Origin of the sequence: Pseudoalteromonas shioyasakiensis (assembly GCF_019134595.1) — a bacterium.
Classification (GTDB): Bacteria; Pseudomonadota; Gammaproteobacteria; order Enterobacterales; family Alteromonadaceae; genus Pseudoalteromonas; species Pseudoalteromonas shioyasakiensis_A.
This window is the reverse complement of record NZ_CP077770.1, coordinates 676029-906714: the sequence shown is the minus strand read 5'-3', so window position 1 is coordinate 906714 and position 230686 is coordinate 676029. Positions and strand designations below refer to the sequence as shown.

Here is a 230686-nt window from a genome sequence, read left to right as displayed (position 1 = left end):
GTCGCTTTTGCCCTCCAGCATGAGAGCCCCAGTCCATCAGAACTGCCGCGACTGGTTAAATGAGCAGGAGACGAAACAACAGCCGGATAAAGGCTTCCAAGATTGGCCAACTCGCCACTACCAACCGTTAACCCGTCGATTCGTTTTGTGCCCGTATCCAAACACTGCCACTGCACGGCAGTAAACTGATCCGTTTGCATCAAGCATTGGTCTATCCCTGGATCACTTGATTGATGACCAACGTCTTGCTCTAAGTATTTGCCAGAGAAGGTCAAGGAAGCACTCAGTTTCGCAGGAGCCAAACACTTCTGAACTTCTCGGCTGCAAGTATCGAAATCGACTTTGTTCCAGCCGGACTCACATCTGGAACGCGTGACTTCCTGCGGTTCATGCCACGAAATAATCGACCCATTAACGACCTTGCACAATGAGCCAACCAAGGTTCCTTTTGGACAGGTCATTTCAGGGTATTTAATGGACGGTTTCGTCTCTGTGACCGTCTCCTTGTTGCCCTTCAGAGAGAGTGTCGTTTTCCAACCATTTGCCTTAGATGGCGACTCAGTGATTTTTATCTCAGTATTTTGATTATCAAAAATCCTCAGTGTCGCGTTTCCAGTTTGCATAGTGCTGCTGTGCTGTGGAACAAAGCTGAGCGTTTCAGAGCTAAAGCAACCGCGCTCAATGGACCAGCTTTGTTGATGGGTTTCAGCGGATACACGTCGTTCTAACTGACACTCAGTAAGCGTGCTGATCTTCTCGCACACCTGGTAATCCGGTACATGCTTGGTTTCAGTAAATGGCGTAATCGTCTGAGTAGGATCACAGGCCTCAAAACTACTTGGCATAAGGTTGGATACCACACACTTTGGATCGCTGGTTTGCAATCCACAGTCATAGGTATCGGTAAAACGAATGCATTCACCTTTATCATTGGTTTCGGCACATTCTGACGACATGAAGCCACATGAAGGATTCTCTTCAAGCACTTGGCAGGCCTGATTTTCAATCCCCTTATAGCTTTCATCATCCACACTGACTTGTACACGCCTACACAAAGGCGATATGCCAGCCACAGGGCTAGGGGCAAAATAGGATTCACAAACTGAAACACCATTGACCACCGTACATCCGTTGGTTGAAGAAGGCTGATCCGTGCATTGAATGCTGTAGTCTGAAAACTTCGTCGGGATATCCGCTGCTTGTTCGATACAGGACTCTGGTGACCAACTATCATTCATCACCACCTTGGTTGGATCAAAGCGCACCTTGATGCGTGCATACCCCTCACCACTACCCGTTACCGATACGCGAATTTTGACTGGCACTTCTAAACCTGGTTCTACCGCTTTTAGCCTGGCTGTGAGATCGGTATTAGGATTGCGCTCCCAACTGGTACTGAGCTCGCAGCGACCTGCCGTCTCTGGTGGAAAATTATTGTTCGGCCCAGACCAGACTTTCTGATCGCCAAGCCACACTTGCATGTAGTCATCCCATTTTGCGTACTCAAGAACGGCTGAGGTAATCGCATCGGGGTTCACGACTTTGAGTGTGATGGCCTGTTCGAACACTTTACAACTACCACTCCAGTAGTTGTCGCCAATACGTCCTATCCAAACTTCAAGACACCCCTCACCACAAGAGCGAAGGTTCATCGGCCCTGAAACATGCTCAATAATGCCTGCCGTGTAATCGTGAGTAATAGTGCAGCTGTTAACCGCTGTATTGAGCCTGTCACATTGCAGGTAATTTGGGCTGCCTTCACCTTGAGACTCACAGCCGGGGAAGCTTTGAGTTAATAGATTGGGGTCAGTTTGAACCGCATCGGTTAATGCCCAAAGGGGATCATTGACCATATCTGGCCGAGACCTGTCTTTGATTTGTTGTAGCGAACGAAATGCCTCACCCGTAGCGCCACTTTCGGATGCCATGCTCTCTTGGCGCTGCGTCCCCAATTGATTCATGCTGGCATCAGAGCCATAAACGCCCGTTAAGACATCCAATGAGCCCTGATCCATACCAGGGAAAAGCTCTTGCAAGTTAATGGACTCATTACCACTGCCATTCGGCACCGACAATGTATTGCCATTGAGTGCGGGCATCGTCCAGTTTTGCAGCAATTGCTTACCTTCTTGTTGTCCGCTTAGGCCGGATTGGCGCTGTACATCAGCGGCCACACCATGTAAGGGCAAGCACGCCATAGTGATTGATAAAACACCCGCTAAAACTCGGGTAAAAAGTGTTGGTTTCATATTTAACCTCCCGAGTTACAGCAGTCTTGCCAGCGCCACAAAATGTAGAGCGCATCTTCACCGGCACCAGGGATTGTTCGCCACTCTCCCCATTTCATGGTGCTTTCACCGATGACATGCGCACTTTCAGTTTCCGGCACAGGGAAGAACATACTCATCTTGTATTGTGATTTCGGCAGCATGGGTTCGATAACAGGTCGGCATAGCGCACTGTTCCCCATTGTTCGTCTTGCAAGACCACGCCTGTGTTGAGCCGCGATTGCACGCGCCGCTAAATGACTGGTGTTTTCTGCTAATGAACCAAAGGCTAAGGTGTGGCCAGATAACGGATAGAGATGTCCCCAACTGCCAGCACACCAAAACAACTGGTCGATGGGTTTACCAAGCGTTGATGAGGCAGCGTCAGCGGTACAAGCAGAGATAGCTAATGGATTGGCAACGGCAGCCGCTTCAGGCTGAGTAAAAAAGGCCAGTTCATCGTTCAGCCATGTCGGGTCCAATTCCGACAAATACATCAAGTCAAAGTCCATGTAACCATCGGCATTGCAATTGCCATCCATGAACAAATCGAGCATGACCAAAAGCGGAAAGGCGTAATAATGGTAATGGTAGAAAGCGAGATCACCGGTATCGTATTCACCCTCACCATGACCACCTTGCAATCGCCTATCACCTAACGGTAAGCGAATCCCTCCCAGTGAAGGCGAACAACCTGGCGTTCTGACCAGTTCAATCAAACGCGCTGGCTCCCACATGCTGGTAACAATACCTGGCCTTGGCACACCTAAGTTATCTTCACATAAGCAAAACGACTTGTTTGATGCGCCGCTTGGGACATTACCAGAGCCAAGAGGAAGACCGGCAACCCGGATAGGAAAAATGCATGACCAGCAAACATCCGTCAGCAACTTGCCGGACAATAACCCCGCGTCTGGGCAAGTCAATTCGGCTTTTGCAGGAATAGAGGCGCTTAGGACAAACATGACAACGAGAGTCCGCATCAGACGATACGTATTATTGAGCTTTTTCATGAACAAGCTCCTTTGCTGGAATTTCTTCTATTTCAAACGCGAGTCCCTTTGCTTGAACAAACGATGGAGTGACTTGCAGATCAAAGCGCTGCTTTAGCGAGGCATTGAGAAGGTAAACCGGACTGTCCAATGTCTTTTCGAGCGCATTGAGGCGATTCCAACCTTGCGCACGGTCGAGCTGCGTGGTGATAAGCGTAATGCGGCGCAGTGTCCTATCTTGTCCCTCAAGCCAATGCGCAACTGCGTCCACCTCTTCAGCGTTCGACGCATTAAACACCACAAGCTGCTGAGTAAATGGCAAGGCTTTGAGCGGGTTAACACGCGTTCCTGCTGGGATCAATGTTCGACCATTAGCATCCAATAGTGGCCGCTGCATGACGATGGTTGGATCAACCGTTCTTATCCGATACTGCGTGGCTTTGGGTAAGTCAGTGAATGTTTGGCGAGACCAGAAACGCTCAATGGCTTTTTTCTTTAATGCGCCCAGGTCAATCGACTGTAATCGCTGCATCGCCACTTGCATCAAATCCGGTTCTAAAATCGAATGAATCGGACCGCGTTGACCCAATGAACCGGTATTGCCGGTTTCAATTTGACGCTGCAACCAGTCCTTGCTGTAAACCCCTAGTGCACTTGCAGTCACCTTGTCATCGTCTATGCGAAAAATGGCAGGCACGCTAGTCACCCGCCAGTGCACAAAGGCTTTCGGATCGATTCGAACCTGAGGAACAGGATCAAGCCCCGTCATCAGGGTATGCCAATCACGGATAGCTGCCCCCAAGGTCTTTCCTTCAGGAATTCCCCGAAACAACACAATAGCGCCGGTAGCACTGGCCTCTTTGAAAAGCTGCTTCAGTGACGAATCTCCCAGTGAGGACGACGCAAATATCAACCATTCATCGCTGTGTTTGAGCGACGCAGGTTGTTCAACCGGTGCAAAAGGCTCTATAAATTCAGATGCACCATCCACAGCACTTTGTAAAATGCTGCGGCTCATTTCGACGATCTTTTTGTCCTCGTCAGACAACGGATAAGGCTCTTGTGCCCAGGACACTTGCACCCAAGCCAATGGAGCAACCAACAAAAATAAGAGGCATAGTCTTCTCATCATCCACCTCCTACCAAAGCGGCCAAGCGCGACCGACAATCTGCTCGCGCTTAACGGCATTCCAATAACGGGAGTCGAAACTCGTTGCGGCCTCACCGGAAAACCAATACTCGTTTTCTTGCAGCGTCAATGAGCGGCTAAATTCTGTTTCAGCCACACCAAGACGCTGGGCTAATGCCATGCCGGTAGAGACTTCAGCACCATTCACCAGCACATGCTCAGGCGTCACCTTGACTTCATCCCCTGGCATCCCTGTTAGGCGTTTCAGCATCCGAGTACCGTCGTTATATAACGGAGCGAGTCCTTTTGAGTGGAAGGCATACAGACCATCCTTAACGGGCTCTTTATTCCATAAGTCAATCAGATATACCGTGGTATCAGGAAGGCAGCGCTCTTGCTGGGTATCAATACCTATTCGGTAGCGCATCATGGCATAGGTGCCTACCAAGGCCATGATTAACGCAAGAATGGTCAGCCGGATGAGATATGGCCGCCAAGGCATTCTTTTACGGAGTATCTGCATGAGACACCTCCTTTGAGCCTACTGGCACGAAAACAGAATCATCAGCGCCAACCACCGCTTGGGCATCCAGCACGATAAAACCGGCTGCTTTTAACTTTTCAATTTGCTGATTGGTCTGAAGCAACCTGGATTCGATGTCTTGTTCGCTGGCATTAGGACCCAGTGACAACACCGCATCCCCAAAATCCACGACTGCAATGGGCGTACTTAACGCCAACTGGCTGTGGATGGGTTCGAGTGTTTTCATTAAAAGCCAGCTGGTCATTAAACCGCTACCAGCAATAGACAAAGTAATAGAGGCCATAAATGGCCAAAGCGTGGTCTTATTCATCTAAATCCCGCGAGAAACCCCGTCCTTCTAGGGCGAGGAGGGATAGCGGTTGCTCCGAAGGAGCAAAAACTACCCGATTGGTTAATGTTAATATTTACTTTCACAAAAACAACTGTATTCTTGTGAACTATGAAAGAGATCGCTATTAAACAACGCTTTTACCCAACGACTGAACAGGCTCAATTGCTTGCGCAGACTTTCGGCTGTGTGCGTTTCGTTTATAACGCGATCCTTAAATGGCGTACCGACGCTTTCTACAACGAAAGCAAAAAGGTTAACTACAACACGGCAAGCTCTAAGCTGACCGAACTCAAGAAGCAAACTGAGTTTGAATGGCTTAACAGCGTGTCGTGTGTACCGCTCCAACAATCTTTGCGCCATCAACAAACTGCGTTTAAGAACTTCTTTGAAGGAAGGGCGAAGTATCCAGCCTTTAAGAAGAAGCGCAGCAAGCAAAGCGCAGAATTCACGAAGTCGGAGTTTAAGTTCAAAGATGGCAATATCTACATTGCCAAGTCCAAACAGCCGCTTGATATTCGCTGGTCGCGTGAACTTCCTAGCGAACCAACTACCGTCACTATCTCGAAAGACAGTGCAGGCCGCTACTTCGTGTCTATGCTTTGCCGCTTCGAGCCTAAACCACTGCCTGTTACCAAAAAGACAACGGGTATTGATTTGGGTTTGACCGACCTTGTGATTACCGCTGACGGGTTTAAATCTGGCAATCCCCGCCATACTGCAAAGTACGAGAAGAAATTGGCTCAGGCGCAACGCCGCCTTTCCAAGAAGAAGAAAGGAACTGCCAACTTCCACAAAGCCAGAATCAAAGTTGCTCGCATTCAGGCGAAGATTGCCGACTGCCGCCGCGACTTTACCCACAAACTCACCACTACGTTGATAAACGAAAACCAAGTGATTAGCTGTGAGAGTTTGAGCGTTAAAAACATGGTCAAGAATCCGCGACTTGCTAAGGCCATTGGTGACGCCAATTGGGGCGAAATGGTTAGGCAGCTTGAGTACAAAGCAGAATGGCGCGGCAGAACACTTGTCCAGATTGACAAGTGGTATCCGTCTAGTAAGCGTTGTAATTGCTGTGGTCACGTAGTTGATTCTCTACCGTTACATATAAGGCATTGGACTTGTCCAGCGTGTGAAGCGCGCTTAGACCGTGATACCAATGCCGCTATTAATATCAAAGCCGCTGGGCAAGCGGTGTTAGCTTGTGGAGCGTAAGTAAGTCCCGATTGTTCTAATGAACTTCGGGCATAACGCCTTGAAACAAGAATCCCCTTCCTTTAGGGAGGGGAGCAGTCAAAGCCTCGCTCCTTCAACAACTGAGAGATGGCATCAGCAACAGAAAGGCCTTTGCGCGTTAACTGTTTAATCGCGTTTACATCTTCTGCACGGGACGAGTACAACAGCTTGTGAAACGGATCGACGATAAGGCGGCCAATCCCGGTGCCCATCTCGGTAATAAAGAAAATCTCGGAATAGACACCCGTGACGGTATGAACCGTTTTCAGGTATTCGTAGCCGCCTTCACCTAATGGCAAACGGCCTTCTTTTTTGAGCGCGTTGATGGTTTCGGCTTTTTGGCCAAGCAGGTACATATTGGCCGAGTTTTCAGCGATGGCTTTACCTGTAGGGCTGTCGTATAAATCGTTGACCGACTGCGTTACTGTTACAGCACTGCCGCCATATTTTCGAAATCGACGGTAACCCGTCTCGATAAACTTACCGACATCACCTTGAGTCAGCAGATCCCAGGCTTCGTCAATGAACACAATCTTGCGACGATCCCGCTCACCTAAGTACATCTCCTGTTGGATTTGGTAGATAAGCTGAAGCAACACCACTTGTTGCAGATGCTTACGCCCCTTGAGCTCTTCTAACTCCAGAACGGTGAATCGGTTTTTGAAGCGAATATTGTTGTGACCATTAAAGAAGCGGCCATATTCGCCCTGTGTCGTAAACGGATAGAGCTGCTCACCCACGTCCTGCACACGTCGGTCTTCATGATTTTTTAAAGCCTCTGCCACATCATCAACCAACATGGCACGACCTTTTTTCTCCCACAGTTCACGGGTCTGACGTTTTAGGTTGGCCATCTGAAAATCGGTTAATGACTGCGTAGGTGCGGCCATTGCGGCCAATAACCCAACCAGTACATCCGCTTCTTCGTCATAGTCCTCAACGATTTCAAACGGGTTTAAGCAAATGCCACTGTCCCGCCCGAACTGTAAGAACTCACCATCATAGACTTCACACAGCTTTTCATAAGAGCGGCCAACATCAATTACCCAGCATTGCCCGCCTTCAGATAAGTAGGAGGAGATGATTTCGTTCACCAGGAATGACTTGCCCGATCCCGATTGCGCCGCGATGCAACAGTTGTAATTACTGCCCGAGTCATAAAGGGACACACTCATGATCTGGCCATTGCGGGAAACAAAGTTAATCACTGGCGTGCCCGTGCCTTTCCAATCTGCAAACAAAGGCAACAGTGGGATCACATGTCGTGTCGCCATGGTCTTAAATCGAAACAAGTCGTTCATCGCCTGGCGGTCGGCACCAAATGGCAAGGCATTCAGGAAAATGGGCAAACAGAAGTACTTGTCTTCCATCAGCTCAAACCCGAGTTCTTTGAAATAAGTTCGAGCATTTGAAACAGAGCTGATGGACGCCTCTTCCGTCGGGGAAAACAGCGTTAAGGTCATATTTGCCCGAATAGGACGATCACCTTCTTGCAAGGCTTCAAAAAGAACATCAAACCCCTTTTTCTTGGCTGCCAGCACCGGCACAAACTTGAGCATCGGGCCATAAGCCTGATTGACCGCCCATTGACGCTTCGTCTCTAAACGAGATCGCATCGCCTCGGCTGAAGGAAAGTGAATGGTGACATTTAGCAAAAAGCTGCCGCGTAAGCCGCGACTGCCCGTCATCATATCGCCCGCAAAACTTGCGGCATGACCAAACCAGATCCGCTCAGGCAAGCGCTTAAACGATAAGGTTTTAACTCGGTAATCACCCAGCATCAGACCTTGGCTATCCACCTTGATAGCTCGGTCATAATCCAACACTTGCTCTCGAAGTGGTTTATCTGCCTCACTGCGGATTGGAGATGGATTACGCCAAGAAGCATCTTTTCCCCAGTTAAGTTGCGCACTTAATGCCGCGAGCCAATTTCGGTCAGTCATCTCAGTGACGCGAAAACCAACCGTTGCCAACGCCTGAGAGAAAGAAGCTCGAAGCGCGGATGCTCGACTCAACTCACGCTCCGTCGGTATAGGACTTTCCAAAGGCAATTTGCAGGTGACGATCAGTTGAAAGTTGCGTACCTGAGTCTGGGTCGATTCTTCTATCGATTGAACCGTGCCCCCATCGAGGAAATCCGCACGTTTGCGTATCGACGCCCTAAGCAATGGATCGGATTGACGATGCCGTAAGCCCATCATGCGCTGAAGGTCGGTTTGAATATCAGGCGAGGCGTACAGGCCAAATTGCAGCAAAGTGTCTTTTGGCCAGTCGTTGTTGAGTAGAACATTAACCCTGTCTGCAACAGACTCATCACCACCAGGCAATGGGTCACATAGAAAACCAAAGCCAACACTCTGGTCTTCCATGAAAAACAGTTGCTCATCGTCGGAATAGGCCAATACTGGCAAGAGCTCTGAAGCGCGTTGCCCTGAATACAGAGAGGCTTTCATTAACGCCCCTCCAACCAAGCAGAAAGATCATAAGGACGGCCTCGGCTGATGCGACCATCATTGGCGACGATGAAAGGCACACCTTGAATGCCCAGGATTTGAGCCGTCACCAAGGTACGCTGCATTGGTTCTAAGTTGCAGGCATCATCCTGTTCTAGGTTACCAATCCGGCCATTCAGCAATGCATCGGTGGCCGCTTTTTTGTCACGCGCACAGCCAAGCTGGCGAACCTGACGCTCTGAATCAGGACCAAGCACTGGCACAGGGAGTATTTGGAAGGTGTATTCTTTGGTTAACGGTAAAGCTTGTTTCAAAAGCTCATGGCAGTGCGGGCATCGTGGGTCAACAAAGACCACCACTTTCTTTTTGCCTTCACCCAGCGTCAGTGGATTCAAATCATCCATTTTTAGGCCAAGACGACCTAAGTCCAGCGTGTTCCCCGCTTCACGAATTTCTTCAAGGCTGGTAAGCGGCTTTTTGGACCAGGCATCATAGAGCGTGCCATCAATGACGAACCGGCCACTGTCTGACATGAAAACAATACGGCCATTGCTTTCGACCGCTTTCATACCCGTGACAGGTAAAGAAACCATGCCGTCAATTTTGCCAACGGGCGACACTTCAGACACAGGTTCAGCTTGAACCAAAGGAGACAGCGCAAGCGCCAGAATGATTGGAGATAGTTTTCGCATGAGGAGTCCTCGTTAATGTAAATCGAGGCTCCAGTCTATGCAGTTGTCCTATGTGGACTCGGTTAGATAGATTGAAGAAATCGCAATCTAACTAGGGGGCTTATAGCTCGTTGAGGTTTGTTATAAACGAATTACTCGGCGTTTGCGTTAACAAGCCAATCATCAAGCACTTGCTTCAATTTATCTAATTGCTCTTGGTGTTTTGCTTGATTCTTTGCCAATTTGTTAATGTTCTGCAATTTCCAACGAATCGCTGGCAAGTCTGCTGCATTAGGATAGTCAAACAATGCCCAGTCAGGTTGCCCTCTTTTGAATGACATAAGGAAAGCATGATCTCTTTCTGTGAAATGTTTTTGCAGTTCAATTAACATCATGGGCCTAACAGAGGCTAAGTCTTCGCATTCAACTTTTTCAAAAGTCATTCCGTCAAATTCTGCCTGAAATTTCTCATTCAGAGGCTGCCAGTTTGGCGACATGACTTCATTAATAGGCCGAGGATGACTTAATGTATAGGTTAAAAAACCCACTAAAATCTCTCTCGAAACCCCTTCACTGCCAAGTAACATACGCACATCAAATAAGTCGCGAGGATGTTGGCGATCCATTGCAGCACACAATTTCCCACCATACAGATCGGGAAGACTGACTACCTGAATCTCAGCATAACCAAACTCGTATTCAACAGACTCTTGAACTGCCATTATTTCTGCACTATGCAATGTACCTCTGGCGACGGGCGACACTTCAATTTTGATCGTCGCAACCGGACTTGATACAACTATTCTCAGTTCATCAGCTTTATTATCCTGAAATGCCGCTCTGATATCTGGTTGAGTATTGATTCTGTCTGTAATGCGCTGCAATGCAGCCCTGACATTAATCAAAGCCTCATCTCTTGGTTCAAGTGGAAGATAAGCAAGATCAATATCTACAGATAACCGAGGAAAATCTCTCACAAATAAATTAATGGCGGTGCCACCTTTAAGTGCAAAAACCGTCTCTGTTGCTACCACAGGCAGCATTCTTATGAGCAAAGAAACCTGTTTGTAATATGGGCTATCTTTATCCATTATGTTGTTCACCTTTTTTGACGCTTAATATCTCTGGCACTGTGATTTGATATCGCTCATCAAAACGTCCTTTTTCGACAACCTGCCGCTTTCCTGCCCCCAATTTAATTCTTGTTTCATCTATGCGATTGACCCACTGGTGATCGTAGTATCGACCCAGAAATAGAAATATTCGGTTTGCCTGAACAGAGCTGCTTCGTTCAAGAATATCTTGTACTTTTCTAGGGCTAAGATTGACTAAACCCTGAAATAATTCTGCGACATGCTCAAATGAAATCAGCTTTCCAATCGCATCTACCACTTCATAGGCAGCAAGTTCTGCACAGCTGACAGTGAGTTCTTTCTCTTTAACCGTGATCCTTTTCAAATCTTTCTCGGGATTCACTTCAAGCTTATGGTTTCCACAGTAAAACCAATTCTGATAAGGGAATTCACGAAACCATTTCGGTAAGGACGACTTGTTTTTAACGCAAATCCAAACTTGCTCTTTGTTCAGCTGTAAATAGTGACTCAGTCCTTGGTGAGTTAAGCTGCTCAATCCAGCCAAATGAACTGAAACGCCCAATTGCACATCTAATGCTTGAATGGCATCAACCCAAGTTGGCTTTATATCGCCCCGCGCATCTGGACGATAATACACGCCAGAACATAGCTTCTTTAGCCAACCGTTCTGCGCGTACTTTTGAGCCAAGGAATAGCTCACACCGTTTTCAGTCAGCCATTGCTGAAGTACTAGCGCACCAGGAGAAGTATGAGCAACAAGCCAGTTTATCTTAGATGACATTTTAACACCCAAAGTATGAATATCACAAACAGTATAAACCATATAGTTTATTGTGACAGTGATTTTAACACTTTAGGTATTAATATACCAAATACTGTAAACCAAGCCCGCTAATGCGGCGTTGTTGAAATGAAAAGGTCTACACAACATCACCAATAACCCGATGTTGTGTAGACCTAGTTTGATTACCTTAAGTGAACTGCCTACTATGGCTCACATTCAGGTGCCCAGTAAAACGGCGCTGATTGCTGGAACAGTTGTGCCAATAACTTCTTGAGTGCTGGCAACAACAGGTAAGGTTGCAGACATAACACTTTCAACGACGGTTGGCGTATTGTAGAGACCCATACCGCCACCAATGCCCAAGGCAAAAGCCATCAAGCTTTGGCGGGCGATACCGCCCACAATACCCACCAGTACCATGGCTCCCGCTACGATCCGTCCCAAAGTACCTTGGGTCCAATCTTTTAGGGTATCCCACACATCAGTGAAAGCATCACCACCGGTGCCCGCAAATGAGGGCTCCGAAATCATTAACGCCATCAAACCAAGCGCACTAATGGTCATTAGGCGCTGAGTTTGAATGGTGCGAACTGCATTTGTCATTCGTTAGTTTCTCCGTAGATACTCAAGTTATCGCGCTTACCATCAGCTCCCGCTGAGGTTGAATCGCTCTGAGTCTGAAGTGGACGTAGCACAGGCGAAACCATTCGAGGTGCTGACACCCCAATATCCCACCGGCGCGGTTCAATTTCGGTAAACACGTAGCTGGATAAATTCAGATCTCCACGGTCATCCTCCCAAGGCGCAATCCAAATCCGCATTACCCTTGAAGGAATGCGAATAGGTGCAGATTGCTGCGTCTCAGGTAATGCTGGATGGCTCAGCAGTCCTGTCTCTAAATCAGATTGTGAATACCCAGAGGGAGAACCAATTCGAGTCGCCACAGCATCAATCGTCTTGGGTGCAGCGCCATTACTGGTCAGCTCATAGACTTCACGAGCGGATAAACAGCGCACACCGTCAGGCATACCTGGGCATCCATATTCACTACTCCCAAGACCCAATGAACTACAGCCAGACAATAAGGTTGAGCCGACTGCCAATAAAAGTAATCCAGCTTTAGACCACTGTTTTGACTGGTGCTTTGGGTTGTTCTGCATTGATGTCGTCATGGTTAACTCTCCTCTGGATACACATCTTATTGTCTGAAACGGACTTCGATCGGTTAGCAACATGCAGGATTTTTTCATCTTCTTGCACCTCCCCCTTGCGAAGTGGCCAACGACAACGAGGCACCACGAGTGACTATGACTTCAATTTTCCTGGCAGCGTCTACCTCTATGACTGGGAACATATTTTCAGCCATGTCCAAATAGAACTTGGCCACTCGATCCAATGCTTTACCTGTGCCTTTAATCGCAGCGCCTTGTAATGCTTCTTGGCTCATGACTTGCTGGTACAGCTGAGTATCACCGGCATTACCCGTCTGAATCGTTGGTACAGGATTCACATCAAATGCGCCTGCCAAGCCCTGTAGGAATCCGGCCATCATCGATTTAGCCACCAGTTGGCCTTGTTTCGACACTAATCGGCCACGAATACCGGCTTTGCCGTCTTCACCTACGGCATAAGAATCCAGTCGTGTTTCAATGACGCCGCCATCTTCTCTCACACATGAAATGGTCTCGCCTCGCAAATAGGCACGCTCAGAGCTCAAATCACCGTAACCTGCGGCGATCAAGAAACACTCTTTGATATCCGCTCTAAATCGGTTGGGTAAAATGGCTTCCTTTTGAATCCTCAGCAATGCAGGAAAAGGTTCACGTCTTGCAGACTCGTGAGTAGGTGCATCCAAACCCGTGATCAAAGTACCTGAGATGATGCTGCCCGCCGGTAAATACAAAGGCGGCGCTTCTTGCACTACAACTTCTGGCTCGACAACCACTTCAGGCTCAATCATACGAATCGTGATTGGCGGCAATGGAACATCTCGTGCTCGTGTACCTTGGCCATTGGCTGGCTGCTGATAGAGCGGATCAGGCAGCGGCGCATTGGCAAAATAGTCGTCTGGGTTAGACGGCAGTGGCTTTTCTTCTTTAGGCAATTCCATGGCAGATAAAGGCACTTCAAAACGGCTATTTGTGCCTTCAGCTACTGAATCACCTCCAGCGCGAACATCATCAAGCTCCGCTCTAAGCCGAGCCAACTCCGCATTGACCTCACTTGGTATTGAAGGCGAACCTGGGCTTAGCCGTCCTGAATCGACGTCACGACGCAAGCGCTCAACTTCACGACGTAACTGTTCATTGCGCTCACTGAGTAGTTTTACGTTCGCAGCCAAACTATCGACCCCAACATCACGAGTATTGGTATCCGTAAGAATGTGCCGGATCGTTTCCTGTCGGTTCCGACTGCTTGAGCCATCGTCAGGATTAGGTGAAAACACCATCACCATAAGGATGAGACCACCAGCAATACCGGCAACCGATAGGCCCCGCTTCATGTTCGGGCTCATTTGTTCCCATTGTGCTTTCATCGTTATTCACCTCCCACAAGAAGCGAAGGTCGCTGACTTTCCACCGCTTCTTCACGATGATTGCGAACAACCACATACAACTCAGTCTTTTCACCCGGCAACAAGATATTGCGAGGCCAGTAGGCGCTTGCCACTATATCTGGTGCATGACAGGCTATTTCACTGGCTTCTATCGGCTCATCGGCAAAGCTTTCAACCAGTCCTACATAGACGGTGAAGTAATGTCCCGTCACAATTTGCCCCTGCTTAAAACCAAACTTTAAGCCAGGCTGAAAACATTTCGGGCTTGTGTCAGTTTGGCCAGCTAAACGGATGTCATAGCCTTGTGGTAACTCATTTAGTGCAAGGCTTCTGAGTAAATCACGTAAGCTATCGACGTATGGCTGAGCCGTTTCCCAAGTGGCGGCTTTGCGGTTCACGACGCCCTTGATAGGCCACTGCTGACCATCAATAGCTAAGGTAATTTCACGCGGTGGAATACGACGAGGGACTAAGGTGACAGATAACGCGGGCGCTTCCTGACCAGGCGGAGTGATGTAGAGTGAAACCGGTGATTCTTTGTCCGTGGCCACATATACAACATTCCCCTTAATTTGCGTCTGAGCATCACTGGTTGTTCTCACCTGAGGCGATTCAAACGGCGTCACAATTCGATTCAGATGACCAAGTGCTACAGGGATCAGTTCATTAACCCCCGGTGTCATCAGTAGCGTTGTTGGCGTATCCGTTGAAACCGTATTGCTTTGAACCGGTGGATTTGCAGTAGCAGACTGCTTCATCACACTGGCTGGCACAATTGGCAATTCCACGTCTGCATACGACGCTTGAGATAACAGGACGCCACTCAAGCTCATTGCGATTAAGCTTGGTGTCATCCATCGACTAATTTTGGTTCGCATCATTCACCCTCCGGCTTTGCTCTTGGGTCAACTTTTCACGAACTCGCTTCGTTCTAGCTTGCCCCTCATACGTATCCATCCAACTGAGCTTTGGACGGTATTGCTCAATATCGATGTCAAACTCATAGGTGCGAGTTTGGCGCTGTTCATCTCCAGATGGTCCAGAGACCAAGGAATAACCGGTCACAAAGACATGGCCGGTTTCATACTCATACTCCACTTGTCTGGGTTGGAATTTGAGCGTGACTCGGTCTTCACGGATCTGTCTTGCCTGAATCTCCAGTGCATCGACCACTTGCTGGTACACCGCAGGTGAAAGCAGCGGCTCGATAGCAACCCGGATAAAAGACACATTGCCCGGCGTCACGTTGCCCATAAGCTCAGCTAGGTAGAGCCCCCAGGATTCCAAGTAAGGCTGAGTAGCCTGGTTTCGTGACACTTCAGCCGTTTCAGACAAGGTTGGCGGTTGAATGGCTACCACGGTATTGCGAGAAAATGCCGCAAGCAGCAAGTTAGATAGCACCAGCACTGCAATCAGAAACCGTTGCCATCGGTTCTCTAATTGCGTGCCTTGCCATGATTTTAAAAACACGTCGAACTTCACGGCAGATAGCTCCTGATAAATGGGTTAGGGATCGTCTTGGCTTTGGTTGGCAACAGTCCAGCCCAGTAGATGGCGTGAAGAATAAAACCATCTGGGCGACCATCACGAAAACGCCGATAGAGCTTGGTTGTTACCAACCCCAACAGGCATAAAACCAAGGCATTACCGGTAAAAATGCCGATCACTAGCCCCAACAGAATGGGAGCCATCTCGTCGGCACTCCAAAGCAGGAAGTGCGGCGGGTCATCGATATAGGACGGAATACTCACAGGTTCCATAGTCACTCCTCGTTGTTTGAATTGAGAAGTGAAGGATGCCTTGGGATTGGCAGGTTCAGTGGTCAGCTAGATGCCGAATTCTTGAAGGTTTTGAGGGTTCTACTCAGACAATACTAACAATTGATCTTTTTGATGCGGTTGATATGATGGGGATATTGGTCGTGTCGAGACCAGCTGCCCACTTTAGCAAACCCGGACGGGACGACATGCATATCAAATTTATTTTTTGCTTAGGTTTTTTCTGCGACCTCGGCAGTGGGCACCGTATTCGCTAATAGGAGAAACTCAATGCAAATTACTAAAATCATTTCCTCTGCCACGGTTGAACGTTTAAAGCAAAAAGCACGAAAGCTTAAACGTGAACAATCCATTACACACACTGAAGCACTCGATGAAATTGCAGTATCTGCTGGTTTTAATCATTGGCATCAGGTTGTACAAGCTAATGACGTACTGAAACCATCAGAGGTGGCATTATCTTCTGGATGTGTCATGGCTTTTGATGTCAAAGATGGTATGGATGTCGATACCAGTGATGGGATCTTAATTGAAGACCACTTCTTGGAGACGCTTACTGAAAAGCAGCTATTCGAAATTTATGCCAATTCCCCTGATGAGGACGATGAGCAAAACAGGCCACTAAAAGAAACGCTATCGGATTCAGAGCTTCATGAGTATTTTCGAGATTATTGCTCATTCATGTACTTTCGTCTTGCCGAGCCTCATGCAAACAAACCGCTGAAAGAAGTATTGGCTCTTATACGACAGTACTCGTTTTGGATGCCGCAATATATTTGGCTTCAAGGTCACCTTATTGATACTTATCATTTGCCAGCGGAAGACGAGAATGGCAATGCAGTAGGCGTAAGGTTTTAGCTCTACAAGATGAGGCCCAACTGGCCTCATATCTTCTTCTGCAAGTGACTTAACGCCAACCCCGCCATCAATGCCAAACCGATGATCAGCGACGGTAACACCACCGGTGGAATAGCCAGCGGGGCGAACAATCCCATAAACAGCAAAATGACACCTGAGCCCAGGATAATCATGCTGTAGCGGTGAATGATTGGGCTCGAAAAATCAAAGGTTGTCTTCTTAATCTTCCAGGTCATCAAGCCGTCCCACAACGCCGGTAACATGAGAATAAGCGCAAAGGGCAACCAGACCATCAGCAAAGCAAATCGAGTGAACACTTGGTACAACACATCAAAAAATGCCTGAATACGGTCTTCTACCCACACAAACCAAAAGCCTCCCATGTTCTCCATCCCTTTAGAGCGCAGTCGTTGCTCTTCAGTGGGGATTAGAAAATCACGCACAGATTGCTCCATCTGTGTATCCACAATCCATGACTGATACCAGCCATGGCTAGTTTGACCAATCCAATAGCTTGTTTGTGCGCCCAATTGGTTTTGAATCATCTGCTTCTCTTTATTAATAACCCGGCCAGTCCAATCACCGGGCACTAACACGCCAATGGCAATAATCTCCAGCATCAGTGCCAGACACAGCAGCCAAACCGACTTATGCTTGCTCATGCCAAACATCCTCTTCTACTCGCGCCAGCATGGCTGCAACGGTTGGCGTCATAATCCGGGCTTTAATCACTTGTTGAAGCCGCTTTGTCGTCGTATGACCACTGACATAACGCACATCGATGCGTCCTTCAGCCAGATACCCCATTCGATTTGGACGATTACGAATCCAGGTGTGGAAATACACACCATCTACGGCGGCCCACTCGAAATGGTCAGGATCACGCAGGCGAATCCCCGTTAAAGCACTGGCGGCAGTCCAGGTCAGTGCCTCAATGAAATGCCACAGGCGTACACTGTCATCATCACAACTGACTTCTTCATAACTGCCCAAGCCATTACACAGACACAAATCAAAGATGGAATGGCCATCTAACGTGAACGCATCCGTTAAGTAGTCCGCCAAGCAATACACCGAGGCCAAAGCATGAGGCCAGTCGGTTTCAAGCAGTCTTAAGGTTTCCTTGAACTGGGGGTTATGTTGCTGCCACTGAGCGAGCATTTCTTTACTGGTAAGTGTTGTCATTTTCAGACAGACAGAATGATGCATACAGACTCCTTATGCTGCCTGTGTAGAGCTGGTTAAAATAGGAATTCGACCTTTGATCACGCGGCCACCTGAAAGCTTGGCGATGTACTCCAGGTTGGGAAGCTGGCCTAATAACTGCGGTGGAAACATATCGCCTTCTTCCTCCATCAAGCGTTCGCCATGATTGCCGGTAAATAACGCGGGGCTGTCCGAGTTGGACGACATACCTTGAGTTTGCATGATGTACTGCAACCGAGTCTTTGGCAGATTGTCAGTAATGTACTGCTGAGTTTCGGCATCCATCACCCGAAGAGCTATCAGGTTGTTGATGTTACCTAACACCTGGCGAGCCTTAGCTTCACTGCCTGTACGAGCTGCAAAGTCAGCAAAGGTCTGAGTAGCAATCACACAACGCATTTTTGCGCCACGGCCTTTGTTGAGCAGTTGAATGAAGGGATCGTTGACGACTTCAGCCGCCTCATCGATGAAGATATTTACGGGACGATTTTCAACACCATAGTTATAGCGGTCACCGGCCACGGCGGTGAGATCGGATAAAAGCAACGAACCAATGGCGCTGCCAACCATGGCGTCGGTCAATGAATCCAAGCCGATATACGCCACTTGGGCATTGTTGATAATACGGCCAGAATCCGTAATTATCCGGCTGTCATCCACATCGTTTGCAATCGGTGATAGCAGTGGGCCAAGGTCACTTGATGTGAGCATATTGAGCACCGGCATCAATGAGGCCACCATCTTGGAATAGTGGGTTCTGTCATGCTCAAACATACTCAAAAGGCCTTCCAAATCGGTATTGGCGGCAACGGGCTGAATGCGTTCGTAGTAAAAAAGCAGCATCGCCATAGCTTGTTTAGCTAATGTGTTGGCTTTTTCGGTAAAGCGCTTGATCTCCACACTAAAGTTCGGATACACCTGCTCACCCCAAGCCGTGACGGCTTTTACTACCAAACCTTCTGGACCGCCTTCCAAGAATCGTCTCAGTGTTTTCAGATCAGGACGTTGTGACGTAAGCAACAAACCTTGCACTATGTTATTCAGTGCCATTTGGCCAAAGGCTTTAAATGGATCAGCACCGGTTTCAGATGGGATTAATGCCGCAATTCGGCTGGCGATTTCAGTACCCCGATTAAAGTTTCTAAGGGGATTAAGACGTACTGAATGCTCAGGAAAACCCGGATGAAAATACACAAAGCGCTCAGGACTACCGGCGGCAATACAGGCTCGCTGCGCATTATCCTTAAGTTCCTTGTCTCCCTTGGGGTCAATAATAATCACGGCTTCATTGCGTAAAATGGCCTGAGTGATCATCGCATCAAAGCATCGGGTTTTTCCGGCACCGGTCGTTCCGACAATTAAGGTATGCCCCTCAGTGTGACCAACTGGCTGGTAAACATCTTCTTCTTTGGGCTCAACACCATGAATCCAGGTCGAACCCATTTGGCTATTCTTTCGATAAGAGGCGTGACCTTGGTTAAGCAAGGTTTGCTTATCCCGCTTTAAGATTTCATAAGCGCGTTGAGCATGACGTTGATCCCACTCAAAGCCATATCCTAACCACAATTCATCAGGATGTTTTGCCATCACCTTTTGCAAATGCGACAGCTCCATAAAAGCCAAAGGTTTGCCTTTTAGCCCCTTCTGCAACTTATAAAGACGGTAAGCCTCAGGCAGGCGATACAACGCCATGCCCGAGGAAATCCCTGTCATCCACCAAAATGGCTCAGGTGGTAACTCTGTCAGCATTTCTGCGGCAATTGCCCCAGTTGCCCCAACCAGCCAACCTGCTGCTGCCATGGCTTCATAGTTCGTGCGCCAGGGCATCTCATATGCATTTTCTTTCATTCATGCTCCGCAAAATAACCGTTTGCAATCCGATTCATTTCAAATGGATTAACGTTCAGCGTGAGCGGTAAACAGAACCGTTTCCCCCTCATCAAACTGGCATTGGTCACTGGCCGAGATCCCCCGAAGCAATTGCCCGGCTGGAATGCCATGCTCCTTGGCGACTTGGCGTAAGGTTTGAATCGTGACGCGAATACCATCGGCACTATGATCCACGTCTGGGTAATCGCCATCGGTCAGTAAGATGGGCAAATCTTTCACAAAATTAACCATCTGTTGCCGCTGCGCGTGTTTGAGGTCTGTACTTGAGTTCGCATTGGGCCCAATCGGCTTTTGCTTACGCTCCGCTCTTGTGGCGGGCTCTTTTACTTGGGCATTAGTTGTCTTAGTTCGACTCGGACGCTGTAAAGCCTCTTCGTTCTGAATTGCTGTCGCCGGTTCTGTGTCTTGTTTGGAGATGTCTATCAGTGCAATTAGCCTTTTAGAAATCGATACCTTCAGAAGTAACCCTTGCTCCTGAACGCCATCATTCGTAGTCACAGTTCTGGCCTTACGAGTCGGGTTTGCGGGATCTAATTCAAGCCAATCTAATCGACTGAGTTCAGCAAGCAGTTTTCGGGGAGCACACCAATGTCTTACGGCATCGGGATAGCGGATCAGTATCTGTTCATCAACCATAACCAACGCACTACTGGCCTCTGGGAGCCATGCCAAAGATTCAGGCAGATTCAATGCTTCTGCATCGTGCTGGTTTACGTTATTTGAGATAGCGCCATCATATGAGTTGTTAGGCTTTTCACATCCATCACCTGGAACGTTTTCAGTTGCCTGAAGGTGATTAACATCACTGGCAAGACGAAGTTCATCATCTTGTTCGGACGAGTTTGTCGATGGCGACTCAGACGAATTGCCGTGTTCGATTGATGATGACGCGTCAGGCAAGCCTGGCTGCTCACTGGAGCGACTCTGTGGCTCTGCTTGTGTTTGCTGTGTTGCTTCCCACTCAGATTTGCTAAACAGTCTCACGCTACTTGGTACATTCGAGCTGAACAATAAATCGGCCTCAACTATATGTAGCATAGCTAACCAGATTGGCTTGTCGTCTTTGATCAGCACTTCAGGGGCAAGGCTTTCATATCGCTCATTCGAGGCGGATTTAGTGGCCAATCCTCGCTCAATAAGGATGTCCGCAAGGGTATCGGGATCTCTTGGAATGCCAGGTATCTTGTCTTTGGCCAACAGCTCAATGATGTCCTTAGCCGCGCTTTTCCAAACCAGGTAAAGATGGGTTGATTGATTCGATTTTCGTATCCAAACTCTGGCATCTCGCTGATTGACTAACCACTGGGAACTGGCAAGTAATCGCCTCATGGCATCAAGTAGATAGCGTTCGACTGGGACACCAAGGGCATTGTCGTCAACGGAAATTCGTTGAGCTTTCAGGTCTCGCTGGACACTGGTTTGGTCGGCTTCAATGACCAATTTAGACAGGACATGCTCGGGATCGGTATTGCCAATTGCCTCCAGCATGGCTTGCAAAATCTCAGGGCCTGGCTGGGTTAACCAGGCGAGCAACTCTGGTGTCATCACCCGGTTTAACACCAGAATTGAAAATTGCTCGTGCCGCTTGCACCGTCCGTCGCGCCAGCGAATGAAATAGCGTTCAATGCTGCTATTTGTGGTCCACTGGGATAATGTTTCTAAAAAAGGGTTCCACTGATAGCGTCCATCTTCGTCAGTGATGGACAAGTCTGAAACGGGCTTACCAATATCATGGAACAAACCGCCTAATGCCGCCGCAACACGCCACCTTGGCTCTAGCTCTTTTTTCTCAACCGGTGTGCCACTGGCAACAAAGATGATCCCTTCAGCTGCTTGTGCCGCCCAGAAAGCAACTTCCAACGAGTGACGTAATAAACCACCAGCGCCACTGTGATGATGATGCTCAGACGCTGGCAGCAAGTGAACATAGGCCGCCAGATGATCAATGCAGGGCTGAATCAACCGTTGAAAATCACGCTGGTTAAAGCCAAGTACCTGGCGCAGTTTGGCAATTAGCTCGTCTTGTGTGGACTGCAAATCCTCGGGTGATGCAGCTGGTAACCCCTTGAGAAATGGGGGGTAGCGTGGAATGTCTGTTTCCAGTTGAGATGACAGCTCTGGTTGAGATGACAGCTCTGGTAGTGCTTTGGTTTGAAAAAATAGGTTTTTGAACATAGTGAACCTCCAACACGATAGTGTGAAGGTTCATAAAATCACCGGCGGTGAATTAGATAAAAGAAATCCAGATCTATTGACACACAGATATTTTGGTTAACAATGCCGCTGACTTTGTAAACTAACTAGTTACTCGGCTTCTGCTCGGCGCTCTATAAACTTCCGACTCTCCATCGTCTTTTAGATCTATTTCGTATCGACGCCTGTCTAGGACTTCCAAAAATCCCATAATCTGCGAGCTGTCTAAGTTAATCTTCCCATCAACTATATTTGTAACAACATTAGTCTTTTCGCAGTAACGTTCTAGTTTATCTTGACTGATGTTTATTGCTTCTGATTGGGATTTAATGGAAGCAATATATCTTGCAGCTCTCGGGTGGTTTTGCGCATACTGAGATATACTATCAAAGTTAACGAAATCAATTTCACTCGCAATACTCGCAATGTTGGCTGGAACTGCATCCATAATTGCCTTCTGAAGTTGAGCTGTAAACTCTAGGCCACTAGGGCGGAGAATGTGTATTAAATCATTCTGAATAATAAAATCGAAGTCATTATCCAATTTAAAAACAGTTTCCTCTAACGACTTTAAAGTATTATCAACATACTGAACCAGCCTATGCCTTTTCTTTATTAAAGTTTTAAACTGAGTTGAACGACGTACAGCTGTTATTCTCTGTTGGTTGTTATCAGTGAGCTTTACAAAGTACGCGAAACATTGATTGATATTGTCAAAAGCACTGCAATCTTCTGGTACATTTTCGGACTCATGAAGAGTTTTAAGCTCTTGTACCAATGGGTCATTGATTGAAAAGGTAAGATATTCAATAGACGCATATTTTTCTGATGGCTGATACGTAGCCATACTGCTCGCCTTATCCTGCATCTGTGTCTTTGTAAAACTAACCATTTCAACTAATGACTTCTGTACGACTTCATCAACAGGAACAAACACAAAACCTCGATTGGGACTATCCAGACCAAGACCAAACTCAGTTATATTTACATTTTCAAAATCAAAGTTAATAGGCATTATTCATCCTCTAAAAATACCGTTTGGCTAAGCCTGTAAGCTGAAATTTTCTCTCCTTTGACAATATGAGAGCGCTTTGTGATTAATACGACAGGAATTCTGCCACTAATAGAGTTATTTTCTGTATCAGGTTTCAACGTATATACCCTGAACCCCTTCATGGCCCAAAAAATGTTCATATAATGCATATTCAGATGCCAAAACAGAAATACAATGAACGTTATTGCCGCCACATGACCCGCTAAGTCTCTAATACTATCGATATTGACACTATAGAAAGGAAGTAACATAGCAAAAAGGTAAACAAGTAGATGATCTCTGTGATCCTCACAATCGCCAGCGGTCAATTCTCGCCGATCTTTTCTTTTTTTTACTAATCTTACGCGGAACCACAAGAATAAATTTGGCACCGTAATAAAAAAAAGGCAGAAAGAAAGAAAATATACTTCCGAAATACCTTTTATTCCCCACCCCTTAATTGCCCAAAGAATGAATAGTGGGGACATACTGCTCAAGACCATTAGTAGTCTAGCTAGCGACAAACCTTCATTATTTCCTGTCATAAAACCACCCTTAAACCTAAATAAACGCTACTCACCAAAAGAATAGATTCTGTAAAATCTATATCATCGAGCAAGCGAGCGGCGCTTAAATAGATCGTCATTTTTTATATCTGCCCACCCACACCTTTGAATTTTTCAACAAAAGCGGCAATTTTCTGAAAAACCGTTTGCTTCTGGGTTCGGTACTGTGGGTTCAATGGGCTAAGTTTGGGCAGCGCCTCATTCAGTGCTGTGCCATTTTCAGAGGCGTACTCACGTTTGAGTGATGACGCAATATAGCGTTTGGCAGCATCGATATTGAGCTTTTCAGAGGCAATAATGGCATCGGCTTCGCGCTTCTGCTCCGCCTGGGCGAATTTGAAGAAAGCGTCGATAATGCTGGCCTTGTCATTGATCTCATCTAGGTTTGTCTGATTAATAAAATCAACCACCAAGCTCTCTTTCGCTCTATTGCCAAGGCTACCGCGGATCATACGACGAACTTCTTCAATCAAGCCTTCTTTGCTCTTGTTCTTCTTATTGTGATCAAAAATCAGTTCAAGAATGTAATCGAGGTTTATTTCTTGGGATTTAAGCAAATCAATTTCAAAGACCACATCGTCCCAGTCTACCGTTGACTTATCTTTGTCCTGACCTTCTTTATCGCGTCGCAACCAGTCGCGGGTATCGTTGTAGGTAGAGCGATAATCTTGAATAGCACGCTCGCTTGGCATATCGATGGTTTGCATTGCCTCGATGTCAGCATCGTCCAGATAGTACTTTGACTTGAACTCTTCAACAGCTTGTTCATCACTGGTATCTAAGCTTTGCAGCGCTTTTAATCCAGCAAACTCATCGTAGTTTTGTAAAATATTTTCTGCTTTTAGGTATTCACCAAACAGCTTGGCAAATTCTTTTTTATCTTGTTCTTTTTCAATATTTTCTGGGTTTGGAAAACGTTCTTGCAGCTCTTTTACGATATCAACAAAACCTCGACGCGCTTGGCCAGTAGCAATATCGTTAAAGCCTTCCATGTATTCTTTGTAGCTCTTCTCCAACACCACGTTTTTGGTGTTTTTGTCACCAAACAAGGTGATGGCATCAATGGTTGCCTGCTCTAAGTCCCGGAAGGTAACAATATTGCCAAAGGTCTTAGTCGCATCATAAATGCGGTTAGTTCGAGAAAACGCCTGCATCAAGCCGTGATAGCGCAAATTCTTATCAACAAACAAGGTGTTAAGCGTAGGCGCATCAAAGCCCGTTAAAAACATACCGACCACTATGAGTAGATCAATTTCTTGATTCTTAACTCGCTGGGCAAGGTCACGGTAATAATTCTGAAAACCATTACTGTCCACGCCATAGTTAGATTTAAACATGGCGTTGTAATCGTTAATCGCGGCGCTCAAAAACTCTTTTGCGCTGCTGTTCATGGCACTGACTTCAAAACTCTCATCTAAAATATCACCAATGGCGTCCTGCTCTTCATTGGCAGCAAATGAGAAGATAGTCGCAATACGCAGAGGTTTACTTGTAGGTCCATTTTCGGCCTCGGCCTGCAATGTTTTAAAGGTTTCATAGTACGCTTTCGCTGCATCAACACTACTGACCGCAAACATGGCGTTAAACCCTTTGGCACCAGAATAGGCTCGATGCGTTTTCTGGTTAAAATGGTTCAGAATATACTGCGAGATTTCACGAATGCGCATTGGATGTAAGAAAGCTTTCTTGTTCTCCGCCGCACTGAGCTTCTTATCATCCTGCTCAGTCTCAATGCTCTTAAATTGAGGACGAACATCGTTATAGTCCACTTTGAACTTGAGTACTTTTTCATCACGAATGGCGTCAGTGATCACATAAGTGTGCAACTGCTGGCCAAACACGCTGCCCGTGGTTTCAGCACCCAAGGCGTTTTCAGGGAAAATTGGCGTACCAGTAAAGCCAAACTGGTAGTACTTTTTGAATTTCTTTTTCAGGTTTTTCTGCGCTTCACCGAACTGGCTTCGATGACACTCATCAAAAATAAAGACAACCTGCTTGTTGTAGATAGCTAAATCGCTTTCACTTTTGATTAAGTTGTTGAGCTTTTGGATTGTGGTAACAACAATCTTGTTATCGTCTTTATCCAGGTTGCTTTTTAGCCCTGCGGTACTGTCTGAACCGTTCACACTATCAGGTGAGAACCGCTGGTACTCTTTCATGGTCTGATAGTCGAGGTCTTTTCGGTCCACCACAAAAAAGACTTTATCGATACAGTCTAAATCGGTGGCCAAACGTGCCGCTTTAAAGCTAGTGAGTGTTTTTCCTGAACCCGTGGTGTGCCAAATGTACCCGCCGCTCTCGGTGTTGCTCCAATTCTTAGCGTTAAACGCGCTCTTTATCTTCCATAAAATGCGCTCAGTGGCCGCAATCTGGTAGGGGCGCATTACAAGTAAGGTATTGCTGACATCAAATACCGAGTAACGCAAGATCACTTCAAGTAAGGTCTCTTTCTGGAAAAAAGTGGCGGTAAAGTCTTTTAAATCCTTGATCAGCGTATTGTCTGACTTCGCCCAGTTCATCGTGAAGTCGAAGCTGTTTTTGTCGCGCTTAGTGGTATTGGCAAAATAGCGCGTGTCGGTGCCATTCGAGATCACAAACAACTGCAAGAACTTGTACAACGAGTTCTCTGCATTAAAACTTTCTTTGCTGTAGCGATGTATTTGGTTAAACGCCTCACGGATCGCCACACCACGCTTTTTCAGTTCAATTTGCACCAAAGGCAAACCATTGACCAAAATCGTCACATCGTACCGATTGGCATGGCTTCCCGTTTGCTCAAACTGCTTGATCACCTGCACTTTGTTACGCGCAATGGTTTTCTTGTCGAACAGGTAGATGTTTTCTATATGGCCATCATCAAAGACAAAATCGAAGATATAGTCACTGTGCACCTTGCGGGTTTTGTCGAGAATATTGTCGCTGGGTGTGTTCAGATACTGCTCGCAAAAGCGAGTCCACTCGGCATCAGTTAACTCGACCTTATTAAGGGCTTGTAGCTGCTTGCGTACATTCGCCAGCATGGCGTCTGGCGTCGTTAGCGCAGGTAAATACTCATAGCCTTGGTTGCTTAGGTCCTGAATCAGTTCACGCTCTAAATCACTTTCGCTCTGGTAGCCCTCAGCAATTTGGTCTTGTCGTGTATATTTATCTAAAACAATAAAGTTATTCGATTCTGCAATACTTTTATAGTTGGTCATTGTAATTCCTGCTTCTTGAATCCATAAGTGTTTATTAAGTAACCAACCAAGGTTTCTAATTTATCCTTGTCTTTATCTTCTAGATCCGAGATCTCGTCGCCAGCATGAGCAGAGTGGCTGGATAAATTAAGGATTCTATTGGCGAATGGATCTGGCTTTCCGTCTTGAGATTTTTGAAGAAGTGCAGGCCAATAGTTATAACCTAGGAAAGTGGCCATTTTCTCAAGAACATTTCTCAGAAGACTAAAATGATACTTTCTGATTTGTCTGTCATTAATGGCTTTCTGAAGCTCATTTAGAAGGAATAAGTGATAAGAAAACGGCGAGTCTGTCGGTTGTTCAGGTAGTTCAAAATCACCATCAGCCAGCTTTTCTAATCGGTATTTTTGAAATTCCTTATTTGGCTTATAGATTGGTTTGAAAGTACCATCGGCCTGCTTTTGATAAGCCTTATTATTGAGCTCATTGCAGAGCACATTATAAAAAAGGGGACTATGCGTTGTTATGATAAATTTTAAGTCTGACGTACTAGACTTGATCAAACCTGCTAAATCAACCGCTAATTCAATTAAATGACTATCATCCAATGAACTCACTGGATCATCAATAAATACGTATTCTAAAGCATCAAACTTATCAGTAATTCTATTAGTAACATCTGGCTCATTAAGGGTGGAAACAACTTGTTGTAAAAGAGTGTACATAACACTCCATACAAAGTTACTTTCCTCACCTTTTGAAATTTTTATTACTTCGTATTTACCCTGAACGACATTTTCGACACCATCAGTCGCGGCAGTACCTGGCTCATAGTTGACAGGTTCATTTGCGGCGACTTGAAAAGTGACCTCAGAAAACGCAGGTATCGTTACTTCCTTTTCATCAATTTTAGCTTTGTATTTTTCATTGAATATTGGAGTAGCTTTGCTACCCGTATAACGTTGAAAGTTTGTAGCGATGTTGCCGTCTTCGCCCAACTCTTTTAACAAGTCTATCAACCAACCCGTAAAAGTATTTGGTTGTATTTTTAACTTTGGCCTTGAATCTACTTTTAAATCGTTATCCCAATAAAACAGGTCTTCCGTAAAGGCGTTGTAGTACAGAAACTTATCACGAGTTTTCTCACCATCTTCTTCACTATCATTGTTTTGTGTAGAAGGAACAATTTCCTCCTTAAAAGCTCGTGATAAACGCGTTTTACCTGTGCCATTAAAGGCATAGATCAACTGTACCTTTTTATTCTTGCTGATTAAGTCGTTAGCTATGTCCTTTAGTTCCTTACCCATATTAAGCAACTGCCTCTTCAGATTTCGGGAAGCTCAACAACAGATCACGATAATACTCGTATTGCTTTTGGCGTAACTCAATTTCGCGGGGGAGACCTTCTTGCAGCGAAGTTGTTAAGGTATCGAATTTATCCAATATCGCTACAATTCGCGCCTGCTCGGCCAATGATTTCGCAGGATCATTTGCATAAGGAACAGGTAACTTAAAGTTCTTAATGATTGTCGAATTTAGATCTCCTCTTGCACCTTGTCCTAGAGCTTTTATGTTTTCATAATTGAAACTAACCCAATGAAAGACGTATCTGTATAGAGCTTTTTTATCGTCGATTTCCAAACATCCACAGTGCTGATTAGTTGTTAGAGGAATCTTATTTACTCCAGATCTACCAGCAGTTGCTCCAGAAATAGCAATTATCACGCAATTTTCAGGTATCCATTTGGCTGATGAGTTTTGCAAAGCAGCTGGAGTTACTTTTACATCTGTGTCGAAAATATCAGCAAACTTTACTTCCTGAGTTCTAAGCCATGGTATATCACCGTATTCGTAAAATTCTGGATTGCCGGCCTTAGGTGTTCCACCTGAATACCATTTTTTAGTAACATCACCCAACGTCTTCCACTCAACTTCACCCTCTCCTGCCTGATCGGCAGACAGGTCAAAACTTAGCAACTGGTCGCGGTAGTAGTTGTATTGTTTTTTCCGTAGGTTAAGCTCGGCGGTCAGCTCGGCGGTCATGGCGGTAAATGCGTCCAGAATGCGTACTATTTCTGCTTGTATTGCCAGCGATTTTTCTGGGTTATCAGGGCATGGAATGGGGATTTGAAATCCCTCTAGCATTGGCTTTCTTATTGAGATTGATGTTGCGCCAACACTTTTCATCAAAATATATTGCTTAAATTTTGAAGACATAAAGTGGTACAGGAATTTTGTATCTAGAACATCACTCGTAGCCTTTATTCTATAGGCCCTTTGATGCAAAGCATATTTACCTTCTACAAAATGAAATATGTCTCCGATCCCTCCTTCTCCTGGGACTACAATCGCTTTTTCATCAAATTGAAAAGTACTTGATCTCAATATATTTTTTGAACGAACATAGAATGGATATTCACCATCTTCAGTCTCATCTTGCCTATTTGACTTACCAGTGCCAATTTCTGCTAAATTCCCTAATGGCAGCCACTCAACATCTACACCGCCCAAGAGTTTCTCTAAATAGTTCAACTGAATCATGCTTCAAGCTCCTCACCTTCAATTTCCGCTACAATGGCGTCAATATCACTGCGAAGCGCATCAATTTTAGCGACAGTGGTTTTAAGCTCTGCATTAAGCTCTGTAATGTCCACTAGCTCGCGGTTGTCTTTCGCTTCCACATAACTACTTACCGACAGGTTGTAGCTATTGCCTGCGATAACATCCAAATCAACCGATTTAGCAAAATGATCCACGTTTTCTTTGCTAGCAAACACTTTCATGATTTGCTGTATATGACCCGGATTTTTTTCGTCGTCGTTGTCCGTTAAAACGTTGTTATTGGTTTCTTTTTTAAACAAACCGCTGGCATCAATAAACTGGGTGGTGGTGTCAGTTTTGTGTTTCGACAGCACCAATATATTCACGGCAATGGTGGTGCCAAAAAACAAGTTAGGTGCCAGTGAAATCACGGTTTCGACATAGTTGTTATCAACCAAGTACTGGCGAATTTTTTGCTCAGCACCACCACGGTAAAAAATACCTGGGAAGCAAACAATGGCTGCGCGACCTTTGCTTGATAGGTAACTTAGAGCATGTAGCACAAAGGCAAAGTCGGCTTTTGATTTGGGTGCAAGCACACCTGCGGGCGCAAAGCGGTCATCGTTGATTAGGGTTGGGTCGTCGCTACCAATCCATTTCACTGAATAAGGCGGGTTAGAGACAATGGCATCAAACGGTTTGTCATCTAAAAAGTGCGGTTCGGTTAAGGTATCACCCAACTGAATATTAAACTTGTCGTAGTTAATGTTGTGCAAAAACATATTCATACGCGCCAAGTTATAGGTGGTGTGGTTGAGCTCTTGACCAAAAAAGCCATCTTCAATGATATGCGCATCAAAGTGCTTTTTAGCTTGTAACAGCAACGAGCCCGAACCCGCCGCAGGGTCATAAATTTTATTCACACTGGTTTGGCCGTGCATGGCCAGCTGCGCGATCAATTTTGAAACGTGCTGGGGGGTGAAAAATTCGCCACCGGATTTACCCGCATTGGCGGCATAGTTTGAAATCAGGAACTCATAGGCATCACCAAATAAATCAATTTGGTTGTCTTCAAAATTACCGAAGGTTAAACCTGCCACGCCTTTTAACACGGCTGCCAGGCGTTTGTTTTTTGCCTCTACCGTATTACCCAGACGATTACTGGTGGTATCAAAATCCGCAAACAAGCCTTTGATGTCTTTTTCTGAATCATAGCCATTGGCTGAGTTTTCGATTGCAGCAAAAATTGCTGCCAAATCCGTATTTAAATTTTCGTTCTTATGCGCATTAGCCGCCACATTGCTAAACAACTGGCTAGGGTAAAGAAAATAGCCTTTGGTTTTAATGGCATCTTCTTTAGCAAACTTGATGTTTTCGTCATCGTCAGACATGGCAGCATATTTAACGCTCTCATCTCCGCCTGTGATGTAGTTGACAAAGTTTTCACTGATAAAACGGTAGAACAGCGTACCCAGTACATATTGTTTAAAATCCCAACCATCCACTGAGCCTCGAACATCGTTAGCAATCGCCCATATTTGGCGTTGAAGTTCGGCACGTTGTTGTAAACTTGTCATCTATTAATTCCTGCTTTTAATTCGTTTATTGGTTACGCAATGTTCACTGTCGTCGAACATCATTCGTTAAACCCTGGAGCTAAATTCAAATTTCCGACCCCGTAGAGTGTCGGAGTATTCTTTAACCAAAGTTGGTATTCAGTGCCTTGAAGGCTGTGTGCTTTGGTACAATCCACATGCCATTGGCGAAGCAAATACCCAGCGGTTGCAGCCCTAATCTCAACCTTTAGAACGCCACCCGTCATGCCATAGTCCAGCTCTATCGCTTCGCTGTGCTCGATGCGTGGGTGCGGCACTAACTCTAGCTCTACAAAGCGGTTCCATTGCCGATCTTGGGTTTCGAGCTCAGCTTCAGATAACCTTGAGTCTTCAAGCACAACCGCTGCTTTAATTCGGGTCAGTACAAAGTCACGGAACTCACCATGCTTGCGGTCAAAACCACGAACATGCCAACGCAGGCCATTGTCCACCAGCGTATGCGGCACAATTTCACGCGTGGTTTCACCGCTCGATAACGATACATAGGTGATACACAAGGCTTTGCCTTTGTGTATGGCCTCGGTGACTTTCGCCACTATCGATAAACTCGGTTTGTTAAGGTGATAAGGCGCTTCACAAGCAAGGGGTGGTTTTACCTTTCCAGTGAAGCCATCACCGTACCCTTGGCTAATGGTTGCCAGTGTTCTCACAACGTCGTAGTCGAACAAGGATTCAAATGCTTCACCACGCTTATGCAACTTGAGCTTTTGGTCATACTCAATGTTGCCTGGTGCAAGCTCTCGGTACATTGTGAAGTCTTTCGTTGCTTGTGCGGCCGCTATGCTGAAGCGATCGACTAAATCTGCCCGTACCGCCTCTCCCTTAAACAATAAGGTGAAATCGATATGGGCAATGCGATCCCTGGTTGCTTGTGGCAACTGCGCTATCTGCGAAAGCCTATCTGGCTTTCCTTTCGCGCCTTCTTGAGCGAGTGAACTCGCTGCTACCGTTTGTTTCAGACCATCATTTGTCATGCGTCTTGTTTATCCAATTCAACCAGTTTCTTAAAAATTCTGTTTATAAAGTAAGGACCGACATCGCGTAATCACATTGAAAAGCATCACTCAATGCTGCTCTTCATCCGCAATGACTTAACAATCTCTACTGGTTGAAGCTGGACAGATGGCCATAAAACACTGAATAGGCTTCAACCTAATTAATTTTATTAGGTATCATCCTATCACAAATTATTTTGTAGGGAAGACTAAGCGGCAACTTTTTGATCTTGATTGCAATTGCCGCTGAGTCATGAGCGTGAAGACCTTGTTTTGTGCCAATGCTGATAGCCGCTATCAATGCGCTACCCGAACCAGTGGCACCACGATGTTGCCGCGATGCGATACCCCGTTGTCCGACTCTGTAGAGATCAGGGCTCGTTGCTCACTCTCTCGAACACGCCTAGCAACTTCTGCCTGGGCTGGTAGCAATGGCAGCATCCCTTCAGCAATCGCGTCTGGGGCAGACTCTTGGCCACAGGACATAAAATGCTTCCATGGATCTTTAAGAAAGCGCTCGAACGTGATGCCAAATTCAATGATGCGGGCAGAGACGAAGATTTCGCCCCAGTATTCAATGTAGGTGTCTTGGTACATGGAAAGATTCCTCTTGTTGGTTAAACTATGAGTTCACTTTCCATTTTCCAGGGGTTTTCAAATATGCAAGGGGCTATGACAAAGCTTTAAATCGATTGCGGGCATCTTTGTAGTCATAGTGGGCATATTCTGAGCCACGATGATACAAATCATCCAGGTAAGTTTGTTCCTGCGGCAACTCGTCTTCGCTGATTTCGCGCCACCAATGTTTGTTGGCACCTTTAACACCGTCATGCCAGCGGTAACCACGCTCTTTTAAATAGTCCTTTACGTCAAATGGCGCACCAAACGCACGAACTAACACAGTTCGCCTGTCTGCTTCAGACAACAAGTTTGCAACGGACTCGGGCAACAAATGAAACAACCAGGCCATCGCCAAACAATCGGTTGCGGCTCGGTGTCCTTCATAAAACCAACCTAAGCGAAGCAGCAGGTACTCAAGTTTTCGACTTTCAAAACCCAGCGCCTTCCAATCTATGCCACTGGCTGAACAGGCCCAAGATAGATGGCCTAATGCGGCAAACCGCTTTTCAAAGAAAGGACGATCAAACTGTGCATTGTGTGCAACCACCAGCGGATCATCGGATAACCAACTCGCTACCAGTGAATCATCAATGTGCTGGCCTTGCACCATATCATCGGTGATACCGGTTAAGTCGGTAATCAGCTCGGGGATTGGCTTGCCGGGCTCTTCATACAAGCTGATCACATCAACAATCGACACAATCCGCTGAGCAGAGGGGCTGTAAAGCACCTTAACCATACCAAGCTCAATAATGGACTCATCATCGGCAGACAGTCCGGTTGTCTCTGTATCGAGCAGCACCATTGGCTGTTCGTCACCTACTACAGGAGATAGTTCAAGTGGCCAGGACTGCGGCTCACGCGTTAATGGAATACGCTCCAGCAATCTAAAATCTTCTGGTCTTTCTGGGATATCCGCGAGGCGCTCTAGCGGAAATGGCGCAGGGGCTCTTGTCATTGATAGTTCCTCTTCAATTCTATTGTTCGCTTTGAGTTATTTCACTGTGCCACAGGTTTTTCTAAATGCACCTTGGATACCTCAGCGTTTTTTTAATCTTTCTAATGGTTGAACCCATGTATGAAGGCTTTGGCTAAGCCTTTCAGAAAGCCTTAGCTAAACCCTTTAGGTAACCCTTACCGATACCCTTTACGTATGGCTTAGCCAACCCCTTTTCAAACGGTCGCAAAAGGCTTGAACTGAGTTCGACTGAGCATTTTAATGATGCTCCTTACTTCGCTTTAAGCCAGTAAATTCAATACGAAGCAGAATTTTACTAACTGTTTTGAAACCCTTTTCGAAGGGTTCAACAAGCCTTATCTGACGGTTACTCGACCCATGCGTTAACCAGTAGCAGTAACAGGAGCAGTAACAGAAACAAGAGCAGTAGGCAGAAGCAGTATTGTCCAAGCCTTGCAGGCTTTGACGAGGACGAGCGATCCCCCATATCAAGCTTTTCAACACAAAAAAGAAATCACCCACGACACAACGTGTTACTCGAACAACTACAGTTTACCTACAATTTTACTTGTAGAAATCAGCATAGCATTAGATACTGTATAAACAAACAGTATCAATTGTAATTTTTCGAGGTTCGTCATGAGTGTCTCGCTGATAGGCCGTAGCGGCGCACTTGCCTTCATCAAAGCCAAGCGCCTTCGTATCCCATTGTTCATGGAACGTGTTTCTGCTGGTTTTCCCTCACCAGCGCAGGATTATGTTGAGCAAACGCTCGACCTTAACGAGCTTTGCATCAAGCGACCGGCTGCAACGTTCTTTGTACGTGTTGAAGGTGATTCAATGATTGATGCCGGGATTCACCCTGATGATATTTTGGTGGTTGATCGCTCTGTCCAAGCCGAACACGGTGACATTGTCATCGCTGGCATCCATGGTGAACTCACGGTAAAGGAGCTTCAACTAAGGCCGTGCGTCATGCTGCTCCCAAGAAACCAGGCGTATGAGCCCATTCATATTCCTGAAGGGGCAGAGTTAGAGATATTTGGTGTGGTCACCAATGTGGTGCGAAACATGCGCCGTAAGTCGTGACTGTCCCATGCCTGTATTTGCCTTGGTGGACTGCAACAACTTTTACGCCAGTTGTGAGAAGCTGTTTCGTCCTGATTTAAAAGATACGCCGGTTGTGGTGCTGTCCAACAATGACGGCTGCGTGGTTGCACGCTCGCGTGAAGCTAAGTTACTCGGTATTAAAATGGGCGTACCCGTCTTTCAGATCAAAGCCGAAATGCAGCGCCATGGCATTTTGGCATTCTCCTCTAACTATGCGCTTACAGTTGGGAAATACTTTAGACATCACATGTTGTAATGTTTCAGGTTGTATAAATTAGACGTCGAGATGAGGGGTGGTTACAATTTTTACTATTGGTTAAGAAATATCTTGAAAAAGTAGATGTATGAACGCGTAACCCCCTGGGGGAAGGCTTAGCAGTGTGAATAACGGATGATTTAGGTGTTAATGTGATTGAACAAAATAGGTCGTTTCCAGATGACTTCGGCTTTGACTATTGTCTTATGTGGATTAGTACGGAGAAATATCCCTCATTTATAAGTAGGCCACACCCTGACAGTGGCGAGATCATCCATGACGTTAGGGACAACTCAAAACCATTTGCTCATAAACTTCCAATTTTAATAGACCCCGATGGTATCAATGTGGTGCCAGTGAATCTATATCTTCACTCTTTGTTGGCAGATCCAGATATATCCTCCGATAAGACGATTCAATCCCATGCAGTTGCGTTATTGAGCTTCTATCGGTGGTTGAGCACGGAAATCCCCGAACATACACACCCAAGGACTGGCCTTCTGGTTGATGAAAAACCTCCGTTAACAATATATGACTGCACCGAGAAGGTAGAGGAAAGTCCAATCGTGAGATATCGAGACTATTTATTGGAAAACCTTTATACCAAGGATGAAACTGGAAAAGTCGGTGGTTCTCCAAGTACAGCCTCTTCAGTGGTCCACCGAATGCGATTTCCGTCTGCATCTGTTGAAGTTGGGCGACGACGGCTTCTGAGCCTTTACCGGCCTCACATTCAAGGCACAAGAACACCTGCCTTAACAGTTGCTCCAGGAGATTGCATTGTTCATCGTAATGTTGCCACTGGTACTCTTCCACGGTCCGTTTCTGTTTTTTCAGGTAAAGGCAGAGGGTCTGGATATCCCTGTCATTCATGACCTTCAATGCCTGTTGTCTGACTACTGAGAAGGGTTGATTATCATCAATGTTCTCATCCACAAACAGATGCAGTAACTCTGCCGCTTTCGTGACATTGTCCGCGGCTGACTGCCAGGACAGGAACACTGCTTGTTGTGCAAAGGTGTTGGCAGCTTCTTGTTGCTTGCGGATATGGTAAATGAACCCATCAGTTAACCGTTCCAGTGCCAGTTGTATCCGCTCTGTCAGGTGACATAGCAACCATAGATGCTGCTGTGCGCGTTTGAATCGTTTGAGTTTACTACCGTAATAGTTGATGAGCTCACCGAAGTGTTGTCGATTTTTAAGAGACAGATTAAGCCCATCGATAACGCCATTGATTTGCGTGCGCCATGGCGCTAACTGATGATAAAGGGCAAGCTCTTTTTTAAGTTCAGGTACGGTCAGACTTTTTGCACCGCCTCTGAGCTGGTTCAGGCTTAGTCCGTCATCAATGGCTGTTATGCTGTCCAGAAAGACGTGAAGTTCAGGACTGGTGAGTTGATTAAGTTGGTGCGCCAGGTCTTTTCTGACCTGCTGCATCGCTCTGCTTATCAGTCTCTGGAGTACGGTGTACCTAGGGATAGCAATGCTGTGACTGGTTAGGAATTCAATAGCAGTATCAAAGAGGTAACGCGGCTCCAGCCAGGCATTGCCCACCTGAACAAGGTGGTCGAAAAGAGAATTGAAGTGCTGACTTTCGTCCCATTTGTGATAACCAGCAAGGTCTAATACTTTTGCGTAGAGTCGATCTTTTTGTTTTTGTGAGGGAGTGAATGGTCTGAGCCCCTTGCCGCCAAGCAGCTCTTTACTGATGAACATTAAATCCTTAGAAACCTGCGAGTAAGCGATATCTAGGATGACGGGCTTTGATTTGAAGTATCCCAAAATCGCGACAAAGTAACATCTATGAGCTCTGAGACGAATTGACCGAAAAACTGCCAATTCCGCATCGTTCAGAGAAAAGTACAGACGTTGTTCTTCGATTGAAAAAATGGGTGGGGAATAAAGATCTGCCTGTTCTGCTCTCGTGAGAATAGTAATTTCGTTTTTGATGGCCATATCAGGGCTGTTCCGTATTAAATGTACGATATTTACCTAATTTGCCACACTTATAAGTAGTAACCCACCTCCGCAGCCATTTATTGGTGTGGTCTACAGAGGATTAAGTCTTTTTAGAGGGGAAAATCCCTAGAACCCCATCTCCAAACATATCAAGCGTGTCTGTATCCCACTCTATTGTAAACAAGACATTTTTATCTTTTATATTCAATGGCTTATTTTCCTGCTAATTGGTAATACCATGAAAAATACCATGCTCAGAAAAGGCTTAACAATATTTTGAAAAATTGCCTACTGAGCGCTGCCGCACAGCTCCATAGGCCGCTTTCCTGGCTTTGCTTCCAGATGTATGCTATTCTGCTCCTGCAGCTAATGGATCACCGCAAACAGGTTACTCGCCTGGGGATTCCCTTTCGACCCGAGCATCCGTATGAGACTCATGCTCGATTATTATTATTATAGAAGCCCCCATGAATAAATCGCTCATCATTTTCGGCATCGTCAACATAACCTCGGACAGTTTCTCCGATGGAGGCCGGTATCTGGCGCCAGACGCAGCCATTGCGCAGGCGCGTAAGCTGATGGCCGAGGGGGCAGATGTGATCGACCTCGGTCCGGCATCCAGCAATCCCGACGCCGCGCCTGTTTCGTCCGACACAGAAATCGCGCGTATCGCGCCGGTGCTGGACGCGCTCAAGGCAGATGGCATTCCCGTCTCGCTCGACAGTTATCAACCCGCGACGCAAGCCTATGCCTTGTCGCGTGGTGTGGCCTATCTCAATGATATTCGCGGTTTTCCAGACGCTGCGTTCTATCCGCAATTGGCGAAATCATCTGCCAAACTCGTCGTTATGCATTCGGTGCAAGACGGGCAGGCAGATCGGCGCGAGGCACCCGCTGGCGACATCATGGATCACATTGCGGCGTTCTTTGACGCGCGCATCGCGGCGCTGACGGGTGCCGGTATCAAACGCAACCGCCTTGTCCTTGATCCCGGCATGGGGTTTTTTCTGGGGGCTGCTCCCGAAACCTCGCTCTCGGTGCTGGCGCGGTTCGATGAATTGCGGCTGCGCTTCGATTTGCCGGTGCTTCTGTCTGTTTCGCGCAAATCCTTTCTGCGCGCGCTCACAGGCCGTGGTCCGGGGGATGTCGGGGCCGCGACACTCGCTGCAGAGCTTGCCGCCGCCGCAGGTGGAGCTGACTTCATCCGCACACACGAGCCGCGCCCCTTGCGCGACGGGCTGGCGGTATTGGCGGCGCTGAAAGAAACCGCAAGAATTCGTTAACTGCACATTCGGGATATTTCTCTATATTCGCGGTTCAGCAGGCATGTCCCCTTTGAGGGCGACCCGACGACAGGATAATCGACCTTATGGTGCGCAAATATTTCGGCACAGACGGTATTCGTGGCAAAGCCAACGAAGGCGCGATGACGGCGGAAACCGCCTTGCGCGTCGGCATGGCGGCTGGCCGTGTCTTTCGTCGCGGTGACCACCGCCATCGTGTCGTGATCGGCAAGGATACGCGCCTGTCGGGCTATATGCTTGAACCCGCGCTCACAGCCGGTTTCACCTCGATGGGCATGGACGTATTCCTTTTTGGCCCGCTGCCGACAACGTATAGGAAGAATAAACGCCCTTTTCACCCAAGTCCAACAGCTTTGGACCGCAGTTGACTCTTTCGACACCCCTGCGATGCAACCCAATCCGGCTGACGGGGAGCCAGCAACGCTGAAAATTTACCCTCCTCTTTCCCACTAGCGGCTCCTTTTCCGACAACCAGCACGGCGGATCCCTGCCGCGGCGCTGTGAACGCAGCATTTTGATTGGTATCGTTGGCCTTCAGGCTCGTCAGTCAAACAGACCCAGGAGCAGCTCAGCCGGTGGCGCCCGGCTTTCGGGTAACGCCCTGGTCCCGCTGGTTTCGGCTTTGTGCTTCAGGTGATCAAGGATCTGCTTGATCACTATAGGGTCTTCAATGCAGGCGATGACTTTCATGGCGCCGCCGCAGCCGCTGCAGGTCTCGATGTCGATATTGAAAACACGCTTGAGCCGTTGCGCCCATGTCATCGACGCTCGCCGTTGTGCTGGTGTTGCCGGTTCATCAGCCACCCTGACCTTGTTGCCCCTGCCCCGTTTTGCCGGCGTGACCAACGCCCGGTGCCGACTGTTGGGTGCGAACACCCCGTGGAAGCGGGTTAGGTTGACTCTGGGCTTCGGTACCAGGGCGGCCAGCCTTGCAATGAAATCCAATGGTTCGAAAATGACGTGCGTGGTGCCGTCCCGGTACGGCGTCTTGAGCTGGTAGCGCACGTTGCCGCCTCGTGTTAACGACAGCCGCTTCTCGGATACCGCCGGGCGGCTGATGTACCGGCACAGCCGTTCGAGCTTCTTGCGTTCATCGGCCCTGGCCGCCACGCCGGCGTGCAGGCTGGACCCGGCTACCTTGCCAATCCCGTCACCGAACGGATCACCACTGGTCGGCAGAGTTTGCAAAGTGAACACCTTTCGCCCCGCCTGTGAACCGACAGCGATACGGTAAGTGATCGAGTGCCCCAGCAGGGGTGTCATCGGGTCGTCATCCACCGCATCCGAGGCCAGATAGCTGTTTTCGACATCCCGTTCCAGCAGGCCTTGCCGTTCCAGATAGCGACCCACCCGGTGGGCGATGGTGTGCGTCAGCTGGGTGAGCTCTGGGCTGGTCGGCGCCTTGACCCAGCGGAAACGCGCTGAGCCGTGGGATTGCTCGACATACACACCGTCGAGAAACAGCATGTGGAAGTGAACATTCAGATTGAGCGCCGATCCAAAACGCTGGATCAGGGTGACCGCGCCCGTCTTGGCCACTTGGTGGGTATGGCCCGCTTTCTTGACCAGGTGCCAATACCCATCTTTGTATCAACTCCCCTTCCTGCCCGGCATCCCCGCAATTGATGACTTCAGAACAAGATGCTACCAATTTTTCAATAACAGCAAATTGCCTTTTTACTCCATCGTTATCAATTAGTTTAATGCCAAATTTTTTAGGTACAATTGGCAGATCTTCCAATTTCCAGTATTTCCAATTTTCTTTGTAATCATGGGGTTCATTCAATGTACACAGATGGCCAAAAGTCCAGGTTACCCAATAGCCATTTCCTTCATAAAAGCCGTTGTTGCGTTGTTTTGCACCAATTACTTCGGCAATATCTTTTGCCACAGAAGGTTTTTCAGCTATACATAAAATCATAAGGAGGCAAAGTTAGTAAGGTCGTTGAAGTTTTGAAACCGTTACATACAAAACATTTCAACAAAAACAGTAAGTTTTAGAGTTATTTACGTGTATATTTTTTTATTTCAAAAGCAAAAGCGTGTTTTTCATCAATACCCTGTTTCAGTACAGTTTCACTATTCCACTCAGATTCAGAAAATTTAGGAAAAAAAGTATCTGCGTCAAACACTCCATCTACTTGTGTGATATACATTTCTTGAAGGATGTTTCGCTGCATAACTTCTGCATAAATTTGTCCCCCACCAATGATGAAAACAGTTCTTTCGGTTTCATTTTTATAGAACTCTAAACATTCAGTAAGTGAAAAAAAGACATGAGCTCCTGGTGCTTGATAGCCGATTTGGTGAGTTAAAACGGCATTTTCACGATTTGGCAAGGGTCTAAATTTCTCAGGAATAGATTCATAATTTTTACGTCCGGTTATTACTACATGACCTGTTGAAGTTTCTTTAAAGAATTTCATATCAGCCGGCAATTTCCATAACAAATCGTTGTCTTTACCAATGCCAAAATTTTTATCCATGGCAACAATTAATGATAGTTTCATAATGATCGGTATTGAATAATTAATTTTTTATTTGAGGCATTAAGCACATGCAATAATTTCTCAATTGGTTTTTTCACCTTTTCTTTCAAATGTAACTCATCTGCAGTTTGAATCATACGTATAGGAAGAATAAACGCCCTTTTCACCCAAGTCCAACAGCTTTGGACCGCAGTTGACTCTTTCGACACCCCTGCGATGCAACCCAATCCGGCTGACGGGGAGCCAGCAACGCTGAAAATTTACCCTCCTCTTTCCCACTAGCGGCTCCTTTTCCGACAACCAGCACGGCGGATCCCTGCCGCGGCGCTGTGAACGCAGCATTTTGATTGGTATCGTTGGCCTTCAGGCTCGTCAGTCAAACAGACCCAGGAGCAGCTCAGCCGGTGGCGCCCGGCTTTCGGGTAACGCCCTGGTCCCGCTGGTTTCGGCTTTGTGCTTCAGGTGATCAAGGATCTGCTTGATCACTATAGGGTCTTCAATGCAGGCGATGACTTTCATGGCGCCGCCGCAGCCGCTGCAGGTCTCGATGTCGATATTGAAAACACGCTTGAGCCGTTGCGCCCATGTCATCGACGCTCGCCGTTGTGCTGGTGTTGCCGGTTCATCAGCCACCCTGACCTTGTTGCCCCTGCCCCGTTTTGCCGGCGTGACCAACGCCCGGTGCCGACTGTTGGGTGCGAACACCCCGTGGAAGCGGGTTAGGTTGACTCTGGGCTTCGGTACCAGGGCGGCCAGCCTTGCAATGAAATCCAATGGTTCGAAAATGACGTGCGTGGTGCCGTCCCGGTACGGCGTCTTGAGCTGGTAGCGCACGTTGCCGCCTCGTGTTAACGACAGCCGCTTCTCGGATACCGCCGGGCGGCTGATGTACCGGCACAGCCGTTCGAGCTTCTTGCGTTCATCGGCCCTGGCCGCCACGCCGGCGTGCAGGCTGGACCCGGCTACCTTGCCAATCCCGTCACCGAACGGATCACCACTGGTCGGCAGAGTTTGCAAAGTGAACACCTTTCGCCCCGCCTGTGAACCGACAGCGATACGGTAAGTGATCGAGTGCCCCAGCAGGGGTGTCATCGGGTCGTCATCCACCGCATCCGAGGCCAGATAGCTGTTTTCGACATCCCGTTCCAGCAGGCCTTGCCGTTCCAGATAGCGACCCACCCGGTGGGCGATGGTGTGCGTCAGCTGGGTGAGCTCTGGGCTGGTCGGCGCCTTGACCCAGCGGAAACGCGCTGAGCCGTGGGATTGCTCGACATACACACCGTCGAGAAACAGCATGTGGAAGTGAACATTCAGATTGAGCGCCGATCCAAAACGCTGGATCAGGGTGACCGCGCCCGTCTTGGCCACTTGGTGGGTATGGCCCGCTTTCTTGACCAGGTGCGTGGCAATGACGCGGTAAACGATGCCCAGCACCCACCCCATGATCTCGGGCCGGCTGGCAAACAGGAAACGCAGCTGAAACGGGAAGCTCAACACCCACTGACGCATGGGTTGTTCAGGCAGTACTTCATCAACCAGCAAGGCGGCACTTTCGGCCATCCGCCGCGCCCCACAGCTCGGGCAGAAACCGCGACGCTTACAGCTGAAAGCGACCAGGTGCTCGGCGTGGCAAGACTCGCAGCGAACCCGTAGAAAGCCATGCTCCAGCCGCCCGCATTGGAGAAATTCTTCAAATTCCCGTTGCACATAGCCCGGCAATTCCTTTCCCTGCTCTGCCATAAGCGCAGCGAATGCCGGGTAATACTCGTCAACGATCTGATAGAGAAGGGTTTGCTCGGGTCGGTGGCTCTGGTAACGACCAGTATCCCGATCCCGGCTGGCCGTCCTGGCCGCCACATGAGGCATGTTCCGCGTCCTTGCAATACTGTGTTTAGCAAAAATGCAAGCCGATGAACAACTCGCGATGGCAACAGCTAAAAAATTGGTAGAACAAAAACGCCAAATTGAAAAACAATGTTCTAAATAAATCCACCACTCGCACAAATCCCCCCTATTGTGCGAGCCTAAAAACACAGACACCTTATCACTGCTTTTCGAAACCATTAATCAATGCTTCTAAACCAAATAAAAAAGCCTCTGTGCCATCATCTTGATCCATAATTTGCAAAGCATCTTTTAATAGTCGAGGCATCGTATCATCTGCTATTTGTTGCCTATCATTAAGTGCTGCGATATGTTCTTGCTGCTCTAACACAGAACCTAACGTAAAATGACCAACCGCGCTTATTGCATATAACCCACATTTTAATGAAAAACCATTGTCCACCATAAACTGCAACTGCATTTCTACGGTGTCATATTGGTCTGAACTCGGGCGAGTCCCTAAATGCACTTTTGCGCCATCACGGTAACTTAATAATGCATCACGAAAGCTCAATGCATTATTACGTAAAAATTGTTGCCACGTTTCCCCAACTGCGGGTAATGAATGACGATGATTACGCTTTAGCATTTCAACAGATAATGCATCCAACAATGTGCGCTTGTTCTTCACATGCCAATATAGTGTAGGCTGCTCTACGCCCAGTTTTTGAGCTAGTTTTCGCGTTGTCAGCCCTTCCATTCCCACTTCATTTAGCAACTCTAATGCCACTGTGATGATGGTTTCTTTATCTAATCGCGCCATACTGCCCTCTCTTTTTTTCTATTGACACTCTATCACTGATAGGGATATATTCCAACTCTATCAATGATAGAGAAAAAACGATGAATAAATTTGCGATCACCGCTTTAACGATCACCGCCCTAGATGCTATGGGGATCGGCTTGATCATGCCTGTATTGCCTACATTGTTACGTGAATACGTGTCGGCTGAAAATTTAGCAAATCATTACGGTATCCTGCTGGCACTGTATGCCATCATGCAGTTTTTTTTTGCTCCTCTACTTGGCAAATGGTCTGATAAATTCGGGCGCCGACCAATATTACTACTATCTCTTGCAGGCGCTGCTGTGGATTACACTTTGCTTGCATTATCTAGCTCACTTTGGATGCTATACGTTGGGCGATTAATTTCTGGAGTTACTGGCGCAACAGGTGCGGTCGCCGCTTCTGTTATTGCTGACAATACTGCTTCACAAGAGCGTACTAAGTGGTTTGGACGCTTAGGGGCGGCTTTTGGTGTCGGGTTAATCTCTGGCCCTGCAATTGGCGGCTTTACAGGGCAATTCTCAGCTCATCTTCCTTTTATTATTGCTGCCATTTTAAATGCGCTCTCTTTTTTAGTTATTATGTTGATATTTAAAGATAATAAAATCAAAAATACTGAAAAAAACACCACAGAAACAGCAGAAAATTCGCGACCTTTCCTGCAAGTGATCAAGCCAGTCATACTATTGTTATTTATCTTTTTTATGACTCAAATGATAGGGCAAATTCCAGCAACGACATGGGTGTTATTTACGGAACATCGTTTTCAATGGGGCAGTATGGAGATCGGCCTATCTTTAGCGGGGTTAGGCATCATGCATGCCTTGTTCCAAGCATTTGTAGCGGGCGCAATCGCCAAGAAATTCAATGAAAAAGTGACGATTATTGTGGGCTTTGTTGTTGATGGAGCAGCATTCATTATTTTGTCATTATTGACAAAGGGTTGGATGATTTACCCTACATTAATCTTACTCGCCGGCGGCAGTATTGCGCTACCAGCCTTACAGGGGTTAATGTCAGCTCAAGTCAATCAAACTAACCAAGGTAAGCTACAAGGCGTTCTAGTCAGCTTAACCAATACGACGGGGGTGATCGGCCCATTATTATTTAGCTTTATTTTTGGTCAAACACTGGCAAGTTGGGATGGCTGGATATGGATGATTGGTGCGATAATGTATGTTTTATTGATTGTATTTATTTTATCTTTTTATAGAAGCACCAAAAAGATAGTTAAAATAGCGAAGCTACCAGCGAGCTAAGTTTTAGCATATCAATATTAAGTGCTATGATACCCCTATCAGATTTGCTTTTAGCACAAGATATTAAGAGACAAACCCTATGACATTACCCCCTAAAAAACCAAGAACAAAACCTGCGGAAGAAAGGCTAGATGACCTAATGAACGTATAGGAAGAATAAACGCCCTTTTCACCCAAGTCCAACAGCTTTGGACCGCAGTTGACTCTTTCGACACCCCTGCGATGCAACCCAATCCGGCTGACGGGGAGCCAGCAACGCTGAAAATTTACCCTCCTCTTTCCCACTAGCGGCTCCTTTTCCGACAACCAGCACGGCGGATCCCTGCCGCGGCGCTGTGAACGCAGCATTTTGATTGGTATCGTTGGCCTTCAGGCTCGTCAGTCAAACAGACCCAGGAGCAGCTCAGCCGGTGGCGCCCGGCTTTCGGGTAACGCCCTGGTCCCGCTGGTTTCGGCTTTGTGCTTCAGGTGATCAAGGATCTGCTTGATCACTATAGGGTCTTCAATGCAGGCGATGACTTTCATGGCGCCGCCGCAGCCGCTGCAGGTCTCGATGTCGATATTGAAAACACGCTTGAGCCGTTGCGCCCATGTCATCGACGCTCGCCGTTGTGCTGGTGTTGCCGGTTCATCAGCCACCCTGACCTTGTTGCCCCTGCCCCGTTTTGCCGGCGTGACCAACGCCCGGTGCCGACTGTTGGGTGCGAACACCCCGTGGAAGCGGGTTAGGTTGACTCTGGGCTTCGGTACCAGGGCGGCCAGCCTTGCAATGAAATCCAATGGTTCGAAAATGACGTGCGTGGTGCCGTCCCGGTACGGCGTCTTGAGCTGGTAGCGCACGTTGCCGCCTCGTGTTAACGACAGCCGCTTCTCGGATACCGCCGGGCGGCTGATGTACCGGCACAGCCGTTCGAGCTTCTTGCGTTCATCGGCCCTGGCCGCCACGCCGGCGTGCAGGCTGGACCCGGCTACCTTGCCAATCCCGTCACCGAACGGATCACCACTGGTCGGCAGAGTTTGCAAAGTGAACACCTTTCGCCCCGCCTGTGAACCGACAGCGATACGGTAAGTGATCGAGTGCCCCAGCAGGGGTGTCATCGGGTCGTCATCCACCGCATCCGAGGCCAGATAGCTGTTTTCGACATCCCGTTCCAGCAGGCCTTGCCGTTCCAGATAGCGACCCACCCGGTGGGCGATGGTGTGCGTCAGCTGGGTGAGCTCTGGGCTGGTCGGCGCCTTGACCCAGCGGAAACGCGCTGAGCCGTGGGATTGCTCGACATACACACCGTCGAGAAACAGCATGTGGAAGTGAACATTCAGATTGAGCGCCGATCCAAAACGCTGGATCAGGGTGACCGCGCCCGTCTTGGCCACTTGGTGGGTATGGCCCGCTTTCTTGACCAGGTGCGTGGCAATGACGCGGTAAACGATGCCCAGCACCCACCCCATGATCTCGGGCCGGCTGGCAAACAGGAAACGCAGCTGAAACGGGAAGCTCAACACCCACTGACGCATGGGTTGTTCAGGCAGTACTTCATCAACCAGCAAGGCGGCACTTTCGGCCATCCGCCGCGCCCCACAGCTCGGGCAGAAACCGCGACGCTTACAGCTGAAAGCGACCAGGTGCTCGGCGTGGCAAGACTCGCAGCGAACCCGTAGAAAGCCATGCTCCAGCCGCCCGCATTGGAGAAATTCTTCAAATTCCCGTTGCACATAGCCCGGCAATTCCTTTCCCTGCTCTGCCATAAGCGCAGCGAATGCCGGGTAATACTCGTCAACGATCTGATAGAGAAGGGTTTGCTCGGGTCGGTGGCTCTGGTAACGACCAGTATCCCGATCCCGGCTGGCCGTCCTGGCCGCCACATGAGGCATGTTCCGCGTCCTTGCAATACTGTGTTTACATACAGTCTATCGCTTAGCGGAAAGTTCTTTTACCCTCAGCCGAAATGCCTGCCGTTGCTAGACATTGCCAGCCAGTGCCCGTCACTCCCTGTCGTCTGGGCGTTCCTCTGGGCTAAACATCGACATGATCCGGCGCTTAATATCGCCGTCCTTGTTGACCAGCGTCTTGGTCACGAAGGCCGCGTATTCTTTGGCGTTGTCGTACCCTTTCCAGACCTCGTGGGGGTCAAGAGCGTAGGCGCAAACCCGCCCAGCGACTGGGATTCTGACCAAGGCGCGTTCTGTCTCAAGGTGGGGTTCTAGGGATTTTCCCCTCTAAAAAGACATAATCCTCTGTAGACCACACCAATAAATGGCTGCGGAGGTGGTTTACTTTCAGCTTGGAGCCTAATCATCCACTATCGGCCTTGTTATTTCGCCAATATTGGGCAATTTCCCAGTATTAGTGAAGTTATACGTTCCGCTTAAGTTGATATTTTGCCACGCAACGGGCGAAACAGCACGAGTGATACCCGCTTTCTCTTCATCTCCTCTCGCTTCAAAGTGTCCCAGAAGATGACTCAGTATCGCGGAGTTGAAGTAGATGATCGCGTTGGCAAGCAATCTTGCGCATTCATTCCAGATAGCGATTTCAGACTCGTTTTTGCCACGGAACTGATCACCATTCACCGACGCAATGGCTCGTCTAAGGAAGTGCCATGCTTCTCCCCGGTTCAGGGCACGTTGCACATACTGCCGCAAACTGGCATCGTCGATGTAGTCAAGTAAATATTGCGCTTTAACCAGTCGATTATACTCCGTCAGAGCCTGTAATATGGCACTGTTGCAAAGTTAGCGATGAGGCAGCCTTTTGTCTTATTCAAAGGCCTTACATTTCAAAAACTCTGCTTACCAGGCGCATTTCGCCCAGGGGATCACCATAATAAAATGCTGAGGCCTGGCCTTTGCGTAGTGCACGCATCACCTCAATACCTTTGATGGTGGCGTAAGCCGTCTTCATGGATTTAAATCCCAGCGTGGCGCCGATTATCCGTTTCAGTTTGCCATGATCGCATTCAATCACGTTGTTCCGGTACTTAATCTGTCGGTGTTCAACGTCAGACGGGCACCGGCCTTCGCGTTTGAGCAGAGCAAGCGCGCGACCATAGGCGGGCGCTTTATCCGTGTTGATGAATCGCGGGATCTGCCACTTCTTCACGTTGTTGAGGATTTTACCCAGAAACCGGTATGCAGCTTTGCTGTTACGACGGGAGGAGAGATAAAAATCGACAGTGCGGCCCCGGCTGTCGACGGCCCGGTACAGATACGCCCAGCGGCCATTGACCTTCACGTAGGTTTCATCCATGTGCCACGGGCAAAGATCGGAAGGGTTACGCCAGTACCAGCGCAGCCGTTTTTCCATTTCAGGCGCATAACGCTGAACCCAGCGGTAAATCGTGGAGTGATCGACATTCACTCCGCGTTCAGCCAGCATCTCCTGCAGCTCACGGTAACTGATGCCGTATTTGCAGTACCAGCGTACGGCCCACAGAATGATGTCACGCTGAAAATGCCGGCCTTTGAATGGGTTCATGTGCAGCTCCATCAGCAAAAGGGGATGATAAGTTTATCACCACCGACTATTTGCAACAGTGCCCAAAAAACACCTTTTTCATTTTCGCGTATCGAGGGGCGAATGTGTAACCAAAGAAATCTAATATAGCGAAGTTAACATTATTGGTACCATGCGTATCGGTCGATAAGGTATTAGGCTGTATATCTGAAGAGTTGTTATAGAGTAAGTCAAAAGCAAAGTGACCTTCATATTCGTTAGCGCCAATGACTTGCGTACTCACCGGAACATGACGTGGTCAACCAAAATTGACCAACCCAGTTAAGCTACTTTTTTCAATTTCTTCATGTCCGCCTCATATTGATTTGAAATTTCCATACTTTATCTAATTCATGTTTTTCTAAATTAGCTAAAATGCAACTCAGAAATGTCCAGAAGTGAGTTGTGTGGTGTCGAGTGGAGATTGTACGATTAAGCCCCTAAGTAATTAGTCCGTCAGTCTCCCTCGGTAATCAAATTAGTACATCTTAGCGATCAAATTGGTAAAAAATTAGACATGTAGATGAATGCCCACCTTAAAAAATAGACAGCGGGTTGGGCTGGGTGATTTTTCTGGTGTTAGACGCCAGCAACCCATGCGGCAGAATGGTTGCTCACTTACTCGTCTATTTTTAGCGGGAATTCTTAGCCAACTGTATGAGCTGTATGCGGATTTAAGCAGTCGAGTGATGCGCACTTTGGAGGAGATGGCACCACGAGTAGAGGTTTACTCCATTGACGAAGCGTTTTTGGACTTAACCGGTATTGAGTCTGCCATATCTCTTGTCGAGTTCGGACAACAAGTGCGAGAGCGCATAGGCCACTGGATTGGGATCACCGTCTGTGTAGGCATTGCACCGACTAAAACACTCGCCAAACTGGCAAACCATGCCGCTAAAAAGTATCCAGCCACTCAGGGCGTTGTAGACCTGACCAATCCAGAACGGCAACGTCGATTGCTCGCATTAGTTCCGGTTGATGATGTTTGGGGCGTTGGTAGACGGCTTTCTAAGCGTTTAAATGCGTTGGGTATCACCACAGCCTTAGATCTCGCCAATGCCTCTCCTAGAGCCATCAGAGACCAGTTTTCGGTGGTTTTAGAAAGAACCGTCAGAGAGCTCAATGGTGAGTCGTGCATTGAACTTGAAGAGATCCCGCCAACTAAGAAGCAAATCGTCTGTAGCCGTTCATTTGGCGCAAAAGTAACGCAATTTGAATTGTTACGTGAGGCCGTATGCGAATACGCAACCCGCGCCACTGAGAAGCTACGCAAAGAACAGCAGCAAGCCAAAGTGATGACCGTGTTTATACGAACCAGCCCCTTTAAGGACAACGAGCCGCAGTACAGCAATTCCGCATCCGGTGAGTTACTGATCCCCAGTTGCGATACGCGGGATTTTATCGAGCTGGCCAATCACTTACTCAAGCGAATTTGGAAGGATGGTTTTCGTTATGCCAAAGCGGGCGTCATGCTGTCTGACTTTTACGATCCTGGCATGTTTCAACCAGGACTATTCGATGACGTATCGACCCGCGCTAATAGCCAGCAGTTAATGTCTGTATTGGACACCATTAACCAAAGCGGTGCCGGAAAGGTTTTCTTTGCTGGACAAGGTACGAAGAAAGATTGGTCGATGAAGCGAGAGCATTTGTCTCCCGCTTATACAACACGCTGGGACCAGTTACCACGAGTGAAGTAGCGCAGTTGACTCAATATGCATTCACTCTGCGACGCAGCATGTTGAGCTTATCAACCTGGCGTCGAATATCACTGAAGAATTCTTCTTTCTCCATGGCCAGCGCTAACTCCCATTCTTTGGCTAGACCTTGGCAGTCCAAAAATGCGTATCTCAGCTTCGTCTTTGATATACGCAGCCCCTTGCTAAAGACTACGCGCTTGCCTCGTTGACCGTGAAAACTGTTGATGTACCACTCTATGCCAAAGCCATACTTAAAGTCTCTGATACGGACACCAAGCAGACCCCAGTCTTTAAAGGGCTCATTCTCTCGAACCTTGTAATGGGTAACCCAAAAGTCATCAACTTCAGCTCGTGCCAGCGCTTTTAGCCTGTCTGTTTCTTGCTGAAGTAAATCTGATACCTCTGCTTTCCATTGTTCATTGACGATTTCTACCAAACCAATTTCCCCATCCAATTAACCCCAAAAGCCAAAACCACTATCCGTTTGGCTTTTGGATCGAAACGCCAAACGTAAAACTGCCGTAACAATCACTGTTTGGCGTCTCGATATAAATCAACTCGCGCAATCCCATACCTGACAAGGGATACAGCCCGATTTCACTTAAAAACGCCTAAAACGACGTATCGTCATGAAGATACAAACCGTTTGGCGAGTTCAGGCCAGAATGCAAACGACGTTTGGCGTCTCGATTTTTTTGACTAGGTCATCCGCCGCCAAACAGAGCCTATTCTCATACTTTTGCGAAAATGCAACAGGCAGATAGATGAAAGGATTTGTCACCTTTCTGCCCACCGCCAGTGCACCGAATCCTGATAATGACATTTGAGTGAACCGCCAGAGCACTTGGAAATGCCCAAGCGTGGCCAGTGCGGTTGATTGAAAACCGTTAGAGCACTTTGAGTGCACAGGAGATAAGTATGTTTGTACTAGGCGTAGATATCGGTTACTCAAACCTGAAGCTGGCAATTGGCCAATCAGGCAGTGAACCGAAAACCATTATTCTGCCTGCGGGTGCCGGTCCTGCGGATCGTATGCCAGAGCGTATCGGTGGAGGCGATGATGAAACTTGTTTGTATGTGTCAGTCGATAATGAGCGCTGGGCCGCTGGTGTTCCTGCTGGACGCCTTCAAGGCTGGGAACGAGAGCTTCACCCGGAATATCCCACCACAAAAACCTATAAGGCACTTTTTCATGCCGCCTTGTTAATGGCTGAAACAGAATCCATCGATTTGGTTGTCACTGGATTACCGGTTTCCCAGTTTCATGAACCACAACGTAAATCTGACCTTGTGAAGCGCCTAAAAGGTGTCCATCAAGTGACGCCTAAACGCAGCATCACCGTTCATGACGTCAAAGTGCTGCCGCAGCCTGCCGGTGCCTATATGGATCTAGTTCAAACAGGTGGTGATTTGGGCTTGATTGAAGAAGGTCGCGTCGTCGTCATCGATCCCGGCTTTTTTTCTGTTGACTGGGTTGCCCTTGAGGCCGGAGAAATTCGCTACAGCTCATCAGGAACCAGTCTTCAGGCAATGTCCGTGCTACTGGAAACCATTGATAAGCTGATTTCAGAAGATCACGGTGCCAAAGTCGGAATGGATCGACTTGAAAAAGCCATGAGAACTGGCGACTTACAGGTCCTGCTATTTGGAGAAAAAGTCGATATTTCACCTTATCTGAATGCTGCCATGAAAAAGGTAGCGCCTGTTGCTCTTACAGCCATGCGCCAATCCATGCGTGACGAAAGCATCAATGCGGACTTGGTATTGATCGCCGGAGGTGGAGCCATGGCTTATAAGGAAGCGGCCAAGGAGATTTTTTCACGAAGCAAGATAATCGTGCCGGAACAGTCTGTTTTGGCGAACGTCCGAGGCTTCTGGTTTTATGGGGCCTGATTATGAGAGTTGTCGTCAACATTCCCCCAGGGAGCCACCCTGAACTGCTCAAAGAATTGGAAAAGACGCCACCACGGGAACGCGCTGAGCGTCTGCGGATGCTGGCCACCTTTGGGTTAATTCACATGAGCCAACCCAATCTATCCACGACATCTGCACCGGTGGATGGCCATGCACCAGATGGTGACGTTACTTCCATGAGTACAGCGCCAGAACCCAAAGCAGAATCACGTAAACAATCATTAAAATCCAAACTAGGGCTGGGCTTATAACATGGCGTTATCAGTTAGCTGGCTCGATGCCAGGTTAAATAAAGAAGCAAAAGAAACCGTAGTAAAAGCCGACCGAGATGGGCTAAGTGCTCGGGTATCGCCCAAGGGCAAAATTGTTTTTCAGTTTCGTTATCGTTTCGATGGCAAGCAACAGCGGGTAGACATTGGTACTTACCCACTTATGAAGCTTGCTGAAGCTAGGAATGAGCTGGATAGGTTAAGGGCGGTACTCGACCAGGGCAGAAACCCCAAGCTCTACCTACAGCAGGAACGGGCCAAGTATTCTGCCAATCAAAGCTTCGAATCGATTTTTCGAGACTGGATAGACTCTGCCGGTAAGCAAGGGCTAAAGGAGAAAACGTGGCACTACCAAAAACGCAGCAGTGAAATATATTTGCTGCCCCGACTTGGCAAGTACCCATTAACTGACATCAATGAATTGTCCTTGCGAAACTGTCTTCGTGAGGTTTCGGAGTCGTCCCCTTCAAACACAGAACGTCTGGTGTCTGTGCTGCACAAGTTTTATGACTGGCTGATTGATGAACAAATTTTGGAAATTAACGCTGCCGCTGGGATCACAGCAAAAAAGGTTGGCGGTAAGAAAGGCAAACGAACTCGGGTGCTAAATGACAACGAGATCAGGATACTTTGGCGCTATTTGCATGAGTCAAAAATCACTGAGAAGAATCGCATCTACATAAAACTGCTTCTCTTATTGGGAGGGCGCAAGGGCGAACTCATTCAAGCTGAAAAGCATCACTTTGACTTGCAATCTGCAATGTGGACAGTGCCCATAGAGATCCGCAAACAAGGTGAGAAAATTGGAGCGCCGATCATGCGGCCATTGATTAAGCCAGCTATTGAGCTGATTGAACTGGCGATGCAGATGAGCAAATCAACCTACTTGTTTCCCGCGAACGGACAAGAAGAGCTTGCCACAAATGGCTTTGATACCACTATTCCTAACAATGTGAAAATTTGGGCTCGCAGGTCGCTTAGTGTCGAGATGGAACATTGGTCTATGCATGATCTTCGCAGAACTATGCGAACGCGAATGTCGGCCATCACGACGCAAGAAGTTGCCGAGTTGATGATTGGCCACAGCAAAAAAGGGTTGGATGCTATCTACAACCAATATCAGTACCTGGATGAAATGCGTCATGCTTACGACGTTTGGTATCAACAGCTAGAGACCATCATCGAGCCGACAGGCTTTCCGTTCAACTGGCGTTTCGGACAATAAAATAAAAGAAAGAGGCTCAGTCCTCTTTCTTCTCATACTCCTCCAAATCTTCAATGTGCCACAGCTTGTTTCGTGTATTTCGGTTGATACGAGGTTGCGGCAAGCTGCCATCTTTTATTCTTCGCCAGAGCGTCGTATAGCTAATGTGGTAACGAGCCATCACTTCGTAAGATGTTAGAAAAGGGGTTACCTGGTGCGCTACTGCTGTCATCTGCATTCTCCTGAAAATCAATGTAAAGCTATCATCGCCTGATTCATCACTTGTTGATGGTCAGAAAGATGCATGATTTGTTCAGAAGATCAGCCTTATCGAAACACGAATGTTGCTATTAGGTACTTTTCAGCTCAAACCTATGAATAACAAGGGCTACAAGGCGGTTTGTGTCATGAATAGCAATCAACACGCCTAACGAGAAAAATTTGTACACACTGTTTGTACACTCGCAACAATGACACATCAAAAACCACAATGACGAACCCTTTAAATTCATAAACTTATAAACAAAAAACTAGAGATGATCGCATTTATTCCGCTTTTGTAATGTCGAAACCAAAGTACCAAAAGCAGGAAGTACTTTCTTCATCAAACCCAGTAAACACAAGGCCTACAGCCAGATTTGTGTCATGGAATTTTCACCAAAGGCCTCTAAAACGGAATTTGTACTCAAGTTTGTACACACTTTCCGAGGTTACGCTTGAACATCATTGAAAAGCAAAGAAACGAGAAAAAGACAAAAAGCCTTTAAATTCAGTACGTAGAGATGTGATTGTGGTGTGCAATGAAAGGTGGTTTTAAGCGTTGAAAGGCTGGGCGGCATCAGGGTGGGAGATGATCGCAAAGGTGCGTCGTTTATTAATTTCGGTAGTTAAATTAGACATGTAAGCTGCTTTTAGTCATAACAAAGCGCACTTAACTGCCTTATAAATTATAAAGCTCGGTGCGCACTGTAAAAATAAAATAGAATTGCCAAGTATTATACCTTGTTTGTCTTAGCCAAAAAAGCAGCGATTGTAAGTAATTATTCGCCTTTCGTTGAGGATTTTTGTTGTTCACTTTTTTGCTAAGCTTGTGTAATCAAGTTGTAACGCATACTATTGATAAATTGCACGGAGGGATATCAATTTAGGTCATGAAAACCAGTAAGCTCAGTATTCGATTATTATGGTATATCACACCATTAGTGATCTTACCTTTGTTGTTTTTAGGTGGCTTTACGTTAACCAATGTGACCAATTCAACAAAAAAACAAGCTGAGCTGATTGTCAGTCGCTTTGTTGAGCAACAGCAGCAAAAAATCTTCAATTACATTGACTCATTTCATTCGATTACCCGGTTGCTTTCGACCTCCCCTGTATTGGCAGACTTTTTAGCCCGCGAACCTGAATCAAAAAATCAATACATTGAACGCCTTGGCGAATTAATGAATGTATTTGCAAGCTATTCAGAAGCTTACCCTGATATAGTAAGCATTAACTATGTTGCCCCTGATGGTAAAAGCGATGCATTTTATTCAAGTCAATTAACCCCTGCGCCGAAAAGTTACCCGTTTTTTGATCAAGTACTACAATCAAATTTGCGCCAACAGCAATTTATGATCTCCAAAGAAGATGGCTCGACTAGCCTGTACTTTGTGCACCCAATTTATAATATCGATTACTACTTAAAACAGCCGCAGCAACTAGGGTTTATTGTTGTCCATGTTGAACCATCGATACTAAACGCCAGTATTTTAGAAGCGCCATTTAATAACACTCTAAATTTGTTTTTGACTACTAAAGGGCAAATTTTATTTAGCTCAGACTATGACCTACGCGGCAGTTACCTAAGTGAATACGAGCTTGAACAAATTAAGAGTTTGGCCGACTACGGCAAACTAGCCAGTATTGAGCTGTCGAGTATCGATAAAGAAGAGCGCATTATCTACGCGGTACAAATGACTGACGGTGATTATTTTATCTCAACCACTCCCAAAGATTTGTTGTATCAATCAGGTAAAGCCATCAGCTTAATTACTGCGTTAATTGTAATTATTTCAGTTATTTCACTACCTATTTTGATCTACATTGTGGTGCGAAACTTACTCCTCACCCCAGTCGAATTATTAGGTGCTGCAAGCCATCGGGTGGGTGATGGTGATTTATCTGTGTACTTGCCTGCCCATACAAACGATGAAGTAGGCGTGCTTTTCAACGACTTTAACCACATGGTGAACCAAATTCGTCATTACCAAGATGAGCTTGAAGAATATAAGCATCACCTAGAAGAAAAAGTAGAAAGTCGTACCAAAGCACTCGAAGCAATGAATAGCAAGCTAGAAGTGGCAATTGCCCAAGCTGAGCAAGCAAACCAACTGAAAAGCCGTTTTTTAGCGAATATGAGTCATGAAATTCGTACTCCACTAACCGCAATAATGGGCTTTACAGAGCAGCTCCTACACAACAAAGATGCGGTGAATGATGAGCAGCATTTAAGTACTATTTTACGTAACTCTAAGCACTTGCTTGAGCTCATCAATAACATTCTTGATTTATCAAAAATTGAGGCTGAAAAACTGGCTGTTGAACGCGGCCCATGCAATGTGGTGCAGCTTATTCATGATATTGATTCGATTATTCGCCCGCTGGCTAATGAGAAGCAACTGGCGTTTAATATCAACTACAAGCTACCAATACCCAAAACCATTAATAGCGATACCACACGCTTAAAACAAATCTTAATCAATATTGCCAGCAATGCGGTTAAGTTCACTGAGAAAGGCAGTATCTCGATTGATATTAGCTACAACAGCGAAAAACAGCATTTACAATTTGCGATTCAAGATACTGGTATTGGTATGTCAGAGCGCGAAGTTGAGCGGGTATTTAAACCGTTTGAACAAGCAGATGCGACGACAACTCGCCGCTTTGGTGGTACGGGTCTTGGCTTGTGTATATCGAAGAACTTAGCCCAACTGCTAGGTGGTGATGTACAGCTTATTAGTGAACCTGGAAACGGCAGTTGTTTTACCGTACAAGTTGCTGCTCACTTAAATGCCGAACAGCTTAAGTACGAATCCTTTATTCATAGCTATGAGCAATTATCGCCAAGTAAAGACGTTCAGCTTTCATTCGCGGCAAACAGTTTTGATGCCAACATACTAGTGGCCGAAGATAATCCAGATAACCAGTTGCTGATCAAACTACTATTACAAACTTGGGGTCTTGAGCCTGACATCGCGAAAAATGGTGCTGAAGCAGTAGAAATGGCATTAGTTAATGATTATCAGTTGATCATCATGGATATGCAGATGCCTGTCATGGGTGGCTTAGAAGCAACGCAAATGCTACGTCACGCAGCCTATGATGGCCCTATCATTGCGCTTACGGCCAATGTAATGAAAACCGATGTTGATACCTATATTGAAGCGGGCTGTGATGAAGCACTCGCCAAACCAATCGACAAAGATGCTCTAGAGCAAGTGCTTGTAAGCTACTTACACATTGAAAAAGACAGTCAAAACAAGTGGGAAAACTTACTGAAAAGTGAAAAGTTCCAACAAATTAACGACAACTATCGCTCAAAATTACCTGATTATTTAAGCCAAGTCGTGCAGTTGTATCGCGCTAAAGAATGGGAAGCGCTCCGCTCATTAGCACACAGCTTAAAAGGCAGTGCGGGGTGTTTTAGTTTTGAGGCCATTCATAAGACCGCCGGCCAGCTTGAAAATGCGCTACGCAGTAATCAAACTGAGCAGGTGGAGCAATGCTACGATGCACTTATCGATGCCCTTGAAGAAGCATCTTAAAGGCTAAAGCTCATTCCCATTAAAATAGCGTCTTCGTTGCCTGTCGCGGTTGGATAGTAGTTCTTGCGCACCGACATATGTGAAAAGCCAGCGCTTTCATACAGGCCAATAGCAGGAGCATTCGACTCACGTACTTCTAAGAATAGGTTTTCGGCTTGGTGCTGCTCGCCGTGCTCAATAAATGCATTTAACAACTGCTTAGCAATGCCCTGCCCTTGGTACTTTGGCGCAACACAAATATCCATTAAAGTGTAATCTGGGCCCGCTTGTTCACCGATATAAAAACCTAGCATCTCATCACCTTGAAAAGCAGCTAAGTTAAAATAACGCCCAGCTAAACACGACAGCATGGTTTTCTCTGTCCACGGGTGACTATGACAGGCGTTTTCGATAGCCATTAACTGGCTAATATAGGTTGTATCTACAGGTTTAAAGCTTATCAAGTTGTTCACCGATTAAAGACCAAAGTTGTTTTTTCTGTTCGCCATTAAGCTTATCGCTTGGTAAGCCTAAGCAGCCCTCTTGCCAGCTAATACTCGTTGCTTTAACGATTTGGGTAATAACTAACGGCGCAAATGCTTTTTCGAGGTCTTGGTGAAACTGTAACGGTAGCGTAAGTGTTTCTTGTTGAGTGTTTGGTATCTGTTCGCCAGAAGTATCAGGCGCAGTTCGATAGTGTTGATTCAGCTCTAAAGATTGTACAGAGAATATCGCAGCGTAACTTGGATTCATAACAACTCAATCATGATTAAGAGCAAGTAATATAGGGAGATTTGCGATTAAAGTAAAGAAGGAAGAAATGGCAGGGGCGGAGAGATTCGAACTCCCAACCGTCGGTTTTGGAGACCGCTGTTCTACCAATTGGAACTACGCCCCTGCAATGACGACGAATTATATAGAGCTTTTTTCAAAGGTAAAGTAAAAAAACACAGTTTTTAGTTTAACTGCTTCTTAAATAAACAAAACGGCGAATTAGCAAGCTAATTCGCCGTTTTTGTACCAATTCAGGTCAAAATAATAAAATTATTCCCACTCGATTGTTGCCGGTGGCTTACCTGAAATATCGTAAACAACACGTGAGATACCATCGATTTCGTTGATGATACGGTTAGAAACCACACCTAAGAACTCATAAGGTAAGTGTGACCAACGTGCCGTCATAAAGTCGATTGTTTCTACACAACGTAGCGATACAACCCAGTCGTATTTACGCGCATCACCCATTACACCTACCGATTTAACTGGTAAGAATACAGTGAAGGCTTGACTTACTTTGTGGTAAAGCTCAGCTTTGTGTAGCTCTTCGATGAAGATAGCATCTGCGCGACGTAGTAAGTCACAGTACTCTTTCTTGATTTCACCAAGTACACGAACACCTAAACCAGGACCCGGGAATGGGTGACGGTAAAGCATGTCGTATGGTAGACCAAGCTCAAGACCAATTTTACGTACTTCATCTTTGAATAGCTCACGTAACGGCTCAACAAGACCCATTTCCATGTCGTCTGGTAAACCACCTACGTTATGGTGAGACTTGATTACGTGTGCTTTACCTGTTGCTGATGCAGCAGATTCGATTACGTCTGGGTAGATAGTACCTTGACCTAACCATTTAGCGCTTTTCAGCTTTTTAGCTTGCTCGTCAAATACTTTAATGAAGGTATGACCAATCGCTTTACGCTTATCTTCTGGGTCTGACTTACCTGCTAAGTCTGCTAAGAATTGATCTTCAGCATCTACTTTAACAATGTTTAGGCCAAACTTGTTGCCGAACATGTCCATAACTTGCTGACCTTCGTTTAAACGAAGAAGACCGTTATCAACGAATACACACGTTAGCTTGTCGCCGATTGCACGGTGAATAAGCATGGCAACTACAGATGAATCAACACCACCTGATAAACCTAGGATAACTTCGTCATCACCTACAGTTTCCTTAATACGCTCAATAGCATCGTCGATGATTTTAGCTGGTGTCCATAGCTTTTCACAGCCACAGATATCAATCGCAAAGCGCTCAAGTAAGCGTAAACCTTGGTGAGTATGAGTTACTTCTGGGTGGAATTGTACACCGTAAAAACGTTTTTCTTCCCAAGACATTGCCGCATGTGGACATGTTGAAGTTTTAGCTGTTGTTTTGAAAGTCTCTGGTACTTCCATCACTTTATCGCCATGGCTCATCCAAACGTCAAGTACGCCTGCACCGCCGTCAGTAATGTGGTCTTCGATAGCATCGAATAACGCACAGTTACCTACTTTTTCAACTTGCGCATAACCAAACTCTTTCTTATCAGAGCTGTGTACACTACCACCTAGTTGCGTTGCCATTGTTTGCATGCCGTAACAAATACCAAGTACTGGAACGCCTGCGTTAAATACATACTCAGGAGCACGTGGGCTGTTTTCAAGTGTTGTAGACTCAGGGCCTCCCGACAAAATAATACCTTGCGGATTAAATTCGCGGATTTGCTCTTCAGTTACATCCCATGCCCATAGCTCACAGTAAACACCAATCTCACGTATACGACGTGCGATTAACTGTGTGTATTGCGAACCAAAATCTAAAATGAGAATTCGTGAATCGTGAATGTCTTTGCTCATGGAGTATCTCGTTAGTCAGGAACTGCTCTCCCAAAGGGAGATGATCAATAAATTAGGGCTAGCAGATGCTAGCCCATGTAATTTCAATACCTTAAGGTAATTAACCTAAGCGGTAGTTTGGCGCTTCTTTAGTGATTTGCACATCGTGAACGTGTGACTCACCCATACCAGCAGAAGTTACGCGAACAAATTGAGGTTTAGTATTTAACTCTTCAATTGTTGCACAGCCTGTTAAGCCCATTGCACTGCGTAGACCACCCACTTGCTGGTGAATGATTGTCGCGATAGGACCTTTATAAGCAACACGGCCTTCGATACCTTCAGGAACAAGCTTGTCTGCTTCGTTCGATTTTTGGAAGTAACGGTCTGATGAACCTTCTTTTTGGTCCATCGCACCAAGGCTACCCATACCGCGGTATGATTTGTAGTAACGACCTTGATATAGCTCAACTTCACCCGGTGCTTCTTCAGTACCGGCTAACATTGAACCCACCATTACACATGATGCACCGGCAACAAGTGCTTTTACGATGTCACCAGAGAAACGGATACCACCGTCAGCAATAACAGGAATATCACGGCCTTTTAAGCCTTCAACTGCGTCAGAAATAGCAGTGATTTGTGGAACACCACAACCTGTTACGATACGAGTAGTACAGATAGAACCAGGGCCGATACCAACTTTAACAGCATCAACACCCGCGTCAGCAAGGGCAATCGCGCCTTCAGCTGTTGCAACGTTACCTGCTACGATTTGTAGATCTGGGTATGCTTGACGTGTTTGTGCAACACGGTCGATAACACCTTGTGAGTGGCCATGTGATGTATCGATAAGTAATACGTCAACACCTGCTTCAACAAGTGCTGCGATACGCTCATCAGTACCCGCGCCAACACCAACAGCTGCACCTACACGTAGACGACCTTGCTCGTCTTTACATGCATGCGGCTTGTCTTGTGCTTTTTGATAATCTTTTACAGTGATCATGCCTTTCAATTTAAATGCATCATCAACTACGAGAATTTTTTCGATACGGTGCTCGTGCATTAGACCTAAGATTTCATCACGGTCTGCACCTTCTTTAACAGTCACTAACGATTCTTTTTTCGTCATTACTGTAGAAACAGGTTGCTCAAGTTTCGTTTCAAAACGCATATCACGGCTTGTCACAATACCAACAAGGTTATTGTCAGCGTCGGTTACAGGGAAACCTGAAAAACCTTTGTCTTCTGAAAGCGCGATAGCATCAGCAATTGTAAGATCCGCAGTCACAGTAACAGGGAAAGAAACAATGCCCGCTTCGTAAGTTTTAACTTTACGAACGTTTTTAGCTTGCTCTTCAATTGTCATGTTTTTGTGGATGAAACCTAAACCGCCCTCTTGCGCTAAAGCAATCGCTAAGCGTGCTTCTGTTACAGTATCCATAGATGCTGAAACTAGCGGCAAGTTAAGATTGATACCACGCGTTAAGCGAGTTGAAATATTTGCCGTGTGTGGCAAAACAGTAGAATGACCTGGTACTAAAAGTACGTCGTCAAAGGTAAGAGCTTCTTTAGCGATTCTTAGCATAGTGCAACTTCTCACATGTGGATCTGAGTATAAGGAATTGCGGCCAAATTTTATCAGCGTTGCGGGCACGAGTAAATAAAATTATTCATTTATTTGTGTTAAAGTACACAGAGAATTTTTTACTGGGGTTTTTAATGGCTTTTACGCACTCAACACAGCCTGTTTACACGGTCTCGCGCCTAAATAAGGAAATTCGCCATGTTTTAGAACAAGGCTTCTCATCGCTTATCTTAAATGGTGAAATTTCTAACTTTATAGCCCCTGCATCTGGACACTGGTATTTCACTTTAAAAGACGACCGAGCACAGGTTAAAGCGGCTATGTGGCGCGGCAATAATCGCGGCCAAACTTTTCGCCCGAGCAATGGTGCACAAGTAACCGTGCGTGCCCGCGTATCTTTGTATGAACCCCGTGGTGATTATCAGCTGATTGTTGAGCATATGGCCCCTGCGGGTGAAGGCTTATTAAAACAAGAATTTGATGCGCTAAAAATGCGTTTAGCTGCCGAAGGCCTATTTAGCTCAGCCCACAAAAAACCATTACCAACCAATATTAATCGCGTTGGGGTGATCACTTCAGCCACTGGTGCGGCTATACGCGATATTCTTACTGTACTTAAACGCCGTGCTCCGCAGCTTGAAGTCGTGATTTACCCAGCTATGGTGCAAGGTGCAGATGCACACAGCCAATTAATAGAAAAAATAAACATCGCCAATCAGCGTAACGAAGTAGATGTGCTTATATTAGGTCGCGGTGGTGGTTCACTAGAAGATTTGTGGTGTTTTAACCATGAGCAACTAGCTCGCGCTATTTTTGAAAGTCGCTTACCTATTGTTAGCGCTGTTGGTCACGAGGTCGATACCACAATTAGTGATTATGTTGCCGATATTCGCGCCGCAACACCTTCTGCAGCCGCAGAGCTAGTTAGTCCAAATACCGAAGAGCTACATAACAAAGTTACGCAGTTAGTTAGGCACTTAAATCATGCCTTTAAACACGCTTTAGCTGTAAAACGCAGTACTGCCACTCAATTTGAGCATCGCTTGCAGCTGTGCCATCCGCGGAATCAACTCAACCAACAAGCACAAAAGTTAGATGAGCTTAGTTTGGCATTACATGGCGCGATGAGTAGTAAAATCCAGCGGTATGAGCGAGTACTTGCTAACTTAACACCACGCTTAATGCAACGCTCACCCGAAAAGCAGCTAGCCAAAAGCGAGCATCAGCTGGCGCAATTACATGCAAGGCTTACACAGGCTATGCAACAACAGCTTTCAGGCTCTCGAAATCAGCTTTCTTTACAAGCGAGCCGCTTAGACTCTGTGAGTCCGCTCAGTGTGTTAGCACGTGGTTACAGCATTACTAAAAACCAACAAGGTGGCGTAGTAAAATCGGTTAACGATGTAAGTTCTGGTGAGCTTATAACTACCGAGCTTGCTGATGGTCAACTGCAATCAAAAGTTGTATAAAATTACTGCGTGCTTGCGATGATTGTAAGACTATCGTCACTTGAGGTGGTGGAGGTAAATTTAAATTGCTTCCACCAGCTTTGTTCCACCATTTTATCGGTCATGTTACGCCAATAATGGCTTGGCAAATCATCAACATCCTCTGGTTGCAATAGTTTAAACTGACACACAGAGCTTTTGCATCTAGAGATACTCAATTCTGGCAGCGCTGGTAAGTCTGCCATAATTAAAAAATCGCTCATGGCTGTTTCAACTTGGTAAGCCCACGCCTCATCACGAGATTGCTCTTCTAGCAAGGTATAAAGTTCCTCTAGATGTGAGTTGATTTGCTGCGGAGGCATCGCACTTAAACGATAACTGGCAATCACCGCTTGTTGGTTTTCGACTTGTAACTTTAACTCTGCTATTTGTTGCTCAAGCTCGCTTTTGCTATCAGCTACTAAACTATCTGAATTAACTTCAGCGACTTGTTTATTAATAACAGGCGCTTTAGCAGTGGCTTGCTGCTTTGGTGCTTGAACTATTTGTTCTTCAACAAATTCTTGCTGATAAGTGTGTGGCTGTTGTAGCGGGTTTGATTGAAAAAGTGACATAGCGACAGCGCCACAAATAAATGACGCTGTAACAGCTAATCCGAAGGATAATTTAGACAATTCCATTGCTCTTTTATAGTGTAAAACTACAACATAGCACTGGTGTGGGAGGCATTACTAGCGGTAGTCGTACCATCGTCTAAAAAGTTTTGGTTCATGCTTTCTGCTGGACAGGGGCAGCTCGGTTTGCCGACCACTTTAGCAGGCACACCAACCACAGTAGTGTGTGCAGGAACCGCACTTAACACGACAGAGTTTGCACCAATACGCGCCCCCTCACCTACTTCGATATTACCCAGTACTTTAGCGCCTGCGCCAATCAATACACCTGCGCGAATTTTCGGATGGCGGTCACCTTGTTCATTACCTGTACCACCTAAGGTTACAGATTGTAGAATCGATACGTTATCTTCAATAACTGCTGTTTCACCAATTACAATCCCAGTTGCATGGTCAAACATAATACCATGACCAACTTTACAAGCAGGATGGATGTCAACGCCAAATACTTCTGAGGTTCTGCTCTGAATGAAGCGAGCAAGCTCTTTTCGGTTTTGTTGCCATAAACAATTTGCGAGTCGGTGTGCTTGTATTGCATGGAAGCCTTTAAGGTTCAAAATAACAGTTAAGTAACTATCGGCCGCAGGGTCGCGATCTTTAACTGCTTTTATGTCATGAGCTACATGCGTCAGCATTAGGTCACATTTAACAAAGGCTTGGTCGAATAATTCACGGATAGTAAATGCTGATACCACCGCATCTGCAAGTTTATTTGCAACAATAAAGCTCAGCGCCGAACCTAAGCATTCATGATTTAACACACACGAATAAACGTGACTTGCTAAAAGCGGTTCACGGGAAACGACTTCGTTTGCTTCATCTCGAAGCTTTTGCCAAATTTCATGACGCATAATTTTGCCTTTCTGGTTGTACCTAACTGCTAAGCCTTAAGTTTAACGGATTTGTAGCAAGATGTACTAACCCGTTGTTTATTTGTTCTGGTTATATCTAATAACCAGAGTAACAATACCTATTTTTACTCTTTTAACTGTGCTTTTTAGCCAATCGCATATGACAGTAGCAAATTCTAATACCAGCCGAGAAACTTAATTAAAGTGCTTATTTTTCAATAACAAAACAGATATGACATCTTGCCTGTCATATGCCAAAATAGGCACTGGCATATCGCTGACGGCGTAAAAAACAAAAATAATCATTAAATTTACATCATCAACTTAACAAGGAAACGATGATGAAAAACGACGTACTAAACTCACATAAACTAGGTTATAAATTTTACTTTCAAGATGGTGACAACCAAATCGCATGCTTTGGTCATATCATGAGCGGTAAAGAGAAAGTATATGTAAACGACGAATTGGTAAGTGAAAAGCGCAGCTTCGGCTTTAAAAGTCATCATGACTTTAGCTACCAAGGTAATGCTTATGCAGTCAAATTCGAGATGAAAAATATACTCACAGGCAAGCTTGAATGTTCGTTTTATAAAGCTGACAAATTAGTTAAACAGAGCACACAAACCTCACTTACTGATAATCCAAAACAAGTGGCTTTGGTTACCCTGGGCTGTTTTATTGGTGGCGCAATATTTGGTTACGCAGTCGTTACTTTTATTGAACCATTTCTTGGGAAGTAAGTAATGCAGCTGAACCCTAACACAATAAAAGCACTTAGACTTAAATTCGATTGGACGCAGCAGCAACTGGCCGATGCCTGTGATGTAAGCCTACGTACCATTCAACGAGTTGAAAAAGAAGGTGCGGCATCAAAAGAAACCACCATGAGCCTATGTGCAGTGTTTGAAGTACGCCAAGGTGAGCTTATTAAGCTCGATGACGGAGTACCAGAACAAAGCACAACACACGCAGTGAGTAAGCAAAATCTCGCTGCAATCGTAGCGGCTTCTTCGTTTGTGAGTTTTGCCCTTGGTATGGCAACGGTATTTGTTATTTTTTAGGAGTGAAAGATGACCAAAGAACAACGCGGCCACGCCACACTGTTAGGCTTTGTAATAGCAATTATGTTATTTGCGCTAGGTGTTAAAATTGGCGCAATGTTTTAGCATTTCTCAGCGTATAAATAAAATATAACTGTCAAAACCGAACGTTAAGCAAGGTGTTGGCAGTTTTTACATATCCCCCCCGAAAAAATCTTTAGATATCTACTTTCAAATAAGAAAACTGTAGATAAAAGGTAATTGCTTATTAATTGTTTTTTCTGTTGATTACAATGAAAACCCAGCATTTGTTGCTAATCTTAAAAAAGTGGCAATGGCTAGGAACAAATGTGGTTGAATCAAAAGAGTTTCTAAAATCAATACTCGATACGATCTCAGAGCATATTGTGGTAATTAATGACCTCGGTGATATCGAGTTTGTGAATCGCAGTTGGCAGACATTTGGCGATGAGAATAATTGCCAGTGTAATACCCGGTGGGAAGATCAAAACTACCTTGCTATTTGCAAATCAGCTGCTGCTAATGGCGATGAGTTTGGTATAAAAGCCTACGCTGGAATAAACCAAGTTATTAATCAACAACTCGCAGAGTTTTACCTCGAATACCCTTGCCATAGTGATACCGAAAGCCGCTGGTTTATGATGCGCGCAGTGCCTTTAAAACTTGGCACAACAGGTTATGTTGTGATCAGCCACTTAAATATTACTGAACGAAAATTCGCTGAGCAGCAAGTGCAAGAACTTGCCCGTATTGACGGCCTAACACAAATTGCTAACCGACGTCATTTTGATGATTTTTATGAGCAAGAGTGGAGTCGCTGTGCCCGCTTAAAGCACCCCTTGTCGTTAGCCATGATTGACCTTGATAAGTTTAAGTCTCTTAACGACAACTTTGGTCACCTCGTGGGTGATAAATGCTTAATAGAGGTAGCAAAATTTTTGCCTGAATTTACTCGTAGGCCCGGTGACTTGTGTGCTAGGTACGGCGGTGAAGAATTTGTGCTGGTACTCGGTAATACACAAAGCCAACAAGCACAAAGACTAGTCACGCGCTTAATAGACGCGCTCAGTGAGTTACAATTACCAGAGCTTGCCGGTCATCCCTTGACGGTTAGTATTGGTTTAGCAACTATCTACCCTAGTAGCTGTGATGATGCCATGTTACTCATTGAAATGGCTGATAGCGCGCTTTATCAAGCAAAAGAAGCTGGCCGAAATCAGCTTGTGGTTGCTGATAACATCGAGCCATTAAACATAGAAAAATGCCCCTAATAAGGGGCATTAATTAGAGTCTGTTTATCTAGTTATTATTGAAATACTTTTTCGACATCAAGTACTGCAATATTTTTCGCTGGTATTGCAAGCTTATAGTCAGCAATCACTTTATCTTCAGCAACAAGTTCTGCTGGTTTTTCAGCGTTATACACCATAGGTGATGTTTGCTCTGAGACTAGACGTTTTTGCATGTCTTTGCCATCACCCGTAATAAACACATAGTGAATATTCTCTGTTTGCAGGTTATCGCGAATAACACGGTTAACATCATCAAGGGTTAGCTTTTCAAGCTTGCCGCGCACATAGTCAACAAAGCTCTCAGTGTTATAGAACTCACTATCAAGCGCATAGCCTAACTGGCGATCTTGGCTTGCAACCATTTGCGGCACAAAGTTAATTAAGAAGTTACGAGTCGCTTCAAAATCTTCTTTGCTGATGCCATTTTTAATGAGCTTATCAAGCTCAAATAATGCCGTACGCGTTGCGAAGTGCGCATCGTTATTAGAACGAAGCGGACGTAACCACACTTGGAAAATTTGCTCTGAACGACCTAAGTTAGCATCAGGTTTAGTTTGGAACATACCACGTGGGAAGTATTCAATGTATGCGTAGTCACCATAGTTCATACCACGGGTTTGACGAATGCGCTGATACAAGAAGCTGTTTGAGCTGCGGTGTTCGCCAAAGTAAGAGCGCACTAACCAAAGTGCGGTCCAGTCATCGCTACTACGAATTGTATCGATTGGGAAACCAAATGATACAGCGGTAGATTGCGCTGATTTTTCAACAATCGTTGCATGATGACCTATAAGTTCTGGCGCATCAGGGATCGTTAAGCGGCTTTCTTTACCTTGTGGAAGCGATGTTAAATCTTTCATCATTGTCGATTTAACATCACCCGGAATAGCACCAATTAGACCCACTGTTAACTTAGATTGAGTAAACTGGTTAGCATAAAACACTTTAACATCATCAAGTGTCAACGCTTCAAGGTCTGATAAATCGCCATAATTATAGCTTTCATACGGATGGCCTTTATAAAGCTGATGATATAGCACTTCTTTACCTAGCTCTTCGTCATTTGACGCTTTCAGACCTGCTTTAATGCTATCAATAAGCTCTTTTTTCAGACGCTTGAAATCATCTTCTCTAAAGCCAGGGTTTAACAACTGGTCGCTAACAAGTGCATACCACTGCGCGGCATTGTCTTTATGTACACGGCCGCGTAGTGAAATCATCTCTTTATCGATTTGATAGCCAAAACTTCCCGCCAGTGGGTATAGCGCTTTTTGAATATCTTTATAGCTCATAGTTTCTGAGCCACCTTGCGCTAGCATCGCAGCAGTGAGTGCCGCTAAGCCTTTTTTGCCATGTGGATCAGCTGCTGCGCCGGTATTAAATAACCAGTTCACATCAACCAGTGGTGAGCTATTGGTTTTATCAAGTACTTTAAAGTGACGTTCTGTTGGGGCTTGCTCGATACTGGCAACCAAGGCATTTAAGTCAACTTCTTGCTCAAAACCAGCCACTTTATCAAGCGCCGACATTGTCACCGTGGTACGGCTTGGATCAACAAAGTACTTGTTTGCTACCGCTTTGATATCTTCAGGGGTGATGCTATCAGCTGTGGCGTAAAGCTGGTTAATCACCTCTGGGTCGCGCTCAAAGTGCATGTAGCTTGCAAGTGTTGAGGCAATTGACTGTGATGAATCAAGACCATTGATAAAGCTGTATTTTAAGTTAGATTTTAAATCAGCTAACTTTTGTGCATCAACCAACTCAGTACGCGCTTGTGCATAGGTACGGTTAATCGCATCACGGGCTTTCGCAAGATCCGCTTCGTTTTCGACTTTTACAAACACATGTAATAAACCCGGATCTTTAGTATCTGGGTTATAGGTAAACATTTGGCTGGCAATTTGTTTATCAACAACAAGCTCTTGATAAAGTGCCGAGTTGTTAGAGAAATACAGCTGTGAGATCAAATCAAGCGCGGCACGGTCTTTTTGAGTAGGATCCCATGCAGTGCCTTTATATGACACAAGCAACCAATGGCCTGGTAAACCATCATTTTTCTCATGTACATATTTTGCTGCTTGTTGCTTTGGTTCAACAGGAATATCTGCTTGGTAATCGCCTTTTTTCCAGTTACCCCAATGCTTTTTCACCATTGCCATGGTCTCTTGTGGATCAACATCACCAACAATGACTAAAGATACGTACTCAGGTTTATAAAATTTTGCGAAAAACTCTTTACCATACGCCATTTGATCAGGCATGGCTTCAATGTCTTCGAAAAAGCCCATGGTGGTGTGCTTGTAGGTATGCTTTTCGAATGCTTCGTTACGAACCGCAGAAAGTAACTTGCGAATTGGGCTGGCATTATTCTTTAAATATTCACCTTTTACAGTCAGCGCTTCGGTGCGGAATTGCTCTTCACTGTAAGTCAGGTTTTGGAAAATATCAGCTTCAATTTCGAGTACTTTATCTAAGTGCTCTTTTGAGAAGTTTAAGTGATAGTTAGTGTAATCGTTGGTCGTATACGCGCGATTATCAACACCCGAGTTCTTTAAAATATCTGAATACACATCTTGCGGGAATTTTTCAGAGCCTTTAAACATCATGTGCTCAAAGAAGTGCGCAAAACCGGTTTTACCTGCTTCAACCTCATTACGTGAACCAACAGATACCGGAATTTGCAGTGACACAACATCTGGGTAATCAGTTTTTACTACCATTACGCGAAGGCCATTTTCAAGCTCTTCTAATAGGTAATCTTGGCTAAATACACGGTTATCATCTTGGCTTACTTGCTGCTCAATTTCGACTTCTTTAACCATAGTTGACTGTGAGTTACTTGCGCAGCCACTTAAAGCAAGTGTTACAGCAACACTGGTTGCTAATAATCTAAATTTCATAATGTTCCCTTGTTAGTTATTTTTCTCATAATCATTGCTGCTTGATTATGCATCAAAGCGCCAGAAAATATGAGGGTCAGAGCAACAAATTATGTAAACAGGTGTGTCAATTTTGCGAAACGCTCAGCTTTAAACTTGAGTAAAATTCATAGTCATTGAAAAACTTTCAAGAGAAAAATCTATCTAGACGTCTAAATGGCTGCTATATTGTTTGTCATAGACATTAGCACGAGCTGGAATGAGGATTATGGCTTTATCATTACAAGAGAAAATTGAAGACACCAATCAAGGCGTCTACCTAATTGGTACCACACCACCAAAGTCAGGTACTGATAAAGCACAGCTTGAGACCATTGCTCAGAAGCTACTTGGTCGTTTACACGAAATTGAATACGATGGCGTGATTATTTACGACATTCAAGATGAAAGTAGCCGCATTGCAAAGCCACGCCCTTTTCCATTTAAAAAAACGGTAGATCCACGTGAATACAGTCAGCTACTACGCAGCTTGTCGCAACTTGATGTGATCACATATAAAAGCGTAGCCCAGCGTGGTGAATCAGAGTTTACCGAGTGGTTAAACGAAACGCGCAACGACTTTGAGTTAAAAAACTTAGTGTTGGTAGGTAGTCCATCATCTCATGGCGATATCAAATTAAGCCTACCTGATGCATATAATACGCTAGCTAAGCAAAACAGTGATGTATTTTTAGGTGGCGTTACTATTGCCGAGCGTCATGCTAGCAAACGTAATGAACATGAGCGTTTAGTCGAAAAAACAGCGCAAGGTTGTAAGTTTTTCATCTCACAAGCTGTATACAATGCTCAAGCAACGATTGATTTGATCACCAGCTATGCGCGTAGCTGTAAAGCACAAGGCACAACACCAAAACGCATTATTCTAACGTTTACTCCATGTGGTGGTGAAAAAACCTTAGAATTTATGGAGTGGTTAGGTATCTCAGTACCTGAGGCTACCAAGTATCGTATGTTAGATTCGGCAAATACATTGAGTGAATCAGTGCGTATCTGCCGTGAGAATCTCGATTTAATTTTACAAAGCTGCGCACATTTAGATGTACCGCTAGGTTTAAATATTGAGAGCTTAACCAATCGTAAAGAAGAAATTGATGCGTCAATTAACCTTTACCGTTTACTTAAAGCAACCATGGAATTAAACCTAGCTGAGAAACAAATAGCTTAACGTGCTGTCTTAGAGGCTTGCTTTTTCTCATACATATCTTCATCTGCTCGCTTTAATAGCTCAGCAAAGTTTTCTTTTGGCTGAGCTATTACCCCAGAGCCAATACTTAAACTTGTAACTGGAATGCCCCGCTTTTCTAAATTAGATTGATAGGTGGTATTGAGTTTATCAGTGATGCTGTCTATGCAATCACCGGGCTGAACTTGCAATAACGCAATAAACTCATCGCCCCCTAAGCGGCCGATAATATCGGTTTCACGTAGGCACTCTTTCATCGTGTCAGCTAAACAAATCAGCGCAAGATCGCCAACTTCATGGCCATACGTGTCATTGAGCGGTTTAAAGTTATTTATATCAATAAACAAGCAACTAATATCAAAACCTAACCGTTTCGATATATTCAGTTTATGTTGGCAAAGTAGGTCTATTGCACGGCGGTTATAAATATTAGTAAGTGAATCGAGCATGGCAATTTCACGCATCTGCATAAAGTTATCTAACAGCGCAAGGTCATCTTCAACCATGTCGCGAAGCTGCTCGATTAATTCTAAAAAGCTTTGTTGATAATGGGTTTGTTTAAAATCCATAACACAAAAGGTGCCAAACGGGTCACCACTTGGCCAACTAATGGGCACCCCAAGGTAAGACTCAAAGCCATCTTTTACCAAAGGGCTGTCATCCCATTGACCGTCTTGACTGGCATGATCAACATAAAGAGGAGCCATATCGCGCAGTACTTTTTTGCAGAAGATATTATCGTCAGCACTTAACTCAGCCCCCGCTTCATAGGGGTTTTCTTGCTGCTCACTGGAGACGATAATGCGATAAACATCATCCGTTTTATGAACGATAAAGCCTGCGGGAGCAGAAAACAGCTCGGTCATGAGATCAATTGTTTTCTGCCACTTTTCTAAGGAGAACTGCTTATCAGCGCGGCGGAACATCCACTTATTCTCTTCTAACATACTAAACTCTCAACTTTAGCAGGAGGGTAGTATAAATATACGCCAGATTTAGGAACGTCTCCTACTTTTTTGCCCTAAAATACGTTTTTTATCGCGAGAGCGGCGTGCTTTATTCGTATTTTTACGTACTTGCTTCGGCTCTTTGGTTAAATCAGGCTCATAGCCTGGTAACCACTGCGGTGTGAGTCTTGTGTCGAGTAAGATATCTATTTCGTCCAATAGCCACTGCTCATCGATGCTAACCAGCGACATCGCCATGCCTTTCTCGCCAGCACGCCCTGTACGACCAATACGGTGTACGTAGTCCTCAGCCACATATGGCAGCTCATAGTTAATCACATACTTGAGTGAGGCAATATCAAGACCACGCGCAGCAACATCTGTCGCAACCAGTACTCTTGTGACACCTGATTTAAAATTTTGCAGTGCTTTATCACGCGCACCTTGGCTTTTATCTCCATGAATAGATTCGGTTTTTAAGCCGTCTTTACACATTTCTTTAGCAAGCACATCAGCGGTTTGTTTAGTACGAGTAAATATCAGTACTTGCTGCCAGTTTTTCATGCCAATCATGTGTGACACCAGCTCGCGCTTACGGTCTTCATCTACCGCATAAACTAGCTGCTCAACTTCAACCGCTGCTGAGTTGCGTTTATTCACTTCAACTAATTTAGGATCATTTAATAACTGCTTACTGAGTTTAAAGATGCTGTCGTCAAATGTGGCTGAAAACAGTAAAGTCTGGCGTTCTTTTGGCACATGGCGCAAGATGCGTTTAATTTCGTCAATAAAACCCATATCAAGCATGCGATCAGCTTCATCAAATACCAGCGCATTAATACTTGAAAGTTTAATACTACCTTTAATCACATGGTCAAGTAAGCGCCCAGGTGTTGCAACTACAACCTGCGCCCCTTTTATGGCTTTAATTTGTGGGCCAATACTTGCACCGCCATAAGCCAGTGCTGCTTTTATTTCAGTATGCGCAGCATAACGCTCTACACTTGCAAATACTTGCTGAGCGAGCTCTCGAGTTGGCGTTAAAATTAGGACTTTGACAGCATCTGGAAGTACTTCAGCAGATAACAAATTGTGCAGGAGTGGTAAAACAAACGCGGCGGTTTTGCCCGTTCCCGTTTGTGCGCTGCCCATTACATCATTGCCCGCTAAAATAAGTGGGATGGTTTGCGCTTGAATTGCTGTGGGGGTGTGATAATTCTCTTCTTGCAAGGCAGTAAGCAATGCAGGTGCAAGATTTAATTCTGAAAAGGTCGCTACTGACATAGTCTGAAGTACATTTGGCTATAAAAGCGCTATTGTACGCGGAACATCAGCAACAAAAAAGGCGCAATGAGCGCCCTTTATATCAATTGTAAAGATTACGCTGGTTTAAGTGATTCTTTACGTTGATTATAAAAACTAATTAAGTCATCAACCGTTGCTTGGCAATAGTCACGAATGCCAGACACAAGCATGTGTTTTTCACCCGCCCCTACTTTTTCGCCATTTTCTAACAGGTTGAAGCGAAGCGTGATTTTGCCGCGTTTGCCAGTAAACTCAAAATCAGGCTCAGCAAACTCTAGTTCAGGTGCACTGATATCAAGGCGGTCAAGGTTAATCAACATTGACTCGTAAATCACCATTGGACGGGCTGGGTTGATCATCACATCCTGCTTACCCATCAATGGAATAATTACATGCGGGAAGGTCGTGCCAGAAAACTCAACATAGTTTTTGATTAAGCTATTTGTTAACTCGGGACATTGGCTAACAGCCCCTTCGCGTTTCACTTTTAGCATAACTTTTTCGCCATCGGTGATCGCAAACTCATCAGCACCTTCTGGGAAGGTCAACTTTGAATTTTCATCAACCATACCAGCAAACGTGAATTCCATTTTTTCACTGATGCCATAGCGGTTTAAAACCAGCGAAAAAAGTAAATCGCCCGGCACACAAAACTTTTTGGCATCTTTATCGTGTAACGGATTGAAATCATCAGCCACTAACTTGGCAAAACGACAGCCTTGCTCACGTGAGATAGAAACGTAATCAGCATGTTGCTGATAATAAGGACTTAACATAATTGTTCACTGCTTAAACTACTTATAACCTGACTATACTACCAGATAAAATGGAAATAGAGGTCGAATCTGTTAATTATTAATCACGTGCTCAGCAAATGTTTAATTACATCAGCTAAAATAGTGGTCTCAATAAGCTAAATTTAAATTGTATCATTTTGTACGAAACGATTAACAAATAACGCAGAATAGTAAAGACTTAGGCCCAACTAAACTTAGTGAAAAACTATTAGCTAAAACTAAATATAAATTCAGTTTCCCTTTTAAAACAACAAGCTAACTTTAGAATATAAAGAAAATACGCCAATAGGTTGAAAATACTGGCTTTGCATAGCACCTATTTGTAGCTATAACGATAAATGAGGTATGATAGACCCGCTTTTTTATCGTGTAATCGCCACTCATAGGCTGCATAAATAATAATTATAATAAACGGCAAAAAAATGAGTACTCAAAGTGAGTTGGGCAGATTACATCAACTTTCGATGGTTATTATTACTTTGAAGAAAAGACTTATAAAAAACAGAGACTTGGTTAAATGATAAACCGATTGAGTTGGCTATTACTGTTTTTTTGTCTTTGTTTTTCGTCGCTTTGTTTAAGCGATGACAGTCCCGAGCAACCTTTTTTTAAAGTCTCACCCACCGTGTGTGTGATAGATGCTAAACAAAAAGCCTGTGAATTTAATATACAGATTCATTTTCGTGTTGCTCCCTTTAAAGAGCTTTGTTTAGAAATAACTCAGCGTCCACAATATACGCAGTGTTACACACAAGGTGGTTTAATTATCGAGAAATTAACGATTAAGACTGAGCATCCGCTTACAGTGAAATTAATCAATCCATTGAGCAATCAAGTTGTTAAGCAACAACTACTGTCAATAGCAAGCTATGAAGCTAAAGATTACCGAATAAAACGGCGCTTTGGCTGGAGTTTATAATGCAGCATATTTTTTTAATTGAAGATGATGTGAAATTAGCAAGCTTAATTCAAACGTTTTTGTTAAAGCATGGCTATACCATAGATGTATTTAATACTGCCGAGGCGTACCGTAGCAGTGAAATCACCTTTATGCCTTCGCTGATCATCTGTGATGTGATGCTACCGGATGGCAATGGCTTTGAGTTAATTTCTCAATTGAAAGAAAAGTACAGTTGCCCTGTTATTTTTCTAACGGCGCTGGATTCTGTGCAATCACAAATTAAAGGCTTAAACTTAGGTGCTTACGACTACCTTGTAAAACCCATTAAGCCTGAACTGTTACTCGCCAAAGTTAAAACGATTATCGCCCACACCGTTGGCCAAGATAACTTTTCGCACCAAATTGATATCTTGCGTATCGATAGTAAAAAGCGCGATATCTATTTTCATAATACAGCATTGAATCTCAATGAAAGTGAATTTGAGATCATTGCCTACCTTGCAAAAAACACCCCAGAACCAGTTTCTCGCGAGGTATTGTTCAAGCATGTTATTGGCCGTGAGTATGACGGACTTGACCGAGCGATTGATTTAAAAATTAGCCGTTTACGTAAAAAGCTTAAAGAAACCATTAGCGAGCAAAAAGAAGCCCTTGATATCAAGTCTGTACGAGGTAAAGGATACAGCTTGGATATTTCAAAAATATGAAGCAGCAATTTTTTAAGCTGTACTTAATTATCACAGTAAGCTTAATTGCCTTAGTTTTAGCTTTTGGCCAGCTTTATAATCAGTTTTTTTCTGAGCACATACCGAGTGTGCAAATAAGCGTTGCTGAACTTGCACAAATTGCTGAACAAAAAGAAGCGAGGATCAGCTCCTTTAACCAAAATGAGCTTGTTTTGCCTGATTCATTACAAGCCAAATTCGATAAAGATGGCATTATTAGCGTCACCGAAAACAATCAGCAGTATATATACCTCAAAGGCAATAACGGCAGCATCCAAAAAGTTGGCCCCATTTCTTTGATTTCGCAAGCAAAAACTGACTGGCTTGCATTTTTTGCCTTTTACTTTTTACTTGGTGCGATGATCTTATTATTCATTCGCCCAGTGTTTCGCGATTTGAGCTTATTACAACGCGCAGCTCATCGCTTTAGTAAAAAACCGCAACGTATAGAGCTTGATATAAAACCAAATTCATCTATTGCCCCATTAGCCAGCACCTTCACCCATATGTCTGAGCGCATCAATAAGTTTGTTCAGCTCCATAATGACTTATCGCGTATTATTTCTCATGAAATTCGCACACCTCTTACCCGTATGCGATTTGCTTTGTCGATTGCCGATTTGGAATCTCAAGAAAGTAGCCAAATTGAGCGTGATATCGATGAGATTGAATTACGTCTAGAGCAGTACTTATCGTTCGCTCGCTTAGAGCACCAGCAAAGTGTATTTAATCAGGAGAAAGTTAACTTAGCTAAACTGATCAACACAGAAATTGCTAAATTCGATTTATACAAAGAACTCAAATTCATTCCGGCGCTTGAAGTAGACACAGCCTATTGCGAAGCAAGCTTTATGGCAATCGCGGTACAAAACTTACTGATCAACGCCACAAAATACGCAAAACACACTATCCATATAAGTAGCAAAGAAAAAGCGGGCTATTACAGTATAAGCATTACAGACGATGGACCTGGCTTACCAATTAATGCGGATGCACTCATTGAGCCTTTTAAACGAGGTGAAGGAGATAAACTAGCGAGTGGTTATGGATTAGGGCTTTATATCGTGCATCGTATTGCCAGCTGGCATGGCGGTAAAATTAGCTTGGCTAACAGTTCGCAAACAGGCGGTGCAGAGATCACTATTCGCTGGCCTAAAAGTGGTAAGTAATGCCCGTAAAGCCAGAGAAATAGCCGTTTTTATTGATCATATGTGAGTTAGCTAAGTTGCTATCAAGCCAAGTGTGTTTAAGTTTGAAATCAAGACTGAAATTATCGCTGATCGGGTATTCGTAACTTACTTTTAAGTAGTAGTTGGTGGCACTTTCTAAGTTGTAACTTAGTAAACGCGTTTTGCTTTCTGATGGATTAACCGTGTAGTAATAATCGATCAGTTCTTCATTCTTGTAATTGATGCCTGCCTCAATGCCAGCAGTACCAGAAAACAGTTCAAATACTTGATAGCCGTTTAGCAAGATTTCATAACCATTATGAACATTAGTTACATCATGGACATACGCCGCACTTAACCAAATGCCATCGTAGACGTTTACTGCCGATGATAACCCAGCCATGTAAGAAAGGTCGCGCTCTATAGGTGTTAGATTAATTGGTGACGCGGTGGGTAATGTAGGTCGCCCAGAGCTTGAACGGACAACACCTGTGGCATAGAGTTTATCTACCCCATCCAACTCAAAGAAAAATCCATCATCATTAAAGCGCCCCAGTAAATCGACATAAAATTTTTCTGTTTCATATAGGCTGTAGCCAACAGAAAAATCATCGAAATACCAGTTATCACCGTAATAAGCAAAGCTTGGCAGAATTGGGGAAGTGACATCGTCAGCATCAAGTACCGGGTTCTCAATGCCTCCGTAACCCACTGTGATACTGGCATGTATTGTCGACTTTTTAATTAATTGTGGTTGTTTAACATCAGCCTGCGCAAACGCAGTTGATGCTGTTAAACAACATACTAAGCCAAACAATTTCTTCATTAACGCAATTCACCTTTATGTCATAAATAACAATTACTATGACAACTTTATACTACTAAAAACTATTTAGTCTTTACCCAATCAGGGTCGATCATATCGTTTGCGTGCTTTTTTGTATAATTTTTTTGACTAACAAAGCCGCGAAGACTGTTACTTTACGCCCTAATTCCAAACTAACACACTGAAAAAAATATAAAATAGCATGTACATTTTGCTACATAGGTTTTCAGTTGTTAGTTATTCTTTTTGGTTATTAAAAATGTATAACATGATTTTAAATACCGAAAAAAGGGCCCGAAGGCCCTTTGTCACATAACATACTTAGGGAGTACTTAGCCTCGTTTTACGCGGCGACGAACACCTGCAAAACCAGCTAATAGAACAGTGAACCAAGCAAGTGAACCACTTGATGATTTCGCTTTTTCTTCAGGAACAACGGTTGTTTCTTGCGCCGTTACCGTTACAGCTACACCTAGCTCCATGGCTTCTACACCATCACTAACCGTTACAGTAAACTGATGCTCACCAGCCGTTAAGCCTGATACTTCAGTGATTGCTGATGTTGGGCTTGCGATTGTACCAGGGCCTTCCCATGAGAAAGTTAACTCATCGTTATCTAAATCATGTGATGCTGATGCATCAAGGGTAATAACGCTGCCCTCAGTTACTTGCTGAGCACTTGCTTCAACGACAACTACTGGTGCATCATTAACTGCTTCAACCGTTAACATAAAGGTCGTGCTTGCAGCATCTGATGGGTATTCAATATCAGATACCATTACAGTTACTTCGGTCTCACCAGAGAAGTTCTCATTTGGTGTGATCGTGACTGTATCGCCATCAACTTCATAGCTTACGTCGTCAGAAATAACCGAGATTTCATTCTTCGAGTTCTTTTCATCAATATGATGAACATCAAAGCTAATCGGTGTTTCTTCTGTTGTTACCATGTCATCAAGCGCTACCACAGTGATGTTGCCTGGAATGGCCAGTGTTGCTGTTGAAGTCATGTCATTCAGACCTGAGATTGCTGCTTTAGCTGCAACTTCAAGTGTTTGACCTGCTGCAGACGGCGTAACTTCGGCCCAAGCAGTCACTTCAAATTGTGATGACTCAGGACCTACATAGTCCATACACACAACGTAACCATCACTGATCACTTCATCTAGGTTGTTATAAGCAATTTGGATACCACGGTAGTTTTCAAGTGGACCATATTCATACTGCGCACCACGGAAACCTTGCAGGCCGATACTACCTGCAGGACGTGTCGACCCATAATCTAGGTTATCGTATGCATAGTAAATTTCATGCTCACCTTTACCAAAGCGTGTATTTGCATTAAATAACACTTGGAAATCAAATGAGTTATCACGTTTAGTGTAAGTGTATTTGCCTGTTGTACGGTCATACACTGGGTTATCGTAATCTGATGCGTTATCCCACTCAATAATACCCCAACCAGTTGCCGTACTTGCGAGTGAAATACCTTCGTTAGACGATAAGCAAACTGACATTACAGAGCGTAATAAGCCATTATCAGTGAACTCCCAACCACGCCATAATGGACCCATGTTCTCATAAGGGAATGAGTTATAAGGGAACGGATTATGTACTGGATAGAAGTATCGGCTACCATTGGTATTCACTGTACCCATACCACGAATTTGGATTATCGAGTTTTGGATATTAGTATTTTCAGCATTGTTATACAGACTGAATGTGTCATAAGCACCATTGTAGAAACTTGCGATTGGTAATGAGTAACCACTTTGAGAATTGTAAAGATTACTTTCATCGAAACCTGATAGAGTTGGCGTGATACCAAACTCTGATAAATCGACATAACCACCTGGGTTTGAGTTACCAAAATCAGGCGTACGACACATTTCATCAGTGATGTTATCTGACACGATATAATCAGGCTCAACATCGCGAGTATCCGCTTGTGTGCCCGTTACAATCACTTTACCGTCGGCAATTTCAACGTTGATTTCAGATGCTGTTGAAACCATTACATTTTCTGCTTTGATATCCAGACCTGCAGGTATATCAAGCTCTAGTGAGAACTCACGATCTACACCTGAGTTATTCGCTAACACTTCAAATGTGTAAGGCACCATATCGCCCACTTTTGCACCTGTGTATGGCGCATCAAGGTGTGCAACATCATTACCACGGTTAAGCTTAAATGGAATAGAGCCTAGGTTGCCATGATTCACTGCCGATGTCCCTACATCTAATAGTGAGTAGTACACGCTGTCGGCATCAAGGTCCATGTCCCAGTCGACTGTCATTTCAACAGTATTTTGACCATCACTTCCCGGCAAACTTGCAGTCATACCTGATGCAACTTGGTCAGACACAATCGCTGTAGCAAGTTCAAACGTTTCTTCAACCGCATCAACAGACGATTTATTCGTATTATAAGCTACAACCCAGTACTCACCTTCTTCAGGGTTGTTAATATTACAGAAGTTTTTATAAATCTTATGATTAGATACACACAAGATTTCGTCTTGAGGCTGAACAATACCATCACCGTTGTAGTCTTTACCTACGTATAAAGTAGGATTACCTACGTTCAAGGTACCTTCTAGCTCTGATTCAACACCGACTGTTTCAGCAATAAAACGTTTTGAGTTAGCTGGCACAGTAACAAATTTAGTAAATGTTGCTTCATCTAAAATATCAGCCGCATCAACATCATCATTGCGATTCATAGCCCAAGGGTGAGTACGGTCATCGTCTTTAGGTAAAGTTACCGTGGTGATCTCAGCCTTAACCGGCTCATATGCACGAGCCACAGGCGCTTCAACGCTTGGTAGCACAATACCTTTAGCAACATAAGTACCTACATTTGAGTGAGCAGTCGTCTCTAATGATGATGGTAAGTTACCACGGTCATATTTAAACGCCACAGGCCAATGCGCATCAGGGATATCCGCTTCTTCAGCTTGGAAAACAAGGTTTGTATGCAGCTCAACTTCAGAGTTACTGAACCAATCTTGAGTATCCATGATTGATGCTTTAACAATGATTGTTTGTGTTTCACCTTTTTTCAGTGTGAAAGTTTTCGGGAAGATATCGATGTTCACACCATTTTGTGCTGCTTGTGTGTTTACATCAAATGCCCAGTTTTCAACATCTTCATGGCTTACAGTCCAAGTACCATCTTCTGTTGCTTTAATTGTACGAACCCACTGACACTCAGGCGCACACGAGAAATTTACAAGGTTTGGTAAGTTAAGTTTATGTGGTGTACCACCATTGTATGGGTCAGCAGCTAAGAAGTTATCAGCTGTTTCATCCATTACAAAACCCGCTTTTGCAGCTAATCCAACATTGATGCGACCTGCGCCAGAGCGATAGATTTTCGCATCAGCTACAACATCACTTTCGCTGTTTAAACGGTGATATTTAACCACGTTTTCTGCAGTCATTGATAGCGCAGATTGAATTTCTGCCGCAGTCCACTCAGGGTGAATTTGACGTAATAACGCCATTGAACCTGCAACATGTGGTGATGCCATCGATGTGCCGCTAATTGCAGCATAATCTTGACCGTGCGGAGTCACAAACGGATGCTCATCAGAGTATGCCGCGTAAATATCAACACCTGGAGCTGCAAGCGTTGGAGCAAGTACTTCAACATTAGAATAAGATGGACCACGTGATGAGAATTTTGCTAACCAATCCGCATCTTCAGCATCAACACGACGCTCAATCACAGTTGGTTTAATAGTGATCATGTGGCCAAGTTCTGAGTAGCTATCTACCCAATCTGCTAAACCGTCGTCAGGCCATACACCATTCCATTGATCATATGTAAAATGAACACCTGGTAATGAGTAACTTTCAGCTACAGTGCCTTGCTCGCGGTCACGGTTAAACATGATGAAACCATCTGCACCACCGGCTTTTACATGATCCACTTTTGCAGTACGAGCATTTGCAGCACTATCATTTGAGAAGTGGCGTTGACAGATAACAATGACATTCGTGCTACCATCAGCCGCACCTGCGATTTCGGTACCATCTTTATAGAAATTGAAGGTATTTTCTGGGTAATCTGCAGTACAGTAACCGTTGAAATCTTTAAAGCCGTTTACGTCTTCGTAATCTTTAGCCCAAACAACAACACCGGTAATTTCTTCGCTGTTGATTGAACCACCAACAAGGCCCGTTTCTGACCAGCTAGGGACTTCTGAACCCAGTGTTTCATCTGCAAATCCAGCATATTCAACCGCAGTTTCAACCGCCACAGTTCGACCATGCGTTGTTGCTGCAACTTGTGCAAGCCAAGGTGATGAATTATCTAGATAACCAAAACACTCAGCCGAGCCACATGCTTGACCACTGTTACCTGCAGCCGCTGCAACGTTGATGCCTGCTTCTCGCGCTGCTAAGAATGCAAGTTGTACAGGATCGGCCCAAACATTTGAATCGGCTCCACCAATTGAGAAGTTGATTACATCAACACCATCAGAAATTGCATCTTCAATACCGGCTACAAGCGCTTCGCCAGGACAGCCTGCGTATTCGTCACTTGATGGGTAACATACTTGATAAGCGATAATGTTTGCGTGTGGTGCAACACCTGAAATTTCAGGGAATAAGCCTTCTTTTAAGATATTACCATCGGTGTTTTCACCAAAGCTCGGAAGCATAAACGGTACATCTTTAACCACGTTACCAGCTGCTGTTGAAGCTACGTGTGAGCCGTGACCTTGGTAATCTTCACCAATTGCAGGCCAGCCTGGGATCATGGCATCAAATGCATCCGTGATCACATCATAAGAACGCACACCGATTAATTTATTATTACATTGAATTTCTTCAGGCTCTTCAACACAGTCACCTACATAAACACCTGGACCAAACGGGTTTTCATGCTCGTAACCATCACCACCTACAGCTGCAAATGAAGGGTGATCTGAGTTAATGCCGGTATCGATGATACCAACGATTTGGCCTTCACCTTTACCCTTGATGCCACTTGGAACGCTTGAGCCATCCCAAATTTGATCAGCGCCGATATGCTTAGGGCCTTCATCAGAAAGAAGATCATAGTTCTTTGAACGCATTACAGAAACAACTGCACCAAGCTCTGCAACACGCATCGCTTCTTGTTCTGTCATTTTTACAGAGAAACCATTTAATGCTTTAGTGAATTGACGACGCATCTGTGTACGACCTGTCACAGCTGTCACGTTATGCATTACAGTTCGTTGTTTTGAAAGTAATTTATTTTGATACTCAGTTACTGCGGAGACCGCCGCTTGACCTTTTTCAAATACTTTTGAAACGCCTTGTGCTTGAAGTGATTGTGATAATGGCGAGGTTAAATCGCGAGCTTCAAGAGCAACTGAGTTATCACGTAAACGGATAATATAAATATGCTCGCCATCAATACCTTCTTCAGCAAATTTATTTGCTTTGTTATTTAACTGAACATTTAGACCATCGTTTTGTAGCATGTTGCTAGAGTCACCTTGGTTAAACTCTTTGCTAAACGCTTTTACTTCTTCAAATGTGATATTAGGTGCTTTTAATTGGTGTTTAACTTGATTGTTATCTATACCTACTGCGTGAGCAGCACTGGCACTATAGAGAGCTGCGGCAACAGCAATCGAGAGTGTTTTCACTTGCATAAAGTATCCCCTGGATAGTTAATTAGAATAATTATTCAAGCTATGTGAACATCCATTTCACCGCTTGCGACTACAATATAACCACAGGGACAGTTAGATTTAGGCGTACATTCGTGTAGCGTTTTGTACACATTATTAACATTAAAATTACTTAACAGCCGTGAAAAGATACATCCATACCAATGTAAGGTAATAATAATAAAAGAAAAAAGGGCCAGAAGGCCCTTTTGTTAAATTGCTAATTATTGCAAGGTTTAGTCGCGTTTTAGTTTACGGCGTCTTACTCCAGCAAAACCGGCAAGTAGTACCGTTAACCATGCAAGTGAACCACTTGAACCTTGTTTAGATTCATCTTCTGGTTGTGGCTCTGGTGTTACTTCAGTTGGTTCTTCTACGCCATCTGAATTTACCGTTAATACAAATGATGTTTGTGCTTTATCTGATGGGTTTTCGATATCTGATACCACTACAGTTACTTCAATGTCACCATAGAAGTACTGATCTGGTGTAATCGTCACAGTATCACCTTCTACAACGTAGCTTGCATTTTCAGCAATAACTGAGATTTCGTTTTTAGAGTTTATCTCATCAATATGGTGTACTTCAAAGCTGATTGGCGTCTGCTCTTCAGTTACCATATTATCAAGCGCAACAACAGTGATGTTACCTGCAACTTCAACAGTATTTGTTACAACTTTGTCAGCAGTTCCCGACATTTGTGTACGTGCTTCAAACTCCATCATTTGCCCTGCACCACTTGGTAAGACTTCCATCCATGCGGTTACTTCAAATTGTGAAGATTCAGGACCAACGTAGTCCATACATACGACAAGCTCATCTTGAATCACTTCATCTAAGTTGTTGTACGCAATATCAACACCTAAGAAGCCTTCTAATGGGCCGTACTCATCGATAAAGCCTTTGTAACCAGCAATACCGATACTACCGCGCGCATCTGTTGAGCCAAAGTCGATATTATCGTAAGCAAAGTAGATTTCATGTTCGCCTTTACCAAAGCGTGTTTGTGCATTAAAAATAGTTTGGAAATCAAAGCTATTGTCACGACGCACACCTTCGTACAGACCTGTTTCACGATTTCGGTTAAATTCACCGTAGTCAGCTGCATTATCAAATTCAATGATTGCCCAACCACTTGAGGTACCTGCAACGGTAATACCTTCAGATGAGCTTAACCCCATAGAAAGAATATCTCTGTTTAAGCCAGCGGTGCCTGCCCCCCAACCACGCCAAAGTGGTGCTATATTCTCATACGGGAACGAGAAGTATGGGAAACGACTATGTGCAGGTTGTAGATATGGAGAACCTAAATTATCAATGGTACCGATACCTTTGATTTGGAAAAAGTTGTTGTACCAGTTTACGTGATCATAGTTATTGTAAAGGCTTAAACGATCCCATTGACTACCCCAGACTTGTGTTACGGGAATAATCCAACCTCGACGATAATTTGGTAATCCATTTTCTGCAAATCCTGATAATACAGGTGTCATACCAAACTCGTTTAGATCTACATAGCCACCAGGGTTTGAGTTACCAAAATCAGGAGTACGACACATTTTATCAGTGATGCTATTTGTAACAATATAGTCAGGTGCCACATCGCTAGTATCAAGCTGCGTACCAGTAAGCAATAACTTGCCATCAGCAACTTCAACATTGACATCTGATGAACTCGAGATAAGAACGCTATCTTTATGAAGAGCTAAACCCTCTGGAATATCAAGCTCGAAGCTATATTCACTGTCGATACCGGTATTATTCGCCAGTACTTCAAATGTAACAGGCACATAGTCACCCGCCTTCACTTTTTCTTTTGGCGAATCGACATGAATATGGTCTTTACCACGAATTAGTTTCAGCGGAATTGATCCTAAATCACCCATATTTGTATCAGAACTGCCAACATCAACGAGTGAGTAGTAAACGCTATCAACGTCCATTTCCATATCCCAGTTGATCGTCATATCAACCGTATTTACGCCATTACTTTGCGGTAAGTTGGCGCTCATCTGCTCCGATACTTGGCCAGTTACAACCGCTGTTGTGAAGCTAAATGTCTCAACAATATCACCTTCTGGGTAATCACTTTTGTAAGAATTATAAATAACAGCCCAATACTCACCCTCTTCAGGGTTATTAATATTACAGAAGTTGTTATAAAGCTTATGGTTAGATACACATAGGATTTCGTCTTGAACTTGGATTTGACCATCACCGTTGTAGTCTTTACCTACATAGATAAGCGCATTACCTGCATCATTTGTTCCTGCAAGTTCTGACTCAGAACCCATGATTTCAACCGTTAAACGTTTAGCATTCGCAGGTACGCTGATAAACTTAGAAAATGTAGCTTCATCAAGTACATCAGCAGCATCAACTGAACCTTCAACACGGTTAATCGACCATGGATAAGTTTTGTCGTTATCTTTAGGCAATGAAATCGTTTCTACTTCCGCTTTCACTGGTTGATATACACGCGCAACAGGCGCATTTACATTTGGAAGTTGAATATTCGGCGCAGTAAATGAACCTTGATCTGTATGCACCACTTTATTTAAGCGCGATGGTAAGTCACCACGGTCATATTTAAATGCCATTGGCCAATGAGCATCAGAAATACCTTCTTCTATCGCTTTAAAATGTAAGTTTGAATGAAGCTCAACTTCTGAGTTACTAAACCAATCTTGGGTATCCATGATTGATGCTTTCACAACGATAGTTTGCGTTTCGCCTTTTTTCAGTGAGAAAGTTTTTGGATAAACTTCAATGTTTACACCGTTTTGAACCGCTTGATTACTTGTATCAAATGACCAGTTCACCACATCGCCGTGTTCAACCGTCCAAGTACCATCTTCAGTTGCCGTAATAGTACGAACCCACTGACATTCAGGTGCACAAGTAAAATCAACTAAGTTTGGTAAGTTCAATTGATGAGGTGTACCACCATTAAATGGATCTGCAGCCAAGAAATTCTCAGCACTTTCATCCATGACGAAACCTACTTTGGCCGCTTTAGCAACATTAATACGACCCGCACCAGCACGGTAGATTTCAGCAGTATCAACGACGTCTGTTTCATCATTTAAACGATGGTATTTAACAACGTTTTCTGCAGTCATGGTTAATGCTGATTGAACTTCCGTTGCTGACCAATCAGGGTGAATTTGACGAAGTAATGCCATTGCACCTGCAACATGTGGTGACGCCATTGATGTACCGCTAATTGCGTTATAATCTTGGCCATGTGGGGTTGTAAATGGATGCTCATCTGAGTAAGCAGCTAAAATATCTACACCTGGAGCTGCTAAAGTCGGCGCAAGAATTTCAACATTAGAGTAAGATGGTCCACGTGATGAGAATGTTGCTAACCAATCAGCATCTTCTTCATTAACTTGGCGCTCAATCAGGGTCTCTTTGATAGTGATCATATGACCTTTTTCTGAGTAGCTATCAACCCAGTCTTCTAAACCATCATTAGGATAAACACCATTCCACTGATCATACGTAAAGTGCACACCCGGTAATGAGTAACCTTCTGTAACTGTACCTTGCTCGCTATCACGATTGAACATGATAAAGCCATCTGCACCACCTGCTTTAACGTTATCTACTTTTGCAGTACGTGCGTTTGCATTAGGGTCGCTTGCATTATGACGCTGACAAATAACAATTACATTAGTACTTCCATCTGCAGCTCCCGAAATTTCAGAGCCGTCCTTATAGAAATTGAAGGTACTTTCTGGGTATTCAGCTGTACAATAGCCATTGTTATCTTTGTAACCATTTACATCTTCATAGTCTTTTGCCCAAACAACCACACCGGTAATTTCTTCGCTATTAACCGCACCACCAATTAAACCAGTTTCTGACCAGCTTGGTACTTCTGAACCAAGTGTTTCATCAGCAAAACCTGCGAACTCTACAGCCGTTTCAACGACAACAGAACGACCATGCGTTGTTGCAGCTACCTGAGCAAGCCACGGCGATGAGTTATCAAGATAACCAAAACACTCAGCTGAGCCACATGCTTGACCACTGTTACCTGCAGCCGCTGCAACGTTGATACCCGCTTCACGCGCAGCTAAGAAAGCAAGTTGTACAGCATCAGCCCATACATTTGAATCTGAACCACCGATAGAGAAGTTAATTACATCAACACCATCAGAAATCGCATCTTCAATACCTGCTACCAATGCTTCACCTGGACAACCTGCATACTCAGCGCTGTCAGGGTAACAAACTTGATATGAGATGATGTTTGCATGTGGCGCTACACCTGAAATTTCAGGGAAAACGTCTTCTTTAATAACAACACCATCAGACTGCTCACCCAGTCCCATTACCATGTACGGCACATTTTTAACTACGTTACCCGCTGCTGTTGAAGCAACGTGTGAGCCGTGGCCTTGGTAATCTTCACCAATTGCTGGCCAGCCAGGGATCATGGCATCAAATGCATCAGTGATAACATCGTAAGAACGCACACCAATTAATTTGTTATTACATTGAATTTCTTCTGGTTCTTCAACACAGTCACCAACGTAAACACCTGCACCAAATGGATTCTCATGCTCATAACCATCACCACCTACAGCGGCAAATGAGGGGTGATCTGAGTTAATACCGGTATCGATAATACCAACGATTTGACCTTCACCTTTACCTTTAATGCCACTTGGAACGCTTGAGCCATCCCAAATTTGGTCAGCACCAATGTGCTTTGGACCTTCATCAGAAAGCAAGTCGTAGTTTTTAGAACGCATAACAGTTGAAACACTGCCAAGCTCAGCAACACGGCGAGCTTCTTGCTCGGTCATTTTCACTGAGAAGCCGTTTAATGCTTTCGTGAATTGACGGCGCATTTCGGTACGGCCTGTTGCAGCAGTTACAGAGCTCATTACTGTTCGCTGTTTGCTTAATAGCTTATTTTGATATTCAGTCACCGCAGCAATAGCCGGCTGGCCTTTTTCAAATACTTTACTAACACCTTGTGCTTTCATAGTACGAGCTAGAGGTGATTCAAAATTACGTGCTTCTAAGGCAACTGAGTTCTCTCGAAGTGTCACAATATAAACATGCTCGCCATCAAGGCCTTCTGCTTTGAACTTGCTCTTTTGGCCATTCACCTGCACGTTTAAACCGTCATTTTGCAGCATGCTATACGAGTCTGCTGTATGAAATTCTTCTGTTAATTTGACGATTTCTTCAGTTGTGAAATTAGCTGGCTTTAAAACATTAGCTTTTTTAAATGGTTGGTCTACGCCGACAGCATGGGCTGCACTGGCACTATAAATTGCTGCTGCAACAGCAATCGATAAGGTCTTAACTTGCATAAGTATCCCCTGGATAGTTGGTAAGTATAGTTATTCAAGATTTGTGAATATCCATTTCACCACTTGTATAGACAATTCAATCACAAAAGGGGTTAAAAGAAAGCTACATACGTGTAGCGTTTTGTACTTGAAGTTAACAAACAAACTACCAAAATAATAACAAGGTCAATTTTAAGCTTATAAAACAAACATTAACGGTAATAAAAATTTGGTCGCACTATCAAAATGTGAACTTTTTATCGATTTATTTAAAACATAATAAATCAGCCCCGTTAACAAACATGCAGACTCAGTTACATTTTCATTCGTAATTTGTCCAAATAAAAATGGTTATAAAAGGCGATTTATGCATCTAGCCAACAATTTTTAACAGCAAACTAGTGTTTTTAACGATAAAGTAATCGCATTAAATTGAGGTGAATAATATGACTCGAATACTAATTTTACTCACCACTTTTTCGGTTTTATCAGCCTGCGGCAATATAGGTATAAGACTAAACAGTCCCTATAATTTGTTTACCTATGAATTTGAAAAACAACGCTTACAGGAATTCATAAGTGAACAACAGGCTATTGAAAGTGGTGCATATTATTTAGGTGAAGTTGAAGGGCTTAGTTGTCTTGGTGAACGCTCAGTGCAATCTGGTGGATACAACCCTACTGAGGTGAATAGTATTGCTATTGAGCAGCTAAAACTTGAAGTAGTAAATAGAGGTGGCAATGGCTACTGGGTTGAAAGTTGTAAAGACTTTACCAGTGACTATCAAAACTGTGATGTTGCCACTGTATGTAAAGGTAAGGCATATAGTTACTGAGGCCGATTTAGCTTTATTACTGAGCAGGCGCTTTTAACAGCTACCAGCTACAAACAAAAAACCGAGCATTGAGCTCGGTTTTTGGAAGTTACATCACGATTATGCTTGTGGGTAATCGCGATATGCACGCTCAATTTTTTTCGCTTGCTTTTTAGACACACCAAGGTGCGCTAGTGCAACACGTAAACGAGCACGCGATAAATCAGAACCTAAAATTTCCATTGCATCAAGTACTGAAGTTGAAGATGTCTTACCAGTGATAGCCACAAAGATTGGCTCAAGGAAGTCTTTAATCTTCAATTCATGGAAAGTCGCCACTTCTTTTGCGATAGCAAAAATCGCTGGTTTTTCCCAACTGCGTAAACCTTCTAATTGCCAGATGAAAAACTGTAATGCTTGACGGATTACATCTTCATCAGCTTTACCTGCCGTTAATAGCGCAGGATCATAGCTTGGAATACCACCCACAAAGTGACCGGCAAGATCAACCATGTCAGAAAGCGTATTAATACGCGTTTTTGCTTCTGGCAATACTTTAGCGAATAGCTCAGTATTAAATTTCCAATCTACAAAACGTTGCATTAGTTCTGCATCAGATAAGTTTTCACGGATCCACATACCGTTTAACCAGCTCAGCTTATCGATGTCGAAAATTGGGCCACCAAGCGACACACGTTTCATATCAAAGTGTTCAATCATCTCTGCTAACGTGAACTTTTCACGCTCGTCAGGCATTGACCAACCCATACGGCCTAAATAGTTTAATAGTGCCTCTGGTAGGTAACCCATTTCTTTATAGTAGTTGATTGAAGTTGGGTTTTTACGCTTCGATAATTTTGACTTATCTGGGTTACGAAGTAACGGTAAGTGACCTAGTACTGGCGCTTCCCAACCGAAGTCTTCGTATAATTTTAATAGCTTAGGCGCTGAATTGATCCACTCTTCACCACGGAAAATATGGCTAATTTGCATGTGGTGATCATCAACAACGTTGGCAAGGAAGTAAGTTGGGAAACCGTCAGCTTTAAGTAGCACTTGCATGTCTACATTTTCCCATGGGATCTCAATTTCGCCACGTAAGTAGTCGTTAAACTTGAACGTACCTTCGCTTGGGATCTTCATACGGATTACATAAGGCTTACCCGCTTCAAGGTTTGCTTTAATTTCATCTTCAGAAAGATTTAAACCACGACCATCGTATTTAGGGCGTAGGCCTTCGGCCATTTGCTCTTCACGCATTTGGTCTAGTTCTTCGCTCGTAGCAAAACAGTAAAACGCTTTACCCTGTTCAACTAACTGATGCGCGAATTTCTTATATAAATCGCTACGCTCAGATTGACGGTATGGACCAAACTCACCGCCTACATCTGGACCGTGATCCCAGTTTAAGCCTAACCATTGTAAGCTATCCATAATAGCTTGCTCTGATTCTGGCGTACTACGAACTTGGTCTGTATCTTCAATACGTAACACAAACTCACCGCCTTGCTGCTTAGCAAAACAGTAGTTAAATAATGCGATGTATGCAGTACCTAGGTGCGGGTCACCAGTCGGTGACGGAGCAACACGGGTGCGAATTGTCATGGTTATATCTCTCAAAAGACAATTAAAAATTTGCCCAAATGCTAGCACAGCACGGGCTGTAATCGAAGTGAAAAGCCGCTTTATGCAGCGACTTTATCTAAATAAGCAATGATATCGTTTGATTCATACAACCAAGTTACTTGGCCGTTTTCTTCAATACGTAAACAAGGCACTTTCACTTTGCCGCCCTGCTCTAAAAGCTCTTGGCGAAATTGCTCGTTACCTTTGGCATCACGAGTTTCAACTGATAGACCTTGGCGCTTAATTGCACGACGTACTTTCACGCAAAATGGACAAGCTTTAAATTGATATAATTTAAATTGTGATGTCACTGAATCAAGCGCCGCTTGCTCTGCTGCCGGACGCTTTTTACTACGTGGTGTGAATACAAAATCAAAAAACAAAATGATGCGGCCTAACAACCAACGAACAAACTTCATCTTACCTTCTCATATGGCTCTAAAAAATAGTGGGCAATTTTAGCACAGCAAGGGCCGCTGCAACACCTTAAAACAGCTCTATTGAATCATCTTTGGGTTGGCTTTGTTGAATATCTAGTTCGGAATAGGCAGTCACACAATTACGACCACTATTTTTAGAATGGTATAAGGCTTGATCGGCTTTTTGGACAAGGCTGGCAACCATTTCAAACTCGTAAATTGGCATAAAACCACTACTCACAGTTAAGTTACCAACTTGAGGAAAGGGGTATTCTGCAACACAGCCACGGAAACGATTGAGGGCATTACGTGCATCGAGCTCGTCACTTGCTTGGAATAAAACAGCAAACTCTTCGCCGCCGTAGCGAAAAACGTAATCTTCAATACGAAAGTTATTTTTTAATAGCTGCGCTACTAACAAGATCACTTCATCGCCAATGACGTGGCCATAGTTGTCATTTACGCTTTTAAAGTGGTCAATATCGACCATAGCCAAATACCAATGACGCTGCTTTGAGTCATGGCTATCACGCTCTACGGCAGCACTGGCTGCAATTTCAATCACCTTTTTATCAAAGGTTTGCCTGTTTAACAGTTCAGTTAAAGGGTCAAGTTGCGACTTATAAAGTAACGACAGTTGATTCGCGTAGATATTTAGCATGTAGATGGCAAGCATGCTACAGCGCTCTGAAAGCTCTTTTTCGGACTCAATGACCAGTACACCAACCACATTGCCCATGTAATAAATGGGCACATAAGTAGAAATAAACCCATAGTTGCGACTGATGCGAATTTTATTGCGGCTGACTTTTTCGATGAGCTCATTGACTTCGTGTTCACTGAGTTCTTCGATAACCGAATCTTTATTTAGCAGCCTTGCAGGCAAGCCAGGTTTGAAAAACTTATTAATGTAAATAGCAAAACGAGAGAACTCATCTAGTTCACTCACGGCATTAATCAGCGCCTGATCGAGCTCAGGCTCTTCTTCTTGTTGGGTAATTTCTACAACCCAGTCATGTCCGCAAGCGTTAGCCGCCATCTAAAAAGTCCCCAAAACTGCTTATTACTTTAGTTTAGTTTAGTTAACTTTATCAGAATTACTAAAAAACTATAACAAAATCATATCATCTCGGTGAATTACTTCACTGCTTGGGGCAAATGCAAGTAACTGGGTAATTTGCGACGAATGACAACCCTTAATTTGATCAATTTCTTGATGGTTAAAATTAACAAGACCTTTAGCAATGCATTGCCCTTGGCTCGTCATCACTTCAATCACATCACCACGCTCAAACTGCCCTCGCACAGTTTTTACGCCTTTTGCCAGAAGACTTGCCCCACGCTCTTTTAGTGCAAGGCTTGCGCCATCATCAATCACTAATTGCCCCGTGCTTTTAGGTCCTGCAAGTAACCATTTTTTGCGACCATCTTTTGGTGCGGTAAGTTTTAAAAAGCGTGTACCAGGGAGCTTGTCGGCCATGCAATTTAAAATCACATTTTTGCCTGCGCCTTTGGCAATAATGACCTCAACACCGGCGCGACGTGCAATATCAGCCGCTTGCAGTTTGGTTGCCATACCACCGGTACCTAGGGTGGTGCCACTACCACCAGCGAGCTCTCTTAGCTCATCATTAATATGCTCAACTTCATTGATAAGTGTTGCATTGGCATCAGAGCGAGGATCGCCTGTAAATAGGCCTTCTTGGTCAGTTAACAGTAACAGCTTTTCTGCATTCGCTAATATCGCGACTAAAGCAGATAAGTTGTCGTTATCGCCCACTTTAATTTCGGCGGTTGCCACGGCGTCGTTCTCGTTAATAATTGGCACCACATTGTGCGCAAGGAGTGCATTTAAGGTATCGCGGGCATTTAAGTAACGTTCACGGTCTTCTACATCAGCGCGGGTCAGTAGCATTTGTCCAACATTCACACCATATAAAGCAAACAGACTCTGCCAAATATGAATAAGCTGTCCTTGGCCGATTGCGGCAAGCATTTGTTTTTCAATCAAAGAACGACCACAGGGGGTAATGAGTTGCTCGCGACCTGCGGCAACCGCGCCGCTTGATACTAAAACAACCTGATAACCCTGTTTTTTTAATTCACAACATTGGCGAACAAGTTCAACCATGTGTGCTTTATCTAATTTGTCGGTACCGCCTGTCAGCACGCTTGTGCCCAGCTTTACAACAACGACATGTGGCCTTTGCATTTGATTTTTATATTCTGTAATTAAAATTGAAAGTTTATACCCAAGCTACCTCAAGATGCAGAATTCAGCGTTTCACAGGTACTTAATATCAAGGCGTTACTTTGCAAGAATGGCAGTCCCTTTTAAGAAGTAACAACGATGAGAGTAAGTGCCTGTGAAGCGCCCAAAGGGTTGGTTTAAAAGCGATTTATACTGCGTTATTGATTTTAACAATAGAACCACTATTACTTGCAATCAATGCCTTGCCTAAATCGCTTTTAATTCCAACTGAAACTCGCATATTGAGGTAGTTTGGGTATATATATACCAGCTAACGGTTTTTGAACAAGTTAAAAAAATTCATGCTAGGATCGCGCTCTCGTTTTTTTACTCAATAGCGACACCTATGCCAGCCAGTTTATGCTTAATTATCGCGACCTTTTTATGGGGTAGCTCCTACATTGCTTTAAAGCATGCAATCAATGTTTATGACCCTGTGTTAGTGATTTTTTTAAGAATGCTAACCACGTTATTGATTAGCTTATGTTTATGGCGCTATATAATCCGCTTTGAGTTTAAACAAGGTGACTGGAAGTACTTAATTGGTATGTCACTGGCTGAGCCTTGCTTTTATTACTTATTTGAGGGGCATGCCCTTGAATACACTTCTGCATCGCAAGCTGGGGTAATTGTCTCTTGTTTACCAATTATAGTCGCTATTTTGGCGTTCTTAATATTAAAAGAGTACATCAGTAAAGCCATCGTCGTTGGTTTTACCTTGTGTATTGGTGGCAGTATTTTATTAACGCTATTATCACCAAGCACTGAGCAAGCCCCTAACCCACTGCTTGGTAACTTTTTAGAATTGATGGCGATGGTGTGCGCCGCCTTTTATACCGTCAGTGTAAAACACTTAGTGACCCGCTATTCACCACTTACTTTAATTGCAATTCAAGGGTTTAGTGGTAGCTTATTTTTTGCGCCTTTTTTATTTTTCATCGAACTACCCAGCGAAAATCAGCATGATTTAAGTGCCCTACTGAGCATTTTATATCTAGGCTCATGTGTCACTTTAGGTGGCTATGGCATGTACAATTACGCCATCAGTAAAGTGTCGGTGTTAACCGCTGCGGCTTACTCAAACCTCATTCCAATTTTTGCGTTAATCTTGTCAGCCATTCTACTTGGCGAAGTACTCACACTTTGGCAATGGGTAAGTATTGCGGTGGTATTTGCCGGTGTTATTGTTAGCCAACGTCATCAAGAGCTCAAAGTTGACGTGGACGATGATAATTTATCAGCCGACACCAATAGCCTAAACTCAGTCCCTGAAGCTAAGGAGTCAAAAGGGTAACAGGTTAATAAATAAAGGCCTGATTGTGCTAAAAACCCTTGTTCACTTTGATGAATAACATCAATGCTGCGAACTTGATAGTGTTCAATCTGGCCATTTTGCAACTGCATACTGAACTGCTCACCCACTTCGACATGTTTTAGAAATGCAAAGTGGGTGTCGTTATGACCAGCTATTAACACCCCTTTTGAGCTGCCAAGTTCACCGCTTGGCAAAAAATGCCCGGGGGCAAACGCGAGGTTTCGCCCCGATGCACCAGCAAGTACAGTCATCTCTTGCTGCTGACTTGGCCAATTTATGTGTGCAGTGACATAACCATCGGCGTAAAACCAAGGCCTTACTTGCTCATTAGGACTTTGCAAAGCTTGCTGCCAAGCTGACTCAATTAGAGCCTGTGCCAGCCAAGCTTTCGCCTGCATATAGCCACCATTAACAAACAATGCGATGCCAAGTAAGGCGCTGCAAACTGGCAGTGCTTTTTTTAGCGTCGCCATTGCCATAACCATGAGAATGTAAGCAGCAACAACCCAAGTAGCATAAACACTCGGCTTTGTCCGTCAGTTTGCGGTAGCGTCATGCCGTTAGGAAGCTTGTTTCGTACTTGCATTGAACGCTCTGCAATCTCATTACCCGCGTAGTTATCAACTGCAATAAAGGCAGTAAAAGGGCTAAGTAAATGGTGCTGAAGTGCCAATGCTTCGACTTCTGCGCGTACCGTTTGTTTTTCGTTATAAAGCAGCAATGACTTAATTTTTTGTCTGGCCCAGAGTCTAGCGATACCTTCGCCTTGTGCAGCATTGGCGGTTGCTAAATTAATGGTGAGTGGCCCTGTGTTTGTTTGCCCTTTTAACGTTAAGTGCTGACTGCCATCAAGCTTCACAGCAACCAAAACCGGCTCTGAAAAATACAAATCAGGTAATGGCGATGGCCAGTACTCAAGTGCTGCTTTGCCGCCTTCAAGAGCAAGCTCTGTAACCGCAGGATGCGCCAGCTTATCAAAAAGTAGCTGCATTTTTGGCTGTACTTGGCTGGTGCTACTTATAAAGGTAAATGTACCACGGCCAATATCAGCAGCTCTGGTCATAAAAAAGCTATTAGGCGCGCTACCTATTCCGACGGTAAAGAGTCGGCTGTCACCTAAATCAGTTTGAATTTGTTTAAATAGCTGCGTTTCGTTACCCACACTACCATCGGTTAAAAACACCACTTGGCGTACAAAGCCATCATGCTGTTTACCATCAAGTACCTGAGTCAGTGCTTTTGCGATTTCAGTGCCACCATCGGCTTGTAAGCCATAGATAAAGCGCTCTGCACGGCGAATGTTAAAGTCATTGGCAATCATAGGTGTGTCACTTAATACCGACACTTCGTTGTCAAAGCCGATGATGTTAAAACTGTCATTTTCATCCAATAACGAAAGTGCATAAAACAAGGCTTGTTTGGCCTGCTCCATTGATTGACCATGCATTGAGCCGGAGGTATCAACAACAAACACCATTTCGCGAGGAAGTCGAGCTTGCGAGGTAAAGTGATCGCTTGGCGGTACTAACATCAGTAAACCATATCCTTGCCCTGCTACTGTTTCGGTAAAAAATGCAGCCTGTGAGTGTGCTTTATCAAGGGGCTTAAATGTAAGCTCAAAGTCTCTATCCATCGGAACATCACGATTAAGTAATAATTGATAGCGACCAAAACTTGGATTATCGATTTGCATCCCCGCTAAATTAGCGCTGATATCACTGAGTTCAAGGCCAATATCCATCGAAATAGCAAGATTTAGGCTCGCATCAGACTCTTGGCTTTGTGCACGATGAAAAACAGGCTTTAGCCACGCTGATGCCACGTGCGCTTTGTTCGCTGTTTCTTCGCTCTGTTGTTCTGTGTCTGTTGTTTCTAGATTCGCTTTTTGCTGCAGTTCTGCCGTTAAAGGTTCGTAACGCGGCGTGATAGTGGTAGGAAAACGCAGTGAAAACACACCATCTCGAAAACCGATTATCTCTTGGTATTGCAAGGTGATTTCAATTTCTTCCCCAGCGCCAAGGTTTGCCACATCAGTAGAAAAAATATTCGCACGTTGCTGACGAACTAAAGCAGCGCGTTTACCCTGCTTTTGAGCTTGCTCAAATTGCTGCTCAGCCTGCTGCTTCAGGGCTATATTGCCAGTGATAATGCGCTCACCAATTTGCATTTGCATGGCATGAACTGCGCTTTCATCAGGTAACGGAAACACATAACGGGCATTTACCGCAAACGGGTGCGGGTTTTGATAACGTTGTTTAACAACCACATGATTAATAAGCCCAGTGAACGTCATAGTGACATCGTTTTTCACTAATAAGCCCGACGACACTTGGCTATTTGAATCATCATAAAAACGCAGTTCGGCACTGGCATTGGCCGCAAATGCAGGGTTAACTGCATAACCTAATAAGAAGATAAAAAGGCTCCCAAAAAGGAGCCTTTTGGTACGGTTACTCAACATAATATGTCACTCCATCGACAGATGAATTAGTGGTTACTTTGTGCTGTACGTAAGCTGCTTTGTGACACAGGGCGTGTCGTTAAGGTTACACGGCGGTCAAACACGTTGTCTTCGTAGTTGTCTGAATCAGCAACACTTTGCTGCTCACCAAATGCAGTTGCGGTTAAGTGCGTATGAGGCACACCTTGTTTTATTAAGTAGCTTTGCACGGCATTTACACGCTGTTTTGAAAGCATTAAGTTAGCCAATTCATCACCACGCTGATCTGCAAAACCATTTAAGTCGATAGCAAGGTTCGGCTGGGCAATCAGTAACTGCGCGACTTTGTCGAGTTGATTAGCAAAGTGCGGGGCAATTTCGCTAGAGCCAGTTTTAAACTGCACCGTCATCGCCAATAAGGTGTTTAATTGGGCTTGTAGTAACTGCTCTTTTTCATCTGCTAATAACTCAAGCTGCTCACTTAGGGCGGCGTTATCGGCAATCACTTGTTGGTAATCTGCGGTTTGCTCCTTCATTACAACTAATGCGTGAGCTTGTTCATCAATGGTGTTGTCTGCCGCTTCTTTTTCGCCAATTAAGCCACCAGCAAACGCGCCAATAAATGCGCCCACTGGGCCGCCGACTATGCCGCCAACAAGGGCACCTGCACCTAAGCCAATAGCTGTTTCTTTTGGTGTTTCTTGTTTAGTTTGACTCGCAGCGTCTGCAAAAGGGGCTACAGATACAGCAGACGTAATAACAGCGGCAATAATTAATTTTTTCATGGTTTAATCCTTTTTCTACTTAATTGCTTGGCAACATTGGTTGGTGTTGCGAACTTGGTATGGAGCTATTAAAACAAGTCGAAATGGCAATAAATGGGATCAAAAAAGGCAAACTGCTGAGCAATTGTGGCAGAAAAATGGCAATCGCGTTTTTGCCAGTACGCAAGGCAAAAAATTAGGTATAGTTCGCTATAGAAAGAATTTAAGTAAGTATTAACAATGAAGAAAATAGCAATCGTTGAAGATGAAACAGCAATCCGCGAAAACTACACTGAAATGCTCAGCGCTCAGGGCTATCAGGTTGTAGGCTTTGCTGACAGAGCCAGTGCTGAACTAGCATTTAGTCAATCTTTACCAGATTTAGCCATTGTTGATATTGGCCTTGGCCATGAAGTGGATGGTGGTTTTTTACTTTGCCAAACATTACGCAGCCTTTCTAAAACCTTACCGATTATATTTTTAACCGCACGCGATAGCGAAATTGATACCGTATGCGGTCTGCGCATGGGAGCAGACGACTACTTAACCAAAGACATCAGTATGGCGCATCTTGCTGCTCGAATTGGCGCATTGTTTAGACGCCTTGATGCCTTCGATCAACCCGCCGATCAAACCGCTCTTTTGCATCGCGGCCCGTTAAAGTTAGATACCCAGCGCATGCAAGTTTTTTGGCAAGAACAACTGGTTGATTTAACTGTGACAGAATTTTGGATGGTGCATTCACTTGCACAGCGTCCTGGCCATGTAAAAAGCCGCAACGAATTAATGAGTGATGCGAAAATTTATGTTGATGACAGCACCATTACCTCGCACGTAAAACGCATTCGTAAAAAGTTCATTGCTTTAGATGATGCATTTGACTGCATTGATACCGTTTACGGTATGGGTTATCGCTGGGAGCAAGCTTAATGCTGCGTTTGGGGCTTAGAACAAAGTTTATTTTCTTATCCTGCTTTTTATTTTTATTGCCTTGGCTTGGCTATGAGTATGTTTGGGAAATGGAAAAGTTCTTAAGACAAGGGCAAGAAAAAACCTTGGTGGGCACCACCCGTGCACTTGCAACCGCATTACATGAGCGCCCTGCTTTGTTTGACTCACAAACCAACTTTTTAGATCAAGTTGTAAAAGGCCGAGATTTATATGCCTATAACCTAAATAACCCGATTCAACTTGATGGTAAATTGTCGGAATGGCAGCCTTATCAAAGCTTATTTTGGCATTATGACAAACGCTATTTACAGGGGTTAAGTAATGAGCATCAAGATAGTGATCTAAGTTTTGATCACATGGTAGGTAAATACGAAAACTACCTTTATGCGGCATTTAAAGTCACAGACAGTTCGCTGGTGTATCGTGCTAAAAATGTGCTTAGCTTTACCCGCAATGATCACTTACAGATCATGTTAAAAACACCTGAAGGTGAATTTAAAAGTTATGTGGTGGCCGCACGTCAAGATGGTTGGGTTAATGCCTTTGATGCCACAACACAAGAACCTGTCACAAAAATCCAAGGCTATTTTAAAAGCACCAACACGGGTTACAATATAGAGCTGCGTTTTCCGCTTTCGATGCTAGGTAATAAGCTCGGTTTTGCGATTGAAGATTGGGATGAAGACAAAGTTGAGCCTCAACTTATGTCGACCTCAAACCTACAAAACCCCAATGATATCGGCTCAGTTTTAGTGCCTTCACCAGAAATTAACCGTATTTTGAAAGGCATGGGCCACAGTGGCAGCCGAATTTGGGTCGTCGATAACCATCACCGTGTACTTGCACAATCAGGCTCAATTCATCATGCCGATGGCGTTTGGGCAGACGGCCTAAAAGAGGAGCCTGCAACAACATGGTGGCAACGCTTTGAGCAAGATTACTTACACCCACTTTACTATAAAATTTTAACTCGCCCAGAAAATGAGTTCATTGATACCTTACATGATGTCGCTGCGATGCAAGGTACTCATATTGCCAGTGCTTTAAATGGTAAACCTGCATCATCATGGCGCTTAACTCCAGATAACAAAGCCGTTATTTTATCCGCGGCCTACCCTATTTGGATCCAAGACAAAGTCATTGGTGCAGTAATCGCAGAAGAAACCACCAATGGCGTGCGCACCCTACGTAATAAATCGTTAGAAAAGCTCTTTAATGTCATTTTAGCGGTGATGCTTGTAGGCACTGTGACGCTATTCTTTTTTGCTTCAAGAATTTCCAGCCGTATTCGCCGCTTACGTGACAACGCCGAGCAAGCCATTGATGCCCAAGGGCGGATCACCGGCAAAATTACTTATGCCGATTCGAATGACGAAATTGGCGACCTTTCTCGCAGCTTTGCCAACATTGTTAGCCGTTTAAGTGGTTATACTGATTATTTAGAAAATATGTCATCACGACTCTCCCATGAACTGCGAACGCCTGTGGCTGTTGTACGCTCATCACTTGAAAACTTACAAATGCAGCCACAATCTGAACTGAGTCAAAAATACCTCGACCGTGCCAGTGAAGGGGTTGAGCGGTTAGGTAAAATTATTACCACCATGAGCGAAGCAACGCGTCTGGAGCAAAGTATTCAAAACGCCGAGGCAGAAGAGTTTGATCTAACCAAGGTGATCACTGGCTGCATGCAGGGCTATCAAATAACCTATGGTGAAAGCCTATTTACTTTGTCGCTTTGTAAAGAGCCGTTAAATGTTAGTGGCGCTCCAGAATTTATCGCCCAATTACTCGATAAGCTCATCAACAACGCGCTTGAGTTTAAAACCCCGCAAAGCACAATTTCAGTCAGTTTAACCAAGCAAGAGCAACATGCATTATTAACAATTAGCAACCAAGGGCCTTTGCTCCCTGACGGTTTAGTTGAACACATTTTCGACTCAATGGTTTCGGTGAGAAGTCAGCAACATCAGCAGCAGCCCCACTTGGGTTTAGGTCTCTATATTGTAAGGCTTATTTGTGATTACCATCACGGTAAAGTATTGGCAGAAAATTTAGCTGATGGCACAGGTGTTGTGTTTACTGTGGAACTGCCTATTAAATAAGCATATTTGCGTTACATATGATTACAGTTTAATGACTGGGTATTCACCGATAATTCAGATTACAGGACGTAATATTTGTAATACAAAAGGCAAATTATTTTTGGAGGGCATCATGCGATCTGGATTACAACGTGAAGAGATTGAGTTCATTATGGGGCTATTTAGCTATAATGAAACAACCGATAAACCAGCGGCTCCAAAAAAGCAGCCTGTAAAAGCTGACACTAAAAAAGTTGATACAGCGCAATATAAAGCAAACTACAAAGCAACTTATTTGACCTGAGTAAGGCGAGATCATTACAATGGCGCACCTTTGGAATATAACGCCTTGTAATGAAAAAACACTCACCTAAAAAAGAACTGATTTTACTGCCCGTTTTGTTCGTGGCTATTTTGCTTTGTGTTGCAGGTCACTTCCTACTCCAACCTAACTACCAAGACAGCCATACCGTTGAGTATTTACTCGCTGCACTGCCATTTGCCTTGTTTGGATTGGTGATTATCGCCTTTAAAGTTGCCAGTAAAAACGATAACCAAGAATAGCTTATACCAATTCGCTTAATTAAGTGGTCTATTTTGAGGCAAGAAAACCTCGTTGATAGCAAGGCAAACATTTCGTTATTTAGTTGTTCTAAATCAGAAATTTTTAACGCAGGTAGCGACAGGTTTAATCCCTCAAAATGATTAAGTATTATTGCGGATTGGTATTACAGAACGTGATAGCCAAACCAATCAGGCTTCATTTCTTGAGCTTGCCCGCTTGGCGTTAATTTTATTGATAAGTTGCTATCTAACAAATCAATCGCAAAACAATCGTCTACATCGTGTAAGTCATCTTTATGAAGATGAGTCATTCCCGCCAATAAAGACTCTTTAGCGCGTTGCTTTGCTTCTTCACTGCTACGCGCAACGTACAATGCAAAATCATGTTGCTCCGCAAGACTATCTGCTCTATAGGCACCTAAGTTCACAAAATATAGTTTTTCAGCTTGGTGATGCGCAGTATCAACCACTTCGACCTGATAGCCATCAATGTGCTTAATTTGCATGTAACTATCCATATGTACATTGCTTTTATCACCCACCCATTGTGCTTTTAATTTTGAATAGGTTTGTTCAATGTTATCGCCTACGACAAATCGAACGTCGTGCATTTCAATGTGACAACCTTGAATACGACCGCCCAGATAGACTAAAAAAAGCGCCATGTTTTTCCTTATATTAAGCTTTCAACATTAATGTTGTGCTTTTTAATTAATTTATAAAAATCTGAGCGATTACGTTTCGCAAGCTTTGCGGCTTCAGCAACATTACCCGCTGACATTTTCAGCGTATTAATTAAATAGTCTCGCTCAAATTCTTTTTTTGCATCATTTAACGAAAGTGGCTCAGCAATACTAACATTACTATTTAATGCACTCTCAACTAACTGAGCAGCAATCACTTTACCCGGTGTAAGGGCTACAACTTGCTCTATCACATTTTGTAATTGACGGATATTACCCGGCCAGTCATAGCGAACCAAAGCATGCATTGCATCGTTGGCAAACTGCTTTTGCTCTTGCCCCATACGTTTAGCAATTAGACCTGCAAAATGCTGCGCTAGCAAACTTATATCTTCTCGGCGTTCACAAAGCGGAGGCAGTTTTAAGTTCACCACGTTTAATCGGTAGTATAAATCTTCACGGAACTGCTGATTACTAATTGCCTCTGGGAGGTTCTTATGAGTCGCCGACACCACCCGCACATCAATTGGGATCTCTTCTTGAAAGCCCACTGGGCGAATGGTTTTCTCTTGTAAAACCCTCAGCAGTTTTACTTGTAAATTTAGCGGCATATCACCAATTTCGTCTAGAAAAAGGGTACCACCTTGTGCTTGTTGAAACAAACCTTGATGGTCTTTGACTGCACCTGTAAATGCGCCTTTTTTATGCCCAAATAATTCAGACTCTAAAAGCTCTCCCGGCACAGCGCCGCAGTTAATTGCCACAAATGGCCCATCACTAACATGGCTGTGTTGATGTATCGCCTGTGCAAGCAACTCTTTACCGGTGCCGCTGGCACCTGAGATCAACACATTCACTTGCGTTGGACCAAGCAATTTAACTTGCTCAAGTAAATGCAACATCGCCCCGCTACGGGTGACAATATTGGTTTGTGTCGGTGTTTCATCACCGTGTACACCATGGATTTCGATAGCTTTGGCAAGGCTGTCGAACAGCTCATCTTTATCAACAGGCTTGGTAATAAACGCAAATATACCTTGCTTCGTCGCTTCTACTGCATCAGGTATCGAACCATGTGCTGTCATCATAATCACCGGCATCGAAGGATAGCGACTTTGCAATTGGCGATGCAATGCCATGCCGTCCATTTCATCCATTCTTAGGTCGGTGATCACCGCATCATAAGTTTGATTTTTTAGCGTTTGTAGTGCCTCAATGCCACTTTCAACCGTGCTTACCAAGTAGCCTTTAGACTCAATTCTAATCGCCAGTAACTTTAATAAACTCGCATCGTCATCTACTAATAAAACCCGTGGTTTTGTTACTTCATTCATGGTTACTGCTCCTTGGTTTCTTCACGTAGCAGAAGTTGTTGTTCGATAGTCGCAAGCGACGATAAGGTTTTTTCCATTTCATCACTTAGCGCCTGTTTTGCTTGTTTTGCCGCTAAATTCTGTTGTAAATATTGCTTTTGCAACCAAAGATACTGCTTAATATCATCTGGCCAATAAAAAGCATGGTCACTTTTTTCAAGCTGACTAAGGGCTTTTTCTGGCTCTGAAGCAGCGAGTAAACAAATCGACTCAAATAGACGTTTTAGCTCATTTTCACCAACATAATTTGCTTTCTCAGAGCTTGCTTTAAAGCCACCGCACTTGGCAGCATGCCAAGCAATGACTGTACTTGCAGGCGGATATAACGGCTCACTTTTCGGCCGAGGCTTTGGATTTGGTTGCCCTTGAGGTTTCGCATCTGTTGTCGGCTCTACTTGCTCTGTCTCGACATGCTTTTGCGTGATCGTGCACCCTGTTATAAAAAGTGTGCCTATAACAAGCATAAAACTGGCTTTATTCGCTAAGCCCATATCAGTTAACTCCTTGGGTTAATTGAATTGGTAAAATGGCTGTAAATACACACCCTTGTGGCTCATTATCTGTAATAGAGAGCTTACCGTTTAATTGTTCAACGGTTTCTTTAACTATGGTTAAACCGAGCCCGCTGCCCATTTCAGTATGTTGTTTTGCATTCTTGCCTTGGTAAAAAGCTCCAAACACAGCGGCTTTTTCAGTATCCTCTATCCCTACTCCTAAATCGCTGACACTCAAAATTAACTGCCCCTGTTTTAAACTTGCTTTTATTGTCACTGACTCGTGTTCCGGCGAAAACTTTAGCGCATTTGAGGTAAGCTGAATAAGCACCATTTCAAGTAGTTCAATATAAATAAACAAGGCTTTATTTGGTAACTCGTTCACCCACACAATGGATAAGTCACGCGCTGATAACCGGTGCTCAAAATGACGCTCAATTTTATTCATCATCAAGTTAAAGTTAAGCTCGCTTAGGCTTTGCTTACTTGTGCGAATAGCGTTGTAACTTAACAGGCTTTCAATCATAGCTCTGAGTCGCATCATACTTTGCGTTATTAGCTCAATAACGGCTTGTTGCTCGCTATTAATTGGACCAACAATTTCATCTGCGAGTAAGTCTGTGCCTTCAACCATAGAAGCTAGGGGCGTTTTTAATTCATGTGTCACATGGCGTAAAAATGTATCTTTTTGCTGCTCAAGCATATGTAGCTGTGCTTGAACCCACTCTAGTTTGTTACCTAATTCAACTAACTCTGACGAGCCTCGAACTTGAATTTTTTGCTGCCAATGGCCTTGTCCAAGTTTATCAATAACATGTGTGAGCTCTCTGAGCCGTCCGCTGATCCGCCAAAGAAACCCGCCCCCGACCAATAACGTGAGTGGAATTAACGCAACTAACCAATTAATAAATGAAGCTTGAAGTGCTTTTAATTGCTGCTGATTTTTTGTGATGCGCAATTCATTTTGCTCTTTGAGCCAATTTGTTTGCTCACTGATAAGCTTACTAGCAGGTGCAAACAGCTCACCATCTTGTTTTTGTTCTATCAATAAATGTTGATGCGCAAATTGTAATACCTCAGCTAATTGCCGCCACTGCGAGATATAATCATCGGTTGGGCTTAAGAATATAAGCTCATCAACACTTTGCAGTGACGATTGCCACTTGTTGGCAATCAAGCTATCGAGGGATTCACTTTTAAGCACCCAGTTTTGTCGAGTTGCCCTTTCTAGGCTATTTAAGTCTTGTTTGAGGTTGTTAAATGCTTTGGTAATTTCGTAATTGTCACCGACGATTTCTTGAGTCACTGCAAGCTGCTTATTGAGCGCATTTAAAAATAGAATCACCACCAAAGATAACGGTAGTAAAGACAGCAAAATGCTACAGACGAACTGGCCAATAAGACTAGGTCGCCAATTGAGTAACTGTTTTATTTTTATCGCTACTGTATTTTGCATATTCACTCTCAACATAATTTCAGATGCTGATTATTAGTGAACAAACTTAGACACTCGCTGAATCCGACCTTAAAAAGTACTGATTTTTACCCAAAAACCGATACAAAGTTGCTATTTGGCAACAGACTAACTCATTGAAATAAAATGGATAAACTTTTAACACCTGAAAATCGTTGCAAAAAAGACACAACACCCTGTAACTATTTCGCATTTAAAACTACAGAAAACCAATAAAACACTGATAAATAATGGTTTTTAATATTGGCATTGATTTTGATAAGTACTAAGCAAATTAGTTTTTTAGGACACAAAATGAAAGTAACGGCCCAGGTAGCCAGTCTGCTTATAAGTATCTTCTCGGTAAGTAGTTATGCACTTGATTTGCAAACAACGTTTAACGAGCTTGATAAAGACAGTAATGGTTTTTTGAGTGAAGCAGAAGCATCTGAAGATGCATTATTGCATGGCAATTTTACTCAAATTGATAGTAACCAAGATGGCCAAATTTCATTTTCTGAGTTTCAGTCGTTTATTCAATAGGAGATTGTAATGAAACAACTTTTAGCTGCATTTTCACTGATGTTTTTAGTTATCAGCGCTACCGTTTTAGCATCACAAATGGATGTTCGATTTGCTAAATTTGATACAAACGCCGACGGCGAGATTTCATTAACTGAAGCAACCAAACACGATAACTTACTTAAGCAATTTGCCGATCTGGATGAAAACGGCGATCAGGTTTTGTCTGAACAAGAGTTTGAAAAATTCAAACCTTAACGGCTTAAAGTGCTTGCCATAATCCCAGAGGGAATGTGTAAACGGATTTAAATTTTGGGAGTTAAATTATGGCAAGCACTTTTATTTATAAAGGAGAGTAATTATGAGAATTTTCTGGCTTGCTTCATGTACCTTAATTACTATAAGCTTCAATAGCTTAGCATTGGATGTAAAACAACGATTTGATCACCTAGATAAAGATAAAAATGGTTTTTTATCTTTGCAGGAACTGTCATCACAACCGCACTTGCAAAAACGCATAGCGCAATGGGATACAGATAAAGATAAACAAATCTCGCTCCTTGAGTTTAAACACTATTTAACAAACAAGAGTTAAAGTAATGTCAAAATTAACCTTTGCCAGCCTAATTTTATATTGTGTATCTAGCACAGTGAGTTTTGCTGCAGATAGTATTGGTGAAAAATTTAAACAACTTGACCGTAATGATGATGGTTACCTGACTCGTTCAGAGTCTGCCAGAGACCCAGCTTTGTGGTCACGTTTTAAAAACTACGACAGCGATAAAGATAATAAATTATCGCTCAGTGAATTTAAGATCTACGCAAGCAAATAAACAGTCCATGTTAACTATTTAATTGCTGCTGAGTTGCAGTTTACTGCAACTCTGATACTGTTTTCATAAATCAATAAAAACTATTAGAAGATTATGAAACTTATCATCAGCCTACTAGCAACAGCTTCGCTTAGCTGTTTTGCCAACACCACAGTTATTTACAATGTAAATGGCTACACGCCTACCTACAAGGGCGAAACTCAACACTTTTCAGCACTGGTTTTTAAAGACGGTAAAGTCGTAAAAACAGGCAATGACTCAATTAAAAACAGCTTCCCTGACGCCACCTCTATTGATGGTAAGCAAGCCACGTTACTACCTGGTTTAGTCGATGCTCATGGCCATGTAATTGGTTTAGGGAATAACCTCTCACAACTTGATGTCAGAAATACGAACTCGGCAGATGAGGTTGGCAAAATGCTGGCTGAGTTTGCCAAAGATAAACAAGGTTGGATCATTGGTCGCGGTTGGAACCAAGAGCAGTGGCCTGGCGGTGAGTTTCCAACTGCCTCTAATTTAGACAAATATGTAAAAGACAAACCTGTGGTACTTTCTCGCGTTGATGGCCATGCTGTGTGGGTCAACTCAAAAGCCATGGAGCTTGCAGGTATTGCTAAACAAACTCCCTCTCCTGCTGGCGGTGAAATTTTAAAGCTAGATTCTGGCTTACCTTCAGGGGTATTCATCGATAAAGCCGAAACACTTATTACCCAGCATGTACCAAAAGCAAGTCATACCAGCATTAATACCGCTTTAGATAATGCAGGCACACACTTGCTGAGTTTGGGCATTACATCAACCCATGATGCTGGTATCGATTACGACACATGGCAAGTGTACAAGCAGCGCTCTGAGCAAAGTACTCTTCCTGTCAGAATCGTAGCCATGCTAAGTGCAGCCGATCCTCAGCTAGAAACCATGCTCAAAGCGGGCAAATATAAAGACATGAATGACATGCTGTCGATTCGAAGTGTCAAAGTGTATGCGGATGGTGCTCTAGGAAGCCGAGGCGCAGCCCTTATCGAGGAATACGCAGATCGTAAAAATCACCATGGCTTAATGCTTGAAACCCAAGAGAAACTTGAGCAGCTATTTAACCTAAGTTTTGCTCATGGTTTTAGTGCGAACACCCACGCAATTGGCGATAAAGCCAATCACGTGGTGCTCGATGCTTATGAAAATGTGTTTAAAAAAACCGGTGGGATTTTACTTCGTAACCGAATTGAACATGCACAAATTGTGACTCCTGAAGATATCCCTCGTTTTAAAATATTAAAAATTATTCCATCAATGCAGCCTGTTCATGCAACCTCTGATATGCATATGGCAGAGCAGCGTCTGACTGAAAAACAACTTGAAGGGGCGTATGCTTGGAAAACCTTTTTAGCACAAGGCTCAGTAATTGCAGCAGGTTCTGACTTTCCTGTAGAGCTTGCTAACCCGTTTGATGGATTATATTCGGCAATTACACGAATGGATCATAATCAATTGCCTGAAGGTGGCTGGCGACCAGAAGAGCTACTATCGCGTGATGAAGCTTTGCGAGCATTTACTTTAGGCGGTGCTTATGCTGCACATCAAGAGTTTAAGGTAGGTAGTTTAGAGCAAGGCAAGTGGGCTGACTTTATTTTGATTGATAAAGACTATTACAAAGCACCTGTTTCTGAAATTCACGATATTAACGTGACACAAACCTGGATTGCGGGCGAGCTAAAGTATAAAAAAGAGGAATAATATTACTCGGCGTCAGCTTTTTGCTGACGCTTTAATTTAATAATGTGGTAAACATTCACAAATGCCAGTAAGCCATTGGTAAAGGCCACCGGAACGGCACCTATTGCCAGCCCGTAGAAGGTAAATGCAATACACCCAGCTAGGTTAAGCCAACGTAGCTTTACTACATCGCTCATTGTCAAAGAAGCAACCAACAGTGCTGACGCTAAATAGCCTAAATATTCCCAACTCAATTGTTCTCTCCTAGGCTTTAGGTTAGCATTGGAGCTTGTCATTTTTTTTGACGCACTCTGTGCTAGTTTGACAATAAAATAAAAAAGCTAACTTACTAAAAACCTTGTAAAGCTTAAGAATAATCTTGGCTTTAAAATCATTACACGGGAAATGAAGGTATCAGTAACGTGAATCACCTTACTAGCAAGTTAGCGTAAATTCTTAGAATCTTAATGCTAACGTCATTAAGGTGTAATAAATAGGACAATTGTCCGAAGAGCGGCGTTAATGTTTCAATATCATTTTTCAAGCTATCTTGTTGACCAACTACTGACATTTGCAGGCAGTAGTTTTCAACAAGCTAAAAAAGAAGTGCTGATCCACCAAGATCAACCCTTGTCAAAACTCGTATTAGTGAGAAGCGGCACAGTGTCGTTCAGCTATGACGTGGGTAATGGCCGACGTCTTCTTTTAGGCCAGCTTGATTGTAACAACACACTGATTGGTGAGATTGAAGCACTGAATAACTACCCGTGTATTTACACAGTTACGTGCTTTAGCGATGTAAGTTATAACCTAATTGAGCTTAAACATTGGCGCGCACTACTCTTAGAAAAGCCAGAGTTAAGCTTGTACACAGCGCAAACAATTGCCGCTAAGTTCCAAGAAAACCAAAAAATAAACTTAGATAAGCTGCTATTACCACTTAGCTACAACATAGCTAAAGATTGCTTATTAAGAGCTGAAAACAGTAATCCAACACTATTGCGTGCCTACCCTACAGTGAATGCTGAAGCAGAACGCTTTGCCACCACCGAAAGAGCTTATAGACGCGTAGTTACAGAACTAGTTGAAAAAGGCTTAGTGCAGAGAAGTAATCAAGGTTTACAAGTAGTAGATATCGACAAGCTTAGCGAATACGTAGAAAGTTTTGCGCAGTTATAAGTGTAGAACACACTCATAACTGCAAGATCATTCAAAGTTACTTTTCTAAAAGTATGTCATGAATATTAGCTAAATCAGACTTACCTTCGATAATTTCGTCTGGCGTTAGGCCTGAAAGCTCATGAGGGAACACTAACCACTCTTCAGACTCATGAATGAAGTAATCTGGCACCATATCTACCTTTGAGTTCTTCGGCTTGTAGTACGGGCATGCAACGCGAATATCACGTGGTAGGTTTAAACGCATTAACTCTGAAAGCTTTTCTTTTAATGCAAAAATGCTGCGGCCAGAATCAAACACGTCATCAACGATTAGTAATGAGTTATCTGCATTGGCATTTTCAATGATGTAATGCAGGCCGTGTACTTTGATCTCTTTAGACTGCTGGTTAATACCGTAATACGACGAAGTACGCACTGCGATATGGTCAGTTTCGATGCCTTTGTAATCATAATATTCTTGAACTGCGATACCAATTGGAGCACCACCACGCCAAATACCAATGATGAAATCAGGACGGAAACCATCTTCATAAACTTGTGCCGCAACACGAAATGAATCTTCAAGAAGCTGCTGCGCAGTGATATAGCACTTATCTGACATAAATAGAGACCCCAATGTGAAATGATCATTCAAGTGTAGCTAATTTAGTAATAACTAACCACAGGATGAGAAAATGTGGGGCGGGATTTTATACTAATTTACTCAAAAAAGCTTGTATCAGTTTGTAAAATTACCTGTTAGATCAAAAAAGCGCCTTAACTTAGATAAAGTTAAGGCGCTTTTAATTAGCTACAGAAAAAGTAAATTGCTTATGCTTTTTCTAGTAATGTTCTTGCAACGGTACGCATACCTTGTGTTGTCGCACCAGCAGCCCACTCGCTTGTGCTACCCATGTTAAATGCAGCGGCAAGGTCAATGTGCACCCAACCTTTACCTTCATTTGGCACAAAACGTGATAAGAAACCTGCCGCATTAGAAGCACCACCGTAACCACCGCCTTTTTGTGGGCGGCTATTTGCTGTGTCTGCATATGGCGACGGGCAATTTTGTTGATGCCACTTTTCTAGTGGTAATGGCCATGCAGCTTCCATTTCTTGCTCTGCAAAGTCTTGTACATCACGTACAAGCTCTTTATCAAGACCGAACAATGCATTGTACTCTTGACCAACAGCAACAAGTGCAGCGCCTGTTAACGTTGCCGCATCAATGATTAATGGCGCGCCAGACTCACCTGCAGCCATTAAGCCATCAGCGAGCACTAAACGACCTTCAGCGTCTGTGTTAACGATTTCAACTGTGGTGCCATTTTTGTAAGTTAAGATATCACCAAGTTTGTAGGCATGGCCTGAAATTAAGTTTTCAGCACAGCATAAGAACAACTTAATGCGTTTGTTGATACCACGGCTAATAGCAAGCGCTAAACCTGCAGTTACTGTAGCAGCACCGCCCATGTCGCACTTCATGCCTAACATGCCTTCACTTGCTTTAATTGAGTAACCACCTGAATCAAACGTAATGCCTTTACCAACTAAAGCGGCCGCAACAGGTGCATTCTCATCACCCGTTGGGTTGTAATCTAGTGCTAATAATACCGGTGGACGCTCACTACCACGGCCAACCGCGTGAATACCAATCCATTGCTGCTCTAATAAAGCATCACCTTTAATGATTTGGTAGCTTACGTGCTCTGGCGCTAATGACTGAATAAATTCTGCCGCTTTACCAGCTAGGCTCTCTGGGAAAATGTCATCAGCTGTGCCATTGATCATTTGACGAGCCCACGTCGCTGCTTGCTTTAAAGAAGCCAGTTCTTTGCCGTCTGTTTTTGCATTTTCAACAAACTCAATAGCATCTAAATTTTTTGGTGAAACAAAGCCTTGATAGAAAGCCCATTGTGTTTCTGTACACCAAACATCGCCCACTAAAGCAATATTTTTTAAGCCTTGATTAGCTAACGTACGTGCTGCTTTTTGTACGTTCTTGAGTGTATCTTGCTCAGTTAAATGAACAGTTGCGCCTTGTTCAGTAAAAGAAAGAGCGGCTTTTTCGCCCCAATGCGCGGCAGCACTCTGCTCGCTAAGTTGAACTAAAAATTTTTCTGACATGTTAGAATACTCTTTGCGCTAAAAATGTTGATCGAGTTTACTACAGCCAACGTCAGTTCCCAACAGCTTGCGATAAATAGCATTGTGCAGTGTGGTTCAATCCATGTAATGAATCACATACAATAAAGAAAAACGAATTTATAAGAGCCATGAAGTTTACTCCAGCATTACAATCAGCCACCTTAATCAAACGCTACAAACGTTTTTTAGCAGACTTAAAAACTTCCGAAGGCGCAGAGTTTACAGCTCACTGTGCTAATACCGGCAAAATGACGGGCTGTGCAGAGCCAGGGTTTAAGGCTTTTTATTCAACCAGTGATAATGCCAAACGCAAGTACCCTCAATCGTTGCAATTAACTCAGAACCAATTTAATCATTTAATTTGTGTTAATACCGCCGTGGCAAACTACGTTGTGCAAGAAGCGCTCACTGCAGGCACGATTGCTGAACTTGTTGACTATCAAACAATTGCTGCAGAAGTAAAATACGGCCAAGAAAATAGTCGTATCGATTTTTTATTAACAGATGAACACAAACCCCATTGCTATGTAGAAGTAAAATCAGTGACATTGCTTTCGCAAACAGACCCACAATCTGGGCAAGGTTATTTTCCAGATGCAAAAACTGAGCGTGGCCAAAAGCATCTGCGAGAGTTAATAGAAATGGGACAGCAAGGACATCGTGCCGTGCTATTTTTTGCCGTTTTACATGAAGGTATCAATCAAGTAAGTGCGGCTGCTCATATTGATCCCAAATATGCCCAACTTTTAACTGAAGCTATAGAAAACGGTGTTGAAGTCATTGCTTACAAAGCAAAAATTTCTGCTGAAGAAATTAAGCTGCAAGAAAAATGTGATTTTATTAGCTAAGCAACTCTTTTACTAAAAAGACAATAAAAAACACGATTTAAGTTGTATTATTTTTTTTTGCCTATATAACTTAGCAAATTTATTAAAATTATGAGTGACTCTACTCATAGAAAATTATGCAATCAGGGGGCGAGGCATATAAATTAAGCTAAAATAAATTTGCCTCAATCTAATGATTCTGCTATTTATAGCCGCCGGCTAATGCTGGGCAAAATATTAAGGATTTAGGAGAAAGTTATGCCAGACCAAAAAAGACTAGGGTTATTGGCTCAGGCCGGGTTGGAACCATATCAAGAACAGCCAGGTGAAGAGTATATGAATGAAGCACAACGTGCTCATTTTAAAAAAATTTTAGAAGCTTGGCGTAACGATTTACGTAACGAAGTAGACCGTACTAAATCGCACATGCAAGACGAAGCAGCTAACTTTCCAGATCCAGTAGACCGTGCAGCACAAGAAGAAGAGTTCTCACTAGAACTTCGTACTCGTGACCGCGAGCGTAAACTGATCAAGAAAATTGAGAAAACGATTCTATTAATCAAAGAAGATGAGTTTGGTTTCTGTGAATTGTGTGGTATCGAAATTGGTATTCGCCGCTTAGAAGCGCGTCCTACAGCTGATTTATGTGTAGACTGTAAAACGCTTGCAGAAATTAAAGAAAAGCAATCTGGACGCGGTTAATTACATCCTTTAATTAGCCCATGTCTACCACAGCCGTTAACACGCCAATGCGTGAATATCGTGGCCGCTTCGCGCCATCCCCTTCAGGGCCATTACATTTTGGCTCACTTATAGCGGCTGTGGGTAGCTTCCTTGATGCAAAAGCCAATCAAGGAAAATGGTTAGTACGCATTGAAGATATCGACACAACACGTGTTGTAAGTGGTGCTAGCGACGATATATTACATACCTTAGAGGCTTACGGCCTGCACTGGGACGAGCCTGTCATATACCAAACCCAGCGTCATGAGCAATACCAAGCCATTGTTGACGAGTTAATTTCGAAAAACCTTGTTTATGCATGTCATTGCACGCGCAAAGAAATTAAAGCAATCGGAGGCATTTACCAAGGCCATTGCCGACATAAAAACCTCTCTTTAACAGATTCAGCACTGCGTTTAACTCAGCAATTTGCAACCAGTCACTACCATGATTTAATTCAAGGTGAAGTGTATATTGATAGCCAACTTGCCAAAGAAGATTACTTAATAAAGCGCAGCGATGGTTTATTTGCTTACCAACTGGTCGTGGTCGCTGATGATATTGCACAAGGTATTACAAGAGTCGTTCGCGGCGCTGATTTACTCGAACCGACCGCCCGACAACTCAGTTTGTTTAAGCAGCTTAATAAACCGGCCCCAGAATACGCTCACCTACCTTTAGCAGTAGCTAAACCCGGTTTTAAGCTATCAAAGCAAAATTACGCTCCGGCAATAGCAAAATCAGATCCAAAGCCCGCGTTGTTCGATGCCTTGCGCTTTTTAGGTTTAAAGCCAGAAAGCTCTCTTTTATCGTTAAATATCGAACAGATGTTAGCTTGGGCTGTTGAAACTTACCGCCTTGAACACATACCAAAGGTGCAAGAAATACAAGTTAGCGAGGATCCAAACTCCCCTTTTTGTAACTTTGTTACTATTGAAAAATAAATTGCCAATTTTAAAGGCCGAGTAACTTAATTTTTCAGCCCTGCTGGTATATGATAGCGACCCAAAGTGTGCGAATCATCAACACCTTAATTTAGCGCCGTTAATTACACACTGATAACACGTCAATCTCACATCGGCGAAGTATCAAACAAACGCTATACTTGATGAGTCGCAAAGTCCGCGTCGTAGGAGACAGATTATTATTTCTAAGCTTTTTCAATTTTGTCGGCAGATTATTGGCCCAAATGCCTCGACATCAAGTGATGCTTTGCCAACGAGCGAGTTACCTTTGGTGATCGAACGCAGTGAACATGGTATTTCGCGCAAACAATTTAGCCCAAATGCAATCAAAGTATTGTACCGCCTTAAAGAAGGTGGTTTTGATGCCTACCTTGTAGGTGGTTGTATTCGAGATATATTGTTAGGCCAACAACCCAAAGACTTCGACGTTGTAACAAATGCAACCCCTGAGCAAATCAAAAAGCTATTTCGTAACTGTCGCTTAATTGGTCGTCGGTTTCGTTTAGCCCATATCGTGTTTGGTCGAGAAATTATTGAAGTGGCGACCATGCGTGGCCATCACGAAGCTGAAGAAAGCAAAAATCAAATTAGCCAATCAAGCGAGCATGGCCAATTACTTCGCGACAATGTATATGGCAGTATTGAAGAAGATGCCGAGCGCCGCGACTTTTCGATTAATGCGCTTTACTACTCAATTAACGACTTTTGTATTTATGACTATGCCAATGGCATTAGCGCGATAAAAGCAAAACAAATTGAGCTGATTGGCGACCCAGAAACACGTTACCGTGAAGACCCTGTGCGCATGTTACGTGCAGTGCGTTTTGCCACGAAACTAGGGATGAGCATTGCACCTGGCACCGAAAAGCCAATTAAAGGCCTTGCTAACTTACTTGATCATATTCCGCCTGCGCGTTTGTTTGAAGAATCTCTTAAGTTGTTTTTAAACGGCAAAGCAGAAGAAAACTACTTAATGCTGCGCCAGTATGGTTTATTCAAAGCATTATTCCCTGCGCTTGATAAAATCTTAGATGCCAACCCTGAAGGCTTTGAACATACGTTTATCCTGCAAATGTTTAAAAACACCGATAAACGTATTAATGCTGATAAAAAAGTCACCCCAGCCTTTATTTTTGCAGCCTTATTGTGGTTCCCATTGCAGAGCATTGCTAACAAATTACAACAACGCGACCAACTTTCAGAGTACGATGCATTTGCGCAAGCGATGAACAAAGTACTGAGTGAAAACGCGCAACATGTAGCAGTACCAAAACGCTTCACCCTGGGTGCACGTGATATTTGGCATATTCAGCAACGCCTTGATAAACGAGGTGGTCAACGTGCTTATAGGCTCACTCAACAGCCTCGCTTCAAAGCCGCCTATGACTTCTTACTTCTGCGTGTGCAAGCTGGAGAAGAGCGGCAAAAAGAGCTTGCTGATTGGTGGACAACCTACCTAAGCCAAGACATCAATGGCCAAAAAGAGATGGTTAAAAGTTTAGGACACCAAGGTGGCCCTAAGCGCCGTCGTCGCCCACGCAAGAAAAAAGTAGACTAAGTATGCATACCGTTTATTTAGGTTTAGGTGCCAATTTAAACGCGCCACGTAAACAAATTCATGCTGCTGTCGCTGCCCTAAAAGCACTAAAAGATGTTGAGTTTGTTTGTGTATCACATGATTACGCAAGCAAACCAATGGGGCCACAAGATCAACCCGATTATGTAAATGCAGTCGCGTGTGTTAAAACTGCACTTAAGCCAGAGCAGTTGCTTGATTTAACTCAAGCCATTGAGCTTGAGCATGGCCGTGTTAGAAAAGAAGAACGCTGGGGTCCGCGCACCCTTGATATAGATATTTTATTGTTCGGTAATGACGTGATAAACACTCCTCGCTTAACCGTGCCTCATTATGGCCTAACAGAGCGAGAGTTTGTTGTTTATCCCTTGTTGGAAATTGCACCAACACTTGTACTACCGAATAATCAATCACTTGCTGATATAAAAAAAACGTTGCCTTTAAACGATTTACAACAACTCCCTCAGCAGTAATCAACCAAGGCTAGGCCTTAGAGGAAATTATGTCTAAAATCACCGTTTCAACTCTCAATAAAATGAAACAAGAACAACAAAAAATCACCGCATTAACGGCTTACGATGCCAGCTTTGCTAAATTGTTTCATGATAATGGCGTCGAGGTGATTTTAGTCGGTGACTCACTAGGTATGGTATTGCAAGGTGCTGATGACACATTAGCGGTAACCAACAGTGATATTGCTTATCATACACGCTGCGTACGAGCAGGTAGCCGAGAGTTATTTGTTGTTGCTGACTTACCTTTTATGACCTATGCCAACCCAACTGATGCCTGTAAAAATGCTGCAGAGCTGATGCGTGCAGGGGCAAACATGATCAAGCTTGAAGGCGGCGAATGGCTACACGACAGCATTCGTGCGATGACCCAACAAGGTATTCCAGTATGTGGTCACCTAGGGCTAACACCTCAGTCAGTGCATGTATTTGGCGGTTTTAAAATTCAAGGTCGTGAGCAATCTCAAGCCGATAAAATGGTCAGCGATGCAAAAGCACTTGAGGCGGCAGGTGCACAGCTGCTTGTTTTAGAATGTATTCCTAGTGAGCTTGCTAAACGCATTACTGATGAACTGAGCATTCCTACCATTGGTATTGGTGCAGGTAATCAAACTGATGGGCAAATCTTAGTAATGCACGACCTAGTTGGTATTTCGGCAGGCTATATTCCTAAGTTTTCAAAGAACTTTTTATTAGAAACCGGCAATATGCCAGCAGCAGTGCAAAAGTATTGTGAAGATGTAAAAAGTGGTGCTTTCCCAAGTACCGAACACGAGTTTAAATAAATGCAATCAATCACTGAAATCAAATCGTTACGCAGCCAAATCAAAGCTTGGCGTCAAGCGGACCTGAGCATAGCGCTTGTGCCTACCATGGGCAATTTACACCAAGGTCACTTTTCACTTGTTGAAAAAGCCAAAACATTGGCTGATAAAGTGGTTGTGAGTATCTTTGTAAACCCGATGCAATTTGGTGCCAATGAAGACCTTGATAGTTACCCGCGTACACTAAACGAAGATAAACAAGGTTTAGCAGATCTTGGTACTGATATCGTGTTTACCCCATCCGTTGAAACGATTTACCCAAATGGTTTAGGCGAGCAAAGCTTTGTCGATGTACCGGGTGTTTCTATGGGTTACTGTGGAGGCTCACGTCCTGGTCACTTCAAAGGTGTTGCGACGGTTGTTACTAAGTTATTCAATTTGGTTCAACCTGACTTTGCTTGTTTTGGTGAAAAAGATTTTCAGCAGCTACAAGTCATTAAAACCATGACGCGCGATTTATCTATTCCAGTTGAAATTGTTGGCGTGCCTACTTGCCGCGAAATCTCTGGTTTAGCTATGAGTTCTCGTAATGGCTATTTATCTGATCAGCAAAAAGACACTGCAAAAGTACTGTTTGCCACGCTAAATAATACAGCAACAGCACTTAAACAAGGCAGCGCAGACATTGCAGCACTTGAGGAAGATGCAAAAGCACAGCTTGAAAGTGCAGGACTAAAACCTGACTATTATTCGATTGCAGAGCGCTCAACACTAAAGCCAGCCACCGCGGCTGATAAACAACTTGTTATTTTAGCTGCTGCTTATTTGGGTTCAGTACGTTTAATTGACAATTTACAAGTTGAGCTGGATTAAATAGCAACAATCTGGGTAAGATGGATTGCAAAGAAAAGACATAAACTAGGGATAAGCATGAAAAAACTACCAGCAATTGCAGCAACATTGTTTGCTATGACATTACTGTCTGCCTGCTCAAGCAAAATTGACAACCCAGAAATGCAGCAATGTGCTCAGCAAAACTATCAATGCGAAGCGAGCTGTGAACAACAAAGCACTGCTGATGGCTTAGTTCATAAAGTCTGTAGCAACAAGTGCATTGAAGCTTACAACCAATGTAAAGCTAATGCAGAAAAGTTAGGCGAAGTTAAATAACAACGGCTCGCTTTTTAGGGCACTGAAAACCTATTCGGTGCCTACACTCCTCTCCCGATTACAATTTCGCTTTCACAATTAAGCCTCTGGTAATTTTGTTCATATTTTTGTTTATCCTTTAAGCTATTCATATTAGGGCAAGCTTTCGTTCATTAAACTTCTCCATATTGGTGACGAATAAACAACTGCAACCGTGTAATTGTTTCTCACTAATTTCAAAATTTTACTCTTCGCATTTAGCTGCACCAACTCAAAGCCATTGAGATTATTAGTTTTTATTTTGGGTCCAGTAATTGCTATGAGATATGAAAGAATTAACGTGATTTACGGCTAAAGGAAAATTGAATGAAACCAGAAACCCGAACTAAGCTCTTCAGCGCTATTAAAAAGAAGACCTTCTTGGGCGTATTATTAGCCATCAGCGCAGGTCATAGTTACGCAGTTGAAGACCCAGAGCAGCCAAAAGCAACTGAAACAGAACAAACAGCCGCAGAGGTTCAAGCAACCGAAAATGAAAAACAGCAAGTAAAGGATACTGCTGCTGTTGAGCTTAAGCCTGCAATGATCACGATTCCTGAAGAAAAGCTATTTGAAGTTATCACTGCACGTGCGAAAAAATTAGCTTCAGAGCCATATGTAGCACCTAAAGAGTTAGAGCTTGAAGCATTAACTAGCATTGGTTATCAGGACTACCGTGCGATTCGTTTTCGTACTGAGCAAGCAATATGGAAAGATCAAAGCCTTTATGAGGTGCAGTTATTCCACCCTGGCTTCTTATATCGCTCACCGGTTGCAATTAATACTCTTGAGCAAAATGCCGAAGTAAAAAGTTTACCTTTTAAAACGGATTACTACCGTTATGACGCGACCGCTGCACCATTAGAGCAAGAGATCAGTACTGCTGTTGCCAATACCCAACTTGGCCATGCTGGCTTTCGTTTGCATTTCCCACTGAATAACAATGAGTACAAAGACGAAGTGGCGGTGTTCCAAGGAGCTTCATATTTTCGTTTAGTTGGTCCGCACCAAGTATATGGTCTGTCAGCTCGGGGGCTTGCAGTTGATACAGCACTGAGCTCAGGCGAAGAGTTTCCTGTTTTCAAAGAATTCTGGTTAGTAAAACCTGCCCCCGAAGATACTACCATCGTGCTCTATGCGTTATTAGATAGCCCATCAGTGTCGGGAGCCTATCGTTTTGAACTAACTCCATCTACCAACACTGAAGTAAAAACCGAGATGCAAATTTTTGCCCGTAAAGACATCAAAAAGCTCGGCATAGCCCCGCTAACTAGCATGTTCTACCACGGTGAAAACAGTACCAAGTTTTTTGATGATTACCGCCCTGAAGTACATGATTCTGATGGCCTATTAATGCAAACAGAACAAGGTCAATGGATTTGGCGTGCACTGAATAACCCGAAGAAATTAAGTGTCACTTCGTTTAGCTACGAGAACCCTAAAGGCTTTGGTTTAGCACAGCGAGACCGAGATTTTAATAACTACCTTGATACCGAAGCGCATTATCACAACCGTCCGAGCATGTGGATTGAGCCTGTGGGTAATTGGGGTAAAGGGCGTGTTGAGTTAGTAGAGATCCCAACAGATACCGAAACTAACGACAATATTGTTAGCTACTGGGTGCCAGAGCAGCCAATGAAAGCTGGTGACAGCTTAAGCTTTAGTTACAAGCTGTCGACTTTCAATGCCACGCTTGCAACTCAAGATAAAGCGAGTGTGTTAAGAACCCGAATTGGTAGTGCAGCATTACCTGGTGAAGACAATCCACCACCAAAAAGCCACCGCCAATTTACCGTTGATTTTAGTGGCGAAACGATTAATCAACTATCAGCTAATTTTGCCATGCAGGCGGATCTTACACTCTCAGCTGGGAAAATAAGCGATAAAACGGTACAGCAGTTACCAAACAATCAAGGATGGCGCGTAGCATTTAAAGTGGCGCCAGAGGGAGATAAGCCTGTTGATATGCGCTTATCGTTAAAACTACGTGATAAAGAAATCAGCGAGGTATGGAGCTATGTCTGGTATCCAAACGACGTCCAATAGTAAAGCATTAAAGGCAACAGCAATGCCATTTAAGAAAACCCGCGCTTGGCTTTTTTCAAGCCTTGCGCTCACCATTACCGCCTATGGCGTGTGGATCATGTTCGATATTTTAAATTCTAACGGCATGACACCCCTTGAGTACGCTTTACTGGCATTATTCACAGTTACCTTCGCGTGGATTGTTACAGCCTTTTGTAGTGGCTGTATGGGCTTCATCCTGCAATTATTTCGTATTGACCCGTTGACCTTAAAACGTCAAAAGCCAATCGAGATTAATCAGCATGCCTTGAGCCAAACTAAAACAGCCATTGTTATGCCTATCTACAACGAAGATACAGAGCGTGTCATCGCCGGTTTTGAAGTAAGTTTACGCTCGCTGGCTAAAACAGGGCAAATGCCGCATTACGACTTTTACTTGCTAAGTGATACGCAAGACCCTGAAATTGCACGTAATGAACTTAAAGCGTGGAATGCACTTACTGAGCGCTTAGGTGATTTAGCAAAGCATACTTTTTATCGTCGCCGTGAAGATAATAAACACCGTAAAGTGGGTAACTTAACTGACTTTTGTGAACGTTGGGGTAGCCAATACGATCACATGATTGTGCTTGATGCCGATAGCATAATGACGGGTCAATGTATGCTTGAACTGACTTCAAGCATGATCAGCAACCCAAAATCAGGTTTGATCCAGACGATCCCTATTCCAGTTCGCCAAGACACGTTTTTTGGTCGCTTTTTACAGTTTGCATCAATTTTATATAGCCCAATGTTGGCAACTGGTTCTGCTTTTTGGCAAACAAACCAAGCAAACTACTGGGGCCACAATGCGATTATTCGCGTTGAAGCATTCACAAAGTGCTGCGGCCTACCTGTTCTAAAAGGCAATGCCCCATTTGGTGGTGAAATCTTGAGTCATGACTTTGTAGAAGCTTCTCTGCTACATCGTAGTGGTTGGGATGTACTTCTGCTTAGCGATGTTGAAGGTAGTTACGAAGAAGTACCAAGTAACATTCTGGATTACGCGATTCGTGATAGACGTTGGGTGCAAGGTAATATCCAGCATTTAGGTTTACTACCTAAATCAGGTCTTAAGCTAATGAGTAAAATGCATTTTTTATTTGGTGCCACAGCATATATTTCATCGTTAATTTGGTTATCGATGCTGGCATTAAGTACCTTAGATGCAGTAACTCGTGCACTTAATAGCGACGTGTACTTTAACCATGCTTATCAACTTTTCCCAACCTGGCAAATTGCTAAAACGGATTTAATTGATTCGTTGTTATTTATTACAGCTGTATTGTTGTTACTGCCTAAATTAATGGGCGTAATTGTGACTCTAGTGCATCGTAATAAAGCCTTTGGCGGTACGATGAAGTTAATTGCCAGTTCACTCATCGAAACTATTTTTGCGATTGTGATTGCACCTTTAATGATGGTATTTCATAGCTACTTTGTCGTGTGCGTATTTTTAGGCAAAAAAGTTAGCTGGGATGCACAGCCTCGCGAAGGCAGAATGGTGCCGTGGAAAGAAGCGATTGGTTATACGTTATTTTCGACTATTACCGCGATTATCTGGGGCTCAGTTGCCTACTATTACACACCGACCTTCTTTTGGTGGTTATCACCTATTTTAGTAGGCCTTATTTTAGCAGCGCCAATTGTACGCTATTCAAGCAGCATCGGCTTAGGTGTGAAAATGCGTGAAATGGGTTTATTTTTATGTCCAAGTGAAGTTGAAAATGATGATACCTTAGTGGCACTTCGTGTACATCAACAAGAAATTGGCTTGCCAAAAGATGAACACGCTGACTTTAATGTACCAGCATTACCCAATGAATACCCAACGGTAATGCCTATTCAAAGCTTTAAGGCACCCTCGGGTAAAAAGCGCAAGCAAGTACGTATTGCTCAGCAACGTATTAAAGCCAAGCTCTTTGCCAAAAGCTAAACGAAAAAAAACCGCTCAATGAGCGGTTTTTTCATCTATGTCTGTATGGTTGTTACAGAAGGCCTAGCTTTTTAAGTTCAGCCATTGCCATTTTACCTGAAAGTGGCACATAACCATCTTTCTCAACAATTTTTTGACCGTCTACAGAAAGAACCATTTTTAAGAACTCTGCATCGATTGGTGAAAGCGGCTTGTTAGGGTGCTTGTTCACATAAACGTATAAGAAACGAGATAGTGGGTATTTACCTGTTGCTACGTTTTCTAATGTTGCATCAACAAAGTTATCGCCTTTCTTAGAAAGTGGAACTGTGCGTACACCTGATGTTTTATAACCGATACCTGAGTAACCAATTGCGTTCACTGAAGAAGAAATTGACTGTACTACAGATGCAGAACCAGGTTGTTCGTTTACGTTGTTACGGAAGTCACCTTTACACAGTGCTTTCTTCTTGAAATAACCGTAAGTACCCGATACTGAGTTACGACCGTAAAGCTGAATATCTTTTGCAGCCCAATCGCCCTCAAGACCTACTTCGCTCCAACGATTAACTTGTGCATCTGCACCACATTTGCGTGTAGAAGAGAAAATCGCATCAACTTGGTCAATACGTAAACCTTTGATTGGGTTATCTTTGTGTACGAATACAGCTAGCGCATCGATTGCAACGCGTACTTCAGTTGGCTTGTAGCCGTAACGCTTTTCGAATGCTTCGATTTCTTTTGACTTCATACGACGGCTCATTGGGCCGAAGTTTGCTGTACCTTCAGTTAATGCTGGAGGAGCAGTTGAAGAACCCGCTGCTTGGATTTGAATGTTTACGTTTGGATAGAAGCGTTTGTACTCTTCTGCCCAGAACGTCATCATGTTTGCAAGCGTGTCAGAACCTACAGATGAGAAGTTACCAGAGATACCACTTGTTTTAGTGTACTCAGGCATATCTTTATCAACTGCAGCTGCTTGTGCTGATACAAATGTTGTTACAGCCACACCCATTGCGGCAACGAGATTTTTGAATTTCATAGGGGTTACTCCGATTTGTTCGTCCCATTTCCTAACTGCGGTCTACTCTAATGACACTAGATGACAGTTAGATTACCCTTAAATGACATTTTTATGACTTTGCAGTTTTTTTGGTTTTTTCAATTTTTTCTGCAATACGCACGACTTTTTCGCTACCAAATGCAAACGCAAAGGTCGAGCCTTGTCCTAATTTACTGCTGATATCTAAACGACTATCATGCCTTGTAAGTACATGTTTTGTAATTGCTAAACCTAGCCCAGACCCACCTGTCGTACGGCTACGCGCTTTATCGACACGATAAAAACGCTCGGTTAAACGGTTAATATGCTCTGCGGCAATACCATCACCATTATCGGTCACACTAAATGCGGCTTGGTTATCTTTAAGCTGCCAATCAACCACAATCTTGCCACCTGGCTTGGTGTAATGAATGGCATTAAAAACAAGGTTAGAAAAGGCACTACGTAATTCGTCTTCGGCCCCTTTAATATCTAAACTCGTATCAACATTAAATATAAGCTCATGGCCTTTGTCCTGGTTCAATGACTGTGCTTCGGTTTGAATATAGGTAAGAAGCTGCGGCACATTAACCGGCTTATCGTTATCTTGCCGACGTGCCCCTTCAATACGCGACAACGACAGTAATTGATTGACCAAGCTATCCATACGCTTACATTGCTCAAGCATGGTTGTTTGCGCTTTTTGCCACATTGCAGGAGGTGGTAAGCTATCTGAATCAAGCATCTCTAAGTAACCGGTTACCACAGTAAGCGGTGTTCTTAGCTCATGAGAAACATTGGCCACAAAGTCTTTACGCATCTGCTCAAGTTGCTTTAAGCGAGTAACATCACGCACCACCATCATCAACTGTGAACTTGCATAGGGCATAACACGAAACTCTAGCGTTTGATCGTAGCTGTGGCCACCATCAAGCTCGAGCGGTTCATCGAAACAGGCTTTATGCATGTACTTTGCAAACTTAGGATCGCGAATAAGATTATCCAAGCGTTGCCCATGATCAGTAGGCCACTGTAACCCTAAAACCTTTAAAGCCAATTGGTTACACCAAATAATGCTAAGATCTTTTTGTAATACCACCACCGCATCAGGCACAGCTTCAGCGCCATCACGAAAGCGGCGTATTAAATCTGCCAATTCATTGCGTTTTTTTCGGTTGCGATGTTGTAAGTGATAGATCCCTTCAAAGACTTGCTCCCACGCTCCCTCCCCTTCGGGTGGATTAAAACTACGTTGATTCAGAAGCCAATCGCTGAGGCGATATAATTGATGATAATGCCAAATTAAAAGTGCAAAAGAGCCTAAAAATAAAAGCAAAAAAGGCGCACCTACAAGTACGCCAACTAATAACAAGGGTAAGAAATACATAAACAGGCGTTTTGCTAACGCCTGTTTATTCACTACTCGATACATACACTCACTTTACCTTAAGTATGTAAATTAGCTTGTTAAGGTCATTGCCATGACACTTATAATTTACTTGAAAAACGATAGCCTGCACCGCGAACGGTTTGCACTAAACGGTCATGCCCTAATGGTGCAATCGCTTTACGTAGACGACGAATATGTACATCAACAGTACGGTCTTCTACATATACATTTGTTCCCCATACATGATCAAGTAATTGTTCACGGCTGTAAACACGTTCAGGATGCGTCATGAAGAAATGTAGTAATCTAAATTCAGTAGGCCCCATATCTAATTCACTACCTTCTGATGTTACACGGTGTGAGATTGGGTCAAGGCGTAAGCCATGAACTTCAATGGCTTCTTCTAATGAGGTTGGTGAAACACGGCGAATAACCGCTTTAATGCGCGCCATTAATTCTTTAGGAGAAAATGGTTTGGTTACGTAATCATCAGCACCTACTTCAAGGCCGCGTACTTTGTCTTCTTCTTCACCGCGAGCTGTCAGCATAATGATAGGGATCTGACGAGTATATTCGTTTTGCTTAAATTTCTTAGCAATTTGAATACCGCTACCACCAGGTAACATCCAATCTAATAAAACCATATCTGGGTATGGTTCGACCATAGCTTCAATTGCAGAGTCATAATCTTCTGCTTCAATTGCTTGAAAACCATTTTGCTCTAAAACAAAAACCAGCATCTCTCTGATAGGCGCTTCGTCATCGACGACTAGTACTTTACGTGACATTCCAATTTATCTCTTTCGTTAGCGAACTGGTTTCATTATTATGACTAAGTATGACATTTTTATGAAAGTCTAACGAGTAATTGAAAAAGCGCAAAAGAATCAATGCAAAAATAGCCATTTTTTACGCTTAAATAGCAAATTTCGGATTAAAAGTCATACCTTAAAGTGACTGCGAGATGATCTTCGTCAGTATTATTATCTAGTGAAAATTGCGTATACCACATGTACATACGTGCTTGTTTTGACAGGCTTCGTTCAACCCCAATAGACGTACCACTCCCCGAATCTTTCAACTTACCAAAGCTGCCATCAGTATCTTGGTATTGCGCCAATAACTTATATTTATCGATTTTGTAAGATGCACTCACTAAAAAGCCATCTTCTTTATCGGAACCTGTAACTTTTTCACTTTGCTGATACATACCACCTAAAGTTAAATCGCCTAATTTACCTTGCGCCGTAAACCGCGTTGTATCATAACCAGCTACTTTACTGTCGTGGGCAACACTTACAAAGTAAGGCGTTTTCTTAAATTTACTATCACCATACATAAATGCCGCAGAAACACCGGTTTCTTCATCTTGTTTGGAATTATCTTCAGCAATATAGGTGACCACAAATTGCATATTGCCAACAATTGGCGAGCTATAATGAACCACATCGCCAAGGCGATTTTCCCCATTGAACAAGGCTTTAACATCACCGTTAAAGTCGTTCATTAAATCAACCTTACCTTGCGATTTTTTTAACGCGGTATCGTGACGACCAAGCACTACCTGCCCATAACTGCCTTGTAGACCAACATATTGATTACGAGCGGTAATATTCTCTTCAGTTTTACCATCGCTATCTTGATCAGCCGCATTTACTGCAAACTCAAACTTATATACGGCTTTTAACCCATCGCTTATTTCACCGCTGCCTTTGATCCCCATACGAGAGTTATAGCTCTCAATAGACGTTTCACTGCCATCGCCAGTGTCGCTATTAGCAACCCCTAAATGGGCCCGACCATACACATCTACAGCTTCGGCAGCACTATGAAAAGAAATAATGCACATTGCAAAGCTCGACAACATCATGGCAGGTTTATTCATGGTAGCGATCCTCATTTTAAGCAATAACTTAAAAATCGAACATAAAGGGCTTTTGGTCAAGGCGAGGAGGAGATATTTCACATAAAAATCACGGATCACTGATCTACCAACTCAATCAGATCAGGATCAGGTTTTTACTAAGAAGATCAACTTCAGATCAGTTTTTTACTTAGAGAATAAGATAACTTGTTGATTTAATGTTAAGATGCTCAGCATTTCGTTTAAAAGATGAGCAAAGAAAAGCCTGTGATCAGTATACAACTAGTAAAATAATGATCCGTGAAAGCTAAGCTTAGTAAAACAGTGATCCTGAAAAACACGAGTAAGTATATCGCTGATCCGCCTTGATCAAAGCATAAAAAAACCGGCATAAAGCCGGCTTTTTCAATTTATTATCAATTACTTAATTTGTGGATCAAGTTCACCTGATAAGTATTTAAGATGCATATCATCTAAAGAGATAGGCTTGATCTTACCAGCTTGACCTGCCGTACCAAATGCTTCGTAGCGAGCAACACAGATCTCAGTCATTGCTTTCGTTGCTTCAGCTAGGTATTTACGTGGATCAAAGTTAGCTGGGTTTAAAGCTAAGTGACGACGAATTGCACCTGTTGATGCTAAGCGAAGATCGGTATCGATATTTACTTTACGAACACCGTATTTAATACCTTCAATGATCTGCTCTACTGGCACGCCATATGTTTCAGGGATTTCGCCACCGTATTGGTTAATCACTTCTAACCACTCTTGTGGAACAGAAGAAGAACCATGCATTACTAAGTGTGTGTTAGGAATACGCGCGTGGATTTCTTTAATACGATCAATCGCTAAGATATCGTCTGTTGGTGGACGAGTAAATTTGTACGCGCCATGTGATGTACCACAAGCGATAGCAAGTGCATCAACCTTAGTTTTACTAACGAAATCAGCGGCTTCTTCAGGATCTGTTAGCATTTGATCAGTAGACAATTTACCTTCAGCACCAACGCCGTCTTCTTCACCTGCTTCACCTGTTTCAAGTGAACCTAAAACACCTAACTCGCCTTCAACAGACACACCACAAGCATGTGCCATTTCAACTGTTTGACGTGTTACATCAACATTGTATTCGTAGCTTGAAGGGGTTTTACCATCAGACATTAATGAGCCATCCATCATAACTGATGAAAAGCCTAACTGGATTGAGCGCTGACATACACCAGGTGAAGTACCGTGGTCTTGGTGCATTACAACTGGAATATGAGGCCATTCTTCAACGGCTGCTAAAATCATATGACGAATAAAAGGGGCACCAGCATAAGCACGTGCGCCTGCTGAACCTTGTACAATTACCGGGCTGTTTGTTTTGTCAGCCGCTTCCATAATTGCACGCATTTGCTCTTGGTTATTAACGTTAAAGGCAGGTACGCCATAACCATTTTCAGCTGCATGATCAAGAAGTTGTCGCATACTGATTAAAGCCATTTGGTATTCTCCAAATTGTATCGACAGTAGTTTCCTACTATCTAGTTTGAACGGATAAGTTATTTTTTGATGCATCACTGCATCACGAAAAGCTCGCGCCTACCGTAACAGCTGTAAATAAAACGAGGGTGAGAGGTATTTTATTAACAGCTAAACCAGCGTAATTACCTAATAATTACGCTGGCATACGCACTAATTACTTAGCACGTTCTTCAAGCATAGCAACTGCTGGTAATTTTTTCCCTTCTAAAAACTCAAGGAAAGCACCACCACCGGTTGAAATGTAAGAAACTTTATCGGCAATGCCGTATTTATCAATCGCTGCAAGCGTATCACCGCCACCAGCAATCGAGAATGCACTTGAGTTAGCAATCGCATCAGCAATAGCACGTGTGCCGTTACCAAATTGGTCAAATTCAAATACACCTACTGGACCATTCCATACAACGGTGCCCGCATTAGCAATGATTTTTGCTAATTGGTTTGCTGTATCAGGACCAATATCGAAGATCATGTCTTCGTCTGTTACTTCATTCACATCTTTTAATGTTGCCACTGCAGATTCTGAGAACTCATTGCCTACAACAACATCAGTTGGTACCGGGATTTCACCGTTATTAGCTTTTGCCGCAGCACTTAATTTGTTTGCTTCATCAATTAAATCAGCTTCAAATAAAGATTTACCTACTGGGTAACCTGCTGCTGCGATGAAGGTATTAGCGATACCACCACCCGTTACAAGTTGGTCAACCACTTTAGAAAGTGAATCAAGTACAGTTAACTTAGTCGATACTTTAGAGCCACCAACGATAGCAACTAAAGGACGAGCTGGGTTATCAAGCGCTTTACCTAATGCGTCAAGCTCTGCCGCAAGTAGTGGACCTGCACATGCAACATCAGCAAATAAACCCACACCGTGAGTAGATGCTTGTGCACGGTGAGCCGTACCAAATGCGTCCATTACGTAAACATCACATAATGCAGCTAGTTTTTTAGACAGCGCTTCGTCGTTTTTCTTTTCGCCCGCGTTAAAACGCACGTTTTCGAAAACAACCACTTCGTTATCAGCAACGTCTACGCCTTCTAAGTAGTCTTTTTCAAGACGAACTGTTTGCTCAAGGGCATCATTTAAATAATTAACCACAGGGGCAAGCGAAAACGCTTCATCATATTCCCCTTCCGTAGGGCGGCCAAGGTGTGACATCACCATTACTTTAGCGCCTTTTTCTAACGCTAATTTGATAGTTGGTAATGCTGCACGAATACGCGCATCAGAGGTCACTTTACCTTCTTTTACAGGCACATTTAAATCTTCACGAATTAACACGCGTTTGCCGTTTAAATCTAAATCTGCCATTTTAATGACCGACATGGACTTCTCCTTAGTTAACGATACTAATATTATATTTATAAATTATTGGCTTACAGCCATCATCGCACGCGCAGTGTCGAGCATACGATTCGCAAAGCCCCACTCATTATCGCACCACACTAACAACTTTATCAGTCGTTTATGACTAACACGTGTCTGAGTGCCATCTATGATACAAGAATGTGGGTCATGATTAAAATCTACCGATACCAATGGCTCTTCTGTGTAGCTTAAAATACCGTCAAGGCGGTCTTTTGCAGCTAACTTAAGTGCCTGATTGACAGTCGCTAAATTCACATCGGTATTCACTGTTACACTTAAATCCATCGCCGTCACATTGATAGTTGGTACCCTAACAGCAATGGCTTCAAAGCGACTATGAAACTTAGGCAAAATACGCTCAATACCACGAGCAAGCTTTGTATCCACCGGAATAATAGACTGGCTTGCAGCGCGAGTACGACGTAAATCATGATGATACGCATCAATCACTTGCTGATCATGCATCGAGGCATGAATCGTTGTAATAGCCCCAGATTCAATCGAAAATGCGTCATCCAGCACTTTAATTACTGGCACAATACAGTTTGTGGTACATGAACCGTTTGAAACAATCGTATGTTCAGCTTTTAGCTCATCATCGTTAATACCATACACAATTGTGGCATCAACATCAGCATCTGCAGGCTGTGAAAACAATACTTTTTTTGCACCAGCAGCTAAGTGTAGTTCTGCATGTTCACGAGAGTGATACACCCCAGTACATTCAAGAACCACATCAACATCAAGAGTTTGCCAAGGCAGTTCTGCAGGGTTTTCTTCTGCAAATAAGGCTATAGAGTCGTTAGCAACCGTTAAAGTATCTTCACCAAGATTAACAGGGAATGAAAAGCGGCCGTGAGATGTATCGTATTTAAGGAGATGGGCAATGCCCTTAGGGTCGGCTAATTCGTTAATAGCGACAATTTTGATTTGATCTTCAAGCCCTGATTCATACAGAGCACGGACGATGTTGCGCCCGATTCGACCAAAACCATTAATTGCAAGTTTGATTGCCATGAAGAAGAAAATCCACTCTATTTGCTTGCAGATAAAGGCAGCTGCCTTTTAGATGGCGGTATTGTAATCGACCTTTGAAGTTTTTATAAGAGGGCAAGGTAAATAAAAGTTGCTTAGCATGTTTTAGATGGCGCAGTTTTGGTAATCGACCTTACACATTTTTATAAGAGGGCAAGGTAAATAAAACTACTTTAACAACCCTAGATGGCTCAATTTTGGTAATCGACCTTTGAAGTTTTTATAAGAGGTCAGCCAAAATAAAAATTGCTTAGCATATTTTAGATGGCGCAGTTTTGGTAATCGACCTTAAACATTTTTATAAGAGAGCAAGGTAAATAAAGCTACTTAGTTAGTAAATTACCACTCAGCTTAGCTCTAATTAAAAAGTGAGTTAGTTGCCCAACCCTCACGCTAGTGCTAACATTTGTACACACAGATAAGGAGTCTAGCATGGATACCAGAATTCAATTTCGAGTTGATGAAGAAACTAAACGACTTGCCCAGCAAATGGCACAAAGCCAAGGTAAAACACTTAGTGATGCTTGTAGAGAACTCACTGAACAACTAGCTGAGCAACAAAGAAAAGCGCTGTCTCATGACGCTTGGTTAACAGAGCAAGTAAATCAAGCTTTTGATAAATATGAGGCTGGTGAAAGTACGTTTATCGACAACGAAACAGCTAAATCCCGCATGGCTGAGCGTAAAGCAAAAATACGCAATAGAGGCAATCTATGATCCTGTGGGAAGATGAATCTTTAAATGATCGTGAAAAAATCTTCGAATATCTTTATCACTTTAACCCAAATGCTGCAGACAAAACCGATGAGCTGATTGAAGCCAAGGTAGAAAATTTATTAGCACAGCCTTTGATGGGCGCAGAGCGTGCAGGCATCAAAGGGCGACTGCTCATTATTCCAGAAATATCGATGATTATTTCCTATTGGGTTGAGGGTGACACAATACGTGTAATGCGTGTTTTACATCAAAAACAAAAATTCCCCCAGGATTAAATAGCATCTCTTATTTAAATCAGCTCCCCTACTTTCAATGCCTTACCACGACTAATTTGATGACATTGGGCTAAGAATAACTCGGCCGTCGCCATGGCATCCGTAAGGGCATGGTGCGAGCTGTAATGCGGTAAGTTGTAGCGTTTACGGCATTCACTAAGTGTTAAATCATCGTGGCCTATTTCGTGGCCTTGCTGATGCAAGCGCTTTTTTTCAATAACAAAGGTATCAAGAATTAAACGCGCTTTTGCATCTAAGCCAAGCGTTCTGCACGCCTGTTTTAAAAACCCCCAATCAAGTGCCGCGTTATGAAACACTAAAATACACTCACCAAAATGCTGATGCAGCTTACCAAGAATCGTTTCGAGGCTTTCACCTGTATCTATATCTTGTTTTGCAATACCGTGATAAATCGGGCTTTGCTCTAAGCTTTGCACGTCTTTATTTATTAAGTGCTGCGCACCGCTGAGTTTAATGCACTGATCTTCAATCATTACCCACGCCACCGAGACTATTTCGTGCTGGCGAGGGTCAAGGCCCGTTAATTCCATGTCTATCACTACGTAGCGCTCTTTATAGGCATCGGCTGCCAAGAGTTGCTTGCGCGCTAAATACCGACTTAACCAGCGTTTAACCATAACCTCTCCTATAAACTACCGCGAGCAAACTTAAATGCGGCCGCTTGCTGTGCCTGTTTAACCAAATAAAATGCTTCTTTTAATTGATGTCGCTCTAATGAATTCAAAACATTTGGGTTAATACAGTTGCTAGGCAATCCCTCTTCGTTAATTTGCGTGCCTAAACGCAGCTGGGTTAAAAAGCGCCAACAGTCTTTTAAGTTATATAAGTCATCTTTGTTGAGTAGCGAAAATTTCATTAACGCGTCAATACGCTCTTGCGTATTAGCACGCTGAATACCCGCTTTAAGGGAATACAAACGTACTATATCGTTGATGATCACAACACCGCGTTTTTTTAAGTCGAGGTACTTATGCTGCTTTTCGTCAGTTTCTAATTTAAATTGATTAAACAAACCAATGGGCACTGGCGTATTTTTAATGTCACTCGCCATAGCCGCATAAAATAAGTCATTTTTAGAAATGCGCTTTAACTGCTCACAAAAGCGCGCATATAAGGTGGTTGAGCCTTCAATAAAACGTAAATCAAAAAATATCTTACAATTGAGCATCGCCTCTGGTGTGGGTGAAGTGATCCACTTATGAAACTTTTCTGTCCAAGCATTAATGCCCATTCGACACGCTGCATTGCTCGCCATAATATTGCCAGGGCAACGTTTTATACCGCACTCAATTAAATGCTCACAGACATACTCGCCCATGCGCTTAAAGTAATCATGTTGTTCGTCTGTTAGATCATCAGGTAGCAACAGGCCATTATCTTGGTCTGAATGCAGCGTTTGTTCTTCTCGTGCTTGTGAACCAAAACAAATAAAGCTAAAGCTGGTTGGTGCCGCGCCATTATCTTCTTGAAACAAACGGATCAAACGCGAAGTCAGTGCATCGGTTAAGCCACTTAATAATTTACCAATCAAGGAGATGTCATCAATATTGTTTGAAAAGCCTTTTAACAAACCGGGTATCTCTTGCGAATAACGCTTTAAATCAACTACGCTGTGCGCTTTGTAAATTCTCCCAATCAATTGTACTGGGTCGCTTTTTTGCTGACGCAGCAAATCAGTACTGGTGAGCATACCTAGGGGTTTGTGATGTTCATCAAGCACTGGTAAATGGTGAATATTGTGCTTAAGCATTAAGTGCAGCGCCGAAAACACGCGGTTATTTTCAAAAATAAATTTGGGCTTACACGTCATGATGCTACTAACAGACTCTTGTGGGTCTACCTCATCGGCCAATACGCGATTACGTAAGTCTCTATCGGTCACGACTCCTACAAGGCGATCATGCTCAGTTAACATAATCGACGAAACACCCTGTTGTTTCATTTTTTTAGCGGTTTGACGAATACTTGCATCTGGTGCCAAGGTGACGGCTTTGCGATTCATCAATTCGCAAATTTTTTTCTCCGACCAACTGTCGTTTTGACTTTTATAATGAGACGACAATAAACGGTTTTTATGGGCGCGAACAAAGTATTGCTCAAACACTTTATACTCACGGCGTAAGTAATCAAATGCCGCTTGGTTTAGCATGTAAACAATGCCTTCCTTTTGCACTGAAATGCTATTTTGAATCGCTTCGCCAGTTAACAGTGAAGGAAAACCAAAGTAATCGCCACTCGATAACTTAGTAATCACATCGCCTTTTGGGTCGACTAAATCATAATCGCCAGAGCGAATTAAAAATAATCTTAAATTATCAGAACTTAACCACTGATTTTGATTCTCTCGGGTCAGATAAATAATATCGAGATGGTTTACAAAATACTCGCATGCAGCGCTATCTAGCTGATTAAACGGCGTTTGTTGCATCACAAATTGGGCGACTTCCTGTTGCTCGGTATTCATGGTCATTCTCGCTATAAAATAGAGACAATATCTACACTACCCCTGTTTGAAATAAATAAAAAGCCCGACTTAAGTCGGGCTTTTGAACTTCAAGAGTGTGTTCTCATAAAATGGTTTTATTAGTGCGCGTGTGCTGCGCTCGAACCTTTAGGGTTACGGATACCTTCAACCATTTCTTGGATTTCAACCGGTGTTTCAGCTGTTAGTTTAAGTACGATACCTGCAACTACAAAGTTAACAATCATACCAACTAGACCGATACCCTCAGGTGAGATACCAAATAACCAGTGTGCCGGTGCATTCAGTTCAGGGCTTACGAACTTGAAGTAGATAATATAAGCCGCTGTGAATGTAATACCTGTCACCATACCCGCAATCGCACCTTCTTTATTCATCTTCTTAGAGAAGATACCCATAATGATGGCTGGGAAGAAGCTCGCCGCTGCTAAGCCGAAGGCAAAGGCAACAACCGAGGCCACGAACCCTGGCGGGTTTATACCAAAGTAAGCTGAAATCACAATCGCCACCATCGCTGCTAAGCGCGCAGCAAGTAGCTCTTGTTTATCGCTTATATCTGGTTTTAAGGTACGTTTTAATAAATCGTGAGACACCGAGGTTGAGATTACCAATAGTAAGCCTGCTGTTGTTGATAGCGCTGCTGCGATACCCCCTGCTGCAACCAATGCTACAACCCATGCTGGTAAGTCTGCAATCTCAGGGTTAGCAAGTACCATGATGTCGCGGTCAACTTTAACTTCGTTTGCGCTGTTTGGATCATCAACCTTACCTGCTGAGTAGAACATTTTGCCGTCACCATTTTTATCGTTAAAGGTGATTAGGCCTGTTCTTTCCCAGTTTTTAACCCAAGCTGGTGCTTCTGCGTACTCTGTACCGCTACCGTCTTTACCGTTAATTGTATCAATCATGTTTACACGAGCGAATGACGCTACAGCAGGTGCTGTTGTATAAACGATAGCAATGAAAACAAGTGTCCATGCAGCTGAGATACGCGTGTCTTTAACACGAGGAACAGTGAAGAAACGAACGATTACGTGCGGTAAACCTGCAGTACCAACCATTAACGCGCCTGTGATTGCGAATACATCAATCATGCTCTTCGAGCCTTCAGTGTATTGCGCAAAGCCAAGCTCGGTACTGAGTCCATCTAGTTTATCGAGTACAAACTGTCCTGAGCCATCGCTAAGCGTTGCACCAAAACCTGTTTGTGGGAAGAAGTGACCTGTCATCATCATTGAAATGAAGATTGCTGGAACAAGGTAAGCAAATACTAGTACACAGTACTGAGCTACTTGCGTGTAAGTAATCCCCTTCATACCGCCTAATACAGCGTAGAAGAATACAATCACCATACCAATGTAAACACCGGTCTCAATATCTACTTCTAAGAAGCGAGAGAAAACCACACCTACACCACGCATTTGACCTGCGATGTATGTGAAACAGATAAAGATGGCACATAAAATTGCAACAACACGTGCAGCTTGTGAGTAGTAACGGTCACCAATGAAATCTGGTACCGTGAACTTACCAAACTTACGTAGATAAGGAGCTAAACAAAGTGCAAGTAGTACATAACCACCTGTCCAACCCATTAGATATACACCACCGTCATAACCCGCAAACGAGATAATACCCGCCATTGAGATAAACGATGCCGCACTCATCCAGTCAGCAGCGGTTGCCATACCATTTGCTAGCGGCGGTACACCACCCCCTGCAACATAGAATTCATTTGTTGACCCAGCACGAGCCCAGATTGCGATGCCGATATAAAGCGCGAAGCTTAAACCGACGATAATAAACGTGAGTGTTTGAACATCCATTGCTTAGCTCCTATTCGTCTACGCCGTATTTTTTATCTAACGTATTCATTTTGAAAACGTAAACAAAAATCAAAGCAACAAAGGTGTAAATAGCGCCTTGCTGGGAGAACCAGAAGCCGAGTTTAAACCCAAAGAAACGTATCTCGTTAAGTACGTCTACCAGTAAAATGCCGAAGCCAAATGACACGACAAACCAAATTGCTAATAATTTAAATAGCAGTGCGAGGTTTTCCGCCCAATAAGCTTTTGCTTGTTCTTCATCTTTAAAAGCCATTTTTTATCCCCTTATGCATTACAAAAAAGTAATGAGTGGTATTAGTTGTCATTAACTAAGTTAGCAAGGGTTCTGATTTATGGAATTGAGACCATAGTCGTAACAGCCAATTTACGTTTACGTAAACTGTAAATTGGCATTTGTTAACGAATAGTAAAAAACAATAATTAACAACAACTTAACCTATAAAAATAAATTTGCGAAATAGCGAAAATAGTAAAAACGAATGATCTGCGACATTAGTCTAATAATAGCGCATAAAACATAACTACCTTTTAAATATCAATAACTTGCTTTTTATTAATTTTTATTGCAAAAAATCTAGCCATCGAAATCGCGCATAATTCTGGTAAGGTAGTGTTATTACAATAATTACTGAATTTAAACATGACAGCTGCGCTTTTATTTGTTGCACTCGCCTATATTGGCGTGTTGTTTTGGTTGGCAAATTGGGGAGACAAAACCACTCCTCTTGCTAAAAGAATTAGTCACCACCCATTTGTTTATTCTTTTTCATTAGGGATTTACTGTACGTCTTGGACTTACTACGGTTCAGTTGGTACAGCAGCCACCAGCAGTTGGAATTACTTACCTATTTTAATTGGCCCTGCGCTACTATTTTTCTTTGGCCAAGGGTTTTTACGTAAATTAGTACTGGTCAGTAAAAAGCAGAATATCACCACTATCGCCGACTTTATTTCTGCTCGCTATGGTAAACGGCAGACCACCGCCATTATGGTGACAATTATCGCTTTATTGGCGACGATTCCGTATATCGCACTGCAATTAAAAGCACTGAGTGGTAGCTTCTTACTACTGCAAAACGACGATCGTATTTCGGGCTCTATGCTGGCTCTTTCAGCGACACTTATCATGGCGATGTTTGCGATATTCTTTGGTACTCGTAAGGTAGATGTAACCGAATACCGCTCAGGACTAATGCTCGCTGTCGCCTTTGAATCTATGATTAAGTTACTGGCTTTAGTGGCCGTAGCGGGGCTTGCTTTATACACATTATTTAATTTAACTACGGTGCAAACAGAGCAGCTAACGGGCTCTATTTGGCAACATTGGCAGAACTTCGACTTTTTCAGCTTTAACTTTATTGGCCAATCATTAATGGCAGCAGCGGCGATTATCTGTTTGCCAAGACAGTTCCACGTTACTGTGGTCGATAACCAAGATAAACGCCATCTTTATACAGCCCGCTGGGCATTCCCCCTGTATTTGCTACTAACTGCAGCAATGATTTTCCCTATTGCTACGGCAGCTATACACCCAGGCATAGGCAGCGGCTTTTCTCCAGATAGCTTTGTATTAGCCCTACCGCTTATGCACGAAAATGCCTTTTTAACGACCTTTGTATTTATCGGGGGCCTATCAGCGGCTACAGCGATGATTGTTGTAGCTACTCTCACGCTCAGTACCATGATCTCAAACGATGTAGTATTGCCGCTAATGCTCCGTCGTAAGTTTAAACGTAACCTCATCACCAGCAGCTATAAGTCGCAAATCCTGTTAGTAAGACGCTTCACGATTGCCGGCATTTTGATTTTGTCGTATTTCTACCAGCAATGGTTTGGTCATGGTAAAGCCTTGGCTAGTATGGGTTTAGTTGCCTTTTCCTTGGTATCGCAATTACTCCCTGCGATTGTTGGCGGCTTATACTGGCGAAAAGGCCATGCGTATGGGGTTTATGCCGGATTATTAGCAGGCTTTATTTGCTGGGTCTTATTCTTAATGCTGCCTATTTTAGATGCAGGCAATACCTTAAATGCAGAGCTGCAACAAACACTTATTACTCGTGGCACCCTAATCGCCTTGTTTGCCAATATTGGCTGTTACATTAGTTTTTCGCTCGGTGCAGATGAGCGTTTAATTGATAAAATTCAAGCTGCTGCCTTTGTTAATCCAAAAGAGCAAGCCGTATTCGCCAGACGTTTAAATAAAAACGTTAAAGCCACCGTTTACGATTTTAAAGTGCTGCTGCAAACCTTCTTAGGCGTACAACGCTCGCAACAGGTGCTGGCTCACTTTGCGTTATCGCATAACTTAGGTGATAACAACGCACACCCAGAACCTGAGTTTATTGCTTATTGTGAACGCGCCTTAACCGGTGTGCTTGGCGCATCTTCAGCACAAGCGCTGATCCACACGGTTGCCTCTGGTAAACGCATGGCCTTTGAAGAAGTGGTTAACTTTTTTGATGAAACCACACAAGCTCTGCAATTCAATCAAAACTTATTATTCACCTCTCTCGAGAACCTCAGTCATGGTATTTCGGTTGTTGATAAAGAGCTTAATTTAGTAGCATGGAATAAGCGCTACGCAGAAATGTTTGCTTACCCAGATGACTTTCTCGAAGTAGGCCAACCTATTGAAGATGTGCTTAGATACAATGCCGAACGCGGTGAATGTGGCCCCGGTGAAGTTGAGCGCCATGTAGAAAAGCGCGTGCAGCATCTTAAAAACGGCACGCCCCATCACTTTATTCGCCACCGCCGTAATGGCCAAGTGTTCGAAATGATTGGTAACCCACTACCAGATGGCGGCTTTGTGACAAGTTTCTCTGATATTACCACGCATATCGAAACGCAAAATGCGCTTGAAGAAGTAAACATGGATCTTGAAAACCGCATTGAAGCGCGTACTCAAGAAATCCGTACTATCAATAAAGATTTACAAGCACAAATCGATAGCCGAGTACAAACTGAGCAAGCACTTACTTTAGCGAAAAAAGAGGCTGAGCAAGCTAATGACAGTAAAACGCGATTTTTAGCCTTGGCTAGCCACGATATTTTACAACCGCTGAATGCGGCGCGCCTATATCTTGCAGCTATTGATGATAAAACCCTTTCGAGCAACAACTTAAATAACTTTGAAAAGCTTGGCGCAAGTTTAGATTCAACGGTGCATTTGATGTCAGCACTGTTAGAGATTGCAAAATTAGAGCAAGGGGCAATGACCCCTACACCACGTCACTTTAGTATTGATGACATACTTGCTCCGCTGAAAAATGAATATGCCATTATGTCGAGCGAAAAAGGCTTGCAACTGACGGTGCGTTCAAAGGGAATTATAGTTCACAGTGATATCACTTACTTACGACGAATTATTCAAAACTTAGTGTCAAATGCGGTTAAATACACCGATAGTGGCCGAGTTTTAATAGCTTGTCGCAAACGCAAACATCATTTACGTATTGAAGTATGGGACACAGGCCCTGGCATTACAGAAGTAGAGCAAGCGAAAATCTTTAATGACTTTTATCGTATTGAAGCCGGTGATAACAAAGGGGTTGGCCTTGGCTTAGGAGTCGTAAAACGAATGGCCGACTTACTCTCTTTACGTTTAGATGTAAATTCAACACCAGGCAAAGGTAGCCGCTTTAGTATTGAAGTGCCTTATGGTGAAAGCCAATTTATTCAACAAAAAGATACGCCTAAAAAAGGGGTTGAGAACCGCAGTGCGATGAACATTATTGCAGTGGATGATGACCCTGAAAACCTTAATGCCATGGCAAGCCTATTACAAAAATGGCAGGCAAATTATCAGCTCTTTGATCAAGTTGAAACCGTAATGGCCTATGCCAAAGAGCACCGAGCGCCCGATGTAATCTTAATGGATTATCAGCTTGGTCATGATTGCGATGGCATAACGCTTATTAAAACCCTAAGAGAAATTTGGCAAAGCCCAGTGCCTGCCATTTTAATCACAGCGGTGCGTGATGAAGCCCTAAAACAGCAAACCAAAGAAGAGCAAATTCATTACCTTAGTAAACCCGTTAAGCCCGCTAAACTTAAGGCGCTCCTTAACCACAGTACTTAACAATAGTGCTTAACCAACGTTTTTAACAACACCGATTTAAGGCAAAGCTGCGGGCTTTGCCTTAAATTTTTGGAACAACCAACTAAGCGCAACTAACGATAAGCCTAAGCCGATAAACGAAATAGCCCGCAGCAACCCAGTTAAATTTGCCATATCAATCAAGAACACTTTTAACACCACCAGCGCCAATAAGCCAAGGCCGAGCTTTTGTAATACCGTAATGGTTCTTAACTGCCCCACCACAACCACCAAGGCACCGATAACAAGCCAAACTAAAGAATAACTGTAAAGCTCGGCATCTGAGGTCGGCAACGCAATATTTATAAACTCGCCTTGCCAGTTATGGCGAATTTCCGCATTGATATATAAAACACTCATCACACCTGCAAGTACTGTAAACAGCTTTTGTAAATAGTGCTGAGATTGAGTCAGTTGGCTTGCCCAAATTGCAATACAGGCGGGGACTAACCAAAGTAATAGTAACCAGTTAATAATCGGCCAACTGCCTATATTTATCGGCTCAAAAAACGGATTTACAGCAGTAAAGCTTTTCAGTATTAGTAAGCCACTCAGTGTTAATAACGCAAAACCTGCTACTTGATAGAGTTTTGCCAATTGCGCAGTAAAGCGTGAACGCAGCAAATAAACACAACCTAATATACCCCAGTTACAGGTTAATAAAATATGCTCATACACAGACAAGCTCTCAAAATCAGGGTAGCGCCCCACCAACTGATAGCTCGTCTCTGTGGTAATAAATAAAGCAATGCAATGAAGCGTTGCACCTTCTAGCCACACCCGAACAGATTGCTGCTGCCAGTGCCTCGCTGCCAAGTAAAATAAGCAAGCGCATACTGGGTACACAACCAAACTCCAGTGCACACCGAGCAGCAACGCATCACTGTACTCAGCAGACCAAGGTGCAAAGCTTAACCTAACAAGTAAAGCGCCAACTAAGCCTTTAAGCGGCCAAGTAGGAATGCTGAGTGACTGTTTATTGACATAAAAACTGATCAACAGCACTTGCGCAGCAAGCGCTAAGGTTAAGCTACTGCCTTCAAGGAGCATGGTTAACGCTAAGCTAATATTGGCATTGCCACCAAGCCAGTAACTAAATACCCGCATTGGATTTGTGCTATTGACTGATAACTTAAATAACCAAGCAGACAGAGCCAATAATACAAAGCACCAAACCGGATACGCCGTCATTAAGGCATGATCGGGAGTGATCACATATAAGCAACTAATAATCACAAAGCCTGAAAGTGAAGCGAGTAAAGCAAAACCTAAGCGTTTGGGGTATTTACGACCAAACAAAAACCCATAACCCGCAAACAAAGCAATAAAAAACAGCCCTGCTCCGTAATTTTGCCGAAATACAAAAAGCTGCTCAGAGTAATCAACAGCATTATATTGCCCTATGAGCAAACACATTACACTCACGACAGCTAGTATCAGCCAGTGATCCCATGCACTGTTTTTTAATACCAAAAACAACAGTAAAGCCACTAACGACAACATACTAAGCTGCCAAGTAAGCAGATCATTATGACTGATGAGTAAAAGGTAAAGTGGCACAACAACAGCTAACAACAGAGGGTTGTCGGGCAGTTGTTTCAGTAGCGTTTTAAAGCGATGTGGGCGGTGTTCAATTTGCTTAATACTCAGTCCGAGACGCGGAATCGCAATTAACAATACGATGCTAAATAGAGCATAAAGATTAATAAACCAATGCAGGTTTTTAGCTGCACTCATTGCAACTAAGTAATACCAGCCTAAATGACCTGCCCATAACAGATACCACAGCCAATGCCGTTTTACGTAATGCGCGACTAGGGAAGCCGATACACTGACAAACGCAACATAGGTTAGCAGTGCTATAAAGTCATTACTCCCGGTGTTGACCCAAACCGGCACGCTGTAGGCGCCAATAATACCAATGACCGCAAGCACTGGACCAAAACGCAGTGCCATCCAGCTAGCCGCTACAGAAACTAAGGTTAAAATGCTAAATGCAGGTAAAGCTTGCAGTAAGCCATAATGGCTGTAGGCCAGCAAGGTCAATGCAAAACAACTAATAAAGCCGCCACTTGCCAGCGCCGCGGGAATATAGTTGCTAAACCCATCAAAGATAATACCTTTACGATGTAAAACCTCAGCCGCAACAATTAAGCTCAGACCAAAAATAGCGCCAAGCGTGAGTCGCATGGTTTCGGATAATAAGCCTGCCTCCAGTGAATAGCGGGCTAAAAAGATACCGCCAAAGGCAAGTGCAACCGCTCCTACCCAAGTTAACCAATTGGCTTTGATTTGTGTAACGAGTTGGCTTACTAGCGGATTTAAAGTCGCAGGCTTGGGTTTTGTTTGCTCTGGCTTTTTATTAGTAGCCTCAATCGGCTTACTAATGATTACAGGCTCTGGTTCAAATTTTGCTGTGTCAGTCAGATCGGCGTTTGAATTATCAAACTGGTTTGCAGTATTTGTTTGTGGATTATGGGTATATGCCTCGTTAAGTTTGACTCGAAGAGCAGCTACTTCTCGCTTTAAACTGGAGAGTTGAAAAAAGGCAAAAATACCCGCAAGTGAGCCACCTACAACAACTAGTGCTAGTAATACTAGTAACGCAATACCGCCATCCATACTCTCTCCTTGTGTACGCTTTAAACAAAAAAGCAAAAGCCTTAATTGTTTATACAATAAACACTTAGCAAGAGAAAATAAACAACGATATTGCGTTTTAGCCGGTTAAGACTGTTCAGTCACCGTACGCTCTAAGGTCATTTTAAAACCTGAGTCTGTGGTTTCATCGTGTTCAATAACTAAGATATAGTTACCTTCTTCGGTAAAATCCATATCGCTTTGTTGCAAGAGCACAATCTGTTGACCATTGTCTTCATAGACCACATAGGTTGTATAAACTTCGTTATCAACCACCTGTTCTTGTTGGTCGTATTGATCTAACCCTTCAACAACATTGCTGGTATCTTCAACCGTTTCACCATTGAGGGTGAAGTACACATCAACTTCGTCAATCTCTTGCCCTGCATAGCTATCAATTAAGTTAACCACAGTAACTGCGTGGCTGTAGCTGCTTGGAGTTAGGTTTTCTTCAATGGTCATCATACGAGGTCCGTAATCTTTATCATTGTAGAAAAGACCAACCGCACTTTGCTCACGCTCTAATGTCATTAAGAAGTTATCTACAATCGTGTCACCCGCTTCATCTAACATGGCGACGCTGTAACTATTTGGCGACATGCTCATGTATTCAGAGTAACTATCGTTGCTAACAACTTCGGTGTTGGTCGCCGTTGTGCCTCGGGTTACTTTAAACTGGGTTTGCGTGTAATCATCGATGGTATTGATAAAACGCAGCTGACCTTGCGCGTCTTGGTGGTTTAGTTGTGTTACTGAGCTACTTGCCGTCACGACATCAAGCGTAATGCCATCTTCTTCTGTTGCATAACTTGGACGGATCATCGCCATGTACGTGGCTTCATCATTAAAGTACACGGTTGGTGATTCAAAAATCACATCTGTGCTACCGCTAGCGGTAATATAAATAGTGTAATACCCCTCCTCAAGCGTCGCTAATTCTGGCGCAACGAGGTATTGCGAAGTCATTAATAACTCAGCGGTATCAAATAACCCGTCGTCAGTGGCAACGTATACATCGTAAAGATTATCTTCACTAACGATATTAAAAAAGCCAACATTGAATTCATCTTCATCGCTTGACGTCGGCACACTTAGCTCTGTAAAAATTGGTTCAGCAAAATCACCGTTCATTACTAGCAACTGAGTTTGATCATTTTTAATTTTGCTGGTTTCTTCGTCGATGGTGATATAACTATCGTTGGCATCAACATATTCAAAACTGAGATCATACTCCCCCGAACTGTAGTTATGACGAGTTGATACATCACCAAAATCTGCCCCCGAACGTTCAGTGTCATCAACAAATAAACGCGTGTATGGGCTGTTGTAAGAGCCATTGTACAGTTGCACATAGCCACTGTTGCTACTGCTGCTGTCATCGCTTGAACAGGCAGCCAGTACCGAAAGCAAACTTGAGGCAACAATTGTTTTAAGCAGAGTGCTTTTCATGGAATTTTTTCCTTATTGTTTGTAATACCCCATTCTGACTCGAATAGTGCGAAAAAATTCTATGTTTTACAAACTATTACCTTCACTTACAGTTACTTACGATAAGGTTAAAAAGTGTAGAAAATGATGTAGAAAAGCACTTAATTAATCATAATTATGGACAGAAAATCACATTTATAGTGAAAGCAGCTTACTTTTACACGAAAAGTAAATAATGATTACATTTTAGGCGCTTATGCAATCAAATCAGATAAATTATTAGATAGTTAAATTTGCGCTATGCAGCACAAAAAAATTAGCAAATAATGGTGTTCACACAAACGGGATTAGAATGAGGACTATGAACACGATTTTAACCACACAATGCGATGATGATGTTGGTCTAATTGCCAAGATCACCGGCCTTTGTCATCAGCATAATTTAAACATTACACGTAATAACGAATTTGTAGATAAAGACGCTAAACGCTTTTTTATGCGTACAGAATTAAGCGGCGTTATTTCAGAGGACTTTTTACCAAGCCTTGCTGAGCTACTTCCTGATGGCGCAGAGCTTGCCCTGCACAGCAGCGAAAAAACGAAAGTGGTATTGCTTGCCACTAAAGAAGCGCACTGTTTAGGTGGTGTATTACTAAAGCAATTCGAAAAAGCCTTAAACATCGAAGTACTGGCTGTGATTGCCAACTACGCCGACTTAGCACCGCTGGCGGCAGGCTTTGGTGTACCATTTCATGTGGTATCGCACGAAGGTTTAAGCCGTGCGGAGCATGATCAGCAAGTCGGTGATTTAATTGCCAGCTACCAGCCTGATATTATCGGCCTTGCTAAATATATGCGTATTTTAAGCCCTGAATTTGTGGCGCGCTTTGAAGGTAAGATTATTAATATTCACCATTCATTTTTGCCTGCCTTTATTGGTGCAAAGCCTTACCATCAGGCGTTTGAACGCGGTGTAAAAATTATTGGTGCGACCGCCCATTTTGTTAATAATGAGCTCGATGAAGGGCCGATTATTTTACAAGATGTGACGCATGTCAGTCATGCGGATACCGCAGAGATGATGGCAAAAATGGGTAAAGATGTAGAGAAAACTGTGTTCTGTAAAGCGCTGCAACTCGCATCTGAACATAAACTGTTTATCAATGGTAATCGAACCGTGGTGTTCGCTTAAGCAATAAAATGAAGAGGCTGAGTGGCCTCTTTATTGTTTTTATTATCTTTTGTTATGCCGACTCAATAGGCTCTAATTGTAACTTAGAGGCAATTAATACCGCTTGAGTACGGTTATACACACCTAGCTTTCTAAAAATTGCTGTAATGTGTGCTTTAACGGTTGCTTCAGAAATATGTAACTCGTAAGCAATCTGTTTGTTTAACAAGCCTTCGTGTAAGTATTGCAACACCTTGTATTGTTGCGGCGTCAGTGAAGCCACTTGCGCTGCAATTTCTTTGTCTTCGCCATCTACGGCAGCCACTTTATCTTTAAGTTCAAGTGGAAGCCAAACATCGCCTTCAAGAATGTGGTTAATTGCCAGCGCAATATCATCTGATGAAGATGATTTAGGAATAAATCCCATCGCACCATAACCCATTACTTTAGAAACTACGTTGATGTCTTCGCTGCCAGAAACAACAGCTATTGGTAAGCTTGGATAGTCTTCGCGAATGCGAATAAGGCCGTATAAATCGCCATTGCCTGGCATGTGAAGGTCTAGTAGTAAGATATCAAGATCTTCTTGCTCGCTTAGCACCTGCAAAGTGGTATCAAAGTTTTCCGATTCAAACACTTCTAAATCAGCGAACTTAGCACTCAATGCCCCTTTCAGCGCTTCACGAAATAACGGATGATCGTCCGCTATTAAAAACTGACTCATGGTTCACTCCTAATAAATTCGGCTGACACCTATTTCTAAGTGACAGCCGATATACTACGTTTAGAATCAACTTCTAATCAAGTTTTTAACGCGATTTTAACGATTTAATCGGTTTTCGATTAGCTCATCAACAACGCTCGGATCGGCCAGTGTAGAAGTATCTCCAAGCTGTTGGTGCTCATTTGCCGCAATTTTACGTAAAATTCGACGCATGATCTTACCAGAACGTGTTTTCGGTAGACCCGGAGACCATTGGATCATATCTGGTGATGCAATTGGGCTTAATTCTTTACGAACCCAGTTACGTACCTCTTTTGTTAGTTCATCGCTGACTACAATCCCCTCATTTGGAGTGATGTAAACATAGATGCCCTGACCTTTAATATCATGCGGGTAACCTACTACTGCAGCTTCTGCTACCGCTTCGTGAGCAACCAATGCACTTTCGATTTCTGCAGTACCTAGGCGGTGACCTGATACGTTAAGTACGTCATCTACACGGCCTGTGATCCAGTAGTAGCCATCTTCATCACGACGACAACCATCACCTGTGAAGTACACGCCAGGGTATGCTGAGAAATAAGTTTGTTCAAAGCGTTCATGGTCGCCATAAACTGTACGTGCTTGTGATGGCCAGCTATCTAAAATAACAAGGTTACCGTCAACCGCGCCTTCTAGTGTATTACCTTCAGCATCAAATAGTGCTGGTGCAATACCAAAGAATGGACGCGTTGCTGAGCCTGGCTTCATATCTGTCGCACCTGGTAATGGTGTGATCATGATGCCGCCAGTCTCTGTTTGCCACCAAGTATCTACGATTGGGCAGTTTTCGTTACCAATATGTTCGTAATACCATGCCCACGCTTCTGGGTTAATTGGCTCACCTACAGAACCCATAACACGAAGACTTTTACGAGTTGAAGTCGCTGTTGGCTCATCGCCTTTCGCCATTAGAGCACGAATAGCAGTTGGTGCTGTGTAAAGAATAGTCACGTTGTGCTTATCAATTACTTCACCCATACGGCCCGCTGTTGGGTAAGTTGGTACACCTTCAAATACGACTTGCGTGCAGCCATTCACTAATGGGCCATAAGCAATGTAGCTGTGACCTGTGATCCAGCCCACATCGGCACTACACCAGAAAATATCATCTTCTTTAAGGTCAAATACATATTCATGTGTCATCGATGCATAAACAAGGTAACCACCGGTAGTATGAACCACCCCTTTTGGTTGACCCGTTGAGCCTGAAGTGTAGAGAATGAAAAGCGGATCTTCTGCATTCATTGGCTCTGGTTCGCACTCGGCTGGTAAGTCAGCGACAAGCTCATGCCACCAAACATCATGACTATTCCATTCAACTTCACCACCCGTTAGCTGATGAACAATAACGTGCTCAACGGTGGTTACTGAGTCTTGTGATACCGCTTCATCAACATTTGCTTTAAGTGGTACGCAGTTGCCAGCACGGCGACCTTCGTCTGAAGTAATTACCACTTTAGCGCCTGAGTCATTAATTCGGTCAGCAATCGCTGATGGAGAGAAACCACCAAATACGACAGAGTGAATAGCACCAATACGCGCACACGCTTGCATAGCGTAAATAGCCTGCGGTGTCATTGGCATATAAATAGCAACACGGTCACCTTTTGATACACCTAATTTTTTAAGGCCGTTGGCTAGCTTAGCTACTTCGTCGTGAAGCTGTTGGTAGCTAATATTTTCGTTGTGTTCAGGGTTATCGCCTTCCCAAATAAGAGCTGTTTTATAGGCTTTAGTGGCAAGGTGGCGATCAATACAGTTGTAAGATGCGTTAAGTTGGCCGTCTTCATACCAGCGAATGCTGATGTGGCCTTTGTCGAATGAGGTGTTCTTTACTTTGTTATAAGGAGTTGACCAATCAAGGCGTTTACCGTGCTCTCGCCAAAATCCTTCAGGGTCATCAATAGATTGCTTGTACAGTGTATTATATTTATCGTTATCAACTAGTGCTGCATTCTTGATATGCGCTGGTACTGGATAGATACTTTCTGACATTGTTGTCGTCTCCATTTTAATTACTTGCCTACGGCCTGCTTCAAGGATCACTCAGCAAAGCCCCTGAAAGTATTAGACCTTAGTTGTATATCTTGCCATTTAACAAAAAACTTTAAAATTGCCTTCTATAATCTAGTCCAATGTTAGGTTGGATGCGATTTAACTACCCATTCCACCTTAGTCTAATAGACCAATAGATAATTGAGAGAAGTCATTTCTTAAACAACAGTGATACAACAACATTAATGCAATCAACAAGTAGCTTCGACAGGAATACACATTATGACAACAACAAAAGTAACCGCATTAAAAACACTCACAGCTTCAGCTGTTTTATGTGCACTTGCAGGTACCGCTAACGCCGCAACCATTGGTAACACAGACGTTTCTTATGGAGGTTATGTAAAACTTGATGCTATGTGGAGTGATTACTCTGCAGGCGTACCAGCTGGCGGCAGCATTGGCCGTGACTTCTATGTACCAGGTACAACACCGGTAGGCGCAGACAGCGACAGCGACGCAGTATTTGACATGCATGCACGCCAATCTCGCTTTAACCTAGGTACCGCAACAAAATTAGACGATGGTAAAACCATCAAAACTAAAATTGAAATAGACTTTATTGCTTCAGCGCCAGGCGGTAACGAACGTGTTAGTAACTCTTACGCGCCTCGTATTCGTCAAGCATTTGTGACTTATGATGGTTGGTTATTTGGTCAAGCTTGGTCAAACTTCCAAAACGTAGGTGCATTACCAGAAACACTCGACTTCGTTGGTCCTGCAGAAGGTACTGTGTTCGTACGTCAAGCTCAAGCTCGTTACACTACCGGTAATTGGTCATTCTCTATCGAAAACCCAGAGAGCACAGTCACAGTTGGCGGCGCTCGTGTAGCCACTGATGATGCATCAATGCCTGACTTTACAGCACGTTACGCACATAAAGCTGACTGGGGTGAATTAGTATTTACCGGTCTTGCTCGCCAGTTAACTTATAAACAAAATGGCATTGATGCAGATACATCATCGTTCGGTATCAGCGCCTCTGGTAAAGTAAATTTTGGTCAAAATAACCTTAAATTTATGCTTACTCAGGGTTCAGGTCTAGGCCGTTACATTGGTTTAAACGTAGCAAATGGTGCTGTGCTTGACGGTGATGATTTAGATGCGATTGATTCAACATCTGGTTTTATTGCCTACCAACAACACTGGAACAGCCAATGGCGCTCAACTTTCCTTTATTCATTCTTCTCAGCAGATAACAACACAGATTTACTTGCTGTGACTGGTGACCCTACTGAAATGAGCCAAAGCTATAGTGCCAACCTTTTATATTCGCCTGTTAAAAAGCTTACATTTGGTGTTGAGTTTAAACATGCTGAGCGTGAGCTAGAAAGCGGTGCAGACGGCGATATGGACCGTCTACAGTTCTCTGCGAAATACGTATTTTAAGATTTAAACTTATTTTACTTCCTGAAGCGGCTTCGGCCGCTTTTTTTTATATCTCCTTTTTATATTTCTGTGCCCTTTAAACTTTTTTGCAAACAATTACTCACCAAAACACCAAGACCTAATTGCAAATTATTTTCATTTAGATTAAATTACGCATTAATTTCACTATTCATTGAACTAATTGGAACTTTGCATGTCATCAACAAAATTTTTGCGCTTATCTCAATTAAGCCTTGTGACCTCAGCACTTTTAAGTGGCCACGCTTTTGCAGAACAACAAAAAGAAGAACAAGCAATTGAAAAAATTGCCGTGTATGGCCAGCATCATAAAAACTACATCACTGAAGAAGCACAGTCAGCAACCAAATTAGGGCTAACAATTAAAGAAACACCACAGTCAATCTCTGTTGTTTCACGTGCGCTAATGGATGACTTCTCACTCGATAACCTTAACGCTGTGCTTGAAAGCACACCGGGTGTGACTGTTGAGCAAATCGAAACTGACCGTACTTACTTTAAAGCTCGTGGCTTTGAGATCACCAACTTCCAAGTTAATGGCATGGGTATGCCGCAAGACAACGGTTCAATCCAAGGTACTCTTGATACGTCTATTTTCGATAGTGTTGAAATTGTACGTGGTGCTAATGGTTTAATGACAGGTGCTGGTAACCCATCAGCAACAGTCAACATGGTTCTAAAGCGCCCTACTTATCAAACGCAAGTAAATGCGTCTGTATCGTATGGTTCTTGGGATAACAAGCGTTTAGAGCTTGACGCTTCAACTGCTATCAACGAAAACCACGCTGTACGTGCTGTATTCACTAAGCACAAAACTGAGTCATACCTTGACCGTTACGAGCAAGATAAAACAATTTATTACCTAGCCTACGAAGGCCAGCTAACTGACAGCACAGTAGTAACTGCAAACTATGTAAATCAAAAGAAAGATGCTGACAGCCCACTTTGGGGTGCCTTACCGCTTTATTACAGCGATGGTTCAGCAACAAACTTTGATGCTTCAACCAGCACTGCGTCTGATTGGTCATACTGGAATAACACAACAGAGCAGTTGTTCTTATCAATTGAGCAAGCAATCACCAATACTTGGTTCTTAAAAGCAAGCTACGCGCACTTAGAAAATGAGCAAGATTCAGAGCTTTTCTATGTTTACGGCACACCTGATAGAGAAACAGGCCTTGGCCTAACTGGTTATGCGAGTGAATATGACCACAAAGATAAGCACGACATTTTAGATATTTACGCAACAGGTAAATTTGATTTATTTGGTATGGAACATGACCTGTCGTTTGGTGTAAACCAAGCAGATATGGATAACAAAGATAAATCATTGTATGACTACACTACAGGCAATGGTTTCCCTGCAATGCCTGAGCTAGGTGGTTGGGATGGCGTAGCGCCAGTGCCAACGCTTACTGATGGTTTAACAGGCGCAGATATCACTAGCCGTCAACGCTCTGCATATATTTCAACACGCATCCGTGCAACTGACGCATTCAGCATTTTAGCAGGTGTGAGCCAAGTAAATTGGGAAACTGAAGGTACCTCTTACGGCGTTGCAAAAGACAAAGATAGCGAGCAAACCGTGCCTTACTTCGGTGCTGTCTATGATATCAACGAAAGCTTCTCAACTTATGCAAGCTACACAGAAACCTTCGTACCGCAAACAGAGCGTGACATCAATGGCGATTACTTAGATCCAATCACAGGTAAAAGTAGCGAAATTGGTGTTAAAGCTCAGCTACTTGATGACGACTTATTTGTAACAGTTGCTTACTTTGACGCTAAACAAGTTGGCCTTGCTGTTGCTATCCCTAATTCATTACCTGACGACACTCGCTACTATGGCGCAGATGGCATTAACAGCGATGGTATTGAAGTAGAACTTAGTGGTCAAATCAACGAAACACTAAGTGCAAGCTTTAGCTACAGCAACCTAAACATTGATGGTGATGAGTTAGTAAAAGACTACACACCTGAAAACCAATTTAAACTTGCTGTAACTCATAAAGTGCCTGAGATTGATGGTTTAACCTTTGGCTTAAATTACCGCTGGCAAGACGATACAAAGCGCGTACAAGTGCGTGATGCGGCAACGAATGCTGCACTTATCACCACAACGCAAGATGCGTACGGCCTATTAAACCTAATGGCAACGTACGATATTAACGACCATATGAGCGTTAACTTAAACGTTAATAACGTGACCAACGAAAAGTACATCCACAGTCTTTTCTGGGCACAAGGTTATTACGGCGCACCGCGTAACTACTCAGTGTCTTTCAACTGGCAGCTGTAAGCTTAGAAAGTTTTAAGTACATGAAAAGCCGCATCATATGCGGCTTTTTCATGAAAGAGTTGCAAGAGTAAAGTTAGAAAGGGGAAAGTTACAGGCACTATCGAATGCTCTGACAGCTTCAATCGACACGAAACCATTGAATACCGCCAACAGTGTAGTGATTAAACGCGATATAACATTGCTGCTACAAACTACCGTCTGCTCCTGTAACGGCGGTTTACCCCGCGTCAAAACGCTTTACTCTCGCTAACTTTACTCTCGCTAACTTTCCCCTTGCTAACTTTCACCCATAAAAAAACCGCTAACTATGTAGCGGTCTTTTTGTGTTAAGTGCGGGTCAAATCACGCTTAACTGTACTTTTTTGCGGTGTTTATAGCTCGTCTTCAGCTAATAGGCCTGCATCTTCACCATCTTCTGGTTGTTCAGTTGCCTGAAGTAATAGCATCTCACGTAACTTGCCTTCGATCTCATCTGCGATCTCTGGGTTGTCTTTTAAGAACTTAATTGAGTTTGCTTTACCTTGACCAACTTTGCTGCCATTGTAGCTGTACCAAGCGCCTGATTTTTCAACAATCTTATGCTTAACACCTAGGTCGATTAGTTCGCCTTGTTTAGAAATACCTTCACCATACATAATGATGAACTCAGCTTGTTTAAACGGCGGAGCAACCTTGTTTTTAACAACTTTAACGCGGGTTTCGTTACCTACAACCTCATCGCCTTCTTTAACTGAACCAATACGACGAATATCGATACGTACTGAAGCGTAGAATTTAAGTGCGTTACCACCTGTTGTTGTTTCAGGGTTACCAAACATAACACCAATTTTCATACGGATTTGGTTGATGAAAATACATAGTGTGTTTGAACGCTTAATGTTACCCGTAAGCTTACGTAATGCTTGTGACATTAAGCGAGCTTGAAGACCCATGTGTGAGTCACCCATGTCACCTTCGATTTCAGCTTTAGGTGTTAAAGCTGCTACCGAGTCAACAATCACAACATCAACAGCGCTTGAACGAACTAACATGTCACAGATTTCTAATGCTTGCTCACCCGTGTCTGGCTGAGAAACAAGTAAGTCATCAATGTTTACACCCAATTTTTGTGCGTATACAGGATCTAGAGCGTGCTCAGCGTCTACGAATGCACACGTTTTACCTTGCTTTTGAGCTTCAGCGATAACTTGTAAAGTAAGCGTTGTTTTACCTGATGATTCAGGACCATACACTTCAACAATACGACCCGTAGGTAAACCACCAATACCTAGTGCGATATCGATACCTAGTGAACCTGTTGAGATTGCTTCAATATCTAGGGCTTTGTTGTCGCCCAATTTCATAATTGAGCCTTTACCAAATTGACGCTCAATTTGTGATAAAGCAGCGTCTAAGGCTTTTTGTTTGTTATCGTTCATTCTGTTCTCCAAATCCGGCTAATGCAGACAGTATACTGTATGAAATCACAGTATCAAGCTAATTTTCAGATTTTATCAATTCAATTATATTTTTTAATGAATAAACAATAGCTTGCAGTCTAACTTCAGCTCGATCGCCAGAGAAAACTTGCTGACTTGGGTAGTTTTGACCAGCAAAATGAATGCAAAACCATACTAATCCCACAGGTTTATCCAGTGTTCCACCACCGGGGCCTGCTATCCCCGAAATAGCTATTGCGATATCTGCGCTTGCTGCTTTTGCCGCCCCCGATGCCATTTCAACTACGGTTTGCTCACTCACCGCACCAAAGCTGCTTAAGGTTTGCTCGCTAACACCTATAAGATCATGTTTTGCTTGGTTACTATAAGTGACAAACGCTCGGTCAATATAATTAGAGCTGCCAGGGGTATCGGTTAGCGCATAACTCACTCCACCACCAGTGCATGATTCTGCGGTAGTGATCCATAAGCGTTTATCCGTTAAAATAGCTCCTAATTTCGCAGCAAGTGTTTTAATCTCTTGATGTAATTCCATATTCAGCCTTTGGGTAAATACATGTCGTTTGATCTTTATGCACCGCACACTATAAAACAACAAACCCCTATGATGCAGCAGTATCTAAAAATAAAAGCCGAGCATCGGGATATTTTATTGTTTTATCGTATGGGCGACTTTTACGAACTTTTCTTTGATGATGCCAAGCGTGCTGCGCAACTTCTTGATATTTCTCAAACTCATCGCGGTAAAGCCGGTGGCGATCCCATTCCAATGGCGGGCGTACCCTATCACGCAGTCGAAAACTATTTAGCTCGCCTTGTACAAATGGGTGAATCAGTAGCTATTTGTGAACAAGTTGGTGACCCAGCAACTAGCAAAGGCCCTGTTGAGCGTAAAGTTGTACGTATTGTTACACCGGGCACAATTTCTGACGAAGCATTATTACAAGAACGCCAAGACAACCTGCTAACCAGTGTATGGCAAAACAAACAAGGCCTATATGGTATTGCTTATTTAGATATTAACTCTGGCCGATTCAATGTATTAGAAGTTAGTACTGATGAAGCATTTAGCTCAACATTACAGCGTTTAGCACCAGCAGAGCTACTTTATAGTGAAACCTTTGCGAATGTGCACTTAATTGAGCACATTAAAGGTGCGCGTCGTCGCCCAGAGTGGGAGTTTGATTTAGATACAGCACAGCACTTACTTTGCGACCAATTTGGCACTAAAGATTTAGTTGGTTTTGGTGTAGACAAAGCACACGCAGCTTTAGTCGCTGCTGGCTGCTTAATGCAGTACGTAAAAGACACTCAGCGCATTGCCCTACCGCATATTCGTGCAATCACCCTTGAGCAAAATGAACACGCGGTGATCTTAGATGCAGCAACTCGTAAAAACCTTGAGCTAACGGTTAATTTATCGGGCGGTTACGAAAATACCCTTGCACAAGTGCTTGATAAAACAGCCACAGCAATGGGTTCGCGCTTATTAAAGCGTCGTATTCATACCCCTGTGCGCAGCAAAACAGAGCTTAACTCTCGACTAAACGCAATTAGCGCAATTATCGATGCACAATTATGTGGTGAGCTACAAGAGTCATTAAAGCAAATTGGCGATATTGAACGTGTTATCGCCCGTTTAGCGCTTTGCACAGCTAGACCGCGAGATTTAACACGCCTACGTAGCGCACTGCAAGCTCTCGCGCCACTTCATGAGCTATTACTAGATGCTAACGATCCGCGTATTAGTCAAATTATTGCAAAGTCACAGCAATTACCTGAACTACAAGACTTACTAGAGCGTGCTGTAATCGAAACCCCGCCGGTACTTATTCGTGATGGGGGGGTGATTGCACCAGGTTATAACAGCGAACTTGATGAATGGCGAGCACTAAGCCAAGGCGCAACCGATATTCTCGAAAAGCTTGAAGAACGTGAGCGTGAACGTACAGGCATTAGCACCTTAAAAATTGGCTATAACAAAGTACATGGCTTTTTTATTGAAGTAAGCCGCGCGAACTCGCATTTGGTACCTGCGGATTATATTCGCCGTCAAACGCTAAAAAATAATGAGCGCTATATTATCCCTGAGCTTAAAGAGCATGAGGATAAAGTACTTGGAAGCCAGTCAAAAGCGCTGGCGCTTGAAAAACAGCTTTACGAGCAACTATTTGAGTTTATTGCTCCGCACATTGAGCAGCTACAAACAATGGCAGCCGTACTGGCAGATTTAGATGTACTGAACAACTTAGCTGAACGTGCGCAAGCGCTTAATTATGCTAAACCAACACTGTGCGATAACGATAATATCAGTATTAAACAGGGTCGCCACCCAGTGGTAGAACAGGTAATGAAAGACCCGTTTATTGCCAATCCTGTAGAGCTTAATAACGACCGTAAAATGTTGATTATCACAGGGCCAAACATGGGTGGTAAATCAACCTATATGCGCCAAACTGCGCTTATTGTTCTGATGGCTCACATTGGTTGCTACGTTCCTGCTGACAGTGCAGAGATTGGTAATATTGACCGTATTTTTACACGTATTGGCGCAAGCGATGACCTAGCATCAGGCCGCTCAACCTTCATGGTTGAAATGACAGAAACAGCAACTATTTTAAATAACGCCACAGCGCAATCACTGGTACTGATGGATGAAATTGGTCGCGGTACCTCGACCTATGATGGTTTATCACTTGCCTATGCAACAGCTGATTATTTAGCATCAAAAATTGCCGCAAAAACCTTATTTGCAACTCACTATTTTGAATTAACCGAACTGGCCGAACAAAAAACGGGACTGGTTAATGTGCACCTAGATGCCATTGAACACAACGACACCATTGCCTTTATGCATACAGTGCTTGAAGGCGCAGCAAGCAAGAGCTTTGGCTTACAAGTTGCTGCCTTGGCTGGTGTACCAAAAGCGGTGATCCAACAAGCAAAACAAAAGCTTAAAATGCTTGAGAATCATCAACCTGTTACTGCCCCCATTGAGCAACAACAACAAGCGTTAAGTTTTGATGATGAGCCTTCTGAGCTTGAATTAACCTTAAAACAGCTTGATCCAGACAGCTTAACGCCTCGGCAAGCTCACCAACTACTGTATCAATTAAAAGATTTACTGTAGTGCAATAGAAAAGGTATAAAAAAAGCTGACGTAACGTCAGCTTTTTTGTGTGTTCTAGGCCCGAAGGCCTATGTATTGTTGTCAAATTAGGTGAATTGGTCGAACAGGCTATCTGTACTTAACCCTTCGTGTTGCAAAATGTCTTTTAAGCGACGTAATGCCTCAACTTGAATTTGTCTTACACGTTCACGTGTTAAGCCAATTTCACGACCAACATCTTCAAGGGTTGATGGCTCATAGCCTAGCAAACCAAAACGACGAGCAAGTACTTCACGCTGTTTCGGGTTTAACTCTCCAAGCCAATCAACAATATGCTTGTTAATATCATTGCTTTGTACTTCGCCTTCAGGACCATAGTCTTTTTCATCAGCGATAATATCTAATAACGCTTTATCATTTTCACCACCGATAGGTGTATCCACCGAGGTGATTTTTTCGTTTAAACGCAGCATCTTGGTGACATCTTCAACTGGCTTGTCTAAGCACTCTGCAATTTCTTCTGCAGTTGGTTCATGGTCAAGCTTTTGCGTTAATTCACGGGCCGTTCTTAAATAAACATTGAGCTCTTTTACTACGTGAATAGGTAAACGAATTGTACGTGTTTGGTTCATGATGGCACGTTCAATCGTTTGACGTATCCACCAAGTTGCATAAGTTGAAAAACGAAAACCACGTTCTGGGTCAAATTTCTCAACGGCTCTGATAAGGCCTAAATTACCTTCTTCGATAAGGTCAAGTAGCGCAAGGCCACGGTTGTTGTAGCGGCGGGCAATTTTCACCACTAAACGTAAATTACTTTCAATCATTCGCTTGCGAGAGGCTTCGCAGCCTTTCAGTGCTTTTCGAGCAAAATAAACTTCTTCTTCTGCGCTTAACAGCGGAGAAAAACCAATCTCACCAAGATACAACTGTGTGGCATCAAGATTTTTGGTAACTTCTTCTTTCGCAAAAATTTCATCTTCGTTGTCGACTTCTTCTAGTAACTCAGAAGACTGTTCTTCGACCGCCGTGTCTTCAAATTTATCGTCAATCGCGTCAGTTTTTTTCTCAAGTTTTGCTGTGTGACCCATAAGCGTCCTCCCGAGCAAATATGTGATTGAGCTAAATCACTTTATCAATACCCTAAATGGCTAAGGTAGATACTTAGCAGGATTGACTGCTTGACCCCGATAACGAATTTCAAATCTCAATGCCGTGACCGAAGAGTCTGAACTGCCCATTTCTGCTATTTTCTGCCCCGCCTTTACTTCCTGTTTTTCCTTTACAAGCAACTTTGAATTGTGCGCGTAAGCACTTAGGTAATCATCATTGTGTTTCAAAATGATTAAATTACCGTACCCCCTCAATGCGTTGCCCGCGTATACCACAGTTCCATGTGCAGCAGCTAAAACAGAAGCCCCTTGTTTATTAGTGATCTGTAATCCTTTAAAGCCGTTCTCTTTATTAGAGAAGCGTTTTGTGACTTTACCTTTTGCAGGCCAGCCCCATACAACTTTGGCATTAGAATTACGCTTTTTTTCACTAATTATTTTGTTGGCTTGTTTCTGAACATACTCTCGTTGTTTTGGCTGATCAAGCCCTTTCTTTAATTTTTTGTTATTTTTTTGTGTAGAAACAGTAGACTTTTTACTCGAATTCGTATATTTTTTCGTCTTTTTTGCTTTTTGTGCCGATTTTGTGAGCAAAACACTCTGCCCGGGGAAGATAGTATAAGGTGCTGGAATATCGTTTATTTTTGCAAGCGTTCGAAAATCTTGCTGAGCGCTAAAAGCGATTGAATACAAAGTATCGCCCTTTTTGACTAAATATTTTGAGCCAGAGATATTTACTTTGCGAGTGGCGGGTTTAACTTTATTATCTAAACTACTAACCGGTGCCGGTGCTTCGCGAGAAGTACAGCCAAAGAGCAAAATACTAAGAAACAAAGTAACATAGACTGTTAACTGTCTGCTCATCGTAAAATGCTCCTTATCGTACTAGTTTAATGTTTTTGCGGGTTATCGTAGTAAAAAGTACGCAACCACAACTAAAACAACTAATCCCCAGCCAAGCGCTTCAACATATTGACGTAATTTTTGCTCCATTTTAACGCCGCCCCACTTCATTAAAGCCGACACTAAGAAGAAACGCGCGCCACGGCCTATTGCCGAGGCAACTAAAAATGGTAGGAATGCCATTTGCATTAAACCTGCACCTATGGTGAAAACCTTATAAGGTATAGGAGAGAAGCCTGCTAAAAACACCACCCATACACCGTAGTTTTCAAACCAACTCAGCGCTGTGTCGAATTTGGCTTGCCAACCCATTTGCGCAATAAGCGGTTCAACTACCGGTTCGAATAACCAAAAGCCTAGTAAGTAACCTAAAATACCGCCAATCACAGAAGCAATCGTGGTAAAGCTGGCAAAGCGCCATGCTTTATCTGGCTGAGCAAGCGACATAGGGGCTAGCATGACATCCGGGGGGACCGGAAAAAAAACAGATTCAGCAAAACTCATCCCTGCTAAATAACGCTCCGCATGACGGTGTTTAGCCCATACCAGCGCCATATCATATAACTTAGTAAACAACTTCAAAGTATAACGTCCTATTCAATATCACCAGGTACCAAAGGTACAAATCGTACTGGTGCAACTTTATGTTCTGTAAAAGTGTCGCCGTTTCTAACGACCATCATTAATTGCTGATCTTGCTCACCGATAGGTGCAATCATAACGCCCCCATCAGCAAGTTGTGCTAGAAGCCCTTGTGGCATAGTAGCCGCTGCTGCTGTGACAATAATCCCCTCAAACGGAGCTTGCGACTGCCAGCCTTGCCAACCGTCACCGTGTTTCATGGTGACATTATATAAATCAAGCTTATGCAAACGGCGTTTTGCTTGCCATTGCAATGCTTTAATACGCTCTACCGAGCAAACTTTAGTGAAGGTTTTCGCCAGTATTGCCGTTTGGTAGCCAGAGCCCGTGCCAATTTCGAGCACTTTATCACGTACGCCCGCTAAGCGAAGCAGCTCTGTCATGCGTGCGACAATATATGGCTGCGAAATCGTTTGTCCTTGACCTATTGGCAATGCGGTATTTTGATAAGCTTTGTGCTGCAAAACATCATCGATAAAAATGTGTCTGGGTGTTGAGGCTATCGCTTCAAGCACAGTACTGTCTTCTACACCCTCACGTTTTAATAGTTCAGCTAATGCCAGTGCACTGCGATTATAATTAGTCAGCACTATTAATCTCCATATTTGCTAACCAGCTATCGACGGCTTGTAAGCTTTCTTTCGCCGTCATATCAACACTAAGCGGGGTCACTGATGCGTAACCATTATTAATGGCATAAAAATCGGTGCCTTCACCTGCATCACTTTCAGCACCAAGGGTACCATACCAATAAATGTCACGGCCCCATGGGTCTTGTTGTTTAGTCATGGTTTCAGCTTTATGACGCGAACCTAAACGGGTTACCTTGACTCCTTTTAGCTCTGTAAGCGGAATATCTGGCACGTTTAAGTTGATGATTTGATCTTTCGGTAATGGGTGCGATGCCAACTCTTTGATAATACTCACCGCAACCGCAGCAGCAGTTTCAAAGTGATTTCCTTCTTTAGAGCATAACGACACAGCAATCGCTGGCAGTCCTAAGTGGCGGCCTTCAGTCGCCGCTGCTACTGTACCTGAATACAAGGTATCATCACCTAGGTTGGCACCGTGGTTTATTCCTGCTACCACTAGATCTGGCTGCAGCTCGACTAATTCATTAACTCCCAAATGCACACAGTCAGTCGGCGTGCCATTAATCGAAATAAAGCCATTATCAAGGGTAGTTGCACGAAGTGGATTCATGAGCGTTAATGAATTACTTGCGCCACTACAATTACGATCTGGCGCTACTAAGGTCACATCTGCTATTTGCGTCAATGCATGATACAAAACCGCAATCCCTTTAGCATGTACGCCATCATCATTGCTCAATAAGATTTTCATTTACGCATCCTTTTGTTTTTGTTCTCTGGGGCTTGCATCTTGATAATCCACCAGCTCACGCAGCAAGGCGGTAGCAAAACAGCCTTTTGGTAAACCAAAACTTAACTTTAAAGTAGTTTCGTCAATCGTTTCAACCGCTAATGAATCAGGAATAAGTCGTAACATTCTACGCTCATTCTTAAGGCCAAGTTCGCTAAGGCCATCTATCCAAGACTGATAAGGTTCGAGCCACTCTTTTTCGGTCTCGGTCAGGCCTTTTTCGCCTTTACCAACCATAGGGGCCGACATCACAATATCGCCAGACGCTAACCGAGCAATATTGTCATCACTAATGTTGTCTTCAAAAAAAGCATTACTGCCGCTGAGCATAAACACTTCGCGGTGCATTGTTTTCGCAAGGCCGTGCTCGGCAACCCGCATACTTACGATTTCATTAAATACATAAGAGCGCGCAGCTGAAATAACTAAACCACGCAATTTTTTATCGCGGATACGCTCTCCAGCAAACATTCGCTTTGCCATTTCAAGATTGTGACCACCATGGCCAAAGCGCTGCTCGCCAAAATAATTAGGCACACCTGCGCGCACCGCGTTAATACGACACAAAATATCCAGCGGCTCAGTCACATTACGTAATGTAATAGTAAAGCGATTGCCTTTATGGCAGCCAGTTCTGAGCTTACGGTTATGGCGCTGTTGCGATATTACAAAAAATTGCTCGTTATTCAGTTCACTAAATTCTATGTGCTTTTTAATTGGTACTGGCACGCTAAACCATTGGGTACACACGCCATGACGGTCTTTTAAGCCTGCATAACTCACATCACGTGGAGATACCCCTGCTTTTTCTGCAATGCGTTTCGCAATAAACTGAGTATTTTCGCCTTTTTTTACAACCTGCAAGCAAACATGTTCACCAGAACCGGTAAACTCAATACCTAAGTCTTCATCAACCATGAAGTCTTCGGCGTGAGTTTTGAAGTCAGCCTTAGAAAGAGGTTTACCGTAAAGGTAGTTTAACTCACTCATGCGCTTTGTTTGCTCATAATCACCACTGCGTGACTTGAGATACCTTCTTTGCGGCCTTCAAACCCAAGCTTCTCAGTGGTTGTTGCTTTCACATTAACTTGTGAAATATCAGCTTCAAGGTCTTGGCATAAGTTTTCACGCATTGCTTGAATATGTGGCAACATTTTTGGTGCTTGCGCAACAATCGTGACATCGGCATTGCCAAGTACATAACCTTGCTCTTTAGCAAGACCAACCACGTGGCGTAGTAAAATTCGGCTATCAATATTTTCGTATTCGCTAGCAGTATCAGGGAAATGCTTACCAATATCACCCATTGCCAATGAACCTAAAATAGCATCACACAATGCGTGAATGGCAACGTCACCATCTGAATGCGCTAAAAAGCCTTGTGGGTAATCTATTTTTTCACCACAAATTACCAACGGGCCTTCGCCGCCAAATTTGTGTACATCAAAGCCATGGCCAATTCGAATCATGAGGTACTCTCGTTTTGTTGTTTTTGCAGTAAAAATGCTGCTAAATCTAAATCTTCTGGGGTGGTAATTTTAATATTGTCACTGCGACCAGCAACCAGCTTAACAGGCTGCTTAGCCCATTCAATTGCCGATGCTTCATCAGTGATAGTCACACCATTTTTAAGGGCACTTGATAGCGCATTAGTCAGCGCCTGATAAGGGAAAAACTGAGGGGTGAGTGCCTGCCATAAATCATCACGTGGCACTGTTTGCTCACTGTGGGTATGACCGCGCTTAATAGTGTCTTTTACTTTTGCCGCTAAAATACCGCCTTCATTGGCAGCGATACATTCAGTTATTAAACGCTGAATATCAGCCAAGCACACTAACGGCCTTGCCGCATCGTGAACAAGCACCCAATCAGGTGGGTTATCCGCTAGTGATAACAATGCATTGAGCACTGAATCAGCGCGCTCTTTACCACCAGACACGCGCTCAATACGCTTATCAATGTGAGGTAAATCAGCAAAGTAACCGTCATCATCGCTAACTGCTACTTTGATGGTATTTAATTCGTTAAGTTCTGCAAGTTTACTCAGGGTATGTTCTAAAATAGTTTTACCCGCAAGTTCAATATACTGCTTTGGCGCCGAATGCTGCATTCGACTGCCTACTCCCGCAGCGGGAACAATGGCGGTGATAGTTTGCTTAGTGTTCATTTTGCTGTTGACCTGGTAATACGCGAATAAAGGTTTCGCCAGGTTTAATCATTCCTAATTCATTGCGCGCCCGCTCTTCGATGCCCTCTTGACCGAGTTTTAAGTCTTCAATATCGGCTTTGAGCACTTTGTTGCGCTTTAACAATTTCGCATTGGTGTCTTGATGAGAGGTAACCGCTTGTTTTAAACGAGTGTAATCTTGCACCCCATTATGGCCAAACCATAAGCGGTACTGAATAAATAAAGCCAAACACAACAAGGCGAATTGAAAAACCCGCATTGAACACTCCTTCGCGGTTAAATTAAGTCAAAGGGCGTTTTAAATTACGCCAATTTATATTGCTTGCTAGCAGCATTTCTCTTAATGACAAACGCTTGGGTGTGATGCGTTTATTAAATTGCCATTGATGACCGCAACACGCCGCTGCCATCACCGCCTTTGCAGGCTTAAGCAATTGAATATGCGTGCTTTCTAGCGATTCACCGGAAGTATCAAACCAACCAAGCTCGTTGCAATGTACCTTATTGTCGCTTACTTGATCTAAGCTGTCTATGCGCACAGTTGTACATTGCTCGTCATTAATTAGCACGGGAACAATTAACCCGCGCTTAGCATGTTGACTATAAAAGTCTTTTGAGTCTTTTTTATTATAAACAGGCGGCGTTGTTTTTTGTTTTTCAAGCCAACTGCCATTTTGTGAATCGAGCTGTAGTGGTGCATCACCACTGACAATACGCATGGCTAAACGCTCAATATAGTAAGGCAGGCTTGCTAATAAGCGTTTTAGCCTTGCAGCATCAGGTTCATCAACTAAACGCGGGATCTCACGAGCATAAAATGCATTACACAACTGCGCATACAAAGCACGCTCGGCATCAGTTTGCCAAATTTCGGCTTGTTGCGAGTGTTCGCTCTGTGAAGTTGGTTTAGACAATGCGCGCTCTTATAAAACAATTGCTTGACTGTTTTATAGCATAGAGCGTTTATTGAGCGCTACTTTACTGCGCCTTTTTTACCCAATTTTGCGTTACCAGTTTCTAAAAACTGCACCACTGCATCACGCTTTTTACCTAATAACAAACTACCATCAGCTAAAAACATAAAGTTTTGCCAACAACGTTTAAAAACGGCAAAGCTGGTTTCAATAATATTGTCACGAGCCATGCAAAAATAAACAGTGGTGTTTGCTTCCCACTCTAAGTGGTTAAGGATTTCTTCTGGTAACTGTTCGTCGCCAGCTTCCCATGCACTTTCCCAGTTAATAGTCTCTGAAAAGCTGTCGTCTTTGCCGCACCAATCTGTTTTATCAAAAAAGTCAGGGTGATCATGCTCGCGGCTCACCATAGTAGTCCATAAAACCGCAGCACGTTCAGCGCTCATTGGTTTAATTTGTGCTGCGTCTTCGCTGCTTATCGGCATATCTTTATGACGAAAAACCCAGGCTTTTTTGTATTCATCTAACGAAATATAATTCATAGTTTAGGCAGTTTGTTTCAGCGTAAAATGTGCAAACTGCAATTATACCCAAATGACTCCAAGATGCGAGATAAACACATGACAATCAAATCCGGTATTTACCAACATTACAAAGGTCCAAAATACAAAGTTGAATATGTTGCCACCCACAGCGAAACGAATGAGCCTCTGGTAATTTACCAAGCGCTATATGGCGAATTTGGGATGTGGGCACGCCCGCTTAGTATGTTTACAGAAACCGTCACTGTAGAGGGTAAAACGATACCGCGTTTTGCATACCTTTCAGACGCCGACTAACTGTGGCATCATGACGTTATTAATCACTGCTCAGACCAGATAAGGTGACATCGTGCTTTTTAATTCAACCGATAACTACATTGCCAGTAACTCATTAAAACAAGCGGTTAACGCAGCGATCTTGCTCGAAAAGCCGCTGCTAATAAAAGGTGAGCCCGGCACAGGTAAAACCATGCTGGCCGAGGAGCTTGCAAAAAGCTTAGACACCACACTAATTCAATGGCACATCAAATCAACCACTAAGGCGCAGCAAGGCCTGTATGAATATGATGCGGTATCGCGCCTTCGCGACAGCCAGTTAGGTGATGAGCGTGTGCACGATATCAGCAACTACATTGTAAAAGGGAAATTATGGCAAGCCTTTACCTATGGTGAGCAACATAACAAGCGCCCTGTGCTATTGATTGATGAAATAGACAAAGCCGATATTGAATTTCCCAACGACTTGCTATTAGAGCTCGATAAAATGGAGTTTCATGTTTATGAGACTGGCGAGCGCGTGGTTGCTAAGCAACGTCCTATTGTGATCATCACGTCAAATAACGAAAAAGAGCTGCCTGATGCCTTTTTACGTCGCTGTTTCTTCCATTACATTGATTTTCCAAGTAGTGAAGAAATGGCACAAATTATAGATGTACATCACCCGCATGTTAAACAAGACCTAGTTCGCCAAGCACTTGAGGTGTTTTTTAATCTACGTGAAGTAAACGGCATTAAGAAAAAACCATCAACCAGCGAATTGCTTGATTGGTTAAAGCTGCTGATGGCTGAAGATATAGATGCTAAAACACTGCATGATAAAAGCCAAAAAGGCGGCTTAATGCCCATGTTTGGCGCGTTATTAAAGAACGAGCAAGACATTAGCTTAGTCGAAAAGCTTGCGTTTATGAGCCGCCGTTAAGATGTTAATTGCGTTTTTCTTTAAGCTTCGCGAATACCGCTTACCAGTTAGTTTGCGAGAGCTACTTGATTTGATCAATGCGCTCAAGCAAGGGGTTATTTTTGCAGACGTTGACGCGTTTTATTACTTAGCGCGTACCATCATGGTTAAGGATGAAACCCACTTTGATCGTTTTGATAAAGCCTTTGCTGATTACTTTAGTGGAGTCGCCGACCTTGATCTGCTCGAAAGCTTAAAACAGCAACACGCCTTGCCTGACGATTGGCTACGCAAAGAGTTTGAAAAGCATTTAAGTGACGAAGAAAAAGCGCAATTACAAGCCATGGGCGGCCTTGATAAACTTATGGAAACCCTCAAGCAACGCCTTGAAGAGCAGCAAAAGCGCCATGCTGGAGGTAATAAATGGGTCGGTACCGGTGGTACTTCGCCATTTGGCGCCTATGGTTATAACCCTGAAGGTGTGCGTATCGGCCAAGACGGTAACCGACATCGCCGTGCGGTAAAAGTATGGGACAAACGCAGCTACCGAAACCTTGATAGTGACCGTGAAATCGGCTCGCGCACCATTAAACTCGCCCTGAAAAAACTACGTAAATTTGCCCGTACTGGTGCCAGCGACACTCTCGATTTAACCGAAACCATCCGCGCAACCGCAAAGCAAGGCGGCATGCTCGATGTAAAAATGGCACCAGAGCGCCATAATGCGGTAAAAGTATTGATGCTGTTTGATATCGGCGGTTCAATGGATGATTACATTCATACCTGCGAAGAGCTATTTAGCGCCGCTCATAGCGAATTTAAGCACCTTGAGTTTTACTATTTTCATAACTGTTTGTATGAGCATGTTTGGCAAGACAATGAACGTCGTCACGCTAACGTAATTGATACCATGACCTTGATTAACAAGTTCACCAGCGACTACAAGGTGATCTTTGTTGGCGATGCCACCATGGGTCCTTACGAAATCGCCTACCCCGGTGGCAGCGTTGAGCATTGGAATGAAGAACCCGGCAGCGCTTGGCTAAACCGCATAACTAATCACTTTGATAAAGTCGCTTGGCTCAACCCACAACCCGTTGAACACTGGCGTTATTATCAATCAATTGATTTTATAAAGCAGTTAATGGACAACCGCATGTACCCACTCACGCTAGATGGGATTAGTAATGCGATTAGGGAGTTGAGTTAGAGCCGTCAAACAGCATAAAAACCGAGAAATGAATGTAAAGTTACAATTGTTTATAAACACAAATAACTAAGCCACTTCTCGATCAGCTATAAACTGACGGCTGAAAGCTGACAGCTCCCTTTACATTACCTTCCAAACCAAAAACACCAGCGCAAAGCCTACTAAATAAACCAAACCCAGCCAGCTTAGGGTGCGTAATAAAGGTGAGTGATGAATGCTGGGCTCTGAGCGCACTAAACTAAAGTTCAGCCATGCAAATACAGGCGTGGTTACAAAAGCGAGGGTCATGGCAAAAGTAAGCATTGGCCCAAGGGCTGATTTAAAGAATAAAATCACTGCCATGCCAGCAAATGCTTGTAGTAATAACCACATATTTAAACTGTGTTTAGATTGTTTAATCGGTAGCAGTTTATGCGACTCATTTAATGTTCTGGCGTAGCCATCAAGCACTGTTAGCGTAGTGCCAAACATACATAAAAAAGCGATACCCGAAACCAGCGGCCTTGCCCACTCACCCATAGTGAGGGCATACATATCAATTAATTGCTTTGCAAAGGCCACACCACCTAATTGCACTGCTTGTGCTTGGCCATATTGTACTAATACACCTAACGAGAAAAACACTAACGCGAGTGCTGCGGTAAGCCAGTAACCCAAATTAAAGTCAAACAAGCCTTGCTGCTTTGTCACCGCTTGTTGATGCTGCTTTTCTTTTAGCCATAGTGAGCTGATTGCTGATATTTCGATAGGAGCAGGCATCCAGCCCATGAGCGCGACCATAAAGCCAAGCATGGCAAGTTCATACGGCGACGGGCCCACATAGTCAACTGGCGCCATAGCACCATTATTAATTGCCACTACCAACGCAGCCACGGTTGTAACCGTTAGCAAGCCCATAATAAGCTTTGAGACATTATCGAGCGCCTTAAAGTGCCCTAATAATAAAATGAGCAAACACACCGCCAAAATCAGCCAACATAATAAGGTTACAGAAATAGTGACAGGTAATGCGTAGTGCAGCAGGCTGGCTGTTAATAATAAAACCCCCGCAGTATTTACTACCGCAGCGACAATATTAAGCGCAATAAAACTATAGAAATACCCCGGCCCTTTTTGCCTGTAGCCCTCAACTAAACTTTGTTTGGTCGCAAGGGTGTACTCCATACCGAATCGAAAGAATGGATACTTCAATACGTTTACTACAATGATTAGCCAAAATAGCTGCCAGCCAAATAACGACCCGGCTTGTGTTGATGCTACTAGATGTGAGCCACCAATGGCGGCTGTCGCCATTAAAATACCCGGCCCTAATGCATTTAATTTAGATTGCCAATTTGATACTGCTGATTGCATAAGTTATGTGTGTTTTATTCTTAGTAACAAGCAACTTACAGCGTTTTGTGTGAGATTGGAAGGCAATAAGTTCTATAAAACCAATTTGAAAAAATATAGTAATTATCTATTAAAATTCAAGTATTAGAGTTTCTAATATGATAGCAGGTAAAATCTTTCAACCAATTAAGGTTTTTGCGTACGTACACTCTATCTTTACGGTGATTATCTAAATAAATATGCTCAAAGCCAAATCTATCTAGATGCCTACTTGAGTGCTTAATATCAATTACCGCAAACGTAAAATTTATTTTCGACAAACATTCTAAACCCAATACCTCTAATAGTTTTTTAATTAAGACAGAACCATCTTTACTATTTAAAAAATACGCAAATGAAAAGTAAATGCAATCACACTCATTTATTAACTCTTGGTTAAAAAAACCTTTTTCATCAATATCTCCTTTACAGTAAAGCTCAAATAAAAAACTATCTGTAAATGCAATTTGAAGTACAGATCTAAGAGTATCACCTTCAATTATTCCAATACTTATAGTCTGATTTGATAACAGTATCTCTCTTTGTTCTTCGTAGCTATAAGATACTCCGTTTATTTCGTATTCTCTTTCTTTATTTATAAACTGCTCTAAGTAAGGTAACAAATCAGCATTGGTTTTTATTGATATCACCATCGATTATAAAACTCTACTCTAGCTTTATTGCTTGTTGGTGTATTGTGCCTTGCACTTGTAATCACTTCACCTTCTGCTAATTGAGCTAAACTATCTAATTTGTATAAAGCACTACCAAAAACATCGACTCCATTATCTGTACAATAGAATGACAATTGAATATATCGTGATTCTGTTATTTTTCCTTTAAATTTATAAATAGTGTTACTATTTATAGCTTTTATTTTACCACGAATAGATGAACCAAACTGTTTTACTTGAACATCCTCTTCATGGATATAATTTTCTCCATCATAATATGATACTTTCCAGCTCCCCTTTAATTTTGGAACTCCTCTAAACTGTATTTTTCTTATTCCATTCAGGGAATTTAGTAAAACCCCTCCTAAAACAATACCACAAACATTAATTAACACTTCTTTGTACATCAAACCTCCTTTTTGAAATAAGATTAAAGTGTAAAGCCACATACCACCATCCAAATAAACTAGATCTATTATCTTTATAGGTCTACCAAACTTAAAACAAGTGAAAATATAAAAATCAGTCTATGATAATTAGCCAAGTTTGAAAATCGTTGAAAACAATTAATAGTTCACCTTCATACACGAAAATATCACTATAAAAGTGCTTTGATTTGATAATGGGGTATTATTTAGCTTCATTTCATAAATATATTAAAACAAAAAAAGCCAAGCGTTTCGCAACGGTTGGCTTTTTCAGATTTAGTTTTAAGGCTAGCCGCTTAGGCTAGCGTTCTGTAATTAGTTCAGGTTCATTTCCTGGATGATTTCGTGGGCAATTTCCGGTGTAGTACTGACCGGCTTTTCGTGTAGTTTGGCTTTCATTTGCCCTTTACGATGTTTAAGTGATGCATCAAGTTTTTTTGCAGCACCTGCGATAGCTGGGTACATCACATCATCTTCAGCTTTTACTGATAAACGTGCGCCTTCATAGGTTGTACTAATCTCAGCCTGATACTTATTGTGTTCTTTTGAAAGAATAATATCGAGTGATATTAATGATGGAAAATGGCTAGCAATTTTCGAGAACTTCTCGTTGATATGAGCTCTAACAGCCTCAGTAACGTCAACATGATGACCAGAAATATTAATCTTCATAGGGTATCCTTTTTTCTTGTTACCTCACAGTTAGTATTGGGGGCGAATTGAATTAACACAAGCGAAAATTGCAGATAATTAGTAATTGATTGTAACCACAGATGATTTAGATCATGCGTTGCGGATAAAATATGCAAAAGCCCGCATCACACGGGCTTTTCAGAGAGGTTAACAACTGCTCATTAACTATACGAACAACAGTAATCAGCAAACTCGCTGACCTTTACTAGAAAGGTAACATTTGCATCAACGGTAAATGACTCTCCAGCTTGCATTGTTTGCCATTCGCTCTCACCGGGTAAAAGCACTTGCCAACTGCCACCGTTAAGCTCCATCAACTCTTTTTTGCTCGTAGCAAACTCAAACTCACCCGGTTGCATAAAGCCTAACGTCTTCGTGCTGCCATCAGCAAATACCACAGTACGGCTAGACACTTTACCGTCAAAATACACATTGGCTTTTTTCAGCACACTTACATTATCAAACTGAGACATCCTCACTCCTATTGTTTTGTTATTAAGCTACAGACAGTGCCAGTTGTCGGTTTAGCATTCAAGGGGAGCTGGGTGAGAAATAATCAAGTCGGGTTAGCTTTAAGCCATAAGCTGTCAGTTTTGAGCAGCTCGTGCAATTGTGCTAGGTCGTGCTTTAGCGCGACAGAGTGTGGTAATGGTTTACTGGCTCTTCAATCGCAATAGGTTCATTTGAATAACACTTGTTTCCCTCTTAACAAATTAAAAGGGGTCACTCTTAAGATATTTTAAGTGTTAGACGTTGATTTTAATTTAAAATGGACTAACTTTCTGAAACTAAATCTTTTATCGATAAATTTTCAATCAAGCAGAAAACTGTGAATTTTGCTAGAAAAGCTATCATAATAATTGGTGAAATAATGAAAAAATTGCTTACAATCTGTTTGTGCACATTCAGCGTTTTGTCACACGCTTATTCTTCAGAAAGAGCCATAGCAAATTTATCATCAGACTATGCCACTTGTGCAGCATATTATCTATTCATGGCCAAAGGCCTTGAAGCCAGTGACTCTGATAGTTCTCAGCTGACTAGAATGGGAATATTAGCCTTTGAGGGTGCAGTAATGCTTTCAAATAAAAAAGTCACAAAGTCTCGTGTAAAGTTAAGTTATCAACAATTAGTAGAAGAAACAGGCAGTAACTTTTCCAATTCTGCAATTCTAATCGAGAAATATGGTTTGATATGTAAATCCGTTCTTGAAAATCCTGAAACACGCTTAAACTACTGGCTTAATAAAAAGTAACACAAAAGCATTACCGCTCGTTTGTATCTCACTTTATCTTAAACAAATTTGACTTCAAGTATTCAACCAAAAAGCATAACTTTTCACGCGAAATAAATTTCACGCCTACGGTGAGGTGGGTTTTAAAACTGATGGCTGACAGCTGCGAATGTGTTGGGTTTCACTCCGTTCTACCCAACCTACCAGTCAAACACAAAAAAACCCGCGCTGTAGCTAACAGGGCGGGCTTTTAAGTTTTAGCGGCTAAAGCTTAGAACAAGGCGTTTGCTTTGTTTACGATGTTTTCAACAGTGAAACCAAAGTGCTTGAATAGCTCGCCTGCAGGTGCTGACTCACCGAATGTCGTCATACCAACTACTGCGCCATTTAGGCCTACATATTTATACCAGTAGTCTGCGATGCCCGCTTCGATTGCTACGCGGCGTGTAACGCTTGCAGGTAATACGCTTTCTTTATACGCAGCGTCTTGCTCATCAAATAAATCAGTTGAAGGCATAGACACCACACGTACTTTTTTACCTTGTGAACGAAGTTCTGCAGCGGCATCTTGTGCAAGCTGTACTTCAGAACCTGTTGCAATAAGGATAAGCTCTGGCTCACCGTCACAGCTAAGTACGTAACCACCTTTTTTCACATCGGCTAACTGCTGTGCAGTACGCGCTTGTTGCTCAAGGCCTTGACGAGTGAAAATGAGTGACGTTGGGCCATCTTTACGCTCAATTGCTTGTTGCCATGCAATCGCTGACTCAACTTGGTCACATGGACGCCAGTTCACTAGGTTAGGCGTTAAACGCATGCTTGCGATTTGCTCTACCGGTTGGTGCGTTGGGCCATCTTCACCTAGACCAATTGAATCGTGTGTGTAAACGAAGATGCTTGGCTGCTTCATTAATGCCGCCATACGTACTGCGTTACGTGCGTATTCCATGAACATTAAGAATGTAGCACCGTAAGGAATAAAGCCTTTGTGCAATGCAATACCATTCATAATCGCTGACATACCAAATTCACGTACACCGTAGAAAATGTAGTTACCACTTGCATCGTTTGCTTCTAGGCCTTTTGAGCCATCCCAAAGTGTTAAGTTAGAACCAGCAAGGTCAGCAGAGCCACCCATGAATTCTGGTAGTAACGGGCCAAACGCGTTTAATGCATTTTGTGATGCTTTACGTGTTGCTGGGTTTGCTGGGTTTGCTTGTAGGCCTTCGATGTAAGCTTGTGACTTTTCAGCCCAATCAGCTGGTAACTCACCATTTGTACGGCGTTTAAACTCAGCAGCAAGTTCAGGGTGTGCACTTGCGTACGCTGCAAACTTTTCGTCCCAGCTTGCTTCTAGTTGCTTACCTTTTTCTTTGCCATCCCACTCGCTGTAGATATCAGCAGGGATTTCAAATGCATCGCCAGTCCAACCTAGGAACTCACGAGATGCTTTAATTTCGTCTTCACCTAGTGGCGCACCGTGACAGTCATGGCTACCTGATTTGTTAGGTGAACCGTAACCAATCACTGTTTTACAACAAATTAATGATGGCTTATCAGTGATGCTACGCGCTTCTTCGATAGCGGCGCGAATTGCATCAGGGTTATGACCATCAACATCACTTACTACGTGCCAGCCGTATGCTTTGAAGCGCGCTGGTGTGTCATCGCTGAACCAACCTTCTACTTCACCATCAATTGAGATGCCATTGTCATCCCAAAACGCAACTAGTTTACCTAGGCCTAATGTACCGGCTAATGAACAGGCTTCGTGTGAAATACCTTCCATTAAACAGCCATCACCCATGAATGCATACGTGAAGTGGTCAACAATATCGTGGCCTTCACGGTTAAACTGTGCAGCTAGCGCTTTTTCGGCAATTGCCATGCCCACTGCATTTGTGATCCCTTGACCTAATGGACCCGTAGTAGTCTCAATACCTGGTGCATACCCATACTCTGGGTGACCTGGTGTTTTTGAGTGCATTTGACGGAAATTTTTAATTTCATCTAATGGTAAGTCATAGCCACTTAGGTGCAGTAGAGAATAGATCAGCATTGAACCGTGGCCATTCGAAAGAATAAATCGATCTCGGTCTGCCCACTCTGGATTCGTTGGATTGTGCTTTAGATAATCGCGCCATAGTACTTCTGCGATATCTGCCATGCCCATAGGGGCGCCAGGGTGACCAGATTTGGCCTGTTGTACTGCGTCCATTGATAAGACGCGAATAGCATTTGCAAGTTCTTTGCGTGATGGCATGAATTCTCCTACCTTTATGTATTTGCGCTGGTTGTTTATGAAGCCCCATTCTTACTTATTGTAAGGGTACAGTGCAATTAAAAATCCGCATTAAATGCACCAATTATGGGCGTTTATTAAGAACAATACGTTATTAGTAATTTTAAATAGACGTCTAGGCGTAAAATTACTATGCAAACATATTTGTTTTAGATAAAATACGCCCCTTAATTTTTTAGCGCTATTACCGACGTTTGTGAAGCGCAATATTTGTGAGCAGAAATACAATGGCAAAACATTTATTTACTTCTGAATCTGTTTCTGAAGGTCATCCGGATAAAATCGCGGACCAAATCTCTGACGCGGTTCTAGATGCTATCCTTGAGCAAGATTCTCATGCCCGTGTTGCATGTGAGACTTACGTTAAGACCGGTATGGTGATGGTTGGTGGTGAAATCACAACTAGCGCTTGGGTTGATATCGAAGAAATCACACGTAAAACAGTACGTGAAATCGGTTACACGCACTCAGACATGGGTTTCGATGCTGACTCTTGTGCAATCCTAAACACTATCGGTAAACAATCTCCAGACATCAACCAAGGTGTTGACCGTGCTCGCCCAGAAGAGCAAGGTGCTGGTGACCAAGGTCTAATGTTCGGTTATGCATGTAATGAAACTGACGTTTTAATGCCTGCACCAATCACTTACTCACACCGTCTAGTTCAGCGCCAAGCTGAAGTTCGTAAAAGCGGTGAGCTTAACTGGTTACGCCCAGATGCAAAATCTCAAGTAACGTTTGCATATGAAAATGGCAAGCCTGTTGGTATTGATGCAGTTGTTCTTTCAACTCAACACTGTGATTCAATCTCACAAAACGACTTAGTTGAAGCGGTAATGGAAACGATCATTAAGCCGGTTCTTCCTGCTGAGCTAATCTCAAGCGCAACTAAGTTCTTCATCAACCCAACTGGCCGTTTCGTAATCGGTGGCCCAATGGGTGACTGTGGTCTTACAGGTCGTAAAATCATCGTTGATACATACGGTGGTATGGCTCGTCACGGTGGTGGTGCTTTCTCTGGTAAAGATCCATCAAAAGTTGACCGTTCAGCTGCATATGCTGCTCGTTACGTTGCTAAAAACGTGGTTGCTGCTGGCCTTGCTGACAAATGTGAGCTACAAGTTTCTTACGCTATCGGTGTTGCAGAGCCAACATCTATCAGCATCGAGACATTTGGTACAGGTAAATTAGATGAAGCGCGTCTAATCGAATTAGTACGTGAGCACTTCGACCTACGCCCTTACGGCTTAATCCAAATGCTTGATCTTGAGCGTCCTATCTATCAACCGACTGCGGCTTATGGTCACTTCGGTCGTGATGAGTTCCCTTGGGAGCGTACAGACAAAGCAGACGCACTTCGCGCAGCTGCTGGCCTGTAATAGGTTTAATAAAATGAAAAAAGCGCCTTTTGGCGCTTTTTTTGTGTCTGATTTAAAGGTAACTCACTATCTTTTCGTAAACGGCTACACCCCATACCAAAGCAAGAATTAGCAAGCTCAATGTCACTGCCGCAGAAGCCATATCTTTAGCTCGCCCCGATAATACATGATATTCAATCCCTACTCGGTCAGTGAGCGCTTCTATCGACGAGTTCAGTAACTCAACAATTAATAATAATAAGTAAGGAATAAACAGCACTAACCAATGATTTAATGACTGCGCAAGAACCACTGACAAGGGTAATAAGCACACCCCTAAATAGATTTCAGAGCGAAATGCCGACTCTTCTTTAAATGCCGCTTTAAAGCCTTTAATAGAACACTTGGTTGCTTTTAAAATACGCCCAAAGCCAATACCATTTGGCTTATTAACTAGGGGAATTTTTGGTTCTTTCATTTTTTACCTACCCGCTCAGAATTCACCTGATCATAATGATAAATTCTTACTCTGTCACCCAAAGACGCTTGATTAAACCCTAGCAATCACCTGGAATGCTGCTGGTGTTAGTACGGGAAAACTGATTGTTAGTTAATTGTTCTCTCAGTGCTTGTAGTGTTTTATAAACACTTTTTAGCGATACCTTGTTACTTAACCAATGTGGAATTGAACCACTTGGATCAGCATAGGCTTGATGGCTAACCAACAAATTACTTTGTTGCTGTTCTAAACGCCAATAAGCGGTGAGGTCTTTAATACGCACAACGCCAGAGGCTTCGGCTTTTGCATAAGGTTGGCTTTTGATTTGTAGTTCGGTTGTGTGTTCATCTAAAGCGCGATAACAAGAGTAACTTACTAAATCTCGGTCTGATACCGGCCAAGGCGAGTTAAAGTGGGTATAAACAAGGGTTTCTGAGGGGCTTAAGCGCTCCATTAGCGTCACGCTTTTGACATTTTCGAGCCAGTTTGCGGCGTTGTCAGTATCACTGAGTAATGCCATAAAATCACTGGCCTTGGCATTTTTTACCAGCACAGAAGCATTAATTTCTATAATGCCGGTTTCATGCTTTTTATAGCTAACCTTTATGCCGTCTTGCTGTTTATAGGATTGCCATTCAATAGGGTTAGCTACTGCCGAGAGACTCAAACATGCTAACCCTATCCATAGGCAAAAGTGCATTTATTTAAAACCAATAAGGGTCTGTATTAAATGACGCGTGGCGACTTTGCTCCATCGCACTAACCAAAAACTCTGACTTTTGATCAAGCCATGATTGAATTTTTGTCAGCTCTAAGTCGTCTTGCCCTGCACATAACTGCTTTAAATACTCAAGGGTGCTTAACTCATAAATACCATGAGAGATATCAACCCACGGCATACGGAACTCATTTCGATCTTCTTTATCGAACAAAGCGCCTAAGCAGTTGCCGCTGAGTAATGAGTTTTCAAGGCGGGTGCGTAGTGCCAAATAGTCTTTATCTGTAAACACTTGCTGCTCAGGAATAAGCTCGTGCATGTCGTGCCAATCTTTAGCAAATAAACGTTTAGCAATATCAGCAACTGGTTTTTCTGCTGCCTGAAACTCAGCTTGCCCCCATGATTTGCGCCATTGTTTTTCAATTAACCAGGTTGTTAATTGTAATAATAAGCGGTTGTATCGGGTGCTATGAAAAAGAGTTTCAATATCATCAATGCTTGGCTGAAGCTCTTTTAAGTCATCAATAACTTGTGTGAGCTCAGGCGCACTGTTGATTTTTTTGTAGTACGCGTGGCGCTTAGATGTGTAGGTTTTTAGCTGAATTGCATTTTCAACCCACGCTAATTCGCTTAGTAACCACTTTAACTCTGTTCGCAATGAGTCGGTATCGTCTTTACTAACAATATCGTCAAACAGCCAAAATGTATGGCGAATTAAACGAATACCGTCGGTGACACGCTTAAGGGTTTTTAGACTTGGTTTAATGAAATAGCAGGCTTCATGTTTTTGTACAAAGCGAATCGCGTAGTTGATGCTTTCTATTAAAGCTTGTTCTTGGGTTGCGCCGCGTTTTAGTGGCACAAAGCCAATTGACTTGCTTGCTTTTAATGGTTTGTCATCTGCAAGACGATAACCTCGAGCAGCTTTAGAATAAAGCCCTAAGCGAACATGGCTTTCACTAACCAGCTTATCTGCCAGAGCAAACAACTCATTGCGACTACCTTCAATCAGTTCGATTTCAAGTTCAGAGATTGGCTCAACCTGACCCGACGCAGCAACTTCACCTTTATCTAATACCACTTCAATTTTTGCGCCATTTTCGGTTTCGATTAACCAAGTACGGCGTATAAAGTTAGTGCTAAAAATTGGGTATAGGTTTTCTGCAATACCAGACACTTGCATGCCATGCGGCCAAATAGCAGCATCAAATGCGAGTAAATCAGGGCGGTTACCTGACAGTGGTAAATTGTATTCTGGGCGTTGATGTAAGCCGCCAACCACTTCGCCAGCAAGCTTGATGGTTTGCTCACACTCACCATCACAACAGCGAGTACGAAGGCCAATATCTAAAGCACGTAACTCTCGGCTTGGCGTGTCGTAATAAGCATTTTGTAAGTTGCGTGACGGTTTATTGGTAACGGTTTTTGCAAATTGGGTAATTAATGCGGGGATCAGTGGAACAACGGCATCTGACACCAAAAACTTCAATTCTATCTCAGTATCCATTCGCTTTGCGGAGTACATTTAAAATAAATAAGTGATCAAAATAAACAAAGCAGACAGTTAATGCAAATTTTTTCCTGTTTTTTGCGGTTAAGCTTACGCAAGGATTACAATATCAGCCTTGCTATTAATAGTTGAAATCCCTACTATCTCTATACATAAAGAAATTATAAATTTAGCCACTTCTAGGCAAGATCACATTAACAAGGTAGATTGATGTTAAAACAGTGTATTTTTGGGTTGCTCCTTGCGGCCACCTCTTTTATTAGCTACGCAGAAGAAGCGCCAAGCAGCGACAGCCAAAACACCGCCTACATAGTCGATAACCTGTACACCTTTATGCACTCAGGTCCAAGCAAAAACTACCGCATTTTGGGTTCAGTCGATGCAGGTACACAAGTTGTGTTGTTGTCAGGTGAGGATAATGGCTACTTTAAAATTCGTGATGATAAAGATCGTGAAGGTTGGGTAGAGTCAAAATTTGTTACTGAAAATGCCGGTATTAAACAACAATTTCAAGCGCTGAATAACGACATGACAGTTATGCAAGAGCAACTTCGCCAAGCTGAAATTGAACTGCCACAACTACAAGAGCAGAACAAATCACTGACAGAGCAAAATCTAGCTCTTAGCAAGCAAATCGAAACGCTTAAGAACACCATTGAGTCTGAGCGCAATGCAAAGCAAACAGCAAGTGCAAAAGAGAAACGCCAGCTACTTACTTATGGCGGTGCAATTGCATTTATCGGCTTACTGTTAGGTATTATCTTAACGGTGGTGTTATCTCGTCGTAAACGTTACGACGGCTGGGCATAAGCCACTAAATAGTCAACAAAAAAGCACCTGATGGTGCTTTTTTTTGTATCTATATATCGAACCTTAGCCCGTTGTCTTGTTTTATTTTTTCGATCACCATATAGGTGTGATGCGTACCCACCCCTGGGATATCAACTAAATCCCCCAGTACTTGGCGATATTCGTCCATATCAGACACACGTACTTTTAATAAGTAGTCATAGCCACCAGCAACCATGTCGCATTCAACCACTTGCGGAATATTTAAAATATATTCACGAAAGACTTTAAATACCGATGTATTCGAGGTCACCAACGAGACCTGTACATGTGCTAACAAGCTCTGGTTAAGTTTTGCCTCGCTAAGCTTTGCGTAATAGCCTTCGATGTAGCCTTCTTGTTCTAAACGTTTTACACGGTCTAGACATGGGCTTGGGCTTAGGTTTACCTGTTTTGCGAGGTTTACGTTCGATATTCTGCCATTTTTTTGCAGAGCGTCTAAAATTGCTAAATCGATGCGATCTAACATGCGTAATCTATTCGGACTGGTCATAACAGAATTTTATGCGGCTAAGTTAACGGTATGCCCTGTAAATTATCGTAAATCGAAAAATTTAACCAGCATATTCTGCTGGATTTTCATTAGAATGCACGAATTATATCAATGGTAAGAAATGTAATTAGTTCATTTTTTAGACTCCACATACCAGAGGGTTACATATGCTATTTAATGGCGATTTGACAACTGAATGTCCAATTAGACAAAAGATCCGTGATTTCTACCGTATTGACGAAAATGCGGTTATTGATCATATTTTGCCTTTGGCTGAAGTAGGCGTGAAAGCGCGTAGCCGAGCGTGGGAACGTGCTCGTCAAATGGTTTTAAATATCCGTCGCGATCAGGATGGTCAAAGCGGTGTAGATGCACTATTAAATGAATTCTCACTATCAAGTGAAGAAGGCGTTGTATTAATGTGTCTTGCAGAAGCACTATTACGTGTTCCAGATAAAGCAACACAAGAGTCACTAATTCGTGACAAACTTGCTAAAGGTGACTGGAGCTCGCATTTAGGTAGCAGCGATTCACTATTTGTAAATGCCTCTTCTTGGGGCCTGTTAGTAACCGGTAAAATGGTTAACTACAGCGACAAGTCAAAAGAGCAGCAATTCGGAGTTCTTAAGAAGACAATTGGTCGTTTAGGTGAGCCTGTTATTCGTAAATCTGTGAACTTCGCGATGAAGATCATGGGTAAGCAATTCGTTATGGGTCGTACTATCGACGAAGCGATTGAACGTGCAGCTGATAAAGAGCAAAAAGGCTACGTATATTCTTACGATATGCTAGGTGAAGGCGCTCGCACAATGAAAGATGCAGAGCGTTACTTCCAAAGCTACATGACAGCTATCCACGCAATTGGTAAAGCGGCAAATGGCCGTGGTCCAATCAAGAGCCCTGGCATCTCAGTTAAAATTTCTGCGATTCACCCACGCTATGAGTTCACTCACCGCGAACGTGTTATTGCTGAAATCGTACCTAAGTTAAAAGAACTTGCGCTTGCAGCGAAAAGCTACGATATCGGTTTTACTGTTGATGCTGAAGAAGCTGACCGTTTAGATATTTCTTTAGATGTTATTGAAGCGGTATTTAGCGATGACGATTTAGGTAACTGGAACGGCTTTGGTTTAGCAGTTCAAGCATACCAAAAACGCGCTATTTTTGTCGTTGAGTGGGTTGCAGAACTTGCTCGTCGCGTTGGTCGTAAACTAATGGTTCGCCTTGTAAAAGGTGCATACTGGGATACAGAAATCAAAACCACTCAACAAGATGGTTTAGATCACTACCCTGTATTTACACGTAAAGCGACCACTGACGTTTCTTACAAAGCTTGTGCAATTAAGCTTCTAGAAGCACGTGATGTATTGTACCCACAATTTGCTACACACAACGCATACACTGCAGCAACAATCTTAGAAGTTGCAAAAGGCGACAACGAAGGTTTTGAATTCCAACGTCTACACGGTATGGGTGAGTCGTTATTCGACCAAATCGTAACCCAAGAGAAAATTCAATGTCGTGTTTACGCTCCTGTGGGCCAACACGAAGACTTACTTGCATACTTAGTTCGTCGTTTATTAGAAAACGGTGCTAACTCGTCATTCGTAAATGCGATTGTTGATACGACTAAGCCTGTTGAATCACTATTACCTGACCCTGTTGAAACACTGCAAGGTTTACGTAACAAGTACAACACGCAAATTAAGATGCCAATTGATTTATATGGTGAAGAACGTGCTAACTCAAAGGGTATGGACTTAACTGATATCAACGTCATCACACCATTTAAAGAAAATCTTGATACGTGGTTTGATGAGCACCGCATTGAATTAAGCGATGTGCCAGAAGGCTCTCTTCCTGTGAAGAACCCTGCAAATCACAAAGAAATTATTGGTCATGTGAAACTACAATCTTCTGACGAAATGACTGCACTTTTAGAAAATGCAGAAAAAGCATTTGAGTCATGGTCACAAACGCCAGTAAAAGAGCGCGCAAACTTATTACGCCGCGTTGCTGACATCTTAGAGCGTCACCACGATGAGCTTGTTGCTATCTGTATTAAAGAAGCGGGTAAAATTACCCAAGATGGTATCGATGAAGTTCGTGAAGCAGTGGATTTCTGCCGCTACTACGCTGCACGCGCTGAAGAACTATCAGAAGATGAGCGCTTTGAAGCACGTGGTGTGATCTTATGTATCAGCCCATGGAACTTCCCACTTGCAATCTTCTTAGGTCAAGTAGCTGCAGCAATCGTGACTGGTAACACTGTTATTGCGAAACCTGCTGAACAGACTAGCTTAATCGCCCTCCGTGCAATTGAACTGATGCTTTCAGTAGGCTTACCTGAGCACGTTGTACAACCTGTTATTGCCCGTGGTAGCGAAGTGGGTAAAACCATCGTTCCTGATGAGCGTATTCAAGCTGTTATGTTCACCGGTTCTACAGAAACAGGGACTCTTATTTCGCAAACTCTTGCTGCGCGTAATGATATTCAAGTACCGCTTATCGCTGAAACAGGCGGTCAAAACTGTATGATCGTTGATTCAACAGCCCTACCTGAGCAAGTTGTTGACGATGTGATCAGCTCTGGCTTCCAAAGTGCTGGTCAACGTTGTTCTGCACTACGTGTATTGTTCTTACAAGAAGACGTTGCTGATGGCATCATTGAGATGCTCAAAGGCGCTTTAAAAGAACTTCACGTTGGTGACCCATCATTGCTTTCAACAGATATAGGTCCTGTTATCGACGAAAAAGCACTGAAAAACTTAAATGACCACGTTGAATACTTAAAAGGTAATGCAACTCTTCACTATGAGTGTGCGATTCCTGATAACAGCGAAAATGGCGCATTCTTCTTTGCTCCTCGTCTTTACGAGATCAAAGACTTATCTGTGCTTAAACGTGAGGTATTTGGCCCGTGTGTGCATATCATCCGCTTTAAAGGCACAGAGCTTGATAACGTAATTGATCAAATCAATGGCACTGGCTTCGGTCTGACCATGGGGATCCACTCACGTATCGAAGAGCGCTGCGAGTACGTGGCGAAGATGTCACGTGCAGGTAATGTTTACGTCAACCGTAATATGATTGGTGCGATTGTTGGCGTACAACCATTTGGTGGCCGTGGTTTATCAGGCACAGGCCCTAAGGCCGGTGGCCCTAACTACTTACAGCGTCTTGTGAAAGAAAAAGCATCACCAGATAACGTACAAATGACAAACCTAACACCTGATGAGTTAGATACTCACCACTATTCAGGTGCAGCTGAGCAAGTTGCTAAGCTGATGGAAAACTCATTACGCGATGAGAAAATCTGGCGCTCAACACCACTAAACGACCGAGTTTCTGCTGTGCGTCAATTACTTGCAAAAGTAGCGACTGTAGAAATTATCGACGAGCTTGCGGATGACTTAGCATTAACGTTAGCTGATGCACGTGCACAACTTAACCGTCTTGAAAAACACATGCGCAAGCACACTGTGCTGCCTGGACCTACGGGTGAATCTAACTCGCTTCACTTAGAGCCTCGTGGTTGTGTGGTTTGTTATGCAGATAAGAGTACGTCATTTAACTTCTGGGCAATTTCGATTATCACAGCACTTGCTGCTGGTAATACCGTAATCACGGTTGCTTCTGAGTTATTCTTTGACGAAGCGGTTGCGTTTAAAGATAAGTTTATCTCAACAGGTATTGCTGAAGGTGTATTCCAAGTTGCTAAACCTAATCAGTTACAAGCTATTTTGGCGCACCCTCACCTTGCAGGTGCGGTTGTTGCGGCTCGTTCATCACGCTTAGGCTACTTCAGCCAGCAGCTAGCACAACGTAAAGGTGCGATTCTGCCAGTGATCAGCTCTGAGTACTACGACACGCTAATCAAGCGTCTACTAACTGAGAAAACAATCAGTGTTGATACAACCGCTTCAGGTGGTAACACATCACTAATGACCTTAGTTGAAGACGACGAGTAATCGTATTAGTTAAAGGAAATTAAACTTTCCTGAGTTACTTAAAAGCCCTCGCATTTGCGGGGGCTTTTGATTTTTACAAATACCTTTTTACTATTCTTGTTTACCGAGCTACAAGTTTTCTGCTAGTTTTATAGTAATGTATTCGACTAGAAGTAAAGGCTTTGAAAACACTCCCTATCAATCAACTTAAGCCCGGTATGTTTGTCCAAAGCGTGACAAAACAAAAAGGCAAGATCCGTATAAAAAACCAAGGTTGGGTAAAAACACAGGGAAGCATAGACAAGCTGATCAAGGCTGGCATATTAGAAATAGCTATCGACCCGGACAAAACACTGACCTTAGACAATGAGAATAAAGTGGTTGAGCAGCAACATAATCCGCAACCTGTTGGCGAGACTAGCGCTTTTGATCCTTGGCACACAACCCATAGTGTGTCTGCAGAAATGGGCAAAGCAAACAGCTTATATAACGAAGCAAGATCATTACAAAGCAAAGCCTTTGACGATATCCGCGATGGCAACAAAATTGATATTGCCCCTTTTCAAGAGCTCGCAAGTGGCTTTATTGATTCGGTTTTTCGTAATCAAGATGCGCTTGCCTGTATCACTCGTATGCGTGAAAAGGATGCATACCTACTTGAGCATTCTATCAATGTATCAATTTTGATGAGTATTTTTGCTAAGCACCTAGGTATTGAAAAAGCCATTATTGAAGAGCTTGCGACCGGTGCTTTACTTCACGATATTGGAAAAATAAATATTCCCGATGAGATACTCAACAAGCCTGGTAAGTTAACAGATGAAGAATATCAAGCAATTCAAGACCATGCTCGCTTCAGTAAAGAAATTTTAGAGCAAGCAGGCTTGAGCGGGATTGCTGTAGATATAGCAGGGTTCCATCACGAACGTTTAGACGGCAGTGGTTATCCGTTTGGTAAAAGTGGTGAAGAGATAAGCTTATATGTACGCATGGCTTCGATTGTTGATGTTTATGATGCATTGACCGCTGAACGGGTCTATAAAGCTGGCATGGAACCAATTAAGGCGTTTAAGATACTTAAAGATGGCTGCCCAGATAGCTTTGACGGAGATCTAGTCACTAAGTTTATTCAGTGCATCGGTGTTCACCCCGTCGGCACCTTGGTTAAACTTGAGAGCCAAAAGTTAGGTTTGGTCACCCACAGTAACCCCACCAGCCCTTTAAAGCCTCAAGTGAAAGTGTTTTATAACGCTAAACATGCACGCTATACCGAAGTGCAAGATATTGATTTGGCCAACAGCCGTTGTCACGATAGCTTAGAATCAGCAGTCAGACCAAGAGACTTTAACATCGACCTGATCCGCTTTTTTAAGAGTGCAATTTTACCTTAATTCCTAAAGTAAAGACTGGCTACTCAGGCCAGTCTTGTAATGCTTTTAACGTAAACTCATACCCATCGTAGCTTAATAAGCTCTGCTCTGGAGTAATTTCAATTACTGATAATACGCCAATGTTATCGCCTTCGTATAACTCACGACCATTTAGCTTAATCCAGCGTTTAGACGCTTCTGAGGCATAAATATGCGCTTGATATTTAATCGTAGGAATAAGACTTTGTAATGCATCAGGCAATAGCTCAATAGGCTCTGCATACGATGTGTTTTTAGTGCTACGGGTAATATCAACGTTGTGTTTGTTATCAACATTTTCAACCGCTTTAGCAAAAGCATCTTTCAATGTATCTGGCACATCTCTGAGCTCATCATTTGTTGATGATTGAGAGACTGGTTGAGTTGGCTGACCATCAAAAGGCTTGCCAAGCACCTTGTATTTACTTAAATCAATGCCATTGCTGCTCATTTGCTGCGGATTGACTTGTTGCATTGGCTGCGAAAACTGTGGCTGTGATTGATACACTGGCTGATTTTGATACACAGCTTGCTGCTGGTACTGAGGTTGTACTTGATAACCTTGATTAGCATACACAGGGGCTGAGTTAACCGGAACTTGCACCCATTGATATTGCTGACCTTGCACCGGAACCTGCTGCATCATTTGTTGCGGTACAGATTGTTGCACTTGCCCTTGCTGCATCGCTGTTACCTGAGTTGGGTTGTTGGTCGCTTGCGGGGTTTGGCTTTGCGCTACTTGCTGTTGCTTAGCGGGTTGCTGTGTTTCAGGACTTGCCTGAGCCTCCGTAGCAACGCTTTCTGTGGTTTCATTGCTGTTATTAACAAGCTTTGGCTGCTCAGCAACAGGTTTAGTTTGCTGTAACCATTTACCAATCGAAAATCCTGCCATAAGCGTCAAGATTGCCGCCAGTAATAGCCCAAATGAAAAAGCTAAGCGGCGATAGCGGGTTAATTCTTGCTGTTGTTTGAGCGCAAGTGCGGCTTGGTCATGATCAACTGCAGTTTGTGCGTGCTGATCAGATTGTTTAATTGCATCTAGTAATAATGACATAAATGAACACTCGTTATATTAGGTAGGATAAACCAATACCCATTCCTAATACGGCTAAAAATGAAACTGGGTAGAGCCAAACATAACTCGGCTCTTTATTTGCTACAGCAACAGGAGTGCTGGTTGGCGGCAGTGCTTCTGCGGCTGAGCGCATCACAAGCTCACTGTCGATACTCAATTTTTGCTGTGAAAAAGCTCCCACTAAACAGCGCTCACATAATAAATTGATCAATCTTGGTACGCCTTGAGTAACCTGATAAATCGCTTTTAACGCATCCCCTGAGAACAATGCTTGCTCTGTGCCCGCTTTAAATAAACGGTGCTTAACATAGGCAAACACTTGTCCTTCGGTGAGTGGTAATAAGTGATAACGCGCAGTAATACGCTGGGCAAGTTGTCTTAATTCAGTGCGTTTTAGTAGTTCTTGAAGCTCAGGTTGCCCTACTAATACAATTTGCAGCAGCTTTTTATGATCTGTTTCGATATTGGTTAACAAGCGCAGCTGCTCTAGCACATCAGGTGCGAGTAATTGTGCTTCATCAATAATTAAGATGGTATGACCGCCCGCTTGATTATTTGCCTCAAGGTGCTTTTTAATCACGTCAGTAAGGGTCTTCAGAGTCGCATTAGTACTGTCATACTCAATCTTTAATTCGTCACAAATACTGGCAAGCAATTCAAGCTGTGACAAAGCCGGATTATGAATTTGTGCCACTTGGGTGTTTTCAGGTAATTGCTCTTGCAGACTTCTTGTTAGTGTTGTTTTACCTGTACCCACTTCGCCTGTTAACAAAACGAAGCCACCCGCTTCACCTAATCCATAGGTAAGGTGCGCTAATGCCTCTTTATGGCGCTCACTAAGAAATAAATACTCAGGATTTGGGGCAATCGAAAAGGGTTTTTCTGACAAGCCAAAATAGCTTAAATACACCGTGTTATTCCTTGCGTTTAAAATCACGGTCTATAATGGCAAAAAACATCGCTACTTAAAACCTTGTTTACATTTTATTGGTTAAATAACGTAAAATAGCGAAAAGGCAAAATTATAGGTGTTTTATGCAGGTTTATTTAGTCGGTGGCGCAGTTAGAGATGCCCTACTTGGTCGTGACGTTAAAGAGCGCGATTATGTGGTGGTTGGTGCAACACCTGAGCAACTGATCAGCCAAGGCTATCAACAAGTTGGTAAAGATTTTCCGGTATTTTTACACCCACAAAGTAAAGAAGAATATGCGCTGGCGCGCACTGAGCGAAAACAAGGCCAAGGTTACACGGGGTTCATTTGTGATTTCGCGCCAGATGTCACTTTAGAGCAAGACTTAATTCGTCGAGATCTCACCGTAAACGCCATTGCTCAAGCCCAAGATGGCAACTTAGTTGACCCATTTTCTGGCCAGCAAGACCTTGAAAATCGTGTATTACGTCATGTCTCTGAAGCCTTTAGTGAAGACCCTCTACGCATATTACGCGTAGCCCGCTTTGCTGCTCGTTATCATTACCTAGGCTTTACTATTGCGCCAGAAACCAAGGCGCTTTTAATTGATATGGTAAAAGCCAAAGAGCTAAACACTCTAACTGCTGAACGCGTGTGGTTAGAATGCGAAAAATCCCTCAGTGATGGCGCATTTAGCGAGTTTTTAAATGTGCTTGCCAGCATTGGTGGCCTGCATGTAATTAGCCCTGAGCTTGAAAGTAAATGGTGTGATGAGCTTTACCGTACCTTACAAGCTCGCTTTACCTATGCAAATGAGCAGCAAGTTAACGACACTTCGTTGTTATTTAGCCAAGTTACCTTAGCGCTTTCAAGCGACGAGATAAAAGCGATAGCTAGCAACATACGCTTACCTAATGAAGTGCGCGATTTAGCGCTGTTTAGCCAAACACATCAAACAACGTTAAGTGCGGAAAAACCGTCTAGCAAGGCCGTTTTTGCTTGCTTTAACCAACTTGATTTATGGCGTCGCCCTGAGCGTTTTGAGCAAGTATTAAAGGTGTTAGAGATAAGTCAGCAACAGCCAGTAGCCTGCTATGACTCTTTAGTAAACGCAGCTACGCAAGCACGCGCTGTCAACCCACAACAGTTTATTGCACAAGGTATTAAAGGCGCTGAAATAAAAACCGCGCTTGAGCAAGCGCGGTTAGAAATTATTAAAGACTACTTTTCGTAGCGCACTAAACGCAAATAAACATCGGACGTTTTTGCGTGAAGGCTGTTGATGCCTTTATCAAACTGGTACACCCAAGCAAGATCAGTGCGACTGATCCCTGAGGTGCTACTCCAATAGTTTTGCAGCTTAGTCGATAAAAATGCGTTTTCGTTGATACTAGGCTGCACACAGCTATGTTCTAAAATACTTGCTAGCTCTTTAACATTTGGCACATGCCAATCGCTGTAATCAGCAAAGGTTGCATTTTCAGCCCCGCGTAAAGCTTCGCCCCAAGTAAGCTGCTGGCTAGTGCCCTCACAGGTATCTGTTTCATTGTTATAGCTTTGACCAAACGTACAACGTTGCCACATAAGACCCGTTTCGCTATCACTTACAGTGCCATCTTCGTTAATTACAAAACGGCTATCAGGGGTCGTCTCAGTGACGGCGCTATAACATACTTGCGCAGCAGCATAACCCGATTGCAGAGCAATAACGCTAAGTACTGTGATTAAAGGTAACTTTCGCATATTACTCTCCCGGTGTTCTAACTAAGCGCACAAAGGCGGTGTTACTTTTCGGATACGCTAAATCATTAGCACTACTCATATCGATAATATAAGCTTGCGATAAACTCGTACCATCTGCCGCTGTTTGCGAAGTCCAATAAGGCATAAACGAACTGCTCCCGGAGCTTAGCTGAGTATCACTTGGTTGATTTGGGAAGAAATCACTATTAAGTAATGTAGACTCACCTTGTTTGGCATAATCTAATAACCCTAATAATTCGGTGTAAGTTGGCACACGCCAATTTGTACCACCGCAAAAATCGTTGCTGTTCACATCATTAATGTAAGTTTGCAGACCACAGTTACTGGTGCTTGGGCAAGTAGAGCCGGCAGCTCCTTGTACACTGCCCGTTTGCACACCACTTGAACCATTTAAATACCAGGTATAATGGTTTGTCGCTGCACGATCGGCTGTCGACGGCGGTAATGTTGAACTGGCTTCTTTTACTTCCCAAATAAGCCCTGTGACGTTATCGCGAACACAACTAAAGCTGGTCGCATCATCAGGCAGTTCGTCGGCAAATTCATTCATTTTAGTAAAATCAAACGCTAAGTCGCCCTGACCTACTTTATCTAGTTGGTTTGCGACACTATCACGACCTACATCGGCATCTTGGCTTGGGAAGTCTTCGCTGTCACAATTAATTTTTTGTGAGTTGTTATAGCAATCACTCATGCCTGTATCGTTAATTAAACCAAGTGGTTTTGGGCTAATATCGATAATCACAGTATCTGTGTCGCTTCGCGATTTACTGTCGGTCACGGTAACTTCAAAACTAAGCTCTGAATCGGTATCAACATCAGGGGCTACAAACGTCGTGATACACTGGTTCTGGTTTGCCAAGGTCACAGTTTCGCCTGTTAATTGCTCCCAAAAACATGACTTTGTTGCCGTCACAATTTCACTATTGCTGGCATCAAGGGTTACGGTATCGAACTCAATAACCTGCTGATCTTCACCTGCATCCGCAATAATCACTTCAACGGTTTTGTTTAAGGTAAACGACGCCTCAGTACTTGCTGAGCCACCTTCATCATCCGTTACAGTTAAACGCCACGTCATCGCTGTATTTGATTCAAGTAGTGGGTGAGTAAAGCTAATGGTTTGATTGTTGTAGCTGTCAGCCGTTAGATCAGGGCCATCAAGTTGCGTCCACAAGTAACTGTCAACTGAGCCATTTTCATCAATATCAGCAGACTCTTCGCCACTTAATGTGATCACATCATTATATTGCGATGGTAACTCCTCTGGTGCTGTTTGGGTGATTACAGCAACAGGAAGTTGATTATTTGAAGTAATAAAAATACTAACCTGATCGGAAACAAGTTGCCCATCGGTTTGATAATTCACTTTTAATATAAGTTCAGAGTCAAGTTTGATATCAGGAGCGGTAATGGTTTGTTCAGCGCCCTCTGCTGGAAAACCTTCTAGTGCGGGGCCACTGACTCGCTCCCAAGTAAAAGTGCCATCAGCTGGAGAGCCCTTGGCAGAGACAGTAAATTCACTTTTTTCAATAATTTGCTGATCTGAGCCTGCATTAACTGTTGCTGCGACTGGATTCGAATCACTCGAACCGCCACCACCGCCACAGGCTGTTAATGTCGTTAATGCAACTAGGGTAAGAGGCACTAATCTCATGTTTACCACCTTAAAATGCAAAGTCGGTCATGGCCGACTGCCAAATAAGTTAATAACAAGCAATTAAAGTGCCAGACCAGGAATTATAAATAACTATCTTGGTGAATACGTACGAAGAGCTTAGTGCCTATTTTACTGTAATCAACTTTGTATTCCCTGCCATCTAGGGCTTGGATAAACAACAAACGTTTTTCTTCTGCAAATACATCTGGGCTTGCTACATACACCATCTCTAAGTAGCGTTCTTTAGCTTCACGACGGTTTTTTGGCAGATCTTCTTTAAACGGCTCTAAACCATTTTGAGTAACTTTAATGCGTGGGTGGTTCTCACCATTCACAACCACTAAGTCGAGTTTTTTATCTTTATGTATAATTGTGTTTCGACCGCTTTTAATAAAAGAACGTTCTTGACTCATAGTCTTATCCTGCTACTTACTGCACCTAACTGCTTACTTTTTCTGTAAGCGAGCCTCAATAAACTCATTAGGGTTCAGTTTCCAACGATTTAAATCTGTACTAAATTGCCAAATATCAACATCAAGAACATTGGCTGGCAATAATAAATCGTATCCTGTTAATTGCCTTAAATGTTGCGTACGATTAGCAAACATGGCAATCAATCCTTTGTAAACCTGACCACTAGGGGCAGTGTAGTCCGTCTCTTCTATCAACCATTCTGATGGGCAATCACCATTTTTGCAATACTTTTGAATGACTTGCATAAATAAATGACGTTGCTCTATTAGTAATCGTCCGGCAATTCTCGGGGAAATCTGAGTTAAAAATTCATCTATGTTATTGAGTTTAATACCAACTGCGTTTAACTCAAGGTATTCTAAGCCCTGTTCCACTTTTGGTATACCACTATGATGAAAATTAGCACGATTTAGCTGCCAATTCCCAACCTTATGATGATAAATAAGTAAATTCTGAGTAAATACTAGGCTAAAGTATGGTTCTTGCGTTTTTAAAAAGCCAATAAAAATTGCTGCTATACAGGTTGTTGCCAAAAAAATCTCAACAATGCTAATTTCACCGGGCCTCAATAAGTTAACCAGCATAATAATGATTAACCCAATACCGCCAACAATTAAAAACTCACTGCCATGGCGAGATGCTTGAGCACGCACTTTGAGTGCAGGAACTTTCTTATCCATAAACAGAAAAGTAAAAAATAAACATCACAATTGTGACCAAAACTATCTTTCTAAGCGTTAAACAATAATTACATTTTGATTCTTTACCCATACTAAAACCTCTCTTTTAGTCACAATAAAGGAACAAATTAGCCGAACTTTTAACTTTTACGCCAAATGCACAAATTTATGAGATACCTGACATACGGGGCACGTACTAATTTTGTACACTACACTCAACTAATTTTCTGGTAACACGATGATGTATTCTACACAATCTGGTAAAGCACTTTTTCCTTTTATTATTACCCTTTTGCTAGGGTTATGTATTTATTTGTATTTACCTTCAAGCCAAGGTGAGCAAAGCAACTTTGGCGACCGTGCAACACAGGTGGCAGCGCACACTGTTACAGCAGAAGAAAATGCCGTGCTAATAGAAGCAATTGGTAGCGCTCGCGCTAACCAAGCGATTTATATTCGCAGTGCACAAAACGATTATGTTACCGATATCTTTTTCAATGATGGCGACTTAGTTAGTAAAGGTCAAAAACTGGTTCAATTGCAATCTCAAGAAGAAGAGTTAGCAGTGAAAGAGCTAAGCATTAATTTACGTGAAGAACGCCGTCAACTTGAACGCCTTACTGAGTTATCTCGCTCACAGGCTACGGCTAAATCGTTACTAGAAGAGCAGCTATCACGCGTTGACGCAACTGAGGCACAACTAGAGAGCGCCAAAACAAAGCTGGCCGAAATGACGATTAAAGCACCGTTCTCTGGCTTACTTGGCAAGCGCGAAATTTCGATTGGTACTTATGTTAGCAATACTACAAACATCACCACCCTTGATGATATCAGCATCATAAAAGTCGACTTTAAAGTGCCAGAAAAATACCTAGCTCAATTACAGCTAGGAATGAAAGTGATGACGCAAAATGATGCTTACCCAGAAAAAACCTTTAACGGTAAAGTGACGCATATTAGCTCGCGTATCGATTCAGTCACACGTAGCGTTGAAGTGACTGCAAGCTTTATCAATGACAAAGGCCTATTACGCCCAGGTATGCTGTTAAACACCGCATTAGAGTTAAGCTCAAACCAAGCGCTAATGGTACCAGAGAAAGCCGTCATCCCTCAGCAAGACAAACACTACGTGTTCCAAATAGAAGATGGCGTTGCTAACAAAGTCGAAGTACATGTGGCTGGTCGTCACAATGGCTGGGTAGCAATTGATAAAGGCCTTGAAAATGGTCAGCAAGTCGTGACTGAAGGCATCATTAAAATTCGTACTGGCAGCAAAGTAAGTATCAAGGGCTAAACCATGAAAATTACTGATACTAGCGTTAAACGCCCGGTCTTTGCGATCGTAATAAACCTGTTGTTACTTACCTTTGGTTTGGTAGCTTTTTCTATGCTACCACTGCGCGAATACCCAGATATTGAAACACCGATTGTCAGCGTTAGCACTGATTACACTGGTGCCAGCGCAGAGATCATTGAAACGAAAATCACCCAAGTACTCGAAAACCGCATTTCGGGTATCGAAGGCATCAAAAGTATTAACTCATCAAGCCGAAATGGCCGATCAAATATCACTATTGAGTTTAATATCAGCCGCGATATCGATGCCGCATCAAACGATGTACGCGAGCGTGTCGCCCGTGCCCTTGATAGCTTACCTGAGCAAGTTCGCCCGCCAGAGGTCTCTAAGTCAAACAGTGATGAAAGCCCTATTGCATGGTTCGTACTAAACAGTACCACTATGGATTCATTGCAGTTATCTGATTACGCACAGCGCTTTATTGTTGACAGATTAGCGGTTGTTGATGGTGTCTCTAACGTACGCGTTGGTGGCGAGCGTAAATACGCAATGAAAATCTGGTTAAACCGTAAAGCGATGGCAGCACGCGGTATTACCAGTAGCGATATTGAAAACACCTTACGCACTGAAAACGTTGAATTACCTGCCGGTGAAATCGAATCTATCGACCGTGATTTTACAGTACGTACCGCGCGTAGTTATAAAGATCAGCGAGACTTTAGAAACTTAGTAATCAAACGTGGCGATGATGGCTATTTAGTACGTTTAGGTGAAGTGGCTGATGTTCACTTAGAAGCCGCTGACGACGAAAGCTTATTCCGTGGTAATGGCCGTAATATGATTGGTTTGGGTATCGTCAAGCAAGCCAAAGCCAATACCCTAACCGTGGTTGATAATGCCCGCGCAGAGCTTGAAAAAATTAAGCGTAACCTGCCAGAAGGCACCACCATTCAAGACAGCTATGACTCATCAATTTTCATCAAAGAGTCTATTGATGAAGTATATAGAACCCTTGGGATTTCAATGGCGCTAGTTGTATTGGTTATTTACCTATTTTTAGGCAATATCCGCGCAACGCTAGTGCCTGCTGTAACCGTACCAGTGGCGTTAGTGGGCAGCTTCATGTTCTTGCTGGCTATGGGTTACTCTATCAACTTGTTAACTCTTCTGGCGCTCGTGCTTGCTATCGGTTTAGTGGTAGATGATGCGATTGTAATGCTTGAGAATATTCACCGCCGCATAGAGCTGGGTGAACCTCCACTGCTTGCTGCGTTTCGTGGAGCCCGTGAAGTTGGCTTTGCGATTATAGCAACAACCCTCGTATTGATTGCGGTATTCGTACCGCTAGTGTTTATGGATGGCCGTATTGGAGCCCTATTCACAGAATTTGCGATGGCAGTAAGCGCCGCGGTGTTCTTCTCGAGTATTACCGCATTAACCCTATCTCCGGCGCTTTGCTCAAAAGTGTTAAAAGCATCAGAAAAAGAAAGCAAGTTTAGCCAGTGGATGGATAGAACATTTAACAAAATCGAAAACGCCTATCGTAACTCGCTGACTTCAAATATGAGTCGTAAGTGGAGCTTACTACTGACTATGATTTTGGCCGGTGTTGCAAGCTTTATGCTGTTTCAAAAAGTACCATCAGAGCTTACTCCAAAAGAAGACCGCGGTACTTTCTTTATCATGATGAGTGGCCCAGAAGGCGCAAGTTATGAAAATAACGCTGCAAACATGGCAAAAATTGAAGAACGTTTAATGCCTTACTCTGAGTCTGGCGAATTGAGCCGAGTGCTTGTTCGTGTACCTGGCTGGGGCGGCCAAGGTGGTGTTGCTATCATTGGTATGGCTGACTGGGATAAGCGTAAGCGCTCGACGTGGGAAGTAATGGACGAAATCAGCGGTAAAATGACTGAAGTGACCGATGTGCGTGCGTTTGCAATTATGCGCCGTGGTATTGGTGGCGGCGGTTCATCTCGTCCGATTGAATTTGTACTGCAAGGTAACGATTACGACCAACTAGCCGATTGGCGAGACCGTATTATTGAGCGTGCTGAGAAAAACCCAGGCTTGGTAAGAATTGACCACGATTACAAAGAAACATTCCCGCAGTTTTTAATCAACATTGATAAAAACAAAGCCGCTGATTTAGGGGTTTCTGTATCTGATGTAGGCCGCACGCTAGAAACCATGTTAGGGCAACGCCGCGTAACGACCTTTATCGACCGAGGTGAAGAATACGATGTGATTTTAAAAGGCACCAAAGAAGACTTTGCTAACCCAACTGATATCTCAAATATCTATTTAAAATCACGCAGTGGTGAATTAGTGCCGCTAGATAGCTTAATTAGCTTAAAAGAAGAAGCCACCGCATCGCGTTTAAACCGTTATAACCGTATGCGCGCAATTACTTTAAGTGCGAACTTAGCAGATGGTTATACCCTAGAAGAAGCGCTTAACTTCTTAAATCAAGTGGCAGCAGAAGAAAACGACATCGACGGCGCAATTGACTACAAGGGTGAATCGCAACTGTTCTATGAAGGCGCATCGGCAATGACCTATGTATTCATTCTGGCACTGACTGTTACCTTCTTAGTACTTGCAGCACAGTTTGAAAGCTTTATTCACCCATTTGTGATCATGCTCACTGTGCCACTTGGTTTAGTGGGTGCATTATTTGGCTTGTGGTACACCGGACTTACTCTAAATATTTACAGCCAAATTGGTATCGTAATGCTGATAGGTTTAAGTGCGAAAAACGGTATCTTGATTGTTGAGTTCGCTAACCAACTGCGCGATAAAGGCGTAGAGTTTAACGAAGCGATTACCCAAGCTGCGACACAACGTTTACGCCCAATTATTATGACCTCATTGACCACCGTGATGAGCTCGGTCCCGCTAGTACTTGCAAGTGGCCCTGGTGCAGAAAGCCGCATGGTAATTGGTGTGGTGGTATTTACTGGTGTTATTGTTGCAACCTTACTTACCTTATTCGTAGTACCTGCAGCATACAGCGCACTTGCTCGAAATACCCAATCGCCTGAGTACTTACAAAGCAAGTTAGAACAACAAGCAAAAGACAAGCCGTTAGAAGAAATTTAAAACGGTTTAAGCTCAAACAAAACGCCGTCTTTACGGCGTTTTGTTTTTTCAGCTATAGTCAGCAAAACGGTAAGGGAGTTAAATATGGATAACAACATTCAAGTAGCCACTTTTGGCGGCGGTTGCTTTTGGTGTATTGATGCCGCATTTAGACGTGTAAAAGGCGTGCTTAATGTCAGCTCTGGCTATGCAGGCGGTGAGATTGAAAACCCAAGTTATCAGCAAATTTGTACTGGTTTAACGGGTCATGCTGAGGTTGTTCAACTCGACTTTGACAGCAGTATTATCAGCTATAGTACCCTCCTTGAAATGTTTTTCACTTTACACGATGCCACACAATTAAATCGCCAGGGCAACGATGTAGGCACACAGTATCGTAGTGTTATTTATTATCATACTGAGCAGCAAAAAGCTAAAGCGCAAGCGATGATAGCAGCTTTACAGAAGCAAATTCGTGAGCCTATTGTCACCGAGCTTAGCCCGCTTACAAACTTTTACCCTGCAGAGCAGTACCATCAAGACTATTACAATGAAAACCCAAATCAGGGTTATTGCAGTATTCTTATTGCCCCAAAGCTTGCGAAGTTCGAACAACATTACGCAGATAAACTAAAATGAAAAAAGCCCGCTAAGTAGGTAGCGAGCTTTTAGACGCAGAACTAATAATAATGCTGAGCTTGTTTTAACTTAAAGACTAATGACATGAATGGGCAAATTAATGTCAATTACTCGCTTTAAGCAAACAGCTCAGCTGACTTTAAGAGTTATTAGAACTGATAACGGGCACCTACAAACAGGCGACGCTCTGCCGTGTTGTAGTAATAAAATTCGTCGTTGATGTAATCACCATCTAGGTCTGTACCATAGGCATCAACGGCGTTGTACTCTTTATCGAATAGGTTTTCTACGCGTAGTGACACAGTTAAGTTGTCAGTCGCTTGGTAGTGACCAACTAAATTCCATAACGTATACGAAGGTAAGTGCGTTAACTTGCCATCACGGTCACCACGGTATTGCATATCGATACCAGCATCAAAATCTCCCCATGCTTTGTTTAATGACCAATTCACACTGTGATTTGACACATAGGTTAGTGACTGACCTGTCTCAGTATCTTCCGCTGAAAGATAGGTAAAGTTAAAGCTGTGATCAAAGCCAAACACTTGGTTTTTAAAGCTAAACTCAACACCTTCGTGGCGAGCTTCGTTTATATTAGTTGGCTGCCACTGCCCTGATGCATTTGGTGCCCAAGCGATTTTGTTATCGATTTCGCTGCGGAAAATCGCAATATCAAGGCTGATATCATTCACATTGAGTGATAAACCAAGCTCTTGGTTATCTGATGTTTCAGGATTTAACTCTGGGTTACCTGAGCCTGGGTAATATAAGTCATTAAATGTTGGAGATTTAAAACCAGTACTTTGACTTACGCGGAATGTAGCGATGTCATTTAAGTGATAGCCAACAGCTGCAGTGTAAGTTGTTTCATCACCAAACTGCTGATCATCATCTTGGCGCACGGTTAGGTTTGCCAGCACTTGTTCGTCGTCATAATAAGCACCAACAAACGCAGCGAATACCTCACGGCTGTCTTTTAAGTAAGTACCTGAGTTAGTGTTCACTTCATCTTTATACCAATTCAAACCGCCGCTTAGTGTCAATGCTTGATTTAAAAAGTATTGGCCATTGTAATCGATTTGCTCACGCTCAGTTTCAAACTTATCAACCACCGTTGCACCTGTGTAATCAATGCGTGAGTCATCTGAGCTATCACTTGATATGGCAATATCAATGGCATGGCTGTGTTTTTCGAAAGCTTTTTTCCAACCTAATGAAGCTTGGTAATTTTCGAACTCGCCTTTTTCTACGGTGCTGTCTGCAGGGCTATAAGCGCTATCATATTTTGCTTCGCCTTCTGAGTACTGTGCTTGCGCTAAAAACTCACCTAACTGCTCATTTTGATAACCTAGATTAAAGCCAAGGTTTTTGTTCTCGTAGCCGTCTTCATCTGGCGCTAAGCCTTGCAGAACATCAAATCCATCTGTTTTTTCATAACCAGCATTAACGGCAACATCAACCCCCGCAAACTGACCACCGGTCGCTACTTGATACTCTTGGTAAGAGTTTGAACCAAAAGTAACATCTAGGGTCGTATTTTGTGCTTTACGCGTAATGATATTAATTACACCAGCTAGCGCATCAGAACCATATACAGCAGCCCGTGAACCTTTAATTACTTCAACACGCTCAATACTGTTTAAAGGAATATTGCTAATACTTTTATAGCCAAGTGTTGCAGAGCCTGTGCGTACGCCATCAATTAAAATAAGCGTATGACGAGAACTTGCACCACGTAATGAAACACCAGAGCTTTGCCCAAAACCACCATTGGCATTAATTTGAAAACCTGCCTGAGTGGCAAGTAAGCTTGGTAAGTCACGAACATAGCTTGCTTCAATATCAGCACGGTCTATAACAGTAACGCTGGCTAATACATCATTAATTGATTGTTCGAATTTATTGGCAGTAACTGTGATGTGCTCGATTGATTGCTCGTCAGCAGATACAGAAAAAGACAACGCAGCAGCAACCGCTACGCCTAACGCAGATTTATTTAGCATGATATCCCCTAGCCTGTGCCCACCGCACACGCGAATAGTAAGTTACTTCAAGGCCGGTCTCCGGACTCTGTACATGCATGGCATATACATTACCGTTGCGGGGGCAGTGTTGGCATTGTTTTCTCCCTGAAAACGCACCGACTTCCCGATTATCTTGCGACTATTTCACCCTTTGAAATAAAACGTATCTGAAGATACAGCAAGCACCTCGAAAATAGGCCGTTATTGTGATGATTTTGGGGAAGAAAGTCAATGGACGGCTATACTGCTAAAATAAAGTTTTAAGATTTAAGCTGTAAGCCGAAAGTAAAAAAGCCAATCAGCATGGCTGATTGGCTTTTATAAAACAATGATTACCAGAAATACTCATGAGGTTTCGAGTTTCCTAACGGAAAAACAATTCCTTCTGGGTCAGCACCATTCAGCACAAGCTTACAAAGAGCTTTATTTAAACGTCTTCTTGGCTTGGTCATCGTCATTTTCACCCACCAACTTGGTGTTTGTTGGTAAAAATAAGTACTGTGTGGGCCTGTGTATTTTCTGTTTATTTTACCGTGTTTATTACGATCTATTGCTTTGTTTTTTACTGACATAAATATCCTCTAGCTGAAAATAGCTAGAAGATATCTTTTTCTCTGTAACCTAATATTCGTCTCAAAATACGCTCCTTGTAAAGTTCAGAAACTTGCAGGCTTATAGCTTAAAACTTACAGCTTAAAGCTAAAAACACAGAGTATTAATCGCGGAAGTTTTTGAACTGGAATGGTTGACCTAAATCAGCAGTACGAACAACTTGCATTGCTTCTTGTAAATCATCACGTTTTTTACCAGTTACACGTAATTCTTCACCTTGGATAGCGGCTTGTACTTTGATCTTTGAATCTTTGATTAACTTAACGATTTTCTTTGCTACGTCTTTTTCAATACCTTGCTTAAGAGCAACATCACGCATTACGTATTTACCGCTACGCGACTCATCTCTTAATTCTAGGCTAGATACATCTAAGCCACGTTTTGAAATTTTCGCAGCAAGAATGTCAAAAAGTTGCATAACTTGTTGTGGTGCTTCTGCTTTTAACTTGATTACTTTATCACTTAGTTCGATTGATGCATCAACACCACGAAAATCAAAACGCGTCTCTAGTTCACGCTTTGCATTATCTACTGCATTCTGCGCTTCGTTCATTTCTACTTCAGAAACAATATCAAATGAAGGCATGGGGTTCTCCTAACATAGTCTTTTTTAAATTCATTTATGGTTGGCAATTATAACGCTTATTTGTCGATTCTTTCTATTTTTATCCAACTTGTTCAGGTGCGATGCAAAAATTGTTTGATATACTGGCCATTCAATTTCGGCATTTTTAGGGTTTATTGTGACAAGGCGCGTTTACCAAGTTATCTTTTTAGCCAGCATTATTGGCTTTACATTTTTATTTGCCAAAGAAATTAAAGGGGTGAGCAACCTCTTTCCACACGTAGATAAAGTGGCGCATTTTGGTATTTTCTTTGTACTGGCCTTGGTGATGGACAAAGCCTTTAAATTGCCACTTATGGTGCAAATTTTACTGTTAGCCGGATATGGTGCAGCCATAGAGTTTATGCAAGATATGCTGCCTTACCGTCAGGCTTCGGTTGGGGATTTTGTCGCTGATTTTATCGGTGCAGTTAGCTACTTTATCATTAAACTTGGTTTTCATTTAGGTAGTAAGCAACGTAATGGCTAACATTTTAATTGTTGGCGACGGTGCAATTGGCTTGTTGTTTAGCCATTTTTTATCTGCACAACATGACATTACATTACTGACCCGTAAGCCGACCCTGACCACGCGTTTTTATCAAGCGAGTAATGGTAAATCACACCCAATTAAAGCTCGCCTAATTCACCACAAAAAGCTAAGTCAATCTGCCCCCTTTGATTTGGTGTTAATCACAGTTAAAGCATTTCAGGTGCAAACTGCCTTTGGGCAAGTAAAACCTTATCTCAATGACGAAAGCCAAGTCGTTATTTCTCATAATGGCATGGGGAATGTCGATGAGCTGAATGCCCAGCTGTTAAACACGCAAGGGTTAGCGTTTTTAACAACGCGTTTAGCTGGCTTTAAAACAACGCCTTATAGTGTGAGCCATACAGGTAATGGCGAAAGCGTGTTAGGTGCATGTAATGCAGCTGCAAGCGAAAAGCTCAATGAACTTAAGCAGCAGTTTAGTTACTTACCACACTTTTCTGTGAGCGATGATATTCACTCATTGCGATGGCAAAAACTGTTAGTGAATATTGCAATTAACCCGTTAACAGCGATTCATAACGTAAAAAATGGCCAGCTACGTGCACCACAATTTAGCACACGCATTATTAACTTACTTAATGAAGCGTGCCTGGTAGCCAATAAACAAGGGGTTAAAGTAAAACTCAGCGAGGCGCTGGATCAAGCCTATTCTGTGATGACAGCCACCGCTGAAAACTTTTCTTCTATGCAGCAAGACATCAGCCATAATCGAGAATCTGAAATTGATGCAATTTGTGGTTATGTGTGCGAGCAAGGCGCTAAGTTAGGGGTAAAAACTCCCTATAATCAGGCCATGCTGAGCATGATAAAAATAAAAAGTTAATGAGCTGCTAGTTACTAGGGGAAAGAGTAAAAAGTTAAGCTACAAGGGGAAAGGAGAAAGAGTAAAGTTTCTCGTTTCTCGTTTCTCGTTTCTCGTAATTATTTCAGGCATTAAAAAAGCGCGAACATGTCGCGCTTTTATCGGTATCCCTTACGGGCGATACACTTTTACGTTGCTAAAGCCTTCTTCGTGCAAGATCAGCGCTTGTAGCTGGCTCATCACACCTTTAGCACAATATAAGTAATATTCTTTGTCTTTTGGTAAGTCACCAAATTTAGTCGCTAAGCGGAAGAAAGGTAAATGTACAACTTCAATACCTTCAAGCTCTAATGGGTTTGCATCTTCTTCTTCAGGTGAGCGAATATCAACAACAACCGCCCCTTTAGGTAAATCAGATACAGACTCTGCTTCTTTCACTTCTTCTTTCGCTTCGGTGTCGATATCGCGAATATCCATTACACGGGCATTTTCAACAACCGTATTTAGCACGTCGAAGTCAAACTTAGCTTCTTCAGCAAGAATGGTTTTGATTTTAGCTTTAACCGTTGGCTTTTTAGAAATTACGCCACAGTATTCTGGCATGCTTTCTGCCATTTCAGCCGTGCCGATTTGACGCGCTATATTAATTATATCTTGTTTGTCGTGTTGGATTAACGGGCGAATGATTAAAGTTTCCGTCACACGGTCAATCACACTCAGATTAGCCAGTGTTTGGCTTGATACCTGACCAATACTTTCGCCAGTTACCAGTGCTTGTACACCGAGTTTTTCTGCAACTTGGCTACCGGCACGCATCATCATACGCTTAAGCACAACACCCATTTGGCTGTTTTCAACGTTCTCTAAAATCTCAGCAACAACAGGTTCAAAATCAACAGTAACAAACTTTACTTTGTGAGTAGAACTGAACTGCTTCCAGATATAATAACTCGCCTGCTTAACACCGATTTCGTGAGCCGCACCACCTAAGTTAAAGAACAAGAAGTGAGTACGCGCACCTTTACGGATCATTTGATAGCTGGCAACACCAGAGTCGAAGCCACCCGACATAAGTGACAGTACATCTTCTTGTGTAGGCAGCGGGAAGCCCGCCATACCAAAGTGAGTTTGAGTAACAATGTATGCTTTATCATCTCGTACTTCTAAGCGAACAGTCACTTCAGGGTGAGATAATTTAACGCGCGCACCTTCAACATGTTGGTTTAAACCACCACCTACGTAGCGCTCTACGTCGCTCGACGTAAAATCATGCTTACCAGAACGTTTACAACGTACACAGAAGGTTTTGCCCGCAATCGTATGGCCGATTAGTTCAAGTGCTTTTTGGTAAATATCGTCGATTGAGTCGAAGTCTGTTTCTGTTACTTCAATAAACTGTACGATACCTGGAATGCGTTTTAAGCCATCGATAATATCTAAGCGAACTTGCTCAGATTCTAGCAAGCTAACAACAGAGATATTGTCCCAGTTGTTTCTTACCTGAACTTTTTCGTCAACACGACGCAAAACGATCTTAATGTTATTTTCTAATAACTTGGTAAAACGCTTACGAACAGATTTACTCTTGATCGCGATTTCAGGGTGTAATTTGACGATAAATTTAAGCATAGTTCACTCTTAGACTGTGGATTTCACACGCCCCAAGGTATAGCAACCTCAAGGGCGCGCGATTATAACAAAAATTATAGCGTCTAGGAAATAAACTGCTTTGCGGGATTATTGTTCGCTTTGCTCTGTTTCTGCAAGGGCTAAATACTTAGCTCTTAATTCGTTAACTTGCTCTAGGTGTTGCTCTGTGCAATGAGCTTTTAATAGCAGTAATACTTTTAAAATACCGTTGTAAATATCTGCTCTGGCAAGTTCGCCGCTTAAGCGGCGAGCTTTGATGTAAGGCGTCCAAAAGCTCACGGTCATTTTAAGCATATGTGCAAGTTCTGTGACATCTTCATCTTCAATACAAATAACACCGCCTTCACGTAATGCCAAAAGTACATCTTTGACTTGCTCTAAAAGCTCAGCTTGAAACGCAATGTAGCCTTTTTTCAGCTCTTCATCACGAGATAAAATATCGCCTAAATTGTCGTAGAAAAACTGAAAACGCCACATGAGTTCAAACAGTGAATCTAAATAACCAGCTAGATTCTCTAGCGCATCATCATCAGGAGCCAATGGCTTAAAGTGAGTATGTAAATGGTCGCTATACAAAGCAAATATGTGGCGAATAATATCTTCTTTATTTTTAAAGTGATAATACAAGTTACCTGGACTTATCCCCATATGCGAAGCGATATGATTGGTTGTTATGGCACGCTCACCGTGGCGATTAAATAACTCGATGCTGGTGTGTATGATCTTGTCCTTTGTGCTCATAGCCTAATTACTCTGTTTTTTATGATTATTACGGTCCCCAGCCGAGCAGTATAAACAAATGCGCGACAATTAAATACTACCTTGAAAAATATAAACCTCAATCGGTTTAGTACCTTATATAGGTGAAGGTTCCTAATCCGATACGCGTATTTTCTAAGCTGCATAGTCGTGAAAACACTGTTAATATAGCAGGCAAATTTATAAATCGCTGATAGTTATGAACGTTACTGCAATCTATCCGGGCACTTTCGACCCACTCACAAATGGCCATACAGACTTAATTCATCGCGCGGCAAAAATGTTCGATAAAGTGATTGTTGCCATTGCGCATAATCCAAGTAAACAACCTTGCTTTAGCCTTGATGAGCGCGTTGAGCTTGCTAATAAAATTTTGGCGCATCTTGATAACGTGAATGTAATTGGCTTTTCAGGCTTATTAGCTGATTTAGCTCGCGACCATAAAGCCGAAGTGCTTATTCGTGGTATTCGTGCGGTGTCTGACTTCGACTATGAATTTCAGTTAGCCAATATGAATCGTCGCCTAAACCCAGATCTAGAAAGTGTATTTTTAACACCGGCAGAAAAAAACTCATTTATTTCATCGACTCTCGTCAAAGAAGTCGCACGCCACAATGGCGATGTGAGCGAGTTTGTTGACCCTATTGTAGCCAAAGCCTTACAGGATAAAATTCACGGATGAAATTAAAAAAGTTCATTAGCTTAACTGCATTACTAATGATCTCTGCGCCAAGTGTTGCAGGACCATGGATAGAAAGTGATGACCCATTGCTTCGCGCTTCAATAGAAATGCTCTTTAACCAAGGCATTATTAAACAGCCTATTAATAGCTACCCATTAATGTGGCAAGGTATCGCACGCGACCTAGACGTTGCCAATACCAGCCAACTAGATGAGCGAAGCTTATTTGCTTATCAGCATGTTAAGCATGCCCTTGATAATGCAAAACAAAAAACCAGCTCAGGTCTTCGCCTAAACTACAACAGCGAGCCACTCTCTCAGCAAGGGTTTGGTAAACGCCACCAGCAAGAAAGCGGTGTAAATAGTTATGGTTCAATCACAGGGAAGCGGGTTAGCGCTAAAGTCAGTGTAAATTACGCCGATGACGCCCTTGATAAACAACATGTTACTTACCAAGATAGCTATTTAGCCGTACTCCTAGGTAATTGGTCAATCAGTGCAGAGCAAGTTAGCCATTGGTGGGGGCCAAGTAACGATAACGCCCTACTACTATCAAATAACGCGGCGCCAATGAAAGGCGTGCGCTTCAGCAGAGCAAATACACAATATGTAGGCCCTAGTTGGTTATCATTTATTGGTAACTGGCAGTTAACGGGTATTTACGCCAAACAAAAGCCATATCTAAATAGCTCAGAAGACGGTGACTTTTGGGCGCTCCGATTTGCAAGTACCCCATTAACAGGCCTTGAAATTGCAATTAACAGTGCAGGCTCTGATTATTTAACTAACCTCGAAATTGACCCTGTTACACTCGAAAGCAGTGAATCAACACACCGTTTAACTAGCTTAGATGTTAAGTACTCAACCACTTTAGCAGCGCAACCTGTGGCATTCTATGCTGAGGTAATGGGTCGAAATGAAAGTGGCTTAGCACCCAGCGAGCCATTTTATACGCTGGGTGTTGAAAGCTATTTTGGCTCGAAAGAGAGCCTATTAAAAAGCTACTTTGAATACTCAAATACAGAGCAAACTTGTGAGCAAATTAGCGATTGCGTATATGGCTCTGGTAGCTATACACAACGCTCACGCTTAATTGGCAGCTCAACACCACTACAAAGTAAATCGGCTATCCTTGGCACCTATTACCACACTCTAAACGGTTATGGTGGCCATGCTAAGCTTCGTTGGATTGAAAGCGAAACCACACACGCTGAGCTCGCATCAGATATGAGTCAACTTCAGTTAGAACTCGGTTATCAGCAATCTGTGTTTAACGGCCTGTGGAAAGTGACAGGACTTGTTTCAAAAGATGAAATAGGTGATGAGTCAGAAACAAACACAGCCCTTAGAACCAGTTGGGAATACCGCTTTTAACTAATTGAGGTCAAGCAGGTTCAGCTTGGCCTTTAACTTTCCTGTATAGCTTCACAAGCCCTAAAAAGTCTTTATTACTGAAAAGTGCGATGAGCATCATGATATCCATCAGGTTCACTGTGATACTGTAAACATCCCAAAACCACCAGTTTCCTGTATAGGCGTAGTTAATATCGATATACATACCTAAAAACAGTGATGAGTTAACTATAAGCCCTGTGTATATATAAAGCTTTGCCGGAACCTGCTCAAGATTTCGCTTACGTGCAATTAACCACACAATGAGTAGTATTGTTAAATCAGATAGCGCCCAAATTACATAAGCAAAGCTTGAGTCTAACATATCATAGCCAAGCGCCACGTTAAGTAATGGGTCGCTCATCATATAGGAGATAAACAGTGCAAGTGAAATCCACATCACTGTTTTGTCACCATTTGGCGCTGATGATTTCTTTACCATGTTATAAAGAAACGACATCAAGAATCCCCACATGATGAATGCTGCGAGGTATACTCCAAAGTTGTCTTGGATTAGTTTAAGCATGAAGTAAGTCTTAAAATTCAGATACTCTTAAAATACGGCGAGTTTCATTAAGCGTTAGTGAGGTGTTCAGGTTTATCTAAAAATGACGGTCTAAATTTATATTTCATAAAACGGCAAAGTTTATGAAATAGTAAAAAGTCGCGATTCGTGATCAATGCAATGAGCATCATTATATCAATGGTATTTACTCCAAACGAATAGATACTCCAGAGTGCCCAAGGTGTTCTGTTTTCGATAACTACAATATCTATAAATATGCAAATCATCAAAATGGCGTTTAAAAACAATCCCAAGACTATGTAGTAGATCGCATTAAAAGCGACTATTTTTGCATAGTAAGTCCACGCTAAAATTGTTGTTATGGTTAGCAGGTCGAAATAAAACCAGTTTAGATAGCTATAGATAGATAAGTTAAAAATACCACTTAGAAAGTATGAAACCATCATTATAAACGCCAAGATAACCAAGCGTTTATCAGGTTTATTGATATGGGTTACCAAATTAAAAAGAAAAGCCATTAAGAACCCCCATTCAATGAAGGAGCCTATCACGTCACCAATATTTTCGGTTATATACATTTACTAAGCTTGTGTTCTAATTTCTTTTGGCTTAACTGACTCAGTGATATAGTTTTTGAGTTTATGGAGACCCAAAATATCACGGTCTACGATAAGCGCAATTATCATTGTTAGATCTATGATATTCACACCAAAAGAATAGATGTCCCAAAAAAACCAAGGTTGAGTGTTTCCATAAACATAAAGGTCAATATACATTAGGACAAAGAGAATTGAATTAAGAGATAAGCCTACAACAAGGTATAAAAATGAGGGTGTTGTTCTTCTCATAAAGAGATAAGCAATTGTTAGACAAACAATCGTTACAATGTCGTAAATCGCCCAATCAAGGTACGTTGCAGGAACTGGTGATAACCAAGTAAAGAAGTAGTCACCTGTTAAGTAAGATGTTGCCATGATGAATGAACTGAGCAATAAGGTAGTTTTTCTTTTTATACCTAAACTAAACACAAAGGTATTGAAGAAAAATGCCATCAACAAGCCCCAAACAGCAAAAGCTGATAATGAAAAAACACCAAAAAGCTCAGTCAAAAACATTTAATACCCGTCATCTACTCTTCTTTCTTTTTATTTGGGAATACAGCACCGCCACCACGTTGAAGGTCTGCGTCACCAGATAAAGCCAAGGCTTCACTTGATAAAGTTACTGTATCAGATTGCAGGGTTTTATTACTAGTAGTTTGTTCCAAAGCAGGCTTTGTTTGTTGCATTTGGCTGTAAGCTTGCATTTGCAATTGGCTATTGTTTGAAACTTGCATAAGTTAATTCCTTTAAGTTAATTGTTTTTTCAGTACAGCTTACAATAGCTTGCAAGCTGAGTTAAGCGTTCTCATTTTTTTGACGCTTTTTTGTACTTCATCGCGACGTTGCCACCGCCTGATTATAAAAGCAATTAACGATCCAACTTTTATAAATTTTGATCTTTTTGATCATAAAAGTCAGCGAATCTAAATTTCAGGCATAAAAAAACGCACAGGGGTAACCGTGCGTTTTTTTCATCCAGGGAATTTAAGCCACGTGTTTACACGGGATCACCGCGCTATAACTTGGCTTTAAAATATATTCCATTGCCACTTCATCGCAATTATCTTTACGAAGGCAAAGATCACAATCTTTGATCACTTTTTCTGGCAAACTGTCTTTGCTACAAAAGCTAAAACCTTGGCTTGCAAAAAATTCTGGCACTCTGGTCAGGACAATTACCCGACTAAGCGCCAAGCTTTTGGCTTTTTTTAGCAAATATTCAACAAGTTGACGTCCCTGCCCTGCAATTCGTGATTCGGGATCCACCCCGAGCGAGCGAATTTCAGCAAGGCCAGTGTCGTAAATATACAGCGAGGCACAGCCAGCTACTTGGTTTTCAACTTCTGTGACAGCAAACTCATTAATTGAGTGAATCATGTCGCTTTTAGCTCGTGGTAGATTTTCACCTACCGTAGCCCAATGCTGAATAAGCTTAGCGATGGACTCAACATCATTTAAGGTTGCGTCACGTACCGCTATTTGCTGTTTTTTTTTGCGTATTTGATGGCACTTGTTACTTGCTCAATAGAAGTGCCACCTTGTGCTTGCCTAGCTTTAATACAGGCGTCTATTTCTAATACAGGATATACATCTGATTCGAAAATGCTATGCACTGACTTAAATTGCTCTAAACTTAAATCTTCTAAGTTATTCCCTTGTGCGATAGCCATTTGCACGAGCGTACCAACAATGTGGTGACCTTCTCTAAATGGAATACCTTTAGCCACTAAATAGTCTGCAAGTTCAGTCGCATTTGAATGACCACCTTTTGCAGCAGCTAATGTTTTATCTGCATTAACTTTAATGCCTTTGATACACGCTTGCGCCATATGAATACATGCCAACCACGTCGGCATCGCATCAAATAAACCTTCTTTGTCCTCTTGCATATCTTTATTGTAAGCAAGTGGTAGCGCTTTTAGTGTCATCATCATGGCACTAAAAGCGCCAAAAACACGGCCCGTTTTACCACGGATTAATTCAAGTGCATCTGGATTTTTCTTTTGCGGCATTAATGAAGAGCCTGATGTTACCCCATCAGAAAGCTCAATAAAGCCCGCCTCACCCGAGTTATAGAAAATTAAATCTTCGGCCATACGCGATAAGTGGATCATCGAAATCGATGCACAGCTTAATAACTCAACTACAAAGTCACGGTCTGAAACTGCATCAAGGCTGTTGCGTGTGGCACCGGTAAAACCTAACCCTTCGGCAAGAGTTTGCCTATCAATTGGGTACGCAGTTCCGGCTAATGCACCGCTACCAAGTGGGCAATAATTCATACGGTTTTTCGCATCGCTTAAACGGCTTTCATCACGCTCAAGCATTTCAACATAAGCCATACACCAATGGCTAAATAATACTGGTTGTGCACGCTGTAAGTGTGTGTAACCCGGTAAAATAGTGCCAAGCTCACGCTCAGCTAAGGCAATAAATTCACCTTTCAGCTCTGCGATTGCTTCAAGAATATGCTCAGCTGTATCACGACACCATAAACGGAAGTCTGTTGCTACTTGGTCATTACGGCTACGACCGGTGTGTAACTTTTTAGCAAGGTCACCCACTTTATCAATCAGTGCTGACTCAACATAAGAATGAATGTCTTCATGCCCTGCTACAGCCACTGCTTGTGGATTCGCTTTAACTTCATCTAACAGCTTATTAAGTGCTGCAACGAGGTCATCGTATTCTTGCTGGTTTAGAACGTTTACTTGTTTTAACGCCCCAGCCCAAGCAACTGAACCAATAATGTCTTGCTCTGCAAGTTGATAATCAAAAGGAAGTGAATCGTTGAATTGTTTAAACGCTTCATCTGGACCCGTAGAAAAACGTCCGCCCCATAGTGCCATTGAACTGTCTCCAAATTCGGCTATTGCCCTGCTATTGCAGGGCAATAATTAAATTACTTTTTCGTTAGTGCTGAGATTCTGCTAGATAGCGAGAATAAACGAATGAAGCCTTCTGCATGTGATTGGTCATATACATCATCTTCGCCGAAGGTTGCGAAATCTTCGCTGTATAAGCTATTCGGTGATTTTTTCTGTACCGCAGTGACTTGGCCTTTATAAAGCTTAAGCACCACTTCACCCGTTGCTAACTTAGACAGTGATTCAGCACCTGCAAGAATCGAGTCTTTTAATGGTGTAAACCAACGACCGTCATAGACTAAGTGAGAGAACTCGCCACCAAGTACTTCTTTCCACTTACGGCTTGATTTGTCTAGCACTAGCTCGTCAATTGCTTGAAGAGCAGCCATGATCACAGTGCCCCCAGGAGTTTCATAACAGCCACGCGACTTCATACCCACTAAACGGTTTTCTACGATATCAACACGACCCACACCATGCGGCGCAGCAATGTCGTTTAATTTAACTAAGCAGTCATATGGTTTAAGTGATTCACCGTTAACAGCAACCACTTCACCTTCAACAACATTCAATGTTACATATTCTGCTTCATTTGGCGCTTGCTCAGGAGAGTTAGTCCAAGTCCATACTTGATCACTTGGTTGGCACCATGGATCTTCAAGCTCACCACCTTCGTGAGAAATGTGCCAAGCGTTAGCATCACGGCTATAAATTTTTGTTGCTGACGCAGAACACGGAATATTACGCTCAGCTAAGTAATCAAGTAATGATTCACGGCTTGATAAGTCCCACTCACGCCAAGGTGCAATCACTTTTAGATCAGGTGCAAGGGCTGCGAAACATGACTCAAAACGTACTTGGTCGTTACCTTTACCAGTACAACCATGCGAAAGTGCATCGGCACCTACTTTACGAGCAATTTCAACCTGCGCTTTAGCAATGATAGGACGCGCCATAGACGTACCTAGTAAATAAGTGCCTTCGTAAATAGAACCCGTTTTTAAAGTTGGGTAAATATAGTCACTGACCATCTCGTCTTTTAAGTCAACGATATGACACTCTGAGGCACCTGAAGCAATGGCTTTTTCTTCAACGCCTTCAAGCTCTTCTGCGCCTTGGCCAACATCAGCAACAAACGCGATTACTTCACAGCCGTAGTTTTCTTTTAACCATGGCACGATTGCCGATGTATCAAGACCACCAGAATAGGCTAATACGACTTTTTTAATTGAACTCATTGGTGTTCCTTAAACAAAATTTGGATTTAATAATGTGACAAGTAGAGCGTTTTGCGCGTGCATACGATTCTCTGCTTGTTGAATAATTTTTGATGCTGGGCCATCCATTACCTCAGAGGTAATTTCAAACTCACGATGCGCTGGCTGACAATGCAGTACCGTTTGCGCACCGGTTTTCTCTAGTAGGGCTTGGTTAAGCTGATATGGCATATATTTAGCTTTAACCTGCTCAAGCGGTGTTTTATCACCCATTGAAACCCAGGTATCAGCATAGACTGCATTTGCACCAACTGCCGCCTCAATTCTGTCACTCACCATGACAGAGGCACCATTCATTGCTGCAATTTGCTCTGCTTGCTTAAGAATTTGCGAATCTGGCGAGCTACCTTTAGGACAAACTGCAACAAAATCAGTACCTAAAGTAGCGGCTAATAACATTAGAGAGTGTGTGACGTTGTTACCTTCACCTAAGTAAGCAAGCTTTAGTTTGCTAACATCGCCATGCACTTCTTGTAGCGTTAAAAAGTCAGCAAGCGCTTGGCACGGGTGATATAAGTCACATAAGCTATTAACAACAGGCACCGATGAATATTCAGCAAGCGTGGTCAGTGTTTTGTGTGCATTCACGCGAGCAACAATGCCATCTGCCCAAGTTGAGATATTAAGAGCAAAGTCTTTAACTGATTCACGAGCGCCCATAGCACCATTTTGTGAATCTAAATAAACTGCGTGACCACCTAGTTTATTAATACCAATATCAAATGATAAACGAGTACGTAAACTTGGCTTTTCAAACAATGTGACCACTGATTTGCCCGCTAATGCTTGGCTGAAGTCAACTGGGTTTGCTTTAATTTTTTGCGCTAAGTTTAGTAATTTAAGTGCGCCTTTTTGGTCTAATTCAAGACCATTTAAGAAATTCTTTAACATGAAATACCTATGGTGTAATTTTCGTTCCTACATGCTCGCCTTTTAATAAAGCGACTAAGTTCTCTGGCTTAAGCCAGCTTGAGATATACACACCACGTCGTAAATGTTGGGCAGCAAGAAGGCTGGTCTTTACTTTGACCTCCATCCCGCCCTGAATAACTCCTTCAAGGATAAGTGTTTCGATTTGCTGCGTATTAAGTTGATGTAGAGGCTGCTTATTGGCATCAAGCACAGCTTCTACGTCAGTCATAAAAATAAGTTCTGCATCAAGCTCTTTAGCAATAGCCGCTGCCGCTTCATCTGCATTGACATTGTACCATTGGCCATCTTCCCCAAAGCCAATAGAGCTCACTAGGGGTAAACGACCTTGTTCAAGCATACTAGGTAGCACACTGTCACAACTACCTGAACACTGACCTACTTGCGCCAGCACTTTAAGTTTTTCAGATACCAGTACACCCGCTTCATAAAGGCTTAAACCCACAGGTTTGTGGCCAGCGCTGATTGCTTGGCTCATCAATTGTTTATTGGCACAACCTGCAAGAGCACCAACAATATAAGGCATTTGCTCATTTGGGCTGATACGTAAACCTTGATGTTTTGCAGTTACAAAGCCGGCGTCTTTAAGCCAAGCATCCACCAAGGCACCACCACCATGAACAATGACAAAGTTATCTTGCTCAGAAGCTAAAACATCAAAAAGCGCTTTTGCGGCATCTGCGCTATTTAACACAGCACCACCGACTTTAATGATCCAAGTTTTCATTACAGCGCTCCTACTAAGCCAGTATGGTGAGGTTCACCCATGGCTAAATTAATGCACTGTAATGCTTGCCCTGCCGCACCTTTTAGGAGGTTATCAATCGCTGACATAACGATGAGTTGTTCACCTTTTTGTTGCCATGCAATATCAACAAATGGTTGCTTAGCCACGCCTTTAATGCTTGGAATTTTATTGCCAAGTAAACGAATTAACGGCTCGTTTGCTAATACTTGATAAGCCTCATTCACTTGCTCTGCAGTTACGCCTGGTTTTAATTGCACATAAATAGTTTCTAAAATTCCACGGGGGAAGTTACCCAAATGTGGCGTGAATAGCACAGGGTGACCAAGGTGCTGCTCAATCTCAGGTGTGTGTCTGTGGTTAAACAAGCCATAAGGAGCAAGTGACACTTCGCAAAAGTGGGTATTAACACTGGCTTTTCTACCAGCGCCTGTAACACCTGACACCGCATTAACAATAATGGCTTGATCAGTTAATAGCCCTGCTTCTTTAAGTGGTTTTAAAGAATTAAGTGCCGCTGTTGGGTAACAACCCGCTACAGCAACAAGGTTTGCTTTACTAATCGCATCGCTATTCCATTCAGCTAAACCATATGCTGCTTGCTCTAAAAGCTCAGGATGTTCATGTGCGAAACCGTAATAAGTTAGGTAATCCTCATTCCCAGCTAAACGGAAACCACCAGATAGGTCGAATACTTTTTTACCCATGGCTAAAAATTGGGGAGCAAGATCAACACTGACCTTGTGATCTGTACACAGGCATACATAGTCAGCATTGCTTTCGATATCTTTATACGCTCCAGCAGTTAGAGGTTGTAGTGGATACTCTAACAATCCAAGGTGCTCAGGGTATAAATCGCTTAATAATTGACCTTTATCTAAACTCCCTTCAGACACATAACATGCTTTAAGGGTCAGTTTTGGATGCTTAACAACTAAACTTGCTAGCTCTGCGCCGCTATAACCACTTGCGCCAATAATCACTACATTCATTGCTTACTTTTACCTATTAAATCTATTTATCGATACGCCTAAAATTACTCGCTCAATTGCGAATAAAAACACTGTCTAAAGTAATGAAATCAGGTTATCGTCGTTTCGTGTTCATCGTACAGCTTTACTAATATTTATGCTTAAAAAGTGAATTGATATTCATCATAAATACTTTTATATTGTTATGCAATTAGATTGAATAATTATTTTTGGATTTTTTTATGTCACTACCCTCTTTTATATCTATGTATCAGCAGCTAATTGCTGCCCCTTCAATTAGTGCGATTGAAGATTCTTTGTGCATGAGCAATAAAGGAGTTATTACCTTGCTCGCAGACTGGTGCGAAAGCCTTGGTTTTACATGTGAAATCACAGAGCTTGAAAACGGTAAAGGCCGTTACAACTTATTAGCGAAACGCGGTGAAGGAGATGGCGGTTTAATGCTTGCAGGTCATACTGATACGGTGCCATTTGATGATAGCCGCTGGAACTACGATCCGTTCAAACTTAGTGAGCATGACAATAAACTTTATGGTTTAGGTAGTATTGATATGAAGGGCTTTTTTGCCTTTGTATTGCAAGCAATTAGTGAGCTTGATGCTACGAAGCAAACAGAGCCACTATTAATTCTAGCCACAGCCGATGAAGAAACCACAATGGCGGGAGCACAACAAATTTGCCGCCACCCAGACTTAAAACCAGCGCGCTGTATTATTGGTGAGCCAACTGATATGACACCGGTATTTACTCATAAAGGCCATATGAGTACTGCGATTCGGGTAATTGGTCGCTCAGGCCATAGCTCTGATCCTGAACGTGGTTTAAACGCCATCGAAGTCATGCATAAAATGATTACAAAATTGTTAATCATCAAAGAAGAATTAAAGAATAAATATTCAGTTGAGCACTTTGAAATTCCGTACCCTACTTTGAACCTTGGTCATATTCATGGTGGCGACAATGCCAACCGCATTTGTGGTTGTTGTGAAATGCACATTGATATGCGGCCTTTACCTGGTTTAAGTGTGCAAGAACTGCAAGCGATTTTGCTAACTGCAGCAGAAGAAATTAATGTCCAATACCCAAATGCAGTGAGTGTTATCGACATGCATGAACCTATCCCAGCATTTAGTGGTAGCACTGATACAGCACTTGTGAAGTTGGCTGAAAAAGTCTCGGGTCAACCTGCTGTCGCTGTAAACTATTGTACAGAAGCCCCTTTCATTCAACAGCTTGGCTGCGAAACCATCGTCATGGGACCTGGCTCAATTAACCAAGCCCACCAGCCAGATGAGTTTTTGGCGATGGAAAAAATAAAACCTTCGCAAGCGATTATCAGTGACATGATTAAAGCTAGCTGCTTTAGTGAATATACCCAAACCACCTAAAGATGCGAGTTTCAGTTGGAATTAAAAGCGATTTAGACAAGGCATTGATTGCAAGTAATAGTGGTTCTATTGTTAAAATCAATAACGCAGTATAAATCGCTTTTAAACCAACCCTTCGGGCGCTTCACAGGCACTTACTCTCATCGTTGTTACTTCTTAAAAGGGACTACCATTCTTGCAAAGTAACGCCTTGATATTAAGCACCTGTGAAACGCTGAATTCTGCATCTTGAGGTGGCTTGGGTATAATAAAAAGGGAGCATCAAGCTCCCTTTTCTAATCCATGTACTTACTCAAGTACTTTTTAAATACCGGATCATTTTTCGCCAGCTCTTTTTGCTCCGCTAAAATATCTTTTAGAATTGCTTTAGAGGTTAACGGGTTGGCTAATACAACGCGAAATACCACGGTGGGTTGATGGTCATATTTTGCAGGAGTTAAACGTGTACGCGATACAAAAGAACGACCCGCTTCACGCTGACGCTTTTGCATGCTTGCAGTAAAGCGATTCAAAGAAGCGTAAATATCTAATTTCGTTTCTTCATCAGCATCTTTAAGCTTCGCTTGGATTTCTTTTGGTACGTAACGATAGGTTAATAAGCAAAGCTCTGGCTCTGAGATTAACTCAAAGTCTTCATCTTGCTTGATCATGTCGGCAAAAGTGCGGGCTTTTACGATACTGCGATCAATTAGCATCTCGTAGCCTTTACGGCCAATAACACGTAAGCAAGCATGTACTAACATTGCCATACCTGGGCGGCTGCCCTCAAGGGTATGACTGCCTAAATCTTTTGAGCCTTTACGAAGAATATATTCCGCATGATGCTCAATTGCATCCGTCGCAGCAGGGTCTTTAAATAACACCAGACCCGCTCCCATTGGTACATACATTTGTTTATGTGCATCAATAGTAATTGAATCAGCGCGTTCGATACCGCTTAAAAGGTGGCGGTAATTTGAAGATAGTAAGGTTGATCCACCCCATGCAGCGTCGACATGAAAATGACAGCCAAGTTCTTCGCTCAAATCAGCCATTTCATTTAGTGGGTCTATGCTGCCTGTTTCAGTCGTACCAGCAACACCCACGAGTGCCATTACCTTAATGCCAGACGCTTCAAGCTCATGAGCCTTTTTACGCATCGCATCGACATCGACTTTATTATTTTCGCCGGTTGCAATTGCGACAATGTTATCGCGACCGATGCCCAGTAAATCAACGGTTTTACCTAATGAGTAATGGCCTCGCTCAGAAACAAGTACAGCTAAGCCTTTGTAACCATAGTGCAGCATTCCAGCGATTAAACCCTGTGCAGCAATGCCTTTATAGTCACCATCGGCTTTTAATAAACGGTTTCGGGCTATCCATAGTGCAGTAATGTTAGCAACAGTGCCACCTGAACAAAATGCGCCTAATGACGTTTTCGCACTGTGCATCCATTTACTATAAAAGCTGTCGTCTTCACCATAAGCAAGGTGATGCATCATGCCCAAAACTTGTCTTTCTAGAGGCGTAAATGCCTTAGAAGTTTCAATTTTTACTAGGTTTTGGTTAAGACCGACCATTAACTTAGAAAGCGGTAACACAAAATGCGGTAATGCTGAGGTCATATGGCCAATAAAGCTCGGCGCAGCGGTATGAACAGAATGAGCAACCAACTGCTCCATAATGTCTTGAGCATAGTCAGAAACAAAGGTCGGCTCTTCTGGAATAGTAGCCGTTTGAAAGTCTTTTTCAATTTCGTGCAAAGGCTTTTCGATAGCAGCTATGTTCTCATTTAAGAACCCAGCTAAGTTGCTAGAAATTTCAGATTCGATTTTACTTAATGTCGAGTCTGGTGCTTCTGGCACCGTAAAAATACGAATCAAGCTTTCTTTAGAGGCGACGGCACAACGCTTTTGATCCATCCTAATACCCATAATTAGCAGCTAAAAATGCACCCGATGATGGGACATCTAGGTAAGCACTTTTGCGGCACTGTTTCTACGAAATTGGCTAACTTTACTGGAATATCACGAAAATGTCTCGCATAAAGCAAAAAAGCGCTAATTTCGATGACAAAAAAGTGATCAGTTAATGAAATTTGCAGTCATTTTATACTATCAGACACGCTTTTTTTGAGTATAATCAAACGATAACTGCAAAGGGAACCTCTATGCCCAAAGGAATGCAAAAAACCAGCTGGCTGCTATATGGCTTCGCCGCATTTTTTATTAGCTTATTTGTCTATATCTATTACACCTATGAAACCACGCGTAGTGAGATCATGGAGAATATCGATACCAAACTGCTTAATGCTGCGGTCAGTGTCAAACATATCCTAGGTGATGACTACCACAATATAGTTAATGCGGGCTTACCAATCTCTTCGGCAATATATAAAGACAAAAGCCGAGCCCTATCTGAGTATGCAAAACAAATGCAGCTTGCCTATGTGTACGCAATGGTACTGCGCGACGGCAAAGTCTACTTTAGTGCTTCGAGTTACACGCAAAAAGATCAAAACAATGGTCGAGTCACACAGTTTTTAGATGCCTATCCCGAAGCGACAGAACTTAATAAAGAAGCCTTTTTTTCGACAGAGCCGGTATTTGAGATATCAAAAGATCAATGGGGCTATTTTAAAAGCATCTTTGTGACTTTCGTCGATGATAATGGCCACACTTACATCACGGGCGCTGACATAACCATTAGTGATTTGAATCAGCAGCTGCAGCACAGTGTGACCCGTGCAATGATCACAGGCTGCTTCTTTTTCTTTATTGCAGCGCTAATTGCTGGGCTGTATTTTTTACAACTAAAACGCTCCCTCTCAACAGATGCTCGCACCGGCTTTGCTAACCATGTCGCGCTTGAATACTACATAAAAAAAACCACTAAACACCGTATGGAGCTAGCCGTTATTGCCATTAATGAGTTGGAAGATATTAGTAGTTTTTATGGCACGCAAGTGAGCGACAAAGTAATGGCTAACTTGCTTAGCTATTTTCAATCAAGGATGCCTAGCGAAGGATTTGTCTATCGGTTAGCAACTAATAAAATTGCGCTATTAAGAACGCATAGTGATGAGCGTAATATCGATGATGTAATTAATGCTTTTAACTATGCTATTCCTGCGTTGAAAGAGCCTTATATCTACGTGAGCTTGTACGCAGGTATCGCCACGGGTAACAAGTCAATGTTGATTGAAAACGCCCATGTTGCGCTGCAACAAGCAAAGCTTAATAATCAGCGTATTGTGCGTTATGAAAATGTGTTTAAGCAGGTTGAAGAGAAGTTTAGAAGCAATGTTACGCTTGCCAAAGAAGTAAAAGAAGCCTTCGATAACAACCGTATCGTACCTTACTTTCAAGCTGTTTATAATAACCAAAGCAAACACATTGACCATTATCAATGCCTAGCCAGAATGGCCAGTGCTACGGGTCGTATTCATGCGCCAGATTACTTTATGATAGTGCTAAAACGCTCACGTATGGACGGTCTTTTAAGACGCACCATGTTTACTCGCTGCATTGAGCAGTTTAGAAAAACCAATGTGCGCTGGAGTATCAACATTACCGCGCAAGATATTCTCGATCCAAGCTTGAGCGAGTTTTTAGAGTTACAACTGAGGCGCTATCCGCAGCCTCATAATATTATTTTTCAGTTTTATGAGCGTGATGCCATCGCTTACTTTAGTGAAGTAAAAACCTTTATTAATACCCTAAAAAATAAAGGCGCACAGGTGATTATCAATGAATTCGGCGCGGGCTTTTCAAACTTACCCCACATCAGGAAGCTCGAAATTGATGGCTTAAAGCTGGATAAAGGGTTGGTGAGCCAAATTCATACCAATACAGATAACTATCTGTTTATTGAAAACTTGGTGAAATATGCTCAGCAACTAAAGTTAGATGTAATTGCTGAGCAAGTTGATAACGAACAAATAGCTGACGCGCTTGCTCGAGCAGGTGTTACTTTAATGCAAGGGAGCCATTTTGCGCCGCCGACTCCCTATATTCATTAAAGGTTGATCACTAAACGGTGACTTTGTTGACCACTGGCCCAATATTTACGTTCGAATGGGGTAATTGCAATATCGCTTTCATACAGCTCAACATCGCACTTATGCCCTGCAAGCTCTAATGAGCGGGCGAACTCTTTTACGTATATATCCCAGTTGCTTCTCAATTCTAAGCGACCGCCTAATTTAACAATATACGGAAAAATTGCAGCGCCGTGCCATCGTCTTTGCAAGTGCTTTGCTTTTGGCCAAGGATTTGGATACAGCAAGTAGTGATGACTCGGTTGCCAGTTTGCAGCCACCACTAAACGCCAAAAATCGTTTAAATCAGCTTGTACTAAAATGTACTGCCCCGCATCTGTTTGCTTGTACTCGATATCATGCTTATCTAAACGATGAGATGATTTATCAATGCCAATCACCAATGCATCAGGGTGGCGCTTTGCTAAGTTAGCGGTGCTTTCACCCACACCACAACACGAATCAAGAATAATAGGCCCGTTAAATGCCTGCACCTTTTCGTTTACCTGATCAAAAGCCGCTTGCGTATGCTCTGCAATCGGCTTTTTAAACTCAGCACTTAAGTGCTTTAAAACAACTTCGTCTAGCTTTTCATGTAAGCCAGGTTGATTCGATACAATACTTCTCGAATTTGCATCCGTCATTAGTGTCTAAGCCCCACACCACGTTTAATAAGGGTTAATGCTAATGTAAATAAACCCACAATAAATAAACCAAGTACACCAAATGCTACCGATAAGTCGACATCAGACACACCTAAGAAGCCATATCTAAACGCATTCACCATATAAATAATTGGGTTTACTTGCGATACACCTTGCCAAAATTCTGGCAACAAGGTGATAGAGTAAAACACCCCACCGAGATAAGTCAGCGGCGTTAAAATGAAGGTCGGAATAATACTAATATCATCAAAGCTATTAGCATAAATTGCATTGATAAGTCCGCCTAACGCAAACACAGCCGACGTTAGAATAACCGTAGCCATAATCACAAAAACATTATGAATTTGAATATCAACAAATAGCAAAGAGACACAGGTAACAATTAAACCAACCAGCATACCTCGTGTCATACCACCACCCATGTAGCCAAGTACAATAATGTAATTTGGCACTGGCGCAACGAGTAGCTCTTCAATGCTTTTTTGAAATTTAGTCGAATAGAAACTCGAAGCAACATTCGAGTAAGAGTTGGTGATCACCGACATCATAATCAGGCCTGGGACAATAAACTCCATATAACTAAAGCCACCCATATCACCGATACGAGAACCAATCAGATTACCAAAAATCACAAAATACAGGCTCATCGTGATTGCCGGCGGAACTAAGGTTTGCACCCAAATACGTAAAAAGCGAATACACTCTTTGATCCAAATACTTTTTAGCGCTACTCCATATTTAAACATTATTCGCCTCGCCCTTGTTCTAATAAGCCTACAAACAGTTCTTCTAAGCGGTTTGCTTTATTTCGCATACTCAGCACAGTATTACCTTGTTCAGTCAGCGCACTAAATACTTGGTTTAAGCCCTGAGACTTCGCCACTTCAACTTCTAAAGTATGGTCATCGGTCAGTGTGTATTTATAACCTTCAATGCTAATTGGTTGCACAGGTTGCTTTAAATCAAGTACAAAGGTTTCTTTATCAAGCTGGGCAAGTAAGGCTTTAATGGTGGTATTTTCAACAATCACACCGCTGTCGATAATCGCGATGTTTTTACATAACAGCTCAGCTTCTTCAAGGTAGTGAGTAGTCAAGATGATGGTCACACCTTGCTTATTAATCTCGCGAAGAAAATCCCACATAGAGCGGCGTAGCTCAATATCAACACCGGCTGTTGGTTCATCTAAAATAAGTAATTTAGGTTCATGCATCAGTGCGCGAGCAATCATTAAACGGCGTTTCATACCACCTGAAAGGGTGCGCGCTTGTTTATCTTTTTTCTCAAATAAACCTAGCTGCTTTAAGTATTTTTCAGCGCGCTCATGCGCCAACTTTCTTGCTACACCGTAATAACCCGCTTGATTCACCAATATTTGGTTTAATGTTTCAAATTGGCTGAAATTAAATTCTTGCGGCACTAAGCCAAGTTCTGACTTAGCGGCTTCAAGGTCTGTATCAATGTCGTGACCAAATACCTGGACACGACCGGCACTTTTGTTCACTAACGATGAGATAACACCAATGGTAGTTGATTTACCAGCACCATTTGGTCCAAGTAATGCAAAGAAATCCCCTTGCTGAACTTGTAAATCAATGCCTTTTACGGCTTCAACACCATTTTTATAAACCTTTTTTAGGCCTTCAATATTTAATGCGATCGTTTTTTCGCTCACTGTTTGCCCTCTCCATAACCCCAACGTTTCGTCAAAGTATGTTCAATGTTTAAATGATCTAAAATTCGCGCCACCATAAAATCAACCAAATCTGAAATCTGCTCTGGTTGATGATAAAACCCCGGTGCCGCAGGCATAATAGTTACGCCTAGCCTTGCTAGCTTCAGCATGTTTTCAAGGTGGATTTCGCTAAATGGCGTTTCACGCGGGACTAAAATCAGCTGCCCACGCTCTTTAATAACCACGTCAGCAGCGCGTTCGAGTAAGTTATCTGACGCCCCGACCGCAATTGCAGATACTGAACCTGCACTACACGGGCATACCACCATTTTTTTCGGTGCGGCTGAGCCAGATGCAACAGGACTAAACCAATTGTCTTTACCAAATACTTTAAGTTGCTCAGGAGCGGCATTAAAAAGTGTACTAAGCTGCTCTGTCGCTTTGTCTTCATTACCCGAAAGTTTGATATTCGATTCTGTATCAAAGACCACTCTTGCCGCACTTGAGATCAGTACATACACCTGAAACTGCTGTTCAAGTAATACCTCTAGTAACCGTAAGCCATAGGGAGCACCTGAAGCACCGCTAAAAGCTAACGTTATTTTATCTTTAAATTGCATACAGTTAAGCTCCGTATACTGATTAGTTTTGTTCAAGGGCAGTGATTAAACGCTGATGAATACCTTCAAAACCACCATTACTCATAATTAAAATATGTTGTGACGGCGCACTGTTGCCAACAACCTGAGTAATGATTTCCTCAGTGCTTTTCATGCAATGCATACCTGCTTTGTCTGCGTATTCTTTTAACGACCAGCTTAAATTTTCTGGCTCAAATAAATACACATCATCTGCTGCATCAAGAGAATCAATCAGGGTTTGTTGATGCACGCCCATTTTCATGGTGTTTGAACGAGGCTCTAAAATAGCAATTATCTTCTCAGCGCCTACTTTAGCACGTAGCCCTGCTAAGGTCGTTTTAATTGCCGTTGGATGATGGGCAAAGTCGTCATACACTTTTATTGAGTTAACGTCGGCTTTAAGCTCCATACGGCGCTTAGGTGAGATAAACTCAGCTAATCCTGCAATACTGACTGATACCGCGATGCCTACGTGTCTGGCTGCTGCAATGGCCATAACTGCATTTTTGACATTGTGCTCGCCCATAGCTTGCCAACTGACAACACCTTGCACTTGTGAATTTAATAGCACTTCAAACTCACTACCATCAGCTTTAAGTAAACGGTAATCCCAATCACCCGCCAGTGTTTCGCTTTCGCTCCAAAGGCCACGTTCAATCACATCTTGTAGTGCTTCGTCTTGGCTTGGCCAAATCACTTTGCCACTACAGGGTAATGTACGCATCAAGTGGTGAAATTGTTTCTTTATCGCGTTTAAATCTTCAAAAATATCAGCATGATCAAATTCAAGATTATTTAGAATTAAGGTGCGCGGTAAGTAATGAACAAATTTACTGCGTTTATCAAAAAAAGCAGTGTCGTATTCGTCGGCTTCAATAACAAAAAATGGCGTTTCGCCAACACGAGCAGACACGCCAAAGTTTTGTACGATGCCACCAATTAAAAAGCCCGGTTTCATTCCTGCGTATTCGAGTAACCATGCCAGCATACTGGCTGTAGTCGTTTTACCGTGTGTTCCGGCCACAGCCAACACCCACGAGTTTTGCAGTAAATTATGCTTTAACCATTCTGGACCAGAAGTATAAGGCAAGCCTTTATCAAGTACGTACTCAACGCAAGGGTTGCCTCGGCTCATAGCATTTCCAATCACCACCATATCTGGCGCGGGCTCTAGTTGGGTAACGTCATAACCTTGGGTGAGCTTTATCCCTAGCTCTTCTAATTGCGTGCTCATCGGCGGGTACACATTTTGATCAGAGCCTGTCACGGTGTGACCTAATGATTTAGCGATTGCGGCAATACCACCCATAAAGGTGCCACAAATTCCAAGAATATGAATATGCATCTACTGTCCTGAGCAAAATGAATAAGAGATAAGTAAGGCGTTATAATGCCAAATATAAGCTTTACTTACCATTACTACACGGCATTAGAGTATTGCCAAATAGCCAACATAAAAAAACACCTCAACTGAGGTGTTTTTGAATTAAGTTTAAAGCCTATTTTACAGCATTAAGAATGCAAACAAACCGACACCTAAAAGTAAGCGATAGATAACAAATGGCATCATGCCCATACGCTCAATCACTTTTAAGAAAAAGAAAATACAGGCATAAGCCGACACAAATGATAAGCCTGCGCCTAATAGAATTGCATGCCAATCAATCGCCTCGCCCGCTGTAGCCAACTGATATACATAATATGAACCAGCTGCAGCAATAACTGGAATTGACATTAAAAACGAAAACCGTGCAGCACTTTGCTTGTTTAGACCCAGCATTAAACCCACTGTAATGGTAATACCTGAACGAGATGTACCAGGAAATACCATAGCGAGAACTTGCGAAAAGCCGAGTAATAACGCACTGAAAAAGTTTACTTGGTAAATATTCTTAACTTGCTTTGCTTTTACATCGGCATACCAAAGTAACAAACCAAATACGATGGTTGAGGTGGCAATCACCCACGCATTACGCGAGTAGCTCTCCACAAAATCTTTGAACAGATACCCAATTAATAATGCAGGAATGGTCGCAACAATAATCCACCAGCCTAAACGACTATCATCGGTTGCGCCTTGTGAGCCAAACGATTTAAACCAAGCGCCGAGAATATCCACCACTTCTTTACGAAAATACAGTACCACAGCACCTAGCGTACCTACGTGTACCGCAACATCAAATGCCAAGCCTTGGTCGTGCCAGCCTAAAACTTGTGAGGGTAAAATTAAATGTGCTGAGCTCGAAATAGGTAAAAACTCAGTCAATCCTTGAATAAGGGCTAAAACAATTATCTCAATAATACTCATGGGTTAGAAAACTCCACCTTCCATAGTTTTTGTTGTGGGTTGTTATAATTATTCCATAACTCAGCCAAAGTTTGCTTAGCTACGGGGTGATAAAAATCAGGAGCAATTTCAGCGAGAGGCTGCAATACAAACGCATTTTTGGTTATTTCATCCCGCGGTAATTGCGCAGGCGAATCACAGACAATGTCATCATAAAACAATAAATCAAGGTCTAATGTGCGTGGGCTAAATTTTTTATCCTCACGGGTGCGGCCATTATCAAGTTCAATTTTTTTCAGTAGTTTACATAGTTCAGCTAATGGCATATCTGTTTTAGCTGCGACCACTGAATTATAAAAATTACTACCAGCAAATCCCACCGCTTCACTTTCATAAACAGACGAGTGTATAAAGTCTGGAAAGTAAGGCTTTAAGGCAATAAGCGCTTGTCGAAGATAATGCTCTTTATTGACATTAGAGCCCAAGCTTATAAAAATTTGCGCCATGTTAGTTTGCCTTCCGACGGGTGATCTCAACTCCCACAGTTTGCGCTTGCGGCACTGCGGCTGGTTTACTAACACGTATAGTGACTTGCTCAGTAGCAAATTCAGCTAAAATAATGGTAGCTAATTGTTCAACTAAAGTTTCAAGTAACTCAACTGGCTTTGCCGTTGTGTGTTCAATCACTCGTTCACTCACTTTGGCGTAATCAAGCGCTAAATTTATATCATCAGTTGCCGCTGCGGCAGAAATATCACATAACATTTCGATATCAAAATACAGGCTTTGTTTACTTTCTTTTTCAAAATCATACACGCCAATAATGGTGTCTACATGTAGTTGTGATATATATACCTTGTCCATTGATACTCCAAGTGACATGAATATTAAAACAACTCCTCATACTAAACGCTTATTGATAACAATAATGCGCTATATAAGCTGTCATACTGTTTTAATATATAAAAATTACCCCTACAATAACGGATAGATGCATTGCAATAAGGTGCTTACATTCTACTCGATGAGAGCGGCAGATGGTTTTGCCGCCAATGATAGCCCAAAAGTGCAGATTAAAAAATAAGGAAGCGCGTGTTAGAAGTTTTAATGTTAGTTTTAGCTTACATACTGGGATCGGTCTCTTCCGCTATCCTTGTATCACGGCTGTTTAAACTACCAGACCCACGCAGTCATGGATCGAATAACCCGGGTGCTACAAATGTTTATCGCCTTGGTGGAAAAGTCCCCGCTGTTTTAGTTCTTGTCTTTGATATTTTAAAAGGGACCATTCCTGTTTGGGGTGCCTACTTTTTAAAAATAGACCCACTAATGTTAGGTTTAATTGGTGTGGCTGCCTGTTTAGGGCATATGTATCCGCTGTTTTTTAGCTTCAAAGGTGGTAAGGCCGTCGCGACCGCTTTTGGCACGTTATTACCCATTGGTTTATCGCTAGGTGGAATGTTGATTGCAACATGGATCATAATTGTTGCTATAACGCGTTATTCATCACTTGCAGCACTGATCACGGTTTCATTAGCACCTCTTTATACGTGGTGGATAAAACCTTTGTATACCTTGCCCGTTACCTTTTTAACCGTGTTGATAATTTTCCGTCACAGAGCAAATATTACTCGTTTGATGGCTGGGGAAGAACCGAAAGTAGGGGCTAAAAAAAAAGCCCCTGAACAAGAATAGCGAGCAGTTATAACGCTTCGAGTGAATCAATAGGCCAGCGCGGCTTAGTTTTCATATCGAGGCTTGCAAATTGACCGGCTTTCAAACGCTGCATACCAGCATAAGCAATCATTGCACCGTTATCTGTACAAAACTCTGTTCGCGGATAATACACGCGCCCTTTCATGCCTTGCATTACTCGTTCAAGTTGCGCACGCAATTGCACGTTTGCACTCACACCACCAGCAATCACTAAACGTTTGATACCGGTTTGTTTTAATGCGCGTTTGCATTTAATGATTAAGGTATCAATAACTGCTGTTTGGAATGCATGAGCAATATCAGCTTTGGTTTGCTCGTCATCATCGCTATCACGAATCGCAAGCGATGCTGCTGTTTTTAAGCCACTAAAGCTGAAATCTAAGCCTGGTTTATCAGTCATCGGACGCGGGAATACAAAACGCTCAGGCGTACCTTGTTCTGCAAGTCTTGCTAAACGTGGGCCACCTGGGTAATCAAGGCCTAATAACTTCGCAGTTTTATCGAATGCTTCACCGGCAGCGTCATCAACTGACTCTCCCAGCACTTCGTATTCACCAATGCCAGATACTTTAACCATCATAGTATGACCGCCAGACACCAGTAGTGCGATAAACGGAAATTCCGGTTTGTCCTCTTCAAGCATTGGCGCAAGTAGGTGGCCTTCCATATGATGAACAGCAACAGCAGGAATATTCCAACCATAGGCCAATGAGCGACCAATAGAAGTTCCCACAAGGAGTGCACCAACAAGTCCAGGGCCTGCGGTGTAAGCAATGCCATCTAAGTCTTCTGGGCCACAACCAGCTTGTGCAAAAGCAGCATCAATCAAAGGTAAGGTTTTACGTACGTGATCGCGTGACGCAAGCTCAGGTACCACACCGCCGTAATCGGCATGCACTTTTACTTGGCTATACAGTTGATGTGCTAATAAGCCTTGTTCATCATCATAAATGGCAATACCCGTTTCATCACATGATGATTCAATACCTAAAATTCGCATCAATTACTCCGCCAAGAAAAAACAAACGCGTATTTTACAGTGAAAATACGCATTACTGAATATTAAATTGCAATACCGATATTGGTTTGGCCGTCAGATACTGCAAGTTGCTTAAGCTCTTTTACGTTCTCTGAGGTAATTCGGCCCATTTGCTCTACAAAATCAATAAGCTCTGCAAGCACATCAATTTCATACTGCATTAAAGGGTGTTCACGAACAGCTTTGTTATCAGCAATTTCACCATCTACTGTTAGTTGATATTCAATAAAACGAGCCACTGAAGCCTGTGAAATTTTACTAATATTTAAAAACTCTTGTTCATCTTTAGCTATCAAACCGTGCAACATGCCAAGCAAAGCGGTTGCTGTATCGATTGCGGGATAGGTTCCGAACATGTCAAAATCAGTAAGCTCTGGCACGTTCGGTTCTATTTTTTCAATTTGCTTTTCAAGGCTGATTTTACTTTTTGGTAGTAATATTTTTTCCCAGCAGACACTCAATGCGCTACGAAAAACCGCGGCATCACCAAACCCTGTTGCTTCACTAAATAAGCTGTAATTAGGCAGCATACGCTCAAGTAATGCGCCACCTAATACCGCTTTTTGCAAATAGTTTAATTCTCTAATACGTTGAAAATTATTCGCTTTTGTCATTCTTTACAGTCCCACAAGACCAACATATTTCAAATGTTGCTCCGTTAAGCTCATGACACTTAGGGCATACCCAGTCAGGAGCCGATTGTTTTAATTGCCGGTAGTTTAGCAATATTTCTTGCGCCTGGCGCTCTTTTAATGCGTAAACGAGTATATCGACCCCTGTTTGTTCAAATGGGATCTCCCCAAGCGCCCCTTGTAAAAGCTCACCTTGTAGTTGCGATTCGATCCCTTTACTTTTTAAAAGCCCTTTAATAATGTTTGCCTCTAAGCCATTTTCAGCCTGAAACACTTTCACCCAAGCGAATGGGTCCTGCTTCGCAGGTTGATTTAAATTATTGTTTTGCAAATCACTTCCCTTTTACTTTTCTATCTTTAAATCCTAAACTACGCTAGCAACTAACTTCGCTGCAATGCTTATTTCAAGGTAGCCACATGACTTTAACAACACCGGGATTATTATTCCCAGCTATTTCTTTACTGTTACTTGCTTACACCAATCGTTTTTTGGTGCTTGCTCAGCTTATTCGAGAACTCAATGCACGTGAAGGGGAAAGTATCCGCCCATTAGTTGTTGCACAAATTACCAATTTAAGAAAACGCATTAAACTCATTAGAGTGATGCAGGTTTATGGTGTTGCCTCTTTTCTAATGTGTACATTATCAATGTTTGCATTATTTATAGAATTTAATACCACAGGAATCATTTTATTTGGCATCAGCCTCGCTTGTTTAGCCTTGTCTCTTCTCACCTCTTTGTATGAGATCCACATTTCTTGCGATGCGATCGAAATCGAATTAAAGAATATCGAAAAAAAACCAGTTTCAGATAAGGCAGAGTAAATTTCTGCCTCTATACTTATTGTATGAGATACAACAATAAGTGGTGTTTTTGTGGATGATTTCTTATTTTCTGAAGAACAGTTAGAAGAAAATAATATAGAAACTGAAGAGCCTGAATACTGGCATATTCTTGTTGTTGATGATGAGGAAGATATCCATCAAGTTACGAAACTAGTATTAGCTGGCTTCACTTTCGAAAATAAAGGTCTGCGCTTTTATGACGCCTACTCTGCGGCGGAAGCAAAAGAGTTTTTAAAAAAAGATATTCCCTTTTCTGTTGCTCTAGTTGATGTGGTAATGGAAACCAATCATGCTGGTCTTGAGCTTATTCAATACATTCGCGATGAAATAGAAAACCACGATATTCGTTTAATTCTTCGCACAGGTCAGCCAGGTGAAGCCCCTGAAGAAGCGATTATCCGCGATTACGACATTAACGATTATAAAAACAAAACTGAGCTCACCGCGATTAAAATTAAAACCCTACTCTACTCAGCCTTAAGAGCACACCGCGATATTCAAATTATAGACCGCCACAAGCATGGTCTTGAACAGATCATCAACGCGTCTGCTAACTTTTTAAAATGTGACAGTGTTCATGAATTTGCTTCAACAATTTTAAGCCATGTCACTAACGTGATGGGCATTAATGACACGCAAATTTATTGTGCTGCAGCCGTTAATCTACAATCGTCACCAGCAAAAGATTTTCAATTGCTTGCAGCCTCAGGTGTAGGCCCCACACCACAGCAAAACACCATTCCTGATGAAGTAAAAAACTTATTTATAGATGCACATGAGCGAAAATCATCACTAAAAACAAGTAATGATTATATTGGTTACTTTCCTACCAAAGCTGGCCTTGAAACCATGCTTTATGTTCATAAAGGCAGTAAGTTACAGGCCACAGAACATCAACTGTTAGAGTTTTATGCCAACAATATCGCGCTTGCTTACGATAATTTAAAACTCAGAGAAATGGTAAAAGAATCGCAAAAAGAGCTGTCGTACATTCTTGGAGAAGCAGTAGAAAAACGCTCTAAAGAAACCGGCTCTCACGTTAAACGTGTTGCTTTATATAGTGAGTTACTTGCTCAGCTTTCAGAGCTTAACCCATTTCAATGTGAAATCATTAAGCTTGCTTCACCACTGCATGACATTGGTAAAATCAGCATTCCCGATAGTATTTTAAACAAACCTGGTAAACTCACTGATGATGAATGGGAAATAATGAAAACCCATGCAGAAATCGGCTATGAAATATTAAAAAATTCAAGTAACGAGATATTGACATGCGGTGCTTTAATTTCTTACCAGCATCATGAAAAGTGGGATGGTTCAGGTTATCCGCAAGGTTTAAGGGCAGACGATATTAATATAGTTGGCCGCATAACCGCCCTCGCCGATGTATTTGATGCCCTTTGTAGCGACCGTTGTTATAAAAAAGCCTGGCCACTGGAAGAGGCGTTAACTCTCATAAAAGATCAGCGCGGGAAACATTTTGATCCAATTCTAGTCGACTTATTACTTGAAAATTTACCACTTTTCTTAGAGATTAAAGACCGTTACCCTGACTAGATGTAACTTTTCTGTAAAACACTTCCCAAAAAAGGTACAATAATTTACTATGCCTACGTGAAGTATAATAATATTGCCTGGACGTAAAAGGCTTACTCATAACAAGGGACTATTAAAGTGAGATTTGAACAACTTGAACAATTTGTGGCACTCGGAGTGCTAAGGCATTTCCGCCAAGCTGCAGAAAAAACCCAAATCAGCACTTCAGCGTTAACTCGCAGTATTCAGACGCTCGAAGATGAAATTGGCTATGAGCTCGTTACCCGCTCTACACGCTCAGTTAAGTTAACCAAAGAAGGTGAACTTTTCCTTGAGTACGCAAAACAAACCCTCGACAACCTAGAAGAAACCAAAAAACGTTTATTCGAATCTTTAAACGGTTGCACTAGCGAAAAATTAGTTATTGGTTATACCAACAAAGCAAGCACGGTTGTGCCTGTTTCTTGCGGCCAATTTTTAGCGCAATATCCGCATGTAAAAATCGAGATGCAACTACAAGAGCAAAGTGAACTTGTACGTAAACTGCAATTAGGTGAAATTGATATTAGCGTATGCTCTCAGGCAATGAACAGCATTGGTAGTGATATACATTTACCTGATCAACTGATTATTTTTGTAGCTAAAAACCACCCACTTGCGCATAAGAGCGACATTAGTAAACGCGACTTTGCAGACTACCCTATGTACAGCTGTTTTTCACAGTCTAAACAAGTGCAAGCTATGCTAAACGATGCTATCGAATCATTTGATAAAACATCAAGCATCAAAGTAGGCAGCATCGAGCAAGTAATGGATGGCCTTAAAAAGTCAAACCACATCGCAATAGCCAGTATTGAACACACAAATATTGTCTCTTCAGACCCAGATTTACTGTTATTGAAAACCAATAAAGGTATCGCACACGAGCAGCTTGTGATCCAAACAAATCAACAAATCAATGAGAATTCTCATGTTAGTCATTTACTTGACCTCATTGAAAAAACGGCGTTATCAAGCCAAAGCTAAAAGCTATTTTATATGCTGCTAGCCTGTAATTAATCAGGCTAGCCAATCCCCTTTATTTCTTCATTTTTTACTGCATAAAAAGCGTGCATCACACAATTTTTCATATACACTTACGCACCTTTTTTTGATTGTGCACATGAATGACCGCACCGCTGATTACCGACACATACTTAGATGCTATTGAACGTACAGGATATGCTGTTGTTGAAAACGCGATTGATGAAAGCTTAATTGCTGATTTAATTGCCGATTGCTATCGCATTAACCCGCATTTTCATACCGCAGGTATTGGCCGATTAAACGACCAACAAATAGATAAAACCGTGCGTAAAGATAAAACCTTTTGGTTTGATAGCTCAAGCCAAGCACAAATTACTTATCTTGCGACCATGGAAGCGATAAAGACACAGTTAAACCGTGGCTTCTATTTAGGCTTATTTGATTATGAATGCCATTATGCAAAGTATCAACAAGGTGACTTTTATAAAAAGCACTATGATGCCTTCAAAGGCCGTTCGAATCGCATTTTTACAACGGTTTGTTACTTAAATACGCCAGAGTCTGGCGGTGAATTGGTGATCTACAAACCAAAAAGTAAAGACATTGAAATAGTCATTAAACCTCAAGCGGGCTTATTGGTTATGTTTGAAAGCGAACGCTTTATGCATGAAGTATTACCCGCAAACGATGTACGCTACTCTATTGCGGGCTGGTTCAGAAAAAATGCCTCAATC

Annotated in this window: 200 protein-coding genes, 1 tRNA gene, 8 pseudogenes and 1 riboswitch (2 of these 210 only partly in view); of the genes and pseudogenes, 73 read left to right on the top strand and 136 right to left on the bottom strand. The window is 43.0% G+C overall.

Going from position 1 to position 230686, the window contains the following annotated elements; translation table 11 throughout:
- The 5 genes in view from traN to KQP93_RS04230 are tightly spaced (at most 7 nt apart) and all read right to left on the bottom strand, a layout consistent with a single transcriptional unit that may run on beyond the window.
- On the bottom strand, positions 1-2249 hold the 5' portion of the coding sequence (gene traN / locus KQP93_RS04250; protein WP_217876008.1) for a conjugal transfer protein TraN. Its footprint begins 1444 nt before the window's first position; 2249 of the gene's 3693 nt are visible here — the first part of the coding sequence; it begins with the start codon at positions 2247-2249; its stop codon lies off the left edge, out of view.
- A gap of 2 nt (positions 2250-2251) precedes the next feature.
- Positions 2252-3280: a TraU family protein gene (locus tag KQP93_RS04245; RefSeq protein WP_039995231.1), complete on the bottom strand. Its 1029-nt coding sequence runs from the start codon at positions 3278-3280 to the stop codon at positions 2252-2254.
- A complete protein-coding gene (locus KQP93_RS04240; protein ID WP_440590103.1) occupies positions 3264-4391 on the bottom strand; it encodes a TrbC family F-type conjugative pilus assembly protein in 1128 nt (375 codons plus the stop codon). The genes KQP93_RS04245 and KQP93_RS04240 overlap by 17 nt, the downstream gene beginning before the upstream one ends.
- A 7-nt stretch (positions 4392-4398) precedes the next feature.
- Positions 4399-4911 (bottom strand): S26 family signal peptidase, encoded by a 513-nt coding sequence (locus KQP93_RS04235; protein ID WP_169666767.1) that lies wholly within the window; start codon positions 4909-4911, stop codon positions 4399-4401.
- Positions 4895-5242, bottom strand: coding sequence for a hypothetical protein (locus tag KQP93_RS04230; RefSeq protein WP_008305502.1), 348 nt, complete (start codon positions 5240-5242; stop codon positions 4895-4897). The genes KQP93_RS04235 and KQP93_RS04230 overlap by 17 nt, the downstream gene beginning before the upstream one ends.
- A 129-nt stretch (positions 5243-5371) precedes the next feature.
- On the opposite strand from KQP93_RS04230, the gene KQP93_RS04225 reads away from it, so the two are divergent.
- Positions 5372-6475 (top strand): RNA-guided endonuclease InsQ/TnpB family protein, encoded by a 1104-nt coding sequence (locus KQP93_RS04225; RefSeq protein WP_217876007.1) that lies wholly within the window; start codon positions 5372-5374, stop codon positions 6473-6475.
- Positions 6476-6537: 62 nt separating this feature from the next.
- Here KQP93_RS04225 and traC read toward each other — a convergent pair whose 3' ends face one another.
- The 10 genes from traC to traL all read right to left on the bottom strand — a co-directional run bounded on the left by traC (position 6538) and on the right by traL (position 15815).
- A complete protein-coding gene (traC, locus tag KQP93_RS04220; RefSeq protein WP_008844786.1) occupies positions 6538-8949 on the bottom strand; it encodes a type IV secretion system protein TraC in 2412 nt (803 codons plus the stop codon).
- Positions 8949-9641 carry a DsbC family protein gene (locus KQP93_RS04215; protein ID WP_008305510.1) on the bottom strand — a complete coding sequence of 231 codons (693 nt, stop codon included), beginning with the start codon at positions 9639-9641 and terminating at the stop codon, positions 8949-8951. The genes traC and KQP93_RS04215 overlap by 1 nt, the downstream gene beginning before the upstream one ends.
- Positions 9642-9772: 131 nt before the next feature.
- Positions 9773-10711, bottom strand: coding sequence for a nucleotidyl transferase AbiEii/AbiGii toxin family protein (locus KQP93_RS04210; protein WP_217876006.1), 939 nt, complete (start codon positions 10709-10711; stop codon positions 9773-9775).
- Complete coding sequence (locus KQP93_RS04205) at positions 10704-11495, bottom strand: type IV toxin-antitoxin system AbiEi family antitoxin (protein WP_008844784.1); 792 nt, start codon at positions 11493-11495, stop codon at positions 10704-10706. The genes KQP93_RS04210 and KQP93_RS04205 overlap by 8 nt, the downstream gene beginning before the upstream one ends.
- A gap of 219 nt (positions 11496-11714) precedes the next feature.
- Entirely contained in the window at positions 11715-12101 is a 387-nt protein-coding gene (gene traA / locus KQP93_RS04200; RefSeq protein ID WP_048608546.1) for a TraA family conjugative transfer protein, read from the bottom strand.
- Entirely contained in the window at positions 12098-12670 is a 573-nt protein-coding gene (gene traV, locus KQP93_RS04195) for a type IV conjugative transfer system lipoprotein TraV (protein ID WP_139175592.1), read from the bottom strand. Before traV ends, traA begins: the two co-directional genes overlap by 4 nt.
- Positions 12671-12744: 74 nt before the next feature.
- Positions 12745-14034, bottom strand: coding sequence for a TraB/VirB10 family protein (locus KQP93_RS04190; protein ID WP_217876004.1), 1290 nt, complete (start codon positions 14032-14034; stop codon positions 12745-12747).
- A 2-nt stretch (positions 14035-14036) separates the two neighbouring features.
- A complete protein-coding gene (locus tag KQP93_RS04185; protein ID WP_180826067.1) occupies positions 14037-14933 on the bottom strand; it encodes a TraK domain-containing protein in 897 nt (298 codons plus the stop codon).
- A complete protein-coding gene (locus KQP93_RS04180; protein ID WP_008844781.1) occupies positions 14917-15537 on the bottom strand; it encodes a TraE/TraK family type IV conjugative transfer system protein in 621 nt (206 codons plus the stop codon). Before KQP93_RS04180 ends, KQP93_RS04185 begins: the two co-directional genes overlap by 17 nt.
- The gene (gene traL, locus KQP93_RS04175; RefSeq protein WP_000433891.1) at positions 15534-15815 is read right to left on the bottom strand and encodes a type IV conjugative transfer system protein TraL; all 282 of its coding nucleotides are present in this window, start codon (positions 15813-15815) and stop codon (positions 15534-15536) included. The genes KQP93_RS04180 and traL overlap by 4 nt, the downstream gene beginning before the upstream one ends.
- Positions 15816-16103: 288 nt before the next feature.
- Between traL and KQP93_RS04170 the strand changes: the two genes are divergently transcribed.
- Complete coding sequence (locus KQP93_RS04170) at positions 16104-16691, top strand: plasmid-related protein (protein ID WP_217876003.1); 588 nt, start codon at positions 16104-16106, stop codon at positions 16689-16691.
- Between the two features lie 26 nt (positions 16692-16717).
- On the opposite strand, the gene KQP93_RS04165 is transcribed toward KQP93_RS04170, so the two are convergent.
- The 13 genes from KQP93_RS04165 to KQP93_RS04105 all read right to left on the bottom strand — a co-directional run bounded on the left by KQP93_RS04165 (position 16718) and on the right by KQP93_RS04105 (position 33486).
- Positions 16718-17353 carry a DUF4400 domain-containing protein gene (locus KQP93_RS04165; protein ID WP_025611033.1) on the bottom strand — a complete coding sequence of 212 codons (636 nt, stop codon included), beginning with the start codon at positions 17351-17353 and terminating at the stop codon, positions 16718-16720.
- Positions 17340-17900: a conjugative transfer protein gene (locus KQP93_RS04160; RefSeq protein WP_217876002.1), complete on the bottom strand. Its 561-nt coding sequence runs from the start codon at positions 17898-17900 to the stop codon at positions 17340-17342. The genes KQP93_RS04165 and KQP93_RS04160 overlap by 14 nt, the downstream gene beginning before the upstream one ends.
- Before the next feature lie 9 nt (positions 17901-17909).
- On the bottom strand, positions 17910-19745 hold the full coding sequence (traD, locus tag KQP93_RS04155; RefSeq protein ID WP_217876001.1) for a conjugative transfer system coupling protein TraD: 1836 nt from the start codon (positions 19743-19745) through the stop codon (positions 17910-17912).
- Positions 19746-19793: 48 nt separating this feature from the next.
- Complete coding sequence (gene mobH, locus KQP93_RS04150; protein ID WP_217875993.1) at positions 19794-21962, bottom strand: MobH family relaxase; 2169 nt, start codon at positions 21960-21962, stop codon at positions 19794-19796.
- A gap of 121 nt (positions 21963-22083) precedes the next feature.
- The gene (locus KQP93_RS04145; protein ID WP_008305532.1) at positions 22084-22995 is read right to left on the bottom strand and encodes a Kiwa anti-phage protein KwaB-like domain-containing protein; all 912 of its coding nucleotides are present in this window, start codon (positions 22993-22995) and stop codon (positions 22084-22086) included.
- Entirely contained in the window at positions 22995-23558 is a 564-nt protein-coding gene (locus tag KQP93_RS04140) for a hypothetical protein (RefSeq protein ID WP_032479280.1), read from the bottom strand. The genes KQP93_RS04145 and KQP93_RS04140 overlap by 1 nt, the downstream gene beginning before the upstream one ends.
- A gap of 104 nt (positions 23559-23662) precedes the next feature.
- The gene (locus KQP93_RS04135; RefSeq protein WP_217875986.1) at positions 23663-26776 is read right to left on the bottom strand and encodes an HsdR family type I site-specific deoxyribonuclease; all 3114 of its coding nucleotides are present in this window, start codon (positions 26774-26776) and stop codon (positions 23663-23665) included.
- On the bottom strand, positions 26773-28062 hold the full coding sequence (locus KQP93_RS04130; protein WP_140591457.1) for an anticodon nuclease: 1290 nt from the start codon (positions 28060-28062) through the stop codon (positions 26773-26775). The genes KQP93_RS04135 and KQP93_RS04130 overlap by 4 nt, the downstream gene beginning before the upstream one ends.
- Before the next feature lies 1 nt (position 28063).
- On the bottom strand, positions 28064-29296 hold the full coding sequence (locus tag KQP93_RS04125) for a restriction endonuclease subunit S (RefSeq protein ID WP_217875985.1): 1233 nt from the start codon (positions 29294-29296) through the stop codon (positions 28064-28066).
- The gene (locus KQP93_RS04120) at positions 29293-30873 is read right to left on the bottom strand and encodes a type I restriction-modification system subunit M (protein WP_217875984.1); all 1581 of its coding nucleotides are present in this window, start codon (positions 30871-30873) and stop codon (positions 29293-29295) included. The genes KQP93_RS04125 and KQP93_RS04120 overlap by 4 nt, the downstream gene beginning before the upstream one ends.
- 59 nt (positions 30874-30932) lie before the next feature.
- On the bottom strand, positions 30933-31886 hold the full coding sequence (locus KQP93_RS04115; RefSeq protein ID WP_217875983.1) for a WYL domain-containing protein: 954 nt from the start codon (positions 31884-31886) through the stop codon (positions 30933-30935).
- 318 nt (positions 31887-32204) lie between these two features.
- Entirely contained in the window at positions 32205-32504 is a 300-nt protein-coding gene (locus tag KQP93_RS04110) for a hypothetical protein (RefSeq protein ID WP_086597851.1), read from the bottom strand.
- 73 nt (positions 32505-32577) lie between these two features.
- On the bottom strand, positions 32578-33486 hold the full coding sequence (locus KQP93_RS04105) for a 3'-5' exonuclease (protein WP_156846284.1): 909 nt from the start codon (positions 33484-33486) through the stop codon (positions 32578-32580).
- 639 nt (positions 33487-34125) lie between these two features.
- Between KQP93_RS04105 and umuD the strand changes: the two genes are divergently transcribed.
- A complete protein-coding gene (gene umuD / locus KQP93_RS04100; RefSeq protein WP_217875982.1) occupies positions 34126-34575 on the top strand; it encodes a translesion error-prone DNA polymerase V autoproteolytic subunit in 450 nt (149 codons plus the stop codon).
- A gap of 7 nt (positions 34576-34582) precedes the next feature.
- Positions 34583-34816, top strand: a pseudogene (locus KQP93_RS04095) (Y-family DNA polymerase); the annotation flags it as partial.
- A gap of 678 nt (positions 34817-35494) precedes the next feature.
- Here the strand turns inward: KQP93_RS04095 and KQP93_RS04090 are convergent.
- Positions 35495-36808, bottom strand: a pseudogene (locus KQP93_RS04090) (DUF4158 domain-containing protein); the annotation flags it as partial.
- A gap of 470 nt (positions 36809-37278) precedes the next feature.
- Between KQP93_RS04090 and sul2 the strand changes: the two are divergent.
- Both sul2 and glmM read left to right on the top strand, forming a co-directional pair.
- Complete coding sequence (gene sul2, locus KQP93_RS04085; protein WP_001043260.1) at positions 37279-38094, top strand: sulfonamide-resistant dihydropteroate synthase Sul2; 816 nt, start codon at positions 37279-37281, stop codon at positions 38092-38094.
- Between the two features lie 86 nt (positions 38095-38180).
- Positions 38181-38423: pseudogene (gene glmM / locus KQP93_RS04080) on the top strand (phosphoglucosamine mutase); the annotation flags it as partial.
- A 235-nt stretch (positions 38424-38658) separates the two neighbouring features.
- On the opposite strand, the pseudogene KQP93_RS04075 reads toward glmM, so the two are convergent.
- From KQP93_RS04075 to KQP93_RS04065, 4 genes and pseudogenes are all read right to left on the bottom strand, one after another.
- Positions 38659-39687, bottom strand: a pseudogene (locus KQP93_RS04075) (IS91-like element ISCR2 family transposase); the annotation flags it as partial.
- Between the two features lie 61 nt (positions 39688-39748).
- Positions 39749-40036: pseudogene (locus tag KQP93_RS21610) on the bottom strand (DNA topoisomerase III); the annotation flags it as partial.
- 82 nt (positions 40037-40118) lie between these two features.
- Entirely contained in the window at positions 40119-40631 is a 513-nt protein-coding gene (locus tag KQP93_RS04070; protein ID WP_086371372.1) for a dihydrofolate reductase, read from the bottom strand.
- A 345-nt stretch (positions 40632-40976) separates the two neighbouring features.
- Positions 40977-42470 (bottom strand): IS91-like element ISCR2 family transposase, encoded by a 1494-nt coding sequence (locus KQP93_RS04065; protein WP_001120888.1) that lies wholly within the window; start codon positions 42468-42470, stop codon positions 40977-40979.
- On the opposite strand from KQP93_RS04065, the gene KQP93_RS21460 reads away from it, so the two are divergent.
- Positions 42469-42591 carry a hypothetical protein gene (locus KQP93_RS21460; RefSeq protein ID WP_001998389.1) on the top strand — a complete coding sequence of 41 codons (123 nt, stop codon included), beginning with the start codon at positions 42469-42471 and terminating at the stop codon, positions 42589-42591. The genes KQP93_RS04065 and KQP93_RS21460 overlap by 2 nt on opposite strands.
- Before the next feature lie 57 nt (positions 42592-42648).
- Here the strand turns inward: KQP93_RS21460 and tetR are convergent, their stop codons facing one another.
- A complete protein-coding gene (gene tetR / locus KQP93_RS04060) occupies positions 42649-43251 on the bottom strand; it encodes a tetracycline resistance transcriptional repressor TetR (protein ID WP_000113092.1) in 603 nt (200 codons plus the stop codon).
- An 80-nt stretch (positions 43252-43331) separates the two neighbouring features.
- Here tetR and tet(59) point away from each other — a divergent pair, with 80 nt between their 5' ends.
- Positions 43332-44534, top strand: a complete 1203-nt coding sequence (gene tet(59), locus KQP93_RS04055) for a tetracycline efflux MFS transporter Tet(59) (protein ID WP_010604481.1) — start codon at positions 43332-43334, stop codon at positions 44532-44534.
- 378 nt (positions 44535-44912) lie between these two features.
- Here tet(59) and KQP93_RS04050 read toward each other — a convergent pair whose 3' ends face one another.
- The 4 genes and pseudogenes from KQP93_RS04050 to KQP93_RS04030 form a co-directional block, all read right to left on the bottom strand.
- Complete coding sequence (locus KQP93_RS04050; RefSeq protein WP_001120888.1) at positions 44913-46406, bottom strand: IS91-like element ISCR2 family transposase; 1494 nt, start codon at positions 46404-46406, stop codon at positions 44913-44915.
- Positions 46407-46823: 417 nt separating this feature from the next.
- Positions 46824-47249 (bottom strand): annotated as a pseudogene (locus tag KQP93_RS04040) (Tn3 family transposase); the annotation flags it as partial.
- A 55-nt stretch (positions 47250-47304) separates the two neighbouring features.
- Entirely contained in the window at positions 47305-48009 is a 705-nt protein-coding gene (locus KQP93_RS04035) for an IS6-like element IS26 family transposase (RefSeq protein ID WP_001067855.1), read from the bottom strand.
- A gap of 70 nt (positions 48010-48079) precedes the next feature.
- A pseudogene (locus tag KQP93_RS04030) lies at positions 48080-48256 on the bottom strand (Tn3 family transposase); the annotation flags it as partial.
- A gap of 298 nt (positions 48257-48554) precedes the next feature.
- Here KQP93_RS04030 and umuC point away from each other — a divergent pair.
- A complete protein-coding gene (gene umuC / locus KQP93_RS04025) occupies positions 48555-49727 on the top strand; it encodes a translesion error-prone DNA polymerase V subunit UmuC (RefSeq protein ID WP_001142611.1) in 1173 nt (390 codons plus the stop codon).
- A gap of 10 nt (positions 49728-49737) precedes the next feature.
- Here umuC and mobI read toward each other — a convergent pair whose 3' ends face one another.
- Positions 49738-50163 carry a conjugative transfer protein MobI(A/C) gene (gene mobI, locus KQP93_RS04020; protein WP_002025988.1) on the bottom strand — a complete coding sequence of 142 codons (426 nt, stop codon included), beginning with the start codon at positions 50161-50163 and terminating at the stop codon, positions 49738-49740.
- A 482-nt stretch (positions 50164-50645) separates the two neighbouring features.
- Here mobI and KQP93_RS04015 point away from each other — a divergent pair, with 482 nt between their 5' ends.
- The 4 genes from KQP93_RS04015 (at position 50646) to KQP93_RS04000 (ending at position 56920) form a co-directional block, all read left to right on the top strand.
- Positions 50646-51620 carry a ParM/StbA family protein gene (locus tag KQP93_RS04015; RefSeq protein WP_000497805.1) on the top strand — a complete coding sequence of 325 codons (975 nt, stop codon included), beginning with the start codon at positions 50646-50648 and terminating at the stop codon, positions 51618-51620.
- 2 nt (positions 51621-51622) lie between these two features.
- Complete coding sequence (locus KQP93_RS04010; RefSeq protein WP_001267005.1) at positions 51623-51892, top strand: hypothetical protein; 270 nt, start codon at positions 51623-51625, stop codon at positions 51890-51892.
- Position 51893: 1 nt separating this feature from the next.
- Positions 51894-53135 (top strand): tyrosine-type recombinase/integrase, encoded by a 1242-nt coding sequence (locus tag KQP93_RS04005; RefSeq protein ID WP_024015921.1) that lies wholly within the window; start codon positions 51894-51896, stop codon positions 53133-53135.
- A 1130-nt stretch (positions 53136-54265) separates the two neighbouring features.
- Positions 54266-56920, top strand: coding sequence for a hybrid sensor histidine kinase/response regulator (locus KQP93_RS04000; RefSeq protein WP_217875978.1), 2655 nt, complete (start codon positions 54266-54268; stop codon positions 56918-56920).
- Here the strand turns inward: KQP93_RS04000 and rimI are convergent.
- The 5 genes from rimI to guaB form a co-directional block, all read right to left on the bottom strand.
- Positions 56917-57363, bottom strand: coding sequence for a ribosomal protein S18-alanine N-acetyltransferase (gene rimI, locus KQP93_RS03995; RefSeq protein WP_217875976.1), 447 nt, complete (start codon positions 57361-57363; stop codon positions 56917-56919). The two genes, KQP93_RS04000 and rimI, sit on opposite strands and share 4 nt — an antisense overlap.
- A complete protein-coding gene (locus KQP93_RS03990; RefSeq protein WP_054551229.1) occupies positions 57350-57652 on the bottom strand; it encodes a hypothetical protein in 303 nt (100 codons plus the stop codon). Before KQP93_RS03990 ends, rimI begins: the two co-directional genes overlap by 14 nt.
- A gap of 68 nt (positions 57653-57720) precedes the next feature.
- Positions 57721-57797 (bottom strand) — tRNA-Trp (locus KQP93_RS03985).
- Positions 57798-57943: 146 nt separating this feature from the next.
- On the bottom strand, positions 57944-59521 hold the full coding sequence (gene guaA / locus KQP93_RS03980) for a glutamine-hydrolyzing GMP synthase (RefSeq protein ID WP_054551226.1): 1578 nt from the start codon (positions 59519-59521) through the stop codon (positions 57944-57946).
- A 100-nt stretch (positions 59522-59621) separates the two neighbouring features.
- The gene (guaB, locus tag KQP93_RS03975; RefSeq protein ID WP_054551225.1) at positions 59622-61091 is read right to left on the bottom strand and encodes an IMP dehydrogenase; all 1470 of its coding nucleotides are present in this window, start codon (positions 61089-61091) and stop codon (positions 59622-59624) included.
- 134 nt (positions 61092-61225) lie between these two features.
- Here guaB and xseA point away from each other — a divergent pair, with 134 nt between their 5' ends.
- A complete protein-coding gene (gene xseA / locus KQP93_RS03970) occupies positions 61226-62560 on the top strand; it encodes an exodeoxyribonuclease VII large subunit (protein WP_217875973.1) in 1335 nt (444 codons plus the stop codon).
- 2 nt (positions 62561-62562) lie between these two features.
- On the opposite strand, the gene KQP93_RS03965 is transcribed toward xseA, so the two are convergent.
- Together KQP93_RS03965 and cysE are read right to left on the bottom strand one after the other, a co-directional pair.
- A complete protein-coding gene (locus KQP93_RS03965; protein WP_217875972.1) occupies positions 62563-63153 on the bottom strand; it encodes a hypothetical protein in 591 nt (196 codons plus the stop codon).
- 86 nt (positions 63154-63239) lie between these two features.
- Complete coding sequence (gene cysE, locus KQP93_RS03960; protein WP_054560835.1) at positions 63240-64064, bottom strand: serine O-acetyltransferase; 825 nt, start codon at positions 64062-64064, stop codon at positions 63240-63242.
- 341 nt (positions 64065-64405) lie between these two features.
- Between cysE and KQP93_RS03955 the strand changes: the two genes are divergently transcribed.
- From KQP93_RS03955 to KQP93_RS03945, 3 genes are all read left to right on the top strand, one after another.
- Positions 64406-64807: a hypothetical protein gene (locus KQP93_RS03955; protein WP_217875970.1), complete on the top strand. Its 402-nt coding sequence runs from the start codon at positions 64406-64408 to the stop codon at positions 64805-64807.
- A 3-nt stretch (positions 64808-64810) separates the two neighbouring features.
- Entirely contained in the window at positions 64811-65128 is a 318-nt protein-coding gene (locus KQP93_RS03950; protein ID WP_217875967.1) for a helix-turn-helix transcriptional regulator, read from the top strand.
- A 329-nt stretch (positions 65129-65457) separates the two neighbouring features.
- A complete protein-coding gene (locus KQP93_RS03945) occupies positions 65458-66399 on the top strand; it encodes a sensor domain-containing diguanylate cyclase (RefSeq protein ID WP_217875965.1) in 942 nt (313 codons plus the stop codon).
- A 35-nt stretch (positions 66400-66434) separates the two neighbouring features.
- Here KQP93_RS03945 and KQP93_RS03940 read toward each other — a convergent pair whose 3' ends face one another.
- The gene (locus tag KQP93_RS03940; protein WP_217875963.1) at positions 66435-69320 is read right to left on the bottom strand and encodes a M16 family metallopeptidase; all 2886 of its coding nucleotides are present in this window, start codon (positions 69318-69320) and stop codon (positions 66435-66437) included.
- 247 nt (positions 69321-69567) lie between these two features.
- Between KQP93_RS03940 and KQP93_RS03935 the strand changes: the two genes are divergently transcribed.
- Positions 69568-70524: a methylenetetrahydrofolate reductase gene (locus KQP93_RS03935; RefSeq protein ID WP_217875961.1), complete on the top strand. Its 957-nt coding sequence runs from the start codon at positions 69568-69570 to the stop codon at positions 70522-70524.
- Here KQP93_RS03935 and KQP93_RS03930 read toward each other — a convergent pair.
- The 3 genes from KQP93_RS03930 to KQP93_RS03920 form a co-directional block, all read right to left on the bottom strand.
- On the bottom strand, positions 70521-71489 hold the full coding sequence (locus KQP93_RS03930; RefSeq protein WP_217875959.1) for a sensor domain-containing diguanylate cyclase: 969 nt from the start codon (positions 71487-71489) through the stop codon (positions 70521-70523). The two genes, KQP93_RS03935 and KQP93_RS03930, sit on opposite strands and share 4 nt — an antisense overlap.
- Positions 71490-71537: 48 nt before the next feature.
- Entirely contained in the window at positions 71538-72773 is a 1236-nt protein-coding gene (locus KQP93_RS03925) for a DEAD/DEAH box helicase (RefSeq protein ID WP_217875956.1), read from the bottom strand.
- 95 nt (positions 72774-72868) lie between these two features.
- Complete coding sequence (locus tag KQP93_RS03920) at positions 72869-73570, bottom strand: DUF3581 domain-containing protein (RefSeq protein WP_054560843.1); 702 nt, start codon at positions 73568-73570, stop codon at positions 72869-72871.
- Between the two features lie 652 nt (positions 73571-74222).
- On the opposite strand from KQP93_RS03920, the gene KQP93_RS03915 reads away from it, so the two are divergent.
- Genes KQP93_RS03915 through KQP93_RS03905 form a run of 3 tightly spaced genes read left to right on the top strand, consistent with a single transcriptional unit; the run spans position 74223 to position 76386 of the window.
- Entirely contained in the window at positions 74223-74510 is a 288-nt protein-coding gene (locus KQP93_RS03915) for a DUF3019 domain-containing protein (protein WP_217875953.1), read from the top strand.
- Entirely contained in the window at positions 74510-75199 is a 690-nt protein-coding gene (locus tag KQP93_RS03910; RefSeq protein WP_217875939.1) for a response regulator transcription factor, read from the top strand. Before KQP93_RS03915 ends, KQP93_RS03910 begins: the two co-directional genes overlap by 1 nt.
- Positions 75196-76386, top strand: a complete 1191-nt coding sequence (locus KQP93_RS03905) for an ATP-binding protein (RefSeq protein ID WP_217875937.1) — start codon at positions 75196-75198, stop codon at positions 76384-76386. Before KQP93_RS03910 ends, KQP93_RS03905 begins: the two co-directional genes overlap by 4 nt.
- Here the strand turns inward: KQP93_RS03905 and KQP93_RS03900 are convergent.
- The 3 genes from KQP93_RS03900 to KQP93_RS03890 all read right to left on the bottom strand — a co-directional run bounded on the left by KQP93_RS03900 (position 76370) and on the right by KQP93_RS03890 (position 88220).
- Entirely contained in the window at positions 76370-77212 is an 843-nt protein-coding gene (locus tag KQP93_RS03900; RefSeq protein ID WP_217875934.1) for a MipA/OmpV family protein, read from the bottom strand. The two genes, KQP93_RS03905 and KQP93_RS03900, sit on opposite strands and share 17 nt — an antisense overlap.
- A 332-nt stretch (positions 77213-77544) precedes the next feature.
- The gene (locus KQP93_RS03895) at positions 77545-82866 is read right to left on the bottom strand and encodes a S8 family serine peptidase (protein ID WP_217875932.1); all 5322 of its coding nucleotides are present in this window, start codon (positions 82864-82866) and stop codon (positions 77545-77547) included.
- Between the two features lie 254 nt (positions 82867-83120).
- Positions 83121-88220, bottom strand: coding sequence for a S8 family serine peptidase (locus KQP93_RS03890; RefSeq protein WP_217875931.1), 5100 nt, complete (start codon positions 88218-88220; stop codon positions 83121-83123).
- A gap of 425 nt (positions 88221-88645) precedes the next feature.
- Between KQP93_RS03890 and KQP93_RS03885 the strand changes: the two genes are divergently transcribed.
- Positions 88646-89035: a hypothetical protein gene (locus KQP93_RS03885; protein ID WP_217875929.1), complete on the top strand. Its 390-nt coding sequence runs from the start codon at positions 88646-88648 to the stop codon at positions 89033-89035.
- 99 nt (positions 89036-89134) lie between these two features.
- Here KQP93_RS03885 and gltX read toward each other — a convergent pair whose 3' ends face one another.
- The 4 genes from gltX to proB form a co-directional block, all read right to left on the bottom strand.
- Entirely contained in the window at positions 89135-90619 is a 1485-nt protein-coding gene (gene gltX / locus KQP93_RS03880; RefSeq protein WP_054551203.1) for a glutamate--tRNA ligase, read from the bottom strand.
- Between the two features lie 80 nt (positions 90620-90699).
- Positions 90700-91059 carry a glutathione S-transferase N-terminal domain-containing protein gene (locus KQP93_RS03875; RefSeq protein ID WP_054560852.1) on the bottom strand — a complete coding sequence of 120 codons (360 nt, stop codon included), beginning with the start codon at positions 91057-91059 and terminating at the stop codon, positions 90700-90702.
- 67 nt (positions 91060-91126) lie between these two features.
- Positions 91127-92098, bottom strand: coding sequence for a GGDEF domain-containing protein (locus KQP93_RS03870; protein WP_217875927.1), 972 nt, complete (start codon positions 92096-92098; stop codon positions 91127-91129).
- Between the two features lie 69 nt (positions 92099-92167).
- A complete protein-coding gene (gene proB / locus KQP93_RS03865) occupies positions 92168-93271 on the bottom strand; it encodes a glutamate 5-kinase (RefSeq protein ID WP_217875926.1) in 1104 nt (367 codons plus the stop codon).
- Positions 93272-93656: 385 nt separating this feature from the next.
- Here proB and KQP93_RS03860 point away from each other — a divergent pair, with 385 nt between their 5' ends.
- Positions 93657-94604, top strand: a complete 948-nt coding sequence (locus KQP93_RS03860) for a DMT family transporter (protein WP_217875924.1) — start codon at positions 93657-93659, stop codon at positions 94602-94604.
- On the opposite strand, the gene KQP93_RS03855 is transcribed toward KQP93_RS03860, so the two are convergent.
- The 3 genes from KQP93_RS03855 to pdsO are packed head-to-tail and all read right to left on the bottom strand — an operon-like array spanning position 94511 to position 97850.
- Positions 94511-95098, bottom strand: coding sequence for a class GN sortase (locus tag KQP93_RS03855; protein WP_217875923.1), 588 nt, complete (start codon positions 95096-95098; stop codon positions 94511-94513). The genes KQP93_RS03860 and KQP93_RS03855 overlap by 94 nt on opposite strands.
- The gene (locus tag KQP93_RS03850) at positions 95086-97086 is read right to left on the bottom strand and encodes a marine proteobacterial sortase target protein (protein WP_217875921.1); all 2001 of its coding nucleotides are present in this window, start codon (positions 97084-97086) and stop codon (positions 95086-95088) included. The genes KQP93_RS03855 and KQP93_RS03850 overlap by 13 nt, the downstream gene beginning before the upstream one ends.
- 26 nt (positions 97087-97112) lie before the next feature.
- The gene (gene pdsO, locus KQP93_RS03845; RefSeq protein ID WP_217875920.1) at positions 97113-97850 is read right to left on the bottom strand and encodes a sortase-associated OmpA-like protein PdsO; all 738 of its coding nucleotides are present in this window, start codon (positions 97848-97850) and stop codon (positions 97113-97115) included.
- 219 nt (positions 97851-98069) lie between these two features.
- Between pdsO and pdsR the strand changes: the two genes are divergently transcribed.
- The 4 genes from pdsR to KQP93_RS03825 all read left to right on the top strand — a co-directional run bounded on the left by pdsR (position 98070) and on the right by KQP93_RS03825 (position 101428).
- Positions 98070-98759 carry a proteobacterial dedicated sortase system response regulator gene (gene pdsR / locus KQP93_RS03840; RefSeq protein WP_063527939.1) on the top strand — a complete coding sequence of 230 codons (690 nt, stop codon included), beginning with the start codon at positions 98070-98072 and terminating at the stop codon, positions 98757-98759.
- Positions 98759-100885: a proteobacterial dedicated sortase system histidine kinase gene (pdsS, locus tag KQP93_RS03835; RefSeq protein ID WP_217875919.1), complete on the top strand. Its 2127-nt coding sequence runs from the start codon at positions 98759-98761 to the stop codon at positions 100883-100885. The genes pdsR and pdsS overlap by 1 nt, the downstream gene beginning before the upstream one ends.
- Positions 100886-100997: 112 nt before the next feature.
- Positions 100998-101168: a hypothetical protein gene (locus KQP93_RS03830; RefSeq protein WP_158685596.1), complete on the top strand. Its 171-nt coding sequence runs from the start codon at positions 100998-101000 to the stop codon at positions 101166-101168.
- A gap of 50 nt (positions 101169-101218) precedes the next feature.
- Positions 101219-101428 (top strand): hypothetical protein, encoded by a 210-nt coding sequence (locus KQP93_RS03825; RefSeq protein ID WP_054551195.1) that lies wholly within the window; start codon positions 101219-101221, stop codon positions 101426-101428.
- 164 nt (positions 101429-101592) lie between these two features.
- On the opposite strand, the gene KQP93_RS03820 is transcribed toward KQP93_RS03825, so the two are convergent.
- From KQP93_RS03820 to KQP93_RS03805, 4 genes are read right to left on the bottom strand one after another with little or no spacing between them, the layout of a single operon-like run.
- Entirely contained in the window at positions 101593-102093 is a 501-nt protein-coding gene (locus KQP93_RS03820) for a DUF1543 domain-containing protein (RefSeq protein WP_217875918.1), read from the bottom strand.
- A gap of 8 nt (positions 102094-102101) precedes the next feature.
- Complete coding sequence (locus KQP93_RS03815; RefSeq protein ID WP_217875916.1) at positions 102102-103445, bottom strand: sigma 54-interacting transcriptional regulator; 1344 nt, start codon at positions 103443-103445, stop codon at positions 102102-102104.
- Positions 103446-103447: 2 nt separating this feature from the next.
- Positions 103448-103975: a hypothetical protein gene (locus KQP93_RS03810; RefSeq protein WP_217875914.1), complete on the bottom strand. Its 528-nt coding sequence runs from the start codon at positions 103973-103975 to the stop codon at positions 103448-103450.
- Position 103976: 1 nt separating this feature from the next.
- The gene (locus tag KQP93_RS03805; protein WP_217875912.1) at positions 103977-105434 is read right to left on the bottom strand and encodes a HAMP domain-containing sensor histidine kinase; all 1458 of its coding nucleotides are present in this window, start codon (positions 105432-105434) and stop codon (positions 103977-103979) included.
- 312 nt (positions 105435-105746) lie between these two features.
- On the opposite strand from KQP93_RS03805, the gene KQP93_RS03800 reads away from it, so the two are divergent.
- The 5 genes from KQP93_RS03800 (at position 105747) to KQP93_RS03780 (ending at position 108520) form a co-directional block, all read left to right on the top strand.
- On the top strand, positions 105747-105974 hold the full coding sequence (locus KQP93_RS03800) for an EF-hand domain-containing protein (protein WP_217875910.1): 228 nt from the start codon (positions 105747-105749) through the stop codon (positions 105972-105974).
- A gap of 9 nt (positions 105975-105983) precedes the next feature.
- Positions 105984-106211, top strand: a complete 228-nt coding sequence (locus KQP93_RS03795) for a hypothetical protein (protein ID WP_054551189.1) — start codon at positions 105984-105986, stop codon at positions 106209-106211.
- Positions 106212-106314: 103 nt separating this feature from the next.
- Positions 106315-106548, top strand: coding sequence for an EF-hand domain-containing protein (locus KQP93_RS03790; protein WP_217875908.1), 234 nt, complete (start codon positions 106315-106317; stop codon positions 106546-106548).
- 4 nt (positions 106549-106552) lie between these two features.
- The gene (locus KQP93_RS03785; protein ID WP_217875907.1) at positions 106553-106786 is read left to right on the top strand and encodes an EF-hand domain-containing protein; all 234 of its coding nucleotides are present in this window, start codon (positions 106553-106555) and stop codon (positions 106784-106786) included.
- A 93-nt stretch (positions 106787-106879) separates the two neighbouring features.
- Positions 106880-108520, top strand: coding sequence for an amidohydrolase (locus KQP93_RS03780; protein WP_217875905.1), 1641 nt, complete (start codon positions 106880-106882; stop codon positions 108518-108520).
- Positions 108521-108522: 2 nt separating this feature from the next.
- On the opposite strand, the gene KQP93_RS03775 is transcribed toward KQP93_RS03780, so the two are convergent.
- Entirely contained in the window at positions 108523-108753 is a 231-nt protein-coding gene (locus KQP93_RS03775) for a YgjV family protein (protein ID WP_217875903.1), read from the bottom strand.
- A 268-nt stretch (positions 108754-109021) separates the two neighbouring features.
- Between KQP93_RS03775 and KQP93_RS03770 the strand changes: the two genes are divergently transcribed.
- Positions 109022-109678, top strand: a complete 657-nt coding sequence (locus KQP93_RS03770) for a Crp/Fnr family transcriptional regulator (protein ID WP_217875902.1) — start codon at positions 109022-109024, stop codon at positions 109676-109678.
- A gap of 37 nt (positions 109679-109715) precedes the next feature.
- On the opposite strand, the gene KQP93_RS03765 is transcribed toward KQP93_RS03770, so the two are convergent.
- Both KQP93_RS03765 and pepB read right to left on the bottom strand, forming a co-directional pair.
- Complete coding sequence (locus tag KQP93_RS03765) at positions 109716-110282, bottom strand: phosphoribosyltransferase (RefSeq protein WP_054560872.1); 567 nt, start codon at positions 110280-110282, stop codon at positions 109716-109718.
- A gap of 209 nt (positions 110283-110491) precedes the next feature.
- Positions 110492-111787: an aminopeptidase PepB gene (gene pepB, locus KQP93_RS03760; protein ID WP_217875900.1), complete on the bottom strand. Its 1296-nt coding sequence runs from the start codon at positions 111785-111787 to the stop codon at positions 110492-110494.
- A gap of 149 nt (positions 111788-111936) precedes the next feature.
- On the opposite strand from pepB, the gene sfsA reads away from it, so the two are divergent.
- From sfsA to mdoH, 10 genes are all read left to right on the top strand, one after another.
- Positions 111937-112656, top strand: coding sequence for a DNA/RNA nuclease SfsA (gene sfsA / locus KQP93_RS03755; RefSeq protein WP_217875899.1), 720 nt, complete (start codon positions 111937-111939; stop codon positions 112654-112656).
- Between the two features lie 237 nt (positions 112657-112893).
- The gene (gene dksA, locus KQP93_RS03750) at positions 112894-113337 is read left to right on the top strand and encodes an RNA polymerase-binding protein DksA (protein ID WP_217875897.1); all 444 of its coding nucleotides are present in this window, start codon (positions 112894-112896) and stop codon (positions 113335-113337) included.
- Between the two features lie 20 nt (positions 113338-113357).
- Positions 113358-114302, top strand: a complete 945-nt coding sequence (gene gluQRS / locus KQP93_RS03745) for a tRNA glutamyl-Q(34) synthetase GluQRS (protein ID WP_217875895.1) — start codon at positions 113358-113360, stop codon at positions 114300-114302.
- A 292-nt stretch (positions 114303-114594) separates the two neighbouring features.
- The gene (gene pcnB, locus KQP93_RS03740; RefSeq protein ID WP_254907732.1) at positions 114595-115881 is read left to right on the top strand and encodes a polynucleotide adenylyltransferase PcnB; all 1287 of its coding nucleotides are present in this window, start codon (positions 114595-114597) and stop codon (positions 115879-115881) included.
- Between the two features lie 2 nt (positions 115882-115883).
- A complete protein-coding gene (folK, locus tag KQP93_RS03735; protein WP_217875893.1) occupies positions 115884-116372 on the top strand; it encodes a 2-amino-4-hydroxy-6-hydroxymethyldihydropteridine diphosphokinase in 489 nt (162 codons plus the stop codon).
- A gap of 29 nt (positions 116373-116401) precedes the next feature.
- Positions 116402-117196, top strand: a complete 795-nt coding sequence (panB, locus tag KQP93_RS03730) for a 3-methyl-2-oxobutanoate hydroxymethyltransferase (protein ID WP_217875891.1) — start codon at positions 116402-116404, stop codon at positions 117194-117196.
- Positions 117197-118048 (top strand): pantoate--beta-alanine ligase, encoded by an 852-nt coding sequence (gene panC / locus KQP93_RS03725; protein WP_217875890.1) that lies wholly within the window; start codon positions 117197-117199, stop codon positions 118046-118048.
- A 57-nt stretch (positions 118049-118105) separates the two neighbouring features.
- Positions 118106-118345, top strand: coding sequence for a hypothetical protein (locus tag KQP93_RS03720; protein WP_058585751.1), 240 nt, complete (start codon positions 118106-118108; stop codon positions 118343-118345).
- 345 nt (positions 118346-118690) lie between these two features.
- Positions 118691-120409, top strand: a complete 1719-nt coding sequence (locus tag KQP93_RS03715; protein WP_217875888.1) for a glucan biosynthesis protein — start codon at positions 118691-118693, stop codon at positions 120407-120409.
- Positions 120381-122363: a glucans biosynthesis glucosyltransferase MdoH gene (gene mdoH, locus KQP93_RS03710; protein ID WP_217875887.1), complete on the top strand. Its 1983-nt coding sequence runs from the start codon at positions 120381-120383 to the stop codon at positions 122361-122363. Before KQP93_RS03715 ends, mdoH begins: the two co-directional genes overlap by 29 nt.
- A 52-nt stretch (positions 122364-122415) precedes the next feature.
- On the opposite strand, the gene KQP93_RS03705 is transcribed toward mdoH, so the two are convergent.
- The 7 genes from KQP93_RS03705 to epd all read right to left on the bottom strand — a co-directional run bounded on the left by KQP93_RS03705 (position 122416) and on the right by epd (position 130554).
- On the bottom strand, positions 122416-123384 hold the full coding sequence (locus KQP93_RS03705; RefSeq protein WP_217875885.1) for a PstS family phosphate ABC transporter substrate-binding protein: 969 nt from the start codon (positions 123382-123384) through the stop codon (positions 122416-122418).
- A 91-nt stretch (positions 123385-123475) separates the two neighbouring features.
- The gene (gene phoR / locus KQP93_RS03700) at positions 123476-124816 is read right to left on the bottom strand and encodes a phosphate regulon sensor histidine kinase PhoR (protein WP_217875884.1); all 1341 of its coding nucleotides are present in this window, start codon (positions 124814-124816) and stop codon (positions 123476-123478) included.
- Positions 124817-124872: 56 nt separating this feature from the next.
- Positions 124873-125562 carry a phosphate regulon transcriptional regulator PhoB gene (gene phoB, locus KQP93_RS03695; RefSeq protein WP_054551169.1) on the bottom strand — a complete coding sequence of 230 codons (690 nt, stop codon included), beginning with the start codon at positions 125560-125562 and terminating at the stop codon, positions 124873-124875.
- Positions 125563-125708: 146 nt separating this feature from the next.
- Positions 125709-126659, bottom strand: coding sequence for a porin (locus KQP93_RS03690; RefSeq protein ID WP_217875882.1), 951 nt, complete (start codon positions 126657-126659; stop codon positions 125709-125711).
- 399 nt (positions 126660-127058) lie between these two features.
- Entirely contained in the window at positions 127059-128123 is a 1065-nt protein-coding gene (fba, locus tag KQP93_RS03685; RefSeq protein WP_054560883.1) for a class II fructose-bisphosphate aldolase, read from the bottom strand.
- Between the two features lie 196 nt (positions 128124-128319).
- Positions 128320-129495, bottom strand: coding sequence for a phosphoglycerate kinase (locus KQP93_RS03680; protein WP_105174837.1), 1176 nt, complete (start codon positions 129493-129495; stop codon positions 128320-128322).
- A 42-nt stretch (positions 129496-129537) separates the two neighbouring features.
- A complete protein-coding gene (epd, locus tag KQP93_RS03675; RefSeq protein WP_054551164.1) occupies positions 129538-130554 on the bottom strand; it encodes an erythrose-4-phosphate dehydrogenase in 1017 nt (338 codons plus the stop codon).
- A gap of 450 nt (positions 130555-131004) precedes the next feature.
- Here epd and KQP93_RS03670 point away from each other — a divergent pair, with 450 nt between their 5' ends.
- Positions 131005-131289, top strand: a complete 285-nt coding sequence (locus KQP93_RS03670; protein WP_199530155.1) for a type II toxin-antitoxin system RelB/DinJ family antitoxin — start codon at positions 131005-131007, stop codon at positions 131287-131289.
- The gene (locus tag KQP93_RS03665; RefSeq protein ID WP_217875880.1) at positions 131286-131564 is read left to right on the top strand and encodes a type II toxin-antitoxin system RelE/ParE family toxin; all 279 of its coding nucleotides are present in this window, start codon (positions 131286-131288) and stop codon (positions 131562-131564) included. The genes KQP93_RS03670 and KQP93_RS03665 overlap by 4 nt, the downstream gene beginning before the upstream one ends.
- Before the next feature lie 14 nt (positions 131565-131578).
- Here the strand turns inward: KQP93_RS03665 and KQP93_RS03660 are convergent, their stop codons facing one another.
- The 4 genes from KQP93_RS03660 to KQP93_RS03645 all read right to left on the bottom strand — a co-directional run bounded on the left by KQP93_RS03660 (position 131579) and on the right by KQP93_RS03645 (position 136167).
- The gene (locus tag KQP93_RS03660; RefSeq protein WP_217875878.1) at positions 131579-132202 is read right to left on the bottom strand and encodes a 3'-5' exonuclease; all 624 of its coding nucleotides are present in this window, start codon (positions 132200-132202) and stop codon (positions 131579-131581) included.
- 8 nt (positions 132203-132210) lie between these two features.
- Positions 132211-134049, bottom strand: a complete 1839-nt coding sequence (locus KQP93_RS03655) for a DUF294 nucleotidyltransferase-like domain-containing protein (RefSeq protein ID WP_217875875.1) — start codon at positions 134047-134049, stop codon at positions 132211-132213.
- A gap of 119 nt (positions 134050-134168) precedes the next feature.
- Positions 134169-135893 (bottom strand): sodium:solute symporter family protein, encoded by a 1725-nt coding sequence (locus KQP93_RS03650; RefSeq protein ID WP_217875874.1) that lies wholly within the window; start codon positions 135891-135893, stop codon positions 134169-134171.
- Between the two features lie 10 nt (positions 135894-135903).
- Positions 135904-136167 carry a DUF4212 domain-containing protein gene (locus tag KQP93_RS03645; RefSeq protein ID WP_054551160.1) on the bottom strand — a complete coding sequence of 88 codons (264 nt, stop codon included), beginning with the start codon at positions 136165-136167 and terminating at the stop codon, positions 135904-135906.
- 387 nt (positions 136168-136554) lie between these two features.
- Here KQP93_RS03645 and KQP93_RS03640 point away from each other — a divergent pair, with 387 nt between their 5' ends.
- Entirely contained in the window at positions 136555-139995 is a 3441-nt protein-coding gene (locus tag KQP93_RS03640) for a PAS domain-containing hybrid sensor histidine kinase/response regulator (protein WP_217875873.1), read from the top strand.
- Positions 139996-140031: 36 nt separating this feature from the next.
- On the opposite strand, the gene KQP93_RS03635 is transcribed toward KQP93_RS03640, so the two are convergent.
- Positions 140032-142635, bottom strand: a complete 2604-nt coding sequence (locus KQP93_RS03635) for a DUF2339 domain-containing protein (RefSeq protein WP_217875872.1) — start codon at positions 142633-142635, stop codon at positions 140032-140034.
- A gap of 105 nt (positions 142636-142740) precedes the next feature.
- The gene (locus KQP93_RS03630; protein WP_217875871.1) at positions 142741-144102 is read right to left on the bottom strand and encodes a hypothetical protein; all 1362 of its coding nucleotides are present in this window, start codon (positions 144100-144102) and stop codon (positions 142741-142743) included.
- Positions 144103-144442: 340 nt separating this feature from the next.
- On the opposite strand from KQP93_RS03630, the gene purU reads away from it, so the two are divergent.
- Entirely contained in the window at positions 144443-145273 is an 831-nt protein-coding gene (gene purU, locus KQP93_RS03625) for a formyltetrahydrofolate deformylase (RefSeq protein ID WP_063703252.1), read from the top strand.
- Positions 145274-145325: 52 nt separating this feature from the next.
- Here the strand turns inward: purU and KQP93_RS03620 are convergent, their stop codons facing one another.
- Together KQP93_RS03620 and acs are read right to left on the bottom strand one after the other, a co-directional pair.
- Positions 145326-145976, bottom strand: coding sequence for a response regulator transcription factor (locus tag KQP93_RS03620; RefSeq protein WP_054551155.1), 651 nt, complete (start codon positions 145974-145976; stop codon positions 145326-145328).
- A 96-nt stretch (positions 145977-146072) separates the two neighbouring features.
- The gene (gene acs, locus KQP93_RS03615; RefSeq protein ID WP_217875870.1) at positions 146073-148013 is read right to left on the bottom strand and encodes an acetate--CoA ligase; all 1941 of its coding nucleotides are present in this window, start codon (positions 148011-148013) and stop codon (positions 146073-146075) included.
- A gap of 282 nt (positions 148014-148295) precedes the next feature.
- Here acs and KQP93_RS03610 point away from each other — a divergent pair, with 282 nt between their 5' ends.
- Positions 148296-149462 carry a DcaP family trimeric outer membrane transporter gene (locus KQP93_RS03610; protein WP_130050708.1) on the top strand — a complete coding sequence of 389 codons (1167 nt, stop codon included), beginning with the start codon at positions 148296-148298 and terminating at the stop codon, positions 149460-149462.
- Between the two features lie 193 nt (positions 149463-149655).
- Positions 149656-151779, top strand: coding sequence for a TonB-dependent siderophore receptor (locus KQP93_RS03605; RefSeq protein WP_217875869.1), 2124 nt, complete (start codon positions 149656-149658; stop codon positions 151777-151779).
- 371 nt (positions 151780-152150) lie between these two features.
- Here KQP93_RS03605 and recA read toward each other — a convergent pair whose 3' ends face one another.
- The gene (gene recA / locus KQP93_RS03600) at positions 152151-153197 is read right to left on the bottom strand and encodes a recombinase RecA (protein ID WP_217875868.1); all 1047 of its coding nucleotides are present in this window, start codon (positions 153195-153197) and stop codon (positions 152151-152153) included.
- Between the two features lie 58 nt (positions 153198-153255).
- Positions 153256-153753, bottom strand: coding sequence for a nicotinamide-nucleotide amidohydrolase family protein (locus KQP93_RS03595; protein WP_217875867.1), 498 nt, complete (start codon positions 153751-153753; stop codon positions 153256-153258).
- Between the two features lie 21 nt (positions 153754-153774).
- Between KQP93_RS03595 and mutS the strand changes: the two genes are divergently transcribed.
- A complete protein-coding gene (mutS, locus tag KQP93_RS03590) occupies positions 153775-156348 on the top strand; it encodes a DNA mismatch repair protein MutS (protein ID WP_217875864.1) in 2574 nt (857 codons plus the stop codon).
- An 86-nt stretch (positions 156349-156434) separates the two neighbouring features.
- Here mutS and rpoS read toward each other — a convergent pair whose 3' ends face one another.
- From rpoS to KQP93_RS03535, 11 genes are read right to left on the bottom strand one after another with little or no spacing between them, the layout of a single operon-like run.
- A complete protein-coding gene (gene rpoS, locus KQP93_RS03585) occupies positions 156435-157418 on the bottom strand; it encodes an RNA polymerase sigma factor RpoS (RefSeq protein WP_217875863.1) in 984 nt (327 codons plus the stop codon).
- Between the two features lie 60 nt (positions 157419-157478).
- Entirely contained in the window at positions 157479-158303 is an 825-nt protein-coding gene (locus KQP93_RS03580) for a peptidoglycan DD-metalloendopeptidase family protein (RefSeq protein WP_217875862.1), read from the bottom strand.
- A gap of 42 nt (positions 158304-158345) precedes the next feature.
- Complete coding sequence (locus KQP93_RS03575; RefSeq protein ID WP_217875860.1) at positions 158346-158924, bottom strand: YqaA family protein; 579 nt, start codon at positions 158922-158924, stop codon at positions 158346-158348.
- An 11-nt stretch (positions 158925-158935) separates the two neighbouring features.
- Entirely contained in the window at positions 158936-159574 is a 639-nt protein-coding gene (locus tag KQP93_RS03570; protein ID WP_054551144.1) for a protein-L-isoaspartate(D-aspartate) O-methyltransferase, read from the bottom strand.
- The gene (gene surE / locus KQP93_RS03565; protein ID WP_217875858.1) at positions 159564-160328 is read right to left on the bottom strand and encodes a 5'/3'-nucleotidase SurE; all 765 of its coding nucleotides are present in this window, start codon (positions 160326-160328) and stop codon (positions 159564-159566) included. The genes KQP93_RS03570 and surE overlap by 11 nt, the downstream gene beginning before the upstream one ends.
- A complete protein-coding gene (gene truD / locus KQP93_RS03560; RefSeq protein WP_217875856.1) occupies positions 160329-161357 on the bottom strand; it encodes a tRNA pseudouridine(13) synthase TruD in 1029 nt (342 codons plus the stop codon).
- Positions 161354-161836 (bottom strand): 2-C-methyl-D-erythritol 2,4-cyclodiphosphate synthase, encoded by a 483-nt coding sequence (ispF, locus tag KQP93_RS03555; RefSeq protein ID WP_217875855.1) that lies wholly within the window; start codon positions 161834-161836, stop codon positions 161354-161356. Before ispF ends, truD begins: the two co-directional genes overlap by 4 nt.
- Entirely contained in the window at positions 161833-162534 is a 702-nt protein-coding gene (gene ispD / locus KQP93_RS03550; protein WP_217875853.1) for a 2-C-methyl-D-erythritol 4-phosphate cytidylyltransferase, read from the bottom strand. Before ispD ends, ispF begins: the two co-directional genes overlap by 4 nt.
- On the bottom strand, positions 162524-162814 hold the full coding sequence (ftsB, locus tag KQP93_RS03545; RefSeq protein WP_054560903.1) for a cell division protein FtsB: 291 nt from the start codon (positions 162812-162814) through the stop codon (positions 162524-162526). Before ftsB ends, ispD begins: the two co-directional genes overlap by 11 nt.
- A gap of 22 nt (positions 162815-162836) precedes the next feature.
- Entirely contained in the window at positions 162837-163469 is a 633-nt protein-coding gene (locus KQP93_RS03540) for a hypothetical protein (RefSeq protein WP_217875852.1), read from the bottom strand.
- Positions 163470-163528: 59 nt separating this feature from the next.
- A complete protein-coding gene (locus KQP93_RS03535; RefSeq protein WP_062564834.1) occupies positions 163529-164011 on the bottom strand; it encodes a DUF2947 domain-containing protein in 483 nt (160 codons plus the stop codon).
- A 78-nt stretch (positions 164012-164089) separates the two neighbouring features.
- On the opposite strand from KQP93_RS03535, the gene KQP93_RS03530 reads away from it, so the two are divergent.
- The 3 genes from KQP93_RS03530 to KQP93_RS03520 are packed head-to-tail and all read left to right on the top strand — an operon-like array spanning position 164090 to position 166398.
- Positions 164090-164308, top strand: coding sequence for a DUF1653 domain-containing protein (locus KQP93_RS03530; protein WP_217875850.1), 219 nt, complete (start codon positions 164090-164092; stop codon positions 164306-164308).
- 52 nt (positions 164309-164360) lie between these two features.
- Positions 164361-165209, top strand: a complete 849-nt coding sequence (locus KQP93_RS03525) for an AAA family ATPase (protein ID WP_058585777.1) — start codon at positions 164361-164363, stop codon at positions 165207-165209.
- 1 nt (position 165210) lies between these two features.
- Positions 165211-166398, top strand: coding sequence for a vWA domain-containing protein (locus KQP93_RS03520; protein ID WP_217875849.1), 1188 nt, complete (start codon positions 165211-165213; stop codon positions 166396-166398).
- Positions 166399-166518: 120 nt separating this feature from the next.
- Here KQP93_RS03520 and KQP93_RS03515 read toward each other — a convergent pair whose 3' ends face one another.
- The 5 genes from KQP93_RS03515 to KQP93_RS03495 all read right to left on the bottom strand — a co-directional run bounded on the left by KQP93_RS03515 (position 166519) and on the right by KQP93_RS03495 (position 170037).
- Positions 166519-167691: an NRAMP family divalent metal transporter gene (locus KQP93_RS03515; protein ID WP_440590132.1), complete on the bottom strand. Its 1173-nt coding sequence runs from the start codon at positions 167689-167691 to the stop codon at positions 166519-166521.
- Positions 167692-167867: 176 nt separating this feature from the next.
- Positions 167868-168422 carry a hypothetical protein gene (locus KQP93_RS03510; protein WP_217875846.1) on the bottom strand — a complete coding sequence of 185 codons (555 nt, stop codon included), beginning with the start codon at positions 168420-168422 and terminating at the stop codon, positions 167868-167870.
- Entirely contained in the window at positions 168416-168850 is a 435-nt protein-coding gene (locus tag KQP93_RS03505; protein ID WP_217875844.1) for a hypothetical protein, read from the bottom strand. Before KQP93_RS03505 ends, KQP93_RS03510 begins: the two co-directional genes overlap by 7 nt.
- A 336-nt stretch (positions 168851-169186) precedes the next feature.
- Positions 169187-169543: a ribosome hibernation-promoting factor, HPF/YfiA family gene (gene hpf / locus KQP93_RS03500; RefSeq protein WP_054560910.1), complete on the bottom strand. Its 357-nt coding sequence runs from the start codon at positions 169541-169543 to the stop codon at positions 169187-169189.
- Positions 169544-169725: 182 nt separating this feature from the next.
- Positions 169726-170037, bottom strand: coding sequence for a pyrimidine/purine nucleoside phosphorylase (locus KQP93_RS03495; protein ID WP_054551131.1), 312 nt, complete (start codon positions 170035-170037; stop codon positions 169726-169728).
- Between the two features lie 356 nt (positions 170038-170393).
- On the opposite strand from KQP93_RS03495, the gene KQP93_RS03490 reads away from it, so the two are divergent.
- Entirely contained in the window at positions 170394-170819 is a 426-nt protein-coding gene (locus KQP93_RS03490) for a hypothetical protein (RefSeq protein ID WP_217875843.1), read from the top strand.
- Between the two features lie 250 nt (positions 170820-171069).
- Here KQP93_RS03490 and tkt read toward each other — a convergent pair whose 3' ends face one another.
- The gene (gene tkt, locus KQP93_RS03485; protein ID WP_217875842.1) at positions 171070-173061 is read right to left on the bottom strand and encodes a transketolase; all 1992 of its coding nucleotides are present in this window, start codon (positions 173059-173061) and stop codon (positions 171070-171072) included.
- Between the two features lie 266 nt (positions 173062-173327).
- Between tkt and metK the strand changes: the two genes are divergently transcribed.
- The gene (metK, locus tag KQP93_RS03480; RefSeq protein ID WP_217875840.1) at positions 173328-174479 is read left to right on the top strand and encodes a methionine adenosyltransferase; all 1152 of its coding nucleotides are present in this window, start codon (positions 173328-173330) and stop codon (positions 174477-174479) included.
- A 52-nt stretch (positions 174480-174531) separates the two neighbouring features.
- On the opposite strand, the gene KQP93_RS03475 is transcribed toward metK, so the two are convergent.
- From KQP93_RS03475 to KQP93_RS03465, 3 genes are all read right to left on the bottom strand, one after another.
- The gene (locus KQP93_RS03475) at positions 174532-174936 is read right to left on the bottom strand and encodes a diacylglycerol kinase (protein ID WP_063529953.1); all 405 of its coding nucleotides are present in this window, start codon (positions 174934-174936) and stop codon (positions 174532-174534) included.
- A 79-nt stretch (positions 174937-175015) separates the two neighbouring features.
- On the bottom strand, positions 175016-175624 hold the full coding sequence (locus tag KQP93_RS03470; RefSeq protein ID WP_217875838.1) for an START domain-containing protein: 609 nt from the start codon (positions 175622-175624) through the stop codon (positions 175016-175018).
- Positions 175625-175661: 37 nt separating this feature from the next.
- Complete coding sequence (locus KQP93_RS03465; protein ID WP_217875837.1) at positions 175662-177182, bottom strand: CYTH and CHAD domain-containing protein; 1521 nt, start codon at positions 177180-177182, stop codon at positions 175662-175664.
- Between the two features lie 213 nt (positions 177183-177395).
- On the opposite strand from KQP93_RS03465, the gene KQP93_RS03460 reads away from it, so the two are divergent.
- On the top strand, positions 177396-177995 hold the full coding sequence (locus KQP93_RS03460) for a TIGR04211 family SH3 domain-containing protein (protein ID WP_217875836.1): 600 nt from the start codon (positions 177396-177398) through the stop codon (positions 177993-177995).
- A gap of 49 nt (positions 177996-178044) precedes the next feature.
- Here KQP93_RS03460 and KQP93_RS03455 read toward each other — a convergent pair whose 3' ends face one another.
- Complete coding sequence (locus KQP93_RS03455) at positions 178045-178527, bottom strand: winged helix-turn-helix transcriptional regulator (protein WP_217875835.1); 483 nt, start codon at positions 178525-178527, stop codon at positions 178045-178047.
- Positions 178528-178694: 167 nt separating this feature from the next.
- Between KQP93_RS03455 and putA the strand changes: the two genes are divergently transcribed.
- The gene (gene putA / locus KQP93_RS03450; protein ID WP_217875834.1) at positions 178695-182498 is read left to right on the top strand and encodes a bifunctional proline dehydrogenase/L-glutamate gamma-semialdehyde dehydrogenase PutA; all 3804 of its coding nucleotides are present in this window, start codon (positions 178695-178697) and stop codon (positions 182496-182498) included.
- Between the two features lie 161 nt (positions 182499-182659).
- The gene (locus KQP93_RS03445) at positions 182660-183868 is read left to right on the top strand and encodes an HD-GYP domain-containing protein (RefSeq protein WP_217875832.1); all 1209 of its coding nucleotides are present in this window, start codon (positions 182660-182662) and stop codon (positions 183866-183868) included.
- 19 nt (positions 183869-183887) lie between these two features.
- Here the strand turns inward: KQP93_RS03445 and KQP93_RS03440 are convergent, their stop codons facing one another.
- Positions 183888-184940, bottom strand: a complete 1053-nt coding sequence (locus tag KQP93_RS03440; protein WP_217875829.1) for a general secretion pathway protein GspB — start codon at positions 184938-184940, stop codon at positions 183888-183890.
- 13 nt (positions 184941-184953) lie between these two features.
- Positions 184954-185871 carry an ExeA family protein gene (locus tag KQP93_RS03435; protein WP_058585795.1) on the bottom strand — a complete coding sequence of 306 codons (918 nt, stop codon included), beginning with the start codon at positions 185869-185871 and terminating at the stop codon, positions 184954-184956.
- A 125-nt stretch (positions 185872-185996) separates the two neighbouring features.
- Between KQP93_RS03435 and KQP93_RS03430 the strand changes: the two genes are divergently transcribed.
- Positions 185997-187106, top strand: coding sequence for a tRNA nucleotidyltransferase (locus KQP93_RS03430; RefSeq protein ID WP_217875828.1), 1110 nt, complete (start codon positions 185997-185999; stop codon positions 187104-187106).
- Here the strand turns inward: KQP93_RS03430 and KQP93_RS03425 are convergent.
- The 4 genes from KQP93_RS03425 to KQP93_RS03410 all read right to left on the bottom strand — a co-directional run bounded on the left by KQP93_RS03425 (position 187094) and on the right by KQP93_RS03410 (position 190450).
- Positions 187094-187615 carry a DUF1566 domain-containing protein gene (locus KQP93_RS03425; RefSeq protein ID WP_217875826.1) on the bottom strand — a complete coding sequence of 174 codons (522 nt, stop codon included), beginning with the start codon at positions 187613-187615 and terminating at the stop codon, positions 187094-187096. The two genes, KQP93_RS03430 and KQP93_RS03425, sit on opposite strands and share 13 nt — an antisense overlap.
- 1 nt (position 187616) lies before the next feature.
- Positions 187617-189293, bottom strand: coding sequence for a DUF1566 domain-containing protein (locus KQP93_RS03420; protein WP_217875825.1), 1677 nt, complete (start codon positions 189291-189293; stop codon positions 187617-187619).
- Positions 189294-189376: 83 nt separating this feature from the next.
- Positions 189377-189709, bottom strand: coding sequence for a hypothetical protein (locus KQP93_RS03415; RefSeq protein WP_217875824.1), 333 nt, complete (start codon positions 189707-189709; stop codon positions 189377-189379).
- A 33-nt stretch (positions 189710-189742) separates the two neighbouring features.
- Complete coding sequence (locus KQP93_RS03410) at positions 189743-190450, bottom strand: DUF2982 domain-containing protein (protein ID WP_217875823.1); 708 nt, start codon at positions 190448-190450, stop codon at positions 189743-189745.
- Positions 190451-190691: 241 nt separating this feature from the next.
- Here KQP93_RS03410 and KQP93_RS03405 point away from each other — a divergent pair, with 241 nt between their 5' ends.
- The 3 genes from KQP93_RS03405 (at position 190692) to msrA (ending at position 195464) form a co-directional block, all read left to right on the top strand.
- Complete coding sequence (locus tag KQP93_RS03405) at positions 190692-191744, top strand: efflux RND transporter periplasmic adaptor subunit (protein WP_217876734.1); 1053 nt, start codon at positions 190692-190694, stop codon at positions 191742-191744.
- Positions 191745-191747: 3 nt separating this feature from the next.
- On the top strand, positions 191748-194846 hold the full coding sequence (locus tag KQP93_RS03400; RefSeq protein ID WP_217875821.1) for an efflux RND transporter permease subunit: 3099 nt from the start codon (positions 191748-191750) through the stop codon (positions 194844-194846).
- 84 nt (positions 194847-194930) lie between these two features.
- Positions 194931-195464, top strand: coding sequence for a peptide-methionine (S)-S-oxide reductase MsrA (msrA, locus tag KQP93_RS03395; protein WP_217875820.1), 534 nt, complete (start codon positions 194931-194933; stop codon positions 195462-195464).
- A gap of 149 nt (positions 195465-195613) precedes the next feature.
- On the opposite strand, the gene KQP93_RS03390 is transcribed toward msrA, so the two are convergent.
- From KQP93_RS03390 to KQP93_RS03380, 3 genes are all read right to left on the bottom strand, one after another.
- Positions 195614-197467 carry a TonB-dependent receptor domain-containing protein gene (locus tag KQP93_RS03390; protein WP_217875819.1) on the bottom strand — a complete coding sequence of 618 codons (1854 nt, stop codon included), beginning with the start codon at positions 197465-197467 and terminating at the stop codon, positions 195614-195616.
- A gap of 34 nt (positions 197468-197501) precedes the next feature.
- A riboswitch (cobalamin riboswitch) is annotated at positions 197502-197657 on the bottom strand.
- A gap of 163 nt (positions 197658-197820) precedes the next feature.
- The gene (locus KQP93_RS03385; protein ID WP_054551105.1) at positions 197821-198060 is read right to left on the bottom strand and encodes a hypothetical protein; all 240 of its coding nucleotides are present in this window, start codon (positions 198058-198060) and stop codon (positions 197821-197823) included.
- Positions 198061-198203: 143 nt separating this feature from the next.
- A complete protein-coding gene (locus KQP93_RS03380) occupies positions 198204-198686 on the bottom strand; it encodes a YajQ family cyclic di-GMP-binding protein (protein WP_063703177.1) in 483 nt (160 codons plus the stop codon).
- 157 nt (positions 198687-198843) lie between these two features.
- Here KQP93_RS03380 and KQP93_RS03375 point away from each other — a divergent pair, with 157 nt between their 5' ends.
- Complete coding sequence (locus KQP93_RS03375) at positions 198844-199194, top strand: VanZ family protein (protein ID WP_217875817.1); 351 nt, start codon at positions 198844-198846, stop codon at positions 199192-199194.
- Positions 199187-200080 carry a ketopantoate reductase family protein gene (locus KQP93_RS03370; RefSeq protein WP_217875816.1) on the top strand — a complete coding sequence of 298 codons (894 nt, stop codon included), beginning with the start codon at positions 199187-199189 and terminating at the stop codon, positions 200078-200080. The genes KQP93_RS03375 and KQP93_RS03370 overlap by 8 nt, the downstream gene beginning before the upstream one ends.
- 150 nt (positions 200081-200230) lie before the next feature.
- On the opposite strand, the gene thiI is transcribed toward KQP93_RS03370, so the two are convergent.
- The gene (gene thiI / locus KQP93_RS03365) at positions 200231-201688 is read right to left on the bottom strand and encodes a tRNA uracil 4-sulfurtransferase ThiI (RefSeq protein WP_217875815.1); all 1458 of its coding nucleotides are present in this window, start codon (positions 201686-201688) and stop codon (positions 200231-200233) included.
- A 108-nt stretch (positions 201689-201796) separates the two neighbouring features.
- On the bottom strand, positions 201797-202450 hold the full coding sequence (locus KQP93_RS03360; RefSeq protein WP_217875813.1) for a TetR/AcrR family transcriptional regulator: 654 nt from the start codon (positions 202448-202450) through the stop codon (positions 201797-201799).
- 217 nt (positions 202451-202667) lie between these two features.
- Here KQP93_RS03360 and coaD point away from each other — a divergent pair, with 217 nt between their 5' ends.
- Both coaD and KQP93_RS03350 read left to right on the top strand, forming a co-directional pair.
- Positions 202668-203150, top strand: coding sequence for a pantetheine-phosphate adenylyltransferase (gene coaD / locus KQP93_RS03355; protein ID WP_217875812.1), 483 nt, complete (start codon positions 202668-202670; stop codon positions 203148-203150).
- On the top strand, positions 203147-204523 hold the full coding sequence (locus KQP93_RS03350) for a capsule assembly Wzi family protein (protein ID WP_217875811.1): 1377 nt from the start codon (positions 203147-203149) through the stop codon (positions 204521-204523). The genes coaD and KQP93_RS03350 overlap by 4 nt, the downstream gene beginning before the upstream one ends.
- A 10-nt stretch (positions 204524-204533) precedes the next feature.
- Here the strand turns inward: KQP93_RS03350 and KQP93_RS03345 are convergent, their stop codons facing one another.
- The 8 genes and pseudogenes from KQP93_RS03345 to argC all read right to left on the bottom strand — a co-directional run bounded on the left by KQP93_RS03345 (position 204534) and on the right by argC (position 212480).
- Positions 204534-205067: a hypothetical protein gene (locus tag KQP93_RS03345; protein WP_217875810.1), complete on the bottom strand. Its 534-nt coding sequence runs from the start codon at positions 205065-205067 to the stop codon at positions 204534-204536.
- A gap of 581 nt (positions 205068-205648) precedes the next feature.
- Complete coding sequence (locus tag KQP93_RS03340) at positions 205649-206182, bottom strand: hypothetical protein (RefSeq protein ID WP_217875809.1); 534 nt, start codon at positions 206180-206182, stop codon at positions 205649-205651.
- Positions 206183-206196: 14 nt separating this feature from the next.
- Positions 206197-206403: a hypothetical protein gene (locus tag KQP93_RS03335; RefSeq protein WP_054551094.1), complete on the bottom strand. Its 207-nt coding sequence runs from the start codon at positions 206401-206403 to the stop codon at positions 206197-206199.
- A gap of 250 nt (positions 206404-206653) precedes the next feature.
- A pseudogene (gene argH, locus KQP93_RS03330) lies at positions 206654-208518 on the bottom strand (argininosuccinate lyase).
- Positions 208519-208571: 53 nt separating this feature from the next.
- The gene (locus tag KQP93_RS03325; protein ID WP_054551091.1) at positions 208572-209774 is read right to left on the bottom strand and encodes an argininosuccinate synthase; all 1203 of its coding nucleotides are present in this window, start codon (positions 209772-209774) and stop codon (positions 208572-208574) included.
- A 9-nt stretch (positions 209775-209783) separates the two neighbouring features.
- Positions 209784-210704 carry an ornithine carbamoyltransferase gene (locus KQP93_RS03320; RefSeq protein WP_217875808.1) on the bottom strand — a complete coding sequence of 307 codons (921 nt, stop codon included), beginning with the start codon at positions 210702-210704 and terminating at the stop codon, positions 209784-209786.
- A 7-nt stretch (positions 210705-210711) separates the two neighbouring features.
- Positions 210712-211470, bottom strand: a complete 759-nt coding sequence (gene argB / locus KQP93_RS03315; protein WP_217875807.1) for an acetylglutamate kinase — start codon at positions 211468-211470, stop codon at positions 210712-210714.
- Positions 211470-212480, bottom strand: a complete 1011-nt coding sequence (gene argC, locus KQP93_RS03310; RefSeq protein WP_217875806.1) for an N-acetyl-gamma-glutamyl-phosphate reductase — start codon at positions 212478-212480, stop codon at positions 211470-211472. The genes argB and argC overlap by 1 nt, the downstream gene beginning before the upstream one ends.
- Positions 212481-212701: 221 nt before the next feature.
- Here argC and argE point away from each other — a divergent pair, with 221 nt between their 5' ends.
- On the top strand, positions 212702-213868 hold the full coding sequence (gene argE / locus KQP93_RS03305) for an acetylornithine deacetylase (protein WP_217875805.1): 1167 nt from the start codon (positions 212702-212704) through the stop codon (positions 213866-213868).
- A 275-nt stretch (positions 213869-214143) separates the two neighbouring features.
- On the opposite strand, the gene panP is transcribed toward argE, so the two are convergent.
- Positions 214144-215772 (bottom strand): pyridoxal-dependent aspartate 1-decarboxylase PanP, encoded by a 1629-nt coding sequence (gene panP / locus KQP93_RS03300; RefSeq protein WP_217875804.1) that lies wholly within the window; start codon positions 215770-215772, stop codon positions 214144-214146.
- 248 nt (positions 215773-216020) lie between these two features.
- Between panP and KQP93_RS03295 the strand changes: the two genes are divergently transcribed.
- On the top strand, positions 216021-217871 hold the full coding sequence (locus KQP93_RS03295; RefSeq protein ID WP_217875803.1) for a bifunctional diguanylate cyclase/phosphodiesterase: 1851 nt from the start codon (positions 216021-216023) through the stop codon (positions 217869-217871).
- Here the strand turns inward: KQP93_RS03295 and trmB are convergent.
- The 8 genes from trmB to folB form a co-directional block, all read right to left on the bottom strand.
- Positions 217868-218533 (bottom strand): tRNA (guanine(46)-N(7))-methyltransferase TrmB, encoded by a 666-nt coding sequence (gene trmB, locus KQP93_RS03290; protein ID WP_217875802.1) that lies wholly within the window; start codon positions 218531-218533, stop codon positions 217868-217870. The genes KQP93_RS03295 and trmB overlap by 4 nt on opposite strands.
- Entirely contained in the window at positions 218533-219300 is a 768-nt protein-coding gene (locus tag KQP93_RS03285; protein WP_217875801.1) for an ABC transporter permease, read from the bottom strand. Before KQP93_RS03285 ends, trmB begins: the two co-directional genes overlap by 1 nt.
- A complete protein-coding gene (locus KQP93_RS03280; protein ID WP_217875800.1) occupies positions 219300-220229 on the bottom strand; it encodes an ABC transporter ATP-binding protein in 930 nt (309 codons plus the stop codon). The genes KQP93_RS03285 and KQP93_RS03280 overlap by 1 nt, the downstream gene beginning before the upstream one ends.
- Positions 220226-220849, bottom strand: a complete 624-nt coding sequence (locus KQP93_RS03275) for a flavin prenyltransferase UbiX (protein WP_054551081.1) — start codon at positions 220847-220849, stop codon at positions 220226-220228. The genes KQP93_RS03280 and KQP93_RS03275 overlap by 4 nt, the downstream gene beginning before the upstream one ends.
- 22 nt (positions 220850-220871) lie before the next feature.
- Complete coding sequence (mpl, locus tag KQP93_RS03270; protein WP_217875799.1) at positions 220872-222215, bottom strand: UDP-N-acetylmuramate:L-alanyl-gamma-D-glutamyl-meso-diaminopimelate ligase; 1344 nt, start codon at positions 222213-222215, stop codon at positions 220872-220874.
- 159 nt (positions 222216-222374) lie between these two features.
- On the bottom strand, positions 222375-223178 hold the full coding sequence (locus KQP93_RS03265) for an undecaprenyl-diphosphate phosphatase (RefSeq protein ID WP_054560951.1): 804 nt from the start codon (positions 223176-223178) through the stop codon (positions 222375-222377).
- Positions 223175-223663 (bottom strand): 2-amino-4-hydroxy-6-hydroxymethyldihydropteridine diphosphokinase, encoded by a 489-nt coding sequence (gene folK, locus KQP93_RS03260; protein WP_217875798.1) that lies wholly within the window; start codon positions 223661-223663, stop codon positions 223175-223177. Before folK (KQP93_RS03260) ends, KQP93_RS03265 begins: the two co-directional genes overlap by 4 nt.
- 1 nt (position 223664) lies before the next feature.
- A complete protein-coding gene (folB, locus tag KQP93_RS03255) occupies positions 223665-224021 on the bottom strand; it encodes a dihydroneopterin aldolase (RefSeq protein WP_217875797.1) in 357 nt (118 codons plus the stop codon).
- 228 nt (positions 224022-224249) lie between these two features.
- Between folB and plsY the strand changes: the two genes are divergently transcribed.
- Positions 224250-224852 (top strand): glycerol-3-phosphate 1-O-acyltransferase PlsY, encoded by a 603-nt coding sequence (gene plsY, locus KQP93_RS03250; protein ID WP_217875796.1) that lies wholly within the window; start codon positions 224250-224252, stop codon positions 224850-224852.
- A 7-nt stretch (positions 224853-224859) separates the two neighbouring features.
- Here the strand turns inward: plsY and tsaD are convergent, their stop codons facing one another.
- The 3 genes from tsaD to KQP93_RS03235 form a co-directional block, all read right to left on the bottom strand.
- Positions 224860-225873 carry a tRNA (adenosine(37)-N6)-threonylcarbamoyltransferase complex transferase subunit TsaD gene (gene tsaD / locus KQP93_RS03245; protein ID WP_217875795.1) on the bottom strand — a complete coding sequence of 338 codons (1014 nt, stop codon included), beginning with the start codon at positions 225871-225873 and terminating at the stop codon, positions 224860-224862.
- A gap of 62 nt (positions 225874-225935) precedes the next feature.
- Positions 225936-226526, bottom strand: a complete 591-nt coding sequence (locus tag KQP93_RS03240) for a YjaG family protein (protein ID WP_054551075.1) — start codon at positions 226524-226526, stop codon at positions 225936-225938.
- The gene (locus KQP93_RS03235) at positions 226510-226875 is read right to left on the bottom strand and encodes a putative signal transducing protein (protein WP_055198283.1); all 366 of its coding nucleotides are present in this window, start codon (positions 226873-226875) and stop codon (positions 226510-226512) included. Before KQP93_RS03235 ends, KQP93_RS03240 begins: the two co-directional genes overlap by 17 nt.
- A gap of 86 nt (positions 226876-226961) precedes the next feature.
- Between KQP93_RS03235 and KQP93_RS03230 the strand changes: the two genes are divergently transcribed.
- From KQP93_RS03230 to KQP93_RS03215, 4 genes are all read left to right on the top strand, one after another.
- Entirely contained in the window at positions 226962-227369 is a 408-nt protein-coding gene (locus tag KQP93_RS03230) for a DUF2721 domain-containing protein (protein ID WP_054560956.1), read from the top strand.
- 51 nt (positions 227370-227420) lie between these two features.
- Positions 227421-228947, top strand: a complete 1527-nt coding sequence (locus KQP93_RS03225) for a response regulator (RefSeq protein WP_217875794.1) — start codon at positions 227421-227423, stop codon at positions 228945-228947.
- 117 nt (positions 228948-229064) lie between these two features.
- Positions 229065-229952 carry a LysR family transcriptional regulator gene (locus KQP93_RS03220; protein WP_217875793.1) on the top strand — a complete coding sequence of 296 codons (888 nt, stop codon included), beginning with the start codon at positions 229065-229067 and terminating at the stop codon, positions 229950-229952.
- 140 nt (positions 229953-230092) lie between these two features.
- Positions 230093-230686, top strand: partial view of a 2OG-Fe(II) oxygenase gene (locus KQP93_RS03215; protein ID WP_217875792.1) — the 5' portion only. It continues 27 nt past the right edge of the window; 594 of the gene's 621 nt are visible here — the first part of the coding sequence; the start codon lies at positions 230093-230095; the stop codon falls past the right edge of the window.

What these genes read in the sequence shown, in the direction of transcription:
- KQP93_RS04245 (WP_039995231.1), bottom strand. Translation starts at nt 3,280, where the DNA reads ATGAAAAAGCTCAATAATACGTATCGTCTGATGCGGACTCTCGTTGTC.
- KQP93_RS04240 (WP_440590103.1), bottom strand. Translation starts at nt 4,391, where the DNA reads ATGATGAGAAGACTATGCCTCTTATTTTTGTTGGTTGCTCCATTGGCT.
- KQP93_RS04235 (WP_169666767.1), bottom strand. Translation starts at nt 4,911, where the DNA reads ATGCAGATACTCCGTAAAAGAATGCCTTGGCGGCCATATCTCATCCGG.
- KQP93_RS04230 (WP_008305502.1), bottom strand. Translation starts at nt 5,242, where the DNA reads ATGAATAAGACCACGCTTTGGCCATTTATGGCCTCTATTACTTTGTCT.
- KQP93_RS04225 (WP_217876007.1), top strand. Translation starts at nt 5,372, where the DNA reads ATGAAAGAGATCGCTATTAAACAACGCTTTTACCCAACGACTGAACAG.
- traC (WP_008844786.1), bottom strand. Translation starts at nt 8,949, where the DNA reads ATGAAAGCCTCTCTGTATTCAGGGCAACGCGCTTCAGAGCTCTTGCCA.
- KQP93_RS04215 (WP_008305510.1), bottom strand. Translation starts at nt 9,641, where the DNA reads ATGCGAAAACTATCTCCAATCATTCTGGCGCTTGCGCTGTCTCCTTTG.
- KQP93_RS04210 (WP_217876006.1), bottom strand. Translation starts at nt 10,711, where the DNA reads ATGGATAAAGATAGCCCATATTACAAACAGGTTTCTTTGCTCATAAGA.
- KQP93_RS04205 (WP_008844784.1), bottom strand. Translation starts at nt 11,495, where the DNA reads ATGTCATCTAAGATAAACTGGCTTGTTGCTCATACTTCTCCTGGTGCG.
- traA (WP_048608546.1), bottom strand. Translation starts at nt 12,101, where the DNA reads ATGACAAATGCAGTTCGCACCATTCAAACTCAGCGCCTAATGACCATT.
- traV (WP_139175592.1), bottom strand. Translation starts at nt 12,670, where the DNA reads ATGACGACATCAATGCAGAACAACCCAAAGCACCAGTCAAAACAGTGG.
- KQP93_RS04190 (WP_217876004.1), bottom strand. Translation starts at nt 14,034, where the DNA reads ATGAAAGCACAATGGGAACAAATGAGCCCGAACATGAAGCGGGGCCTA.
- KQP93_RS04185 (WP_180826067.1), bottom strand. Translation starts at nt 14,933, where the DNA reads ATGCGAACCAAAATTAGTCGATGGATGACACCAAGCTTAATCGCAATG.
- traL (WP_000433891.1), bottom strand. Translation starts at nt 15,815, where the DNA reads ATGGAACCTGTGAGTATTCCGTCCTATATCGATGACCCGCCGCACTTC.
- KQP93_RS04170 (WP_217876003.1), top strand. Translation starts at nt 16,104, where the DNA reads ATGCAAATTACTAAAATCATTTCCTCTGCCACGGTTGAACGTTTAAAG.
- KQP93_RS04165 (WP_025611033.1), bottom strand. Translation starts at nt 17,353, where the DNA reads ATGAGCAAGCATAAGTCGGTTTGGCTGCTGTGTCTGGCACTGATGCTG.
- KQP93_RS04160 (WP_217876002.1), bottom strand. Translation starts at nt 17,900, where the DNA reads ATGCATCATTCTGTCTGTCTGAAAATGACAACACTTACCAGTAAAGAA.
- traD (WP_217876001.1), bottom strand. Translation starts at nt 19,745, where the DNA reads ATGAAAGAAAATGCATATGAGATGCCCTGGCGCACGAACTATGAAGCC.
- mobH (WP_217875993.1), bottom strand. Translation starts at nt 21,962, where the DNA reads ATGTTCAAAAACCTATTTTTTCAAACCAAAGCACTACCAGAGCTGTCA.
- KQP93_RS04145 (WP_008305532.1), bottom strand. Translation starts at nt 22,995, where the DNA reads ATGCCTATTAACTTTGATTTTGAAAATGTAAATATAACTGAGTTTGGT.
- KQP93_RS04140 (WP_032479280.1), bottom strand. Translation starts at nt 23,558, where the DNA reads ATGACAGGAAATAATGAAGGTTTGTCGCTAGCTAGACTACTAATGGTC.
- KQP93_RS04135 (WP_217875986.1), bottom strand. Translation starts at nt 26,776, where the DNA reads ATGACCAACTATAAAAGTATTGCAGAATCGAATAACTTTATTGTTTTA.
- KQP93_RS04130 (WP_140591457.1), bottom strand. Translation starts at nt 28,062, where the DNA reads ATGGGTAAGGAACTAAAGGACATAGCTAACGACTTAATCAGCAAGAAT.
- KQP93_RS04125 (WP_217875985.1), bottom strand. Translation starts at nt 29,296, where the DNA reads ATGATTCAGTTGAACTATTTAGAGAAACTCTTGGGCGGTGTAGATGTT.
- KQP93_RS04120 (WP_217875984.1), bottom strand. Translation starts at nt 30,873, where the DNA reads ATGACAAGTTTACAACAACGTGCCGAACTTCAACGCCAAATATGGGCG.
- KQP93_RS04115 (WP_217875983.1), bottom strand. Translation starts at nt 31,886, where the DNA reads ATGACAAATGATGGTCTGAAACAAACGGTAGCAGCGAGTTCACTCGCT.
- KQP93_RS04110 (WP_086597851.1), bottom strand. Translation starts at nt 32,504, where the DNA reads ATGTACCAAGACACCTACATTGAATACTGGGGCGAAATCTTCGTCTCT.
- KQP93_RS04105 (WP_156846284.1), bottom strand. Translation starts at nt 33,486, where the DNA reads ATGACAAGAGCCCCTGCGCCATTTCCGCTAGAGCGCCTCGCGGATATC.
- umuD (WP_217875982.1), top strand. Translation starts at nt 34,126, where the DNA reads ATGAGTGTCTCGCTGATAGGCCGTAGCGGCGCACTTGCCTTCATCAAA.
- sul2 (WP_001043260.1), top strand. Translation starts at nt 37,279, where the DNA reads ATGAATAAATCGCTCATCATTTTCGGCATCGTCAACATAACCTCGGAC.
- KQP93_RS21460 (WP_001998389.1), top strand. Translation starts at nt 42,469, where the DNA reads ATGTTCCGCGTCCTTGCAATACTGTGTTTAGCAAAAATGCAAGCCGAT.
- KQP93_RS04065 (WP_001120888.1), bottom strand. Translation starts at nt 42,470, where the DNA reads ATGCCTCATGTGGCGGCCAGGACGGCCAGCCGGGATCGGGATACTGGT.
- tetR (WP_000113092.1), bottom strand. Translation starts at nt 43,251, where the DNA reads ATGGCGCGATTAGATAAAGAAACCATCATCACAGTGGCATTAGAGTTG.
- KQP93_RS04050 (WP_001120888.1), bottom strand. Translation starts at nt 46,406, where the DNA reads ATGCCTCATGTGGCGGCCAGGACGGCCAGCCGGGATCGGGATACTGGT.
- KQP93_RS04035 (WP_001067855.1), bottom strand. Translation starts at nt 48,009, where the DNA reads ATGAACCCATTCAAAGGCCGGCATTTTCAGCGTGACATCATTCTGTGG.
- umuC (WP_001142611.1), top strand. Translation starts at nt 48,555, where the DNA reads ATGCCCACCTTAAAAAATAGACAGCGGGTTGGGCTGGGTGATTTTTCT.
- KQP93_RS04015 (WP_000497805.1), top strand. Translation starts at nt 50,646, where the DNA reads ATGTTTGTACTAGGCGTAGATATCGGTTACTCAAACCTGAAGCTGGCA.
- KQP93_RS04010 (WP_001267005.1), top strand. Translation starts at nt 51,623, where the DNA reads ATGAGAGTTGTCGTCAACATTCCCCCAGGGAGCCACCCTGAACTGCTC.
- KQP93_RS04005 (WP_024015921.1), top strand. Translation starts at nt 51,894, where the DNA reads ATGGCGTTATCAGTTAGCTGGCTCGATGCCAGGTTAAATAAAGAAGCA.
- KQP93_RS04000 (WP_217875978.1), top strand. Translation starts at nt 54,266, where the DNA reads ATGAAAACCAGTAAGCTCAGTATTCGATTATTATGGTATATCACACCA.
- KQP93_RS03990 (WP_054551229.1), bottom strand. Translation starts at nt 57,652, where the DNA reads ATGAATCCAAGTTACGCTGCGATATTCTCTGTACAATCTTTAGAGCTG.
- guaA (WP_054551226.1), bottom strand. Translation starts at nt 59,521, where the DNA reads ATGAGCAAAGACATTCACGATTCACGAATTCTCATTTTAGATTTTGGT.
- guaB (WP_054551225.1), bottom strand. Translation starts at nt 61,091, where the DNA reads ATGCTAAGAATCGCTAAAGAAGCTCTTACCTTTGACGACGTACTTTTA.
- xseA (WP_217875973.1), top strand. Translation starts at nt 61,226, where the DNA reads ATGGCTTTTACGCACTCAACACAGCCTGTTTACACGGTCTCGCGCCTA.
- KQP93_RS03965 (WP_217875972.1), bottom strand. Translation starts at nt 63,153, where the DNA reads ATGTCACTTTTTCAATCAAACCCGCTACAACAGCCACACACTTATCAG.
- cysE (WP_054560835.1), bottom strand. Translation starts at nt 64,064, where the DNA reads ATGCGTCATGAAATTTGGCAAAAGCTTCGAGATGAAGCAAACGAAGTC.
- KQP93_RS03955 (WP_217875970.1), top strand. Translation starts at nt 64,406, where the DNA reads ATGAAAAACGACGTACTAAACTCACATAAACTAGGTTATAAATTTTAC.
- KQP93_RS03950 (WP_217875967.1), top strand. Translation starts at nt 64,811, where the DNA reads ATGCAGCTGAACCCTAACACAATAAAAGCACTTAGACTTAAATTCGAT.
- KQP93_RS03940 (WP_217875963.1), bottom strand. Translation starts at nt 69,320, where the DNA reads ATGAAATTTAGATTATTAGCAACCAGTGTTGCTGTAACACTTGCTTTA.
- KQP93_RS03935 (WP_217875961.1), top strand. Translation starts at nt 69,568, where the DNA reads ATGGCTTTATCATTACAAGAGAAAATTGAAGACACCAATCAAGGCGTC.
- KQP93_RS03930 (WP_217875959.1), bottom strand. Translation starts at nt 71,489, where the DNA reads ATGTTAGAAGAGAATAAGTGGATGTTCCGCCGCGCTGATAAGCAGTTC.
- KQP93_RS03925 (WP_217875956.1), bottom strand. Translation starts at nt 72,773, where the DNA reads ATGTCAGTAGCGACCTTTTCAGAATTAAATCTTGCACCTGCATTGCTT.
- KQP93_RS03920 (WP_054560843.1), bottom strand. Translation starts at nt 73,570, where the DNA reads ATGTTAAGTCCTTATTATCAGCAACATGCTGATTACGTTTCTATCTCA.
- KQP93_RS03910 (WP_217875939.1), top strand. Translation starts at nt 74,510, where the DNA reads ATGCAGCATATTTTTTTAATTGAAGATGATGTGAAATTAGCAAGCTTA.
- KQP93_RS03905 (WP_217875937.1), top strand. Translation starts at nt 75,196, where the DNA reads ATGAAGCAGCAATTTTTTAAGCTGTACTTAATTATCACAGTAAGCTTA.
- KQP93_RS03900 (WP_217875934.1), bottom strand. Translation starts at nt 77,212, where the DNA reads ATGAAGAAATTGTTTGGCTTAGTATGTTGTTTAACAGCATCAACTGCG.
- KQP93_RS03895 (WP_217875932.1), bottom strand. Translation starts at nt 82,866, where the DNA reads ATGCAAGTGAAAACACTCTCGATTGCTGTTGCCGCAGCTCTCTATAGT.
- KQP93_RS03890 (WP_217875931.1), bottom strand. Translation starts at nt 88,220, where the DNA reads ATGCAAGTTAAGACCTTATCGATTGCTGTTGCAGCAGCAATTTATAGT.
- KQP93_RS03885 (WP_217875929.1), top strand. Translation starts at nt 88,646, where the DNA reads ATGACTCGAATACTAATTTTACTCACCACTTTTTCGGTTTTATCAGCC.
- gltX (WP_054551203.1), bottom strand. Translation starts at nt 90,619, where the DNA reads ATGACAATTCGCACCCGTGTTGCTCCGTCACCGACTGGTGACCCGCAC.
- KQP93_RS03875 (WP_054560852.1), bottom strand. Translation starts at nt 91,059, where the DNA reads ATGAAGTTTGTTCGTTGGTTGTTAGGCCGCATCATTTTGTTTTTTGAT.
- KQP93_RS03870 (WP_217875927.1), bottom strand. Translation starts at nt 92,098, where the DNA reads ATGGCGGCTAACGCTTGCGGACATGACTGGGTTGTAGAAATTACCCAA.
- proB (WP_217875926.1), bottom strand. Translation starts at nt 93,271, where the DNA reads ATGCAAAGGCCACATGTCGTTGTTGTAAAGCTGGGCACAAGCGTGCTG.
- KQP93_RS03860 (WP_217875924.1), top strand. Translation starts at nt 93,657, where the DNA reads ATGCCAGCCAGTTTATGCTTAATTATCGCGACCTTTTTATGGGGTAGC.
- KQP93_RS03855 (WP_217875923.1), bottom strand. Translation starts at nt 95,098, where the DNA reads ATGGCGACGCTAAAAAAAGCACTGCCAGTTTGCAGCGCCTTACTTGGC.
- KQP93_RS03850 (WP_217875921.1), bottom strand. Translation starts at nt 97,086, where the DNA reads ATGTTGAGTAACCGTACCAAAAGGCTCCTTTTTGGGAGCCTTTTTATC.
- pdsO (WP_217875920.1), bottom strand. Translation starts at nt 97,850, where the DNA reads ATGAAAAAATTAATTATTGCCGCTGTTATTACGTCTGCTGTATCTGTA.
- pdsR (WP_063527939.1), top strand. Translation starts at nt 98,070, where the DNA reads ATGAAGAAAATAGCAATCGTTGAAGATGAAACAGCAATCCGCGAAAAC.
- pdsS (WP_217875919.1), top strand. Translation starts at nt 98,759, where the DNA reads ATGCTGCGTTTGGGGCTTAGAACAAAGTTTATTTTCTTATCCTGCTTT.
- KQP93_RS03830 (WP_158685596.1), top strand. Translation starts at nt 100,998, where the DNA reads ATGCGATCTGGATTACAACGTGAAGAGATTGAGTTCATTATGGGGCTA.
- KQP93_RS03825 (WP_054551195.1), top strand. Translation starts at nt 101,219, where the DNA reads ATGAAAAAACACTCACCTAAAAAAGAACTGATTTTACTGCCCGTTTTG.
- KQP93_RS03820 (WP_217875918.1), bottom strand. Translation starts at nt 102,093, where the DNA reads ATGGCGCTTTTTTTAGTCTATCTGGGCGGTCGTATTCAAGGTTGTCAC.
- KQP93_RS03815 (WP_217875916.1), bottom strand. Translation starts at nt 103,445, where the DNA reads ATGAATGAAGTAACAAAACCACGGGTTTTATTAGTAGATGACGATGCG.
- KQP93_RS03810 (WP_217875914.1), bottom strand. Translation starts at nt 103,975, where the DNA reads ATGGGCTTAGCGAATAAAGCCAGTTTTATGCTTGTTATAGGCACACTT.
- KQP93_RS03805 (WP_217875912.1), bottom strand. Translation starts at nt 105,434, where the DNA reads ATGCAAAATACAGTAGCGATAAAAATAAAACAGTTACTCAATTGGCGA.
- KQP93_RS03800 (WP_217875910.1), top strand. Translation starts at nt 105,747, where the DNA reads ATGAAAGTAACGGCCCAGGTAGCCAGTCTGCTTATAAGTATCTTCTCG.
- KQP93_RS03795 (WP_054551189.1), top strand. Translation starts at nt 105,984, where the DNA reads ATGAAACAACTTTTAGCTGCATTTTCACTGATGTTTTTAGTTATCAGC.
- KQP93_RS03790 (WP_217875908.1), top strand. Translation starts at nt 106,315, where the DNA reads ATGAGAATTTTCTGGCTTGCTTCATGTACCTTAATTACTATAAGCTTC.
- KQP93_RS03785 (WP_217875907.1), top strand. Translation starts at nt 106,553, where the DNA reads ATGTCAAAATTAACCTTTGCCAGCCTAATTTTATATTGTGTATCTAGC.
- KQP93_RS03780 (WP_217875905.1), top strand. Translation starts at nt 106,880, where the DNA reads ATGAAACTTATCATCAGCCTACTAGCAACAGCTTCGCTTAGCTGTTTT.
- KQP93_RS03770 (WP_217875902.1), top strand. Translation starts at nt 109,022, where the DNA reads ATGTTTCAATATCATTTTTCAAGCTATCTTGTTGACCAACTACTGACA.
- KQP93_RS03765 (WP_054560872.1), bottom strand. Translation starts at nt 110,282, where the DNA reads ATGTCAGATAAGTGCTATATCACTGCGCAGCAGCTTCTTGAAGATTCA.
- pepB (WP_217875900.1), bottom strand. Translation starts at nt 111,787, where the DNA reads ATGTCAGAAAAATTTTTAGTTCAACTTAGCGAGCAGAGTGCTGCCGCG.
- sfsA (WP_217875899.1), top strand. Translation starts at nt 111,937, where the DNA reads ATGAAGTTTACTCCAGCATTACAATCAGCCACCTTAATCAAACGCTAC.
- dksA (WP_217875897.1), top strand. Translation starts at nt 112,894, where the DNA reads ATGCCAGACCAAAAAAGACTAGGGTTATTGGCTCAGGCCGGGTTGGAA.
- gluQRS (WP_217875895.1), top strand. Translation starts at nt 113,358, where the DNA reads ATGTCTACCACAGCCGTTAACACGCCAATGCGTGAATATCGTGGCCGC.
- folK (WP_217875893.1), top strand. Translation starts at nt 115,884, where the DNA reads ATGCATACCGTTTATTTAGGTTTAGGTGCCAATTTAAACGCGCCACGT.
- panB (WP_217875891.1), top strand. Translation starts at nt 116,402, where the DNA reads ATGTCTAAAATCACCGTTTCAACTCTCAATAAAATGAAACAAGAACAA.
- panC (WP_217875890.1), top strand. Translation starts at nt 117,197, where the DNA reads ATGCAATCAATCACTGAAATCAAATCGTTACGCAGCCAAATCAAAGCT.
- KQP93_RS03720 (WP_058585751.1), top strand. Translation starts at nt 118,106, where the DNA reads ATGAAAAAACTACCAGCAATTGCAGCAACATTGTTTGCTATGACATTA.
- KQP93_RS03715 (WP_217875888.1), top strand. Translation starts at nt 118,691, where the DNA reads ATGAAACCAGAAACCCGAACTAAGCTCTTCAGCGCTATTAAAAAGAAG.
- mdoH (WP_217875887.1), top strand. Translation starts at nt 120,381, where the DNA reads ATGTCTGGTATCCAAACGACGTCCAATAGTAAAGCATTAAAGGCAACA.
- KQP93_RS03705 (WP_217875885.1), bottom strand. Translation starts at nt 123,384, where the DNA reads ATGAAATTCAAAAATCTCGTTGCCGCAATGGGTGTGGCTGTAACAACA.
- phoR (WP_217875884.1), bottom strand. Translation starts at nt 124,816, where the DNA reads ATGTATCGAGTAGTGAATAAACAGGCGTTAGCAAAACGCCTGTTTATG.
- phoB (WP_054551169.1), bottom strand. Translation starts at nt 125,562, where the DNA reads ATGTCACGTAAAGTACTAGTCGTCGATGACGAAGCGCCTATCAGAGAG.
- KQP93_RS03690 (WP_217875882.1), bottom strand. Translation starts at nt 126,659, where the DNA reads ATGAATAAACCTGCCATGATGTTGTCGAGCTTTGCAATGTGCATTATT.
- fba (WP_054560883.1), bottom strand. Translation starts at nt 128,123, where the DNA reads ATGGCTTTAATCAGTATGCGACAACTTCTTGATCATGCAGCTGAAAAT.
- KQP93_RS03680 (WP_105174837.1), bottom strand. Translation starts at nt 129,495, where the DNA reads ATGTCGGTCATTAAAATGGCAGATTTAGATTTAAACGGCAAACGCGTG.
- epd (WP_054551164.1), bottom strand. Translation starts at nt 130,554, where the DNA reads ATGGCAATCAAACTTGCAATTAATGGTTTTGGTCGAATCGGGCGCAAC.
- KQP93_RS03670 (WP_199530155.1), top strand. Translation starts at nt 131,005, where the DNA reads ATGGATACCAGAATTCAATTTCGAGTTGATGAAGAAACTAAACGACTT.
- KQP93_RS03665 (WP_217875880.1), top strand. Translation starts at nt 131,286, where the DNA reads ATGATCCTGTGGGAAGATGAATCTTTAAATGATCGTGAAAAAATCTTC.
- KQP93_RS03660 (WP_217875878.1), bottom strand. Translation starts at nt 132,202, where the DNA reads ATGGTTAAACGCTGGTTAAGTCGGTATTTAGCGCGCAAGCAACTCTTG.
- KQP93_RS03655 (WP_217875875.1), bottom strand. Translation starts at nt 134,049, where the DNA reads ATGAATACCGAGCAACAGGAAGTCGCCCAATTTGTGATGCAACAAACG.
- KQP93_RS03650 (WP_217875874.1), bottom strand. Translation starts at nt 135,893, where the DNA reads ATGGATGTTCAAACACTCACGTTTATTATCGTCGGTTTAAGCTTCGCG.
- KQP93_RS03645 (WP_054551160.1), bottom strand. Translation starts at nt 136,167, where the DNA reads ATGGCTTTTAAAGATGAAGAACAAGCAAAAGCTTATTGGGCGGAAAAC.
- KQP93_RS03640 (WP_217875873.1), top strand. Translation starts at nt 136,555, where the DNA reads ATGACAGCTGCGCTTTTATTTGTTGCACTCGCCTATATTGGCGTGTTG.
- KQP93_RS03635 (WP_217875872.1), bottom strand. Translation starts at nt 142,635, where the DNA reads ATGGATGGCGGTATTGCGTTACTAGTATTACTAGCACTAGTTGTTGTA.
- KQP93_RS03630 (WP_217875871.1), bottom strand. Translation starts at nt 144,102, where the DNA reads ATGAAAAGCACTCTGCTTAAAACAATTGTTGCCTCAAGTTTGCTTTCG.
- purU (WP_063703252.1), top strand. Translation starts at nt 144,443, where the DNA reads ATGAACACGATTTTAACCACACAATGCGATGATGATGTTGGTCTAATT.
- KQP93_RS03620 (WP_054551155.1), bottom strand. Translation starts at nt 145,976, where the DNA reads ATGAGTCAGTTTTTAATAGCGGACGATCATCCGTTATTTCGTGAAGCG.
- acs (WP_217875870.1), bottom strand. Translation starts at nt 148,013, where the DNA reads ATGTCAGAAAGTATCTATCCAGTACCAGCGCATATCAAGAATGCAGCA.
- KQP93_RS03610 (WP_130050708.1), top strand. Translation starts at nt 148,296, where the DNA reads ATGACAACAACAAAAGTAACCGCATTAAAAACACTCACAGCTTCAGCT.
- KQP93_RS03605 (WP_217875869.1), top strand. Translation starts at nt 149,656, where the DNA reads ATGTCATCAACAAAATTTTTGCGCTTATCTCAATTAAGCCTTGTGACC.
- recA (WP_217875868.1), bottom strand. Translation starts at nt 153,197, where the DNA reads ATGAACGATAACAAACAAAAAGCCTTAGACGCTGCTTTATCACAAATT.
- KQP93_RS03595 (WP_217875867.1), bottom strand. Translation starts at nt 153,753, where the DNA reads ATGGAATTACATCAAGAGATTAAAACACTTGCTGCGAAATTAGGAGCT.
- mutS (WP_217875864.1), top strand. Translation starts at nt 153,775, where the DNA reads ATGTCGTTTGATCTTTATGCACCGCACACTATAAAACAACAAACCCCT.
- rpoS (WP_217875863.1), bottom strand. Translation starts at nt 157,418, where the DNA reads ATGGGTCACACAGCAAAACTTGAGAAAAAAACTGACGCGATTGACGAT.
- KQP93_RS03580 (WP_217875862.1), bottom strand. Translation starts at nt 158,303, where the DNA reads ATGAGCAGACAGTTAACAGTCTATGTTACTTTGTTTCTTAGTATTTTG.
- surE (WP_217875858.1), bottom strand. Translation starts at nt 160,328, where the DNA reads ATGAAAATCTTATTGAGCAATGATGATGGCGTACATGCTAAAGGGATT.
- truD (WP_217875856.1), bottom strand. Translation starts at nt 161,357, where the DNA reads ATGAGTGAGTTAAACTACCTTTACGGTAAACCTCTTTCTAAGGCTGAC.
- ispF (WP_217875855.1), bottom strand. Translation starts at nt 161,836, where the DNA reads ATGATTCGAATTGGCCATGGCTTTGATGTACACAAATTTGGCGGCGAA.
- ispD (WP_217875853.1), bottom strand. Translation starts at nt 162,534, where the DNA reads ATGAACACTAAGCAAACTATCACCGCCATTGTTCCCGCTGCGGGAGTA.
- ftsB (WP_054560903.1), bottom strand. Translation starts at nt 162,814, where the DNA reads ATGCGGGTTTTTCAATTCGCCTTGTTGTGTTTGGCTTTATTTATTCAG.
- KQP93_RS03535 (WP_062564834.1), bottom strand. Translation starts at nt 164,011, where the DNA reads ATGAATTATATTTCGTTAGATGAATACAAAAAAGCCTGGGTTTTTCGT.
- KQP93_RS03530 (WP_217875850.1), top strand. Translation starts at nt 164,090, where the DNA reads ATGACAATCAAATCCGGTATTTACCAACATTACAAAGGTCCAAAATAC.
- KQP93_RS03520 (WP_217875849.1), top strand. Translation starts at nt 165,211, where the DNA reads ATGTTAATTGCGTTTTTCTTTAAGCTTCGCGAATACCGCTTACCAGTT.
- KQP93_RS03515 (WP_440590132.1), bottom strand. Translation starts at nt 167,691, where the DNA reads ATGGCGACAGCCGCCATTGGTGGCTCACATCTAGTAGCATCAACACAA.
- KQP93_RS03510 (WP_217875846.1), bottom strand. Translation starts at nt 168,422, where the DNA reads ATGGTGATATCAATAAAAACCAATGCTGATTTGTTACCTTACTTAGAG.
- KQP93_RS03505 (WP_217875844.1), bottom strand. Translation starts at nt 168,850, where the DNA reads ATGTACAAAGAAGTGTTAATTAATGTTTGTGGTATTGTTTTAGGAGGG.
- hpf (WP_054560910.1), bottom strand. Translation starts at nt 169,543, where the DNA reads ATGAAGATTAATATTTCTGGTCATCATGTTGACGTTACTGAGGCTGTT.
- KQP93_RS03495 (WP_054551131.1), bottom strand. Translation starts at nt 170,037, where the DNA reads ATGTCTCAGTTTGATAATGTAAGTGTGCTGAAAAAAGCCAATGTGTAT.
- tkt (WP_217875842.1), bottom strand. Translation starts at nt 173,061, where the DNA reads ATGCCATCACGCAAAGAACTTGCAAATGCTATTCGCGTCTTATCAATG.
- metK (WP_217875840.1), top strand. Translation starts at nt 173,328, where the DNA reads ATGGCAAAACATTTATTTACTTCTGAATCTGTTTCTGAAGGTCATCCG.
- KQP93_RS03475 (WP_063529953.1), bottom strand. Translation starts at nt 174,936, where the DNA reads ATGAAAGAACCAAAAATTCCCCTAGTTAATAAGCCAAATGGTATTGGC.
- KQP93_RS03465 (WP_217875837.1), bottom strand. Translation starts at nt 177,182, where the DNA reads ATGGATACTGAGATAGAATTGAAGTTTTTGGTGTCAGATGCCGTTGTT.
- KQP93_RS03460 (WP_217875836.1), top strand. Translation starts at nt 177,396, where the DNA reads ATGTTAAAACAGTGTATTTTTGGGTTGCTCCTTGCGGCCACCTCTTTT.
- KQP93_RS03455 (WP_217875835.1), bottom strand. Translation starts at nt 178,527, where the DNA reads ATGACCAGTCCGAATAGATTACGCATGTTAGATCGCATCGATTTAGCA.
- putA (WP_217875834.1), top strand. Translation starts at nt 178,695, where the DNA reads ATGCTATTTAATGGCGATTTGACAACTGAATGTCCAATTAGACAAAAG.
- KQP93_RS03440 (WP_217875829.1), bottom strand. Translation starts at nt 184,940, where the DNA reads ATGTCATTATTACTAGATGCAATTAAACAATCTGATCAGCACGCACAA.
- KQP93_RS03430 (WP_217875828.1), top strand. Translation starts at nt 185,997, where the DNA reads ATGCAGGTTTATTTAGTCGGTGGCGCAGTTAGAGATGCCCTACTTGGT.
- KQP93_RS03425 (WP_217875826.1), bottom strand. Translation starts at nt 187,615, where the DNA reads ATGCGAAAGTTACCTTTAATCACAGTACTTAGCGTTATTGCTCTGCAA.
- KQP93_RS03420 (WP_217875825.1), bottom strand. Translation starts at nt 189,293, where the DNA reads ATGAGATTAGTGCCTCTTACCCTAGTTGCATTAACGACATTAACAGCC.
- KQP93_RS03415 (WP_217875824.1), bottom strand. Translation starts at nt 189,709, where the DNA reads ATGAGTCAAGAACGTTCTTTTATTAAAAGCGGTCGAAACACAATTATA.
- KQP93_RS03410 (WP_217875823.1), bottom strand. Translation starts at nt 190,450, where the DNA reads ATGGATAAGAAAGTTCCTGCACTCAAAGTGCGTGCTCAAGCATCTCGC.
- KQP93_RS03405 (WP_217876734.1), top strand. Translation starts at nt 190,692, where the DNA reads ATGTATTCTACACAATCTGGTAAAGCACTTTTTCCTTTTATTATTACC.
- KQP93_RS03400 (WP_217875821.1), top strand. Translation starts at nt 191,748, where the DNA reads ATGAAAATTACTGATACTAGCGTTAAACGCCCGGTCTTTGCGATCGTA.
- msrA (WP_217875820.1), top strand. Translation starts at nt 194,931, where the DNA reads ATGGATAACAACATTCAAGTAGCCACTTTTGGCGGCGGTTGCTTTTGG.
- KQP93_RS03390 (WP_217875819.1), bottom strand. Translation starts at nt 197,467, where the DNA reads ATGCTAAATAAATCTGCGTTAGGCGTAGCGGTTGCTGCTGCGTTGTCT.
- KQP93_RS03385 (WP_054551105.1), bottom strand. Translation starts at nt 198,060, where the DNA reads ATGTCAGTAAAAAACAAAGCAATAGATCGTAATAAACACGGTAAAATA.
- KQP93_RS03380 (WP_063703177.1), bottom strand. Translation starts at nt 198,686, where the DNA reads ATGCCTTCATTTGATATTGTTTCTGAAGTAGAAATGAACGAAGCGCAG.
- KQP93_RS03370 (WP_217875816.1), top strand. Translation starts at nt 199,187, where the DNA reads ATGGCTAACATTTTAATTGTTGGCGACGGTGCAATTGGCTTGTTGTTT.
- thiI (WP_217875815.1), bottom strand. Translation starts at nt 201,688, where the DNA reads ATGCTTAAATTTATCGTCAAATTACACCCTGAAATCGCGATCAAGAGT.
- KQP93_RS03360 (WP_217875813.1), bottom strand. Translation starts at nt 202,450, where the DNA reads ATGAGCACAAAGGACAAGATCATACACACCAGCATCGAGTTATTTAAT.
- coaD (WP_217875812.1), top strand. Translation starts at nt 202,668, where the DNA reads ATGAACGTTACTGCAATCTATCCGGGCACTTTCGACCCACTCACAAAT.
- KQP93_RS03350 (WP_217875811.1), top strand. Translation starts at nt 203,147, where the DNA reads ATGAAATTAAAAAAGTTCATTAGCTTAACTGCATTACTAATGATCTCT.
- KQP93_RS03345 (WP_217875810.1), bottom strand. Translation starts at nt 205,067, where the DNA reads ATGCTTAAACTAATCCAAGACAACTTTGGAGTATACCTCGCAGCATTC.
- KQP93_RS03340 (WP_217875809.1), bottom strand. Translation starts at nt 206,182, where the DNA reads ATGTTTTTGACTGAGCTTTTTGGTGTTTTTTCATTATCAGCTTTTGCT.
- KQP93_RS03335 (WP_054551094.1), bottom strand. Translation starts at nt 206,403, where the DNA reads ATGCAAGTTTCAAACAATAGCCAATTGCAAATGCAAGCTTACAGCCAA.
- KQP93_RS03325 (WP_054551091.1), bottom strand. Translation starts at nt 209,774, where the DNA reads ATGAGTTCAATTAAAAAAGTCGTATTAGCCTATTCTGGTGGTCTTGAT.
- KQP93_RS03320 (WP_217875808.1), bottom strand. Translation starts at nt 210,704, where the DNA reads ATGTTAAAGAATTTCTTAAATGGTCTTGAATTAGACCAAAAAGGCGCA.
- argB (WP_217875807.1), bottom strand. Translation starts at nt 211,470, where the DNA reads ATGAAAACTTGGATCATTAAAGTCGGTGGTGCTGTGTTAAATAGCGCA.
- argC (WP_217875806.1), bottom strand. Translation starts at nt 212,480, where the DNA reads ATGAATGTAGTGATTATTGGCGCAAGTGGTTATAGCGGCGCAGAGCTA.
- argE (WP_217875805.1), top strand. Translation starts at nt 212,702, where the DNA reads ATGTCACTACCCTCTTTTATATCTATGTATCAGCAGCTAATTGCTGCC.
- panP (WP_217875804.1), bottom strand. Translation starts at nt 215,772, where the DNA reads ATGGATCAAAAGCGTTGTGCCGTCGCCTCTAAAGAAAGCTTGATTCGT.
- KQP93_RS03295 (WP_217875803.1), top strand. Translation starts at nt 216,021, where the DNA reads ATGCCCAAAGGAATGCAAAAAACCAGCTGGCTGCTATATGGCTTCGCC.
- trmB (WP_217875802.1), bottom strand. Translation starts at nt 218,533, where the DNA reads ATGACGGATGCAAATTCGAGAAGTATTGTATCGAATCAACCTGGCTTA.
- KQP93_RS03285 (WP_217875801.1), bottom strand. Translation starts at nt 219,300, where the DNA reads ATGTTTAAATATGGAGTAGCGCTAAAAAGTATTTGGATCAAAGAGTGT.
- KQP93_RS03275 (WP_054551081.1), bottom strand. Translation starts at nt 220,849, where the DNA reads ATGCAATTTAAAGATAAAATAACGTTAGCTTTTAGCGGTGCTTCAGGT.
- mpl (WP_217875799.1), bottom strand. Translation starts at nt 222,215, where the DNA reads ATGCATATTCATATTCTTGGAATTTGTGGCACCTTTATGGGTGGTATT.
- KQP93_RS03265 (WP_054560951.1), bottom strand. Translation starts at nt 223,178, where the DNA reads ATGAGTATTATTGAGATAATTGTTTTAGCCCTTATTCAAGGATTGACT.
- folK (WP_217875798.1), bottom strand. Translation starts at nt 223,663, where the DNA reads ATGGCGCAAATTTTTATAAGCTTGGGCTCTAATGTCAATAAAGAGCAT.
- folB (WP_217875797.1), bottom strand. Translation starts at nt 224,021, where the DNA reads ATGGACAAGGTATATATATCACAACTACATGTAGACACCATTATTGGC.
- tsaD (WP_217875795.1), bottom strand. Translation starts at nt 225,873, where the DNA reads ATGCGAATTTTAGGTATTGAATCATCATGTGATGAAACGGGTATTGCC.
- KQP93_RS03240 (WP_054551075.1), bottom strand. Translation starts at nt 226,526, where the DNA reads ATGACAAAAGCGAATAATTTTCAACGTATTAGAGAATTAAACTATTTG.
- KQP93_RS03230 (WP_054560956.1), top strand. Translation starts at nt 226,962, where the DNA reads ATGACTTTAACAACACCGGGATTATTATTCCCAGCTATTTCTTTACTG.